Here is a 222,177-nt window from a genome sequence, read left to right as displayed (position 1 = left end):
AGTTGAACTCGGCGCCCGGCTGGCAGATCAGCGGCAGGCCGGCGACGATCGTCGCGTGCTCGGCATTGGTGATCTTGCGGCTGCGCACCCGCGATTGCTGGTAGAGCTGGTGCACCGGCCCGGTGCCGGTGTGCTCATACGCCAAGCCCGAGGTGTGGCGCAGCAGGTCCTGGACCGTCATCGGCTGGGCGACCGGGACCAGCTCCAGCTTGCCGCCGGTCACGACGCCCACTTTCTGCTCGCCGAATTCCGGGATGAACTTGGCGACCGGGTCGGACAGCAACAGCTCGCCGTCCTCGACCAGCATCATGATCCCGAGCGAGACGATCGGCTTGGTCATCGAGAAGATGCGGAAGATCGAATCCGGCCGCATCGGCGTGTCGGCGTCGGGCGCTTGCCGGCCGATGGCGTCGAACCAGCCGATCCGGCCGCGGCGGCCGACCAGCAGGGTGGCTCCGGGGATGGTTCCCTTGTCGGCCTCGCGCTTGAACGCATCCGAAGCTCGCTGCAGCCGAGCCTGGGACAGGCCCAGCGCCTCGGGGCGGTCATCCGGCAGCGGCGGCGTCAACGAGCGGAGCGCGGAAAGGTGCGCGCTGGATGCGGCAGTCGGTGGGGTCATGGGCTCTCCCTGAAGTCCTGTTGTCGGTTTGCATCAAGTCTGGCGCGGAAGTTGTGGTCTGACCAGTCGATTTGCCCCATTGCACCCTTGCATTCGGGGGGAGGTCTATGCTTCAAAGCGCGCGAACCGGCGACACTGTCCCGGCTCGCTAGGAGTGTAGCTCAATTGGTAGAGCACCGGTCTCCAAAACCGGGGGTTGGGAGTTCGAGCCTCTCCACTCCTGCCAGCGAGATCAAGCACTTAAGCCAAAAATCGACGAGACAGGTGAGGCCGGGGCCCGCAACGCGCGAGCCCCGAATGCATTTCAGCAACCCCTTATTGTTTCACATAAGGACAGTTGCCGTCCTTCATCGGCCGGAACACCTGGTCGCCGGCCACCTCGGCCAGCACCTTGTAATAGTCCCACGGGCCCTTCGACTCCTCGGGCTTCTTCACCTCGAACAGGAACATCGAGTGCACCATGCGGCCGTCCTCGCGCAGGATGCCGTTGTCGGTGAAGGCGTCACGCACCGGGGTCTCGCGCATCTTCGCGAGCACCGGCTTGGTGTCGCGGGTGCCGGCGGCCTTGACGGCATTGAGATAGTGCAGGGTGGCGCTGTAGGTCGCGGCCTGGTTCATGGTCGGCATCCGCTTCATGCGCTCGAAGAACTTCTTGCCGAAGGCGCGGGTGCGGTCGTTGAGATCCCAGTAATAGGCCTCGGTGATGATCAGCCCCTGCGCCAGCTTCAGGCCGAGGCTGTGGATGTCCGAGATGAACATCACGATGCCGGCGAGGTTCTGGCCGCCGGCAACGATGCCGAACTCGGCGGCCTGCTTGATGGTGTTGATGGTGTCGCCACCGCCGTTGGCCATGCCGATGATCTTGGCCTTACTGGCCTGCGCCTGCAGCAGGAAGGACGAGAAGTCCTGGTTGTTGAGAGGATGCCGGGCGCTGCCGACCACCGTGCCGCCGGCGGCGCGCACGACGTCGCCGGTGTCGCGTTCGATCGAATGGCCGAACAGATAGTCGGCGGTGATGAAGAACCAGGTATTGCCACCGTTCTTGACGATCGCGCTGCCGACCGTGTGCGCGTTCCCATAAGTGTCGTAGGTCCAGTGCACGGTGTAGGGCGAGCAGGACTTGCCGGTGATGTCGGAGCTCGCGGCATCCGTCACGATCATCAGCTTCTCGAACTGCTTCGACATCTCCATGCCGGCCAGCGCGGTGGCCGAGGTCGGCATGTCGATCACCATGTCGACGGTCTCGTTCTCGTACCATTTGCGCACGATCGCGGCGGCGATGTCGGCCTTGTTCTGCGGATCGGCGCTGATCACCTCGATCGGCTTGCCGAACATGCTGCCGCCGAACTCCTCGACCGCGAGCTTGGTCGCCTCGAGATTGCCCTGGCCGCCGATGTCCGAATAGACCGACGAGAAGTCGCTGAGCACGCCGATCTTGAGCGGGGCTTGGGCCTGGGCACAGGCAGGGACGGCGGTGAGGGCGAGAGCGGCAAGACCGAGAGCAGCAAGGCTGACGGCGGCAAGGCGCGTCCGTCCCTTGCGCGGGGCAAAGGTCATGGGTTTCCTCCGGATTGTTCTCGTGCGGACGAGAATGAGCGGGCGCCGCAGGCCCGGCAAGAGCAGGAACCGCTCCACCGCGGGCATTTCGTCGCGGCAACTGCTCAACCTGCCGTGGTGCGGAAATGGCCTGCCGCGACACGAAAAACCGCGTTGTTGCGAGCCTGGCGGGGGCCTGCCACGGGAATGACCGCCGACGCCCGGCATGCCCATATCTTGACCTTTGGCCGGCCGGACAGTAGATATCTTGGCAACCTGCAGCCGGCCCGCGACAAAAGCGGATATCCGGCGCGGCTTTTCACTCCCCGAACAAGCGAGCCCGTGGATTCGGCTCATCTCTCCGACAAGAGGGTGGGCCACGGACGGCTGTTCGGTTTTCCCAGTCAACTCTTCAATCGTCCGATGACGGACGCGGACCCCTGACGATGGCTACCAGCCCGTTCAAATTCCTGCAGGAAGTGCGCTCGGAGACCGCCAAGGTCTCGTGGCCGAGCCGTCGCGAGGTCACCATCACCACGATCATGGTGTTCGTGATGGTGGCGCTGGCCTCGGTGTTCTTCTTCGCCGCCGATCAGATCATCCGTTATCTCATCACCCTCGTGCTGGGCATCCACTGATGGCAACCGCAACGCAAAGCTCCGACAAGCGCTGGTACATCGTCCACGCCTATTCGAACTTCGAGAAGAAGGTCGCGGAGTCGATCCGCGAGCAGGCCAAGCAGCGCAATCTCGAGGACCTGTTCGAGCAGGTGCTGGTGCCGATCGAGAAGGTCACCGAGGTGCGCCGCGGCCGCAAGATCGACGCCGAGCGCAAGTTCTTCCCCGGCTACGTGCTGGTGAAGATGAAGCTGACCGACGAGGCGTTCCACCTGATCAAGAACACGCCCAAGGTGACCGGCTTCCTCGGCGCCGAGAACAAGCCGATGCCGATCTCCGAAGGCGAGGCGATGCGCATCCTGAACCAGATGCAGGAAGGCGTGGAGCGGCCGAAATCCTCGGTGTCGTTCGAGATCGGCGAGAACGTCCGCGTCGCCGACGGCCCGTTCGCCTCGTTCTCCGGCGTGGTCGAGGAAATCGACGAGGCCCGCTCGCGCGTCAAGGTCGCGGTGTCGATCTTCGGCCGTGCGACGCCGGTCGAACTGGAATTCAACCAGGTCGAGAAGATCGTCGGTTAAGGGCCGGGCTGCCGGCTCTCTCGGCGTCCCGGGCTTTCCTTTTCGTCCGATCTCGTGTATCGGGCGCGCTTCGCTCCCCGAACGGGGGGCGATTTCGTTCGTGGGAGGCGTGACCGGCTTTGCCAGCCGGGCCAAGCGCGCCGGACCACGGTCCCAAACCTCGCCTGACGGGTTTTGTCGCCCAAGGCGTTGCGTTCGCATCAGGCAGAATCGCGAACGCATTGGAGAGTCATAATGGCAAAGAAAGTAACCGGTTACCTGAAGCTTCAGGTTCCGGCCGGCGCGGCCAATCCGTCGCCGCCGATCGGTCCGGCGCTCGGTCAGCGCGGTCTCAACATCATGGAGTTCTGCAAGGCGTTCAACGCCCAGACCCAGAAGGAAGAGAAGAACACCCCGATCCCGGTGGTCATCACCATCTATGCGGACCGGTCCTTCACCTTCGAGATGAAGACCCCGCCGATGTCCTACTTCCTCAAGCAGGCCGCCAAGATCCAGTCGGGCTCCAAGGCCCCGGGTCGCGACAAGGCCGGCAAGGTGACCAAGGCGCAGGTGCGCGAGATCGCCGAGAAGAAGATGAAGGACCTGAATTGCGACTCGATCGAGTCGGCCATGAAGATGGTCGAGGGCTCCGCCCGCTCGATGGGTCTGGAAGTTGCGGGGTAAGGCGCCATGGCACTCGGAAAGCGTTTGAAGAAGGCCCGCGAGGGCATCGATCGCACCAAGCTCTACCCGCTTGCTGACGCGATCAAGATGATCAAGGAGCGGGCCGTGTCGAAGTTCGACGAGACCATCGAGGTCTCGATCAACCTCGGCGTCGATCCGCGCCACGCCGACCAGATGGTCCGTGGCGTCGTCACGCTGCCGAACGGCACCGGCCGTACGCTCCGCGTCGGCGTGTTCGCCCGCGGCGCGAAGGCCGAGGAAGCCAAGGCCGCCGGCGCCGACGTGGTCGGCGCGGAGGACCTGGTCGAGAAGGTGCAGAACGGCAATATCGACTTCGACCGCTGTATCGCCACCCCCGACATGATGCCGCTGGTCGGGCGTCTCGGTAAGGTGCTCGGTCCGCGCGGCATGATGCCGAATCCGAAGATCGGCACCGTGACCATGGACGTCACTGGCGCCGTCAAGGGCGCCAAGGGCGGCTCGGTCGAGTTCCGCGTCGAGAAGGCCGGCATCATCCAGGCCGGCGTCGGCAAGGCCTCGTTCGCCGAGGACAAGCTGGTCGAGAACATCAAGGCGCTGGCGGATGCGGTGGTGAAGGCCAAGCCGGCCGGCGCCAAGGGCACCTACGTCCAGCGCGTCGCGGTGTCGTCGACCATGGGCCCGGGCGTCAAGGTCGAGCCGGGCACCTTGCTCGCGTAACACCTTCGGACATCGTCAGCATTCAGTGGGGCGGGATCGGCAATCGATCCCGCCCTTCGCATTTCCGCACCCCAAGTGAGCGGCACGCCCGCTGCAAAATTGCAGCCGGGCTGGCGCAAACACAACGAGGCTCAGCCCCGGGCGCCTTCGGATGTCCGGGCCTCGGATCGCATGCTGGGCCTCGCAGCCGCCAGCAGCTTGCCGATCTCGGGCTTGCAGGCGCCGCAATTGGTCCCGGCCTTCAGACGTTGGCCGACGGCCTCGACGCTCCCTGCGCCGTTCTGGATCGCCGACGAGATCTGGTTACGACCAATGCCGAAACAGGAGCAGATGACCGCACCGATGTCGTCGGCGGCCGCCAATGGCTGGCCCGCGAGCAGGGCGTTGCGGGCGTTCGGTGACAGCCGCTGCTCGGCAAACAGGCCGATCAGCCACGACCGCGATCCCAGCCGCTGGTCGGGCGCGACGAAGACGCAGCCCTGCAGCCGGCCATCCGATACGCCTGCGTAGCGGAACCGGCCGGCGGCCGGGTCGCGATACGCAATCCAATCGATCTCCGTTCCGGCGATCCCAAGCTGTTCGGCGGCCCACTCGCGCCAACTCGCAGGCCGCTGGTCGAAGGCAAGCTCGAGCCGGAAACACGCTCCGACCTTGCCCTGCACCCAGTACTCGCATGGCGGACGGCGGATCTCCTGCCGGCTCAGGATGAAGACGTGCCAGTTCGGCGCATAGGGCTCCGCCCTCACCGGCGTATGCTTGGACTCGGGCTGACCCGACAGCGGATCAGTCGCGGGATTGACCAGCGCGTTGACACGGCCAGCGCCGGCGAACTCCTCGTTCCAATGCATCGGAACGAACACGCAGCCCCGCCGCTGCTCCGTCGAGATCGCGACGCGCGCCACCATCTTGCCCCAGGGGCTCGTAAGCCGCACCAGCGCCTCGTTCTCCAGACCGGCCAGGCGCGCATCCTCCGGGTGGAATTCGGCGCAAGGCTCGAAGATGTGCGCGAGCAGCCGCGCGGATTTTCCCGTCCGCGTCATGGTGTGCCACTGGTCGCGAATCCGCCCGGTGTTCAGGACCAGCGGATAGTCACGGCTGGTGGCGTTCCGCGCCGGTCGCGGCGTGACGGCCACGAAACGGGCTCTGCGATCCCCGGTGAAGAATTGCCGATTCTCGAACATCCGCGCCGTGCCGGTCGGAAAGTCCCGCGTCACGGGCCACTGGATCGGCGCCAGCGCCTCATAGGCGCGGCCGTCGAGCGTGCTCAGGGCCGAGATGTCGAAATCGCGCGTGCCATTGTTCTCGAAGCCGGACAGTGCCGCGTGCTCGCGAAAGATCTCGGCGGCGCTGCCATAGTCGAAACCGGCAAACCCCATCCGCTGCGCGACGTCGCAGATGATTTGCCAATCCGCGCGCGCCGAGCCTGGTGCGGGCAGGAACGCCCGCTGCCGTGAGATCCGGCGCTCCGAATTGGTCACGGTGCCGTCCTTCTCGCCCCAGGCGAGCGCGGGCAACAGGACGTCGGCATGCCGGTTGGTGTCGGTGTCGTGCATGCAATCGGACGCCACCACGAACGCGCAGCGATCCAGCGCGGCACGAACCCGATCGGCGTCGGGAAGGCTGACCACGGGGTTGGTCGACATGATCCAGACCGCCTTGATGCGGCCATCGGCAATCGCATCGAACATCTCGACCGCTTTCAGCCCGGCTCTTGGCGCGACCACCGGTGCCCGCCAGAACCGCTTCACCAGGTCGCGGTGCTCTGCATTCTCGATATCGAGATGCGCGGCGAGCTGGTTGGCCAGGCCGCCCACCTCGCGGCCCCCCATCGCGTTGGGCTGGCCGGTCAGCGAGAACGGTCCCATGCCGGGACGGCCGATACGGCCAGTCAGGAGATGGCAGTTGATGATCGCATTGACCTTGTCGACCCCGCTGCTCGACTGATTGACGCCCTGGGAATAGAGCGTGACAACGCGCTCCGTCTTCGCGAACCATGAAAAGAACAGCTCGACCGCGCCCTCGCTCAGCCCGCAGGCCGCCGCGGTCTCGGCGACTGTCTGCCGGCCGGCGACCTGCAGCGCCGATTCAACGCCGCTGGTGACCTCACTGACAAAGCCGTCGTCCGCATAGCCGCCGCGTGCGAGATAGGCGAGCAGGCCGTTGAACAACACCGCGTCACTTCCGGAACGCAGCGGCAAATGCAGGTCGGCGCCTTCGCAGGTCGCGGTCCTCCGCGGATCGACAACGACGATACGGCAGCCGGGATTGTGCTCCTTGGCCGCCAGCATGCGCTGGTGCAGCACCGGATGGCACCACGCGGCGTTGGAGCCGACCAGGACCAGCAGGCCGGCCTGCTCAAGGTCCTCGTAGCAGCCCGGAACGGTGTCGCTGCCGAACGCGCGCTTGTGGCCCGCGACGCTCGACGCCATGCACAGGCGCGAATTGGTGTCGATGTTCGCGGTCCCGACGAAGCCCTTGGCGAGCTTGTTGACGACGTAATAGTCCTCGGTCAGCAACTGCCCCGAAACATAGAATGCGACGGCATCCGGTCCATGGTCGCGGATGATTTCGGTGAAACGGCTCGCGACGAGGTCGAGCGCCTCATCCCAGCCGGCTGCCCGTCCGTTCACGACCGGCTCGAGCAGACGTCCCCCGAGATCGATCGTTTCCGCCAGCGCCGATCCCTTGCCACACAGCCGGCCGAGATTGGCGGGATGCTGCGGATCGCCTCGGACGCTGATGGTCCCTGAGCCGTCCCGATCGGCGACGACGCCGCAACCGACGCCGCAATAGGGGCATGTCGTCCTGACGCTCATGCGATACCGTTCAGGCCGCGGCCGTCTGCTGCAGGGACAGCCATACCACGCCATCCTCGACTTTCGCGGGATAGGATGGCGTGCAGCCCTGGTCGGGTGCCACGGCCTGTCCGGTCGCGAGCTCGATGACGAAATTGTGCAGCGGGCAGGTCACACGGCGGTTGTGGACGATGCCCTGCGACAAGGGGCCTTGCTTGTGCGGACAGCGATCGTCCAGCGCAAAGACTTCGTCACCATCGGTGCGGAAGACCGCGATGTTGCCGCGCGGCGTGCGCACGACGCGCGAGCCGAGCGGGGGAATGTCGTCGAGCGGGCCGACTTGAAACCAGGTGGTCATGCGAGCTCCAATTCGGCCATCGGCGTAAACTCGTTGCGATCGACGCCGCGACGGGCGCGCGCCGCCCATGGATCGCTCTGCGAGAATTGCTGCGAATAGGCGAAGCGTTCAAACAGCGCCTTGCGGTTCTTGACGTCCTCGACCACCTGCTTGTGGATGTTGTCGAAGCCGACGCGGTCGCACCATTTGTACATCCGTTCCAGGTACCAGCCCTGTTCACGATAGAGCTGGGTCAGCGCGACGATGATCTCGAGCGCCTCGTCCTCGGTCGCCGTCTTGGTCAGGAATTCCGTGCCCTTGATGTGCAGGCCGGCGGCGCCCGCAAAATGGATCTCGTAGCCTGAATCGACGCAGATCACTCCGACATCTTTGCAGGTCGATTCCGCGCAGTTGCGCGGGCAACCGGAGACGGCGAGCTTCACCTTCGCGGGCGTCCATGATCCCCACATGAACTTCTCGATCTTGATGCCGAGGCCGGTGGAGTCCTGGGTGCCGAAGCGGCACCATTCCGACCCGACGCAGGTCTTCACGGTGCGCAGACCCTTGGCGTAGGCGTGGCCGGAGACCATACCCGCATCGTTGAGATCGGCCCATACCGCCGGCAAATCTTCCTTCTTGACGCCGAGCAGATCGATACGCTGTCCGCCGGTCACCTTGACGGTCGGGATGTTGAACTTGTCGGCGACGTCGGCGATCGCGCGCAATTCGCCGGGCGTGGTCACGCCGCCCCACATCCGCGGCACCACGGAGTAGGTGCCGTCCTTCTGGATGTTGGCGTGAACGCGCTCGTTGATGAAGCGGGATTGCTGGTCGTCGCGATACTCGCCGGGCCAGGTCGCGAGCAGATAGTAGTTCAAGGCGGGTCGGCAGGAATGGCAGCCGTTCGGCGTCTTCCAGTCCATGAATCGCATGACAGCGGGGATCGACTTCAGTTGCTGTTCGATGATGACGCGCCGGACGTCGTCATGGCTGTGGTCGGTGCAGGCGCAGACCGGCTTCACCTTGGGCGCCGCCGAGTAGTCGCCGCCGAGCGTGAACGCCAGCACCTGCTCGACCAGGCCGGTGCACGAGCCGCATGAGGACGACGCCTTGGTATGGGCGCGCACGTCGTCGAGCGTGAACAGCTTCTTTTCGCTGATCGCCTTGACGATCGCGCCCTTGCAGACTCCGTTGCAGCCGCAGATTTCGGCCTCGTCGCTCATGGCGGCAACCGAGTTCTGTCCGCCGTGGCCACCGTCGCCGAGATGCGCCGAGCCGAACACCAGACGTTCGCGCATGTGGGAGACATCGGTGCCGTCGCGCATGTGCTGGAAATACCAGGGCCCGTCGATGGTGTCGCCGTACAGCACGGTGCCCACGATCTTCTTGTCGCGCAGGATGATCCGCTTGTAGACGCCGCGATTGGCATCCTGCAGGACGATCTCCTCCTTGTCGGGTCCCGGCGCGAAGTCGCCGGCAGAGAACAGGTCGATGCCCGTGACTTTCAGCTTGGTCGAGACCACTGACCCGTCATAGGTGGCGAATCCCTTCATCGCCAGATGATTGGCGCAGACCTTCGCCTGGTCGAACAGCGGCGCCACCAGACCATAGGTCTGACGGCGGTGCTGCACGCATTCGCCGACGGCGTAGATGCGACCGTCATAGGTCTGCATCGTATCGGAGACCACGATGCCTCGCTCGCAGTACAGCCCGGCCTTCTTTGCCAGTTCGATATTGGGACGGATGCCCACGGCCATCACCACGAGCTCGGCCGCGACCTCGGTGCCGTCGGTGAAGCGGACGCCGGTGACGTGCGTTTCGCCGAGGATGGCCTGCGTCTGCGCCGGCATCTTGAACTCCAGCCCGCGCTCCTCCAGCGATTTGCGCAGCATGCCGCCGGCGACCGGGTCGAGCTGGCGCTCCATCAACGTGTCGAGAAGATGCACGACCGTGACCTTCATGCCGCGCTTCATCAGACCATTGGCGGCTTCGAGGCCGAGCAGGCCGCCGCCGATCACGACCGCGTGGCGATGTCGCGTCGAGGCTTCGACCATGTGCTCGACGTCCTTGATGTCGCGGAAGCCGATGACGCCGGGCAGGGCGGCGCCGGGGACCGGAAGAACGATCGGGCTCGAGCCGGTCGCGATCAGCAACCGATCATAAGGATAGCGTTCGCCAGTTTCGGTGACCACCTCGCAGCTCCGGCGGTCGATCATCGTGACCGTCTCGCCCTTGCGCAGGGTGATCTGGTTGTCCTCGTACCACTGCTCCGTGTTCAGCATGATGTCGTCGACGGTCTTCTCGCCCGCGAGCACCGGCGACAGCAGGATGCGGTTGTAGTTGCCGTAGGGCTCGGCGCCGAAGACGCTGATGTCGTAGAGATCAGGCGCCCGTTCCAGCAGTGCCTCCACCGTGCGAATGCCGGCCATGCCGTTGCCGATCACCACCAGTTTCTGCTTGATCGTCTTGTCGAGCATGGTCTGCCTTTCGAATGCCAGCGACATCCAGCGGCGACGCGAACGGGCATCGGCCCATCGGTCGCTGTGGTCATGTTTGAATTTTGGGGGAGGCCCAACTGCGGGCAGAGCTGATCGTCGCCAATGACGGTCGCGAGCCAACTAATTCAAATCTCGTGCCATTCGGGTCGTCGCCGGAAATCGCGGTAATTCAAGGGTTGAGCCGCCGCTTGCGCGCGCCGCTGGCGACACCTGCGCTCAAATAGTAGCCGCGGCAGATCAGATTATGTGCATCCTCGATGGAGGCACTTCCGTTCGAGTACCGATCGCGTCGGCTTCGGCGGGCGCTCAAAAAGCCATCACTGTGCGCGCGGTGCAGGCGGGCTCTGCGTTCATGTTGAGCATCAGCGATCCGTAGAACTGCGGCTTCGAAGTCCCAAGCGCCGGTACGGGTTGAGAAAAACGTGAATCACCAAAGTTGGTGCGAAACTTGCTGAAAGGCGGGCAGGACCGGGCGTATCTCAACGACGAGACCGCCGCTCAACTCACCCGACAATTTGTCCCCTTTACGCAGCTCCTGCCGAGCCTGCTCGCGCGCGCCTGCGTCACGAGGTTTGAGACCATGAAGCTCGACGACTTCAAGAAGGCCGGTCATTGGCCGACACTGCTGGCTGCTTTCCTCTATTTCGACATCAGCTTCATGGCCTGGGTCGCACTCGGACCGCTGATCGTCTATGTCGCCCGCGACATGAATCTTGCGGTCAACGAAAAGTTCACGCTGGTCGCGATCCCCGTGCTGGCAGGCGCGCTGCTGCGTGTTCCCATGGGCATTCTGGCCGACACCATCGGCGCCAAGCGCACGGGCGTGATCGCGCAGCTGGTGGTCATGACGGCGACCGCCTGCGTTGCCTATTTCGGACTCCCCAGCAAGCTGGCCGTCGAGCTGTTCGGCGTCGTGCTCGGCATCGGCGGCGCCTCGTTCGCCGTCGCGCTGCCTCAGGCCAGCCGCTGGTATCCGCCGCAGTATCAGGGCATCGTGATGGGGATCGCAGGGGCCGGAAACATGGGCGTCGTGCTCGACACGCTGCTCGCGCCGACCATCGCCGAACATTGGGGCTGGCAGGCCGTTTTCGGGGTGCTGCTCATCCCAATGGTCGTGGTCCTGATCTACTACATCGTCGCCGCGAAGGATGCGCCCGGTGAACGCAAGCCGGTCTCGCTCAAGGCCTATGGCGGCCTGCTGCGCGATCCCGACAGCCGCTGGTTCATGTTCTTCTACTTCATCACCTTCGGCGGCTTCGTCGGCCTCGCCAACGCCCTGCCGCTGTACTTCTCGGTGCAGTATCATGTCTCCGGAGTGGCGGCCGGATTGCTGGTGGCGCTGATCGTCGCTTTCGGCTCCGGCTTCCGTCCGGTGGGCGGTCTCATTGCGGACCGGATCGGTGGCATCCGGTCGCTCTCGATCCTGTTTGGCATTGTGGTCGCCGCCTATGTCGTGATCGCCTTCATGCCGGAAGGGCCGGCTGCGCCGACCCAGGCGGGCTGGGAGCTCATGAACATGCCACGCATTGCGTGGATTTCGGTGCTGTTGTTCTCGATCGGCGTGCTCGCGCTCGGGATGGGCAACGGCGCGGTGTTCCAGCTCATTCCGCTGCGCTTCCGCCACGAGATCGGCCTGATGACCGGTCTCGTCGGCTGCGCAGGCGGCATCGGCGGATTCTTCCTCGCCCAGGCGCTCGGCACGGCCAAGGGAATGACCGGCGGATTCGGGGCCGGCTTCCTGTTCTTTGGTTTGCTGGCATTGCTCGGTTTCGTCGGACTTGCCATGGTCAAGGTCCGTTGGCGCACCACGTGGGGCGCCGTTTCCGGCGCGCGCGTCTGACCCGACGCGCCGTCGCTCCATAGGCAAGGTGTTCAGGCGTGGCCGGCGCGCATCGCAATCTTCAGGTTCGCGTCGGCTTCGCTAGCGAGACCGGCAAGCGACCGAACAATGAGGATTACGTCGGCGCCCGCCTTGGCCTGCAGGGGGCGACGGATCGCGATATCGTCGCCGCCGTCGCCGACGGCGTCGGCGGCCACAAGGGTGGGCGCGAGGCGGCGGAGCTCGCCGTCCGCGGCTTCATCGATGCCTATCATTCTCTGCCCGAGACGGCGGGCGTGCGAAGCCGAGCCGCGCGTGCGCTGGAAGCCATCAATAGCTGGATCCATGCGCAGGGCCGCGTCGACCCCGAGTTGCATGGAATGAGCTGCGCCTTCTCCGCGGTGGTGCTGTCGCGGCGAACCTGCCACGTCGTCCACGTCGGTGACACTCGCGTCTACCGCCTGAGCGAAGGGCGCCTCGAGCGTCTGACGACCGACCATGTCGCGGGCCGCGCTGACCTTGCCCACGTCCTCAACCGGGGCATCGGTTTCGAGCAGTTCGCCCGCTTCGACTACACGACGCTCGGCATGCGTCAGCACGACCGGTTTCTGATCTGCAGCGACGGCATCCACGGCATCCTGCCGGATTCGCGCCTTCAGGAGATCCTCGCCGAGCGCACGCCCCCGGACGATTCCGCGCGCGGGATCGTCGCCGCCGCGCTCGCGGCCGGCAGCAATGACAATTCGACGGCGCTGGTGCTCGACGTCGTCGATCTTCCGCCCGCTGACCGCGACGAGCTCACAGGTTCGATCTCGTCCCTGCCGATCGGCGAGCTGCCTTCGCCCGGTGACGTGATCGACGGATTCCGGCTTGGCGAACTCCTGTCCGATGGCCGCTACTCCCGGCTGTTCAAGGCGATCGACGCGGGGCAGGGTGACAGGGAGGTCGTCCTGAAATTTCCGCATCCGCGCGTCGCGAGCGAAGGTTCGTTCCGCCTGGCGTTCATTCGCGAAGCCTGGGTCGCTGCGCGTGTGCGCAGCATCTGGATCGGCGAGATCATCGAGCTTCCCGTCGAGCGCCAGACCCGGCTCTATTCGGCAATGCCATTCTACGCGGGGGAGACGCTCGAGCAGCGTCTGAACCGGCCGCCCCGATTGTCGCTTGCGGAGGGCACCGCGATCGCGACCAAGCTCGTGCGCGCGGTGGTGGCGTTGCACCGGGCCGGCATCATCCATCGCGACATCAAGCCGGACAACGTGATCCTGCTCGAGAACGGCGGCTTGCGCCTGATCGATCTCGGGGTCGCGCGCGTGCCGCGGTTCGAGGACTTTCCGGCCGAGGATATTCCGGGGACCCCGAGCTACATGGCGCCGGAGCTGTTCGCCGGTAAGCCGGGTGACGAAGCGTCCGACCTGTTCGCCCTCGGCGTCACCGTCTACCGCATGTTCACGCGCTCTTATCCGTTCGGCGAGATCGAGCCGTTCTCGCGCCCGCGCTTCGGCAAACCGGTGCCGATTTCACGCTACCGGCCGGAACTGCCGGCCTGGCTCGACGCCGTGATCGGAAAGGCGTTGAACGTCGATCCTGCACAGCGTTACGGTGATGCCATCGAATTCGCCCACGAGTTGGAGAACGGTGCGTCATGGGCGGGTCCGGCGATCGCCAAGCGTCGCTCGCTTCACGACCGCAATCCGCTGTTGTTCTGGAGGATGCTCTGCGCGCTTCAATTCATCATCATCATCATTCTGCTGAGCCTGCTGACGCGACACTGAGTGGCGACGTGCGACCGCCCGAATAGGTAATCCCGATGCCCGAGAAGGTCCTGATCTATTCCCGCCTGCCGAAGTCGCTGACCCAGCGCTTCGCCGATCGCTTCGAGCTGCTCGACAGCGGCGGCAAGCCGGCGCACGAGGTGTTTCCGGCGGACGAGGTCGCGCGGATCCGGGCGCTGATCACGGCCGGCGGCACGCCGCTGGGGGCTGCCGACATGGACAGGCTCCCGGCGCTCGGGGCCATCGTCTGCTATGGCACCGGTTACGACGGCGTCGACCTGAAGGCGGCCGCGGCGCGTAACGTCGCCGTCGGCCACAGCCCGGGCGCCAATGCCGCGGCGGTCGCGGACGTCGCTGTGATGCTGATGCTGGCGAGCACGCGGCGGCTGACGGTGGCAGACGCCTATGTCCGCGACGGGGGCTGGGCGTCCGCAAAACCGTCGCCGCTGATGAAGCCGCCGCCGAGCCTCGTCGGCTGCAAGGTCGGCGTCTACGGCATGGGCGAGATCGGCCGCAAGATCGCCGCCCGGGTCGCGGCGTTCGAGACTGAGGTCGGCTATTTCAACCGCACCCGCTACGACGATCTGCCGTATCAGTACCTCCCGAGCCTCGATGCGCTCGCCGAATGGTGCACCGTGCTGATGATCGCGGTCCGTGCCAGCGCCGAGACCACGCACGTCATCAACGCTGAGCTGCTGAAGAAGCTCGGTCCCGACGGCCATGTCGTCAACATCTCGCGCGGTTCCGTCATCGACGAGCGGGCGCTGCTGGCGGCGCTGAAGGACGGCACCATCGCTGGCGCCGGTCTCGACGTGTTCGAGACCGAGCCGCATGCGCCGGATGAGCTGACCACGCTGCCAAACGTGGCGGTGACCCCGCATATCGGTGGCAACACCAGGGAGTCGCACGTCGCCATGCAGGCCTGCGTGGTCGCCAACCTCGCGGCGTTCTTTGCAGGCGAGACGTTGCCTTATCAGGTGAAGTAGCTGTCTCGCCTTGCGGGACCGCGGTAGCGTAATCGTGAGCGATTTTGCATCGGCTATAGAACGTTCCGTCCCCGCGCAGAAATTTTTCGATGCACTGCACATCTCTGTGAGTTGCGAACCATTATCGAATGCTTCTAACTCTTGCTCTTCGAACGATGGATAGCGAGGGCGGCAATGGCGGCGTTCACATTGAAGATCAACGGGCGCGAGCATCAGGTCGATGTCGATCCCGGAACTCCCTTGCTCTGGGCCATCCGTGACAATGTCGGGCTGACCGGTACGAAGTATGGCTGCGGCGTCGCGCAGTGTGGCGCCTGCACCGTCCATGTCGATGGCCAGACCGTGCGCTCCTGCTCGTTGCCCGTCTCGGCGGTCGGAAAAAGCGAGGTGACCACGATCGAGGGGCTGACCAGCAAGGAAGCCGTCGCCGTGCAGAAGGCCTGGGCGGCGCACGATGTGCCGCAATGCGGCTACTGCCAATCGGGGCAGGTCATGAGCGCCGCTGCGCTGCTCGGTCTTAACCCCAAGCCGACCGATCAGGACATCGACCTGGCAATGAACGGCAACATCTGCCGCTGTGCGACCTATGTCCGCATCCGCGCCGCGATCCATTCCGCGGCCAAGTCGCTGGAGGGTTGACCATGAATGCACATGTGAAGCCCGCTGCCTCAACCGCATTGTCCCGGCGTTCGCTGCTGAAAGCAGGCGCAGGTTTGGTGCTTGCCACGTATCTCGCCCGCAGCGGTGTCGCTTACGCGCAGGATGGCGCCGCGGCCAAGTCCGTCAACATCGCGCCGAACACGTTTCTGGTGATCGGCCAGGACGACACTGTCACCGTTCTCTGCAAGCACATCGAGTTCGGGCAGGGCCCGTTCACCGGCATGGCCACGCTGGTGGCCGAGGAGCTCGATGCCGATTGGTCGCAGATGCGCGCCGATCATGCGCCCTCGAATCCGGTGCTCTACAAAAACCTGCTGTTCGGGGTGCAGGGTACCGGCGGCTCCAGCGCAATCGCCAATTCCTACGAGCAGATGCGCAAGGTCGGCGCCGCCGCGCGCGCGATGCTGGTGGCCGCGGCCGCCGACGAATGGAAGGTCCCGGCCGAGGAGATCACGGTCGAGAAGGGCCTCATCAAGCATCCGTCCGGCAAGCAGAGCGGCTTCGGCGCGCTGGCCGCCAAGGCGATGCAGCAGCCGGTGCCGGCGAACCCGCAGCTCAAGGATCCCTCCGCCTTCAAGCTGATCGGCAAGGAAGGCGCGGTGACCCGGCTCGACAGCGTGGCGAAGTCGAACGGCTCGGCCGAGTACACGCTCGACATCAAGGATCCGGGGACGTTGACCGTTCTGGTGGCGCGCTCGCCGCGGTTCGGCGGCACGGTGGCGTCGTTCGACGCGTCGGCGGCCAAGGCCGTGTCGGGAGTGGTCGACGTCAAGGAGGTGCCGAACGGTGTAGCCGTCTATGCCGAGGGGTTCTGGCCGGCGAAGACGGCACGTGACCTTCTCAAGATCACCTGGGACGACAGCAAGGCGGAGACGCGCGGCACGGCGCAACTGCTGGAGGAGTTTCGCGCCCGTGCGAAGAAGCAGGGCGCCCTGGTGAAGCAGGAGGGCGACGTTGACGCCGAGATCGCCAAGGGCGGCAAGCTGATCGAGACCGAGTTCGTCTTTCCCTATCTGGCCCATGCGCCGATGGAGCCAATCAACGCCTTCATTCACTGGAAGGGCGATACCGCCTCGGCGCGCTATGGCAGCCAGTTTCCGACGCCTGATCACGCCGTGATCGCGCAGGTGCTTGGGCTCGACATCGCCAAAGTCGATCTCAAGACGATTCTCGCCGGCGGCAGCTTCGGCCGGCGGGCGCAGCAGTCGACCCACGTCGCCATGGAGCTGGCGCAGGTCGCCAAGGCGATCGGGCCGGGACGTCCGGTCAAGCTGGTGTGGACCCGTGAGGATGACATGCGCGGCGGCTACTACCGACCATTCAGCCTGCACCGAATGCGCGGTGTGGTCCGCGACGGCAAGATCGTGGCGTGGTCGGATACGATCGTCGGGCAGTCGATCATGAAGGGCTCGCCGTTTGAGGCGATGACCATGAAGAACGGCCTCGATTCGACGGCCTATGAGGGCTCCAACGAGATCCCTTACCAGGTGCCGAATTTCCGCTGCGACCTGCATCAGGTCGATGTCGGCGTGCCCGTGCTGTGGTGGCGCTCGGTCGGCCACACCCATACTGGCTACGCCGTCGAGGCGTTCGTCGATCAGTTGCTCGAAGCCGCCGGCCAGGATCCTGTGGAGGGACGACTGGCGATGATGGCCGACAAGCCGCGTCACGCCGGTGTGCTCAAGGCGGTCGCCGAGCTCGCGGACTGGAAGGGCGCCAAGCTCGAGGCGGGCCGCGCCCGCGGCGTTGCCGTGGTCGAGAGCTTCAACACCTACGTCGCCCAGGTGGTCGAGCTGTCGATGGGGGCCGACGGACCGGTCGTGCACAAGGTGTGGTGCGCTGTCGACTGCGGCGTCGCAGTCAATCCCGACATCATCCGCGCCCAGATGGAGGGCGGCATCGGCTTTGCGCTCGGCCACATCCTCTATGCGCAGCAGCCGCTCGACGAGGGACGACCGGTGTCGGGCAATTTCGACACCTACCGCTCGCTGCGCATCCACGAGATGCCGCAGATCGAGGTTGCGATCGTGCCGTCGACCGAGAAACCCTCGGGAGTCGGCGAGCCCGGCGTGCCGCCGCTGGGACCTGCCGTCGCCAACGCCATGGCCAGGCTGGGTCTGCCGCGCCCGACCCAACTGCCGATCCGGCCGGGAGACACCGCATGAGCCCGTTCAGAACGGCGACGATGGCGCTGCTCGCTGGCAGCCTGGCTGCGGTTGCGATCGTAGCCCTGCCGGCACTGCGGCGCGCCGATGCGGCGCCCGAGGCCACGCACGTCGCCGGCGGGCTCAAGCCGGTGGCGGACTTCGCCAGGATCAAGAGCAAGGACGAGCGCGCCGTGGCGCTGTTCGAAGAGGCCGGCAAGGTGCTGCAGTCGCCGCGATGCATGAACTGCCACCCGGCCGGCGACCGGCCGACCCAGACCGACAGGATGATTCCGCATCAGCCGCTGGTGGTCCGCGGCGAGGCTGGCATGGGTGCGCCCGGCGGGCTCGCCTGCACGACCTGCCACCACGAGGCCAATTTCGACGCGGCGCGCGTGCCCGGTAATCCCAAGTGGCAGCTGGCCCCGATCGAGATGGCTTGGCAGGGCAAGTCGCTCGGCCAGATCTGCGCACAGATCAAGGATCCAAATCGCAACGGCGGCAAGACCATGGCGCAGCTGATTCACCATATGGCTGAGGATGAGCTGGTCGGCTGGGGCTGGAATCCGGGAGCTGGGCGGACCCCGGCCCCGGGAACCCAGAAGCAGTTCGGCGAGCTGATCAAGGCCTGGGCCGACGCCGGAGCGGCCTGTCCGAAGGGCTGAGGCGGGATTGCGCCCCTGCGCGTGCAATGCCCCTCGGCCCTGATGAGCGCAGCGACATCCGGGTTTTCCGGCAGAGCACGTGAGACCCCGCATGTCGCTATCGCCGACGCGCGTCCCGCGCGCCGGCTGTCGCTCATCCGGGCGACGGGGGGCTCCCACCCGGCTCGACGGCATGGCCCAACTGGTGCGATTTTTGCTCTTGGGGTCTTGGCAAGTCGCAATGGACCCGTTAAAGAACCGGCTTCCAGGCGGGCCGGCTGTTGCTGGCGCGCCTGTGCGCGCATTCCGAAAGTTGAGAGGAGCCAGCATTCCTTTTGAGGATATCCGTTTGGATTTCTCGGAAGGAAGAAGGATCTTTCTGCTCTCGAATGCCGCAGGGGAGGTCGGTTCGCCGATCACTCCGAATCCTGTCCGAGACTGCAGGCGCCGGCGCGGAAATCCAGTTTCCTCAATGGCTTAATCATCCAGCCTGCATAGACGGGTGAAGACCGGATTTCGGCATGTCCACTGCCTTTGTCGTGGTGGCATGCAGGTTTGGTTCGAACCTCGACACTCCGCGGGCTCTCAGGGCTTTCGGAAGGGCAGGCTATTCATCGCCGTTTGGCCTTTCGTGTCCTCGGGTTCTTCCGTCCGGAGGTCAGGTTTGGTGGGACGGCGGGTGCAACCCGGCGGTCCCGCTTTCGGGCGAAGGCCGCCAACCGGAGAGAGCTTGCTGTGGAACGAGCGGCAAAAAAAGAGGCGGTCGAGCAGCTGCACGAGGTCTTCAAGACCACGGGCGTTGCCGTCGTCGCTCACTATTCCGGCCTCACCGTGGCTCAGATGCAGAACCTGCGCAAGCAGATGAAGCAGGCTGGCGCATCGGTGAAGGTCTCGAAGAACCGTCTCGCCAAAATTGCTCTTGAAGGCACGGACGTCGTCGGCATCGGTCCCCTGTTGAAGGGGCCGACCGTGATCGCAACTTCGAACGATCCTGTCGCGGCGCCCAAGGTTGCCATCGAATTCGCCAAGGCGAACGAAAAGTTCGTCATTCTCGGCGGCTCGATGGGCTCAACCGTCCTGAATGTCGACAGCGTGAAGGCTCTGGCCTCGCTGCCGTCGCTGGACGAACTGCGCGGCAAGCTCGTCGGCCTGATCCAGGCTCCGGCGACCAAGCTGGCCCAGCTCGCCAACGCTCCCGCGGCCAAGGTCGCGCGCGTCATTCAGGCTCATGCCTCAAAGGGCGAAGCGGCCTGACGCCCTTCGCAAACACTCACAACCTGGTTTCGAACCGAACCACACTAAAGGACTACATCAATGGCTGACCTGCAGAAGATCGTCGACGACCTCTCGGCCCTCACCGTTCTCGAGGCTGCTGAGCTCGCGAAGCTCCTGGAAGAGAAGTGGGGCGTGTCCGCCGCGGCCGCCGTGGCCGTCGCCGCTCCGGGCGCTGGTGGCGCCGCTGCCGCTCCGGCGGAAGAGAAGACCGAGTTCACCGTTGTCCTGGCTTCGGCCGGCGACAAGAAGATCGAGGTCATCAAGGAAGTCCGCGCCATCACCGGCCTGGGCCTGAAGGAAGCCAAGGACCTGGTCGAGGGCGCTCCGAAGCCGGTCAAGGAAGGCGTCAACAAGGACGAGGCCGAGAAGATCAAGGCTCAGCTCGAGAAGGCCGGCGCCAAGATCGAGCTCAAGTAATCGCTTCGATTGCGCGAACGAAATCCCCGGGCTGCCATGGGCGGGTCCGGGGCTTTCGACAGATTATGATGACCGGGTGGTAACATCGCCCGGTCATCATGTGGACAAGGAGTTTTGCAGGGGTATTGGGCGCGGCTCGGAATCACTGCAAAAGGCGTGCAACGGAACCGTCCGTTGTGGGCCGAACACGGAAAAGTGTGGAGATTTGGGGGCTTCGCTCTCGAATCTCGATTATTGTCAACCCATATTGGGTCGGCAGCACGAAAAGCCGGTTGATCGGTGGAGTGGCGTCTCCGTCCGTAAGCCGTTGGGAGATAGGCAATTTCGGGCTTTTGCAGTCCGTGACGAGATGGTTGTGACGAGCGGGTGCGTCCTCGCGCCTCGCGCGTCGTTTTGCGTTTTGCTGGTCTGAAGAACAGATCTGGGACATTTCCGTTCCGGCTCTGGGCCTCAGATCCTCGAAATGGATCGAAATTCAACCCGAAGGGGCGGTGGCAGCCGCTGTTTCGGAAGGTTCGCCCCTCCGGGCGACGAAATGAGAGGCCACGATGGCGCAGCAGACATTCACCGGTCGCAAACGCGTTCGCAAGTTCTTTGGACACATCAAGGAAGTCGCGGAGATGCCGAACCTCATCGAGGTTCAGAAGGCGTCCTACGACCAGTTCCTGATGGTGGACGAGCCCACGGGTGGCCGGCCGGATGAGGGCCTGCAGGCGGTGTTCCGCTCGGTATTCCCGATCTCCGACTTCTCCGGCACCTCGATGCTGGAGTTCGTCCGCTACGAGTTCGAGCCGCCGAAATATGACGTCGACGAGTGCCGTCAGCGCGGCATGACCTTCGCTGCGCCGCTCAAGGTGACCTTGCGCCTCATCGTGTTCGATATCGACGAGGAGACCGGCGCGAAGTCGGTCAAGGACATCAAGGAGCAGGACGTGTACATGGGCGACATTCCGCTCATGACCATGAACGGCACCTTCATCGTCAACGGCACCGAGCGCGTCATCGTATCGCAGATGCACCGTTCGCCGGGCGTGTTCTTCGACCACGACAAGGGCAAGACCCACTCGTCGGGCAAGCTGCTGTTCGCCGCCCGCGTCATCCCGTATCGCGGCTCCTGGCTCGACATCGAGTTCGACGCCAAGGACATCGTGTTCGCGCGCATCGACCGTCGCCGCAAGCTGCCGGTGACCTCGCTGATGTTCGCGCTCGGCCTCGATGGCGAGCAGATTCTGTCGACCTTCTACAAGAAGCTGATCTACAAGCGCATCAAGGAAGGCTGGCGCGTTCCGTTCGACGCCAACCGCTTCCGCGGCTATTCGACCGTCAACGACCTGATCGACGCCGACACCGGCAAGGTCGTGCTCGAGGCCGGCAAGAAGCTCACCGTCCGCGCCGCCCGCCAGCTCCAGGAGAAGGGGCTGAAGGCGCTGCGCATGTCGGACGAGGAGCTGCTCGGCAACTACATTGCCGAGGATCTCGTCAACCCGAAGACGGGCGAGATCTATGCCGAGGCCGGCGAGGAGATCACCGACAAGCTGTTCAAGGTGCTGAACGAGCAGGGCTACAAGGACCTGCCGCTGCTCGACATCGACCACGTCAATGTCGGCCCCTACATCCGCAATACGCTGTCGGCCGACAAGAACATGACGCGTGAGGACGCGTTGTTCGACATCTACCGCGTGATGCGTCCGGGCGAGCCGCCGACGCTCGATTCGGCGCAGGCGATGTTCCAGTCGCTGTTCTTCGATGCCGAGCGCTACGACCTCTCCGCGGTCGGCCGCGTCAAGATGAACATGCGCCTCGAGCTCGATGCGCCGGACACCCAGCGCACTCTGCGCAAGGAAGACATCCTGGCGGTCATCAAGACCCTGGTCGACCTGCGCGACGGCAAGGGCGAGATCGACGACATCGACCATCTCGGCAATCGCCGCGTCCGCTCGGTCGGCGAGCTGATGGAGAACCAGTACCGCATCGGTCTCTTGCGCATGGAGCGCGCCATCAAGGAGCGCATGTCGAGCGTCGACATCGACACCGTGATGCCGCAGGACCTGATCAACGCCAAGCCTGCCGCGGCCGCGGTGCGCGAGTTCTTCGGCTCGTCGCAGCTGTCGCAGTTCATGGACCAGACCAACCCGCTGTCGGAGATCACCCACAAGCGCCGCCTGTCGGCGCTTGGACCGGGCGGTCTGACGCGCGAGCGCGCCGGCTTCGAGGTGCGCGACGTGCATCCGACGCATTACGGCCGCATCTGCCCGATCGAGACGCCGGAAGGTCCGAACATCGGCCTGATCAACTCGCTGGCGACGTTCGCCCGCGTCAACAAGTATGGCTTCGTCGAGACGCCGTACCGCAAGGTCAAGGACGGCCGCGTCACCGACGAGGTGGTGTATCTGTCCGCCATGGAGGAGGGGCGCTACCGCGTCGCGCAGGCCAACGTGCCGCTCGATGCCAAGGGCCGCTTCACCGAGGACCTCGTGGTCTGCCGTCATGCCGGCGAAGTCGTGCCGATGACGCCCGACAAGGTCGACTACATGGACGTGTCGCCGAAGCAGCTGGTTTCGGTTGCCGCGGCCTTGATCCCGTTCCTCGAGAACGACGACGCCAACCGCGCGCTGATGGGCTCGAACATGCAGCGCCAGGCGGTGCCGCTGGTTCGCGCCGAGGCGCCGTTCGTCGGCACCGGCATGGAAGGCGTGGTTGCCCGTGACTCGGGCGCCGCGATCGCGGCGCGCCGCTCGGGCGTGATCGACCAGATCGACGCCACCCGCGTCGTCATCCGCGCCACGGAAGATCTCGATCCGACCAAGTCGGGCGTCGATATCTACCGGCTGATGAAGTACCAGCGCTCGAACCAGTCGACCTGTATCAACCAGCGTCCGCTGGTGAAGGTCGGCGACATCGTCAAGAAGGGCGACATCATCGCTGACGGTCCGTCGACCGATCTCGGCGAGCTCGCGCTCGGCCGCAACGTGCTGGTCGCGTTCATGCCGTGGAACGGCTACAACTTCGAGGACTCCATCCTGCTCTCCGAGCGGATCGTGAAGGAGGACGTCTTCACCTCGATCCACATCGAGGAATTCGAGGTGATGGCCCGCGACACCAAGCTGGGTCCGGAGGAAATCACGCGCGACATTCCGAACGTGTCGGAAGAGGCGCTGAAGAACCTCGACGAAGCCGGCATCGTCTATATCGGCGCGGAGGTGCGCGCCGGCGACATCCTGGTCGGCAAGATCACGCCGAAGGGCGAGAGCCCGATGACGCCGGAAGAAAAGCTCTTGCGCGCCATCTTCGGCGAGAAGGCCTCCGACGTTCGCGACACCTCGCTGCGGGTGCCGCCGGGCGTGCAGGGCACAATCGTCGAGGTCCGCGTCTTCAACCGTCACGGCGTCGACAAGGACGAGCGTGCGCTGGCGATCGAGCGGGAAGAGATCGAGCGTCTGGCCAAGGACCGTGACGACGAGCAGGCGATCCTGGACCGCAACGTCTACAGCCGTCTCGCCGACATGCTGGACGGCCGCCAGGGCATCTCGGGGCCGAAGGGCTTCAAGAAGGACACCAAGATCACGCGTGCGGTGCTCGACGAGTATCCGAAGTCGCAGTGGTGGCTGTTCGCCTCGCCGAACGACAAGCTGATGGCCGAGATCGAGGCCATGCGGAAGCAGTACGACGAGTCGAAGAAGGGGCTGGAACAGCGCTTCCTCGACAAGGTCGAGAAGCTGCAGCGTGGCGACGAGCTGCCGCCCGGCGTGATGAAGATGGTCAAGGTCTTCGTCGCCGTGAAGCGCAAGATCCAGCCGGGCGACAAGATGGCGGGCCGTCACGGCAACAAGGGCGTCGTGTCCAAGATCGTGCCGATCGAGGACATGCCGTTCCTCGAGGACGGCACCCATGCGGACATCGTGCTGAACCCGCTCGGCGTGCCCTCGCGCATGAACGTCGGGCAGATCCTCGAGACCCATCTCGGCTGGGCCTGCGCCGGCCTCGGCAAGCGCATCGCCCAGACGGTCGATGCCTACCTGTCGAAGCAGGACGTCAAGCCGCTGAAGGAGACCTTGAAGCGGATCTACGGCGATGACGAGACCATCAAGTCGCTCAACGACAACGAGTTGATCGAGCTTGGTCACAATCTGAGCCGCGGCGTGCCGATCGCCACGCCGGTGTTCGACGGCGCCAAGGAGGCCGACATCGAGGAGATGTTGAAGCTCGCCGGCCTCGACGCATCCGGTCAGTCGACGGTCTATGACGGCCGCACCGGCGATGCGTTCGATCGCAAGGTGACGGTCGGCTACATCTACATGCTGAAGCTGCACCATCTGGTCGACGACAAGATCCATGCGCGTTCGATCGGCCCGTACTCGCTGGTCACCCAGCAGCCGCTGGGCGGCAAGGCCCAGTTCGGCGGCCAGCGTTTCGGCGAAATGGAGGTGTGGGCGCTCGAAGCCTACGGCGCGGCCTACACGCTGCAGGAGATGCTGACGGTGAAGTCGGACGACGTCGCCGGCCGCACCAAGGTCTACGAGGCGATCGTGCGCGGCGACGACACGTTCGAGGCCGGTATTCCGGAATCGTTCAACGTGCTGGTCAAGGAAATGCGCTCGCTCGGCCTCAACGTCGACCTGCACAACTCCAAGCTCGGACCGGCGCCGACGTCGGAAGCCGCCGAGTAGTTCAAGAGGTCATGCCCGGCCGTCTCGGACGGCCGGGTGCCGGCGCCTTCCCCCGCGGGTCAGGACAAGGCGCCCGTTGAGAGATTTTCGAATTTGCGGCCGACCCCCGATCGGCCCGCGAGGAGAATACGATGAACCAAGAAATTATGAATCTCTTCAATCCGACGACGCCGGCTCAGGTCTTCGACCAGATCCGGATCTCGATTGCGTCTCCGGAGAAGATTCTGTCCTGGTCCTACGGCGAGATCAAGAAGCCGGAAACGATCAACTACCGTACCTTCAAGCCCGAGCGCGACGGCCTGTTCTGCGCCCGCATCTTCGGGCCGATCAAGGACTACGAGTGCCTGTGCGGCAAGTACAAGCGGATGAAGTACAAGGGCATCATCTGCGAGAAGTGCTCGGTCGAGGTGACCCTGTCGCGCGTCCGGCGCGAGCGCATGGGCCATATCGAGCTCGCCGCTCCCGTCGCGCACATCTGGTTCCTGAAGTCGCTGCCGTCGCGCATCGGCCTGCTGCTCGACATGACGCTGAAGGATCTCGAGCGGATCCTGTACTTCGAATACTACGTCGTTCTCGAGCCGGGTCTGACCGCGCTCAAGGACCGTCAGCTGCTGTCCGAGGACGAGTACCTCAAGGCGCAGGACGAATACGGCCAGGACAGCTTCACCGCCATGATCGGCGCCGAGGCCATCCGTGAGCTCTTGCGCGGCCTCGAGCTGGAGAAGCTCGAGCAGACGCTGCGTGCCGAGATGCAGGAGACCGACTCCGACATCAAGCACAAGAAGCTCGCGAAGCGCCTGAAGATCGTCGAGGCGTTCCGCCACTCCGGCAACAAGCCGGAATGGATGATCATGACCGTGGTTCCGGTGATCCCGCCGGACCTCCGCCCGCTGGTGCCGCTCGACGGCGGCCGTTTCGCGACCTCCGACCTCAACGACCTCTATCGCCGCGTCATCAACCGCAACAACCGCCTGAAGCGGCTGATGGAGCTGCGCGCGCCCGACATCATCATCCGCAACGAGAAGCGCATGCTTCAGGAGGCGGTGGATGCGCTGTTCGACAACGGCCGCCGCGGCCGCGTCATCACCGGCGCCAACAAGCGTCCGCTGAAGTCGCTCGCCGACATGCTCAAGGGCAAGCAGGGTCGCTTCCGTCAGAACCTGCTCGGCAAGCGCGTCGACTACTCCGGCCGTTCGGTCATCGTGGTCGGTCCCGAGCTGCGCCTGCACCAGTGCGGCCTGCCGAAGAAGATGGCGCTCGAGCTGTTCAAGCCGTTCATCTATTCGCGGCTCGACGCCAAGGGCCTGTCGACGACGGTCAAGCAGGCCAAGAAGCTGGTCGAGAAGGAGCGTCCGGAGGTCTGGGACATCCTGGACGAGGTCATCCGCGAGCATCCGGTGCTCCTGAACCGCGCGCCGACGCTGCATCGCCTCGGCATTCAGGCGTTCGAGCCGGTGCTGATCGAGGGCAAGGCGATCCAGCTGCATCCGCTGGTCTGCTCGGCCTTCAACGCCGACTTCGACGGCGACCAGATGGCCGTGCACGTTCCGCTGTCGCTCGAAGCGCAGCTGGAAGCGCGCGTCCTGATGATGTCGACCAACAACATCCTGCATCCGGCCAACGGTCAGCCGATCATCGTGCCGTCGCAGGACATCGTGCTCGGCCTCTACTACGTCTCGATCATGCGCGAGGGCATGCCCGGCCAGGGCATGGCGTTCGGCAACATGGCCGAGCTCGAGCATGCGCTGCACGCCAAGGCCATCCATCTCCACAGCAAGATCAAGTATCGCTGGGAGGGCATGGACGAGACCGGCAAGATCGCCAAGCGCTGGATCGAAACCACCGCGGGCCGCGTCATGCTCGGCAATCTCCTGCCGAAGCATCCGCGCGTCACGTTCGAGGTCATCAACAAGCTGATGACCAAGCGCGAGATCTCGGGCGTGATCGATCAGGTCTATCGTCACTGCGGTCAGAAGGAGACGGTGATCTTCTGCGACCGCATCATGGCGCTCGGCTTCTACAACGCCTTCAAGGCGGGCATCTCGTTCGGCAAGGACGACATGGTCGTGCCGGCGGGCAAGTGGAAGATCGTCGACACCACCCGTACGCTGGCGAAGGATTTCGAGCAGCAATACAATGACGGTCTGATCACCCACGGCGAGAAGTACAACAAGGTCGTCGACGCCTGGTCGAAGGCCAGCGAAGAGATCGCCAAGGAGATGATGAAGGAGATCTCCGTCACCAAGAAGACGGCGACGGGGGCGGATGCCGACATCAACTCGATCTACATGATGTCGCATTCCGGTGCCCGCGGTTCGCCGGCCCAGATGCGTCAGCTCGCCGGCATGCGTGGCCTGATGGCCAAGCCGTCGGGTGAGATCATCGAGACGCCGATCATCTCGAACTTCAAGGAAGGTCTCTCGGTTCTCGAGTACTTCAACTCGACCCACGGCGCCCGCAAGGGTCTCGCGGACACCGCGTTGAAGACCGCGAACTCGGGCTACCTGACCCGTCGTCTGGTCGACGTCGCGCAGGACTGCATCATCACGCAGGACGATTGCGGCACCCATCTCGGCATCAAGATGCGCGCCATCGTCGATGCCGGCACGGTCGTGGCCTCGCTCGGCTCGCGCATCCTGGGCCGCGTGCCCTGCGACGACGTGCGCGATCCCGCGACCAACGCGGTGCTCGTCAAGGCCGGCACCTTGATGGAGGAGAGCCACATCGACGCCATCCAGCAGGCTGGCGTGCAGGAGGTCAAGATCCGCTCGGCGCTGACCTGCGAGCTGGTCAACGGCATCTGCAAGATGTGCTACGGCCGCGATCTGGCGCGCGGCACGCCGGTCAACCACGGTGAGGCCGTCGGCGTCATCGCCGCGCAGTCGATCGGTGAGCCCGGCACCCAGCTGACGATGCGCACTTTCCACATCGGTGGTGCGGCGCAGCTGAACGAGCAGTCCTTCGTGGAATCGAACTTCGAAGGCAAGGTGGTCATCAAGAACAAGGCGATCGCCCGCAACAGCGAGGGTCATCTGATCGCGATGGTCCGCAACATGGTCGTGACGATCGTCGACCCCGACGGCACCGAGCGTGCGACGCACCGCATCCAGTACGGCGCGCGCATGCATGTCGACGACGGCGACATGATCAAGCGCGGCCAGCGCATCGCCGAGTGGGATCCTTACACCCGTCCGATCCTCACGGAAGCCGAGGGTACGATCGGGTTCGAGGATCTGACCGAGGGTCTGTCGATCTCGGAAACGCTCGACGAGTCCACCGGTATCGCCAAGCGCGTGGTCATCGACTGGCGTGGAACGCGCGGTGGCGCGGATCTGCGTCCGGCCATCGTGATCAAGGGCAAGGACGGCAAGGTGCTCAAGCTCGCTCGCGGCGGCGATGCCCGCTACATGCTGTCGGTGGACGCGATTCTGTCGGTCGACGTCGGCTCGACGGTGAAGCCGGGCGACATCCTCGCGCGTATCTCGACGGAAAGCGCCAAGACGCGCGACATCACCGGCGGTCTGCCGAGGGTGGCCGAGCTGTTCGAAGCGCGTAAGCCGAAGGATGCCGCGATCATCGCCGAGATCGCCGGCACCATCCGGTTCGGTCGCGACTACAAGAACAAGCGTCGCATCTCGATCGAGCCGGTCGACAAGACCGAGGAGCCGCGCGAGTACCTGATCCCGAAGGGCAAGCACATCCATCTGCAGGATGGCGACATCGTCGAGAAGGGCGACTTCATCGTCGAAGGCAACCCGGCGCCGCACGACATCCTGGCGATCAAGGGCATCGAGGAGCTCGCGGCCTATCTGGTCAACGAGATCCAGGAGGTCTACCGGCTGCAGGGCGTGCTCATCAACGACAAGCACATCGAGGTGATTGTCCGCCAGATGCTGCAGAAGGTTGAGATCACCGACCAGGGCGATACCGACATGATCTCGGGCGAACAGGTCGACAAGATCGAGTTCGACCTGCTGAACGCGAAGGCCGTGGAGGAGGCGAAGAAGCCGGCCACGGGCACTCCGGTTCTGCTCGGCATCACCAAGGCGAGCCTGCAGACCCGGTCGTTCTTCTCGGCGGCCTCGTTCCAGGAGACCACCCGCGTTCTCACCGAGGCGGCGGTCAACGGCAAGATCGATCCACTCGAGGGTCTCAAGGAGAACGTCATCGTAGGACGCCTGATCCCGGCCGGCACCGGCGCCTCGATGGCCCGCATCCGCGAAGTCGCTTTGAAGCGCGACAAGCTGATTCTCGACGAGCGCGAGAAGCAGGCGGAGATCGTGCCGGCGCAGCCCGAGCCTCAGCCGCTCGCGCTGCCGCCGGCGGAGTAAACGGACGGTTGCGGCATGACCCCGACGGTGTCGGGGTCTGCCGTGCGTTCATCGCGTGTAGAAAAGGCCGGCGTTTGCCGGCCTTTTTTTGACATTTTCTTCTCCTGTTGCCGCGCTGCTGCCCCGTTGTTCATCTTCCCTTCAGGGACAGAGGCGCTTTTGGAAGCATCAGATCCGCTGAGCTGATTTCCGTCGATTCCCGTGGCGATGCGCCGATTTGCTCCGGCGCAAATCTTTTGCGGGCCGGTTACGCTATGGCCGATCGAGCCCCGAGGGTGGCAGGACCCCTGTATGGACGACCGGCAACGTCGCTGACAGCCGGAGATGGCGGAACTTCGATGCTTGACCTTGCGATTGTTGGTGGCGGTCCGGGTGGCCTGATGAGCGCCTGGTATCTGAGGCGCAAACTCGGCGATCTCTGCAAGGTGACGATCTACGAGGCATCCGACCGGCTCGGCGGCAAGATCGTGACGCGCAAGTTCGATACCGCACCGGCGATGTATGAGGCTGGTGTCGCGGAAATCTACGACTACTCGATGACCGGCCCTGATCCGCTGCGCGAGCTGATCCAGCATTTCGGGCTGCAGACGATTCCGATGGATGCGCTGCAGGTGCAACTCGACGGCGAGCTGCTCGACGACGTGCCGGGGCTGCGCCGCAAATACGGCCCGAAGACGGCCGCTGCGGTCGAGGCGTTCCGCAAGCGTTGTACCGACGTGATGTCGCCGGTCGAATATTACGAGGGCGTCGGCGCCCACGATAACGAGCACCCCTGGGCCTACAAGACCTGCGAAGAGCTGCTCGACGAGGAGGTCGAGGATCCCACGGCCAAGCGCTTCTTCAAGGTGATGTCGCGCTCCGACCTCGCGACCGAGGCCCACAACACCAACGGCCTCAATGCGCTCAAGAACTTCGTGATGGATATCGACGACTATATCGGCCTGTACTCGATTCAGAACGGCAACGAGCAACTGATCGAGTGCCTGCGCTCCGAGGTCGATGCCGACATCCAGCTCAATCATCGCGTGCTCCGCATCGGCAAGACCGAGGCGGGTCGCTACCGGCTCAACATGATGAACGGCAAGGGGCCGGAGACGCGCGAGTTCGATCTCGTCCTGGTGTGCCTGCCGCATTCCTGGCTGTCGACGGTCGGCTGGGAGGGCGAGAAGCTGCGCCAGTCCATGGTCAAGCACATCGCCTATTTCGATCGTCCCGCGCATTATCTGCGCGTCTCGATCCTGTTCGACGAGCCGTTCTGGGGCGAGAAGATTCCGGGCTCCTGGTTCATGTCGGAGGCGTTCGGCGGCTGCTGCATCTACAACGAGGGCTCGCGCCACGATGTCGGCAAGCACGGCGTGCTCAACTGGCTGATCGCGGGCTCGGATGCGCTCGCCTTCGCCAACCTCTCGGACCAGGAGCTGATCGATGCCGCGCTGAAGTCGCTCCCTGCTGCGCTCGGCGACGCGCGCGCACACTTCATGGAAGGCAAGATCCACCGCTGGCTGTCGTCCGTCAACGCGCTGCCCGGCGGTCTGCCGGTACGCGACGTCATGACCAATCACCGGCCTGAGCCGAAGGAGCACCCCGGCATCGTCGTGGTCGGTGACTATCTGTTCGACTCGACCCTGAACGGGCTGCTCGATTCGTCGGACGCCGCCACCGACATCATCCTGACCGAAATGATGCGGCTGCGCCGCGCCCGCTCGCAGGCCGAAACGCCGCTGTCCGACAAGATCGACCGTGACTATTTCGACAATTATCGCGGGCAGGGGCCGTACAGCGAAGCGTGGTCGCAGTTCACCGATCCGGACTATCTGACCAGCCTGATCAAGATCGTTTGGAACCGGGCCGGCAAGGGCAAAGGCTACAAGCTCTTGGTCGCCGGCTCCGCGAGCGGTGAACTGGTGGGAGCGCTCCGCGAGCGCGGCATCGATGCCTGGGGCATCGAGAACAACCGCTACATCCATGGCAAGACGCCGAAGGCGCTGAGGAAATACAACAAGCTCGGCTCGATCACCGATATGCCATTCAAGACCGGTGAGTTCGATTTCGTGTTCGAGACCAGCCTCTGCCATCTCGGTGACAAGCAGGTTGCGCGCGCGATCCGCGAGCTCAACCGCGTCGTCAAGACCGGCCTCGTGTTCGGCTCGATCACCTCGGACATGGCTCCGGCGCTGGTCGACCGCTACGACCTGCTGCGTGGGGTCAAGAAGCTCGGCACCTGGTGGGAGTGGTCGGAGCTGTTCTTCGGCAACGGGTTCGATCTGGCCATGCACCGCCGCGATTGCACCGACGAGGTGTGGGCAGCGACACTCGCGGCCAACAAGGGGCCCGGCCAGTGGTACGCCGACGCCGACAGCCTGCGCTATTCGTTCTTCGACAAGGTCGAGGACGAAGACTAGGCTCGCGGCACAGCCGCCGGCATTTCGAGGCAGGGCCGCGGGCGTTGACCGGCATCTCGATGCTGTCTTGCGTCCGCGGCGCTTGTGACCGTGCTGGTTGCGTGACAGGGCCGCGTCTTGGTCGCGGCGGGTGCGGCACCGTATGGCGAGAATGCTGGCGGCAGGCGGACACAGGTGGTAAAGCCGAGCCGCTTTAATCCGTTACGGTCATACTGGCCGTGCAGGATCGGTTCGTTGAATGGCGCCCAAATCTTCACCGCCGCGAAATCAGACGTCCGCAACGGCAGCTGATCCTGCCGATGATTTGGACAAGCGGGGGCCGGCGGCGGCCGTGCCTGCCGTTCCAAAACCCGGAACAGCGAAGACGTCGGCGACAGAGACGGCTGACGTCGTCGGCGACGATGAGGACGATGACGAGGAGGACGGTGAAGAGGCCGGCCTCGACCTCGACGATGATGACGACGACGAGGATCTCGTCGTCTACACGGCCCGCGAGGCCGCAGGTGCGCTTGCAACCATCTACGGCTTCGTCTCGCCGCTGCTCGCCAGATACAAGAAGATGCTGGCTTTCGTGTCGATCGGCGTCCTGATCGAGACGCTGTTCAACGTCATCATGCCGCTCAGCCTCAAGTTCCTGATCGACGATGCGCTCGGCGAAGAGGATTTCGAGGCGCTCTATCGCATCCTCGGCGTGCTCGCCGCTGCGGGCATCTTCACCTCGATCATTGCCGTGCTCTACGAGCGCTGGGATGCGCGGCTCGCGGCCTGCGTCATCTCGGACGTTCGCACCCGTCTGTTCGATCACGTGCAGAACCTGCCGGCCGCCTATTTCCAGCGTACCAAGCGCGGCGAGATCCTGTCGCGCTTCTCGGTCGACATGTCGGCGTTCGAGAACGTCGTGAAGAGTTTCGCCAACAGCGCTGTGCTGCCGTTCCTCGAGCTGATTGCGGGCATCATTCTGATGCTGTTCCTGAACTGGCAGCTCGCTGCGATCGCGCTGCTGGTGTTTCCGATCACCCTGATCGGCCCGCGTATCCTGACGCCGAAGGCGGTTCAGGCCAATTACGAGCAGAAACTGAACGAAGCGTCGCTGCTCGGCGTGATCCAGGAGAACATCGCGGCGCAAGCCGTCATCAAGGCCTTCAGCCTCCACCGCAAGGTATTCGGCTGGTTCAGCTTCCGCAACGACGCGGCGCGGCGCAAGATGGCCGATGCGATGTTCCTGTCGACCATGGTCGAGCGCACCGTCACGATCTCCGTGCTGCTGCTGCATCTCGTCGTGCTCGCTCTCGGCGCCTATCTCGCCACCAAGGGCCAGATCACGATCGGCACCTTCGTCACCTTCGAGAGCGCATTCTGGGAGGTGTCCTACAACATCGCCCATGTCATGCATTTCGTGCCGGTGTCGATCTCCTCGGCGGCCGCGATCCGGCACATGCAGGAGCTGTTGGACGAGCCGACCCGCGGCGCCGACCGGCCGGGCGCGCCGGATCTGCCCCGCATCAGCCACGACATCACCTTCGAGCGCGTGACCTTCCAGTACGAGGGCAGCGAGACGCCGGTGCTCGACAATCTGAGCCTCAAGCTCGACGTCGGCAAGCGGATCGCGATCGTCGGTCCGTCGGGCTCGGGCAAGAGCACGCTGCTCAACCTGATCCTGCGGCTCTACGTACCCGATGAAGGCCGCGTCACCATCGACGGCGTCGACATCCGCAAGGTGACGCGCGATTCGCTTCGCGGCAGCATGGCCGTGGTGTTCCAGGACAACATGCTGTTCAACATGTCGCTGCGGGAGAACATCCGGCTCGGCAAGGAGGGCGCCACCGACGCGGAGGTGGAGGAGGCGGCCAAGAAGGCCGAGATCCACCGCTACATCATGAGCCTGCCGCAGAAATACGACACCATCGTCGGCGAGCGCGGCGACACGCTGTCCGGTGGACAGCGCCAGCGCATCGCGATCGCCCGCGCCATCATCCGCAACCCGTCCGTGCTGCTGCTCGACGAGGCCACTTCGGCGCTGGACCAGACCACGGAAGCCGCGATCAACCGCACCCTGCTCAAGGTCGCCAAGGGCCGCACCATGATCTGGTCGACCCACCGCCTGACCTCGGTGGTCGAGATGGACGAGATCATCGTCATCTCCGGCGGCCGGGCGATCGAGCGCGGCAGCCACGCCGAGCTCTTGGCGAAGAATGGGACCTATCGCAAGCTCTGGGATGACCAGGGCCATCAGCCGAGCCGGCAGGATCAGGCCGACGACGACAGCGATGACGAGGAGGAGGACGACGACGAGGAGGATGATGACGAGGAATAGACGTTGAGCGGCGCATTGGTCTTCGTCAGCCGCTGCCGAACCCCGCGGCCGAGCGAGACGGCAAAGCGCGCCCAGCGTTGCGCCTGCCAATAGGGGCTGGCCCCGATCGAGACCGATCGGAAATTCCATGCCTTCTCGAGCGACCACGCATCGCAGGCCGTCTTGACCGGGTCCGCATAGAAGGCCGCGATCTTGGCCTCGCCCATGCCGTCAGTCGCCAGCCAGCGCGGAATGTGGACGTTGCAGAGGCGCTCGACATCGGTGAACACCTTGTCGGAACCGGTGCCGGTGACGGGGCAGGTGGTGCAGAAGGCGTCGCCGACGAGCACGACACCCGGCATGCGGTACCCGCTGTTGATGGTGAGATCGGCGGGCCGGACCCGCACCTCGCCGCTCACGGCGTACTCGCCGGTGATCCGCCGCAGGCCGGGCAGGGCGGCGGCCAGCGTTTCGACCGGGTTGCGGCGGATCGCCCGAAGCCAGGGATCATCGACCTCGCGGTAGGCGAACAGGTTCGCCCGCATGCGCTCGCCGATCGGGAACAGGGTGATGTAGGGCACCCGCGCCATGGCCCGTTCCTGGAAATAGGTCATGGCCGGGAATGGGAAGGCGGAACGGCCGACCGGCGTCAGGTCGAACCCGATCGAGATCGAATGGGCGGGGCTGGTGATCGTGCGGGTGATTCCCAGCATGTGCCGCAGCCCGACGTTCAGCCCGTTGGCGAGCACGACGAGGCGGGCGGAGATCGTCTGCCCGTTGGACAGCACGACCGACTGGCGATCCTCGGTTGGCGTGATCGCTACGGCCTTGGCGACGATTCGCGTCACAGCGCCTGGGATCTGGTCGCGCACCGCCGTCACGAGCGCATCATACGGAATGCCGTATTGCTGCACCTGAGCCCGTTCGAGCACGTAGCCGAATCGGGCGATCCAGTTCTCCGGGGCCAGGGTGGCTTGGGTCAACGCCTTGTCGGCGATCCCGGTGCGACGGAATCGGCCGATCTGCTCGGCACCGGAGATCTTCTCGATTCGAAAGTCGGGCGGGGATGCCGCGTGGGGATCGACGAGAATCGCGGGGATGCCGGCCATTCCGAGCATGGCGGCCGTGATCGAGCCGCTCAGGCCGCCGCCAATGATCGCAATGTCGGTATATTCTGTCACCAGGCGCCTCGTCGCGGCGCCATCCTTGTCGGCCAAAGCCGAAAAAAGCCTTATCTTCGATGTTTCTGGACATGTCCCGGGCTGGAGAGGCGCCTGCACTCGCAGGGCTGTGCGGTCTGCAGATACCTCGGACGGCGGGGGCCCTGTCGGGACCGGAAACCGCAGCGGCCAGAAGCGCTTCTTTGCGCGTCCTGCGGCGTCGTTTTGCTTGACTTGGATATTTACCGCTTATAAAAGGCCGGCACTCAACGACAGGCGGTGAGCTTCGCCAGCGTCGGTACGGATCACCCAGACCACCCGAAACAGGGCGGGACGGGCACCACCCTCGACGAATGCCGCTCAAACGCTGTCGATCATAGCTAGGCAATGCCAAAACGATATTAGATCTCTCGAGCTCGTTCTCCTGAGACCAATTTCGGATGCATGACCTCGGTAGGCCGCCCGCCAGCGCAAGCTGACTGGTGGTGATCGCGGTCCTCTGTGGCGTCAAGCGCTTTCCGTTCAGCGATGGACGGTTGGCGCGATTTCGTTTTGCGTGGGTTTTAATCGCGCGAAACGGCCCGGTGAGGCGGGGAACCTCGAACAGAATTTGCGGAAGCCGGTCGCGGTCTCCGTGCGAACGTTGAGAAGGGTGAAGGCCAAGATGCCGACGATCAACCAGCTGATCGCAAATCCGCGCGAAGTGCAGAAGTCGCGCAAGAAGGTGCCGGCGCTGCAGCAGTCGCCGCAGAAGCGTGGCGTTTGCACGCGCGTCTACACCACGACCCCGAAGAAGCCGAACTCGGCGCTTCGTAAGGTCGCCAAGGTGCGCCTGACCAACGGCTTCGAGGTGATCGGCTACATTCCGGGTGAAGGCCATAACCTGCAGGAGCACTCGGTGGTCATGATCCGCGGCGGCCGCGTCAAGGACTTGCCGGGCGTGCGCTATCACATCCTCCGCGGCGTGCTGGATACCCAGGGCGTCAAGAACCGTAAGCAGCGCCGTTCGAAGTATGGCGCGAAGCGTCCGAAGTAAGACGTTCGAGAGAAGCGGGAACAAGATCACATGTCGCGTCGCCATTCAGCCGAAAAGCGTGAAGTGCTTCCGGATCCGAAGTTCGGGAACATCATTGTCACCAAGTTCATGAACTCGGTGATGTACGCCGGCAAGAAGTCGGTCGCCGAAGGTATCGTCTACGGCGCGTTCGGCATCATCGAGGCCAAGACCAAGCAGAGCCCGCTGACGGTGTTCGAGCAGGCCCTCGAAAACGTCATGCCGACCATCGAGGTTCGCTCCCGCCGCGTCGGTGGTGCGACCTATCAGGTGCCGGTCGAAGTTCGTTCGACCCGCCGGCAGGCGCTGGGCATCCGCTGGCTGATCTCGGCCGCGCGCGACCGCAACGAGAAGACGATGACCGAGCGGCTTTCGGCGGAGCTGCTCGACGCCTCGAACAATCGGGGTAACGCCGTGAAGAAGCGTGAAGACGTGCACCGGATGGCGGAAGCCAACCGCGCCTTCTCGCACTATCGCTGGTAACGGCGACCCGAACGGAAATCAGGGAACACACCCATGCCCCGCCAACACGCCATCGAAGACTATCGCAACTTCGGCATCATGGCGCATATCGACGCCGGCAAGACCACGACGACCGAGCGCATCCTCTATTATACCGGCAAGAGCCACAAGATCGGCGAAGTGCACGAAGGTGCCGCGACGATGGACTGGATGGAGCAGGAGCAGGAGCGTGGCATCACGATCACCTCGGCTGCGACCACCGCGTTTTGGAACGGCAAGCGCCTGAACATCATCGACACCCCCGGCCACGTCGACTTCACCATTGAGGTCGAGCGCAGCTTGCGCGTGCTCGACGGCGCCGTGTGCGTGCTCGACTCCAACCAGGGCGTCGAGCCGCAGACCGAGACCGTCTGGCGCCAGGGCGACAAGTACAAGGTTCCGCGCATCGTCTTCGCCAACAAGATGGACAAGACCGGTGCCGACTTCTTCAAGTGCCTGGCCGACATCGTCGATCGCCTGGGTGCGAAGCCTGTTGCGATCCAGTTGCCGATCGGCGCCGAGAACAATTTCAAGGGCTGCATCGATCTCGTGACGATGAAGGCGATCGTCTGGAACGACGAGGCGCTCGGCGCGAAGTTCGACTACGTCGAGATCCCGGCTGATCTCGCCGACCAGGCCAAGGAATATCGCGAGAAGCTGGTGGAGGCCGCCGTCGAGCTCGACGACGACGCGCTCACCGCGTTCCTGGACGGCAAGGAGCCGGACGAGGCGACTCTGAAGCGCCTGATCCGCAAGGCCGTGCTGACCGGCGCGTTCTATCCGGTGCTGTGCGGCTCGGCCTTCAAGAACAAGGGCGTGCAGCCGTTGCTCGACGCCGTCGTCGACTATCTGCCGTCGCCGCTCGATGTGCCTGCGATCAAGGGCACCGACGACAAGGGCAACGAGGTCGTGCGCAAGGCGGACGACAAGGAGCCGCTGGCGCTGCTCGCGTTCAAGATCATGGACGACCCCTTCGTCGGCACGATCACGTTCTGCCGCATCTATTCGGGCATCCTGACCTCGGGCACCGGCGTCGTGAACTCGACCCGCGAGAAGAAGGAGCGCATCGGCCGCATGCTGCTGATGCATGCGAACAACCGCGAGGACATCAAGGAAGCCTATGCCGGCGACATCGTCGCCCTCGCAGGCCTCAAGGAAGCCCGCACCGGTGACACGCTGTGCGATCCGTCCAACCAGGTGATCCTGGAAAAGATGGAATTCCCGGAGCCGGTCATCGAGATTGCGATCGAGCCGAAGTCGAAGGCCGACCAGGAGAAGCTCGGCGTCGCGCTGGCGAAGCTGGCCGCGGAGGATCCGTCCTTCCGCGTGTCGACCGATCACGAGTCGGGCCAGACCATCCTCAAGGGGATGGGCGAGCTCCATCTCGACATCAAGGTCGACATCCTCAAGCGCACCTACAAGGTCGATGCGAACATCGGCGCGCCGCAGGTGGCGTTCCGTGAGCGTATCACCAAGCCGGCCAACGTGGACTACACCCACAAGAAGCAGACCGGTGGTACCGGCCAGTTCGCGGCCGTGAGCCTCGTGGTCGAGCCGAATGAGCCCGGTGGCGGCTACGTGTTCGAGTCCAAGATCGTCGGCGGTGCGGTTCCGAAGGAATACATCCCGGGCGTCGAGAAGGGCATCGAGAGCGTGCTCGGCGCGGGCGTCGTCGCCGGCTTCCCGGTGGTCGACGTCAAGGTGGCGCTGGTCGACGGCAAGTACCACGATGTCGACTCGTCGGCGCTGGCCTTCGAAATCGCCTCTCGTGCGGCTTTCCGCGAGGCGCTGCAGAAGGGTAAGTCGGTTCTGCTCGAGCCGATCATGAAGGTCGAGGTGGTGACCCCGGAAGACTACACCGGCTCGGTCATCGGCGACCTGAACTCGCGTCGTGGCCAGATCCAGGGCCAGGACATGCGCGGCAATGCCAACGTCATCAACGCGATGGTGCCGCTCATGAACATGTTCGGTTACGTGAACAACCTGCGCTCCATGAGCCAGGGGCGCGCGACCTTCACGATGCAGTTCTCGCACTACGCTGAAGCGCCGGCCAACGTGTCGGCCGAAGTCCAGAAGAAGTTTGCCTGATTGTCGTTAGCTCAAGTTAGCGACTGAACGGAGAGTCAAATGGCCAAAGCTAAGTTTGAACGTAACAAGCCCCACTGCAACATCGGCACCATCGGTCACGTCGACCACGGCAAGACCTCGCTGACGGCTGCAATCACCAAGATCCTGGCCGAGACGGGCGGTGCGACGTTCACTGCCTACGACCAGATCGACAAGGCCCCGGAAGAGAAGGCGCGCGGCATCACCATCTCGACCGCGCACGTCGAGTACGAGACCAAGAACCGCCACTACGCCCACGTCGATTGCCCCGGCCACGCCGACTACGTGAAGAACATGATCACCGGCGCTGCCCAGATGGACGGCGCGATCCTGGTCGTGTCGGCCGCTGACGGCCCGATGCCGCAGACCCGTGAGCACATCCTGCTCGCCCGCCAGGTCGGCGTGCCGGCGCTGGTCGTGTTCCTCAACAAGTGCGACATGGTCGACGATCCGGAGCTGCTGGAGCTCGTCGAGCTCGAGGTCCGCGAGCTGCTCTCGAAGTACGAATTCCCGGGCGACAAGATCCCGATCATCAAGGGTTCGGCGCTCGCCGCTCTGGAAGATTCGGACAAGAAGCTCGGCCACGACGCCATCCTCGAGCTGATGCGCAATGTCGACGAGTACATTCCGCAGCCGGAGCGTCCGATCGACCAGCCCTTCCTGATGCCGGTCGAAGACGTGTTCTCGATCTCGGGCCGCGGCACCGTGGTGACCGGCCGTGTCGAGCGCGGCATCATCAAGGTCGGTGAGGAAATCGAGATCGTCGGCATCCGTCCGACCCAGAAGACCACCGTCACTGGCGTTGAAATGTTCCGCAAGCTGCTCGATCAGGGCCAGGCCGGTGACAACATCGGCGCGCTGCTCCGCGGCACCAAGCGCGAGGACGTCGAGCGCGGCCAGGTTCTGTGCAAGCCGGGTTCGGTCAAGCCGCACACCAAGTTCAAGGCTGAGGCCTACATCCTCACCAAGGAAGAGGGTGGCCGTCACACGCCGTTCTTCACCAACTATCGTCCGCAGTTCTACTTCCGCACGACCGACGTGACCGGCGTCGTTCACCTGCCGGAAGGCACCGAGATGGTGATGCCGGGCGACAACATTGCGATGGAAGTGCACCTGATCGTGCCGATCGCGATGGAGGAGAAGCTGCGCTTCGCCATCCGCGAGGGCGGCCGCACCGTCGGCGCCGGCGTCGTCGCCTCGATCATCGAGTAACAACAGCGAATAGGGAATGGCGGGTGGCGAATGGAGATTATCCATTCGCCGTTCGCTACTCGCCACTCACTACTCACAGAAAGATACGGCAATGAACGGCCAAAATATCCGCATCCGTCTCAAGGCGTTTGACCATCGTATCCTCGATACGTCGACGCGCGAGATCGTCAACACGGCGAAACGGACCGGCGCGCAGGTTCGCGGACCCATTCCGCTGCCGACCCGCATCGAGAAGTTCACCGTGAACCGTTCGCCGCACGTCGACAAGAAGAGCCGCGAGCAGTTCGAGATGCGCACTCACAAGCGCCTGCTCGACATCGTCGATCCGACCCCGCAGACCGTCGATGCTCTCATGAAGCTCGATCTGGCCGCCGGCGTCGACGTCGAGATCAAGCTCTAAGTTTTTGGATTCACGTTCGCACCTCACGCGGACATAGAGAAGAACAGGAAGCACGCCGATGCGCTCCGGAGTGATCGCACAAAAGGTCGGGATGACGCGGGTCTTCACGGAGACCGGCGAACATATCCCCGTGACCGTGCTGAAGCTCGGCAATTGCCAGGTGGTCGGTCACCGCACCACCGAGAAGAACGGCTACGTCGCGCTGCAGCTCGGCAGTGGCAGCCGCAAGACGGTCTACATGCCGAAGGCGGAGCGCGGCCAGTTCGCGGTCGCCAAGGTCGAGCCGAAGCGCAAGCTCGCCGAATTCCGTGTCAGCGAGGATTCGCTGATCCCGGTCGGCGCCGAGATCCAGGCCGACCATTTCGTCGTCGGCCAGTTCGTCGACGTCACCGGCACCTCGGTCGGTAAGGGCTTCGCCGGCGGCATGAAGCGCTGGAACTTCGGCGGTCTGCGCGCCACGCACGGTGTGTCGATCTCGCATCGTTCGATCGGTTCGACCGGTGGCCGTCAGGACCCCGGCAAGACCTGGAAGAACAAGAAGATGCCCGGTCACATGGGCGTCGATCGCATCACCACGCTGAACCTGCGTGTGGTGCAGACGGACGTCGAGCGCGGCCTGATCCTGGTGGAAGGCGCGGTGCCCGGCTCCAAGGGTGGCTGGATCTCGGTGCGCGACGCCGTCAAGAAGCCGCTGCCGAAGGAAGCGCCGAAGCCCGGCAAGTTCAAGGTCGCGGGTGAGCAGGCTGCCGAAGCGCCGGCCGTGCAGGAGGGCGCATAAATGGAACTGAAAGTCACCACCCTCGAGGGCAAGGAAGCCGGCTCCGTCCAGCTGTCCGACGCCATCTTCGGTCTGGAGCCGCGTGCCGACATCATCGCGCGCTGCGTCCAGTGGCAGCTCAACAAGCGTCAGGCCGGCACCCACAAGGCCAAGGGCCGCGCCGAGATCTGGCGCACCGGCAAGAAGATGTACAAGCAGAAGGGCACCGGCGGTGCTCGTCACGGCTCGGCTCGAGTGCCGCAGTTCCGGGGCGGCGGCCGCGCCTTCGGTCCGGTCGTGCGCTCGCATGCGACGGACCTGCCGAAGAAGGTCCGTGCGCTGGCGCTGAAGCATGCGCTGTCGGCCAAGGCCAAGGACGGTGATCTGGTCGTGCTGGAGAACGCCACCCTGGAGGCGGCGAAGACCAAGGCGCTGATCGGTCACTTCTCCGGTCTCGGCCTGACCAACGCCCTGATCATCGACGGCGCCGAGCTGCATACCGGCTTCACCAATGCCGCCCGCAACATTCCGAACATGGACGTGCTGCCGATCCAGGGCATCAACGTCTACGACATCCTGCGCCGTCAGAAGCTCGTGCTGACCAAGGCGGCGATCGATGCGCTGGAGGCGCGCTTCAAATGAAGACCATCGATCCGCGCCACTACGACATCATCATCGCGCCGGTCGTGACCGAGAAGGCGACCTTCGCCTCGGAGCACAACAAGGTTCTGTTCAAGGTGGCCGCCAAGGCGACCAAGCCGCAGATCAAGGAAGCGATCGAGAAGCTGTTCGACGTCAAGGTCAAGAGCGTCAACACGCTCGTCCGCAAGGGCAAGACCAAGGTGTTCCGCGGCAATTTCGGTTCGCAATCGGACAGCAAGCGCGCGATCGTGACCCTCGAAGAGGGCCACCGTATCGACGTGACCACCGGACTGTAAGGCTGAGCTGCCATGGCACTGAAGACATTCAATCCCACGACGCCCGGCCAGCGCCAGCTGGTGATGGTCGATCGTTCGGCCCTCTACAAGGGCAAGCCGGTCAAGGCGCTGACCGAAGGCAAGCAGTCGAGCGGCGGTCGCAACAACACCGGCCGCATCACCGTTCGCTTCCTCGGCGGCGGTCACAAGCAGTCGTACCGCACGGTCGACTTCAAGCGCGACAAGGTCGACGTTCCCGCGACCGTCGAGCGCCTGGAGTATGATCCGAACCGGACCGCCTTCATCGCGCTGGTCAAGTATCAGGACGGCGAGCTCGCCTACATCCTGGCGCCGCAGCGACTGGCGGTCGGCGACACCATCGTCGCCGGCAACTATGTCGACGTGAAGCCGGGCAACGTCATGCCGCTGGGCAACATGCCGGTCGGCACGATCGTGCACAACATCGAGGTCAAGATCGGGAAGGGCGGCCAGCTCGCGCGTTCGGCCGGCACCTACGCCCAGATCGTCGGCCGCGACCAGGACTACGTGATCGTCCGCCTGAACTCGGGCGAGCAGCGCCTGGTGCACGGCCGCTGCCGCGGCACCATCGGTGCGGTGTCGAACCCGGACCACATGAACACCTCGATCGGCAAGGCCGGCCGCAAGCGTTGGATGGGCCGCAGGCCTCACAACCGCGGTGTCGCGATGAACCCGATCGACCATCCGCACGGCGGCGGCGAAGGCCGTACCTCGGGCGGTCGTCACCCGGTCACTCCGTGGGGCAAGCCTACCAAGGGCAAGAAGACCCGCACCAACAAGTCGACCGATAAATTCATTCTCTTGAGCCGCCACAAGCGGAAGAAGTAAGGAACGACGGACATGGTTCGTTCAGTCTGGAAAGGCCCGTTCGTCGAGGCGTCGCTGCTCAAGAAGGCAGATGCGGCGCGCGCGTCCGGCCGTCACGACGTCATCAAGATCTGGAGCCGCCGCTCGACCATCCTGCCGCAGTTCGTCGGCCTGACGTTCGGCGTCTACAACGGCCAGAAGCACGTGCCGGTGGCGATCAACGAAGAGATGGTCGGCCACAAGTTCGGCGAGTTCTCGCCGACCCGCACCTTCCACGGCCATTCGGGCGATAAGAAAGCCAAGAAGGCTTGAGGATTAAGCGATGAGCAAACCAAAGCGCGAACGGAGCCTCCCCGAAAACGAGGCCAAGGCTGTGGCCCGGATGCTTCGGGTGAGCCCGCAGAAGCTGAACCTGGTGGCGCAGATGATCCGCGGCCGCAAGGCGTCGGCCGCCCTCGCCGACCTGCAGTTCTCGCGCAAGCGGATTGCGGTCGACGTCAAGAAGTGCCTGGAATCGGCGATCGCCAATGCCGAGAACAATCACGAGCTCGAGGTCGACGATCTCGTCGTCTCGCAGGCTTTCGTCGGCAAGGGAATCGTGATGAAGCGTTTCTCGCCGCGCGGTCGTGGCCGTTCGGGCCGAGTTTTCAAACCGTTTTCGCAGCTGACGATTATTGTGCGTCAGGTCGAGGCGAGCGCTTAAAGCAGGCGCTGGGAGAATACGATGGGTCAAAAGATCAATCCGATCGGTCTGCGTCTCGGCATCAACCGGACCTGGGATTCGCGCTGGTTCGCTGGCAAGGCCGAGTACGGCAAGCTGCTGCATGAAGACGTCAAGATCCGCGAGATCCTGCACAAGGAGCTCAAGCAGGCGGCCGTCGCCCGCATCGTGATCGAGCGTCCGCACAAGAAGTGCCGCGTCACGATCCACTCGGCACGTCCGGGCGTCGTGATCGGCAAGAAGGGCGCGGACATCGACAAGCTGCGCAAGCGCGTCGCCGACATCACCTCGTCGGACGTCGTCATCAACATCGTCGAGATCCGCAAGCCGGAGCTCGATGCGACCCTGGTCGCCGAGTCGATCGCCCAGCAGCTCGAGCGCCGCGTCGCGTTCCGCCGCGCCATGAAGCGCGCCGTGCAGTCGGCGATGCGTCTCGGTGCCGAGGGCATCCGCATCAACTGCTCGGGTCGTCTGGGCGGCGCGGAAATCGCCCGCATGGAGTGGTATCGCGAGGGCCGGGTGCCGCTGCACACGCTGCGCGCCGACATCGACTACGGTGTGGCCACCGCGTTCACCACCTTCGGCACTTGCGGCGTGAAGGTCTGGATCTTCAAGGGCGAGATCCTCGAGCACGATCCGATGGCACAGGACAAGCGGATGAACGAAGGCGGCGGCGAGAGCTCGCAGCCCCGGTCGCGCCGCGACGCGGCCTGATCGATCAGCCGCGACAAGACAGGTTTGAGGGCTCAAAGCCATGATGCAACCAAAGAAGACCAAGTTCCGAAAGGCGCATAAGGGCCGTATTCACGGCGTTGCGTCCTCGGGCGCGACGCTGGCCTTCGGCCAGTTCGGGCTGAAGGCGATGGAGCCGGATCGCGTCACCGCGCGCCAGATCGAGGCCGCCCGTCGTGCCTTGACCCGTCACATGAAGCGCGCCGGCCGCGTCTGGATCCGCGTGTTCCCGGATCTCCCGGTGTCGAAGAAGCCGGCTGAAGTCCGCATGGGCTCCGGCAAGGGCTCGCCTGAATTGTGGGTGGCCCGCGTCAAGCCGGGCCGGGTGATGTTCGAGATCGACGGCGTGAGCAACCAGATCGCGCGCGAGGCGCTGCTGCTGGCGGCCGCCAAGCTGCCGATCAAGACGCGCTTCGTCGAGCGCATTGCGGAGTAATGGTCATGGCCGAGATGAAGATTGCCGACATTCGCGCGATGAGCCCCGATCAGATGGACGATGCGATCGTCAACCTGAAGAAGGAGCGCTTCAACCTGCGCTTCCAGCGTGCCACCGGGCAGCTGGAGAACACCGCGCGGCTGCGTGAGGCGCGCCGCGACATCGCCCGTATCAAGACCATCGCCGCGCAGCAGCGCGCCAAGACGAAGTAAGAGGCTCGACATGCCGAAACGGACCCTTCAGGGCGTCGTCGTCAGCGACAAGCAGGCCAAGACGATCGTTGTGCGCGTCGACCGGCGCTTCACCCACCCGATCTACAAGAAGACCATCCGCCGCTCGAAGAACTACCACGCCCACGATGAGAACAACGAGTTCAAGCCGGGCGACATGGTGTGGATCGAGGAGAGCAAGCCGATCTCGAAGCTCAAGCGCTGGACCGTGGTCCGGGGCGAGCACAAGAAAACCGCCTGAGGCGCGGACCGCGGCCCTCGTCGAAGAGGGCCCGTTTCGCTTTCGGGATCAAACAAGGCGCAGCTTTCCTGCGCAGCAGATGAAGAGGACGAGGTGCATCAATGATTCAGATGCAGACCAACCTCGACGTGGCCGATAATTCCGGCGCACGCCGTGTCATGTGTATCAAGGTGCTGGGCGGCTCGAAGCGCCGCTATGCCACCGTCGGCGACATCATCGTGGTGTCGATCAAGGAAGCCATTCCGCGTGGCAAGGTGAAGAAGGGCGACGTCATGAAAGCCGTCGTGGTGCGCGTCCGCAAGGACATCCGCCGCGCCGACGGCTCGGTGATCCGCTTCGACCGCAATGCGGCCGTCCTGATCAACAACCAGTCGGAGCCGGTCGGCACCCGTATCTTCGGGCCGGTGCCGCGCGAGCTGCGCGCCAAGAACCACATGAAGATCATTTCGCTTGCGCCGGAGGTGCTGTGATGGCTGCCAAGATCCGCAAGGGCGACAAGGTGATCGTCCTGACCGGTCGCGACAAGGGTCGCACCGGCGAGGTGTTCGAGGTGCGTCCCGACGAGGGGACGGCGCTGGTGCGGGGCATCAACCTGGTGAAGCGTCACCAGAAGCAGACCCAGAACCAGGAGGGCGGCATCATCAGCAAGGAGTCGCCGATCCAGCTGTCGAACGTCGCTTATGTCGGCAAGGACGGCAAGCCGACGCGCATCGGATTCAAGATTCAGGCGGACGGCAAGAAGGTCCGCGTTGCCAAGAGCTCGGGAGTTGAGATCGATGGCTGAGACTGCTTACACCCCGCGCCTCCGCACGGAATACGACCGCACGATCAAGAGCCAGCTGACCGAGAAGTTCGGCTACGCCAACGTCATGCAGGTGCCGCGGCTCGACAAGGTCGTGCTCAACATGGGCATCGGCGAGGCCGTGAACGACCGCAAGAAGGCGGAAACGGCGGCGGCCGACCTGTCGTTGATCGCCGGCCAGAAGGCGGTCGTGACCTATTCGCGCGTCGCCATCGCGACCTTCAAGCTGCGCGAGAACCAGCCGATCGGCTGCAAGGTCACCTTGCGCAAGACGAAGATGTACGAGTTCATCGACCGCCTGATCAACGTCGCGCTGCCGCGCGTCCGCGACTTCCGCGGCCTGAACCCGAAGAGCTTCGACGGCCGCGGCAACTATTCGCTCGGCATCAAGGAGCACATCATTTTCCCCGAGATCGACTTCGACAAGGCCGGGGAGAGCTGGGGCATGGACATCACGGTGTGCACCACCGCGACGACCGACGACGAGGCCCGTGCCCTTCTGACCGCATTCAATTTCCCGTTCCGGCAGTGAGCAGCTGACTTCAAGCTTCTCAAACGCGGATACCCAGGAGCCAAGCATGGCAAAGAAGAGTTCAATCGAGAAGAACAACCGGCGCAAGCGGATGGCGAAGAACGCCGCCCCGAAGCGCGCCCGGTTGAAGGCGATCATCGCCGACAAGTCCAAGCCGATGGAGGAGCGCTTTGCCGCGACCCTGAAGCTGGCCGAGATGCCGCGCAATTCGTCGGCGACCCGCATCCGCAACCGTTGCGAGCTGACGGGCCGGCCGCGGTCGAACTATCGCAAGAACAAGCTGAGCCGCATCGCGCTGCGCGAGCTCGGGTCCAAGGGCCTGGTTCCGGGCCTCGTGAAGTCGAGCTGGTAAGGAGGGTCGCACCATGTCAACGCACGATCCCATCAGCGATCTGATCACCCGCATCCGCAACGCGCAGATGCGCTCGAAGTCGAAGGTCTCGACGCCTGGCTCGAAGATGCGCGCCAGCGTGCTCGAGGTGCTGAAGTCCGAAGGCTACATCCGTGGCTATGCCACGCTGGAGCATCCGTCGGGCCGCAGCGAGATCGAGATCGAGCTGAAATATTTCGACGGCGAGCCCGTGATCCGCGAGATCGAGCGCGTCTCCAAGCCCGGCCGCCGCGTCTACACCTCGGTGAAGAACCTGCCGCGTGTGAACAACGGGCTCGGAATTTCTGTTTTGTCGACGCCGAAGGGAATCATGGCCGACCACAGCGCGCGTGACGCGAATGTCGGCGGTGAAGTTCTCTTCACGGTGTTCTGAGAAGGATTGAGCCATGTCACGTATTGGCAAGAAGCCTGTGGCGGTGCCGTCCGGAGTGACGGCCTCCGTCGACGGACAGACCGTCAAGATGAAGGGGCCGAAGGGCCAGCTTCAGTTCATCGTTCATGACGACGTGGACGTGAAGTTCGAGAACGGCCAGGTCAAGGTTGCCCCGCGTTCCGAGACCAAGCGCGCCCGGTCACTGTACGGCACCGCGCGCGCCCAGATCGCCAACCTGGTCGAAGGCGTGACCAAGGGCTTCGAGAAGAAGCTCGAGATCACCGGCGTCGGTTACCGCGCCGCGATGCAGGGCAAGAACCTGCAGCTCGCGCTCGGCTACAGCCACGATGTCGTCTACCAGATCCCGGAGGGCATCACCATCGCGGTGCCGAAGCCGACCGAGATCACGGTCACGGGCATCGACCCGCAGCGCGTCGGCCAGGTGGCCGCTGAAATCCGCGCCTACCGGCCGCCGGAGCCCTATAAGGGCAAGGGCGTGAAGTACGCGGGTGAATTCATCTTCCGCAAGGAAGGCAAGAAGAAGTAACGGAGCCGGACATGTCGAGAGCCAAGGTTACGAATGCCCGGCGCAAGCAGCGCGTGAGGCTGTCGCTGCGCCGCTCCGCCGGCGGCCGTCCGCGTCTGTCGGTGTTCCGCTCGTCGAAGCACATCTACGCTCAGGTCATCGACGATCAGAAGGGCGAGACGCTCGCCTCTGCGTCGTCGATGGAGAAGGAGATGCGCTCGGCCGGCAACACCGGTGCCGACATCGACGCGGCGAAGGCGGTGGGCAAGCTGCTCGCCGAGCGCGCGGTGAAGGCGGGGATCAAGGAAGTCGTGTTCGATCGCGGCGGTTATCTCTATCACGGGCGCGTCAAGGCGCTGGCCGACGCGGCGCGCGAGAGCGGGCTGAGCTTCTAACATCAATGGATATGGGCGTCAGAGCCCCTCAGAAGATTGGATAGCACCATGGCAGGTGAACGGGAACGAGGCGGTCGCGATCGCAAGGAGCGCGAGGAGCGCGACAGCGAGTTCGTCGACAAGCTCGTCCACATCAACCGAGTCGCGAAGGTCGTGAAGGGCGGTAAGCGCTTCGGCTTTGCGGCGCTCGTCGTGATCGGCGATCAGAAGGGCCGGGTCGGGTTCGGCCACGGCAAGGCACGTGAGGTTCCGGAGGCGATCCGCAAGGCGACCGACTCCGCCAAGCGCAACCTGACCCGGGTCGCGCTGCGCGAGGGCCGCACCCTGCACCACGACATCTTCGGTCGTCACGGCGCAGGTCGCGTCTATCTGCGTGCGGCTCCGGCCGGTACCGGCATCATCGCCGGCGGCCCGATGCGCGCCGTGTTCGAGACGCTGGGCATCCAGGACGTGGTGGCGAAGTCGATCGGCTCGTCCAACCCGTACAACATGGTGCGCGCGACCTTCAACGCGCTGAAGCACCAGGATAGCCCGCGCTCGGTCGCCGCGCGCCGCAACATCAAGGTGTCGACCCTGCAGGCCCGCCGCGTCGGTGGCGATGCCGAAGCCGCCGCCGACTAAGGTTGGGCCGACTAACGAACGCGCGCCGTCCGCTGGATGGCGCAACTCGGAGTGAACACGATGGCTAGCGCCAAGACGATCAAGATCGAGCAGATCGGCAGCCCGATCCGCCGGCATCACTCGCAGCGCGAGACGCTGATCGGGTTGAAGCTCAACAAGATCGGCCGCGTGACCGAGCTGCCGGATACGCCGGCGGTCCGCGGCATGATCACCAAGGTTCATCATCTCGTCCGCATCGTCGACGAGAAGTAAGGAGAAGGGCGATGAAGCTCAGCGATATCGCCGACAACGCCGGCGCGCGCAAGAAGCGCATGCGCGTCGGCCGCGGCATCGGCTCCGGCAAGGGCAAGACCTCGGGCCGTGGCGGCAAGGGCCAGACCGCGCGCTCCGGCGTGCGCATCAAGGGCTTCGAGGGCGGTCAGATGCCGATGCATCGCCGTCTGCCGAAGCGCGGCTTCAACAACATCTTCGCGCTCGATTTCGTCGAGATCAATCTCGACCGGATCCAGCAGGCGATCGATGCCAAGAAGCTGGACGCCGGCAGCGTGATCAACGCCGAGTCCCTCGTGAAGTCCGGTGCGCTGCGCCGCGCCAAGGACGGCGTGCGCCTGCTCGGCCGCGGCGAGCTCAAGGCCAAGATCAACATCGAGGTGCATGGCGCCTCGAAGTCGGCGATTGCGGCGGTCGAGAAGGCCGGCGGCACCGTCAAGCTCCTGGCGCCAGCCAAGGACGAAGGCGAGGCGGCGTAACATCTGCGTCATTGCCCTGCCGCCGGCGCATGCCGGAGAGGGCAGGGCAATGGACAGAACGCGCCCGCGCACCAGATAATATCCGGCGTCTGCCCAGCCCTGCGAGCCCTCGCGGGGCCCAGTGCGGTGAAGAAGGGCGGCGGGAGAAAGCTAGATATGGCCTCAGCAGCGGAACAACTGGCGGCAAACCTCAATTTCGGCGCGCTTGCGAAGGCCGATGAGCTGAAGAAGCGCATCTGGTTCACCCTCGGCGCGCTGCTGGTCTACCGCCTCGGCACCTACATTCCGCTGCCGGGCATCGACCCGAACATCTGGGACTCGGTGTTCCGCACGCAGGCCGGCGGCATTCTCGGCATGTTCAACATGTTCGCCGGCGGCGGCATCCACCGCATGGCGATCTTCGCGCTGAATATCATGCCGTACATCTCGGCATCGATCATCATTCAGTTGCTCACCACCGTCTCGCCCCAGCTCGAAGCCCTCAAGAAAGAGGGTGAGGCTGGCCGCAAGATGTTGAATCAATACACCCGCTATCTGACGGTGATTCTTGCTGCCGTGCAGTCCTACGGCATCGCCGTCGGCCTCGAAGGCGCGGGCAACGTCGTCGCCGATCCCGGCCTGTTCTTCCGCCTCTCCACCGCGATCACGCTGACCGGCGGCACCATGTTCCTGATGTGGCTCGGTGAGCAGATCACCTCGCGCGGCATCGGCAACGGCATCTCGCTGATCATCCTGTCCGGCATCGTGGCCGAGCTGCCCTCGGCGCTTGCCAACATGCTCGAGCTCGGCCGCCAGGGCGCGCTGTCGACCGGCCTGATCCTGATCGTCATCGTGATGGCCGTCGCCGTGATCGCCTTCATCGTGTTCGTGGAGCGCGCCCAGCGCCGGCTCCTGATCCAGTATCCGAAGCGCCAGGTCGGCAACAAGATGTTCGAGGGCCAGTCCTCGCATCTGCCGCTGAAGCTGAACACCTCGGGCGTGATCCCGCCGATCTTTGCCTCGTCGCTGCTGCTGCTGCCGACCACGGTCGCCAATTTCAACGCCGGCAAGGGACCCGAGTGGTTCCAGTGGATCACGACGCAGCTCGGTCATGGCCGGCCGCTGTTCCTGGTGCTGTATCTGGCGCTGATTCTGTTCTTTGCCTTCTTCTACACCGCGATCGTGTTCAACCCGACCGAGACCGCCGACAACCTGAAGAAGCATGGCGGATTCATCCCCGGCATCAGGCCGGGCGAGCGCACCGCGGAATATATCGATTACGTGCTGTCGCGGATCACCGTGCTCGGCGCCATCTATCTGGCGATCGTGTGTCTGATCCCGGAAATTCTGATTTCCTACGCTTCCGTCCCGTTCTACTTTGGTGGCACTTCGCTTCTGATCGTGGTCAGCGTTACGATGGATACCGTGGCGCAGGTTCAGGGTTATCTGCTCGCCCATCAGTATGAGGGGCTGATCAGGAAGTCGAAGCTGCGGGGGCGCCGCCGCGGATAGCGGCGGATCGCGGCCCGGGAACCACCAAGCCAAGAACAAGGTGTGCGGGAGGGTCGCTCACCGTGTGCCGGGGGGCGAAATTCGATGAGACTCATTCTTCTGGGGCCGCCCGGTTCGGGCAAGGGAACGCAGGCGCAGCGCCTGGTGCAGCAATATGGCATCGTTCAGCTGTCGACCGGCGACATGCTGCGTGCCGCGGTGGCGGCGCAGACGCCGATCGGGCTGAAGGCCAAGGACATCATGGCGGCGGGTGGCCTTGTCCCGGACGAGGTCGTGGTCGGCATCATTGCCGACCGGATCGAGCAGCCGGACGCCGCCAATGGTTTCATCCTCGATGGCTTCCCGCGCACGGTGCCGCAGGCGGAGGCGCTGGATGCGCTGCTGAAGCAGAAGCAGATGAAGCTCGACGCGGTGATCGAACTCCGGGTCAATGAAGGCGTGCTGCTTGAGCGCGTCGAGCGCCGGGCCGCCGAGACCCGCGCGCGCGGCGAGGCTGTGCGGGCCGATGATACGCCGGAGGTCCTGACCAAGCGCCTAGCCAGCTACCGCGACCAGACCGAGCCCCTGATCCACTATTATTCGGACCATCGGATGCTGGCGACCGTCGACGGCATGATGCCGATCGAGCAGGTCACCGAGGAGATCGGACGGATCCTGGCCGCCGTTGGCAAGTCCAGCGGGAGCCGGGCGGCCAAAAAGGCGAACCCGGCCAAGCGCAGTGCCAAGGCTCGGGGCAAGACCGCGCCGGCAAAATCGGCCAGAAAGGCTCCGAGGGCGCCTGCACCGGCGAAAAAGGCCGCAAAGACAGCAAAAAAGGCCGCAAAGACTGCGAAAAAGGGAGCAAAAGCGGCCCCCAAGAAAGCCTCCAAGGCTGCGAAGAAGGCCCCCAAGCCCGCTGCCAAGGCGACCCGGGGAACCCGGAAAACCTCTGCAAAGGCTGCAAAAAAGCGCGCCAAGAGGTGACCGAATCTTGTAGGGGCGGTTGACGACCGCCGTGTGAATCCATTAATAAGCCCGCATCCAAGTCGGATGGTTTTCCAAAGATGCCGGGCCCCACGAATCGAGGGGTGGGCGTCTTGTTCGCGTTTGCGGACACCTGCCCGAGATAGCGAGAACGAAGGCCGGTCCATCCTGGGATCGGTGACAGGAGAGAAGTCCGTGGCCCGTATTGCCGGTGTCAACATCCCGACCAACAAGCGCGTCCTGATCGCGCTCCAGTATATCCATGGCATCGGCCCGAAGATCGCGGGCGAGATCATTGACAAGGTCAAGATCGCCGAGGATCGCCGCGTCAACCAGCTGAGCGACCAGGAAGTCCTGCAGATCCGCGAAATCATCGACCGCGACTATGTTGTCGAGGGCGACCTGCGGCGCGAGACCGGCATCAACATCAAGCGTCTGATGGACCTCGGCTGCTATCGCGGCCTGCGCCATCGTCGTGGCCTGCCGGTGCGCGGCCAGCGCACCCACACCAATGCGCGCACGCGCAAGGGGCCGGCCAAGGCGATCGCCGGCAAGAAGAAGTAATTTGGCGAATTGCTGATAGCGGGTGGCGAGTAGGGGCGATCCCTATTCGCTACTCGCTATTCACCATTCGCCTTTCTGGTGTAGCCGCTGGCACTACGGCGGCGTTGAGATCTCGAGAAAGGTACTTATATGGCCAAGGAAGCCGCACGTGTCCGCCGTCGTGAGCGCAAGAACATCGCCTCCGGCGTCGCCCACGTGAATTCGTCGTTCAACAACACCACCATCACCATCACCGACGCGCAGGGCAACACCATTGCCTGGTCGTCGGCGGGCACGATGGGGTTCAAGGGATCGCGCAAGTCGACCCCGTATGCCGCGCAGGTCGCGGCGGAGGACGTGTCCAAGAAGGCTCAGGAACACGGCATGCGCACCCTCGAGGTCGAGGTTGCCGGCCCGGGTTCCGGCCGTGAATCGGCGCTCCGTGCGCTGCAGGCTGCGGGTTTCACCGTCACCTCGATCCGCGACGTGACGACGATCCCGCACAATGGTTGCCGCCCACGCAAGCGTCGGCGCGTCTAATCTGAAAGAGGCGGACAGCATGTCCGCCTCGTCGTGCTTTTGAGACATTTCGACTGCCGCGATCTGAAGCGCGGTTCTCCAACGCCAGTCAGTCAGATCCCATGACTGGCCCATGGGTGAAACAGTGACGATCCAGAAGAATTGGCAAGAATTGATTCGGCCGAACAAGCTCCAGGTCACGCCGGGCTCCGACGCGACCCGTTTCGCCACCGTGGTTGCCGAGCCGCTGGAGCGCGGTTTCGGGCAGACGCTCGGCAATGCGCTGCGCCGCATCCTGCTGTCGTCGCTGCAGGGCGCCGCCGTGCAGTCGGTGCATATCGACGGCGTGCTGCACGAGTTCTCCTCGATCGCTGGTGTCCGCGAGGACGTCACCGACATCGTGCTGAACATCAAGGACATCGCGATCAAGATGCAGGGCGAAGGCCCGAAGCGGATGGTCGTGAAGAAGCAGGGCCCGGGCGCCGTCACCGCCGGCGATATCCAGACCGTCGGCGACATCGTGGTGCTCAACCCTGACCTGCAGCTCTGCACGCTGGACGAGGGCGCAGAGATCCGCATGGAGTTCACGGTCGCCACCGGCAAGGGCTACGTCGCCGCCGATCGCAACCGCCCCGAGGACGCCCCGATCGGCCTGATCCCGGTCGACAGCCTGTTCTCTCCGGTCCGCAAGGTCTCCTACAAGGTCGAGAACACCCGCGAGGGCCAGATACTCGACTACGACAAGCTGACCATGACGATCGAGACCAACGGCGCGATCACGCCGGAGGACGCGGTGGCCTATGCCGCCCGCATCCTGCAGGACCAGCTCAACGTCTTCGTCAACTTCGAAGAGCCGCGCAAGGAAGTCGCCCAGGAGATCATCCCGGACCTCGCCTTCAACCCAGCCTTCCTCAAGAAGGTGGACGAGCTCGAGCTGTCGGTACGTTCGGCGAACTGCCTGAAGAACGACAACATCGTCTACATCGGCGACCTCGTGCAGAAGTCGGAAGCGGAAATGCTGCGCACCCCGAACTTCGGCCGCAAGTCGCTGAACGAGATCAAGGAAGTGCTGGCCCAGATGGGTCTGCATCTCGGCATGGAAGTGCCGGGCTGGCCGCCGGAGAACATCGACGAGCTGGCCAAGCGCTTCGAGGATCATTACTGAGCATTCGTCATTCCGGGGCGCCTCGAAGAGGCGAACCCGGAATCTCGAGATTCCGGGTTCGATGCTGCGCATCGCCCCGGAATGACGTCCACCACTCGGGCGAACGCAGGCAGCCCACCTGAGCAACATGTCCGACGAACCGTCGCGGCAGATAGAAATGAAGGACTAAGACAATGCGTCACGGCAAGGTTCATCGGAAGCTCAACCGCACCGCCGAGCATCGCAAGGCGATGTTCGCCAACATGTGCGCCGCGCTGATCAAGCACGAGCAGATCGTCACCACGCTGCCGAAGGCCAAGGAGCTGCGGCCGATCGTCGAGAAGCTCGTCACCCTCGGCAAGAAGGGCGGTCTCGCTTTGCGTCGCCAGGCGATCGCCGAGATGCGCGATGTCGACCAGGTCAAGAAGCTGTTCGACGTCCTGGCACCCCGCTACAAGGACCGCAACGGCGGCTACACCCGCATCATCAAGGCCGGCTTCCGCTACGGCGACAACGCCGCGATGGCCGTGATCGAGTTCGTCGATCGCGACGTCGATGCCAAGGGCCAGGATTCCGGCCCGGTGCAGGAGACCTCGGAAGCGGCGTAAGCGCAGCTCCGACCCGACGTTCAAAACGGCGCCTTCGGGCGCCGTTTTCATTTTGAGGTTCTGTAGCCCGGATGAGCGAAGCGACATGTGGGGTCGCCTGCACAGCTCGTGTGACTTTAACAGCATAGACCGGAGCGCCGCGCATGAGCGCCGCAGAACTGCACATCGTCTACGAGGCGGATGAGGACCGCACCGGCAAGATCATAGCGACGGCCAGGGCCGGAGTGTTTGCCGCGCGCGGCGAGGCGTGGTTCGGCTGCGACCTGAATGCCTTCGTGAAGGGTCTGCGCTCCTATCCGCTATCGTGGGACAAGCCGCCGATGATCGAAGGCGGTTACTTCGATGGACAAGGCGGCCTCGCGCAATGCCTCGTCCGGATCGTCATCAGGCCATACGACTTCCGTGGACATTTGCTGGTGCATGCGGATCTGGCTACGCTCGTTCAGAGCACAGCGGATGCCGACGTGCAGAACAGCGCTTCGATCCGCTTCCTGACCGAATATGCACTCGTCGAACGTTTCGCGACCGAGCTGGCGCAGGTCCCGAACGGCAAGCGCGAAGCGGCTATCCTGATAGGGACCACGAGCTGACAACCACGGCGCCTTCGGGCGCCGTCTTATTTCGAGGATCAGCTCTGCGCGCGGCGCGTTGAGTGTCGGCGCGCGACGCCCCACATCCGTTCCTTCAGCACAACGGAGAGCTGCTCATGCACATCGACCTTTCAGGAAAAACTGCGCTCGTCACCGGGTCCACCGCCGGCATCGGCTTCGCGATTGCCAAGGGATTGGCCGCCTCGGGCGCCGAGGTCGTTCTGAACGGCCGGACCACCGACCGTGTCGATGCGGCCGTCGCGAAGCTGAAGCAGGCGGTTCCCGCGGCCAAGCTGCGCGGCGTCGCCGGCGACGTCGCTCAGATCGGCGGCTGCAACGCCATCGTCACCGCGCTGCCCGAGGTCGACATTCTCGTCAACAATGCCGGCATCTTCGAGCCGAAGGAGTTCTTCGACATTCCCGACGAGGACTGGAGCCGCTTCTTCGAGATCAACGTCATGTCCGGCGTGCGCATGGCGCGCGCCTACATGCAGGGCATGCTGAAGCGCAACTGGGGTCGCATCATCTTCATCTCCTCGGAGTCGGCGGTCAACATCCCGACCGAGATGATCCATTACGGCATGACCAAGACCGCGCAGCTCGCGGTCTCCCGCGGCCTTGCCAAACTGACCCGCGGCACCGGCGTCACCGTCAATGCAGTGCTGCCGGGACCGACGATGTCGGAAGGCGTCGAGACCTTCGTCAAGGATCTCGCCCGCCAGAACGGGCAGTCGGAGGAGGAGGCGGCCTCGTCCTTCGTCAAGCAGCACAGGCCGGCCTCGCTGCTGCAGCGCTTCGCCAGCGTCGACGAGATCGCCAACATGGTCGTCTACGCCGCCTCCAAGCAGGCATCCGCCACGAATGGCGCCGCGCTGCGCGCCGAGGGCGGCATCCTCGACACCATCGCCTGAGGCCGGCCATGGCGGCTTACGTCATCTCCGAGGTCGAGGTGCGCGACATCGAGGCGATGGAACGCTATCGCACCCGCGCGGCGCACTCGATCGCGCAATATGGCGGGCGCTATCTGGTCCGCGGCGGGACCTCCGAGACGGTCGAAGGCGGCCCGCCGGCCAAGACCCTCATTATCGTCGAGTTCCCGTCGATGGCCCGGCTGCGAGAATGGTATGCGTCGGCCGAATACGCCGACGCCCTGGGCGAGCGCTGGAAGGCGCTGGACCGCCGGCTGATTTTCGTCGAGGGTGCTGCACCTGCGTAGAGAACGGACTCTGTTGCGCCCATGCTGACCATCACCCCCCGCCGCAGGCGTTGGCTCAAGCTGACCTCGGCGCGGTGGCAGCGGCGGGTGCTGTTCGTGGCCGGCGGCCTGGTGGTGGGCGCGGCGGCGGTGGCGCTGGCGGAGCTCGCCGACCTGGCCCAGCTCGCCTTCAACTGGCTGCTGTCGAAATCACGCTACGCCTCACTGATCGTGACGCCCGCCGGCTTCGCGCTGTCGGTCTATCTGACCCAGCGCTTCTTCCCGAACGCGCAAGGCAGCGGCATCCCGCAGGCCATCGCCGCGCGCCACCTGACGGACACGAGCGCGCGCAGCCCGCTGGTGTCGATCCGCATCGCCATCGGCAAGGTGCTGCTGACCCTGCTCGGGCTGCTGTGCGGCGGCTCGGTCGGCCGCGAGGGGCCGACCGTGCAGGTCGGCGCCTCCATCATGTTCGCGCTCGGCCGGCTGTCTCCGCGGCGGCAGCCGGGCTTGATCCTGGCCGGCGCCGCCGCCGGGGTCGCGGCCGCCTTCAACACGCCGCTGGCCGGCATCGTGTTCGGCATCGAGGAGATGAGCCGTGCCTTCGAGACGCGGACCTCGAGCCTCGTCATCGCCACCGTGATCGCCGCTGGCCTGACCTCGCTGGCCCTGATGGGCAACTACGCCTATTTCGGCACGACGCCGATCGCGCTCGGCAAGGGCATCGACTGGCTGGCGGTGCCCGTCTGCGGGGTCTTGGGCGGCGCCGCCGGCGGGCTGTTCAGCCGCATCCTGATCACGATGGCGCGCGGGCTGCCCGGGGCGTCCGGCCGGCTCCTCAAGCGCCACCCGCTGCCGTTCGCGCTCGCCTGCGGCTTTGCCGTCGCGCTGTGCGGGCTGGCGTCAGGCGATACCATCTACGGCACCGGCTATGCCCAGGTGAAAGGGGCGCTGGAGACCGGCACGCCGCTGCCGGGCGATTTCGGCGTGCTGAAATTCCTCGCCACCACCTTTGCCGCGATCAGCGGCATTCCTGGCGGCATCTTCGCGCCGTCGCTCGCAGTCGGGGCGGGTATCGGCGCCAACGTCGCCAGCCTGTTCCAGCAGTCGCTACTGGCGCCGATCATGCTGCTCGGCATGGTCGCCTATTTCGCCGGCGTCGTGCAGGCGCCGATCACCGCCTTCGTCATCGTCACCGAGATGACCGACAACCACGCCATGGTGGTGCCGCTGATGATGGCCTCGCTGATCGCCTACGGCACCTCGCGTCTGATCTGCGAGGAGGGGCTCTATCACGCTCTCGCCAAGGGCTTCGTCGCCCGAGCTGAGACCAAGGCTGAGGCCGCGCAGGAGTCGAAGCAGGCCACAGCGCCGTCCTGACGCAGCGCTCATCCACCATGTTCGGAGCGCGCCGATAACGGCTGTCGGTTCAATCGCTTGATGGCAGATCCTGAGATCTGCCATCGGCTCGAAAGGGCTGCCGGCGGCCCCGTTGCCGGCGCCGCCGCGCAAGGTTCGTCGGCCTACTTCCTGAACGGATCCGGCCGCATCAGGAGCCGGCCGGAGATCGAGTTCGGCACCTCGTAGGGCGAGCCAATCGACAGCACGTGGCTCAGCGCGATCAGCCGGTTCGGCAGCTTGGCCGGCGGCGGTGTCTGGAACGAATAGGACGTCGGGTTGTGGCACAGGAAGCAGTTCAGCACGTTCTTGATCGGCGTGTTGTCGGCGTTCTGCACGAAGGTCTCGGCGGTGGCGTTGGCGAGATTGACCGAGCCGACCGCGCTGGTCTGGTTGCTGTTCAGGTTGTACGAGTTGGGGAGCATCCAGACGGTGCCGTCGAGGCTGTAGCTCGCGAAGGTCGATTGCGGGCCCTTCAGGCCGGAGAGAAAGCCCTGGGCTTGCGCCGTGATCGCGAAGATGTTGCCGACGCCGTTGGGCTGGTTCTCGCCGCCGGTCTGGTTCTCGAGCACGACGTTGGTCGCCGGCGTCAGCTTCTGGGTCGCCGGATCGAGCCGCAGTTGCGGCCGGTTGGCGCCGGGCAGCGCCGCGATGTTGACCTGCGAGAACGGCGTACCGCCCTTGTAGAGCGTGTAGCTCTTCGGATCGGAGCGGCTTGCCGATGGCGCAAAGGTGTTGTCCGGCGTCTGCGGCGAGTTGTTCTTCAGCTCGAACGTGCCCCACAGGAATTCGGGGTGGTTCTCGGTGTAGCCGACCACGTGCAAGCCGATCAGCGCCACGGTCACCGTGACGAACTTGCCGGGCGTCGGGCGGATCGTGATCAGGCCGGGGGTAACGTTGTTCTCCAGCACCGGCACCTGTGCCTGGGTGGTGTAGGCGCCCGCAGGCGGTGCCTGCCCGGGGTCGAGCCGCAGCCACGTCGCCTTGAACACCGCATCGCCCACGGCGAAGGATGAATCCGCCGGCTGGCTCTGGTAGCCGCCGGTCGCGATCAGGTTCTTGCGCGCCGTGTTGAAATAGCCCTGGTTCATGTGGACCGAGGCGTAGACGGGATAGCCGTTCTGCGCGACCAGCATGTTGCCGTCGGCTTCGACGATGGCGCCGGCGCCTTCGGTGAAGCCGGCCGTGCCGTGGAAGACCTGGGCACGGGCCGCCAGCGTCAGCGGGCGCGGCCGTGATGCGCCGGCATTCTCGGCGTTGCTGAGCAGCTCGTCGGGCGTCGCCAAGGTCATGAACCGCGGCACGGCGGCGCCGGAGCCCGGGTCCTTCACCAGCGCTGTCGCCCAGACGAACGCCTCCCACGACCATTGATGGAAATTGCAGTCCGGCGTCGGGATGGTCTTGGTGTCGGAGGTGGGGAAGGCGGCGTCCGGCTTGAGATAATTGCCCAGTCCCTCCGACCAGCCGAAGGCCGGGCAGTTCTTCGCCGGCGGCGGCGGAGCAGCGCTGGCGGGGTTGAGAGCGCCGGCAAGGCCGCTCGCGGTGACGGTCGTCGCGAAAGTGAGCATGAGCCACTGAATCGTCTTCATGGCCGGTCTCCATTGATGTGCGCGCTGGGATGGGCCGATGAATCTCGCCGCCATGCGTCGCAAATGATTGTTAAAAATGATTCATTCAAAAGTAGTGCGCGGCAAACATGCACCCAAAGGTGAGATTTGCAAGACCGGCAGCTCACGCAGTCCGCAATTTTTTTCGGACGCCCCTCGCGGCAGCATTCGTCTTCACCGGCCGACACGGGCTGCAGTGTGAGCGCAGGCACGGTTGACACCACGGATCGCGTGCATCCTGGCGGCCGTTCGCTGGAGAAGTGCGGACAATGAGGTCTTCACGCCGGTGGACAGCAACCACAGGAGAGTGAAATGAAGTCCATCATGGCCGCTGCGTTGCTGCTCGCGTTGACGTCGGGCGCAAGCCTTGCGGGTACGCCGCTGATCGATGCGCGGCAGCACAACCAGTCACATCGCATCTACAATGGCATCGCGAGTGGACGGCTGACCTATCCCGAGGCGCAGCAGCTCGTCCGCGGTCAGATCCACGTCCAGAAGCTGGAAAACAAGGCCAAGGCGGACGGCGTGGTGACGCCGTTCGAGCGTGCCCGCATCAACGTCGCGCAATCCGTGCAGGGCGCGCGCATCTTCTGGAAGAAGCACAATTAGCCGCGCACGGCAGCTCGCTGGTGGCAAAGCGCCGCTTCGGCGGCGCTTTGCCACCACGTGATGCGGCGGCGCCGCCGCTCACACCAGCGCGGCTGCGACGCCGGCTAGGGCGCTGAACGTGACCACGACGAGCGGCGGCGCGCGCCAGGCGACCAAGAGGACAAAACCGACCAGCGCGATGCCAAAATCCGCGGCGTTGTGGACGGTGGTCGTCCAGACCGGGTCGTACAGGGCCGCTCCCAGCACACCGACGACCGCAGCGTTGACACCCCGCATCATCGCCTGGGCGCCGGAGCGTTTGCGGAACGAGTCCCAGAACGGCAGCGCGGCGAGCAGGACCAGCATGCCCGGCAGGAAGATGCCCAGGAGACCGAGCGCGGCCCCGACGATCCCATGCGGCTCCGGAGCGACGACGGCGCCGAGATAGACGGCGAAGGTGAAGAGCGGGCCCGGGACGGCCTGCGCCGCACCGTAGCCGGCGAGAAAGGCGTCGTCGCTCAGCCAGCCAGGTCCGACGAAGGCCTCGCGCAGCAGCGGCAGCACGACATGTCCACCGCCGAACACCAGCGCGCCGGAGCGATAGAAGGCATCGAACAAGGCGACGCCGGTCGATCCCGTCACGCCGCGCAGCAGCGGAAGTCCCGCCAACAGGACAACGAACAGCGCGAGCGCGATCAGCCCGACGCTCCGCGAGACGGGGATCGCGACGTGTCCCGACGGCGCCGCCTCGCCGCGGCAGAGCCAGAGGCCGGCGAGCCCGCCGAGGACGATCGCTCCGATCTGCACGACCGAGGCCGTACTCGACAGGATGATGAGCGTTGCGGCGACCGCGATCGAGGCGCGCGCACGATCCGGACACAGCGAGCGCGCCATGCCCCAGACCGCCTGCGCGACGATGGCGACCGCGGTCAGCTTCAGCCCGTGCAGCAGGCCGCTGCCGATCGGTCCGCTCAATCGGCCCGCACCATAGGCGAACAGGACGAGCGCGGCGGCCGACGGCAGGGTGAAGCCGGTCCAGGCGGCGAGCGCGCCGAGATAGCCGGCCCGCATCAGCCCGATGGAGAAGCCGACCTGGCTGCTGGCGGGGCCGGGCAGGAACTGGCACAGCCCGACCAGATCGGCATAGGCATGCTCGTCGATCCATTTCCGTCTGACGACGAACTCGTCGCGGAAGTAGCCGATATGGGCGATCGGACCGCCGAAGCAGGTCAGGCCGAGCGTGAGGAAGATCCGCAGAACCTCGAGCGGTGATCCGGAGCGCCGGCCGTGATCGGCGGGCGGGTTGGTCGCGGACTTCAGGCTGCTCACGGACGTTCTTTCCAGTCGCGAGGAGGTTCTTATCGGCTTTCGTTAAGGGGAAACGGGACCGTCGGCCAGTCTCAATCGCTCATGGCCGCTGATCGGACCGCGCGTCGGCTGCCGGCCATCTTATGCCTTCGATCGGCGGGATGGTGGGGCACGGCGCCACCGCGATCTCGCGCGCGGGGAGACCGCGGGTGCGCCTTTGCCCATTGTTGCCTGTTAGTTAGCTCCATCCCTCCAGCACGATCTTGCCGCGGGAGGTGTTGCTCTCGATCAACGCGTGCGCGCGCTTGAGGTTGGCCGCGTTGATGGTGCCGTAATTGTCGCCAAGGGTGGTGCGGATCACGCCCTTGTCGATCAGGTCGGACACGTCGTTGAGCAGATGGTGCTGCGCGATCATGTCGGGTGTCGTGAAAGATGAGCGCGTGAACATCGACTCCCAGTGGATCGAGATCGCCTTGCCCTTGAAGGCGGCGAGCGAGAACTCGGCGGGATCGTCGATCAGGCCGAACTTGCCCTGCGGCGTCATGAAGTCGGCGATCGCCTTGTAGTGCTGCTCGGTGTGGGTGAGGCTGGCGATGAGGCTGACCGGCGGCAGCTTCAGCGCGTCGATCTGCTCTTTCATCGGCTTGCCATGATCGATCACGGCATGGGCGCCGAGCTTCAGGCACCAGTCGCGCGACTCCGGTCGCGTCGCGGTGGCGAGCACGGTCAGCCCGGTGAGCCGGCGCGCGAGCTGAATCAGGATCGAGCCGACGCCGCCGGCCGCGCCGGTGATCAGCAAAGTGCGGTCGTCGAGGCTCCTGCCGGGGATTGCGCCGAGCCTGTCGAACAAGAGCTCCCAGGCCGTGATCGAGGTCAGGGGCAGGGCGGCGGCTTCGGCGAACGACAGGCTCTTCGGTTTGCGGCCGACGATGCGCTCGTCGACCAGATGGAATTCGGCATTGGTGCCCTGGCGCAGGATCGAGCCAGCGTAGAACACCTCGTCACCGGGCTTGAACAGGCTCACGTCCGGGCCGATAGCCTCGACCACGCCAGCGGCGTCATAGCCCAGGATCTTGGTTTCGCCGGCGGGCGGTGCGGCGCGCTTGCGCACCTTGGTGTCGACCGGATTGACCGACACCGCTTTCACGGCGACGCGGATGTCGCGTCCCTTCGGCTCGGGTTTGGCGGTCTCGAGATCGAACAGCGCGCGGTCCTCGGTGATGGGCAGCGACTGCTGGTATCCGACGGCCTTCATGAACAGCCTCCTGGTTGGCTTGGCGATAGGATCTGTTTGTCCTGCTGGCGCCAGTTCAGCAAGTACTGTAAAAATGGGGAACTAGTCCCCGTTTGGATACTATTGGGCCAACACGCGATGAAACGGAAGAATTTCACCCGCCGTCCCGGCTGCGCGGTCGAAGCCACGCTCGATCTGATCGACGGCAAGTGGAAGGGCGTGATCCTCTACCACCTGCAGGGTGGCAGCCAGCGCTTCGGCGAGCTGCGCCGGCTGATGCCCGGCATCACCCAGCGCATGTTGACAAAGCAGCTGCGTGCGCTGGAGGAGGACGGGCTGGTCGTCCGCAAGGTCTATGCCGAGGTGCCGCCGCGCGTCGAATACAGCCTGTCCGAGGTCGGCGAGAGCCTGCGGCCGGTGATCGAGGTTCTCAGAAGCTGGGGCGAGCGGCACCAGGAACGGCTGTCCTGCGCGCCCGTTGCAGAGACCATCAAAACGCCGCATCAGGCCGCCTGAGCTTGGCCGCACCGGCCGTTCCGCTTATATCGAAACCGTCATTTCCCAGGATTGTTCGCATGTCGTTGATTCGCTCCACACTGGTCCTGCTGCTGTCTCTGCTGGCCGCGTCTCCGCTGGCGGCGCAGGACCGGCGCGTGCCGCAGTCCCAGGCCGAGCTGCGGCTGTCGTATGCGCCGATCGTGCAGCGCGTGCAGCCGGCGGTCGTCAACGTCTACGCCGCCAAGGTGGTGCAGAACCGCAATCCCTTTCTCGACGATCCGATCTTCCGCCGCTTCTTCGGTCTGCAGGGCGGGCCGCAGGAGCAGATGCAGCGCTCGCTCGGCTCGGGCGTGATGATCGATGCGTCCGGTCTCGTCGTCACCAACGTGCATGTGATCGAGGGCGCCGACGAGGTGAAGGTGTCGCTCGCCGACAAGCGCGAGTTCGAGGCCGAGATCGTGCTGAAGGACAGCCGTACCGATCTCGCCGTGCTCAAGCTGAAGGGCACCAAGGAGCAGTTTCCGACGCTCGACCTCGCCAACTCCGATGATCTCCTGGTCGGCGACATCGTGCTGGCGATCGGCAATCCGTTCGGCGTCGGCCAGACCGTGACGCACGGCATCGTCTCGGCGCTGGCGCGCACGCAGGTCGGCATCACCGACTATCAGTTCTTCATCCAGACCGATGCCGCGATCAATCCCGGTAATTCGGGCGGTGCGTTGGTCGATATCAACGGCCGTCTGGTCGGCATCAACACCGCGATCTATTCCAAGTCCGGCGGCTCGCAGGGCATCGGCTTTGCCATTCCCGCGAACATGGTGCGCGTCGTCGTGGCCTCGGCCAAGAGCGGCGGCAAGGCGGTGAAGCGCCCATGGCTCGGCGCGCGGCTGCAGGCGGTGACGCCCGAGATCGCCGAGAGCCTCGGCCTGCGCTCGCCGACCGGCGCGCTGGTCGCCTCGGTGGTCGCGAACAGCCCGGCGGCGAAGGCGGGCATCAAGTCGTCGGACCTGATCGTGTCGATCGACGGCCAGCCCGTCGATGATCCCAACGCGTTCGACTACCGTTTTGCGACCCGTCCGCTCGGCGGCACTGCGCAGATCGAGGTGCAACGCGGCGGCAAGCCGGTGAAGGTCGCGGTCGCGCTGGAGACCGCACCGGACACCGGGCGCAACGAGATGGTCATCAACGGCCGCTCGCCATTCCAGGGCGCGAAGGTCGCCAACATCTCGCCGGCGGTCGCCGACGAGCTGCACCTCGATGCCGACACCGAGGGCGTGGTGGTGCTCGAGCCGGGCGACGGCACCACCGCCGCCAATGTCGGCTTCCAGAAGGGCGACGTCATCATGGCCGTGAACAACCAGAAGATCGCCAAGACCGCCGATCTCGACAAGGCCTCGCGCGAGGCCGCCCGCATCTGGCGCATCACCGTGCTGCGCGGCGGCCAGCAGATCAACGTCACGCTCGGCGGATGAGCCCGAAGCGTCCCCAGCAGGGAGGCCCGAGCCTCTTCGCTGCGGCGGGGATGGAGCACGATGCGCCACGGCCGCTGCCGGAGCGGCTGCGCCCGCACAAGCTGTCCGACGTCGTCGGGCAGGATCACATCCTCGGGCCCGATGGCGCGCTGACGCGCATGCTGGAGACGCGCACGCTGGGCTCGCTGATCTTCTGGGGCCCGCCCGGCACCGGCAAGACCACGGTGGCGCGGCTGTTGGCAGACGCCACGGAGTTGCATTTCGAGCAGATCTCGGCGGTGTTCTCCGGCGTCGCCGATTTGAAGAAGGTGTTCGACGCGGCGCGCGCGCGACGCGAGACCGGGCAGGGCACGCTGCTCTTCGTCGACGAGGTGCATCGCTTCAATCGCGCCCAGCAGGATTCCTTCCTGCCGGTGATGGAGGACGGCACCGTCGTGCTGGTCGGCGCGACCACGGAGAACCCGTCCTTCGAGCTCAACGCCGCTCTGCTGTCGCGTTCGCGCGTGCTGGTGTTCCACTCGCTCGACGCCGCCGCGATCGAGAAGCTCTACAGCAACGCAGAGGCGGTCGAGGGCCGCAAGCTGCCGCTCGATGACGAGGCGCGCGCCGTGCTGATCCGCATGGCCGACGGCGACGGCCGCGCCGCGCTGACGCTCGCCGAGGAGGTCTGGCGCTCGGCGCGCAAGGACGAGATCTTCAACGCGGTGCAGCTGCAGGACATCCTGCAGCGCCGCGCGCCGATCTACGACAAGTCCGCCGACGGCCACTACAACCTGATCTCGGCCCTGCACAAATCGGTGCGCGGCTCGGACCCGGATGCCGCGCTGTACTACTTCGCCCGCATGCTCGACGCCGGCGAGGATCCGCTGTTCCTCGCCCGCCGCATCGTGCGCATGGCCGTGGAGGACATCGGCCTCGCCGATCCGCAGGCGCTGGTGATCGCCAACGCCGCCAAGGACGCCTATGATTTCCTGGGCTCGCCCGAAGGCGAGCTCGCGATCGCGCAGGCCGTGATCTATGTGGCGACCGCGCCGAAATCCAACGCCGCCTACAAGGCGTTCGGCGCAGCCAAGCGCGTGGCGAAGGAGGGCGGCTCGCTGCTGCCGCCCAAGCACATCTTGAATGCCCCGACCAAGCTGATGCAGAGCGAAGGCTACGGCACCGGCTATCAGTACGACCACGACACGCCCGACGCGTTTTCGGGGCAGGACTACTTTCCCGACGCCCTCGGTCGCCAGCAGTTCTACGATCCCCCGGAGCGCGGCTTCGAGCGCGAGATCAGGAAACGGCTGGATTATTGGGCGAAGCTGAGGAAGGAGCGGGGCGGGTAGGATCGCTGACCTTGCGGCTTGCTCGGTTCACCTCGGCCCGCTTGCTGGGAAACACCGAGCTCTCCTGCGGACGCCTGACTCGGAGACCGCTATGCCAAGTGACCATCAACTACTTCCCGCTCTGTACGAACTCCGCGATCTCCCGCGTCAGTCGGTCGTCCTCGGTATTGATCGCATACACCTCGGACATGTGGCTGTGCTGCGGCAGCATCACCGCGCGGGCGCAGCCGGATGGCCGTTTGCAGGCGGCCTGCTTCAACAGGTCGAACTGCTCGACGAAGCGCGGCGGGTCGAGCTCGGCGGAGACGATCATCAGCGGCAGACTCGAGGCTTGCAGGCCTGATAGCGACGAGCGCTCCTTGAAGCGCGAGGGATCGGTGCCGAAATAGGCCATCTCCTGGTCGCCAAGCGGCGTCGCGGTGAGGTCGTAGACGCCCGAGGCCATGATCGCGCCCGCAAGGCCGCCGCCGGCGACCTTGTGGAATTCGGGATGCGCGACATAGGTCGCGACGTGCACCGCGCCGGCCGAATGGCCCATCAGATAGATGCGCGCGGGATCGCCGCCGTTCTCGGCGGCATGGGCGACCACCCATTGCACCGCGCTGGCGACGTCCTCGACGCCGGCAGGCCAGGGGAATTTCGGCGCGAGGCGGTAGGTGATGTCGACGCCGACGAAGCCGCTCTTCACCGCCCATAGCATGATGTTGTCGTAGAACGGGCCGTCCGGCGTGGTGCGCTTGTTGCCGCCGATGAAGGCGCCGCCATGCACGAAGATCAGCACGGGCCGGGGCGGGGCCGCGGCATCCGGTGTGAAGACGTCGAGCAGATTGCGCTCCGCCGTGCCGTATCTCACATCGCGCTGCACCTTGAGGCCGGTGTAGGGTTCCTTGGCCTGCAGCGGCGCGTAGATCGCGGCGGTCTTCGGCGGGGCGATGACCCGACCCATCTCGATCAGCTTCCAGGCGATGTCGTCGGGCATCGGGCTCTGCTGCGCCTGCGTGGCGGTCGTCGCCAGCGTGGCAGCCAGGATCGCCAAGCCCAGTCGCGTGAGCGTCATTCGATTCGCTCCGATCAGTATCGATGGCCCAAGGGGCCGACTCACAAGCGGATTTATCGCGATTTCGCCGTGACTGGCAGTGGCTTTTGAGATACGCAACCTGCCATGAGCCGCCGTATCAAGCGAACCCAGACCCGATCCGATCGCCCGACCGATCGCCGCAGCGAGCGGCCGAAGGCGGAGGCGGCCCGCAGCCCAGGCGCCGCGGCCAAGCGTGAGTCTGCGAAGCGTCCCGATGCCGAGCGGCCGCGGCGCGACCGTTTTGCCGGTGACCGCGAGGCGGCACCGCGCGGCGATTTCGGGCGCGGCAAAGCCGAGCGCAGCCGTGCGCCGCGCGCCGAGGGAGAGGATCGCCGCGACAGCTTCGCGCCGCGCAAACAGCCGCCGGCCAAGCGCGCCGGCGCCGGCAAGCCTGCGCGGTTCAGCTCGGAGCATGCCGAGCGCAGGCCTGCGGCGCCGCCGCCGAAGAAGGTCGAGCCGGAGACGCCGCTGCTGCCGACGAAGGTGCAGACCGTGGTGGTCACGGCCGACGAGAACAACATGCGCGTCGACCGCTTCCTCGAGGCGCGCTTCCCCGGTCTGTCGTTCTCCCACATCCAGCGCATCGTCCGCAAAGGCGAGTTGCGCGTCGATGGCAAGCGCGCGGACTCCAAGGACCGCCTGGAGGAAGGCCAGAGCGTGCGCATTCCGCCGCTCAAGCTCGATGCGCCGAAGGAGCGCGCCGGCCTCTCCGAGGGCGAGCGAAAGACGCTGGAGAGCCTCAAGGCGATGACGCTGTACGAGGACGACGACGTGCTCGTCCTCAACAAGCCCGCCGGGCTTGCGGTGCAGGGCGGCTCCGGCATGACCCGCCACATCGACCAGATGCTGGAGGTGATGCGCGACGCCAAGGGCCAGAAGCCGCGGCTCGTGCACCGCATCGACCGCGAGACCTCCGGCTGCCTCCTGATCGCCAAGACCCGTTTCGCCGCCACGCATCTGACTGGCGCCTTCCGCAGCCGTTCCGCGCGCAAGATCTACTGGGCGCTGGTGGCGGGCGTGCCCAAGCCCAAGCAGGGCCGCATCTCCACGTATCTTGCCAAGGAGGAGAGCGAGGACGACACCATCATGCGCGTCGCCGCCCATGGCGACGAGGGCGCCAGCCACGCCGTGACCTACTACGCCGTGGTCGAGGCCTCGGCCAACAAGCTCGCCTGGGTGTCCTTGAAGCCGGTGACGGGGCGCACCCATCAGTTGCGCGCGCACATGGCCCATATCGGCCACCCCATCGTCGGCGACCCCAAATATTTCAACATCGAGAACTGGGCGCTGCCCGGCGGCCTGCAGAACCGGCTGCATCTCTTGGCGCGCCGCATCGTCATCCCGCATCCGCGCGGCGGGTTCATCGACGCCACCGCGCCGCTGCCGCCGCACATGCTGCAGTCGTGGAACCTGCTCGGCCTCGAGCATGACCGCTTCGACCCGATCGAGAACGCGCCGGAGGAGTGAGCGGCTCCGAAGCGCTCAGCCTCTCTGTTCGACGAGCTGAATGCCCGCGTCCCGCAGCGCGCAGAAGATGTTTTCGATATCCTCGGGCGGCATGTCCCATCCGCACAGCGCGTTCAACTCGTCGAAGGTGATCTTGCCATCCTGCTCGCTCATCGCGATCAGCCGGCGAACGATCTCCGGCATGTTCATGGTCGTCCTCCTCTTTGCAGCCTCTGCTTAAGGGGAGGAGAATCGGTTTCCGCTGCGGCCTTCAGTTCCGGAACTGCTGCAGGAACAGTGTGAGCGAATCGTGCGGGGTTTCGACGTCGAGGATGACCCAGCCGTCCGGCCCCTTGACCACGATGAAGTTCATCGTCACGCGGTGACCCTGGTTGTCGAAGCTGGCGGCGACATAGGTCTTGTCGAACTGCCTGCGCAAAATCGAGATCGCGACCGGGCCGAGCTTCCAGCGCGGGCTCTGCACCAGGAAATCGTAGGGCTCACGCCGCGGCGCCGTCCAGGCCCTGGCGAGGCTCGGATCGAAGAACTGCCGTGCGACCTCGGCCGTCCGCGGCAGCCCGGCGGAGAGCTCCGGCGCGCCCCGGCCGTAATGCGCATAGACGTTGCGCACCAGCGATTCCGGCGTGCGGAAGCCGGCTGAGGCCGGGACGGTGCTGCCGAGCAGGACGAGAGCGGAGAGCAGGGGACGCATCGGCAGCTCGCATTTCGGGCGGACAGGGCTTATCTACCGCGAAAACAACGGATCCCGTGTGATCATCCCGCGAGAGGGCTGGAATTCTGATGCGTGAACTGTTTGACGACGTCGTCGGCCGGTCGCCGCTCGATCCGCAGGAATCGGCGCGCCAGGCGATGCGGACGCCGCTGCGCAAGCGCTTCTACAAGGAGGCCGGGACCGCCGCCGCCGAGGGCGGCTTCAACGTGACCCTCGACGGCCGGCCGATCCGCACGCCGTCGGGGCGCGTCGTCATCGTTCCCGCCGGGGAGCTGGCGGCGGCCGTGGCCGCCGAGTGGCAGGCCCAGGGTGAGAACATCGACCCCGCCACGATGCCGCTGACGCGGTTCGCCAACAGCGTCGTGCAGTCGGTGGTCGACCGCACCGATGACGTGCGCGAGGACATTGCCAAATATCTCCAATCGGACCTGTTGTTCTACCGGGCCGGCCATCCTGAGGGGCTGGTCGCGCGCGAGGCCGAGCATTGGGACCCGGTGCTGGACTGGGCCCGCGATAGTCTCGGCGCGCATTTCATCCTGTCCGAAGGCATCATGCATGTGACCCAACCGGAGGCTGCGGTGCAGGCGGCGCGCGGTGCGCTGCCGACCGGCCCGTGGACGGTGGCGGCGGCGCATGTCGTCACCACACTGACCGGCTCGGCGCTGCTGGCGCTGGCGCTGGTTCATGGGGTGCGCGACCCTGGCCAGATCTGGGCGGCCGCCCATGTCGACGAGGACTGGAACGTCGCGCAATGGGGGGCCGACGAGGAGGCGATGAGCCGCCGCGCCGCCAAGCAGATCGACTACGAGGCCGCCGTCCGCATCCTCCAGGCGGTCGACGCCGCGCTCTGAGGCCGGTTAACGCCGGGTTTAGGGGCAACCGATAGGCTGTGCGCGTAACCCGAGTACGCGCATGGTCCAGAGTGTCACCCCGTCGCCTTCCGTGAGCGCCGTCCGCGGCGTCGGCAGCTCGCCGGCCGGAACCACGGTGGCGGCAGCAACCACGCTGCAGGCCGGCGCACTGGTCAGCGCCAGGGTGCAGCAGGTGCTCGCCGAGAATCTGGTCCAAGTCGCGATCGGAAACCTGTCGATGGAGCTCGCGAGCGAGCTGCCGCTGCAGGCCGGCCAGACGGTGCAGGTCGCCGTGTCGCAGACCGCGCAAGGGCTGCAGCTCGCCATCGTCGGGCAGGGCGGCAGCGCTGCCGCTGGCACCACCGGCACCCCGACGCCGGCCGCCACCGTCGTCGACGTCACCGGCCGGCTGGCGCCGGGGCTGCCTCCGCCGCCGGATCCGCTGACCGGGATGGAGCGGCTCGCATTGTCGATTGCCAGCGAGGAGGCGGCGACCCGTCAGGGCAGCCAGGGCCAATTGTTCGCCGATCTCCAGGCCGTCGCCGACTCGCCGAACCTTCCACCGGCCTTGCGCGCCGCCGTGGCCCAGGTGCTGGCGCAACAGACCCAGCTATCGCCGGCGCTGACCGCGGAGGATGTGCAGAACGCCGTACAGCATTCCGGCCTGTTCCTGGAATCCTCGCTCGCCAATGGCGCCGCCGGTGCCGGCACGCCCGACCTGAAGGCGGCGCTGATCGTGCTGCGCCAGACGCTGGCGACGGTGCTGCAGACCGCCGAGCCCGGCATGGCGGCGTCGACGCAGCCGTCGCCCGGTGGCTCCTACGCCTCGGTGCTGTCCGAGGCCGGCCGCGCCGCCGCCGCGCAGCAACAGAGCGGCGCACCCTCGCTGGTGCCCGACATCGAGATCGAGCTGCCGCCCCAGCCCTGGGCCACGGGAATGGGGCGGCCCGACGCCGCGTCTGCCGGCTTCACCGGCTCGGCGCTGATCGAGGCCCTGACGGGCGCCAAGGCGCAGTCGCTCACGCCCGGCACGGTGCTGGCCGTGCTGCAGGAAGCGCAGCAGCAGATTCCGCGCGCCGCCGGCCTCGTTCCCGGACGCAACGCCAATGGCCGCGCCGATATGGTCGTGCGCACCAACACGCCGCCGCCGCCGTTCCGCGGGGCTGCACCGATGCCGCAGGCCGTGGCGACGCCGACGCTCGGCCCGGACACGCCGCTGCCGGCGATCGCGCACCGCCTGCTCGACGAGACCGACCAGGCGCTGTCGCGCCAGACCCTGCTGCAGGTGGCGTCGCTGCCGGATCGCCCGGACGCCTCGACCGCGCGCACCGATCCCGCGCCGCCGCGCTGGAACTTCGAGATTCCCTTCGCTACCCCGCAGGGCACGGCCATGGCGCAGTTCGAGATCTCGCGCGACGGCGGCACGCAATCGCCGGACGCCGCCAAGCGCGTCTGGCGGGCGCGCTTCTCGCTCGACGTCGAGCCGGCCGGCCCGGTGCATGCGATGATCAGCTTCAGCGCCGAGCGCACCTCCGTGCGGATGTGGGCCGAGCGTCCGGTCACCGCCGCGCGCTTGCGCGCCGGTCTCTCCGAACTGAGCCAGGCCCTCAGCCGTGCCGAGCTCTCGCCGGGCGATCTCGTGGTGCAGGACGGCTCGCCGCCGGCGGCGATGCCGCCCAGGGCCGGCCATTTCCTGGATCGCGCGCTATGAGCATCGAGGTGAAGGCCGCCAACAAGACCCAGCTCGCCGTCGCCTTGCACTATGACAAGGGCCAGGGCGCGCCGCGCGTCGTCGCCAAGGGCAAGGGCACGATCGGCGCCAAGATCATCGAGGTCGCGAAGGCGCACGACATCCCGATCGAGGAGAACGAGGTGCTGGCCGGCGCGCTCTCCAATGTCGAGCTCGGCGACGAGATCCCGGAGGAGCTCTACAAGGCCGTCGCCGAGGTGCTGGTGTTCGTGCTCAACCTGTCGCGGCCGATGCGCTGAGCGCGCCGCATTTGTGATCTCCGTCATGCGTCGGTCGTCACCGCCCTGTGATAGGGAGGAGCCGACGACGACGGAGAAATTCGCGATGCCCATGATGAGCCGCCGCCACGTGCTCGCCCTGATGACCGGCGCCAGCCTGCTGCCCGCACGTTCATTCGCGCATGTCGCGCCGCCGCGCAACGAGATCCGCGGCGATCTCGCCAAGCGCTTCACCGACGAAGGCACCAAGGGGACTTTCCTGGCCTACAAGGTCGAGGAATATCTCGTCATCGCCAGCGACACCGATCGCTCCGGCGAGGCAAGGCTGCCGGCCTCGACCTTCAAGATCGCGAACTCGCTGATCGCGCTGGAGACGGGCGTCGTCGAGGATCCCGACAAGGACGTGTTCAAGTGGGATGGCGTCTCGAGATCGATCGAGGCCTGGAACAAGGACCACACCTTGCGCAGCGCGATCGCGGTCTCCGCCGTGCCGGTCTATCAGGAGATCGCGCGCCGCATCGGCGCTGAGCGGATGCAGACATATCTCGAGGAGCTCGACTACGGCAATCACGACATCGGCGGCGGCATCGACCAGTTCTGGCTGACCGGCGCGCTTCGCATCGATCCCGTCGAGCAGGTCGATTTCATCGATCGCCTCAGGCGTGGCGCGCTTCAGGTCTCCAAGCGCAGCCAGGATCTGACCCGCGACATCATCCCCGTGACCAAGGTCGGCGATGCCGTCATTCACTTCAAGTCCGGACTGCTCGGCAAGGAGCAGGGGGCGCTTGGCTGGATGGTCGGCTGGGTCGACAAGGGCGATCAGCCGACCGTGTTCGCGCTCAACATGGACTGCCCTGAGCCGCGCCACGTCGAGGCTCGGATGACGCTGACGCAGGCTTGCCTGAAAGACATCGGCGCGGTGTGAATCGAACTGCCGTGATGTCGTGGCGTAGCCCGGATGGGCGCAGCGATATCCGGGACCAGCGAACGTGAGTTCCTCGAAGACCAGGACACTGTCGTCATTGCGGGGAGCGAAGCGACGAAGCAATCCGGAGTCATCGAGGGACTCGGGATCGCTTCGCTTCGCCGCTTCGCGCGCAATGACGCGGAAATGTTGGTGGCCTATCTCCGCGCCAGCTCCAGGTCGACGCCCCTGATCTCCGTGCCCGCCGGGCGGATCGACACGGTCTGCCGGCGTCCCTGCGTCGTCAGCGACAGCCCGGCGGAAAACGTCTGCCCGCGCGCCTGGGCTTCGATGCGGTTGCCGACCGCGCGGCCCTCGATCGTGCCGGATGCGTTGTGGCTCGATTCGCTCCATTGCCCCGAGATCTCGCCGCCGCGATAGGCGACGTCGCTGGAGAGGTCGATGTTGTAGCTGTCGCTCGCGCAGCGGATGTTGAGCCGGAGCTGCTCGCCGGCGCCGCCGACGTCATAGGCCGCGCGGCAGCGCAGCCGCTCCTGGTTGCCGTCGGACATGCTGATCACGCCGCCGCCGGTCCAGGAGCCCTCCAGCCCCCGGAACGGCGCGGCAGGCGCCGCATGGGCCGCGCCGCCCAAGGCGAGGGCGGTCAGCAAAGTTGGGATCGCAAGGCGAGAGGCGCGCATCATCGGGCTCCGTTTCATCGTCGAAAAGTGAGCGACAACGCAGCAAGACCCGATGCGTTCGACCTGTCACCTCAAGAATTGATCCAAATCGTTCTATTTTTGCTCACGACAGTTTGAACAGTGCGCGCAGGAAATCCGTCACCGCCTGGCGGGCCGCCTCGGCCGTGGCCGGATTGCCGCCGACATGCGGATCGAACTCGACGCAGGCGTCCTGATAGGTGAAGGGCTGCTGCGTGTCGGCATTGATCAGCATCCCGCCGTCGCTCTCCTTGATGCGGCAGTTGCGCACGGTCTGCGCCTTCGGCGCGACGGCGAGCATGTTGGCGCCGAGCAGGCCGAGATCGAAGCCGTGCGGCGAGTCCGGATATTCGGTCAGCGCGACGTCGCGGCCCGCTGCCTTCAGCCGCTCGACATAGGCCTTGCAGGTCCGCACCGGATTGTAGTCGTCCGGTCCGCCGTGAAAGATCCGGATCGGCCGCGCCACGACGTCGGTCTCACCGAGATAGGTCGTCGAGCAGTCCGGATAGAACGGGATGTAGGCGGCAAATTGCAGCCCGGAATTGTTCCAGCGCTTGTGGAAGCGCTGGAGGCTAGCATACAGCGCCGCCTGTCCGCCGCGTGAAAAGCCCATCAGCACGATGCGCTCGGGATCGACGCGCGGATGCTTCGCCAGCACGTCCAGCGCACGATAGATGTCCATGATCAGGTTCAGCCGGCCGAGCTGGGCCTGGTTGGTGCTGGTCGCGGTGATGCCGCGCCCGGTGAAGCCGTCGATCGCGAAGGTCGAGATCCCCATTGCATTGAAGGTGCGGCTCCAGGCTGCGATGTTGGCGCCGACGCCGCCCGAGCCGTGCATCAGCACCACTACCGGCAGCCTGCCGCTGCCCTGCGCCACGCGCATTTCGCCGACGACGGTGACCGGCTTGCCGCCGTCGTCGCCGGAGAGGAACTGCCGGTCGGACAGGGTCAGCGAGGGGATCGGGTACATCTCGACCCGGGCGGGCACGTCCTTGGTGATGCCCTGCGCGCTCGCGCTGCCGCAGAGCCCGGGACCGAGTGCAGCGAGCAGCATCATGACCACCGCCGTTGCTGCCGAACGCCGCGCTGGTCCAGCGGTGGTGCGCGATACGCGTCTGAGACCGAAACAGGCGCGCGCGGCAAGCGCCAACGGCGCGCTACCATGGTGTCGCTCCATGACCGTCCTCCTGGCTCGCCGCTTGTGGCGCGGCTTTGCAACCAAGTAGAACGAGCGATCATGGCGCTGTCAAACCATCCCGTGAGATGCATGGTGGACAACGGATCGAGGGGGCATGTGCGTTGCTCGGGCGGGCAGCCCGGCGGAGAGCGGTATGCTGATCACGCGGCGCTCGTGCGACCGTTTGGCGATCGCGGCCTCTGCGCCCGGTAACGTGATCAGGACGAGGCGATCATCGACCGTCAGCGTCGCGTGATCCGACTTGTGGGTGATCCATTATCCTTTCGGTGTCGTTGCGGATTCTTCGTGCCTTTCGGACTCCGCATCAACGCCCGGGAAGCAAAGCGCGACATATCGCCCAGCATCCTTGCAGACTTCTGCGATGATACATGGTGCGCAGTTGTCGCAGTCGCCGCATGTTGCGGAAAAATTCTGGATTGCAGCTATCAGTTCGCCTATGAGGAGCGCACGAACGTTCGCCGGCTCGCGACGGTGGCATACGACGCGTCGAGTTGGTGAGCGACGATCTGGAAGACGGGCGGCGGATCCTCGGCGATCCGATGTCCTCGATAATCGTCCAGCATCCATGCGCGCCGGCGACGTAACAAGATGGACTTCATGCTGAGAGAGCAATTGATCCGTTCGGCCGGCGCGACGATCTGTGCGGTCTCGTTTCTCACGCTTGCAGCGTGCAGCGACCGTGACGGCTCCGGTGCCTCCCAAGCGTCGAGCCCTCCCGAGGTCGGCGTGATCACGGTCGAAGCGGCGCCGGTGACGTTGACCAAGAACCTGCCGGGGCGGATCACGTCGATGCGGATCGCCGAGGTGCGGCCGCGCGTCAGCGGCATCGTGGTCGAGCGCAGCTTCCAGCAGGGCGCGCTCGTCGAGGCAGGCGCCGTGCTGTACCGGATCGATCCGGCGCCGTTCCAGGTCGAGCTCGACAAGGCTCGCGCTGCGCTCGCCAAGGCCGAGGCCGTGCTCTATCAGGCCGATCGCCAGGAAGACCGCCTCAAGACCTTGTTGACCGGCCAGGCCACGTCCCAGGCGCAGTACGAGCTCGCGGTTGCCTCCGAGCGCCAGGCCGAGGCCGACGTCGCGGCCCAGAAGGCCGCGGTTGCGCAGGCGCAGCTCAATCTTGATTGGGCGACGGTGCGCGCGCCGATCAGCGGCCGCATCGGCCGTGCGCTGGTCACCGAAGGCGCGCTGGTCAATCCCAACGAGACGACTCATCTCGCCACCATCCAGCAGCTCGATCCGGTCTATGCCGACTTCACCCAGTCGGTTGCCGAGCTGAACGAACTGCGGCGCGATCTCGCGGAAGGGCGGCTGAAGAGCGTTGCGCCCGACGCGGCGCGCGTCCGACTCGTGTTGGACGACGGCTCAATCTACAAGCATGCAGGGCGCCTGCTGTTCTCCGACGTCAGCGTCGATCCGGGCACCGCCAAGGTGACGTTGCGCGGCGAGTTTCCGAATCCCGAAGGCGAGCTGCTGCCCGGTATGTATGTCCGGGTGCAGATCGAGGAGGCGATCGATACCAACGGCATCGTGGTCCCGGCGCAGGCTGTGCAGCGCACGACGTCGGGCAGCAGCGCCGTCTATGTCGTCAATGACGAAGGCCGCGCCACCCTTCAGCCGGTACGTGCCGGGCGCACGCTCGCCTCCGGCGTCCTGATCGAGGATGGCCTCAAGCCCGGCTGGCGCGTCGTCGTCGACGGCGTCCAGAAGGTGGCGCCCGGTAGTGCCGTCACAGCCGTGCCCTGGAAGGTTTCCGGCTCCGACAAGCCGTCCGCCTCGAACTGACGCAGTCACGGCCCGGAGGTTGTCATGTCGCGCTTCTTCATCGCACGTCCGATCTTTGCCTGGGTCGTGGCGATCTTCATCTGCCTGGCCGGCGTGCTGTCGATTCCGTTCCTGCCCGTCGCGCAGTATCCGATCATCGCGCCGCCCTCGATCTCGATTTCGACCGCCTATCCCGGCGCGTCGACCGAGAACCTGTATTACAGTGTCACGCGCCTGATCGAGGAGGAGCTGAACGGCGCCGCCGGCATCCTGAACTACGAATCGACCAGCGACACCACCGGCGAGGTCGAGATCCTCGCTTCTTTCAAGCCGGGCACCGACATCGACCTCGCCTCCGTCGACGTCCAGAACCGCATCAAGCGCATCGAGCCGCGCCTGCCCGAGGCGGTGCGGCAGCAGGGCATCGTCATTCTCGAGGCGAGCAGCGCCATCCTGCAATTCGTCACCTTGACCTCGACCGACGGCAGTCTCGACGAGATCGGGCTCGGCGACGTCGCGACGCGCTACGTGCTGCCCGAGCTGCGCCGGCTGCCCGGCGTCGGCCGTGCGCGGCTGTTCGCCACCGAGCGCGCGATGCGCATCTGGCTCGATCCCGACAAGCTGCTCGGCCTCGGCCTCACGCCGCAGGACGTCGATCAGGCGATCGCGGCGCAGAACGCGCAGGTCGCCTCCGGCCAGCTCGGCGTGCAGCCGTCGCCGACCCGCCAGCGGGTGCAGAACACCGTGCTGGTGAAGGGCCAGCTCGAGTCGCCGGAGGAGTTCGGCAACATTGTGCTGCGCGCCAACCTGAATGGCTCGGCCGTGCGGCTTGCGGACGTCGCGCGCATCGAGGTCGGCGGTCTCTCTTATGCGTTCTCGTCCTGGCTCAACGGGAAGCCCGCCGCCTCGGTCGCGGTGCAACTGGCGCCGGCCGGCAATGCGCTCGCCACCTCCAAGGCGGTCAAGGCGCGGATGGAGGAGCTTGCCGCGTTCTTTCCCCCGGGCGTGAAGTACGAAGTCTCCTACGACGTGACCCCGGTGATCGCGGCCTCCGTCAAGAAGGTGCTGATGACGCTGGGCGAGGCCGTCGTGCTGGTGTTCCTGGTGATGTTCCTGTTCCTGCAGAACATCCGCTACACGTTGATCCCGACCATCGTGGTGCCGATTGCGCTGCTCGGCACCTGCGGCGTGCTGCTCGCGCTCGGCTTCTCCATCAACGTGCTGACGATGTTCGGCATGGTGCTCGCGATCGGCATCCTCGTGGACGACGCCATCGTCGTGGTCGAGAACGTCGAACGCATCATGGCGGAAGAGGGGCTGCCGCCGCGCGAGGCGACCGACAAGGCGATGGATCAGATCACCGGCGCGGTGATCGGCATCACGCTGGTGCTGATGGCCGTGTTCGTGCCGATGGCCTTCTTCCCGGGCTCGGTCGGCATCATGTATCAGCAGTTCTCCGCCGCCATGGTGGTGTCGATCGGCTTCTCGGCGTTCCTCGCGCTGTCGCTGACGCCCGCGCTGTGCGCGACCCTGCTGAAGCCGATCGAGAAGGGGCACGGCCACGCCGCACGCGGCTTCTTCGGCTGGTTCAACCGCCGCTTTGCCGCGGCGACCAACCGCTACAGCCAGGCGACACGCTGGATCGTGGCGCGCGCCGGACGCTTCATGATCGTTTATGCACTGATCCTGGCGGGGCTCGGCTATTCGTTCTGGCGCATGCCCGGCGGCTTCCTGCCGGTGGACGACCAGGGCTTCGTCATGGTCGACGTGCTGGCGCCCGCCGATGCCAGCGCCAACCGGACCCTCGACATCTTGCAGGAGGTCAACGAGAAGCTGGTCGCGACGCCCGGCATCGACACGGTGTCGTTCGTCGCCGGCTTCAGCTTCTACGGCCAGGGCGCCAACACCGCGCAGGCCTTCGTGACGTTGAAGGACTGGTCGGAGCGCAACAAGGCCCAGAGCGCGGACGCCCTGATCGCCAAGCTCAATCCGGAGTTCGCGAAAATCCGTGATGCCGAGGTGTCGGTGCTGGCGCCGCCGCCGATCGACAATCTCGGCAACACCTCCGGCTTCAGTTTCCGCCTGCAGGATCGCTCGCAGCGCGGCTATGATGCGCTGATGGCGGCCAAGGATACGCTGTTTGCGGCCGCGGCGAACTCGCCCGTGCTCGGCAAGCTGAGCGTCGAGGGGCTGCCGCCGGCGCCCTCGGTCCGTCTCGAGATCGACCGTGCCAAGGCGGCCGCGCTCGGCGTCACCTTCGCGGCCATCAACGGCGCGCTGTCGACGAGCCTCGGCTCGAGCTACATCAACGACTTCCTCAATCTCGGCCGCATGCAGCGCGTGATCGTGCAAGCCAATGAGGACAAGCGCCTCAAGCCGGAGGACCTGCTGACATACAGCGTGCGCAACACGGCCGGCGAGATGGTGCCGTTCTCCTCCTTCGCCCGCCTGTCATGGGTGGTCGGGCCGACCCAGGTCGTCGGCTTCGACGGCTACCCGTCGGTCCGCATCACCGGCAATCCCAAGCCGGGCTACACCTCCGGCGACGCGATCGCCGAGATGGAGCGGCTGATGGGCACCTTGCCGAAGGGCTTCGGCTACGCCTGGACCGGCCAGTCGCTGCAGGAGAAGCTTGCGGGATCGCAGGCCGCGTTCCTGCTCGGGCTGTCGATCCTGTTCGTCTTCCTCTGCCTCGCCGCGCTGTACGAGAGCTGGGCGATCCCGTTCGCGGTCATGCTCGCCGTGCCGCTCGGCCTGATCGGCTCGGTCGCCGCGGCCTGGCTGCGCGGCCTGCCAAACGACGTCTATTTCACCGTCGGCGTCATCACCATCATCGGCCTGTCGGCGAAGAACGCGATCCTGATCATCGAGTTCGCCAAGGACCTGCGGGCGCGCGGGATGCCCCTGATCGAGGCCACCGTCACCGCCTGCGAGCTGCGCTTCCGGCCGATCATCATGACGTCGCTGGCCTTCATCCTCGGTGTCGTGCCGCTGGTGATCGCCACGGGGGCGAGTGGCGCGAGCCAGCAGGCGCTGGGCACGGGCGTGCTCGGCGGCATGATCACGGCGACCTTCCTCGCGGTGCTCTGGGTACCGGTGTTCTTCGTCGTGGTGATCCGGTTCTTCACCCGCGACAAGCCGGCCGCGGCGACGCCGAACCGGGAGCTGCCGTCGGCCGCGCACTGATCCGGGGCGTGCAGGGGACGCGCCGTCCGATCAGGCTGCGGCCCGGCCGATCCGGCCGAGATGGGTGAAGCCGAAGCCGTCGGCGTATTTCAAACCGTAGCCGGCGAGGCGGTCGACGCCGATATGGGCAAGCCAGACGGTCGCGATCGCCGTGACCAGCGGTTGTCCGGCCAGGAGTCCGAGGGCGAGCAGGGCGGCGGGCGCCAGCGTGCTGTGGACGGCATTGTAGACGACCGCGCCGACGCGCGGTCCGCCGAGATAGGCCGCGAAGCTGGTGTCCGGGGCCAGAAACAGCGCCGCGAACAGCCACCACGACCCGCCCTGGTGGGCATAGAAGGCGGCTGCGCCGGCGGCCAGCGCCAGCCCTTCGAGCCGCAGCAGCAGGCGCGGGCCGCCATGGACGGCGCCATGGGATGTGCCGGAAGGCTCAGTGACCAGATCCGGTTGAGCGGCCATATCCATGATTCTGCTTCCAATTCCGAACTGTGGGAGGAGGGGCGGCACGGCCGAAAGCGGCTTTCCGGCTCCGAAATAGCCGTGATAGAAGGCCGCCAACAGTCACGACATCGGGAACGGGCGGGAAGCGCATGAAGGACATCCTGGACACCCTCGAGGAGCGGCGCAAAGGCGCCAAGCTCGGCGGCGGCGAGAAGCGCATCGAGGCGCAGCACGCACGCGGCAAGCTGACGGCGCGGGAGCGCATCGAGCTGCTGCTCGACAAGGGCTCGTTCGAGGAGTTCGACATGTTCGTCGAGCACCGTTCGACCGAGTTCGGCATGGAGAAGACCAAGGTCCCGGGCGATGGCGTCGTCACCGGCTGGGGCACCGTCAACGGCCGCAAGACTTTTGTGTTCGCCAAGGACTTCACCGTGTTCGGCGGCTCTTTGTCCGAGACCCACGCGCTGAAGATCACCAAGCTGCAGGACATGGCGATGAAGGCGAGGGCGCCGATCATCGGCCTCTATGACGCCGGCGGCGCCCGCATCCAGGAGGGCGTCGCGGCGCTCGCGGGCTATTCCTACGTGTTCCGCCGCAACGTGCTGGCGTCCGGCGTGATCCCGCAGATCTCGGTGATCATGGGCCCGTGCGCCGGGGGCGACGTGTATTCGCCGGCGATGACCGACTTCATCTTCATGGTGAAGAACACCAGCTACATGTTCGTGACCGGCCCGGATGTCGTGAAGACCGTCACCAACGAGGTCGTGACCGCGGAGGAGCTCGGCGGCGCCTCGGTGCATGCGACGCGCTCCTCGATCGCCGACGGCGCCTTCGACAACGACGTCGAGACCCTGCTGCAAATGCGGCGCCTCATCGACTTCCTGCCGTCGAACAACTCCGACGGCGTGCCGGAATGGCCGAGCTTCGACGACATCGAGCGCGTCGACATGTCGCTCGACACGCTGATCCCGGACAATCCGAACAAGCCCTACGACATGAAGGAGCTGATCCTGAAGGTCGTCGACGAGGGCGACTTCTTCGAGATCGCGGAAGGCTTCGCCAAGAACATCGTCACCGGCTTCGGCCGCATTGCCGGCCGCACCGTGGGCTTCGTCGCCAACCAGCCGATGGTGCTGGCCGGCGTGCTCGACAGCGACGCCTCGCGCAAGGCCGCGCGCTTCGTCCGCTTCTGCGACGCCTTCAACATCCCGATCGTCACCTTCGTCGACGTGCCGGGCTTCCTGCCGGGCACCGCGCAGGAATATGGCGGCCTGATCAAGCATGGCGCCAAGCTGTTGTTCGCGTACTCGCAATGCACGGTGCCGCTCGTCACCGTGATCACCCGCAAGGCCTATGGCGGCGCCTTCGACGTCATGGCCTCGAAGGAGATCGGCGCCGACATGAACTACGCCTGGCCGACGGCGCAGATTGCGGTGATGGGCGCCAAGGGCGCCGTCGAGATCATCTTCCGCGCCGACATGGCGGATCCGGAGAAGATCGCCGCGCGCACCAAGGAATACGAGGACCGCTTCCTGTCGCCGTTCATCGCTGCCGAGCGCGGATACATCGACGACGTCATCATGCCGCACTCCACCCGCCGCCGCATCGCCCGTGCGCTCGCCATGCTGCGTGACAAGAAGATGGAGATGCCGGCCAAGAAGCACGACAATCTGCCGTTGTGAGCGGCGGTTGAAGAGCAGGGAGGGCGGCGCACCGGCGGGTCGCCGTCGTATTTGACGAAGTCTGGCGGCCGCCGCGCGCTGCCGCTGGATCGGCGCGGCAATCTGCGCCGTTTTCGCCCCTGGCGTTAAGCTTACGGCTTAACTAACCTTTAACGAAGGGTTTGCGGGAACTGGGCCGCTGGCCTAGCCTTTGTCGATCGCTGATGGGTCAGAAGAGTAGGGTCGCGTATCATGGCTGTTAGAACATCGGCATATCGGAATTCCAGAGTTCTGGTCGTCTGCGCGGCCGCCGCCGCGCTGGTGTTCTCCTCCGAGGCCGCGTCGGCCCGGTCTGGCGTTGCCGTGGCTGCGCCCGCGGCCGCCGGTCAGGCGGGGGCAAGCCAAGTCGTCCCGCCGGCGCCTGGCGTGCGGTCCTTCGTCCGTCACCACCACCGCGGCTATCGTTCCTATCTGCCGGCTGCCGGCGCGTTCGCCTATGGCGGCTATGGCGAGCCCGTGCCGCAGCAGATCCCCGAGCACACATCGGCCGATGTGCGCTACACCTATACCTACGACGTCCCGTGGGACTGGGTCCACCGCTTTCCGCCGAACGTCGTGCCGTCGGATCGCCCCTATGTGTCGAGCTGCCCGATGCAGACCGTGACGGTGCCGGGACGCCGCGGCGGCGATCACTCCGTCACGATCACCCGCTGCTACTGACGTTTTGAGCCAGCTCAATGCGACCCGTGTGAACCGGCGCTAGATTTCATCAAATACCGACCGGCCTCGCTCGCGCGAGGTCGCGAGGTGACGAGGCCCGGACTCCTAGGCACTCCGGGCCTCGTTGATTCTGATAGTCTCCCGTCATCGCGCGAGTCGGCGCGGGGGAGGCTCCAATGATCGAGACGACGGCGAGGTCGCGTTTTTTGATCGTGCGCATCTGCATGGCGCTGATGATATCGGCCGCCGCCGCTCAAGCCGCCGGCGCCGATGAGACCGTGACGATCGGCGGCTCCCGCGTCGCCCTGATCAGGCCGGCCTCGGTGCGCGCCAGCGTGATCCTGCTGCCCGGCGGCGACGGCGCCATCAATGTCGGCGATCGCGGCGACATTCACGGCCTGCTCGGCAACCAGCTGGTGCGCACGCGCAACGCCTATGCCGCCCGCGGGCTCGCCGTCATGGTCGCGGACGCCAGCACCGATTTGAAGGCCGCGGTGGACTACATGGCCGCGATCAAGCGGCCGGTGACGGTGATCGGGACCAGCCGAGGCACGTTGCGCGCCGCGGAAGGCATTGCCCGCGGTGCCCGGCCGGATGCGCTGGTGCTGACTTCGGGCTTCCTCAGCTCGGAGTCCGGCAGCTCCTCGAACGTGATGTCGATCCTGGGCTCGCCCTCCGCCTTGCCGCGGACGCTGGTCATTCATCACACCAGTGACGGCTGCAAGTTCACGCTGCCGGCGGGCGTCGATCCATTCATCAGATGGTCGGGCGGCCGCGCGCGGGTGAAGTGGCTGTCGGGCGGCGCGGAGGCGGGGGATCCCTGTCAGGCGCGCGGCCATCACGGCTTCAACGGGCTCGACGGGCAGGTGGTCGGCCTGGCCGCAGGGTTTCGCTGAGCGGCCGATTGCAGGTAGACTCCGCGACAACACCAACATGGTCCGGAGGAAACTCGATGCAGTCAGCCATTTTCGTCGTTCGCGCGACCCTGCCTGATCCCGCCCGGCGCGATGAGTTCGATCGCTGGTATCGCGACGTTCATCTGCCCGACGCGATCAGGAGTTTTGGCGTGCGCAAGGCGTGGCGGATGTGGAGTCTCGCTGATCCCTCGGTGCATCAGGCGATGTATCAGTTCGATGCCATTGACGCGATGGAGCGCGCCGTCGGCGGCGACGAGATGAAGCGCCTGATCGCCGACTTCAATCGCGACTGGCCCGACGTGACGCGGACGCGCGAGAGCTTCGTACTGGCGGACGGATTTCCAGTTGATTCTTGACTTTGGGTGCATTCTCATCGAGCTGCGGTAGCCATCAATTCGCGAGTGGCCACCAAATGCTCGTAATCGGAGATGAATTTTCTTCAGCATCCGCACAATGGCCGAGCAGGTGTTCAACAACCTGGCAATTGTCTCGCTCGTACGGCGTCACTTTGGCTGAGGCCAGAAGAGCAGCTAAGCACAATTCAGCCAAGACGAAGAAACGCATTTTGCGGAGTTCGTAAGCAATCGGACAATGCGCACTTGGACAATAGCGTATTTCACCCAACTCGTAAGGCCGGTGCTGGATGCTCTCGGCGCTTTCGGAAATGATGGTCTCACGCGGTCGAGGCCCGCCGGCAAAATCGTCAACCGGTCTATATCTCCTTCAGGATTGCTTCTATTTCGGGTATCAAGTTCCGCCCGGGACAGTCGGTAGCGGCATGAAGTTTGTGGATGGTGACGCTGGACGTTGGAAGATTCCAACGAATTAAGAGCCACTTCAATAGGCCTCGCAATGCTTCTCTTTGCCCTGGGCGTACCACTTCATGTTCGAAGTCACCCTCGACAGCAATCTGAATGTAACCTCTAGGATCGTAGCCCGTATTAGTGTCACCGGCGAACCTTACATCCCGTCCCTCAGCGATGGAGCCCCTTGCGTCGATGTAGAAATGATAAGGTACATCGGGCCAGGATGGTTTTGACTTTGATGGTGAGACTCGACCTGGCGATTGCGAGAATGCCTGCAAGCCGCGCATCTTCGCCTCGATGCTGGTCGAGTTGTTACTTCGAACGCCCGTATGATGTATAATTATGCCAATGACAGTCTGGGCTGTCATTCCACCATTTGCCGGTTTCGCTCCCCATTGTTCGCGCGACACGATCTCCGGCTGCGCGCCCTGAACATCGGGGTTTCGGTCAGCAAAGGACCGCTCGGTACTGGTCGCGCTGCAATTCGAAAGGGTTGCAGCGAGGGCGAGTAACAAAACGAGCTGCTTCCCCATGGCCATTCCTTCGGGTCTGAAGTCGAATAGAGCGTATCCGGATGCTATTAGGAGTGCCTAGACAATGGTCAGGGCGGCCCAAGCTGGACGATCGGCACCAAAGTTAGGCGCGCTTCAGCAGCTATTCTTAAAGTATGCTGTTGGATAGCCGCGCTGCTTGTATCCTTGTGCGGCGCTCTGGGCTGTGTCCCTGTTCAGCGGGCCGACTCCGACACAGTACCAGCCGGCGCGGAAGTTAGGATAGTAATTACGAGCATTTGTGTCGATGAGTTGTGCTTGAAGCGCACCGCTGACTCCGCGGGCGACACTCAGATCTTCGGAACAATATGCTATCGCGTAGTAGCCGCACCTGCGGCCCCCTTCTGAGGCCGGGTTCGGCTGCGTAGGGCTGGGTGCTAAAGCTGCGTTGGGCGCCTGAAGAGCAGCGGGTGCCATCGCCGTTGCAGGTCGGGCACTCGAGTTGGCCTTCTCATTTTCAGAGTCGGCCCTTTCAAAGACGGCATTTGCGAAGCAAGGGCTTGAGCCACTCTTCAACTCCCATACCATCTTGGCTTGAGCATTCGTAGTAAGAATGAGGTAGTAACAGGTAAATCCAGCGCCAGCGATCTGATAGTTCGATCCGCTCTCGCCCCTTGAACTCGTGATGGAGGCCTGACCGAGATTGGGTAAGCTAGCTTCGCGCGTCTGACCAATCTTGTTGAAGACGATGTGCGGTCCAGGCGGACTGATCGAAACCCACACGCCATCGAACATTTGTAAGGCATCGTCGGCGAGCGCATTTGTCGAGAAAGCCAATGATACGCTCGTCACCCCGGCAACGAGAAAGACGGGAACGCGCATCGCTCACTGCTCCGCGCTAGGGAGGATCTTTCTTGAAATGCGCAGATGGGAAACACACCGAGGAGCCACCTTTGAGTTCCCAGGTCATCTCGCTATTGTTTATCTTGCCGACGAAGTATTGACACGAAAAGCCCTCGCCGGAGACTAGGAAGTTCGACCCGTTCTCGCCGTTTGAAACTCGGATGGCCGCCTGTCCTAAGACAGGAAGGCTGGCTTCACGAGAGTTGAGGCCCACCTTGTTGAAGATGAAGTGCGGACCGGGCGGATTGACCGAAACCCAAACGCCGTTGAAAATGTCCAGCGCGTCCGCCCGAGCGTTAGCGGTTGCAAAAACAAGGAGGTACCCAAGAGCTATCAAAAAACAGCGCATTGCGCTTCCCCTTCAGGTTAATATACTAAGGTCAAAAAGCCGTATGCGCGGCATTGCCAAGGCTACAACCACTGCATTAGGATTTCCAGTGTTTTGACGAGGCCCGGACTGAGCACGGAATAAGGGCAGAGGGGGATAGTATGTTGATAGTTAGGGTATGGAAGAGTGATTTCTCTTCGAAGCTTCTGGTGGCCGGCCTCTGCGCAGCCTTTTTCCTGCCTCAAGCCCAAGCGCAAACTCAAGGCCTTCTCGATGGTCGGTTGCTCGGCAACTGGCTCAAGAGTGGATCCGGAGACAATATTCGCTTTCTGTCAAATGGTGATTTGAACATTTCGTTTTCCGGGGCGGCAACCGTTTTCAACGGAGTCGGATCGGTCGAGAGGTGTGCCGATGGCGGCGCGAATATTTGCCTGGTCGGGCCGCGCTTTAGGTGTGCCTACCGGTATGCTTTTGCCGGTGAAGGACTAAATCTCTCGTTCCGTACAGGTGGGCCGGACGTGGCCTGTAGAGCCGCGGCAGGCGATTACCGGCGGGTGGAGCCCTAAGCGACTGGGGCTACTTCCGGTCTGAATCGTGTCCAACGAGCAGTCCCGGCGGGGCTTTTGATCCACTGGTCCCGCAAAAACGTCTGCTGACGGTTTGAGTGATTGCTTGAGCTATTTGAGCCTGCATTGTCTCCGTTTGAAGATTGATTTCGTCCGCTCGGTTGACGATCACGCCCGCCTCAAGGAGCAGAGCCGGATAGAAAGCTTCCTTCAGTACGGCTAACCGATCATTCAGATAGATCCCGCGCTGCCGATCAATGAGTTTTCGCCCTTCACCGGGAATCTTCATCGCATGGTGCAACGAAGGCCGCAGTCCTTGCCTGATCAGTTCATCTGCCAAAATCTGGGCAGCCGCTAAGCTTTCGGAAAACTTAGGAGTGAGCTCGGACAGGAAGATCGAAAAGCCGGAAAATTCGTCGCTGTAATGGTTTGCTCGTCCGGCGAAGCTCCATTCATGGATGAATAACGGCTGAACTGAATCGTGATGAATGGAGATAAATAGAGTTGGAGAATAGCGTTTTGCCTGGGCGACGCGGTTGAGTAGCTGTTCTTGACCTATGCCGTGTACGACCAGCACGCTCACAAGGTACCCCGACCTTGCAAGTTCCAATGAAACCCTGCGAGCGAGGTTGAGGTTGAACTCAAACTCCGGCACGCCGCGCGCGCTAGTCGCTCCGGGTTGCTCAGGCGTGTGGCCGACGTCCAGCATAACCTTCGCGATCGATGTGCAGTGCGGCACAGACGCTGACTGTGATGCTGCGGTCGGTATCAGAGCGATACTGCTAAGGCTGCTCGCGAGAAGGACAGCTCGAAGGCAAGATAATGCTCGCATGGAGGCCCCGGTCCAAAGCACCGCTTCTAATGCAATTGTCGATGGAGACCGATCCGATCAATCATACGGTTGTGTTCGAAGGAACTGTTAGCAGCCGTCGCCACTGCGAAGCCGAGATAAGCAGGCTTTCAACTGGGAAATCCGCCTCGAATAGGCGCTCGCCAAGCAAGTTATATTCGTAGCACAGGCATTTCGATCGTTGGACAACCAACTCTTCTCGGTTGCAGCCAGTCGTGAAGAGCTGGCTGCGTCACCATTGCTGCGAGCGTAAGCCTGAGCCGATGTATACAAAGCGTCAAGATTTTGATCGAGCTGAGCTAGGCCGCTGTCTGAACAGACAGTTCGTTCCGCCTCATTCAATCGCGCGGAGCAGGAGAAGCTCGGAGAGACGGGGGGACGAGGCGGTGGAGGTGGCGGTAACGGTGTCGGTGCCGGTACTGGTACCGGGCTATCGGCTTGCTCGAAAGCAGCTGATTTGAAACAGATGTCCCCACCGCTCTTCAGCTCCCAGACCATTCTTGTCCGCTGGTTGGTGGTGAGTATTAGGTAGAAGCAGGTGAACCCTGGGCCCGAGATTCGGAAATTTGATCCGTCTTCTCCATTGGATGGACCTATCGTGGCTTGGCCTAGTATCGGCAAACTAGCCTCTCTTTGACCCAGGCTGATCGTATTAAACACGACGTGCGGTCCCGGCGGGTTAACTGCCACCCACACGCCGTTGAAAATCTGTGTTGGATCGCCCTGCGCCTGAGCGCCGACGGCTGAGGCTAGGGAGCTCAACAACACCAAGGTAATGGCACGATAAAACACTGCTTGCTCTGAACGTTTCTTCAATTCGGGTGCTCAGTCTAATCCGCTCGCCAGCGGCTGATCAAGCCATACTCGACTGGACCGCGTACGCTCCTCCCGAGGCCGGATCACTATTGCCGCGCCATGTCCGATCGTTACGTGCTGGTCATCCGAACGCGTAGTTCTCCGCCTATTCAAGCGTTCACTCACAAGCGTCGTCCTGAATCGTAGTCGGCAACATTGAACGTCGGGGCTTTCCGCACTTGGCTATGGCATTGGGGTGTATGGTCGCCGCAAGCGTCGCACTCGTTGCAACCCCGTCGGCCGCTGCACCGCCGTCAGCCGCGCCGCTCGACGATGGCGCCGCGGTGGAGCGCGCGATCGGCGGCGTGAGATGTCGCGGCTGATCGCGGACTTCAATCGCGATCGGCCGGGTGTGACGCGTATGCGCGCGAGGTCGTGCTGGCGCAGACGGTCGACGCATGCTCGGTGCCGCCGGAAGAAGCCCTTTCGGATCACGGGGACGACGTGTCGATGGTATCATGTGCGCGCCATTTGGCTGTGATCGACTAAGTTCAGCTCACGTTCAGGTGATGGGTCGAATACTCCCTTCATGCCCTGGCTCGTGCATCATGGAGGCGTGCGATGGAACGACGGAACTTCCTCAAGCTGGCATTGGGGTTCGGCTGCGCGGCGGCGGCCGGCGCCGTGCTCCGCACCACCGATGCGGTCGCTGCGCCGCTCGCGCCATTGCCGCTGAACGAGGCGGCGCCTTCAGCCAGGGATCAGCACGTCGAGCCCGCGGTCGGTTCGCAGGATGAGGCCGACCGGCTCGCGCCGGAGCAGGTTCGCTGGGGGCATCACGGTCATCATCACGGACACCATGGTCACGGACACCATTGGGGCTGGCGCCGGCGGCATTGGGGTTGGCGGCGCCGTCATTGGGGCTGGCGCCACCATCATCGGCACTGGCACCGCCATTGGCATCGCCGCCACCACTGGTGATCGGCGCAGCCGCATTGCGAGAAAGCGCAGTTTCAGACGTGTGACCGCAACACGGCAGGGGTCGGCGTGGCGCGATCCCTGTCGCTCATTGTTTGCTTTCACCTGCCGAGGAAGCCCAGCAGCAGTGCGTCGTATTTGTCCGGCGCATCGAGGAAGACGAGGTGGCCGGCATTGGCGACCACCTCGGCGCGCGCATCGCCCATCCGGCTGGCCAGGCCCTTTGCCAGCTCGGCGTTCTGGCCCATCTTCGCTTTCAAGGCCTCGGGCGCGTTGGGCCGTCCCGGCGCGTTGTGATCGTCCGCGCCCATGATGAACAGCGTCGGCTGCGTCAGCAGCGGGATCTCGTGCACCACCGGCTCGCGGTAGATCATCTGATAGGAGCTGACGAAGCTCTTCAGCCAGCGCGAATAGTCGGCGCTTTGCTTCAGGTTGAAGCGTGCATCGATGAACGGCGTGACCTGCTCCGGCGGCAGCTTCAGCGCGTAGTTGGTCTCCAGCTGCTTGCGATAGCCGTCCGCCGTCAGCCGGTCCTCACTCTCGATGATCTTTTCCGACGGGATCGGCGGCACGTAGACGCGATAGTCCTCGAGCCCGATCGGCGCGGTCAGCACGAGATGCGCGACGCGGTCGGGATAGGCGCGGGCGATGCGCACGGCCAGCATGCCGCCCATCGAATGCGCGACGATATCCGCCTTGGCGATGCCGAGGTGATCGAGCAGCGTCATGGTGTTGCGCGCCAGCGTGTCGAAATGCAGCTCGCCTGCAGGCTTGGATGATTTGCCGAAGCCGACCTGGTCGGGCACCACGACGCGGAAGCCGGCGTCGGTCAGTGTCTTGATCACGGGCGCCCAGTAGCTCGAGGGGAAGTTGCGGCCGTGCAGCAGCAGGGCAACGCGGCCGTTCGGCTGCGTCGGCGCCACATCCATATAGGCCATGCGCAGCTGCTCGCCGTCATTGACCAGGGGCAGCAGGCTGACCGGATACGGATAGGGGAAACCTTCGAGATTGATGCCATAGGGCTCGCGCGGCGCCTCCGCCGCCGGGGCGACAGTCGGGGCGAGGGCGAGCAGGGCGGCACAGAAGGCGACAGCGAAACGGGACATGAAGACTCCACGACGGACGTGACGAGATGGTCGTCAACCGTCACGCCGTGCCCCGCGTTCGCCTTGGCCGCAAGGCACGAGGGCCGCGCTGCGATAAAGAGCGCGTGATCGTCAGTCTTCGGCCGGACCGAACAGCGCCGCGAAATGCTTTTCGCCGGCGCGGCTGAAATTGACCACGCGACTGCCTGGGGTGGCATCGCGCGCCGCCCATTTCAGCTCGGTGAAGCGCTTCATCAACGCTGCGCCGAGCGTGCCGGCGAGATGATGCCGCCGCGCGCTCCAGTCGAGGCAGGCCTTGCACACGGGCCGGCGCGGATGCGCCAGCATTTCCGGCGAGATCCGCAAATGCTGTGCCAGGAAATGTTTGCCGTCCTCGGTCAGCACGATCTCCTGCTTGCGCCGGCGGACCAGCTTCTGCCTCGTCATGCTGTCGAGCATCTGCACGCCGAGATCGCCGGCGAGATGGTCGTAGCAGATGCGTGCTCGCCGCAGCTCCGGCTCCTTCGGCCCGGTGCGCACCCGCATGTGGCCGGCGCGCGCGGCAAGGCCGGCGAGCTTCTCCAGCACGTCGGCGACATCGGGATCGGCGAGCCGGTAGTAGCGGTGGCGGCCCTGCTTCTCCGGCTCGACCAGGCCGCCGCCTTCGAGCTTGGCAAGATGCGAGCTCGCCGTCTGCGGCGTCACGCCCGCTTCCTGGGCGAGCTCGGTCGCGGTCAGCGCACGGCCCGAGAGCAGCGCAGTCAGCATATTGGCGCGGGCGGGATCGCCGACCAGCGCCGCCACCATCGCAATGTCCGGACCTGATTTCATACTTCGATGCTAGCCGAAGCATTCTCGCCCGGCAAGCGGATAGTGTCGACGATACAGAACTCACCGGAGGTTGTCATGACCATCACCGTCTTCATCCGCTATCGCATCGATCCGTTCAAGCGCGACGCGTTCGAGGCCTATGCCAGGCGCTGGCTGTCGATCATCCCCCGTTGCGGCGGCGACCTGATCGGCTATTTCATGCCTCATGAAGGCACCAACGACATCGCCTACGGCTTGATTTCATTCGACAGTCTCGCAGCTTACGAGCGCTATCGTACAGCCTTGCGCGGCGATGCTGAGGGCCGGGCGAACTTTGCGCTGGCCGAGGAGCACAAGCTCATTCTGGGCGAAGAGCGAACATTCTTGCGCAACGTCTTGGCGGCGCAATGATCGCGGCTCTATGCTGCCGCAACGCGAGGATGCATGGGAGGATGACATGACGTTGATCAACACGGCGGACAAGCGCGCGGCCTTTCGCAAGCTGCACGAGGCCGGCTGCTTCGTGCTGCCGAACCCGTTCGATGCCGGCACGGCCAAAATGCTGCAACATCTCGGCTTCAACGCGGTCGCCTCGACCAGCGCCGGCTTCGCGTGGTCGATCGGCAAGGCCGACACCGGCACGACGCTCGACGAGATGCTCGCGCATCTGGCGGCGCTGTCCGCGGCGGTCGACATTCCCGTCAACGCCGATTTCGAGGGCGGCTTCGCCGATGCCCCCGAGGGCGTGGCCGCCAACGTCACGCGCGCGGTCGCCACCGGCGTCGCCGGTCTGTCGATCGAGGACTCCACGGGTGACAAGGATGATCCGCTCTACGCGCGCGAACTGGCGGTTACGCGCATCCGCGCCGCACGTCAGGCGATCGATGCAAGCGGTGGGGACGTGCTGCTGACCGGCCGCTGCGAGGCGTTTCTCTGGGGCAAGCCCGACCTCAAGCTCGTGACCGACCGCCTCGCGGCCTATGCCGAGGCCGGCGCGGATTGTCTGTACGCTCCGGGGATCAAGACGGTCGAGGAGATCACGGCTGTCGTCAACGCGGTGGCGCCCAAGCCTGTGAACCTGCTGATCGGCGCGTCGGGTCTGTCATTGAGCCAGGCCGCCGAGCTCGGCGTGCGCCGCATCAGCGTCGGCGGTTCGCTGGCGCGGGTGGCCTGGGCCGGCTTCGTCCGGGCGGCCAAGGAGATGGCCGAGCAGGGCACCTTCACCGAACTGGCCAACGGCTATCCCGGGGGCGAGCTGAACAAGCTCTTCGGTTGAGATCAGGCTGCGCGCCCGTCCTCCCGCAGATACTGATCTCATCTGCCTGTAGAAAAGCCGCGGACTCTGCCGCGGCTTTTCAGTCTGATTCGCTGAAATCGCTTAGTAGCGATCCGTTCCGATGCCGACGCTGACGCCCGGGGCGCGGAAGCCGATGCCGCCGCGGTCTTCGTAGCCGCGCCGCTCGATGTAGCGCTCACGCGGAGCGTACGCGTAGGAATCGCGATCTTCGCCTTGAATGATGACGCGGCGTTCACTGCGCTCGCGCCAACAGCGGCCTTCCTCGTTACAGACCATCCGGACGTTCTGGATGTCTCGTTGCGGGACCGCCGAGGCTGCGGGAGAGATCGGTGCCGCCGAAGCGGCGGTCACGGCCAGCGTGCTTGCCGCGGCTGCGATAGCTATGGAGAGAGCTTTCATTACGTATCTCCTGGGTGAGAGTGTCAATGAGCCAACCGGTTCGCGCTGCTATGGTTCCATGGCGGCCCTCGCACGCGTCGCGTAATTTGTTGGAGGACTCGCCAAAAAACGGCGGCGGGCGATTGCTCACCCGCCGCCCAGGAGTGGGACCGCTGATTGCCGTCCGCGAGATTATTTGACGGCGTTGGGCTTGTCGCTCGGGGCCGCCGGCGGCGGTGTGGTGCGATCTCCCGCGGCGCCGGTCGTCACGCCGGGCGAGGTGTTATCTTTGGTGGTCGAGGCGGATTGCGCGGCCGGCGTGGTGCTCGCCTGATCGTTGCGCATCGACATGTTGTTCAGCCCGTAGAACACGGCGCCGAGCAGGATCGCGATGCCCAGGGCGTACGCTGCGATCCGGCCGGTCGAGGCGGAGCCTTCCCTCAACTCGGGATCGGGCTGCAGCTGGCTGTCCGTCCGCGCCGCGCGCTCGTAGTCGGCGCCGGTCATGTCGGCACCGGGCATGCCGGGCCGCGTCGTCATGTCCGGCCGGTTCATGCCGTCGGGATAGCGTTCGTTCGGGAGCCGTTCGTTGGCCATGATGTCCTCCTTGCGATTGTCACCCGACAACCAGTCGGGCCCCGGCTCTGTTCCGCGAAACCTTACGAAATCCCCAGTCGATCCGTTGCACCGCGCGCTAAGGTGCCTCGCGTGCACTGCGATTCTCCGTCCTTTTGTTGGAGCCTTCGATGTGGAACCTGCCGCCCGGTGACAGCGTGTTGCATCTGTTGACCTGGGTGGCGCTGGCGGCGCAGGCGATGACGGCCGCGCTGGCGGCGGGACGCCGCAGCATGGACTGGATGGGCGTCTGCTTGTTGGGGGCGATCACCGCGCTCGGCGGCGGCACCTTGCGCGACGTGCTGCTCGGCCACTATCCGCTTGCCTGGGTCGAGCAGCCGTCCTTGCTGCTGCTGACCGTGCTGGCGCCGTTCGTGACGATCGCCATGGCGCGCCTGGTTCACAGGCTGACCATGGCGTTCCTCGTTCTCGATGCGGTCGGCCTCGTCGTGTTCACGATGACGGGCTGCGACATCGCCTGGCAGATGAACGTGCCGATCGGCATCGTCATCGTCGCCGGGATGATCACGGGCTGCGCCGGCGGCGTGCTGCGCGACATCCTGTGCAATGACGTGCCATTGCTGTTTCGCGCCGAGCTCTACGCCAGCGTGTCCCTCGTCACGGGCCTGGTCTATGCGACCGGCTTGTCGCTCGGCATCGCCAGCGGATGGTGGACGGCGCTGACCTTCGCGCTCGGACTGTCGTTCCGGCTGCTCGCGATCCGCTACAAATGGAACATGCCGCGCTTCGTATTTGCGGGCGACGATCGGGGCTGAACGAAGGCGATCTTATCGCATCGCACAATTCGTTCGGGCCGGAATCGCGCCGGCCACAACGGTTCAGTCACCATCCGCCGAGCCGCCAAAGCCATGGTGCGCATCATCCCATTTCGCGGCAGTGGCCGTTTTCGACACAAACCGCAAAAGCGCAGCCGGCTCCCGCCACGAAATTGCGATTTCGGCTGGCTGCCCTGCGCACACGAGATTTGTGATGCGCATTCTTCAAAAGCAGACATAAATGATTGGCAGAACGCGCGCTTCCGCCGGCCGGCGGCAGTCGCGCCCCCCGACAAGGCACGGCAAGAGGGCGGAATGGGACTCAACGAGAGCGAGATCAATCTCGACCAGAAATACACCGCAAGCTCCGGCCATATCTTCCTGACCGGCATCCAGGCGCTGGTGCGGCTGCCGATGGCCCAGATCCGGCGCGACCGCGCCGCCGGGCTGAATACCGCCGGCTTCATTTCCGGCTATCGCGGCTCGCCGCTCGGCGGCTACGACCAGCAGCTGTTCTCCGCCCGCAAGCATCTCGAGCAGTACAACATCAAGTTCCAGCCCGGCGTGAACGAGGACCTCGCAGCGACCGCGATCTGGGGCTCGCAGCAACTCGCACTGTCGCCCGGCGGCAGGTATGACGGCGTCGTCGGCATCTGGTACGGCAAGGGCCCCGGCGTCGACCGCTGCGGCGACGTGTTTCGCCACGGCAATGCGGCCGGCTCCGCCAAGAACGGCGGCGTGCTCTGTCTCGCCGGCGACGACCACGGCGCCAAATCCTCGACCGTGCCGCATCAGTCCGACCATGCCTTCATCTCGGCGCTGATGCCCTATCTCTATCCGTCCTCGATCCACGAGATGATCGAGATGGGCCTGCTCGGCATCGCGATGTCGCGCTATTCCGGCTGCTGGGTCGGAATGAAGGTGATCACCGAGACGGTGGAGACGACCGCCGAGATCAACCTCAACGACGAGATGACGCCGTTCGTCATCCCCGCCGATTTCGAGATGCCGCCGGGCGGCCTCAATCTGCGCTGGCCGGATGACCGCTTCGAGCAGGACCGGCGGCTGCAGGACTACAAGGGCTTTGCCGCGATCGCCTTTGCCCGCGCCAACAAGGTCAACCGCATCACGATGGACTCACCGAACGCCCGCTACGGCATCATGGCGTCGGGCAAGAGCTATGAGGACATCCGCCAGGCGCTACGCGAACTCGGGATCACCGAGGAGGTCGCCGCCAGGATCGGGCTTCGCCTCTACAAGATCGGCATGCCCTGGCCACTGGAACCGGAAGGCGTGCGGCAGTTCGCGGTCGGCCTCGAGGAGATCTTCATCATCGAGGAGCGTCGCGAGATCGTCGAGAACCAGGTCAAGCAGGAGCTGTTCAACTGGCGCGACGACGTCCGCCCGCGCATCGTCGGCAAGATGGACGACCACGACAAGCGCTTCCTGCCGTTTGCCACCGAGCTCTCCGTCGCCTCGCTCGCGACATCGCTCACCGAGCGTCTTCTCCGCCTCGACCTCAACCCCGAGATCAAGGCGATGCTGCGCGCCAAGGCCGACTGGTTCAACGGCCGCGACGCCTCGCAGATGCAACTGGTCTCGCCGGTGGCGCGCACGCCGTATTTCTGCTCGGGCTGCCCGCACAACACCTCGACCAAGGTGCCCGAGGGCAGCCGCGCACTGGCCGGCATCGGCTGCCACTTCATGTCGTTGTGGATGAACCGCAACACCGAGACCTTCACCCATATGGGCGGCGAGGGCGTGCCGTGGGTCGGCATCGCGCCGTTCACCGACGAGAAGCACATCTTCGCCAATCTCGGCGACGGCACCTATTTCCATTCCGGCAGCCTCGCGATCCGCCAGTCGATCGCCTCCAAGGCCAACATCACCTACAAGATCCTCTACAACGACGCGGTCGCGATGACCGGCGGCCAGCGCCATGACGGCGATTTGTCGCCGCAGCAGATCACCTTCCAGCTCCATGCCGAGGGCATCCGCGAGATCTACCTGGTCTCGGAGAATCCAGACGCCTATCCGGCCGAAACGATCGCGCCCGGCGTCAAGCTCGCGCACCGCGACGAGCTCGAAAACGTCATGAAGACGCTGCGCGAGACCAAGGGCGCCTCGGCCATCGTGTTCGTGCAGACCTGCGCCGCCGAGAAGCGCCGCCGCCGCAAGCGCGGCACGATGGAGGATCCACAGCGCCGCGTCTTCATCAATCCGGCCGTCTGCGAAGGCTGCGGTGACTGCTCGGTGCAGTCGAACTGCATCTCGGTCGAGCCGCTGGAGACCGAGCTCGGCCGCAAGCGCGTCATCAACCAGTCGTCCTGCAACAAGGACTATTCCTGCGTGAAGGGCTTCTGCCCGTCCTTCGTCACCATCGATGGCGGCAAGCCGCGCAGCCGCGCGCCAGCTGAGCTCGGCGACATCGGCGAGATGCCGGAACCGCTGACCAAGCCGTCACTGGAGCGGCCCTACAACGTCGCCGTCGGCGGCGTCGGCGGCACCGGCGTGCTGACGATCGGCGCGCTGCTCGGCATGGCCGCGCACATCGAGGGCAAGGCCTCGATGATCCTCGACATGTCGGGCCTCGCGCAGAAAGGCGGCGCGGTGCTCAGCCATGTGCGCCTCTCCGAGAATACGGCTGACGTGACCTGCTCGCGCATCGTCACGGGGACCGCCGACCTCGTCATCGCCGCCGACGAGGTGGTGGCGGGTGCCAAGGAGACGATCACGCTGTGCGATGCCGAGCGCACCCATGGCGTCATCAACAGCCATCTGATTCCGACCGCCGATTTCGTGCTCAACCGCGACTTCAATTTCCAGAACCGCAAGGTGACGAGCCTGCTGGAAACGGCGCTGCACAAGGACTCGACCTTCCTCGATTTCACCAAGCCGGCCGAGGCGCTGCTTGGCGACAGCATCGCCACCAACATGATGATGATGGGCTACGCCTACCAGAAGGGCCTGCTGCCGCTGTCGGCCGAGGCGATCGAGAAGGCGATCGCGATCAACGGCGTCGCGGTCAAGATGAACACCGAGGCGTTCCGGCTCGGCCGCCTCGCGGTGGTCAACCCGGAGCGGCTCGCCGACATGATGACCGGCAAGGACGAGGCGGTGCCGCCGAAATCGCTTGAGGCGATGACGCTCGACGAGATCATCGCCCACCGCATGGCGTACCTTACCGGCTATCAGAATGCGCGGCTCGCCAAGCGCTACCGCAAGCTGGTCGATCAGGTGCGCGAAGCCGCCGACAAGGGCGGCTACGGCGAGGCGCTGCCGCGCGCAGTGGCGATCAACTATGCCAAGCTGCTCGCCTACAAGGATGAGTACGAGGTGGCGCGGTTGTTCTCCGACGGCAGCTTCGAGAAGCAGCTCCATGACGCGTTCGAGGGCGACTACAAGATCAGCTTCAACCTCGCACCGCCCATCCTCAATTCCGGCCTCGATCCGCAAGGGAGGCCGAAGAAGCGCAGCTTCGGGCCGGGCATGATGAAGATGTTCCGCCTGCTGGCAAAACTGAAGGGCCTGCGCGGCACACCACTGGACGTCTTCGGCTACGCGGCCGAACGCAAGATGGAGCGCGACCTGATCGCCGGCTATGAGAAAGACGTCGCCACCGTGCTGAACCTGCTGTCGCCTGCCAACGTCGACATCGCCGTCGAATTCCTGTCGCTGCCGGACAAGATCCGCGGCTACGGCCCGGTCAAGGAGAAGGCGGTGCAGGACGCCAAGGCGCGCTACGCCCAGCTCGCCGCCGACCTCGCCAATCCACCGCCCGCGCCAAGGCAGATGGCGGCGGAGTAAGGCTTGGCCTCTCCGTCATTGCGAGGAGCGGAGCGACGAAGCAATCCAGAGTCCGCGTGATGCCTTGGATTGCTTCGCTTCGCTCGCAATGCCGGCGCTCACGGACAGCTCGCAGGATGGAATCGTCTGGACGAACGTAAGAGGCACAACCGATGCACACTGCGCTCGATGCTGATCCGGAGAAGCTTGACGAGCATGAGCGGAAGTTCGTCGCCAATATTCGTGAGCACGGCTGGTTCGCGGTTCGTGTCGGAGCCGACGCTGAAGGGCCTGGCTTCGCCTACACAACCGGCTTCTGGTTGAAGTTTGGCCATCCCGAGTTGATTGTCTTCTCGCTGCGGGGACAAATCGCTCAGGATGTCTTCTGGCATCTGTATCATGAACTCGAAGCGGGACGGCGTATCCCCATCGGCAGTGAGTCCGGCGATGTGTTCAAGAACATCCCCGCCGTGTTGCTACCCGTCGCGCAACAGCACTATCGCAATCATCTCGGCTGGAGCCGCTGGTTCTACGGCGGTAACGGTTTCGAATGTCTGCAATTGGTCTATCCCGATCGCGACGGACACTTTCCATGGTCGTCGGACGCGCCGGTCGACATCCGGGCAGCCCAGCCCGATCTCACGGAAGGCAATTGGTCCGGCCTCTGCGCACGCTAGTCCGGCGGCCATCGTAAAGGCACGCAATCGCCGTGCCCACCATCATGCGATCGGTGCCAGCTTCCGCCTCCGCCGTGTCAATTCGCCATCCGCTCCCGGCTCATGCGCAGCGTCACGACCAGGCCTTCGGCGGACCAGTCGAAGGCGATGGTGCCGCCGAGCTGGGCGTTCATGCTGCGATGGATCAGTTTGCTGCCGAAGCCTTCGGTGGTGTCGGCCGACTTCGGCGGCCCGCCGCGCTCGGTCCACATGATCACCACTTCGTCATCATGCGCGCTGCACGACACGTCCAGCGTGCCGCTCGAAACCGACAGCGAGCCGTATTTCGCCGAGTTGGTCGCGAGCTCGTGGATGACCAGTGCCAATGTCGTGCTCGAGCGTTCTCCGACATTCATCTTGGGCACCGACACACGGATGCGGACGCTGGCGCCTTTCTCGTCATAGGGGGCAAGCAGCACCGAGACGAGATCGCCGAGCAGGGCTGCTTGGTTCGTCCCGCCCGGCCGCGGACGTATCAGATCCTGGGCACGGCCCAGCGCGATCAACCGGCTGGCGAGCTCGTGGGCCATGTCCTCCTTTGTCGCCGCTGTGCGCGACGTCATCTGCGTCAGCGCGGTGGCGATCGTCAGCAGGTTCTTGACCCGATGGCTCATCTCGCCCGCCAGCAGCTCGTTGGCTTCTTCGGCCTGCTTGCGCTGGGTCACGTCGAGGAAGATGCCGAACATCAGCCGCTCGGCGATGTCGGCATCGTCACCTTGGCCGCGGGCGGAGATCCAGCGGATTTCGCCATCCGCGAGAATGCGAAAATCGATCTCATAAGCGCCGACGATCGCCCGTGTCGCCGAAAACGCCGATCTCACCCGTTCGAGATCGGCGGGGTGAATGTTCTGGGAGAGCACCTCGAACGTGATCCTGCTCTTGGTCTTGGGCACCTCCCACAGCTCATAGGCGCGCTCGTCCATCGTGATCGCGTCGGTGTCGACGTTCCACGACCACAGGGCCACGCCGGCAGCTTTGGTGGCAGCGCGCAGATGCTTTTCGTGCCAGATCGGCATGCACGCGTCCTCGGCCGCCATGAGTTCGATCCCCGCTTTCTTCGCCGCTCTGCAGGCTACGGATCCCGCAATCCGGCAGCCGCAGCCATGTTCGCCCTCCGACTACGCCGCCGCTGCGACTTCGTCGATCGAGGACATGACGGCCTCGGTCGCCGTCTGATGCACCATGTGGCCGGCGCCGCGCACGCGGCGAAAGGTGCTCTGGCTGACGTCGTGATGAAGCCGTCTGGACTGCGCGTCGATGTCGATCAGGCGATCCTGATCACCGGCAACGATCACGACCGGCATCTTCAGCTCACCGTACGCTCTCCTGAAGCGGAAAGCATCGGGAATCATCAGCGCGGCCTCCGCGGCGGAGGCGCGGATCTGCGACGGGCGAACCGCCATTTCCTTGGGGAAGCCGGCAAACTTCGCCGGAACCGATCGCGGGCCGAACAGCTTGGCCATCAGCAGCGGCCACATCATCCGGCTGATCAGAGGGGAGATGGTGTAGCGCAGGATATCGCCCAGCAAGGGAATGGCCGGAGCCGATCCGGCCACCACGTCGGACCGGAAGGTCGGGTAGTAATAGCCGGAGGCGAGCACCATGCCCTTGACCATGGTCGGATGTTCGAGGGCGAGCGCGACGGCGACGGATGCGCCCCAGGAATGACCCAGGACGAAGGCCTCCGAGACGCCCAGGCGATCGAGCGCGCTCTTGATTAGCCCGGCCTGCGCCGTCGGCGTCCACACGACGTTGCGCGGCCGGTCGCTGTGGCCGAAGCCCGGCCGGTCGAACGCAATGACACGGTAGTTCTGCGCCGCCAGATCGATCAGGCCGCTGGAGGCGAAGTCCTGGATCATGCTGCCGTTGCCGTGCAGCAGCACCAGCGGCACGCCGGTGCCGCGCTCGACATAGTGCAGCCGGACGCCGTCGACGTCCATGAACTGGCCGGCGGGAGGATTGGCCCGCTCGGCAGACTTGGCGAGGCGGCGATTGATCAGTGCTGTGACGGCCAGAACGGTCGTGGCCGCCGCTGCCGCCAGAAGAAATGGATGAGTCTTCGCCAGCGACCGGCTGCGATGCGCCAGCGGCTGGAGGGATGGTGTCGAGTTGGTCAGGCGGCTGGGCGTCGACGCCGCGAGCGCGCGCGCTGTGGTCCGGGCTGCGGTCATCATCTGCCCTCATGGAAAGGCGTGCACGACATCCGGAGGATCCGAGAAATGATGCAGCGCAGGGGCAACGGCCGGTCACGCGGTTCGTTCCGTTGTGCCGTCCTGGCGCGCATGGTCGGGGTGTAGGTCGACCTCCGAGCGTTCCGGCCGAGCTCGACCAGCGCAATCGGTCCGGCTTCTGCACCCGGCGGATCGAGGCAGGACTCCCCACAGATGTGCCTTGCGCAAACGGCCCGTCGGGCAGAATCTACTTTACGAAATTCAGAAATTGTGCTTTGATGCGCGCATCCCGCCTCGGCCGGAGGGGCGTTGCGCGCGATCGTCACGACACGCGAGGCGGGGAGCGATGGCCGCACTTGTGCCGCAGCGTGTCTTCGGACGCGCCGACGAACGGCATGGTGCGGACGTGAAGTCGCAGCGTGCTGACACCCCGATGCTGGTGTCCCGCGCAATGCGCAAGCATTGTCGCGAATGGTGGCCAACAAGCCCGGCGCACCAGGCAGACTGCGTATAAGCGTTAAGACCGTCGCGCAGGGAAGGCCGGGCGTTCTCGGCTGCACCTGTGGTACCTGCCGCCTGCATTTTTTTCGCAGGCGGGCCGCAGGCGTCAGCCGACGCCTGGCCTTCCCTGCGCCCTCCGACTTGATGAGGGTGAACGACATCAGCACAGCTCGGGCAGCATCTGCCGCGGGAGCGCTCGCTCATGGGCTATGACGAACCGATCGCGTCAGCTTTCGAGCAGCCACTCCGTCGCGCTGCGCCACAGCGTGTCGCGATGCGCCGCGCGGAAGAAGCCCATATGGCCGATCGCGGACGCCCCGACGTCCTGCGGCGCGATGTCGAGCAGCTCCGGCGTCGTGCCCGTATAACCAGCGCACAGCAGCTCAACCGCGGGCCGCGTGGCCCAGGGATCGTCGGCGAGGCACAGCGCCCGGACGGGACTCTTGAAGTTGGCGTAGTTGGCAAGCGGCAGCGATGCGTCATCGAACAGATAGCGCGGGCTCATGATCCAGCGCACCCATTGCAGGAAGACACCCTTCGGCAGGTCCTCGCCGACGCCACTCCAGCCCGGCGTGTAACCCAGCGCATGAGTCAGCGGGACGCCAACGCCGTTGAGCATCGTCGCCACGCGCCAGCGTTCGCCCGGGGCCATCAGCTTCCAATAGCCGGCCTGCGAGGCGATGAAGAGGGCGCGCGACACCTCGGTGTTGTTGGCGAGCAGGCCGAGCGTCTGGCCGCCGAAGGAGTGGCCGACATAGCGCAGCGGCAGCGCACCGTAGCGCGCACGCATCCAACCGACCGCGCCGGTGATGTCGAGTGCGGCCCAGTCGGTCATCGAGGCCGCAAAGCCCTTCAGGGAGCGGGGACGGCTGCCGCCGATCCCGCGATAGTCGTAGGTCAGAACCGCGCAACCCTGCTGGGCAAGATGAGCAGCGAAGCCGCGATAGATCCGGCGCGGGATCGCCGCCCCGGAATTGATCAGCACGGCATGCGCCGGCGTGCCGCGCGGCATGAACAGGGTGCCCGCGAGCGCAAAGCCATCGACGGCCGGAAGGGTCAGATCCTCGCTCGAAACGCCGTCGGATCCCGTCTCAGCCACGCCTCGTCCTCCCATCACTTGCCCTTCCGCAGCAAAGTCAAATTCGGGTGGCGGTGCAAGCCCTTGTGTCCGCGCCCTAAATTCCAAGTGGCGGCACGGGAGCAGGCTGTGTATAAGGCGCGCGCCGCCGCGCGGGGAATTTGGCGTGCAGTTGCCGAGAGGGAGTAGAGAGCCATGACCGAGCGCTGGAGCCCGGAGAGCTGGCGGTCCAAGCCGGTGCAGCAGGTGCCTGACTATCCCGACCAGAAGGCGCTCGCCGAGGTCGAGGCGCAGCTTGCGACCTTCCCGCCGCTGGTGTTCGCCGGCGAGGCGCGCAACCTGAAGAAGGCGCTGGCGCGGGTGGCGGCGGGCGAGGCATTCCTGTTGCAGGGCGGCGACTGCGCCGAGAGCTTCGCCGAGCACGGCGCCAACAACATCCGCGACTTCTTCCGCGTGCTGCTGCAGATGGCCGTGGTCATGACCTATGCCGGCGCGGTGCCGGTGGTGAAGGTCGGCCGCATCGCCGGCCAGTTCGCCAAGCCACGCTCGTCGCCGACGGAGAAGATCAATGGCGTCGAGCTGCCGAGCTATCGCGGCGACATCGTCAACGACACCGCCTTCACGCCCGAGGCGCGCATCCCCGATCCGCAGCGCCAGCTCGACGCCTACCGGCAGTCGGCGGCGACCTTGAACCTGCTGCGCGCGTTCGCCACCGGCGGCTTCGCCAATCTCGGCAGCGTGCATCAGTGGATGCTCGGCTTCGTCAAGGATTCCCCGCAGTCGCGGCGCTACAAGGAGCTGGCCGACCGCATCTCGGACGCGCTCAACTTCATGCGCGCCTGCGGCCTCGACCTCGAGAGCCATCCGGAGCTGCGCGCCACCGACTTCTACACCAGCCACGAGGCGCTGCTGCTCGGCTATGAGCAGGCCTTCACCCGGGTCGATTCCACCACCGGCGACTGGTACGCGACCTCGGGCCATTTCATCTGGATCGGCGACCGCACCCGCCAGCTCGACCACGGCCATGTCGAATATTTCCGCGGCATCAAGAACCCGATCGGCCTGAAATGCGGCCCGTCGCTGAAGCCGGACGAGCTGCTGAAGCTGATCGACATCCTCAATCCCGACAACGAGCCGGGCCGGCTGACCCTGATCAACCGCTTCGGCGCCGACAAGGTCGGCGATCATCTGCCGGGACTGATCCGCGCGGTGCAGCGGGAAGGGCGCAAGGTGGTGTGGTCGTGCGATCCGATGCACGGCAACACCATCACCTCGACCTCGGGCTACAAGACACGGCCGTTCGATCGCATCGTATCCGAGGTGCGGGCGTTCTTCGCGGTGCATGCCGCGGAGGGCACCCATGCCGGCGGCATCCATCTCGAGATGACCGGCAAGGACGTCACCGAATGCATCGGCGGCGCGCGCGCGATCACCGACGAGGATCTCAACGACCGCTATCACACGGTGTGCGATCCCCGGCTGAACGCCGAGCAGTCGATCGACATGGCGTTCCTGATCGCCGAGCTGCTGAAGCAGCAGCGCGGCGGCAAGACCGCACCGATGCCGGCCGTCGCGGGCTTCTGATGCTGCGTTTGTGGCGCGCGACGGTCAACTCGCGCAACGGCCTGGCCTTCGCGCTCCGCTCCGAGCAGGCGGTGCGCGAGGAGGTGGTCGCGTTCCTGCTGGCGCTGCCGCTGGCCTATGTCGTCGGCGCGACGCCGATGCGCAGCGTCGAGCTGGTCTGCGCGGTGGTGCTGGTGCTGGTCGTCGAGCTGCTCAACACCGCGATCGAGAAGCTCGCCGACCGCCTCACCACCGAGCACGATCTGCAGATCGGCCGGGTCAAGGATCTCGGCTCGGCTGCCGTCGGCGTCGCGCTGCTGATGTCGGGCTGCTTCTGGCTGTTCGCGATCGCCGAGCGGCTCGGGCTGCTTTGAATGAGTTGAGCGATGGCCGCCGACATCTTCAGGATCACGCTGGCCCAGCTCAACCCGACGGTCGGCGACATCGCGGGAAATGCCGCGAAGGCGCGCGAGGCGCGGGCGAGGGCGGCGGCCGACGGCGCCGATCTCGTGGTGCTGCCGGAGCTGTTCCTGGCGGGGCATCCATGCCAGGACCTGGTGCTGAAGCCGGCATTTCAGGCCGCGTGCCGGGCCGCGATCGAGGCTCTCGCGCGCGAGACCGCCGATGGCGGGCCGGCGGTGCTGATCGGCACGCCCTGGATCGACGACGGCAAGCTCTACAATGCCTGCGTGCTGCTCGACACCGGCCGCATCGCCGCGACGCGCTTCAAGGCCAACCTGGCCGATGGTGATCAGAAGCGCGTGTTCATGCGCGGCCCGGCGGCCGGCCCGCTCAGCGTGCGGGGCGTCCGCATCGGCGTCGCGATCGGCGAAGACATCTCGCCCGAAGAATCCTCGAACGACGAAAACGTCATCGAGACGCTGGCGGAAACCGGGGCCGAACTCATCGTCGTGCCGAGCCGCTCATGCTACCTGCGCAGCGGCGGCGACCGGCGCCTGTCGGCCGCGGTCGCCCGCGTCACCGAAAGCGATCTGCCGCTCGTCTGGCTCAACCAGGTCGGCGGTCAGGACGGCAAGGTGTTCGACGGCGCATCGTTCGCGCTGAACGCCGATCTCTCGGTGGCCGCGCAGCTTCCGGGCTTCGCCGCTGAGGTCACGACCTTGGCATGGAGCAGGGGAGACGGCTGGCAGTGTCGGGGACCGGTCACCACGCCGAGCGAGGGCGACGAGGCGGACTACGCGGCCCGCGTGCTCGGCCTGCGCGACCACGTCGAGAAGCATGGCTTCACCGGGATCGTGCTGGCTCTGACCGGAGGCATCGAATCCGCGCTGTCATTGGCGATGGCCGTCGATGCGCTCGGAGCTGCGAGGGTGCGCGGTGTGGTGCTGTCCGGGCCGGACATGCCGCAGGAATCGCCGGCTATTGCAGTCGCGGCGCGGTTCGGCGTCACCGCCGAGACGTTGCCGATCGCACCGGCAGTGGCGGGCTTCGAAACGGTTCTCCCCGGGCCGCTGGCGGGCGACGCCCGTCACGCTCTCCGGGCGCGCGTGCGCGGCTCGCTGCTGCTGGCCTTGGCGAGCCTCTCCGGTGCGCTCGCGGTCGTGCCTCGCAAGACGTCAGACCGGCATGGCTGCGAGATCGGTGACGCGACTGGCGGTGCCACTCTCGTCGACGGCGTGTCCCAGGCCGAGATCGTTCGTCTCGCAGCGCTGCGCAATCGTTGGAAGCCTGCGAACGCGCTGGGACCGTCGGGCGAATTCATGTCGCCCGATCTCGCTGGCCGCGCGTCCTCAGATGCGTTCGAAGGATGACCCGATGGCCCGGCGATCTCGCTCAACGCGCCGGAATGAAGGTCGGTCCGACCGTGCGGATCTGTTTGTCGCCACCGGCGCCCGTCGTGGCGTCCGCGGTCGCGGGCGCTGCCGCATCGGCCGGCGCGGCGCCTTTGCGGGCGGCGTTCGCCGGCGGCTTGCCGGTCTGGCGCTGCTGCATCCGCTTGGCGCTCTCCTCGGTAACGATGATGTCGCCCTGCTCGGCGGCTGTGGCCCGGTCGTCGATCGATTTCAGCGCGTCGGCCCAGGTCTGGCCGGGCGCCTTGCAGGAACAGCTCGGGTTGAACTCGGTGCGATACTTGAAGGCGTTCGGCAGCGCGGTGTAGGGCTGGCCGTTGACCGAGACCGCCTGGTTCATGTCCTCGCCGGGATTGCGATAGGTGAACAGCGTCGCGTCGGCGGCGGGGCATTGCGCCTTGCAGGCGCGCTCGTCGTCGGCGAAGCGGCCGGGAACGGTGGCAAACGAGATCGGGAAATAGGCGCCGTCGCAGCTACGCACGCACACCGTCCGGTAGGTGCCCTGCGGCGCCGCGAGATCGGCGCTCGGCGGCGGCAGCGAAGCGGCGGGATTGCTGTCGGCACCGCCGCCGAACAGGCTGGTCAGGAAGTTGCCGCCGCCGCCGCGATTGGCGTTAGCGTATTGCTGATATTGCGGGCCGCAATTGTTCTGGCCGAGGGCTGCCAGCACCGAGCGGCGCTGGTTGTCGCGCTCGCCGCCGAACCCGCCGCCGCGCAGCCGCTCCAGGCTGCTCATGATCTGGTCCAGGTTGGACCGCATCTGCTGGATCTGGTTGTTCACCGGGGCGCATTCGGCCGAGCGGCCGTTGAAGATCGAGAAGAAACCCGGGCTGTCGCAGCCCATGCGCTTGGCCTGCATGCTGACGCGGTCGAGCTCGCCTTGCTGCTTGGCGGCAGCATCCTGATAGCGCCGGATCTGGTCCTCACGCGCGGGGTCGCCGCCACCGCGATCGATCGAGGCGAGCTGCGCCTCCAGGCGCGGACAGATCGGATTGACGCCGGCCTGCGGTCCGGGCGGGCCCGGCGGCATCTGCGCATAGGAATCGGAGCTGGATTGCGCGAGGGCGAGCGAGCCGGTCAGGGTCAGTCCGAGCAGCGCAGACACGGCCAGCAGGCGCGGAGACAGGGATGCGATCAAGATGCGGTATTCCGGTCCATGGGTGCAGCCGCGGGACTAGCACAGAATTCGGAAAAATCGCGGCAGCGGCGGGCATCCCATAGCCGCTTTGTCGGGCATCGTCACGTCGTTTCCAGGGCGCCGGGGTGGCGGGAACCGCCGTTCCCGGCCGTCTCAGCGCTGGCAGGTGATCGCGACAAAGTCGCTGCAGCCGCCACGGGCGCAGTTTGCGCCGGCTTTCGGCACCGATCCGGTGATTTCATCGGGGTCGACGCGGCGATAGGAGGAGGCCTGTGCAAAATCCCGTGATTGGCAGTACGACCGCGCGGCCGAGGCGCCGCATCGGTCGCCCTTGGCGAGGCACTGGTCGACGCCGTAGCCGTCGGCTTCGTTGGCGATGATGAAGATGCGACTCTCCGCCGTGGCGGTGGTCGCGGCGGCGAGGAGAACACAGCAGGCGAGCAGCGCCGGGGAGATTCGCATGGTGCACCGGTGGGTGTAGGAGACAACTCATGGTTAGGCCCAAAAGCTTAAAAATGATTAACCATGAGGCGGGGCGCGAGCATTTGGGCAGTGAAAACGGCCGTTTTGCGGCTCTTGACGGAGACAGTCTGCTGCAGCATGGTGAGTTTCATGAACGGTTTCCTCGCCATCTGCTGCATTTGCCGCGAGATTACGCGCTAGCGATTCGCTGGCTGAGGCCGTCTTTTCTCAACAGAGATGATCAGGACGCCCGGCCGGCAGGTCGGAAGTGTGATTCGTGCCGTGGCGGCCCGCTCGCGGGCGGTCGTGCGGCGTAGGACACCCGTTTCGCTTCGTCATGGACTGTCGGTCCGGCGGGGCGGTGAGCACAGGGCATTCGGGGACGGACCATGGACTTGCGTTTGTACGACACCGCGTCGCGGGAGAAGCGCCCCTTCGTGCCGCTCGATCCCAACAATGTCCGCATGTATGTCTGCGGACCGACGGTCTACGACTTCGCCCATATCGGCAATGCGCGGCCCGTGATCGTCTTCGACGTGCTGTTCCGGCTGCTGCGGCATCTCTATGGCAAGGATCACGTCACTTATGTCCGCAACATCACGGACGTCGACGACAAGATCAACGCCCGCGCCGCGCGCGACTTTCCCGGGCTGCCGCTGAACGAGGCGATCCGGAAGGTGACGGAGCTGACGGCCAATCAGTTCCGCAGCGACGCGGCTGCGCTCGGCAGCCTGCCGCCGACCTTCGAGCCACGCGCCACCGAGTTCGTGCTGCCGCGCCCTGATGGCAAGGCGGATATGGTGAGCCTGATCAAGCAACTGATCGCGCGTGGCCACGCCTATGAGGCGGGCGGCGAGGTGTTGTTCGACACCCGGTCGATGCCGGACTACGGCGCGCTGTCGGGCCGCAGGCTCGACGAGCAACTCGCCGGCGCGCGCGTGGCCGTCGATGCGCACAAGAAGAATCCTGCCGACTTCGTGCTGTGGAAGCAGTCGTCGGAGGACGAGCCGGGCTGGGACAGCCCGTGGGGCCGCGGCCGGCCGGGCTGGCACATCGAGTGCTCGGCGATGAGCGCGGCCTATCTCGGCGAGGTCTTCGACATCCATGGCGGCGGACTCGATCTGATCTTCCCGCATCATGAGAACGAGATCGCGCAGTCGCGCTGCGCGCACGGCACGTCGGTGATGGCGAACTACTGGCTGCACAATGAGTTCGTCCAGGTTGAGGGCGCGAAGATGTCGAAGAGCCTCGGCAATTTCGTCACCATCCACGACCTGCTGGCGGACTGGCCTGGCGAGGTGCTGCGCCTCAACATGCTCAAGATGCATTATCGCTCGCCGGCCGATTGGACCGTCAAGGGCCTGGAGGAGAGCGCGAAGACGCTCGACGACTGGTATCGCGTCGTGGCCGATGCGCCGGGTGAGCAGCCGGGGCCCGAGATCATCGCCGCCCTCGTCGACGACCTCAACACGCCGCTGATGATCGCAGAGCTGCACGCGTTGCGGAGCCGTGCGGCGTCCGGCGGCGAGACGGACCGCGCGGCCTTTGCCGGCTCGCTCCGCTTTGCGGGCTTCCTGTCGGACACCGTCGCGCAATGGGAAGCGCGAAAGCAGCAGGCCAAAGGCGTCGACGCCGCCAAGGTCGAAAGCCTGATCGCCGAACGTACCGCGGCCCGGGCGCGCAAGGACTTCAAGGAGTCCGATCGCCTCCGCGACGCACTCGCCGCGATGGGTATCGTATTGAAGGACGGCAAGGGCGCCGACGGCAAGCCGGTCACGACCTGGGAGATTGCGCGATGAGCAAGCCCGACACCCCGTTTCCGCGGCACTGGCTGTACTACATCCTGCTCAAGCTGGTGCTGATCGCGGGCGCAGTGGCGCTGGTCACGAAACTCTATGGCATGTGGTGACGCATGGGACAGGCTCTCCCGAGGCCCGCGCTGCGGCCGTTTCTTCCCGCTGATGCGCCGGTGCTGGCCGCGATCTTCGTCGCCAGCATCCAGCAATTGACCGGTGATGACTACAGCGAGGAGCAGCAGGAGGCCTGGGCGTCCGCTGCTGAGGATGAGACGGGTTTTGGCAAGAGGCTGGCATCCGAGCTCACCTTGATTGCGACCCTGCAGGGCTCGCCGGTCGGCTTCGCCGCGCTGAAGGGCAACGATCACATCGACATGCTCTATGTCCATCCGAACGCGGCGGGGCAGGGCGTCGGGGCCCTGCTATGCGACGCGCTGGAAAAGCTGGCGGGCGCGCGCGGCACGACCGGTCTGTCGGTCGACGCCAGCGACACGGCGGTCGAATTCTTCCGCAAGCGCGGCTACGTCGCGCAGCAGCGCAATAGCGTCTCCATCAATGGCGAGTGGCTCGCCAACACGACGATGAAGAAGACGCTCGGCTCCGGGGGAGCGCAGGCATGAGCAGGGCAGGCACAAGCAGGGAACGACTTTATCTGTTCGACACCACCCTGCGCGATGGCGCGCAGACCAACGGTGTCGATTTCACGCTGGCCGACAAGCAGGCGATCGCGCGCATGCTCGACGATCTCGGCATCGACTATGTCGAGGGCGGCTATCCCGGCGCCAACCCGCTCGACACCGAGTTCTTCGCCGCCAAGCCGAAGCTCGGCCACGCCCGCTTCACCGCCTTCGGGATGACGCGCCGGGCGGGACGCTCGGTGTCCAACGATCCGGGCGTGGCGGCGCTGCTGGAGGCCAAGGCGGACGCGATCTGCTTCGTCGCGAAGTCATCCGCCTACCAGGTGCGCGTCGCGCTGGAGACCACCAACGAGGAGAATCTCGCCTCGATCCGCGACAGCGTGACGGCCGCGAAGGCTGCGGGGCGCGAGGTGATGCTCGACTGCGAGCATTTCTTCGACGGCTACAAGGAGAATGCGGAGTTCGCGCTGGCCTGCACCCGCGCGGCCTATGAGGCCGGCGCGCGCTGGGTCGTGCTGTGCGACACCAATGGCGGCACCATGCCGCACGAGATCGAGCTGATCGTCGGCGAGGTCGCCAAGCACGTGCCGGGCGATCACCTCGGCATCCACGCCCATAACGACACCGAGCAGGCGGTGGCGAACTCGCTTGCCGCGGTCCGCGCTGGCGTGCGGCAGATCCAGGGCACCTTGAACGGACTCGGTGAGCGCTGCGGCAATGCCAATCTGTGCTCACTGATCCCGACCTTGAAGCTGAAGACGGAGTTCTCGGATCGGTTCGAGATCGCCGTATCGGACCGGCAGCTCGCCGGCCTGATGAAGGTCTCGCGCACGCTCGACGACATGCTGAACCGTGCGCCGAACCGGCACGCGCCTTATGTCGGCGAGAGCGCCTTCGTCACCAAGACCGGTATTCATGCGTCGGCCGTGCTGAAGGATCCGCAGACCTATGAGCACGTCCTGCCCGAGCGCGTCGGCAATCATCGCAAGGTGCTGGTCTCCGACCAGGCCGGACGATCCAACGTCATCGCGGCGCTGGAGCGCGGCGGCATTCCCTTCAGCAAGAGCGATCCGAAGTTGACGCGCCTCGTCGAGGAGCTGAAGGAGCGCGAGGCCGCGGGCTACGCCTACGAGTCCGCCGACGCCTCGTTCGAGCTGCTGGCGCGGCGTACGCTGGGCTCGGTGCCGGAGTATTTCCGGGTCGAGCAGTTCGACGTCAATGTCGAGCAGCGCTACAACGCGCTCGGTGAACGCGTCACGGTGGCGCTGGCCGTGGTCAAGGTGGACGTCGCTGGCGAGCGGCTGATCTCGGCGGCGGAAGGCAACGGCCCGGTCAATGCGCTCGACGTCGCCTTGCGCAAGGACCTCGGCAAGTACCAGGGCTTCATCGACGGCCTCAAGCTGATCGACTACCGCGTCCGTATCCTCAATGGCGGCACCGAGGCGGTCACGCGCGTGCTGATCGAGAGCGAGGACGAAAAGGGAGAGCGCTGGACCACGGTCGGCGTCTCGCCGAACATCATCGACGCCTCGTTCCAGGCGCTGATGGATTCGGTATTCTACAAGCTGGTGAAGTCCGGCGCGAAGGGGTGAGATGATGCATCCGTCGTTGCGAGCGAAGCGAAGCAATCCAGGCCTGAATGCGCGATTCTGGATTGCTTCGTCGCTTCGCTCTTCGCAATGACCTGGAGAGGCCAGGAGCAAACGCATGATCGACCACGTCTCCGTCGGTGTCAGCGATCTCGTCCGCAGCGCGCGGTTCTATGAGCGTGCGCTGGCGCCGCTCGGGCTGACGCGGCTGATCGAGCGTCCCACGACCATCGGCTTCGGCAAGGCCTATCCGGAATTCTGGATCAATCTACGCCCCGCCATGGCGCGCGTGCCGGCCGACACCGGCTCTCATGTGTGCCTGCGAGCCAGGAGCACGGCGGAGGTCGATGCGCTTCACGCGGCGGCGTTGGAGGCGGGCGGAGTTTCCGACGGTGCGCCAGGACTGCGGCCGCATGATCGCGTGCGCTATTATGCGGCCTTTGTGCTTGATCCCGATGGCAACCGGATCGAGGCGGTCACATTCCCGAGCGAGTAGGGGCTCAGAGCCGTTTGGCGATCTCAGGCGCCATCTCGGTCTCTTCCTTGGCGACGCGGGCGGCGGCCTCGCGCAGGCGCGGCAGGATGTCCTCGACGCGTTCGGCCCTGAGCAGCTCGATCTGGAAGCCGGGGCGGATGAACTCGGTCTCGCGCATGTGCGCGAGCAGCCCGAACAGCGGTTCCCAGAAGCCGTCGATATTGGCCATCAGCACCGGCTTGGCGTGGCGTCCGAGCTGCTTCCAGGTCAGCTGCTCGACGAGCTCCTCGAGCGTGCCGATGCCGCCGGGCAGCGCCACGAACGCGTCGGAGTGCTCGAACATCAGCCGTTTGCGCTCGTGCATGTCGGGCGTGATGATGAGATCCTTGAGCGGCATCATGACTTCCTTCTTCACCAGGAAGTCCGGAATGATTCCGGTGACGTCGCCGCCATGGTCGAGCACGGCCTTGGCAACCGCGCCCATCATGCCGATGGAGCCGCCGCCATAGACGAGCCTGACGCCGTTCTCGGCAAGCGCCTTGCCGAGTGCTTTCGCCGATTCGATGAAGCTGGGATTCGTCCCCGGGCCGGAGCCGCAATAGACGCAAACGGTGCGGATTTCAGTCATTGGATCGGTGTGACACTGCAGTTGAAAGGCGTCAAGACGAGGGCGGAGGACGTGGATTCGCGGGCTTTCACGGATTGATGCAGGCTGAATGGGTCCATTTGTCCGAAAACAAGTATGCAAATACTGCGCCGCGGCAACGGATTCCGTCGACGTACCGGTGCATCCGGTGCCCGGACACTCTATATGACGCAGGCAACGCCCGGCATCACAACATGCCAAAACACTCGCTGCTCCAGAACGTTTGATGCCGCCCGATTCCTCCTCCGAACCAGCCGCCAACCAGCCTTCGTCCCTCGAGCAGGGAACGCTGGCCGGCACGCTGCGCCACTTGTGGCCCTTCATCTGGCCGAGCGATCGCGCCGACCTGAAGATGCGCGTGCTATGGTCGGTGGTGCTGCTGATCGCGGCCAAGGTCGCGACGCTGGTCCTGCCCTTCACCTTCAAATGGGCGATCGACGCGTTGACCGGCGCCAACACCGCGCCGATCGCGCCCGATAACTGGGCGTTCTGGCTGGTGGCCTCGCCGATCGTCATGACGGCAAGCTACGGCGGGATTCGGGTGCTGATGGCGGTGCTGACGCAGTGGCGCGACGGTATTTTTGCCCGCGTCGCCATGCATGCCGTGCGCAAGCTCGCGACCATCACCTTCGTCCACATGCATGAATTATCGCTGCGCTTTCACCTCGAGCGCAAGACCGGCGGCCTGACCCGCGTGCTCGAGCGCGGCCGCAACGCGATCGAGACCATCGTGCGCATGGTGATCCTGCAGCTGATCCCGACCATCGTCGAGGTCTCGCTGCTGACGGCGGTGCTGCTGTGGCAGTTCGACTGGCGCTACGTTCTGGTCACGCTCACCATGGTCGCGGCCTATCTCTACTACACCTACATTGCGACCGAGTGGCGCATCGAGATCCGGCGCCGCATGAACGACTCGGATACGGATGCCAATACCAAGGCCATCGACTCGCTGCTCAACTACGAGACAGTGAAGTATTTCGGCGCCGAGGCGCGGGAGGCCGAGCGTTACGACCGTTCCATGGAGCGCTACGAGCGGGCCAGCGTGAAGACCTATACCTCGCTCGCGGTGCTCAACGCCGGGCAGGCCGTGATCTTCACGATCGGGCTGACGGTGGCCATGCTGATGTGCGCCCAGGGCGTGCGTCAGGGACGCAACACGGTCGGCGACTTCGTCATGATCAACAGCATGATGATCCAGCTCTACCAGCCGCTGAACTTCATGGGCATGGTCTATCGCGAGATCAAGCAGGCGATCATCGACATCGAGAAGATGTTCGGCGTGCTCACGCGCGATGCCGAGGTGAAGGACGCGGCCGGAGCGACGCCTTTGGTGGTCACCTCGGGCAATGTCCGCTTCGACGATGTCCGCTTCGCCTATGAGCCGGAGCGGCCGATCCTGCAGGGGCTGAGCTTCGAGGTGCCGGCGGGCAAGACGGTCGCGATCGTGGGGCCGTCCGGTGCTGGCAAGTCGACCATCTCGCGGCTGCTGTTTCGGCTCTACGACGTCTCCGGCGGACGCATCTTGATCGACGGCCAGGACATCCGCGACGTTACCCAGGTGTCGCTGCGCGCCCAGATCGGGATGGTCCCGCAGGATACCGTGCTGTTCAATGACACCATCCGCTACAACATCCGCTACGGACGCTGGGATGCGGACGACGCCGCCGTCGAGGAGGCAGCGAGGCTGGCCCAGATCGACGGTCTGATCCGGATGGCGCCGAAGGGCTACGAGACCCAGGTGGGCGAGCGCGGCCTCAAGCTCTCCGGTGGCGAGAAGCAGCGCGTTGCGATTGCCCGCACCATCCTGAAGGGGCCGCCCATCCTCGTGCTGGACGAGGCGACCTCGGCGCTGGACAGCCATACCGAACACGAGATCCAGGAGGCGCTCGATGGCGTGTCGCGCAATCGTACCTCGCTCGTGATCGCGCACCGGCTTTCGACCATCGTGGCGGCCGACGAGATCATCGTGCTCGACCGGGGGCGAATTGCCGAGCGCGGCACTCATGCCGAGCTGCTGGCCAAAGGCGGGCTGTATGCCGGCATGTGGAACCGGCAGCGCGAGGCCGAGGAGGCGCGCGAAAAACTGGCGCAGATCGGCGACGATGCGGGGGCGCCGAACCGCAATCCGCCGGATCGGAGCGAGCCGGACGCGGCCGGGCCCGATCGGACCGGACAGGTGGCGAGTGCCGCCGAATGATGCCGCGAACCGCCCTGATCTGAACTCAAGAATGCATTAAGGATTCATTTTGACCTTCGCCGGCCATCGACCTAGTCAAGGCGGCGGTCCGCTCTGAGGTCAGAGCGACAACACTCAACGAAGCAGGCCATGTCGATCAGCAATTCCATCCGCGCTCAGATCCCGCCGATCCACCCGGAAGGTTATCCTTTCATCGGGGGATTTGCCCTCGTCAGCCTGATCCTGTTCTGGATATTCACCCCGCTCGGCTGGATCGGCACGCTGCTCACCGTCTGGTGCGCGCTGTTCTTCCGCGACCCGATCCGGGTCACGCCGCAGCGGGAAGGGCTGGTGGTGGCGCCGGCCGACGGGCGCATCTCCATGATCACGCGCGCCCTGCCGCCGGCCGAGCTCGGCCTCGGCGACCGGCCGCTGCTGCGGGTCTCGATCTTCATGAGCGTGTTCAACGTGCATGTGAACCGCAGCCCGGTGGCCGGCCGGATCGAGAAGATCGCCTACCGTCCGGGCGCCTTCATCAATGCCGAGCTCGACAAGGCGAGCGAGGACAACGAGCGCAACTCGCTCGCGATCTCGACGCCGCATGGCCGCATCGGCGTGGTCCAGATCGCAGGCCTCGTGGCGCGCCGGATCGTGTCGTTCGTGCGCGAGGGGCAGACCATTGGGGCTGGCGAGCGCTTCGGCCTGATCCGCTTCGGCTCGCGGCTCGACGTCTATCTCCCCGACGGCACGGAGGTTCTGGTCTCGGAGGGGCAGACGGCCATTGCCGGCGAGACGATCCTGGCCGATTTCGACGTCCCCGTGCCCGGCCTGACGTTCCGGAGCCAGTGAACCGTCGCTGCCCGCTGGTGACCCATTAAGGGGACCTTGAGCTGTGTTCAGGCACAAGGTTCCGGCCAAACCACACGTGGTGTGATCATGAGCTTCGACGTGAACTCTCCCGAACTGCGCCGCCGCCGTTTCCGCCCGATCCCGGTGCGGCTGCTGGTGCCGAACATGATCACCCTGCTGGCGATCTGCGCCGGCCTGACCGCGATCCGGCTGTCGACCGAGGGACGGATGGAGCTCGCGGTCGGCGCCATCGTCTTTGCCGCCTTCCTGGACGGCATCGATGGCCGCATCGCCCGCATGATCAAGGGCCAGTCGAAGTTCGGCGCCGAGCTCGACAGCCTGGCCGATTTCGTCAATTTCGGCGTGGCGCCGGGCCTGATCCTGTATTTCTGGCAGCTCCATGAGCTGCGCGACGGCGGCTGGATCGCCGCCATGATGTACGCCATCAGCGGCGGCCTGCGGCTGGCGCGCTTCAATGCCAGCATCGACGATCCCAACAAGCCGCCCTTCGCCGCCAATTTCTTCACCGGCGTGCCGGCACCGCTCGGCGCCATCACCGTGCTGCTGCCCGTCTATCTGGCGTTCCTGGACCTGCCGAGGCCGCCGGCGCTGGTGACGGCGTTCTACACCCTGCTGATCGCCTTCCTGATGGTGTCGCGGCTGCCGGTGTTCTCCGGCAAGACCACGCGGATGCGTGTCTCGCCCGAACTCGTGCTGCCGGTGTTCGCCTCGGTGGTGTTCTTCGTGGCGCTGCTGGTGGTCTATCCCTGGCACATCCTGTCGGCCGGATCGATCCTCTACATCCTGAGCCTTCCGTTCGGCTGGCGGCTGTATCGGCACCAGGCGGCGCGGCACGCCGCGGTCCTTGGTGCCGCGGCTGCGGCGTCGCACGCCTCGTCTTCATCCACGACGGCTTTTGCGCCGACCGGCGCGCCAGCGGTGGAGCAGGGGCAGCGGCCGCCGGAACGGCTGCACTGAGCGCAGGGCCCAAGACCCGGCGCGCGCTTTGCCGGCTTGGGCGCCTCAGTTATACCGGATGGCCAAGGACGGCCGCGAATGCCGTCCGCATCATCCGGAGAAAACGCCCGTGACAAGCACTGCCGCCGCGCCCCTCGCTGCTTCCGTCCTCGAGGCGCTCGCGCGCTACGATACGCCGACCATCTGCAACGCGATGGAGATCGTGGCGCCCGAGCGGCGCCTGATCGGCTACACGACCAAGCCGCTGGTGTGTCCGTTCCCCGATCTGCCGCCCATGGTCGGCTACGCGCGGACGGCGACGATCCGGTCCGTCGTCAAATCGGGATTGCCGGCGGAGGAGCAGGCGAGGCGACGCACCGACTACTACGAATATGCCGGCACCGGTCATGGTCCCCGCATCGTCGTGATCCAGGATATCGACGGCCCCGACATCGGCTACGGCGCATTCTGGGGTGAGGTACAGAGCAACGTCCACAAGGCGCTCGGCTGCCTCGGCGTGATCACCGATGGATCGATCCGCGACATCCCGCAATGGGCTGCCGGCTTCCAGGCACTGGCGGGCTCGATCGGTCCGTCGCATGCGTGGGTGCATGCCGAGAGCTTCGGCGGCGAGGTCCGCGTCGCCGGGATGACCGTGCGCTCGGACGACCTGATCCACTCCGATCGCCATGGTGCGATCGTCATCCCCGCCGACATCGCGGCGAAGCTTCCCGAGGCGGCCGAGTTGTGCGCGCGCCGTGAAACGCCGATCCTGGAGATCGCGCGGTCTGCGGATTTCTCGCTCGAGAAGCTCAAGGCCGCCTTGAAGCGGTCGGCGGAGATTCATTGAGCGTCGCTTCGCTCCGGTCCCAATGGGCGAGCCGTACCGCGCGGCGGTGCGGCCCGCCGGCCTTGCGCAGGGCGCTCGCCGAACTGCGACGCTGCAACCGCATCCGGATGACTACGGGGTGACGGCTGACCCTCCGCCGAAAATATCGCACACGGTGACGAATTACCCGCAAACAGGCCGGAATTCGCCGAAGGTTGAGCGGCCGTCGCTCGTTGAGAAGATTTTATCCATCAAGCTTTACCTGATGGCTAGCCTGTCCCGATAGGCATGTCGCCCGAGGGCGAAGGACATGCGCAGGCTGATATCGAAATCCGGGCCGTTGTTCGGGCGGCTCGACCGGACCGTCGACAAGATGGTTCGGCTGATCGGACATTTCGGCAGCGCCGCGATCGGCCTCTCGGCGATCGCCCTGGTGTGGGCCGGCATCTTCTACACCATCTCTGAAGAGTATACGCGCACCGAGCAGTCGGCGCTTAAGAACGGCGCCAATCTGGCCCGCGCGTTCGAGGAGCAGATCATCCGCTCGATCCGCGCGGCAGATCAGACCTTGCTCTACGTCCGCGACTCCTATGCCAGGGACCCGCACAACTTCGACATGTCGCTATGGTCGAAGAACAGCCAGTTCCTGTCCGACTTCTCGTTTCAGGTCGTCGTGATCGGCAAGGACGGCATCATGCTGTCAAGCAACATCGATCCGAAGATGCGGGGCCTCGACCTGCGCGACCGCGAGCACTTCCGCGTTCATGTCGACGGCAAGGATGATTTTCTCTTCATCAGCAAGCCGATCTTCGGCCGTGTCTCCAACAAATGGTCGATCCAGTTGACCCGCCGCATCATCATGCCGGACGGTTCGTTCGGCGGCGTCGTGGTGGTCTCGCTCGACCCCGAATATCTGTCGAGCTTCTACAATTCGGTCGATCTCGGCAAGAAGGGCAATGTCACACTGCTCGGTCTCGACGGCATCGTGCGCGCACGGGCCTCTGCGGGTCCAGGGGGCGTCGGATCCTCGCTCGCCGGCAGCCCGGTGATGAGCGCCATTCAGCACAGAAGCAGCGGCTTCTACACCTTCAAAAGTCTGATCGACGGCGTCACGCGCATCTACTCGTTCCAGCGCATCAATGATCTGCCGCTGGTGGTCATCGTCGGTCAGGCCTTCGAGGAGATCTTCAGCGCCTTCAAGCTCAACCGCGATCGTGATCTGCTGGTCGGAGCGTTGCTGACGGTGGTCATCGGCATCATCACGATCCTGATTGCGCGCTATCAGGCGGGGCTTGCCGCCTCGCGTGATGCCGCCGAGGCAGGTACGCGGGCGCGCTCCGAATTCCTGGCGATGATGAGCCATGAGATACGCACGCCGATGAACGGCGTCATCGGCCTTGCCGATCTCTTGCTGTCGGCGGACCTCGCGCCGGAGCAGCGCAAGATCGCGACCACCTTGCGCGAGTCGGCCGACTATCTGTTGCAGCTGCTCAACGACGTCCTCGACTTCTCCAAGCTCGATGCCGATCGTCTGGAGATCGAGCACATCGAGTTCGACCTGCACCGGTCGGTGACGGCGACCGCCGAGCTGCTGGTGTCCCGCGCCAAGGAAAAGGGTCTGCAGCTGACGACCTCGATCGCGCCGGAGGTGCCGAACTACGTGGTCGGCGATCCCGCGCGATTGCGCCAGGTGCTGTTCAACCTGGTCGGCAATGCGCTCAAATTCACCGAATCGGGCGGCGTCCATATCGATGTCCGTGCCGAGAACCTTGCCGGGCCGCACCTGACGCTGGTGTTCTCGATCGCCGATACCGGCGTCGGCATTCCCGCAGACGCCGTCAGCCGGCTGTTCAAGCAGTTCTCGCAGGTCGACAATTCCATCTCGCGCCGCTTTGGCGGCACCGGTCTGGGGCTCGCAATCTGCAAGCGCCTCGTCACCTGCATGGGCGGCGACATCACGGTGCAGAGCAAGGTGGGGGAGGGAAGCACCTTCACCTTCTCGATCCAGGTCCAGACGCAGCCGGACGTCGAGCAGGTGAGCGCGCCCGAGGCGACCATCGTGCCGGTCGGTGAGACGATCGCCGAGGAACGTCCGGGCAGCCTCGAGCCGCTGAAGATCCTCGTTGCCGAGGACAATCTGACCAATCAGTTCGTCATCAAGAAGCTCCTGGACAAGCTCGGTCACCGCTACGACATCGTCGAGAACGGAACCCAGGCGATCGCGGCCGTGCAGAGGCAGGCCTACGATCTCGTGCTGATGGACATGATGATGCCCGAGATGGACGGGCTGACGGCGACGCGGATGATCCGCTCGCTGCCGCCGCCCGCCCAGGACATCTACATTGTTGCCCTGACGGCCAACGCCACCAGCCAGGATCATCTGGCTTGCACGGACGCCGGCATGAACGACTTCGTGACCAAGCCGGTCACGCGCGATCGACTGAATGCCGCTCTGCTTCGCGCGGCCGCTGCTACACACAAGGAAAGGCTTGTCGCATGACCGACTGGGTGCAATTCGACGAATCCGTCTATCAGATCCTGGTCTCCGAGCTCGGCGAAGAGGATGCGCTGGAGGTCCTGCGCACGTTCCTCGACGATACGTCCGGAAAGTTCGGCACGCTTGCGGCCAAGTTCGAGGATCGCCTCGAACTGAGGCGTGAGGCGCATTCGATCAAGAGCTCGTCGGCGACGTTCGGTTTCTCGGCGCTGTCGCGCCTGTCGCGCGAACTCGAGGTGGGATCGGCGACGATGGAGCCGGCGCAGATGCTGGAGATGGTCCACAAGATGCAGCGATCATTCGATCAGTCGGCCGTCTTCGCCGCGGCGAACCTGCTCAAGTCCGGATCCTCAGCCGCTTGAGCGAGTCGGCGTGGTCTGCGGCGCTGCTGTTTACGTTTCATTATGCCTACCGAATTCAGTAACTCGTCCTTAATGGCGGACATCTAGTCTCGTGACATGCGGTCCAGAAGCACCGCGTCGGTCCGGCAGGGTCGTGGTTTGCGTACGCGGGTGGAGTTGACTCATGGATATTATGACGAGTGCGGGGCTCGTGGCTGGCGTGATCGTCATCGCGACGATGATGCTGCTGGGCGGCGATCTCGAGATGTTCGTCAGCGAGCACGCCGCAATCATCATCTTCGGCGGTTCGATCGCAGCCACCATGATTCGCTTCCCGCTGGGCGTTATGCTGCACGGCGTTCCGCTTGGAATGAAGTACGCTTTCACCATGAGCCGTCTGTCGGCCCGCGAGCTCGTCGACGAGCTCGCCCGCATTGCCGAGATCGCGCGCAAGCAGGGCCCGGTCGGCCTGGAAAAGGTCGAGACCGACGAGCCGTTCCTCGCCAAGGGAATCCGCTACGTGGCCGACGGCTACGACCTCGAATTCATCCGCGACAATCTCGAGCGTGACCGCGACAATTTCCTGATGCACCTCGACGAAGGCAGCAAGATCTATCGCGCCATCGGCGACTGCGCCCCGGCGTTCGGCATGGTCGGCACGCTGATCGGCATGGTGCAGATGTTCGCCAACATGACCGACCCCTCGAAGCTCGGCCCGTTCATGGCGACCGCGCTGCTCGCGACCCTGTACGGCGCGTTGGTGTCGAACCTGATCTGTCTGCCGATCGCCGACAAGCTGCATGGCAAGCTGCTGGACGAGGAAACCAACCGGACGCTGATCATCGACGGAATCCTGATGATCCGCGACTCCAAGAGCCCCGCCCTGGTCCGCGAAATGCTCCTGGCCTATCTGCCTGAGAAGCATCGCCACGCCGAAGGCGAGCCCGTGCCGGCCTGATCGGCTGCGGCGGGGCGATCCGGGGTGGGGTAGGCAATGGCCAAGAAGAAGAGGGGCGATGCGCATGGCGGCGGTCACGGCTGGTTCGTGACCTTTGCCGACCTGATGGGACTTCTGGTCAGCTTCTTCGTGATGCTGGTCGCGTTCTCGACCATGGACAACAACAAGCTGAAAGTCGTCGCAGGCTCGATGCGCGACGCCTTCGGCGTGCAGTCCGAGTCGCGCTATTCGGGCATCGTGGAATCCGACGGCCTGCCGACCCGGCCGAAGCTCAAGAACGCCGCCCACATCTCGCCGGAGGAGACCGCGCGCGAGCCCAGCCCCGAGCAGGAGGAGCGCCAGCATACCAATGGCGCCAAGCTGAAGATCGATCGCCAGTTCGCGCTGGCGTCTGCCTCGCTGCGTCAGGCGCTGCAGGACATGCCGGAGATGACCGAGATCTCCAAGCACATCATGTTCGAAGAGACCAAGCAGGGGCTCAACCTGGAGATCGTCGACCAGGACGGGCGGTCGATGTTCGCGGATGGCTCGAAGGTGCCCTTCGACCGCACGCGACGCCTGATCGAGAAGCTGGCCGCACCGCTCAAGGCGACACCGCTTCGGGTCCAGATCACCGGGCACACGGCCGCCGGCTTCGTTCCCGCCCGGAGCGATTATGATGGTTTCGACCTGTCGGCGGACCGCGCCAACGCAGTACGCCAGATCCTGGAGCGGGAAGGGTTGCCGGCGAGCCACATCTACGCGGTCTCCGGCAAGGCGGATAGCCAGCCACTGTTCCCGGACGATCCCTCGCTGGCCGCCAACCGCCGCGTGACGATCACCTTGATGCGGGAAGACCCGCCATTGCCGCCCGATCTGAAGCCGTAGCCGGGACGCTTTGCCTCCCGCATCATATTGCCGCACGGGCGCCTGCGAACGGCAACGAAGAGCATCAGCAGCCACTTGATTCGCCTGAGGCAGATCCGACATCTGCCTCAGGATGCTTGGGCTAAAGGCACTTGCCGCGATGCGGCATGCGACATCTGTGTCAGCCGTGCCGTTTGGTTGCGGGCTGGGAACATAGGTCTGCTTACGGTAGAGACTTGACCTGCGAACGGTCTACGTTCACACGCGCCGGGCCAAACAGGGAAGATGCGTTCCGAGCACATGACGGCCAGCGCGACATCGACCGAAGGACAGGACACCGCGAGCACGTCGGGGTTCTGGGGGCTGACGCTAGGCAGCATCGGCGTGGTGTTCGGAGACATCGGCACCTCGCCCCTCTACGCCTTTCGCGAGGCCGCGCACGGCGCTGCTCAGGGGCACCCGGTGTCGCGGATCATCGTGCTCGGCGTGCTCTCGCTGATCCTCTGGTCGCTGTTCATCGTGGTGACAGCCAAATACGTCCTGCTGCTGCTCCGCGCCGACAATAACGGCGAGGGCGGAACGCTGTCGCTGATGGCGCTCGGACAGCGGGCTTTGGGTCGGCGCAGCCTGTTCCTGATGTCGCTGGGCGTGATCGGCGCTTCGATGTTCATCGGAGACTCGATGATCACACCGGCGATCTCGGTGTTGTCGGCGGTCGAAGGCCTCAAGCTCGCCGCGCCTGCGCTCGAGCATTATGTCGTGCCGCTGACCGTGTTCATCCTGGTCGTGCTGTTCGCGGTCCAGAGCAAGGGGACGGCGCGCGTCGCCTCCGCCTTCGGCCCGGTCATGGTCACGTGGTTCACCGCCCTCGCCGTGATGGGGCTGGTCCACATCCGCGACGACCCCTCGGTGCTCGCGGCGATCAATCCCTACTATGCGGTGCAGTTTCTGCTCTCGCACGGCACGATCGGCCTGGTCACCCTGGGCGCGGTGTTCCTCGCGGTCACCGGCGGCGAGGCGCTCTATGCAGATCTCGGTCATTTCGGCCGCAAGCCGATCCAGTCGGCCTGGCTGTTCTTCGTGCTTCCGGCGCTGCTGATCAACTATTTCGGGCAGGGCGCCCTGGTGCTGTCCGATCCGGCCGCGATCGAGAATTCGTTCTACCGGATGGTGCCTGAACTGTTGCTGCTGCCGCTGGTGGTGCTGGCCACCGCCGCGACTGTCATCGCGAGCCAGGCCGTGATCACGGGCGCATATTCGCTGGTCAGCCAGGCGGTCCAGCTCGGTCTGCTGCCGCGTTTCGAGGTGCGCTATACGTCGGAGAGCCATGCCGGCCAGATCTATCTGCCGCGGGTCAACCGGCTGCTGCTGATCGGCGTGCTGCTGCTGGTCCTGCTGTTCCGGACCTCGAGCAATCTCGCCTCCGCCTACGGCATCGCAGTGTCCACCACCATGGTCGCCGACGGCATCATGGGCTTCGTGGTGATCTGGAAGCTGTGGAACTTGCGTGCGGCCGTGGCGGCTGCCGTGATCGCTCCCTTCGTCATCGTCGATATGACCTTCTTCAGCGCCAACCTGCTGAAGCTCCTCGAAGGAGCCTGGGTTCCGCTGCTGTTCGGTGCCGCGATGGTCGTGACGATCTGGACCTGGCGGCGTGGTTCGGCGATCTTGGTGCTCAAGACGCGCAAGATCGAGGTTCCGCTGGATGACCTGATCACCAGCCTGGAGAAGAGGCCTCCTCACATCGTCAAGGGCACGGCGGTGTTTCTCACGAGCGATCCGACCTCGGTGCCGACCGCATTGCTGCACAATCTCAAGCACAACAAGGTGCTGCACGAGCACAACGTGATCCTGACCATCGAGACCGCACAGACGCCGCGGGTCGATGTCTCGGAGCGCGTGCGCATGGAGAAGATCAGCGAGAAGTTTTCCAAGGTGCGGCTGCGCTTCGGATTCATGGAATCCCCGAATGTACCGCGCGCGCTCGCGGTGGCGCGCAAGCTCGGCTGGCAGTTCGACATCATGTCCACGTCGTTCTTCGTCTCGCGCCGCTCGTTGAAGCCATCGTCCCAGTCGGGTATGCCGACCTGGCAGGACCATCTCTTCATTGGTCTGAGCCGGTCGGCCAACGACGCCACGGACTATTTCCAGATTCCCACGGGCCGGGTCGTCGAGGTGGGTACCCAGGTAACGATTTGATCGGTTGGTCTTCCCTGACGTCTCATGTATGCCTAAATGCATGGCTGAGGCGCATTCCCGACAGGTCCGTCGCAACGCGCTGCCGCTATAAGCCGCGCGCTCTGCCGCGTTGTGCAGTGAAGCATTAACGAGTCCTCGAGGGGGCTACCCCATGACAGTCGACGTCGCAGCTACGCCCGCGGAAGCGCCGGCGACCAACGGGCATGGCAACGCCCATTCCACGGCGAGCTTCGCGGCGCTGACACTGGGAAGCATCGGTGTCGTCTATGGCGACATCGGCACCAGCCCGCTGTACGCGTTGCGCGAAGCGGTCATGGCTGCGAGCAGCAGCGGCGAACCTGCGCCTCACGCCGTGATGGGGGTGATCTCGCTCATCCTGTGGGCTCTCATCGTCGTCGTGACCCTCAAATACGTCGTGATCCTGCTGCGCGCCGACAACCACGGCGAGGGCGGAACGCTGGCGCTGATGGCCCTCGCCCAGCGCGCGGTCACGCGCGGAGCCAGCGTCATCGTTCTGCTCGGTATCGTCAGCGGCGCGCTGTTCTATGGCGACGCGGTGATCACGCCGGCCCTGTCCGTCCTGTCGGCGATCGAGGGCATCAAGCTGGTGACGGCGGCGTTCGATCCCTACGTCGTGCCGCTCACGGTCATCATCCTGGTCATGCTGTTCGCGGTCCAGGTGCGCGGCACGGCCAAGGTGGCGGCGTTCTTCGGCCCGATCATGCTGATCTGGTTCCTGGTGATCGGGATCGCGGCGTTGCCGCCGATCCTGCACCATCCGGAGGTGCTGTGGGCGATCAACCCGCTGCATGCCGTGACCTTCATGCTGCATCACGGGATCATCGGCTTCATCACGCTCGGCGCGGTGTTCCTGGCCGTCACCGGCGCCGAGGCGCTGTATGCCGACCTCGGCCATTTCGGCAAGCGGCCGATCCAGACCGCCTGGCTGTTCATCGTGCTGCCGTCGCTGGCGCTCAACTATCTGGGGCAGGGGGCGCTGGTGATCGCCGACGCGAAGGCGATCGAGAACCCGTTCTTCCTGATGTTCCCGGATTGGGCGCTGATCCCGATGGTCGCGCTCGCCACCATGGCGACCGTCATCGCGAGCCAGGCCGTCATCACCGGTGCCTATTCGCTGACCCGGCAGGCGATCCAGCTCGGCCTGCTGCCGCGCTTCGAGATCCGTCACACCTCCGAAGCGCATTCGGGCCAGATCTACATTCCGCGCATCAACAAGCTGCTGCTGATCTCCGTCATGCTGCTCGTGCTGATGTTCAAGTCGTCCAGCGCGCTGGCCTCGGCCTACGGCATCTCGGTCACCGGCACCATGGTCGTGACGGCCATGATGGGCTTCGTCGTGATCTGGAAGGTCTGGCGGTGGTCGCCGTTCGCGGCCGCCGCGCTGATTGCGCCGTTCCTGTTCCTGGACCTGACCTTCCTGGCGGCGAACCTCCTGAAGGTGTTCGAAGGCGGCTGGGTGCCGCTGGCGCTGGGCGGCTTCGTGATGACGCTGATGTACACGTGGCGGCGCGGCAGCCGGCTCTTGTTCGACAAGTCGCGCAAGCTCGAATTCCCGCTCGCCGATCTCGTGACCATGCTTGAGAAGCGTCCGCCGCAGCGGGTGGCCGGTACGGCCGTGTTCCTGACCAGCGATCCCTTGAGCGCGCCGACCGCGCTGATGCACAGCCTCAAGCACTACAAGGTGCTGCACGAAAAGAACGTGATCCTGACGATCGAGACCGCGCCGACGCCGCGCATCGAGCCGTCCGAACGCGTTCGCCTCGAGCAGATCAGTCCGACGTTTTCCAAGGTGACGTTGCGCTTCGGCTTCATGGAATCGCCCAACGTGCCGCGCGCCCTGGCGATCGCGCGCAAGCTCGGCTGGCAGTTCGACATCATGTCGACCTCGTTCTTCCTGTCGCGCCGTGCGCTGAAGCCGGCTGCGCATTCAGGCATGCCGCGCTGGCAGGATCACCTGTTCATCTCGATGAGCCGCTCCGCCAACGATGCGACCGACTATTTCCAGATCCCGAGCGGGCGGGTGGTGGAGGTCGGCACCCAGGTCACGATCTGAGCTCGAGACCCATCCCGTCAGCGTGCCGAAGCGCTTGATTTTCGCAGCGTCTGGGGTGAGTTTGGCGGCCGGATCAGGGCCGATACGGCCCCGCTGAAGGCTTGGAGGATGGGCGTGGCTGTTGTGCACGATTTGACCCCGCAGGACGTGGCCCAGGGGATCGCGGAAGGGCGAATTCTTCTGGTTGACGTGCGCGAGCCGAATGAAGTTTCCGCGGAAGCCTATCCCGACGGCGTCGTCGTTCCGCTGTCGGGCTTCGACCCGAAGCTGATCCCGGATCCCCAAGGCAAGGACGTCGTGTTCGCCTGCCGCTCCGGCAAGCGCTCGGTGACGGCATCGCTCGCCGCGCAGGTCGCCGGGCTGCCCTACGACAAGCATCTCCAGGGCGGTATGCTCGGCTGGAAGGCGGCCGGCCTGCCGACCAGGACCGGCGGCTGACAGGCGATCATGATCTCGCAGAACAAGGTCTTCGCCGACCTGCCCGTCACCATTTTCGAGCAGATGTCGCAGCTCGCGCGCGACAACGACGCCATCAATCTGGGGCAGGGCTTTCCGGACGATCCGGGCCCGGAGGATATCCGCCGCGCCGCAGCCGACGCGGTGCTCAACGGCTATAATCAGTATCCGTCGATGATGGGCCTGCCGGAGCTGCGCCAGGCCATCGCCGCGCACTACAAGCACTGGCACAAGCTCGATCTCGATCCGATGAGCGAGGTCATGGTCACCTCCGGCGGCACCGAAGCGCTGACGTCGGCGATCCTGTCGGTGGTCGAGCCGGGCGACGAGGTGATCTGCTTTCAGCCGGTCTATGATTCCTATCTGCCGATCATCCGCCAGGCCGGCGGCATTCCGCGCCTCGTCCGCCTCGAGCCGCCGCATTGGCGGCTCTCGGAGGAGATGCTGCGGCAGGCGTTCTCACCAAAGACCAAGGCGGTACTGTTCAACAACCCGCTCAACCCGGCCGCGGTGGTCTACCCGCGCGAGGACCTCGAGCTGTTGGCACGCTTCTGCCAGGAGTTCGACGCGGTCGCGATCTGCGACGAGGTCTGGGAGCACGTCGTGTTCGACGGCCGCGCGCACATTCCGCTGATCGCGATTCCCGGGATGCGCGACCGCACCATCAAGGTCGGCTCGGCAGGCAAGATCTTCTCGTTGACGGGCTGGAAGATCGGCTTCGTCTGCGCCGCGCCGCATCTGTTGCGCGTGGCCGCCAAGGTGCATCAATTCCTGACCTTCACGACCGCGCCGAACCTGCAGGTCGCGGTCGCCTACGGCCTCGGCAAGTCGGACGACTATTTCGTCAACATGCGCAGCGAGCTTGCGCGCAGCCGCGACCGGCTCACGGCCGGTCTCGAAAGCCTGGGCTTTCCCGTGCTGAAGGCGCAGGGAACCTACTTCCTGACCGTCGACCTTTCGCCGCTCGGCCTCAACGAGACCGACGAGCAGTTCTGCCGCCGTATCGTCCACGACTACAAGGTGGCCGCCATCCCGGTGTCGGCGTTCTACGAGACGGATGCCGTGACCTCCGTGGTGCGGTTCTGCTTTGCCAAGAAGGACGCAACCCTGGATACGGCGCTGGAGCGCCTGTCGGACGCCATCCACCGGCGCTAGGAGACAAGTGATGACGCGCGGCTGCATGGGTTCGGCTCTGGCGCTGGCCGTCGCGGCGTTGACGCTTTCCGTACCGGCGGGGCGCGCCGAGGAGCGCGTCGTCAACTTCTACAACTGGTCGAACTACATGGCGCCCGGTGTCCTTGACGACTTCACCAAGGAGACCGGCATCAAGGTGGTCTACGACACGTTCGACGCCAACGAGACCCTGGAGACGCGGCTGCTCGCCGGCAAATCCGGCTACGACGTCGTGGTGCCGACCGCGTACTTCCTGCAGCGCCAGATCAAGGCAAAAATCTTCCAGCCGCTCGACAAGTCGAAGCTGCCGAATCTCGCCAATGCCTGGCCTGTCGTGACCGAGCGTCTCGCCACCTACGATCCCGGCAATCAGTTCGCCGTCAACTACATGTGGGGCACGACCGGGATCGGCTACAACGTCAAGGCGGTCGAGAAGATCCTGGGTCCCGGCGCGCGGATCGACAGCTGGGACATGGTGTTCAAGCCGGAGAACCTCGCCAAGTTCAAGGATTGCGGAGTCCACATGCTGGATTCCGCCGACGACATCTTTCCGGCCGCGCTGAACTATCTCGGCATCGACCCGAACTCGACCAAGCAGGCCGACCTGGAGAAGGCGGCCGAGGTGGTCGGCAAGGTCGCACCATCGGTGCGCAAGTTTCATTCGTCGGAATATCTCAGCGCGCTCGCCACCGGCGAGATCTGCCTCGTCGTCGGTTGGTCCGGCGATATCATGCAGGCGAGGAGCCGTGCCCAGGAAGCGAAGAACGGCATCGAGATCGGCTATGCGATCCCGAAAGAGGGCGCACAGATGTTCTTCGACAATTTTGCCATTCCCGCCGACGCCCAGCACGTCGCCGAAGCCTATGCGCTGATCAACTACCTCTACCGCCCCGAGGTCGCGGCGAAGAACTCGGACTTCCTGTCCTACGCCAACGGCAACCTCGCCAGCCAGAAGCTGATCGACCCGAAGATCCTTGGCGACAAGAACATCTATCCGGACGACGCGACCTTGAAGAAGCTGTTCGTCATCACCGCCCGTGAGCCGGCGACGCAGCGGATCATCAACCGGCTCTGGACCAAGGTGAAGACGGGCAGGTGATGACTCCCGTCATTCCGGGATGGTGCGCAAGCACCAGACCCGGAATCTCGAGATTCCGGGTTCGATGCTGCGCATCGCCCCGGAATGACGAGACTTGATCGCTTGGTTTGATCTGACAAATCGGTTGAGATCGATCACGTCATCCGGTGCATCGCGCAGAGCTTGTTGCCGTCGAGGTCGCGCAGGTAGGCGAGATACAGCTTGCCGGCCGAACCTTCACGAACACCGGGCGGGTTTTCGCAGGTGGTGCCGCCGGCTTCGAGCCCCGCCGCATGCCAGGCGTCGGCCTGTTCGGGCGAGCTGCAGGCAAAGCCGATGGTGCCGCCATTGGCAGGGGTCGCGGGCTGGCCGTTGATCGGCTTCGACACCGAGAAGATGCCGGTCGGTGTGATGTAGAAAATGCGGTGGCCGTCGACCCTGGCGGGGCGCACGCCCAGCGTCCCCAGCAGCTTGTCGTAGAAGGCCTTGGCCTTGTCGAGGTCGTTGGTGCCGATCATCACGTGCGAAAACATTCGCGCTTGTCCTCCCTGGAGCTTCCGAACAGCCGTCGGATACGCGGCAAAGGTAGCGAGCGGCGATGGAAGAGGTAAGAGTTTTCTTCGAATGGCCCGTCAGCGGTAGAAGATGCTGCAGTCCCACTTCCTCGTGGTGGAATTTGCCCGGGCGCCGACTACCGCCAGCGCCGGTGCAGCCAGAGCCATTGCTCGGGATATTCGCGGACCCAACTCTCGACGACGTCGGTGACCGCCTGCGTCGTGCCCTGGATGTCGATCTGACCGTCGGCCGTCCGTACCGGCTTCACTTCCTCCGATACTTCGGCGCGGAAGCGATTGCCGGGAAGGCGGATGATGCGGACGCCGTGCACGGGGCATTCGACCTGGCGTAACAGACGGGCCAGCATCGGATTGGCGCGGGTCTTGCGGCCGAAGAAGGTGACCTCCACGCCGCCGGTCAGGTACTGATCGACCAGCATCGCGACGTGCTGGCCGTTCTTGAGCGCCTGTGCCAGCCGCAGCGGCGCATCGCGGCCGGCCGGGACGAGTGTGCCCATCTTGACCTGCCGTATCTCCTGGATGATGCGGTCGGCGGCGGCGATGTTGGGTCGACGATAAAGGATCGCCGTATCGAGCTTATGGGCGACCGCCGCCAGCGCCGGCATCTCCCAATTGGCGAGATGGCTGGCAAAGATCAGGGCTGGCTTGCCGTCGAGACGGAGCTGATGAAACAGCTCATGGGTGCGCGGCGACAGCTCGATCCGGCTGCGCTCGGGATGCGCCTCGTCGTAATCCCAGATCTTGTCGAGATGGGCGAACTCGGCGCCGACGCGGCCGAGATTGTCCCACACGCCGGCGAGGATTCTCTCGATCTCCTCGGGCGATTTCTCCGGGAAGGCCGCGGTGAGATTGTCGCGACCAATGCGCTGCTCGCGCAGGCGTGGCCCGATCATCTGCGCAATGCGCGCGAAGCGGTCGGCCGTCTTCTGCGGGTCGAAATAGCGCGTGGTCCTGAGCATTCCGACCGTCAGCGCGCCGACGGCGGAAGCCCCGGCCGACTTCACGGCTCGGCGGATCACGAGCTTGGTCCGGAGGGGCAGGAGACTCATCGATGGCAGCGGCGGATCAGGCCGGTTCGCGCGTCAGGATCAGCGAGGCGTTCTGGCCGCCGAAGCCGAACGAATTCGACATCACGGTGGTGACACGCGCATCGCGGGCCTTGTTGCCGACGACGTCGAACAGGATCGCGGGATCCGGAATGTCGTAGTTGATGGTCGGCGGAATGCGCTGATGCTCGAGCGTCTGCAGCGAGAAGATCGCCTCGACCGCGCCGGCTGCCGAGATCGTGTGGCCGACCATCGACTTGTTCGACGACACTGGAATCTTGCTGGTGTGCTCGCCGAACACGGCGGAGACGCCGACATATTCCATCTTGTCGTTCTCGGGCGTGGCGGTGCCGTGGGCATTGATATGGTCGATCTGCTCAGGGGCCATGCCGGCATCGGCTAGCGCCTTGCGGATGCAGCCGATGATCGGCTTGCCGTCCGGCGAGGAACGGGTGCGGTGGAAGGAGTCGGTCAGCTCGCCGCAGCCAGCGACGACGCCGAGGATCTTGGCGCCGCGCGCCACGGCCGCGTCGTAGCTTTCCAGCACCAGCGCGCCGGCGCCCTCGGCCATCACGAAGCCATCGCGGTTCTTGGAAAACGGCTTGGAGGCGGCCTGCGGCGGGTCGTTCTGGGTCGACAGCGCCGACAGCAGCGAGAAGCGCACGAGCCCTTCCGGATTGACCGAGCCTTCGGTGGCGGCGCATAGCGCGACGTCAGTCTCACCGCGTCGGATGGCTTCGACGCCGAGCTGGATCGCGGTCGCGCCGGAGGCGCAGGCGGTCGACAGCGAGATCGGCGAGCCCTTGGTGCCGAAGGTGTCGGACAGCGAATCGGCGACCGAGCCGAACAGGAAGCGGTGGTGATAGTTGACGAACTTGCCGCCGCCGCAGACCTTCAGCAGGTCGTCATAGGTGAACTGAGTGCCGCCAACCTCGTGCGCGAGCTCCAGACGCTGGGGCCACTCGATCTCGACCGGCGCCACGGCGAGAAACAGCGGGCCCGGAAAATCGCCCTTGCTGCCGATTCCAGCCTGCGCGATGGCTTCCTCGACAGCCATGTGACCGAGCCGCTCGGACAGTCCCGTCGACGTGAACGGCGCCACGGGGACGAAATCGACCGTGCCGGCCATGGTCGTCTTCAAGCCGTCGATCGGAAACCGCGTGATGGTGCGGATTCCGGACTCGCCGGCCACGAGCTTGTTCCAGTTATCGGACTTGCCGGCCCCAAGGGAGGTGACGATGCCCATCCCGGTCACGACCACGATGGGGCGTCCAAACTTGTCGCGTACACTCATGATGTCCCCCGTCGTGTCTTCTTAAGGCCGTGCCGCGTTCACTTGACTGCTTCGACCAAGGCCATGCCTTCGCCGCGGTAATGGCCGGCGCCGACCACCACGATCTGGGCCGGAGCATCCTTCATGTCGGTCTCCACGCCCGAGGCGTCACCCGGCGCGAACAGCGCGCCGCGCGAGATCGAGAGCGCAGCGAGCGCGAGACCGAGCGCGAACTGCGCCTCCATCGAATGGCCGAAGCGGGTCCCGCTCGAGCGCACCGCGAACGCCTTGTGATGGTCGAGGAATGCGCGCTCCTCCGACGTCACCGGCTCGGCGCCGGTCGCGCCGGTGATGATGGCGCCGGGGGCCTCGTGGACGTCGAGCGCCGACCACAGACGGTCCAGCGTTCCCGTCACCGCGCCTGCCTCCTTGCGGCGGGCGCGGTCGGCGACGACCTTGCTGAGCCGGGCCAGCGGCTTGGCGCCGCGGGCCTCGGCATGCGGCCTGGATTCCAGCACCAGGAACGCGCCGGCCGATCCGAGCGCGAAGCCCGGATGGTCCTTGCGGGACCAGACCGGCTTGAATTCGTTCTTCAGATTGTAGTCGCCGAACTCGTACAGCACGAGCAGATCCTTGCGCTCGCCATTGTGCGAGCCGCCGACCAGCGCGATGTCGCTCTGGCCGCCGGCGATGCGGGCCAAAGCGATCTTGAACGCGTCGACGCCCGCAACCTCCTCGCCCATGAAGGTGCGCGAGGTGCCGCAGACGCCGTGCGAGATCGCGATGTTGCCGGCGAGCAGGTTGGACAACTGCGCCAGGAACAGGGTCGGGCGCAGGTCGCTCATCAGCCGATCGTTCAGGAAGCCGGGCGTGCAATTGCCCTGGGCTTCCGCGTTGAGGATCGCGGTGTCGACGGAGATGTCGCGCTCACCGCCGCCCGCGGCGACGATCATGTCCATCCGCGACAGGATGTCCTTGTTGCCCTTGAGGCCGGCGGAATCCAGCGCAAGCCCGGCGGCATAGGTGCCGATGCGCTGCCACGCCTCCATCTGGCGCTGCTCCTTCTTCGGGATCTGCGCTTCCAGATTCACCTTGGCCCAGGGATGCACGATGTAGGGCGCGAAACCCTGCTCATCGACGTTGATCTGGCCGGAGTTGAGGGCGTCCCAGTTCGCATCGAGTCCCTCGCCAAGCGAGGTCGCAAGACCGATACCGGTGATCCAGACTTCGACGGGTTCGGAGGTCACGGTTGTCGTCTCACTCATCGCTGCAGGACCTGTTGCGGAAAGCCGACGCGCTCGGCGACGGCGTCCATGTGCCCGCGCAGCTCCGGATTGGGGAAGGGGACGTGACTGAAAGTGATGGTCGCATTCGAACGCAGTTTGCCGCCGACCTTCACGCGCGCTTCGGTCATGGCGTAACCGGAGCCCTCGTGCAGCACGTTGGCCTCGACGGTCAGCACCTCGCCCGGCGACACGAAGCCGCGCATCTTGGCCTCCTTGACTGCGGCAAGGAACGGCATCCGCTCGAACTTCATCAGCGCGAGCAGCAGCCAGCCCGATGTCTGCGCCATCGATTCGATCAGGAGAACGCCGGGCATGATCGGATAGCCCGGGAAATGTCCTTCGAAGATCGTGCTTTCGGTGGGGACCTTGGCTTCGACGGTGATGGTCTTCTCGTCCAGCCGAAGATCGAGAATGCGGTCGATGAGCAGGAAGTATTCGATCTGCATGGCGGGCGCTCACGCGCCCTTGGCGGCGACCAGCTCGTCGATGCGGGCGCACAGGTTCTTCAGCACGAAATACTGCTCGGTGCTGGCTTTGCCGTCGTTGACTTCCTGCGTCCACTTCTCGAGCGGCAGCTTGATCCCGAAGGCCTTGTCGATCGCAAATGCGATGTCGAGGAAATCGAGGCTGTCGATGCCCAGATCGTCGATGGCATGGCTATCCGGCGTGATCGTGTCGCGCGGGATGTCGCAGGTTTCAGCGATGATCGTGGCGACCTGATCGAATGTTGAGGACATCACTAAGCCTTTGATATTTTGGAGCTAATCCGGTAGGTGGCGACGGGAGGACACCGCGCCCCCGGGGCCGTCTGATGCGAGCCCTTCTACCCCCGTCGCCCGGGAGTCGTGTGCCCGTATATCGGAGCGACGCGGTGAGTTCAATGGAGCCGGACACGGCGGTTGTGGCGGGATTGTGATGCCTCGTCGGCCGCGGCAGCCGCGTCCAGCAGGGGGATCAGGGCGTGTAGGTCTCGGTGATGATGCGGGCGCAGTCGCGCCGTCCGGTCAGCAGGCAGTCCTGGGTCTTGCGCAGGTCGGCAATGCTCATCGCCAGCCAGATGCCGATCGCGGTCAACGCGACCGTGAAGGCGATGGCGGCGATGTTGGCCAGGATGCGGTGACGGAAGTCATCGGGCTCCTCGCGGGGCTGCTCATACCGGGAGAGATCGAGTGTCGGCCGCTCGCCCCGATGCAGCTGAATCGGCGGACTGCCGCCCTCGGTGACGCGCCGCACCGGACTGCTGCGCGGCCGGAACGGCACCACGCGATGCTCTTCCTCCGCTGCAATGGGGCGCTGGGACTTCATGCCTCGACTCCGATGGTCCTTTCTAGCACGCAGGCCCGACCTCTCACAAAGAAACTTTGCCATAATTGAGCTGCATCAGCAAAGCATCTCGCTCCTCGAATGCATCCAATCGGCGCCCGCTCCGCGGGTGATTGGAACCTGCCGCGGCCGGTCCGAACGGCGTCGCAGCTACGGGCAGATGCGCTGGAACGGCTCGGCAGGCGTGGCATAATGCTGATCATCCCCCGGAGCCCAGCCATGGCCAATACCCGCGAGCCGCTGCTTCATCCCGTGCCGATCCTGTCCCTGCGCCCGACGCAGATGACCGTGGGCATGCGCGAGGTGAAGGAGAAACGCGAGCGCTGGCGCGAGCACAAGTCGAAGAAGAAGCAGGCCGAGCTGCTCGGCAAGCACATGATCCCGGTGGTGCTTGGTCCCGATGAGCGGCACTACGTCGTCGACCACCATCACCTCGCCCGCGCGCTCCATGACGAGGGCGTCAAGGACGTGCTGGTCACGGTGATCGGCGACCTCTCGATGGTCGATCGCGAGGCGTTCTGGGGCGTGATGGACAACAAGCGCTGGGTCTATCCTTACGACGCCAAGGGCGAGCGGCGGCATTTCAAGGACCTGCCGAAGTCCGTCGCGAATCTGAAGGACGATCCCTTCCGCAGCCTGGCCGGCGAGCTGCGCCGCGCCGGCGGCTTTGCCAAGGACACGACGCCGTTCAGCGAGTTCCTATGGGCCGACTTCCTGCGCCGCAAGGTCAAGCGCAAGACGGTGGAGACCCATTTCGCCGCCGCCATGGAGCACGCGCTGGCGGCCGCAAAGAGCCACGACGCGGTGTATCTGCCCGGCTGGTGCGGGCCGGCGTCGGACGACTGATCGTCTCACTTGGTCTTCGGCAGCCGCCCCATCAGGTAGAATTCGTCGTTGGGCCGCATGCCCGTGACATTCGCGATCCGGTTCGACAGCGCGAAGAACGCCGCGATCGCGGCGATGTCCCAAATGTCGTCGTCGCCGAAGCCGTGGCCGGCCAGCGCCTTGAAATCGGCATCCCCGACCGTTTGCGCCTCGAGCGCCACCTTCATCGCGAAATCGAGCATCGCCCGCTGCCGTGGCGTGATGTCGGCCTTGCGGTAGTTGATCGCGATCTGGTCGGCGATCAGGGGATTCTTGGCGCGGATGCGCAGGATCGCGCCGTGCGCGATCACGCAATACTGGCACTGGTTGGCGCTCGAGGTCGCGACCACGATCATCTCGCGCTCGGCCTTGGTCAGCCCGCCGTCCTTCTCCATCAGCGCGTCGTGATACGCAAAGAACGCGCGGAACTCGTCCGGCCGGTGCGCAAGTGTCAGGAACACGTTGGGCACGAAGCCGCTCTTCTCCTGCACGCCGAGCAGGCGGGTGCGGATGTCGTCCGGCAGCGCATCGATTGCGGGGACGGGGAAGCGGCTGATGGCGGGCTGGGTCATGGCAACGGGTCCGGCATGCGTGGCAGGGGGCGAACCTTAGTCGATCGCGGCGCAGGCGCAACGGTCCAGCTCGGTCCATCACCCGCCAGTGGTGGAGCGCCCGCAACGCCTCCTCGGCAGCCGTCGTCGATCGGGATTTGAGGAGGGCCGCCGCCGGCTTTAGCGCAGCGGCTTCTTCAGCAGCGAGAAGCGGTCCGGGTCGAGGCCCATCGACGGCTGCAGCATTGGCGCGTCCAGCGAGGCGGACAGGCTGCCGCGATCTCCGAGGTTGCCGGCGCCGCTGTCGCCGCTCGACGCGTCCCGGCTCGAGGTCGCTCCGCGCCAGCGCTCCAGCACGGCACTGACGAAATGCATGTCATGTCCGGCATTCACCGAGCGGACGGTGGCGATCGTCGCCTCGCTGCGCGGCAATTGATGCAGCGGCACCTCCTTGAAGCGCAGCCGGGTCGGCAGCGCGACGCCTTCGCCGAACGCCAGCACCTCGCGGGTGCCGAGCGAGGGAACGAAGGAGAGCAGGTTGGCGGCGGCATCCGACACCGCCGAACGCAGCAGCGACTGGTCGCGCTCGTTGGCGAGCCGCATCGTGAACAGCGTGTTGCACTGGGAGATGATGGTGGCGTCGAGCTCGGCCGGCCGCTGGGTGATCAGGCCGAGATAGACGCCGTATTTCCGGCCTTCCTTGGCGATGCGCGAGATCGCCTTGCGGGTCGGGCCGAAGCCGATCGAGCGGTCGGCCGAGGCGTAGCGGTGCGCTTCCTCGCAGACGAACAGCAGCGGCGAGACGCCGTCGCTCCACAGGCCGAAATCGAACGCCATGCGGCACACGACCGAGACCACGGAATCGACCACCTCGGCCGGGAAGCCGGCGAGCTGCATGACCGTCATCGGCCGGCCGTTGGCCGGCAGGCGGAACAGGTGGCTGATGACCTCGGCCATGGTGTCGCCGCCGACATTGGCGTTGTCGAACATGAAGGCGTAGCGCGGGTCGTTGCGTACCGTCTCGATCCGCGAGATCAGCTTGTGATAGATGATGCGCGAGGAGCGGTTCTCGAGCTTGCCCATGCGCTCGTCGATCAGGTTGATCAGGTCGACGAGGCGGTAGGGCACCGGCGTATCGACGGTGTAGCCGACGGTCTTCGGGTCGATGCGCTTGAGCCCGATGCGGTCCGTGTTCTGGTATTGGGTGTAGATGCCCTTCGCCAGCGGGATCACTTCGGCCAGGATGTCGAGCTCTTCCGGCACGCCCGGTCGGCCGCCGAACAGGACGTCGACGATCTCCTCGAAATTGAACAGCCAAAACGGCAGCTTCAGGTTGCGCGGGTTCAGCACCAGCGCCTTTTCACCAAAGCAGCGGCCATATTCGTTGTGGACGTCGAGGAGGAAGATGCGCAGGTTCGGCCGCGCCTTCAGGATCTCGTTGAGCAGCAGCGACACGCCGGTCGATTTGCCGACGCCGGTCGAACCGAGCACGGCGAAGTGCTTCGACAGCATTTCCTCGACATTGACACAGGCGCGCACGGAGGTGTCCTGCTGCAGCGCGCCGATGTCGATGTGGTCGCCGGCGGTCGGCGTGTAGATCGTGCGCAGCTCCTCGCTCGTGATCATGTCGACGGCGTCGCCGATGGTCGGGTAGTGGGTGACGCCGCGCTGGAACTTGGGCCGCTCGGCCGGTCCGAGAATCTCGCCGAGCAGGTCTACCGAAGCCGTCGCGACGTATTCGTTGGCACGCGAGAGGTCCTCGCTGGTCACCTCGGTGATGATCGCAATGATCGTGGCGCTCGGGCAGCGAATGCTGATGAAACGGCCGACTGTCGCGCGGATATCGGAGGCGTTCATCTGCTGTGTCGACAGAATGCCGACGCGGGCCTGGGAGCCCCGCACCGAGATCACGCGTCCGAAGGATGTCACGGTCATGAAACCTGTGGTGAATTGTTGAATTGACACCTTCTCTGCTGGGACTGGAAAATTTGTTAAGCGGGCAACGTTTGTGACTGCGCCGCCCGCCCAGCCCGGTGGTCGGAGGGTCGCGCGGGGCGTTGCGATCGCACCTCCTCAATGGGACCTAAGGCCTTGCACTGTAAGGCTTTCTCAATCCTTTCCTCAAGCGTCGCGCGAACCGTTCGGGTTAACGTCCGGTTCACCATCTCCAAGGCTCTTCCTGAACGGCTCTTCGGCTGTGGAGGCCCCGGCGCCGAAAGAAACCTGGAGGGGCTGCCGCGCCGATCCGAACCTCCAGCCGCTCAGCGATTTGATCGCAATCAATCTGGAACCCGGGCGTGCCGGCTATATTTTTCCCGTCAAGCGCGAGGGAGCGGATGCCGGCCGATCAACGAAATCGGTCGCGCCCATGCCGTTGCGGACCCGATCCTCGCGTGAAGCAGGAGGATGATGTTATGGCTGAACCTACCAAGCTGCCCGTCAACACCGAGAAGGCAGGTGCGCCATCCATGCAGGGATGGCGGCCGTTCGAGAACCTGCGCCGCGAGATCGATCGCGTGTTCGAGGACTTCCACGGCGGGATCTGGCGCACGCCGTCGCTGTTCGACCAACTGCCGGGCCTGGCCCGCGCACGGTCCTTTGCCGTGGCGCCGGCGGTCGACGTCGCCGAGCACGACAATGCCTACGAGGTCACCGCTGAGCTGCCCGGCCTCGACGAGAAGAACGTCGAGGTGAAGGTTGCGAGCGGCGTGCTCTCGATCAAGGGCGAGAAGCAGGAGGACAAGGAGGAGAAGAAGAAGGACTATTACGTCCGTGAGCGCAGCTTCGGCTCGTTCGAACGCTCCTTCCAGATCCCCGACGGCGTCGACACCGACAAGATCGAGGCCGTGTTCAAGCAGGGCGTGCTCAAGGTCACCCTGCCGAAGAAGCCCGAGGTACAGAAGGCCGCCAAGACCATCGACATCAAGGCGGCGTGACCGCATCTCGTGGCTGTCCGTCCCATGATCATGGGACAGACGATGGATCGGACACCAAGGAAGGGCCGCGCGTGCGGCCCTTTTTTTCGCGGAGCTGCAGGGGTAATCTGCCTTCCAAGCAAACGGTCGGCGATGCCGGCCGGGGAACGACCGGAAGGGAGACGAGAGGATGGGCAAGCTCGCACTGGCGGCCAAGATCACGCACGTGCCGTCGATGTATCTCAGCGAGCTGGATGGTCCGGCCAAGGGCAAGCGACAGTCGGCGATCGACGGTCATATCGAGATCGGCCGGCGCTGCCGCGAGGCCGGCGTCGACACCATCGTCGTGTTCGACACCCATTGGCTGGTCAATGCCGGCTACCACATCAATTGCGCGCCGCATTTCGAGGGGCTCTACACCTCGAACGAGCTGCCGCACTTCATCGCCAACATGACCTATGAATACGACGGCAACCCGGAGCTGGGCCACATCCTCGCCGAGGGCGCCAACGCCCATGGCGTTGCCACCATGGCCCACGATGCGACGTCGCTGGCGCTGGAATACGGCACCTTGGTGCCGATGCGCTACATGAACCCCGACCGCCACTTCAAGGTCGTCTCCGTCTCGGCGCTGTGCACCTCGCATTATCTCGCCGACAGCGCCAAGCTCGGCTGGGCCTTCCGCCGCGCGGTCGAGGATCATTACGACGGCACGGTGGCCTTCTTCGCCTCGGGCTCGCTGAGCCATCGCTTTGCCCAGAACGGCACCGCCGACGAGTATCGCGACCGGATGTTCAGCCCGTTCCTGGAGCGGCTCGACCATGAGGTGATCCAGATGTGGGAGCACGGCGAGTGGCCGGATTTCTGCGACATGTTGCCGGAATATGCCAGCAAGGGCCATGGCGAGGGCTTCATGCACGATACGGCCATGCTGCTCGGCGCGCTCGGCTGGAACCACTACGACCGCGGCGTCGAGGTGGTGACGCCGTTCTTCCCGTCATCGGGGACGGGCCAGATCAACGCGGTGTTTCCGGTCTCGCCGATGCCGCATGTGCTCGACGACGTCGGCCGGCCGCGCGCCGCCGCACTCGCGGGCGGTCGGCTGTAGCGCCTCTCACCAGACCTCCGGATGCCGGAGCACCTCGATGATGTCCTCGGGATAGATCTGATCGGCGGTCGCCGTGAGCTCGGCTGGTCGCCGCCATTTGCTCGGTGTTGAATGCTCGGTGTTGAACCGCCGCGTCGGCCGCGCGACCAATGCGGGACGGATCGGAGGCCGGTGACCGTTCAATGCTGACGAGAATTCTGCTGCTGACCGCGATGCTCATCGCGCCGGGCATTGCCACTGCGCAGGCGCCGCATCGCGAAGCCTGCAACGTCGAGGCCGACGTCACCGACCGCGATCCGAATGGTGCCAATGTCCGTGCCGAGCCTGGCGGCAGCATCGTCGAGGTCCTGAAAAATCCGACCAGCGATGGCTGGATCGTCGTGCATCTCGTCGCGCAGCAAGGCGACTGGTTCGAGATCGACCGGGCCATGCTGAACGACGTCGATCAGGGCAAGGAGACCGTGATCTTTCAGGGCAGGGGCTTCCTGCATCGGAGCATCGTCGGCGCCGGCGGCCTGCAGAACGGCGCGGCGATCTACCGCGATCACGCCACGTCGAGCGCGAAGCTCGACCCGCATGCGAGCGGTGACCAGTCGGTCGAGCTGCTCGGCTGCTTTGGCGACTTCGCCAAGATCCGCGTCAAGAAGGGCATCGGCTGGACCCGGCAGCTCTGCACCAACATGGTGACGACCTGCTCGTGACAGCGTGCGCTCGCCGAGCTCCGTAGCGGGCAGCCCGTTGACCATGGCTGCGTTGCAGGTCGTCGCGCCTGCTCAGGCCGCGCGCTGCTGGTGCTGCGACAGCCGCTCGCGCTCGCGCCGGCACCCGGCCGCGAATTGGCGCAGCCGCTCGATCGTCAGCGCGTCGGTGATGCTCCGCTCGAGCCGCTCGGCCCGCTCGATCTGATCGTCGAGGTCCATCAGCTTGGTCATGTCCCGTCTCCCTGGCCAGACAATTTGAAGCAAATTGCATCGTTCCGGCCGGATGAGGATCGTGGTGAATGACGGGTTAATTCCGTGATCGGGCGCACGCTTTCAGGATCGCATGCACGCCGATTTCCGGTCGGCCGTGATGCCGGATCTGTACAAGATCCATGAGTTCGCCCTCGCGGCAACGGAGGAGTGCCAGCTCGTGATGCGGCACGGCCGGCAGCACATGATCCTCGGCCTCCCGTCGTCGGACGATTGGCAATGGTTCCATACGCCGCGCCCCGATGCCCTCGACCTCGGCCAGCGCATGCTCGAGCTGTTCGAGCAGTCGATGGCCCGGACGATTGTCGCGGGCACAAGTGCTGGACCGGTCGGAATAGTATCTGGCATGGGTCGAGCAACGCACCGGCGCGAGGCTGTGCCGGCCCGGTCGGTCCTGATCCAATCAAAACAGGAAACGCTAGCGGATCGGCGCTTGCCGGCAATAATCGCGCCAGAACGTCCGGTATCCCTGTTCCACATGCTGCGTGTAGAGCGCGCCGTTGCCGGCCGCTGAATGCGAGACCATGGCCGGCAGTTCGGCGCGGAGCGCCGCAAGTTCGGCAGGCCGTGAGCAGAATTTCAGCGCGATCGCGAGATAGCCGTCGTCGTCTTCGGCGACCCACGCGTCGAGGCCCACCGCCTTCACGATCGCGCCGCCTGCGCGAGCCGCGGGGCCGCTGCCGAGCTTGGTGACCACAGGCACGCCCATCTGCAGCGATTCCCAGGTCGAGATGCCCCCATTCTGTGGGAACGGATCGAGCGAGATGTCGATCTCGGCGAACATCGAAAGATGCTCCTGGCGCGTCGTCTTTCCTGCACAACGGACGCGGTTCGCGGCAATGCCGTGAGCGACGAAGCGCGCAACCAATCGGTCGCGCAGCAGGGGATCGCCCATCGAGTGGTTCTTGACCACGATGATGGAGCCGGGTGTTGCCGTCATCAGCTTCGACCAGAGTTCGATGGTCGGCTCGGACATCTTGTCGATGCGATTGAACGCGCCGAAGGTGACGTGGCCGTTACGAAGCATTGGCAGCGGCGATGGCGGAATGGGGGGCGCCGGTTCGATCGTGATCAGCGATGGCAGATCGTAGATCCTTTCGGCAAACAGATGCCGGACCGCGGTCGGAATCGCTACCGGATCGGCCAGCAGATAATCCATGACGGGCAGGCCGGTCCCGGTGACGCTGCCGACGGCCGAGACCTGAACCGGGGCGGGCTTGCGCGCAAACATCGTGAGCCGGTGGCCGGCGGAATGCCCCGAGAGGTCGACGAGGATATCGACCTTGTCGGCCTGAATCTGATCGGCGAGCTTGTCGTCGCCCCACAGCGAGGCGTCGACAAAGCGATCGACCAGCGAGCGGCACAGGTCGGTCTTGGCATCCTTCATAGGCGAACAGGAATACGCAAGGATTTCGAACTTCGCGCGATCGTGATGGCGCAGGATGGGCAGGAAGGCAAAGGCCGCTGAATGGTCGCGGAAATCGGACGAGACGTAGCCGACGACAAGCCGACGGTCGGGGTCGATGTTTCGCACGCCGAGCGAGCGGCGCTCCAACCGCGAGCCGATCGCCTCCCACCAATATCTCCGCGCTTCCTGAAGACGTTCCACTCCGGTGTCGGGCAGGAAATCCAGCGCGAAGATCTTCTTGGTAATCGCGTCCTCGTGGTTTGGCCTGATCGCGAGAGCCCGGTCGTAGTGTTCGATTGCCGTGGCGGTGTCGCCCTGCGCCGCAGCGCAGACGCCGAGCAGAGTCCAGGCGATCTCCGAGGCCGGGTTCTGTGCCAGCACCTTGTTGATGACGGAGATCGCCAGCGCGATGTTGCCATTGACGAGCGCGACCGTGGCCTTGCCGCAAAGAGCTTCTTCCAGCAGCGGCTCGAGGGCGAGCGCGGCGTCAAAATCGGCCTCCGCCTGGTCGAACTTGCCCAACTCCTGATACGCCCGGCCGCGCTGGGCGAGCACGGCGGCAGCCTTCGGATTGATCGCCAGCGCCGCATTCAGCGCCGCCAGCGCGGAATCGAAATCCCGCAGGTTCATGCTGGCCACGCCCTTGCCGAACAGGGCCGTCAGCAACCGCGGCTGCAGCGCCAGCGCGCGATCGAAGTTCTGACCGGCCTCGTCGTTGCGGCTCGTGAACAGCAGCGCCATGCCGCGATTGGCGTAGGCCTCGGCATAGTCGGGCTTCAGGGCAATGGCGCGGTCATGCGCCGATATTGCCTCCTCGAAACGGAAGAGGCTCATCAGCGCATTGCCGAGATGAGTGAGCGCGGTCGGGAAGTTCGGCCTGAGCGCGATGGCGCGCTCGAATCGGGCGCGAGCGTCCTCGTGACGGCCGAGCCGAGACAGCGACAGGCCGAGATCGGACTGGGCGTCGGCCGAGCGCGGGTCGATCTCGGTCGCCCGTGTCAGGACGCGCACCGCCTGGTCGAAGCGGCCGCAGTCCCGTTCGGACACGCCGAGCAGATGCAGGGCGCCGAAATGGTGCGGCAGGTCCTGCAGGATCTGCTGGCACAGCGCCTGAGCCTCCTGATGCCGGCTTTCGCGGTAGGCTTTGACCGCCGCCGGCAACAGCACGTCCGCCTGTTTCTTGGCCCGCTTTTGCAGCCTTGCGTTCTGGAAGGCGCGGGAGCCGACGCTGCTTTGCAAGTGTTTTCCTCCACGGGACCGGTCCATTGCTCGCAATGGTTGTTCCGTTCTCGCCGATTCGCAATGAGCAGACGTTAACGCGCGGGACCGCGTGCCGAAGGGGTGGTGGACGCCGCAGCGTGTCCGCGCCTTGGGGATGGATCTCGTGCCCGAGGCAAAAACGACCCCGATGCTTCTCAGATCACGAGGATGAGGCTGTCGTGCTTTCAGGCCGTCGCGGCAGTGATCAAGCTGGCTGGGGAACCTGGATTCGAACCAAGACAAACAGAGTCAGAGTCTGTTGTGCTACCGTTACACCATTCCCCACCGAAGGTGTTGATATTTCAACACTTTTTTCGGAAGTTTTGCAATCGGGGCCAGAAGTTTTGCAAATCACCCCGTCGGCGGAGGTCATATAACCGGGCCAGCGTTCTCGGTCTAGCCCATTCTTCTTGGAAGAAAACTGTGGACATGTTGCAGCTGCCCCCCACTTGCTTAGAAAGCGCAGAGAGAGGGGGGGGGCCCAAGCAAATGCTTACCGTAATTCGTGAAGGGTACCAGAGCGTGTACGAGAACACGCCGGCTCGAAAGGAATATCAGGCCGGCGTAAGAGCTGAATTTTTCCAAACTGGAGCTGCAGGCACGGTGGTGATTGGATTCGCGACCAATCCGGACGGAGAGCGCAGGCAAAGCTATCGCGTCTACGTCACGCCAAGCGATTTCGAAGAGATAGTTCGAGAGATGATGAAGGCTGACCCAAAGCAAACCATCAGAGCTTTTGGTGTGGCTCTGAAGGATTTTGCCTAATCGCCGTTGCTGATGATCCTTAGCCGCCGCTGACCGTCGGCCGCGACCTTCATCTGGTCCTTGAAGCGCATGTAATGCTCGACGTTCTGGCGGGACATGCCGATGTCGTTGGCGATCTGGTCGACCTCGTAGCCCAGCTCCGCGCGGGCAAGAATGCCGGTGCCGCGCAGGCCGTGGATCGTCGGATGGTCGGCATCCTCCGGGTCGATGTCCCACTCGTACTTTTTGACCTGGCCGGCGACCCATTCCTTCCAGCGGCGGCAGAGCTGTTTGCCTTCCGATGTGCCTTCCAGCCAGCGGCCCCATCGCGCCCGCAGGCCGTCCGGGGTGTATTGCGCGCCCTTCGGCGAATAGAGGTAGAGGTCTTCCCGGAAGCGCTCGATCGGCTTGAGCCAGCGCGTGTTCGTGAATTTCATGGGCGTCTCGGCCCAGCGATCGATCTCGATCGCGTCGACGGCCGCAAGCGGGATATGGAACGCGCGGCGGCGCTTCCGGGTCTTCTTTGGCCGGCACCAGAGCCCGTTGCGGTCGCGATGCTCTGGTCCCATGCGGATCAGGTCGCTGCCGCGCTGGCATGTCATGATGCCGAGCCGGGTCATCCGGACCAGGTCCGGCCACGCGTGCGCCTGGACGTCATCGACGATCCAGTCGGGCCAGGGCACATGGCCTCGGTCGGGAATGTCGAAGTCTCTGACCTTTTCGAAAGGGTTTGCCTCCGCAAGGCCGAGCGGGATCGCCCAATCGAAGATGGTCCGTCCAACCGATAGCATCTGGTTTGCCATCACCGGGGTGGCCTTCATCGCATCGCGCGCCGTCTGCACCACAAACGGCGTCAGATCCCGCACGCGCGCCGCGCCTTGCTCCTCCATTCGGCGCATCGTCACTTCGTAGTTCGTGCGAGTGCCGTCGGCCAGGCGCTTGAACTCGTCGCTGGCGCGATAGCGTGAGATGAGATCGCCGATCGATCCCGCGGGAAATCCCGTCCGAATGGAGGCTTGGCGCCGCTCGACCTCGGTCCAGAACGCCCGTGGCTCGGTCTCAGCGTTCGGCAGCTTGATGCGCTCGCCCTCGCGGTCGGTGCCGCGTCCGGGGTTCCAATAGTAGTAGGTGTAGGCCTTGCCGTTCTTCTTGCGAACGGTGACCTTTTCGACACCCTCAGGCAGCGCCACTCCGCTTTCCCTTCTTCTTGCCAAAGCTCGCTGCCCACTGCATGGCGTCGACGACGGGCGCCGTCGTATCGGTGCCGCGCAGTCTACGATCGACGTCCTCCCAACGCCAGCGGGGCGTTCCCGGCGGGAATGAGGGGGAGGGCGGCGGCAAACGGCCGTCTTTGACCCATTGGTCCCAGGTGGCCGGCGAGACCAATAACTCGGCCGCACCCGTTTCCCTCGTGACGTAGGCCGGGGTCCGATCGCCCCGGAGCAGGTTTTCTGTCTTGCGGATCGTCATTCCGCCGTCCTCATCGTCCGAGATCCCGCGCCAGCGACTCGGTGAGCCTGACGAGCGTCGCGCGGGTGCTGTCGGGGATCTGCGCAAACGCCTTGGCGATGCGCACGCCTTCCGGCGAGGTGATGAACTTGTCGACGATCGCATCGTCCGGTGCCGCGTCCTTGGCCGCGAACAGGAAGGGAAGATCGACCTGCAACGCGGCGGCGATGGCGGCAAGCCGCGATCCGCGGATGCCGTTGGTGCCCTTCTCGTACTTCTGGATCTGCTGAAACGTGACGCCGACGGCGTTCGCCAGATCGGTCTGGCTCATGCCCAGTTCGAGGCGGCGCATGCGAATGCGCCTGCCGATCTTCGCATCAGTCTCGGTCGTTGAGCGGGGCTTCTTGATGGTGGCGCTCTTCGGCATCGCTGTCTCTCGATGTGGTGGTTGGGATCGGTTCATCGTCCGCGCGTAGCGGCTTGCTCCGCGGCGGTCGCGGTGACTTCGGCCTGCGGCCTGGCAAGCCACACGCTGGCGAGTGCGATGGCCTCCGCGAGCAGCACATGGACGTCGATGAGGTTGTGCCCTCTCGCGAGCAGCAGCCGCCGTGAATCTCCCGCGTCGCTGCACTCGCGCGCTGCGTAGAGGTCACGTGCCATGTTCTCGAGTTCGGCCCGGCGACGCTCCTCGGCGCTCATCAGCGGGCCGTCGATCAGGAAGGTGACCTTGCCGCGGATAGCCGCGCGCGCGAGGTCGTCGGCCGGAAGAAATTCCGCCGAAGGCAAATTGATTAACCCGGTCCTCGATTGTTGCGGACTATCCCCGCAATCCCCTGGCGATCGATGTTGTTCGAGGTCAACACGATCAAAAACGACATTGGGCCCCGATGTAATCAAAATCTTCACCTCAAGCCGCTTGCTTGTCGATTACACCTTGCGTGTAACAAACTATCGTAATTACACGCAAGGTGTATTTATGGCTGAGGATATGGAAATGCTGAAAAAGTTGGTTGCTACAACTGACAATGTGCGCCGATCTGCGATGCAGATTGCCGTACAACTGCCTGAAAATGTTGATGAAGCGCGCGCAACCCTGGCGGAGGCGCAAGACCTGCTGGAGAACTTTCTGGTGCGTGTGCCGCCGGAGGCCGCGCAACTCGGCGAGAGCGATCAGGTGGTGTCGCTCCCGGCGGCAAGAACCTCCGTCGCCGGCGCAAGCTGCAGCGGTGCGTTGTCTCCCTTAGGGGCAGGAAGGTCCGCATTGGCAACGGTCGCGCTGATGGCCGCCTTTACGCCGGCGGCCATGGGTCTGGCCTGGCTTGCGGGTGTCGCAGCCGTTTCTGGATGGATGTTTTCGGCTGGTATTATTTTGACGTCGCTGGTATTTGGGTCTGGTTGCGGCGCCATCTTCGCGGTGTGCGCTGCTATTGCGCACGGCTACATCCTTGCGGCCTTGTCCAGTGGATTCAGCTTTCCCGGCGCTGCCGAGGTTGTTGCAACGGTAGGCTTCTTTGGTCTCGCGCTGGTCCTGCCGCCGCTCGTGCGCCGCTTGGAGGCCCTTCGGCTCTGGATTAGTTCTTTCGGTCGATCTGTTCCTGCAGGCCGTTGATGATGTTGACCGGAAGGCCGGCGGCGATGCCGCGATAGATCCAATCTAACGAAACGCCGGTTACTTTGCAGACACGAAGGGCTTGGTCGAGGGAGATCCGTCGCAAGCCCCGTTCATAATTGTTCCAGGCCTGCTGCTGAATGCCGACCAAGCGACAGAACATCGCTTGGTTGAGCTTCATGGCCTCGCGGGTGCGGCGTAGTCGCCGGCCGATTTCAACGATTTCGTCTGCCATCTTGTTGGGAAAGATGCTCAAAATGCCGGACATTGCATAACAACCGTTTGTACGATTTTGAAATTACACTTGGTGTGTAGTATTTTGAGGGCATGCTTGATTCGCCCCCCAAACAGCTCCATTCGGCGGCCGAAGTCATCGACGCGCTGGGAGGTACCCGCAAGGCGGCCCTTCTTGCGGGCTATAGCCGCCAAAATCCGATTACGAACGCCCGCGCTCGAGGGAACCTTCCCTATTCGACGTTCCTGATTTTCTCCCGTGCGCTAGCAGAACGTGGGCTCGCGGCATCTCCAGCCCTCTGGGGTATCAAGCCCGCTCCCTCCGAGGGGGAGAGGCGCGATGGTCAATAGCCTAGCATTGGAGCCGGCCTCAAAAAGGCGAAACCGCGCCGATGCGGGTCAAATCCCGCAGGAATGCGGGTGGTTCTTGCCTGTCGCCCTGGAGCTGAAGCGGATTTTCGGCCGCAAGTGTCCGCGCGAGATCGTGGCACGGACGGGATGCGACATCTCGACGGCCGAGCGCTGGCTTGGCGGCCACACTTCGCCGAGCGGCGAAGCGTTGGCGCGGCTGCTGCGCTCCGACATCGGCGACCGCGTGCATGACGCGCTGATCGAAGGCGTGCAGGCGCCCTGGGCCAAGAGCGTGCGCAGCGTGCGCGAGATCGCGCGCCTCCGTCAGCAACAGAACGACACGGCGCGGCGGCTGGCCGCGCTCGAAAGCAATCTCAGGGAAGGGTGAGGCATGCCGGGCGAAGAAGCCGAGATCGACAGCGAGCAAGTCTGTTCGCTGCAGTATGTGTTGGAGCTGTCGGTCTGCGAGGACCTTTCGGTGCGGGTGCGCATCCGCGGCGCCGACGGCCGGACGCTCGCGGACATCGCGACGACGCCGAAGCGCGCGCTGAGGATCGCCGGCCTGTTCAAGCTGGCGGCCGAACGCGCCGACCCGTCGCTGGGGAAGGTGCCGGCATGAGCGGCCTCGCCACCACCGAAACCCGCGAGGAGCTCAAATCCTACATCGAGCGCATCGAGCGCCTGGTGCAGGAGATCGTCGATCTCAGGGACGAACAGAAGGTGCTGTTCGCCGAGGCGAAGGCCAAGGGCTACGATACCAAGTCGATGCGCCGCATCATCAAGCGGCGGCAGAAGGATCCGAACGAGCTGGCCGAGGCCGAGTCGGTCGACGACATCTACATGCACGCTCTCGGCATGATGGTTGAGCATCCGCTGCACGTCCAGGTGCGGCGGTTGACGCAGGATGGTGTCGGCCGCGAGCAGGTGATCGAAGCGCTGCAGCTCCTGATCCCGGTCAATGGCGAGATCATCGCCAGCGTCGGCGGCGTGCCAATGCGGCTGTGGCGCACGGCCGACGGCCAATCCTTCGCCGAGGAATATGTGCCGCCGCTGTTCCAGGACTTCATGAACAAGCGGAAGGCCTCATGATCCGCGCTGACGTCACCGAGGCGCGCCGGCGGATCGAGATCGAGACGGTTGATCTGATCAACCTGAGCTGGACGCCGTGGCGGCGGATCATGCTCTCGGCGCGCGACAACATCTGGTGCCTGGTCGATGCCGAAGATCATAGCTGGTTGTCAGAGACGATCTGGAACGTGTCGTGGGGCTCGCGAACGCCTTGGCAGAAATATGCCAAGCGCAACGTCGGGCCGTCGCGCGCAACCCTGCGGATGCACCGTGAGATCATGATCGAGGCCGAGCCGCGCTCGGATCGCTTCATGGCGAGCCACTACGTCGACCACATCAACGGCCAGACGCTCGACAATCGCCGCGCCAATCTGCGCTGGGCAACGCACAAGCAGAATTGCAGCAATCGTTTCCGGCGCGATGAGATCCCGCCGCTCGACGGCATCGTTCGCGACCTGGTCGCGGCGCTCGGCCCAGTGCGGCAATTGGAGGAGGTGCCGTTTTGACCGACATCGTCATTCCCTCAGGCATCGGCTTGACACCGCGGATGGCCGAAGCGTTGCGGGCGATCACCGAGCATGTGGCCTTGCATGGCGTGATGCCGTCCCGGCGCTTGCTCGCGGCCAAGCTCGGCTGCAATCCGAACAATGCCAACCGCCTGATCCATTCGTTGATCGAGCGTGGCGAGTTGAGCGCCATGACGTCCGGCGGCCCGCTGTCCGGCTTCGGTCACCAAGGCGTCGCGGTATTCGTGCCGGCGCATGTCGCCGCGACGCTGGCCGCCTTTTGCCTGGTGCATGGCGAGAAGCTCACGGCGGTCACGGCCGACGCGATCACGCTGCATATCGACCAAGTGGTGGGGCAGCCGTGACGTTGTCCGTTCACCCCTATGCCGACCTGTTTCCGCTGATCGAAGGGCAGGAGTTCTACGACTTCGCGGAAGACATCCGGGTCACCGGATTGGCCGATCGGATCGACCTGCTCGACGGCGCCATCCTCGATGGTCGCAACCGCTATCGCGCCCTGGTCTGGATCATGTCGACCGGTGAGCCGCTCGGTGACGGCTGGGGAGCGGTCGATCTGCACGGCAAGCCGCTGCCCTTGGGGCAGCTCGATCCGGCGACCAGCCATCTCTTCAAGCGCTTCGATCCGGGGACGGACGGCGATCCGCTCGACTACGTCCTGTCGAAGAACTTCCGGCGCCGGCATCTGACCGACGACCAGCGCCGCATGGTCGGCGCCAAGCTCGTTACCTTGAAGCAGGGGCGCCCGGCGGAATGTTCGCAAATTGCGAACATTAGCCGCGACCAGGCGGCAAGGATGACGCAATCGGACGTCGCCGGCATCGATCGTGCGCGCGCGGTCATTGCGCATGCGGCGCCGGAGATTTCGCAAGCGGTCGAGCAGGGCAGGGTGTCGGTTGCGGCTGCGGCCGAGATCGCGGCGCAGCCGGCCGCGCGGCAGGCGGCGATCGTCGCCAGCCTGCCGCGCGATGCCGAGGGACGGTTGACGCCGGAAACCAAGAAGGCGCTGGCGCCGGTTATCCGTGAAATCCGCAAAGAGAAGATCGAGGCCAAGCGGGAGCGGCGGGCTGAGCGGGAGGCGGAGCAGGGCCGCAAGATCCAGGCGCTGCCGGACAGATACGGCATCGCGATCGAAGATTTCGAATGGGATCATGAGGCCTGGTCGCGCGAGACCGGGACCGAGCGGCATCCCTCGATGCACTACGAAACGGCCGAGGATGCGCATACGCCTGAGGAGATCGTCACGCGCTGCGCCGAGCGCTTCGCCTGTCTCGCCGACGATTGCATCCTGTTCAAGTGGACCACGGGGCCGCATCTCGCCATCGCGATCAAGGTGATGGAGCTTCAAGGATTCCGCTACGTCACCAATCTCGTCTGGAACAAGCAGCGCAGCGGCAATGCGCGCGGTCCCGGCTATTGGTTCACCGGCGAGCACGAGATCGTCCTGGTCGGTGTGCGCGGCAAGGTGGTGCCGCCGGCCACCGCGCATTTCCGCAGCACCTTCTCGGCGCCGGTCGGCGCGCACAGCGAGAAGCCCGACAATCTGCACGAGATCGTCGAACTGCACTGGCCGAACACGCCGAAGGTGGAGTTCAACGCCCGTCGCGCGCGTCCGGGCTGGGCCGTGTGGGGCAACCAGGCGCCGGCAGCGCAGGTGCAGCCGATCGTGGCTGAGACCTTGCCACTTCCGCCGAAACCGCCTGTGAGCCGACCGCGCGCCGAAGCGTTGGCCGATGGGCTCGACATTCCGGCATTCCTGCGGCGAACCGCCCAATCATCCGGGCTCAAGGCATGACCGACATTCCACGTCATCAAACGCTCGCGCCGCGACAGATGCGCCGCGTGATCCTGGAATCGCCCTATGCCGGCGACATCGCGGGCAACCTCGCGTATGCGCGCGCCTGCCTGCGGGATGCGCTGCTGCGCGGCGAGGCGCCGCTCGCCTCGCATCTGCTCTACACGCAACCGGCCGTGCTCGACGACAACGATGCGCGCGAACGCGCGCACGGCATCAACGCCGGGCACGCCTGGCTGCACCTCGCCGACGCCGTGGTCGTCTATGTCGACCGCGGCATCTCGGAAGGCATGGCGGCCGGCATTCGCATGGCCGAGTTCATCGGCGTGCCGATCGAATATCGCCGCGGGATCATCTCATGAATTCGCCGCGCCATCGCTGGGGCGACAAGGTCCGCTTCATCAACAAGACTGAGCAGCAATGTCTCCGCTGCGAGGTCGTGAAGGTCGGGCGCCAGGAATGGCAGGGCGACCGGCCGATCTACTGGACCGAATATTGGCGCGAGCTGGAGCGGATCGATCGCGCCGGCAAGACGCCGGCTTGCAGCCCTGAGGAGGCGTCGGCTTGCGGACGCTGAATTTGCTCGTCGAGCCTGTGTCGTCGCGTGCGTGCGTCTGCTCTTTCTTGGAATTCATGACATGAGCCGTCCCCGTCTTTCCATCATCCCGGCCGGTGCGATCTTTGATCGCTCGCTGGAGCCGCGCGACCTGCAGGTGATCGGGCTGCTCGGCTGCCACATCGACAAGGCCGGCTGGTGCCGGCGCAGCCAGGTCAAGATGGCGGCGCAGCTCGGCTGCGGGCGTGCCTCGGTGCAGCGTTCGCTCGAACGCCTGGTCGATGCCGGCTGGGTCGAAAAGAAGCGGCCGCCGTGGAGCAACGAAGCGGGACAGCCGTCGAACAGCTACATGTATCGCGTGGTGCTCGATCGCGACGATTGGGAATCCCAATCGAACGGCGATCCCGATGGCGATGACGACGACAGCCATGCAGAAAGCGCATCCGAGGGGGAGGGGGTGCCCACGGGTGGGCAGGGGGGTGCCCAGCCAGGCGGGCACCCGGGTGCCCAGCCATGCGTGGGCACGGGTGCCCACACATACGTGGGCACCAAGAACGACCCCTTAGAACGTCCCCTTATTGAACGGGAGAGAGACGCGCGCGCACGCGACCGAAACGCGAAGTTCATCGCCGCATTCGAGCAGCGCTGGCCGTCCGCGTTCGCCGATGATCGCCATCGCATCGCCTATGCCGCGGCGGCGCTGAGCGAGGCGCAGCAGAAGGCCGCGCTGGATGGCGTCGGGCCGTTCCTCGACCACTTGCAGCGGCTCGGGCGGAAGACGATTCCGGCGGGCTGGCGCTATCTCGAAGAGCGCCGATGGGAGCTGCTGACGCAGGCCGAGGCCACGCTCGTGGCGAAGGTTCACCTCGGCGACAGCGCCGAGGCGAAGGCGATCAGGGCACTGCACGACCTGGTCGGGCGCGGCGAGGCGTTTCGCAAAATCTACTGCAGGGCAGGCGACGGATCTGTCAGCTTCCCGCACGGCGTGACGGCGCAGCTGCTGGCGCTCGCAGGCGTGCCGGAGCCGGCGGAATGGGTAGATCTGACCCATCAGCAGGCCGGCGCCTGGGAAGGGTTCGTGAAACCGTTCTTCGATGAGCGGGCAGTGCGCCGGCATTTCCGCGCGGGCTCTCGCGCGCCATGGCCGTGGCCGCCGAAGGTCAACGGCGAGCTTTGCCGCATCGCGACCGGGCCTCCTGCATCGCCTGATGTCGACGATGAGGACGTGGCGGATTTCAGATAGGGGATGGCGATGCGCGCGCAATCGGACAGTGTCGAACCGAGACCAGACCAGTGCTATTTCGTGTTGCTCGCGGAGCCGAAGCGCGAGTTGACGGCGCAGGCCAATCTCGGCATCCGCCGCGTGCCGTTCTATCTGCCGACGATCTTTCGTGCGGCGCGCGTCTCGGCCAAGGCCTATGCGCAACGGCTCGATCGGCCGGATGTTGCGTTCCCGCTGTTTCCGCGCATGCTGTTCGTCGCCGAAGATGTCGTCGGGCGCATGCTGCCGCTGATCCGGACTGCGCCGGGCATGCAGTCGAGCCCGTTCTTGATCTTCGGAGAGCGTGCCGCCGTGATCCGGCCGCTCGGCATGCAGGTGATCCAGGCGATCGAGACGCGGGAGCGCGAGAAGTTTTTCGCGCGGAGGCGCAAGAGCGAGCCTCCGTCTTGGCTTCCCGAGATCGGGCAGGACGTGAAATTCCTGCTCGCCGATGTGCTCGGTGGTTTCAGCGGCAAGGTGTCGGACGTTGACGACCGAGGCCGACTCACAATACTGACCGAAATCATGAAGCGCACGGTTCGCGTCCACGCCACGGCGAACCAGGTTGAACCGGTATAGCGGACTCTGCCGCGACAACGGGATCAAGTCGGAACATCCGATGCGCAAGGCCGATATCTCGGCCTGAAGCGGAGCTTTGGAGCCCGGTCTCGTAGCGAGATCGGGCTTTTGCTTTGCGCAAGTCTGCCGCCACCAAATTCGAACATCGCCACACCGCGCGCTCTCGCACCGAGCAACAGCGTTTGTGATCACCCGCGAGCTAAGCGGCGCTGGTGTGGCGATTGCCATTTCGGGGATGCCATGGGTTGCCGCTGCAATGAACGCAAGCAAGCGATCGTGCGTGGCGTGTCCGCCGCCGTGCGTGGTGATGCCAAGAGCGCCGCTCAGTCGGCTGCTTATGTATCGCGCACGTTGATCGAGGATGCGCGCTCTGGCGCATTGCGCGCGGCGGCGGCGGAACGGCTGGCCAGCCTTCGGGCAAGCCTCAAGAGGTCATAGCGATGGCGTTCTCGACGCTCGAAATCGACGCATCGCAGGTCAAGCACCTGGCCGAGCTGTTCAAGTTGGCCGAGCAGAAGGCGCCGGCCGCGATCGGCCGCGCCGTGCGCCGGACCGGCGACATGACCGCGACCCGCGTGGTGCGATCGCTGACGGCGCAGACCGGATTGAAGCGTCCGGTGATCGTGCGGGCCGTCAAGAAGAAGCCGAGCGGCTCGACCTATGCGCTCAAGTCGCGCGGCGGCGATGTCTCGTTGAAGTATTTCGGCGCGCGCGAGACACGGAAGGGCGTCTCCGCTGCGCCCTGGAATCATCGCCGCGTGTTCACCGGCGCCTTCATCAAGGGCGGTCGTTTCCCGCATCGCGTCGGCCTCGACCTCGGCGGGCAGGTCTTCAAGCGCACCGGCGCCAGCCGCGTGCCGATCGTGAAGCAACGATCAGGCCTGTTCATCCCGACCGAGATGATCTCCGGCACGACCAAGGACACCTTCCTGCGCTCGGTTGCGACCATCTTGCCCGCGCGGTTGCAGCACGAGATCGCGGCCATCCTTGGCGGCCATGCGTAGCGGCAGCTTTTGCCCAATTGAATGGGACGCGGCTTGCTCGCGTCGCTCTAGCCCAATTGCGACCAAGCTTGCCGCCAACTATCTTGTTTTGCGCCTCGGAAGGGTTTTCGCGTCGTGCGCTGTCTCTCTGATTAGCATGGGCAGGTCGTGGCCCAAGCGGCTGACAGAGCGACCATCATCGTGGAAACCCTCAGCTCGATAAACACCAAAAGATGTCTCCGTAAGGGTGAAGCGCCACCCCGGCAACTCCGGGAAGGCTGGCCCGGGATCGTCGTCCCAGTTCACGGGGCCCCACGGCTGTGCGTCCGCCCAGGCTTTCGCCTCGGCGAGGGAGAGATGTTCGCCCGAATTTCCAAGCAGGCAATAGTATAAGAACCCATCCTTCGTTTCGGGTATTGGTCGGCTCTCATCTATCGACGGCTCATCATCGGTATCGCGGTTAAATCGAGACGACGCGAGACGGGCTTCCTTCTTGTAAATGGCGATACGCCTCGGAACACTGCCGTCGTAGTACCAAGTACCTTCCGCGACCTTTTCGTTCATAGCGACGCTCACACGCTGAAACCACGATTCTCTTGTAACCAGCGATGCCGAACGTCTTCAACGGGTCAAAGGCGGACCGACTCCTTACGGTGGGCACCTAGCTATGCGACAGCTTCGTCAGAAGAACCCCAACCAGTACGAGAATGACTATCCACAAGAAGATCACATTGATCTCGCGCCTTTGCCGATTTCGTATGGCTGACGCCTGGGCCCGGAGATCTTGCGGCAGCCGGTCGAGAAGCTCTTGTCCGCGAAACCCAAACCAAGGCGATTGCACGTAGAAAGAGAACCAGAAAAAGCCCACCTTCGACGTCTGCTCATCAAGGCGTTTGTATAGGTCGTAGAGTCTCCAGTATGCTCGGAGCGGATAGAGACCCCAGGCGATTGCGCTACCGATAAAAAGATATCGATGCAGAGCTACAAGCGTATCCATCTTTAGCCTCAGAACACAAGGGCGCGCAATCGGACGATACTCTCCTGTATAGCTCCGTTATTTGGCTGGAAAGGGTTGGATGAGTGCTTCGTGGCACGTCGGCTTCGGGTCAGTCGTAACCGGGCTGAGCCGACAGCGGTCGAAACCACGCGCGCTTCGCCCCGAAAGCGGACGTTTCCATAGCGCCATCGGCTTTGGGAGGCACCGTGACGCCCGACAGGGCCGTTCGGATGAAGCAGGTGCCCAGGCCGCCGCGGGTCCTTCCCCACCCCCCGGCCGCGCACGGCCCAAGCGCGCCCCGAAATTTCGCCAGCCGCAAAAGTCGAATTCTGGGTTGACACGGTTGACAGGTTGACACGCATGGATGGGCTCCTCGCTCTTGATGCCGGGCTGTGGCTATCCGTGTCGGAGATCGCGCGGCAGAAGGGGAAATCGCGGCAGGCGATTGCGAAACGGGTCGATGCGCTGGTCGGCGAGGGCCGGCTCGAAACCAGGCCGGGGCCGAACGGCACCAAGCTCGTGAACCTCGCGCAGTTCGATCGGGCCGTCGGCGAGGTCGGGGACGCGGTCAAGGAGGGGGCTGCCGAGACGCGGGCGGAACTCGAGGCCTGGGAGATGCCGGCCTCGCCGGTGCTTCGCGATCACCAGGCGCGCGCGGCGCAATATGCGGCCGATCTGAAATTCCTCGACCTTGAGGAGCGGCTCGGCCGACTCGTGCCGGTCGCGGAGGTGAGGGAAGCCGGCATGCAGGCCGCCGAGGCCATCATCCGGATCGTCGACCGCCTGCCGACATCGGCCGAAGCCGTGGCCGCCGCTGTCGTCAGGGACGGCGTGCAGGGCGCGCGTGCCGCGCTCAAGGACGTCGCGCGGGACATGAGCGCGGCGATCGCTGAGGCGATGGGCGCGATCGAGGCGACCGCGCAGCCATCAATGATCGAGCCGGGAGAGGCGGGCGAGCCGGCATAACCAGGCCGGACCATGTTGCACTTCAAGAACTCCGGCGTCGCGCTGTTCGTCAGCGAGATCCGCTCTCTGGTCGCGCCGCCGCGCAAGGTGCTGCCGGCCGAGTGGGCCGCGCAGAACCTGATCGTGCCGGACGGGCCGCGCGCCAACGAGAAATGGGACCCGGCGCTGACGCCTTACGTGGTCGAGCCGTTGAACAACAGCGGCCCGGAGTCGTCGGTCAACAAGGAGGTGATTCGCAAGAGCGCGCAGACCGGCTTCACGGTGATGGCGATCGCCATCGTCGGATCCTCGATCGACACCGATCCGAGCGGCGGCATCCTGCTGGTGCAGCCGACCGACGGCGCGCTGGCCGACTTCATCGCCGACAAGCTCAATCCCGCGATCGAGCAGTCGGTGGCGCTGAAAGCCAAGGTCAAACCGCAGGTGTCGCGCTCGGGCGAGGGCTCGACGACCTACCTGAAGCGCTATCCGGGCGGTTCGATGGCGCTGGCGATCGCCAACTCGACGGCCGATCTGCGCTCCAAGACCAAGCGCAAGATCATCAAGGACGAGGCGAGCGAATATCCGGCCGATCTCGACGGCCAAGGCTCGCCGCACACCATGATCGAGGCGCGCTACGAGTCATTCCTTGCGACCGGCGACTGGAAGGAGGTCAATATCTCGACGCCGACGGTCAAGGGCACCTGCTACATCGACGAACAGTTCAACGCCGGCGACCAGCGCTATTGGCACGTCACCTGCCGCCATTGCGGCGGCACCTTTCCGTTTCGGTTCGGTCCGCAATTCCGCTTCAACGAGGCGTATCCTTATCAGGCGCATTATGTGGCGCCGTGCTGCGGGGTGGTGATCGAGGCGCACGAGAAGAACGAACTGGTGCGTGGCGGTGCCTGGGTTGCGACCGCGCCGGGGCCGGGGCGGTTTCCGTCGTACCATATCGACGCCATGTCCTCGCCCTTCGTACCCTGGGACAAGATCGCCGAGCGCTGGATCAATGCGCAGGGCGATCCCGCCAAGCTCAAGGCCTTCTACAACCTCACGCTCGGCGAGGCCTTCGAGATCAAGGGCGATGCGCCCGATCATGTGCGGCTGATGGAGCGGCGCGAGGACTATCCGCGCGGGCGCATCCCGCCGCGCGGCTTGATGCTCACGGCCGCCGCCGACGTGCAGATGAACGGCATCTATGTCGAGGTCGTCGCCTGGGCGCCGAACCGCGAGTCCTGGGTGGTCTACGTTGATGTGCTGGAGGGTGACACCACCAACGCGAATGCCGGCGCGTTCCTGAAGCTTGCCGAGCTGTATGACCGCGAGTGGCCCGACGCCTTCGGCGGCAAGCGGCGGGTGGACGGCTTCGCCGTCGACTCCGGCTTCCGCTCGCATGTCGTCTATCTCTGGTGCACGACCCGCCATAACGCCTATGCGGTCGACGGCCGCGATGGCTGGCACCTGCCGGCGATCGGCACGCCGAGCGTCAAGGATATCGACCTCAACGGCCGCAAGCTCGGCTTTGTGAAGCTTTGGCCGGTCGGCACCTGGTCGCTGAAAGGGCATTGGTACGAGGATCTGCGACGCGAGGGCAAATCGGCCGGGCGTGAGGTCGATCCGCCCGGCTACTGCCATTTCGGCAAGTTTCTGGACGAGGTCTATTTCAAGCAGGTGACGGCGGAGTACCTCGCCGAAATCCGCTCGCGCGGGCGGATGACGCGGGGATGGCGCCCGCGCGGGACGCAGGACAACCACTTTCTCGATTGCCGCGTCTACAACATGGCGATCGCCGATCACCTCGGCCTGTCGTCGATGACCGAGGAAGAATGGAAGGTTCTGGCGCGCGAGCGCGCGCCGGCGATCTCCCAAGGTGATCTCTTCGCACCGCGGCCACTCGCGGTGCAGATTGCCGTCAGTTCCGCGCCGGTAGAGGCGGCCATCGCGAGAGAGGGACCGGCCTCCGATCTGGCCGAACCGGCGCCGGTCGAGCCGTCCGCAAATGCCAACTCTGGTCCGGTGGCGGATCGATCGCAGGACACGCCGCGCGGCTCAGGCTGGATTGGTCGCGACACCAGCGGGTGGTTGAGGTGAGCTTGAGGTCGGCTGTCCCACCGACAGCGGTCGGATAGCTGACCTCGACAAAGGGTCCGGGTAGGGCCAGACCCGGACCATCGGTGGCGGGCCGCCGCTGCTAGCGCCGCTCGCAATGGTCCGTGTCCTTATCCTTGGCCCATTAGCAAGCGCCCGCCTGCTGTGCCCCGTAGGTTGCCTGACTCGCGGTGTACCCATCTCCGGCACTCGATGACAGTTGCCTAATGAGGCCTTTGCACGAGAAACCCGAAATGCTGAGGTACTGCTTCGCGGATCTTATCGCCTCCTGATTCCAATCAATGTTCAGGCTATCTACTGCTGCGGTGGCATCGGCAATATCATAACCATCGCCAGCGTTTGATGAGAGCTGGCGAATTAGTCCGCTTCGTGAGAAGCCCGAAATGCTGAGGTACTGTTTTGCAGATCTAACGGCGTTGTTCTGGGGCCCAGTCAAACTCTGCGCCCATGTAGGCTCGGCAGTAAATAGGGCAGCAATTGCTGCAACTTTCAGAAATTTCATGTTTCTCCACGGCTCCACCTTGTGCGTGGCGACCCTAACAAACCGACCGGCCTTGGGCCACCCGCGACCTCGTCTTTTTACCCTTCTTTTCCGTTCCCAACGTCCGCTTGCGGCTCGCACTGGCATGCAAATTTCTTCATTTTTGCACCTAGGCCAAAGCAGCCCGACTTCCGTTAAGGGTCAATTTCTGCCTTCCTGGATGAAAGGCAGTTTCGGCTAGTATACCCCTAACAGCTGACGTCGCTGCCAGTTTCGGCAGCCTCGGACCACCAGCCGCAATCTCTGACTGGGCATAGCAGCGGCACCCCGCCCGTATCTGGTCTTCGTCTGTTCCTCAGCTTGGCCGCCCATTTGGGCGGCCTTTTCTTTTGAGACCTCCCCATGACCTTCGATCTCACCGCGTTGAAGGCAGACAATCTCGCGCGCTGGCAGCGGGCAGGGTTGACACGCGATTTCTCTGCCGTTGCCAGGCGCCTCGCTGCCAGCAAAACACGCTATCAGGGCGTCTCGGCGCGAACGGGCGTGCCTTGGCACGTCATCGCGGTCATCCATGAGCGTGAGTGCAGCCAATCGTGGACCGCATCGCTCGCTCAGGGCGATCGGTGGGACCGCGTCTCGGTGCACGTGCCCGCTGGCCGCGGACCCTTCACGAGTTGGGAAGATGCGGCGGTCGACGCCTTGATCAACTGCGCGCCCTATGCCGCGCGCTGGAAGGACTGGTCGATCGGCGGCACCTTGACGCTGCTCGAACAGTACAACGGGCTCGGCTATGCGCGACGGGGCGTGCCGTCGCCCTACCTCTGGGCCGGCACGGATCAGTACCGATCCGGCAAATATGTCCGCGATGGCGTTTATGACCCGGATGTCATCGACAAGCAGCTCGGATGCGCCGGGCTGTTGCTGGCGATGAAGGCGCTGGACGGCTCGATCTTCCCGACCACCACGTCGGTCCCATCAGTGCAGCCGCCCTCGGCTGCGACGCCATCGCCGCGGCCTTCGATCACCAATCCAGCCAAAGGCTCGATCGGGGATCTGGTCGCGAGCCTGGTCCGGACCGTCATCCTCACCTTCAAGCGGAGCTAGCCCTTCATGTTCGGCAACGTCCTTTTCCTGCTCGCGGTCGTTCCCGGCCTGGTCGCGGCCTACGCGCTGCTGCTGCGGCCGGTCTTGCACCGCATCCCGGCGTTCCAGACCTTCTACGCCGAGGCCGATGGTTTCTGGGCGAAGACCTGGGCGATCTGCGGCAGGTCAGTCACGGTCCTGTGGGGCTATGTGCTCGGCGGCATCGGCTCGGGCCTGGCGCTGTTCGACAAGGTCGCGCCGGCCGTCGGCGACGCTGAGCTCAAGGACAAGGTCACGCAGGCCTTGCAGAGCAATCCGAGGATGCTGGGCTACATCCTGGCCAGCATCTCGGCGATCACCATCGCGGCCCGCGTTCGCTCGCTGTTGAGGGCCTGACCCGTGTGGATGGCGATCCTCAGTTTCCTCGGCGGCCCCGTCATCAAGGGGCTGATCGAGTCCTACAAGGCCAAGGTCGCCGCCGGGGTGGCCGACACCAAGACGGCTGCCGATCTGGCGGCTGCCGAGATCGCAGCGCAGACGGCCGAGACCAACGCGATCACGCAATACCGCATCGCGGAGCTTGGCCGCTGGTACGAGCCCGACAAGCTGATGGGTTATTTCGTGGCGGCATATCTCGGCAAGCTGCTGATCTACGACAAGGTGCTCGGGCTCGGCAGCACGGACCCGCTCGCCGGCTTCGCGGCGACGACGTCCAACCTCATCGTCAGCTTCTATTTCGCCAAGCGCGGCTTTGAGAACGTGGCGAAGATCATCAGCCGGCGGTGATGCGCGATGGCCTATACTCAGGATGATATCGACGCGCTCAAGGCGGCGATCGCGACCGGGGCGCGGCGGGTCAAGTTCGGCTCGGGGCCGGATAGCCGCGAGGTCGAGTATCGCTCGCGCGCCGAGATGATCGCCACGCTCGACGACCTAGTGAAGGAGGTGTCGCCCTCGGCGGCGCCGCCGCGCGTCTCCTACATCCGGCACTGCCGCGATTGAGGCTTCCGACATGAATGTGCTCGATCGCGTCGTCGCGTTCTTCGCGCCGACGGCTGGCCTGCGCCGAGCCGCGGCTCGCGTCAGCCTCGACCAGGTCCGCCACTATGACGGTGCCATGGGCGGCCGGCGTACCGACACTTGGCGCGCGACCAATGCGTCGGCCAATGTCGAGACCAAGGCCGCACTGCACCGCCTGCGCGCGCGCTCGCGCGATCTCGTCCGCAACACCTGGTGGGGCACCCGCATCAAGTCGGTGACAACTGCGCATGCGGTCGGCACTGGCATCATGCCGAAGCCGAACACCGGCAACAAGGCGCTCGACCGCAGGGTCAAGGCGGCCTGGCGCAAATGGTCGAAGCAATGCGACCGCGAGGGACAGCTCAACTTTGACGGCCTGCTGGCGCTGGCGGCCGGCTGCATCGTCGAGTCCGGCGAGGTGCTGGCGCGGCTGGTGCCTGTACAGCAGGAGAGCGTTCCGCGCGGCGTGGTGCCGCTCGAAATCCAATTGCTCGAGCCGGATCACCTCGACGCCTCGCGCGACCGCATCCTGATGGCGGAACGGCCGCAGGCCAACGCTGTCGACATCGAAGGCGTCGTCGTCGATCAGGGCATCGAATACGACATGCACGGAAAGCGACGCGCCTATTGGATCTTCCCGGTCCATCCCGGCGCGCGCGGCCTGGTGATGCCGTCCGCCTCGGTCCGCGTTCCCGCGCGCGAGATGTTGCACGCCTACCGCAAGGAGCGGATCGGGCAGGGGCGCGGCGTTCCCTGGCTCGCGCCGGTCATGCTCACGGGCCGCGACGTCGCCGATCTGCAGGAGGCGATCGTCGTCAAGTCGCGGATCGAGGCCTGTCTCGCCGCGTTCGTCAAGACCACGAGCTCGGCGCGCACACTGGCGCAGGCGACGCAGCAGGCGGGCGCTGTCGGTCAGCAGCGGCGCATCGAGAATTTCGCGCCGGGCATGGTCGCTTATCTCGAACAGGGCGAGGAGGTGCAGGCGGTCTCACCGTCCTCGTCGATGCAGTTCGACAGCGTGCTGCGCACGACGTTCCAGGCGCTCGCCGCCGGTGCGGGCCTCACCTATGACCAGCTCACCGGCGATCTGACCCGGGCGAACTTCTCCTCGCTCAAGGCCGGCAAGATCGAGTTCCGGCGCGTCATCGAGCAATTCCAGTATCTGACGCTGGTCGCGATGCTGCTCGATCCGCTTTGGGAGGCCTGGGTCGGCCTGGCGCAGGATACGGGCATCCTGCCGCGCCGCGAGGGCGGCTATCCCGTCGAATGGATCATGCCGGCCAACGAGCCGATCGATCCCATGAAGGAAATGCAGGCCGACATCCTCGCGGTGCGCTCCGGCCGCATGACCTGGCCGCAATTCGTGCTCGCCTGGGGCGTCGATCCCGACACGCAGCTCGACGAGATCGAGGCGTGGTTCAAGGAGATCGACCGACGGAAGATCGTTCTCGACACCGATCCGCGCCAGGCGCTCGCCTCGACCAAAGGCGGTGCGCGACCTGAATCCGAAACCGAGGTCAACACCAATGTCGAAACCAAGTCCGATGGGGCTAAGCCCGGCAAATGATCCGGCCGCGCTGCCGATGCAGACGCGCGATCTGCCGGTCGGCTCTGTCGATCACGACAAGCGAACGGTCGAGGTCACGTTCACCACGGGGGCTGCCGTGCGGCGCCGGCGCTGGACCGGCTGGGATACGTCCGTGCCGTTCGACGAGATCCTCGAAGTCTCCCGCTCGGCCGTCAACCTGACCAGGCTCAATGCCGGGGCACCCGCGCTCGACAGCCATTCGGCCTACCGCACGGCAAGCCAGGTGGGCGTGATCGAAAAGGCCTGGATCGACGGCAGCGAGGGGCGGGCGCTGATCCGCTTTCCGAGCAAGGGCGTCGACGACGGCGCGGACCGCATGTTCGCGATGGTGTCCGAGGGCATCATCCGCAACGTCTCCGTCGGCTATGCGATCGATGAGTTGCGCGTCGAGGAGCCGCAAAAGAAGGGCGATGTCGAAAAGCGCATCGCCACCCGATGGACGCCGTTCGAGGTGTCCTTCGTCACCATCCCGGCGGATGCCGGCGCCCAGGTGCGCGGCACCGACGAAACCTTTCCCATCATCATCAAGCGGGCTGCGCCCGACCAGAGGGAGTCCACAATGGAGCCTGAAACCCCCACACCTGGCGCGAGCCCGGCTGCGACCGAAACCCGCGCCGCGCCGGTTGCGGTGACCGCGCCGGCCGAGCCGGCGGCGACCAATGGCGCCGTGCGCAGCGCCGTTGAGGCCGAGCGCGCCCGCGTCGCCGAGATCACCACGCTCGCCCTGCGTCACGGCATGCCGGCCGATTTCGCGGCGACCCACATCAACTCCGGGACCGCGGTCGACGCTGTGCGCTCGGCCGTGCTCAACGCCATCGCGGCCCGCGCCGCGGAGACGCCGATCTCAGCTCGCGTGCAGGTGATCACCGATGAGCGCGACACCATGCGCTCGGCGCTGGAGAACGCGATCCTGCATCGCGCCAACCCGCAAGCGATCCAGCTCGACGACGCCGCGCGGGAGTGGCGCGGCATGTCGCTGATGGAGATGGGCCGGGTCTATTTCGAGCAGACCACCGGCCAGCGTCTGCGCGGCCTCGGCAAGATGGAGCTGGCCACGCGCCTGCTCGGGCTCGACTCCGGCCTGACCCGTGCCGGCGGCATGATGGCGACATCGGACTTCCCGGCGATCCTGGCCAATGTCGTCTCCAAGCGGCTGCGGATGGCCTACCAGGTCGCGCCGCAGCACTGGAAGAAGCTGTCGCGGCAGAACAATGCGCCGGACTTCAAGGCCCGGGCGATCGTGCAGCTGTCCAACCTGCCGCAGTTCAAGCCCGTCAAGGAAGGCGGCGAGTACCAGCACGCGGCGCTCGGCGACGGCAAGGAACAGTACGCGCTGGCCACCTATGGCCGCATCGTCGCGATCACCCGGCAGTCGCTGATCAATGACGACCTCGGCGCCTTCGACCGGCTGCCGATGCTGCTCGGCCGTGCCGCGGCGGAAACCGAGTCCTCGCTGTTCTGGGCGATCATCCTCAGCAATCCGCAGATGGGCGACAATACCGCGCTGTTCGATGCCAAGCACGGCAACCTCGGCACGGGCGCGGCGATCGCGATTGCCTCGCTCAACGAGGCGCGGTCGCTGATGCGCAAGCAGAAGGGCCTGGCGCTCAAGGCCGCCGATGCCGAGCCGCTGAACCTGACCCCGGCCTTCATCGTGGTGTCGCCGGACAAGGAAACCGAGTGCCAGCAGTTCCTGGCCACGACCCTGTATCCGACGCAGAACGCGCAGGTGAACCCGTTTGCGGGCTCGTTGTTGCAGATCACCGAGGCGCGGCTATCCGGCAATGCCTGGTACGTCTTCGCCGACCCTGCGCTGATCGACACCATCGAATACGCCTATCTCGAAGGCGAGGAGGGCCTTTACACCGAAAGCCGGCTCGGCTTCGAGGTGGACGGCATCGAGATCAAGGGCCGGCTCGACTTCGCCGCCAAGGCGATCGACTGGCGCGGCATGGTCAAGAACCCCGGCAACTAACCCGGCGTTTCGACCACATGTGGCTAGCGTCTCGGGCGCCGGCCATTCGTCTTGTCCCGCACAGCAAGTGAGAACCTCCCATGCAGACCTATCGTCACGAGGGCGATACGATCGACATCGTCGCGCCGGCCGGCGGCACCAATCGCGGCCTCCCGATCCTGATCGGTGCGCTGTTCGGCGTCGCCATGAACGACTCCAACCCCGGCGACACCGTCGCCATCGTCCGCGAGGGCGTATTTGCCGATCAGCCGAAGGCGGCCGGCGCCGCCTGGGCGCTCGGCGATCCGCTGTATTGGGACGCGACCGCGCTCAATTTCACCAAGACGGCCAATGGCAACATCCGCGTCGGCCTGGCCGGCGATGCCGCCCAGGCCGGTGACGTGACGGGGACCGTGATCATCGATCGTAGGGTCGGGTAGGGTGCTGTGGCGCCAAGCGGACATTCCTGGCGGCGTCCACCCACGGTTTGCCCTTGACCCGACGAAACCTTGTCAGGCCATTGTCTCACCCTGTACCATTATCCAATGCGTATCGTTGATGTGATAGCTGATGCTTGGCAATGGAAGGGCGTATGTCCAAGTGCGCTCGTTCTACAAAATGCATTTGGCAATGTGATCTTCCTGGATGAACATGGGCAATACTGGAGAATCTGTCCGGAGGAGTTGTCTTGCGAGATTGTGGCGACGAACGAAGATCAATTTGCAAAGCTGCAAAACACTAGCGAGTTCATCGAAGATTGGACTATGCGAGAACTCGTTGAACGAGCTCAGTCAGCGTTAGGGCTGCTGCATCCTGATCGATGCTATTGCCTCAAAATCCCCGCCGTCTTGGGCGGAGCCTACGCACTCCCTAATATCGGGACGATCGATAGAACAGAATTGATTTCGTTTTCGGGGGACCTCGCAAAGCAGGTAAAAGACCTGCCCGACGGTGCGCAGATCAGCTTCCGGATCACCGATTGACCCTCAAAAGAAGATGGGTGAAGGGCCGCTTTTGGCCCATCTGAGAAGAGAGACTTGGATGCGCGGGCGAAGTCCGCGCATGACGGAAATATTCAACCGGAATGGGAACCATGCCGTCACCGTTCGCGCGTGCGGTCGCCGCTGCGGCTGTGACGCACGACCGGATCCAGGGCGAGCACTTCGCCTTCGCCCCGATGAAATACGACACCGATCGCAACGCGCCGCTGATTTCCGATCCGGCGCGTGCCGTGGTCGAGCACGTGCTGTGCCCGTTCGGCGAGTCCGCCGCCCGCGCCGGTGCCGGGGCCTTCGCACAAGCAGGCGTCAAGCCGGAGCGCGCCGGGCATTCGACCGATCGGCCTTATGTCTCGCTCGATTTGTCGCGCCTGGCCTGGCGCCCGCGCACCGGCGATCTCGTGACGCAGGAGGCGACCGGGCGGCGCTTCCGCATTCACGAGGTGCTGCCCTCGACGCCGGGCTTTGTCCGGCTCACGCTCAATGGGATCTAACCATGCTGGCACGCGAATTCTTGCGGCTGACTGCATTGGAAGCGCTGCGGCCCTCGGCGATGCTGCCGAGCAACGGCCCCTGGCCGACCATCGCTGGCGCCTATGTCTCGGACTCGCGCATCGATCCATTCGATGATCTCACCAACGACGAGAAGCGCCCGCTGATCGCAGTGTTCACGGAAAACTCGTCGCTTGCCAAGATCGCGCAGGCTGGCCCCGCCTTCTACAAGGGCGAGGTCGATCTCGTCTTCGAAATCGCTGTCGTCGCCAACTTCCATCCGGACGGCGAGGTCATCGTCGACTATGCCGACACCGATGCGGCGGTTGAGTCCTCGCTTGGCGTGCTCGAAGATCAGATCTATCACGCGCTGCATTTCGGGCCGACCGGTGCGCTGTTCCGCCAAATGGCCAAGCTCCCATTCGAGGAATGGCATTCAACCATCAAGCACCGTTCGGGCGAGGAAAACATCCGCCTCGCGGCCCGGACGATCCGAGGACGAATCCGGGTCAAAGAGGCCTGTTACGATCCGGCGCCCGGCTCGCCGCCGGCAGATTTCGACCGGCTGCCGGCCGCGCTCAAGGCAATCGTGACACAGCTCGGTCCGTGCACCTATCTGCACGATCTCGCGCTCGGCATGGCGCGCGCGGCGTCGGTCATGCCGACGCGCGTCGACCTCGACACCGTCGCCATCAAGGCAGCTCCGCAACCTGGCGTCAACAGCACCATGCCGGTGCAGGCGGCTGGCGATAATCTACAAGGTCGATAATGGATAACATCTTTCTGAAACCGGCACCGCTCGCAGCCGGCGGCGTCGTGCTCGTGCGCGATCCCTCGACACAATCGCCGCTCGCCATGAGCGGAGAGTGGAAAGCGCTGTCGCAATATTGGACGCGGCGGCTACGCGATGGTGATGTGGTCGAGGCGCAACCGAATGCGGAGGCGCCGACAGTAGTCGCGCCGTCGTCAACGTTCGCTCGTTGCACGTCATGCCTGGAGCCGGTGGCCTGCAAGTTAGCCGCGCGCTGTGCGCACAACAGCGCGCCGCGTCGGAGCGTCGGTTCCGCGGGTACGGGGATGTCGGCACTCGAGGAATCAGCAGAAATCTCGCGCTTGTTCAGAACATAACATGGGGTGATCCGAAGTGGCTTAGTTGCTGTCCGATAGTTCCGTCCGCGATTCCAAGACGGCGGGACCAATGGTGGCAAAGCTCCAAGAACGTGAAGAATCGTTGCCCGCCGCGATCGATCAGCTTCTGAATATCCCGCTTACTCAGCCCGACGGACAAAATAAAATTCCACGATACACCCGCTCATTCTGGCGAAATGCTTCAGCCGCCAATTGGTAAACCAAAGCGCACGCATTTGGCATGACGGTCTCATACTGCTTGCACTGATATTCGGCCTGGTCCAATACTTGGCCCTGCCACGTTTGACGCCAAGGTACGGCGTTTTGAATTCTCGCTTGAATGCTTGCACTCCAGAGAAGAAGTGCGGCACACTGATTTTCCTTGTGGCATTTTGCCTGAAAATCGCCAGGTAGTTGCTGACAGATCCGTTCTCCCTCTTGCGCACAAGCTTGGAGTCCCGTCACCTTTTGATTCAAGCATCTTTGGAAAGTCGAGTCGAAGCGTGACGCATTGGCGTTGACCCAAACGTCGAAGTGATCCTTGTCGAGCATTGACCGTTGAAACGCCTCCCACATTAAGTCGGTGGCCGGGTTCTGTGCATGGGCTGCTGCGCATTGACAAGCTACGAAGCTAAATAGCAAGAACCTCGCAAACGTTCTCACGGCACCCTCCATGTACTGACGTATCAACGACGCTGGACGATAACTCGCGGTATTAGCAGGAAAAACGGCTGGTCCGAAGCCCGCGCGGTAGGCGCGAATCTGCCTAATGCTTGCATGCAAGCCGAAGCGACGCCACATCAAGCTTCTCCGCTTGCTGTCTTAGAAGCTTTCGCATTTCGCGATCGTCTAGGCCGCTAGCGATTGTCTGCAGCTGCGATGCCATCTCCTGTAGTCGGTTTTCCCACGCTACGGTGTCGTGTTGTAGTCGAGCGAAAGCACGCGCATTGCTCTGGATAATTTCTGCTACCTTAAAAAGTCGGAGTGAACTTACGGGATGAGTTGCGCGCTCACGGAGGTACTGCTCGTAAGCGGAGGCCGATTCGTAGTCGCCTGGAGTGTCTTCCAAACGAGAAGAGACGAGAAACAGATAAGTCAAAGAGACTGGCGGGACAGCAATGCGTTGCATGATGCTCAATGCAAACGAGTCCGCCTCAATTTCCTGCTGTTGGGCTTGCTGCGCCGTTATCGCTCCGTATGGCTTGTGATGATACATTACATGCGCATATTCGTGGACAGTCAAAAAGAATAAGATTGATTTGAGAATCTTCTGCGCTACGTCATCTACATCTTGATCGTTGATAGCTGTACGAGGCACCCCGAGTACGTCAAGAGGTGAACCTTTTGCGTGCTGGGGTTGAAACCGTAAAGCTGCGGCGTAATCGGAGACGAGGCCAATATTACAGCCGTATTTTCCATAGTAAGCGAAGGCGATGCTAAGGTCGTCGACAAATTTTACGGATGACACCGGCAAGGATACCTCACGTCGTTCGGGAACCGAATAAAAATCGAGAGGGTGACCGTTGTCGCCTATGAGTGGAAGATTCAATGTGACTGTGCCGGCCCGCTCCCGTTCATCTCGCGTGAGTCGAGCAAGGAAGTCGTCCTCCCACGTCGCGCGTAATCTAGGACGATATCGACTTCCGATGGCTTGCAATTCGGCTTCCGAATAAAGATCAGATACATTCTGAGCCAACGCCCTACTGCTCACGGCCGCCGCTAGTACGAACATCAGTAATGAAAATCGTGACAGCCAGCGTTTAAAGGCAGAAGCACAAGGCGAGCTGCTTTGTCGAATCGACACCTGGGTCTTACAGCGACGATAATGCGGGCGTATCGCGCTCATCGGTCGCCTCTCCCTTCGGTCGAGCCAAACTCAAGAATGACTTCGTGCGTATTTGTGGGCGTTATCTTTCCTCCTAGATCAATTGATATTGGCAGCAACTGAACCTTTGCTATCCCGCCCTCTATGTTTGTCTCGGACACGAACTTTATAGAGGCAGAAAGATTGGTCAGGGTCAGTACTGGCTTTTGCGTTGAGGAACGAGCAATCGTCTCCGCCACCGATATGATTGCTCCGGCTAACTCCTTAGAAAATCCGGTCGGCGGAAAGGCGCTCAGTGATTTCGTTTCCGGAGGCTTCAAGGTGAGTTTAAAAGTTTGCGCTTTTTCACTCGACACAGTGTCGCCAAGGGAGATTACAAAGAATACAATCTTGCCGCCCGCCGTTGTTCTGATCCCGGTTTGCAAGCTAAGTTGGACACTCTTCAAGGGGGGAAGCTTTTGAGCTGTTATCTCAGACTGAACCTTTATCAAGGTCGCTTTGACTTGCGTCATTAGCTGCTCAACATCAGGGCTTGTTGCTGTTTCGGCCAATGCAACCGGTCCAAGGGTGCTGAGCATTAAGCCCATCAGCACGGCGCCTGTAATGGAGCGAATTGAAGTCATGCGTGCCTCAATAGCTGCTAGGGGCTAGACGTCTCGTATTGTCGAAAGCTTGGGCTACAACGAATTCTGATCATCGCGCATTGAGCATAATGATAATGACGCAACCAAGAGTTGACATACATCAAAAGCCCAGACGAGGCGGTGGTGGCTTCGAGTAGTACGTGGGCGTCAATTGGGGTGGATCGTGAATTGCGACAGCGACGTCAACTCGATGAACTGGCTTGCTGATGTACGATGGGTCATTTGCTGCGGTGCGATAAGGCTTGTCGCGCTGAGTAGTTTTGTTGGGTGCGGAGTCCATCGGCGCCGCCGCGGGCATTCTGGTCGAGATATCTAAGGCTGTGCCGTAGTCCATCTCTTTTCGTTATCCAAAAATGCAGAGATCTTAACCCGGCCGACGGCGCCACGTCGCGCGTACACGGAGTCACGTCACTATGTCGGTGTTGTTCAATAACATCCCGGGCAACGAGCTGGTGCCCTTCTTCTATGCCGAGATCAATTCGGGCGGCACGCCATATCAGGGCAGCCCGCGGGTGCTGTTGATCGGGCAGAAGCTCGCGGCCGGCACGGCGCCCGTCGGCGTCGTGTATGGCCCGATCCAGAACGAGCGCGAGGCTGCCGCGGTGTTCGGTGTCGGCTCGATGCTTGTGGCGATGTATCGCATCGCGCGCCTGAATGCGCCGTTCCAGCCGATCTGGGTGCTGCCGTTGGCAGATCCCGCCGGCGCGGCTGCGGCTGGTTCGCTCACCCTTACGGCGCCGGGCGTGACCGGTGCCGGCGTCCTGTGGGTCATGGGGCGGCGGGTGACGTTCCAGGTCAACGCCTCCGATACGGCCGCGATCGTCGCGGCCAATGCCGCTGCTGCGATCAATGCCTTGGGCTTGCCGATCACGGCCGCCGTGGATGGCGCCACGGCCGGCAAGGTCGACGTGACGGCGGTGCACAAGGGCGCCGTGTTCAACGGCCAGGAGGTGACGTTTGCGACCGACGAGGCGAATGTGCTCTCCGCGGCCAACACGGTCGTGGTGCCGCTGTCGGGCGGCAACGGCGTTCCCGACCTTGCCGGGCCGCTCGCGAGTCTCGGCGATCAGGAATATGACTTCCTCGCCGGCCCTTACTCGGACGCCGTGTCGCTCAATGCTGTCAGAGATTTCCTCAATGACAGCGCCGGCCGCTGGTCGCCGATCCAGCAGCTCTTTGGGCATTATTTCTCGACGCAGTACGGCACTCTGTCGGCGTTGGTCACGTTCGGCAACAGCCGCAACGATCAGCATGTGACCGTGATCGGATCGCAGCGCTCGCCGACGCCGGAATGGGAGTGGGCGGCCGCTGCGGCGGCGATGGCGAGCGCGCATCTCGGCCATGCTCCGGAAGTCTCGCGCCCACTGCAGACGCTGGTGCTGCAGGGCGTGCTGCCGCCGCGCGACCGGTCGCTGTGGTGGGATATCCCGGATCGCCAGGCGCTCTATGCCGATGGCATCGCCGGCTGCAAGGTGCGCTCCGATGGCTTGGTCGCCATCGATCGCCTGGTGACCACCTACCAGAAGACGGCCGCAGGCGTCGCCGACGGCACCTTTCGTGACGTCGAGACCATGTTTCAGCTGATGTTCGTGGCCCGCTACTTCAAGACCGCGGTCTCCGACAAGCACGCGCGGCAGGCGCTCGCGGACGACAACCCCTTCAACCTGGCCGAGATCGCGACCCCGAAATCGGTCCGCAACACGCTGATCCACGCCTACAACGACCTGGTCGCGCTCGGCGTGCTCGAAAAGCCGGATCTGTTTGCGCAATTCGTCAATGTCGAGCGCGACCCGAACGATGCCAACCGGCTCAACGCCTATCTGCCGGTCGATGTCGTCAATCAGCTGCGCGTGTTCGCGGCCAACATCACGGCGTACTTGCAATATCAGACCGCGTCCGGCGCGGCGGCGGTCTAGCCGCGCTCGCCCCTGGCGCCCATCCCGCAACAGCTATGAGGCTCCCCGACCATGGCCAATGATCCCGGCGACAGCAATTTCGGCGGTCGCATCTCCGTCACCGCCGGCACCGATCGGTTCCCGCCGAGCGACGCCGACATCTCGATCGAGCCGACCAACATCAAGGTCGAGGCCAAGGCGAACGGCGATGGCTCGCCTTGCTTCACTGCCAGCCCAAAGCTGTTCGGCGCCAAGATCAAGTTTCGCGATCGCTCCGGCATCGTTTGGAACGATGTGATTCGGAAGACGCTCGACGTCACCATCGTCGAGGAGGACAACAGCCGCACCCACATCTTCACCTCGGCGCGGATCGTCGGCGAGCCCGATGTCAACCTCTCGTCCGGCGAGGTTGAGGGCTGCGAGATCCGGGGACCGCAATACCAGAAGCTCAACAGCTAAGCGGGGGGAGGGCGCATGGCACGCGAACGAAAGACCATTCCGCTCAAGCGGCCCATCGAGGGGCCGAAGGGACGCATTGCCGCCGTGGTGCTGCAGGAGCCGGCCAGCGCCGATTATTGGATCCTCGGTGACCCCCGCACCTGGGTCAAGGCCAAGGGCGGCATGGCGCTGGTCGACAATGACGAGGTGATCCGCGCCTATACCGAGCGGATGATCGTCGAGCCCGATCCGCTGCTCGCCATGAACAACCTGTCGATCCTCGACGCCATGGCCGTCAAGAACGGGGTGCTGAGTTTTTTCGAGGACGCGACGCCGACTCCATAGGCGTCATCTGCGATTACCTCGTGCTGGTCGAGCGCATCGTCGATGCCGAGGCCTGCGGGCGGATGGGGTTTTCGGAGCTGGACTATTGGGCCGGTCGGGCGATCGCGTTGCGGAAGAGGCGGAAGTAGATGGGAACGATCCTCGAAGCGACGGCCGTCATCAAGGGCAAGGACGCGACCGGCGGCGCCTTCGACGCCGTCGCGAACAAGATCAGCCGCATTGCGCGCGCGGCCAATGCGCTCAACCGCGATGTGCAGAAACAGATGAGCATGGCCTCGGTTGCCGAGCGGCAGGCGAGCCGGCTGCAGCGGGGATCGGTGACAATCGGCGGCGCAGCGAAGATGGCCGCTGGAGCTGCGGCGGCCTATGAAGGCTCGCGCGCCGTGCATGCGCTCGCGGCCCGGACGGCGCAGGCGGCCTCGGACCGCACGCACGAGGAGGTGCGGATGTCCGCCGCGGGCATGTCGGCGCAGGAGATTGCCGAGGCCGACGACATCGCGGCCAAGCTCTCGGCACGCTACAAGTCGGTCTCTCAGACGGAGATCATGCACGCGGCGCGCAATATCCGCTCCGTGGTCGGCAGTTTCGAGGAGGCGACGCATATCCTCGATTCCCTGATGAAACTGCGCGTGGTCGCCCTTGGCGCTCATCCCGAACACGCCGCGGAGCTGGGCGAGGATTTCGACAAGCTCGTGAAGGGCATGGAGATCAAGGGCGTCACCCAGGACCTCGCCAAGTTCAACCACTACATCGACGGCATGGCCAAGGCCATCAACGTCTTCGGCGACACGCTGCGGCCGACCGACTATTACGAGATGTTCAAATATGGCCGCGCCGCAACCAACGCCTTGAGCGACGATTTCATGCTCAAGACGGCGCCGACCCTGGCGCAGGAGCTGGGCGGCTCCTCGGCCGGCAAGGCCCTGTCGAGCTTCTACACGCAGTTCGTCGGCGGCAAGATGTCGAACAAGGCCGTCGAGGCCCTTTCCACCTATGGGCTGCTCGATCCCGAAAAGGTCATCAAGACGACGACGGGCAACGTCAAGGGCGTCAAGCCGGGCGGCATCGTAGGCCAGGAGTATCTGCAGCCTGGCGCGACCGACCCTTACGCCTGGACCAACAACGTGCTGATCCCGGCGCTCGCCAAGAAGGGCGTCAAGGACCCCGCGCAGATCCAGGAGGTGATCGCTGCGATCGCCTCGCAGCAGACGACCGCGCAGATGATGAGCATCTTTGCGACGCAGCAGGCGCGCATTCAGAAGGATGCCGCGCTGGTCCACGGCGCCAAGGGCGGCGAGGCGGCCGACGACTTCCTGCAGCACGACCCCAAGGTGCTGCAGAAGGCGATCGGCGCCCAGGTCGACAATCTCCTCGGCAATACGGCTGCGCCGCTGATGCCCGGCGTGACCACGGGCATGAACTGGCTGTCGAGCGGGCTGAGCTACATGAGCGAGCGAGCCAAGAAGGACCCGCTGCGCTCGGCGGCCGAGCTGGGCTTCGGTGCCGCGCTGGCCGGTGCTGTGGGGGCCGACTCGGCGTCGTCGCTGTTGAGCGGGGCTGGCAGCATCTTTCGCGGGGAGAGTACGGCCGGGAGCCTGAAGTTCGGCCTGACCCGGATGACGGCCATGCTGGCGCCGATCCTGGACATCGCGACACGGCGGGACGTCCTGCCGGCAAGCGACCGAATGAAGAGCCTCGCCGGGCTGCATCCGGAAAAATTTGACGCCTTGCACGATATCGCGGATTCGGAACGGGCTGCAGAAATCTACGGCGATAGTGATCCGACCTATCTGGCGCAGCTCAAGGCGATGAACGATGCCAGGCGCGCGAAGATCGAGGGCGACCTGACCAACCTCGGCTACGCGCCATCCGGCACCCCCGGCCGAGGTCAATTCGCGTCGCAATGGACGATCGACGACATCCGGAAAGCCACGGGCATCGGCTCGGCCGAGCCGGCGAAGGCCGAGGTGGTCGGCAACGCGACGCTGGAGACCAAGGTGACCGTCGAGCCGTCGCCGGATTTCCTGACACGGATCGAGCAGCGGGTTCAGAATGCCATCAACGTGTTTCGATCTAGCGGCAACGCGGCCTCGGGCTCGACCGGCTCAACTGGGCGGTCGATGCCGGAGGCAATGGCGCCACAATAGCTAATCTAGCATTTGTCCGGATGCTTCTCGCACCAGCTTGAGATTGCGTCTCCGAGCTTGTCGAATATCATATCTACACCCCTGCCGGCACACCGACGAAGGTCTGCCGCGCATTCTTCGGCTTCGTGACCCTCGCTCTTTTTTCCCCATTTGAAGTCGATACCGCTAGCGAGAAGTCTTCGTTGTTTTATGAGTTCGCCACTGTAAGTCTTGTTCTCAGAAATGGCGGGATGTTTGGCTGCAGCATCCATGACTGCTAGCGCTACAGCTGGGTCTTGGGCAATTAGCGCTTCAATGACTTTCCTAGTCTTTCCGGGTTCTTCGGCTACACAGAGCGAGACGGAGCTCGCGACGAAGACGATACTCAAGACCATGATCTTAACGGCGGTTCCAGTCCTCATGGTGCGCCTCCCTCGTTCGACCATCATCAGACTGCGAAATTCCCCTGAGCGCGTCGTTGATGTGAATCAATTATAGATTGCTAGTCTAAAAATGGACAAGTAAAGGGTGGGGCGATGGCGAGACCTCTTGCCGGCCGCGACTGGCTCAAGACGTTATGGCCGGTCTCGTTCAAAGGCGTGCCGTTTTATTTCGAGCAGGACAAGGAGGAGGGCGGGCGCGGCCTGGTCGTGCACACCTTCCCGAACCGCGACGATCCCTTTGTCGAGGATCTGGGCGAGGAGCCCCGGATCTATTCCGGCTCGGCCTATGTGCATGGCGACAGCGCTGACGCGCTGGCAACGGCGCTGAAGGCGGCGCTGGCCTCGCGCGGCGCTGGCATGCTGGTGGTGCCGTATTTCGGTCCGGTGACGGTTCATTGCCAGAGCTTCGAGCGCGCGACGCAGCGCGATCAGATGGGCTATGTGGCCTTTGAGCTCAAATTCGTCCGCAAGGGTGCAGCGTCGGGTCTGGTCTCGGTCCCGTTGCTGCAGAATGTCGGGTTCGTCGCGGCCGACGCTCTCGCGTCGGTGCTGGCGGAGAGCTTCCCGGAGACGATCACAACAGCGGGCAAGGCCGCGTTGGTGGTGGCGGCCGTCACCGATACGCTGTCCGAAGGTGCGGCGGCGCTCGACGTGATCAGGCATAGCTATCCGGTCGATCCGAAGGTGTCGGCGGTGGTGCGGGACGCAGTCCCGTTGGTGGTCGGGAGCTTTGCGGCAGGCATCACCAACGACGCCGTGCCTGGCGCAGCCGCGACCGCGGCGGTCGCCAGCCTCGTTGGTCTCGTGAGGCAGACCATGGATGCGATGCCGGCGGCCTCGGCTGTGCGCGCTGCGCTAGAATTGGTCGCCTCATTCCCATCCGTCTCGGTCTCCGGCGCCGCCTATCTCACGCCGACGCAGAGGCTGGCCGCGGACAATGCTGCGGCTGCAAGCCGTGCCGTCAGGCTCGCCGCAATGATCGCCTATGCCGAGGCGATCTTGCGTACGACTTTCGCCGCGCGGCCCGATGGAGTGACCGCGCGCGGCGAGGTCGCCGAACGCTTCGAGGCCGAGCTCTATCAGACCGACGGGGCGGAGAACGCTGCGTTGTTCGTCGCCATCGAGGTCTTGCGCGACAGGGTGATCGACTGGCTCACGCGCACCATTGCCAATCTGGCGCCTGTGATCACGGTCGAGAGCAATCGGCAGCGTCCCTCGCTCGATCTCGCCTGGATTCTCTACGCCGATCCGACCCGTGCCGACGAGCTGGTCGCGCGCAACGCCGTCCGCAACCCGTTCCTGATGCCGCGCGAGATCACGGCGCTGTCGAGGTAGGCATGCTCAATGAGGAGGTCGTCACCGTCATTGCCGGCGGCCGGCAATGGACGGCGTGGCGGCGCGTGCTGGTGCGCGCCTCGTTCCAGGACGCGGCGCGGTCGTTTCAGATCGAGGCCGCAGCCGAGCCGGGCGGCGCGGCCACGGCCTGGACCTTCAAGGCCGGCACGGAGATCGACATCCTATTCAACGGCTCGCTGGCCTGCCGCGGCTATGTCGACCGCTATCAGCCGAAGATCGGCCAGCACAAGCGGGCCGAGATCACCGTCTCCGGCCGCTCCAAGTCGCAGGACTTCATCGACTCCAGCGCTGTGCACGATACCGGGCAGTTCAATAGCAAGGATCCGCAGGAGATCGCGGCCACGCTCGACAAGTTCGGCGTCGGCATTGCCGCTGACGTACCGCTGACCAAGGTCCCGATCTATCGCATCACGCCGGGCGAGACCGCATTCCGCTGCCTGGAGAAGCTCTGCCGGGAGCAGGGGGTGTTCCCGGTCGGCCAGGCCGACGGCTCGATCCTGATCACCAAGGGCGGCAGGAAACGGCATGCCGGCGCCATCCTCGAAGGCGTCAACATGGAAGAGGGCGAGGCGGATCATAACTGGTCCGGCCGGCATTCCGACGTCATCGTGCGCGGCCAGAAGCCCTATGGGCACGGCGAGGATGCCTTGCAGATCGAGGGCATCGCGCGCGACGCCGAGGTCGGGCGCTATCGGCCGGTGATCGTGTTCCACGACGGCGACACCGACAAGGACCGCGCCAGGAGGCGAGCGCAGACGCGGCGCGACCGCGAGGCCGGCAACAGCCTGAAGGCCAGCGTGACCGTGCAGGGCTTCCGCGACGATGGCGGCACGCTGTGGGAGCCGGGCGCGCTGATCTTCACGCAGAGCCAGTTCCTGGACGTCGCGCAGGACATGGCGATCGAGACCGTGACCTGGTCGCAGGATCGCACCGACGGCTCGCTGAGCGTGCTGTCGCTGGTCGATCCCCGTGCGCTCGGCGGCAGCGGCGCCAAGGGCGGATCGGCCGGCGCGGCCTGGGGCTCGGATGCGGGGGATTGACGGATGTGGATTTGGTTTCCGGAGGGCCAGGAAGGCCTGATCGGCACACTGCGGCGGGCCGCGGTGCAGAAGACCGATGACAGCGGCACGCAGCAGATTCTCAAGAACATGACCGGGCTCAAGTCCGAGGCGTTCGAGGACGTCTATCGGCCGCAGCCGCACGGCCTCTCCTCGCATGCGCCGAAGGGCTCCGAGGGCGTGTTTCTGGCGCTCGGCGGCCGGTCCGATCGGCTGCTCGCGCTCGGCTTCGAGCACAAGGATTTCCGGCCGAAGAACACGCCGGAGGGCGGGACCATTCTCTACAACCACACCGGCGACGTGGTCCGCGTTTTCAAGGACCAGCTCGAGGTCTACCACGCCAAGACGATCAAGCTGTCGATCGGCAAGGGTCTCACACAGTCCGACGACAGCCATTGCACGGTGGTGATGACGGCCGACAGCGTGACCGTCACCAGAGGGCAATCCTCGGTCAAAGTCGAGGACGGCCAGATCACGCACACATCGCCACACGTCGTTATCAAGTCGCCGAAGGTCGATCTCGGCGATATCGGCGGAACGCCCGTCGGCCTCTGCGGCGGCGGCTGCGCCACCAAAGTGTTTGCAGTTTAGACAATGGCCAATGATGTCGTGATCCGCACAGCCGAGGGCTGCGCCGCGGATAGCAATGCGCTGTGGGATTCCGTCTGGGACCCGGCGCGCGGCGTCGCCGATTGGGCGATGGCCGAGCCTGACGAGACCAGCAATCACGGCGGCTTGCGCGCCAAGGCGGCGATCGACACGGCTGTGACCTTGCTGCTGTTCACCGACAAGCGGGTCGATCCCGATCACCCGCTCTATTTTCTCGCCGATGGCGACGCGCGGGGTTGGTGGGGCGACGGCATCGACGTCCGCGCCGATCTCGACGAGGGGCCGCTCGGCTCGCATCTGTGGCTGCTGGAGCGCGCGCCGCTGACCATCCTTGGCCTGCCGGCCTCGCAATGGGCCGAGCAGTTCGCCCTCGAAGCTCTGGCGACCTTGAAGGATCAGGGCGTCTGTGTGCGCATCGACGCGCAGGCGACCACCAACGAGATCGAGGGGCGGATCGAGCTGGCCGTCGCGCTGTATGGCCGCGACGGGCTGCTCGTCTTTGATCGTCAATTCGATGTGCTCTGGAGCCAGGTGTCGCGCTGATGTTCGCTGTTCCCTCTCTCAAGGACTCGGTCGAGCGCGCCCGCACCGCGTTCCGGTCCTATCTGCCAGGCTCCGATGCCTGGATCTGGCCGAACAACATCAACCCGACCGCAAAGGTGTTCGGCGGTATCGAGCATTTGCTGTTTGGCTTCGCCGACTACATCCAGAAGCAGAAGTTCGCGCTGACGGCGGACTCGGAAAATCTCGATCTCCACGCCGAGGAGTTGGGCCTCGCGCGGCGGCCGGCAGCGCCGGCATCCGGCGCCGTCGTGATCACCTCGCCGGACGCGCTCGCAGTCACCGCCGGTGCCGTACTCACGCGATCCGACGGCGCGCAATATCTGGCCACGGCCGGCGGCGCGATCGGGGCGGCTGGCAATTTGAGCGTCAGCGTGATCGCCGCGGCGGATGGCACAGTCTCGAACGCGGTCGCCAACACGCCGCTCGATCTCACCTCGGGCTTCAGCGGCCCCGGCCTCGGCGACGCCACGGCGGCGGTCGACGCCGATGGCATAGTGGGCGGTCTCGACGTCGAGGACGATGAGACTTTCCGGGCGCGCATCCTGTTTCGCAAACGTAACCCGCCGCATGGTGGCTCGGCGGCCGACTATGTGATGTGGGCGAGCTCCGTCGCCGGCGTTACCCGGGTCTTCGTCGAGCGGCTGTTCAACGGTCCCGGCACGGTCCGCGTCTTCCCGCTGATGGACGATCTCTATGCCGACGGAATCCCGCTGGCAGCCGACATCGCCCGCGTCGCCGCCTATCTCGACACAGTGCAGCCGGCCGGCGCGCTGGTGACCGTAGCGGCTCCGGTCGCGGTGCCCGTGCCCATCGCCATCGGCGGCTTGCAGCCGTTCACCACGGACGTGCAGGAGGCGATCAAGGTCGAGCTTGCCGCTGCGTTCCGTCTCAACTCGCGCGTCGCCGGCAGCGATGCTGCGATCTCGACCATGCCCTATCTGGCCTCACCGACATCGTTCTCGCGGTCGTGGATCTGGCAAGCGATTGCGAACGCTGCCGGCGAGACGCGGAGCCGTGTCGATGTGCCGCCAGCCGACGTCTCACTGTCGCCGGGCCAGATCGCATCGCTCGGCGGGGTCACGTTCTGGGCGGCGTAGGCCGCGTACCCGAGAATAGTTGGCTCAATGTCAGCTTGGCTCCTAAACCGACCAAAGTTGCACGGCAGCGCACCTTGTCGCGACGGGCCACAAGCAGACCAGAGTTTCAGAAATTGCAGGCTCACCTGACGCATTCAGTCAGCATCTGGACTGCGCACCGTTGGCGAACCATCATCGTGCAGTGCCTTTGTTGGGTCTGCGATTTGTGCAGGAACGCTCGCACGCGCAGGTCCTATTGCTAGAGCAACACTAGAGCTGTGGCCGGCCACTATGTTCACGTTTGGAGCTTCGCGCTTTGAAATGAGAGGCCACCAACGAACGCAGTAAGATAGGAGGTACGGGACGGAGATAAGAAGAAGTGTACCTTGAGCAAGTCCTGAGACCAGTGGAAGGCCACCCAAAAAAACATACGCCGAAATCCATACAAGAACATCGCGCAATTCCCTTTCTGTCGTTTGGAGAGTCTCGCGGCCATAACCTGTGACGTCAACCTCGTCGTCGCCCCGCCAAGCGCAATCTATTGCAGTTGTGGGAGCAAGCAGAAGCTTGAGCTCAGCGGAGTCCCTTGGCTTCAATTCTCCCGCTTCCCACAGATAGGCGCATTCGTGACCATCTTGTCGAATGAACACGGTCTGCCTTCCTAAGGGATAGGTCATCGAACGCTGATCAACGACGTTCGTACCTTGCGATAAACGCAGAAGAAACGGCGTGCGTGAAATTGTTTTTGTAGATACATTCTCGATCCTAATTTGATAAAGTAGCAGATTGTCGAACTCGTTTCCGCGATACGAGACGCGAAGTTCCTTGAGCTGCTCGTCTCTTGACGCGAGCGAATAATCTACCCGATCTGTCGTCAATTGAAGCCTCGCCTGTTTTCGACGGGCTAGCCTCTGATTGAGCAGATACGTAAGAGCTGCACCAGCAAGGCCACCGGTGAGCCAAGGCGCTACGAGCTTGAAAATATCCCACCCTGCATCAATCCACGATGGCATGCCGCCCCCAAGTTCTGTTTATTTCTAGTAGTATTGCACAAAATATACGCCTCCTTAGTTCTTCGACAAGACTCATCAATGGCTGCTTGGGGTCATTTTCGACCGATCCGCAAGGGGGGGCGTCGGCCCTGTTGATGTCTGCTTTTCGTCCATCGCGCCTCCGGCGGCAACGCGTTTGTGTGCGCGACACGTGCCGACGATCAATGACGTCACATTTGCTCAGCCTGTTTCATACGGGCCGTGGCCGCGCGTGAGTGTGCTCACGCCTTAACGGAACCTCCAGATGTCAACATGCGAACAGACGCGGCCGGCACCGCTGAGGTGCCCGACCGCGGACGAGGTCCTGCAATCGGTGTTGCAGCTGCTACCGCGCGGGCGAGCCTGGCAATCGAACGAGGGTGGCCCGTTGATGGGCCTGGTGCGGGCCTTCGATCCCGGCGTGTTCAACGACCCGCCATTCCAGGCGCGGCAAAGGGCACAAAGCGTTCTTGTCGGCTTCTGGCGGGCGATCGCCTCGGTCGTGACCTTCATCCTGTCGCGCCTTTGCGACCTGCGGCTCGAGTTCTGGTGCGCCACCCACAAGGAGACGCATGATCTCTGGATGGCCGAATACGGTCTGCCGGATGCCTGCGACCCGTTCCCGGATCTCTGCACCAAGGTCGCGGCCATCGGCGGGGCGCGCTGCGAGTACTACGCGGCCGTCGCGGCGCGAGCCGGCTGGTCGATCACCTGCGCTGACATCACCAACGACTGCGGCGCCTCGGCCGGCAATTTCCGGGCCGGCTGCAGCTGGCCGGGCGGCCAGATCGGCGGCGGCCGGCTTCTGATCATCGTCGATCTCGGCGAGAGCCCCGCCTATGTGGCGCCGGCCGGGGCGCTTCCTTACGCCGGACACCTGCAGGCCGGCAGCGGGCTGGCCTGTGAGCCCGACATCGCGCCACTCCAATGCACCCTCGATCGCGTCGTGCACGCGCATATCGAGATCACCTACCAGACCTCCGGGGGATAATCTGCGATGACCGACATTGTGGGGCCGGCGAACGCACCGAACACGGTGACGGCGCGGCCGGCGGAGACGCGCATCTTTGGCGCGGCCGACACCTGGTTTCAGGACTGTTCGAGCGGAACGGCCAATGACGGCACGCGCGTCATGGCCGCCTGGCTCAACGCTGTCATCGCGAGCCTGCGGCAGACGATCCGCGCCAATGGCAGCCTGATCGCCGGCGGCCCCGTGGTGTCCGAGGACAATTCGGATGCCATGTTCGCCAACGCAATCCAGTACCTGATCCAGCGGGGGCAGCCGACCTATGGCGATGACAGCGGTACGGCGAACAATGTCGTCGTAACGCTCAACCCTGCGCCGAAAGAGTACAAGAAGGGCATGATGGTGGTCGCGACCATCGCGGCCAACAACAATGGCGCCAGCGTGCTCAACGTCAACGGCCTCGGCGCCAAGGCGGTGACGCGCTCCGATGGCTCGCCGCTGCAATGGGGGGACCTGCTCGCCGGCGCCATGCAGGCCTTCGTCTATGACGGCAGCAAGTTTCAGCTGGCGTGGCTGCAGCGGGTGCCCGGACAGCCGATCTATCTGCAGGCCAGCCGCGACTACTTCGTCTCCAATTCGGGCTCGGACGGGAACGATGGCACGACGCTGCAGGCCGCCTGGGCGACGCTGCAATATGCCGCGACCTATCTGACGCGGTTCAATCTCAACGGCTACGGCATCAACGTCCACGTCGCTGATGGCACCTATGCCGCGCTGCGCCTGCCCAACATGGCGGGCTCCGGCTTCGTCCGGTGGATCGGCAACCACGCTTCGCCTTCGAACTGCACCATTGCCGGCAATGGCGTGACGGCGATCTCGGCGCAGAATTGCGGTGGGGCGCATTCCTTCGACGGCTTTCGCCTGACGGCGACAGGCGCCTACACTTCCGATCCGATGTGCGGCGTCAACTGCTCTGGCAACGGGACCAACCTGACGCTGACCAACATCGATTGGAACGTGTGCAGCGGCTCGCATCTCGGGGTGACGCAGGCCGGCGTCGTGACCTATGCCGGCAACATGATCGTGAGCGGCGCGCCGCAGGGCAGTAATCCTGGCATGACCGTCGGTTGCCATGTGTTCTGCGGCGATGGCGGCATCATCCAGGTGCCGAGCCTGACGGCGGTCACGCTGACCATCACCGTGCCGATCACGCTCGGCAACGGCGGAGCCTGGGTCGAGTGCTTCTATCTCGGCTTCTGCCAGATCGTTTACGCGGGGATCACGGGGGCGGGCAACGTCACCGGCAAGAAGTTCTTCGTCACGGGCAATGCGATCATCTCCGTCGCCGGGGCCGGCGACGGCCACTATCCCGGCACGATCGCGGGCACGCGGCAATCCGGCGGCATCTACGAATAGGGGACGCGAGCATGCGTTATGATCCGACCAACTGGTATTGGCAGGCGAGCGACGGACGCGTCCTGTCGAGCGCGGCGCGGGCCGTCGTCGCCGCGAATGATCCCACCTATCTGGCCTGGCTTGGCGCCGGCAACCACGCCACGCCGTGGCCGGTCGATGCGGCTGGCGCGCAGACCACGGCGGCGCTGCAGGAGGTGCTGACGCCGTTCGACGTGTTCGTCGATCTCAAGGCCTATGCCGCGTTCAAGCGCTACGCCAAGGAGACGGCGGGAACGGCGGTCAATGGCATGACCTATCTCACCGACCGCGAGACGCAATCGAAGATGGCGGCTGCGGTGCTGCTGGCGCAGGTCAATTCGGCAGCAACCTTCAAATGGAAGGTTGCCGACGGCTCGTTCGTGACGCTCGATGCGGCGACCATGATCGCGGTTGCGACCGCCGTCGGGAGCTACGTCCAGCAATGCTTCGCGGCCGAGGCAACGCTGGTCACCGGCATCAATGCCGGGACCATCACCAAATTCGAGCAGGTCGACGCGGCGTTCGCTTAACCGTTGCGAGCAGGGGGCTGGGCTCCGATGAGCATCAAGCACAAGAAGACGGTCTTCGCCGAGGATGGCACCGATCCGAACACGGTGCATCCGTCGGACTGGAACGACGAGCACGTGATCGACGGGCTGCTCGGGCTGTTCGCGGCGCTGGCCGTGAGACCGAACGCGTTTCCCTACGTCGCAGCCGATGGCTCGGGCGCCCTGGCGTCAATCTCGGCGCCGGCGCTCGCCATGCTGTCCAAGGCCACGGCGGCCGCGATGTTGGAGGCTATTGGCGGCGTCGGCCCGGCCAGCCCCGCATTCAGCGGCGCGCCGACGGCGCCGACCGCGGCGCTCGGCACCAACACCGACCAGATCGCCACCATGGCGGCCTTGCAGGCCATGCGCGCCGACCTGGTCAACTCGGCGCCGAGCACGCTCGACACGCTCAACGAGCTGGCCAATGCGCTGGGGTCCGATCCGAACTTCGCGGCCACGGTCACGGCGGCGCTCGGCAACCGGCTCCGCGTCGATGCTGCGCAGGCGTTCACGGCGGCGCAGAAGGCGCAGGCCGTCGCTAACCTGGCGCTGGCGGCCGTCGCCGTCTCCGGCGCCTATGCCGATCTGACCGGCAAGCCGGCGCTCGCGCCGGTCGCGACCTCCGGGGCCTATCCCGATTTGACCGGCAGGCCGTCGCTGGGCTCGGCCGCCGCGCTTAATGCCGGCACTGGCGCCAGCCAGGTGGTGCAGCTCGACGCCAACGGCAGGCTGCCCGCGGTCGATGGCTCGCAGCTCACCAATATCGGGGGCTCTCTGAGCTATGCGGCGGCGCAGGCGCTGACCGATGCGCAGCGGCTGCAGGCGCTGGCGAACCTCGGCGCCCCGATCGCATGCGGCCGGCTGCTCTATTCCAGCGCCACGGCGCTGTCATATCCGCCCTACAAGGGCGATCTGCTCAAGGTCGGCGGCCAGCTCTATCGCATCCCCGTCACCGGCATTGCTGGGCTCGGCAATACCGGCGTGTACGTCAATGGCGTGGCCGGGCAGAACCTGGCGGCCGGGACGATCTATTACGTCTACGCCTTCGCCAACAACGGCGTTCTCACCGGGGATTTCTGCACCACTTCGCATGCGACGAGCACGACGGCCGGCAATGTCGGCACCGAGATCAAGAGCGGCGACGACACGCGCAGCCTGATCGGTATGATCTACACCAACGCCAGCGGCCAGTTTCAGCAGTCAGCGCTCGTGCGCGGCGTGACCACCTGGTTCAATCGCCGATCGTATGTGTTGACGACCACCAGCGGAAACTATGCGACGTCGACGGCCTATTTCTCCGAGGTCAGCACGAGCCTGCGGCTTTATTTCCTGGTGTGGGGCGACGAGCCCGACGTGACGGTCTCGGCGGCCAGCGATCTGACCTACACCGCGCAATGCAACGCCGGCATCGGTGTCGGCATTGACGGCACGACACCACTGCCCGGCTATGGCGTTCCGCTGTTGAACAACGGCAATCATTCCTGGGTGTCAGCGCCGACCGCCGCGGCGGGCCTGTCCGAGGGGCTGCATTACGCGACTGTGCTTGGCGGGACCAATGCTGGCACGCTTACCTACAACAATGCCGCCCTGACGCTGAGGGCGACCGGCTAGTCGGTCATTTTCTCCACATCGAAACGAAGTGGCTTTCTCGATGTACGCTATGTCCAGCCAGCAAGCTTGGATTGCGATGCCTGGAATGTCGCGATGTGCCAGAGGGAGAAGTTTGGCTATCCGACAACGTTAGGCATTGTTATGGTCGGATCTCGTCGAACTGCGGACCCACCAAGACGATTGGGCCACGCGGTCCTTTTCTCGGCCGGAGAACCGAATGAGTGAGCCGTTCAAATCTGCTCCAACTGGTCATATGAATATTAGGGCCAGCGACGATGTCCAATTGGCCGCAGATGTGTGGAACTCTGATCAAGCGAACACGCTGCTGCTTCTCCCATGCGGTGCTGAAACGCGCGTTGTTTGGCAACCTGTCGTCGATCGCTTGGTTGCAGACATTCGGAACTCGTGGCGGATCATCGCAGCCGATCATCGTGGCCACGGTGGCAGCGGCAGAAGCCCTAACTATTCGTTCCAGCGCTCCCGCGACGATGTCGCAACGTGGATCGCGGAGCTTGCTACTCGACCACTCGTGATCGGTGGTGGCTCTATCGGTGGCGCCTTGGGAATGGTTGCCGCAGGGGAGGGCGAGCCCATTGACGGCCTGATCCTTCTAGATGTGCCAGTGGCGCCGGTTCTGGAGCGCGTTCTGACGGAGCGGTCGCGCATTCAGTCTGCAGCCAAAGTAGGCCATGCCAGTATGGCGACAGTTGATCCGCGCTACATCTCAGGTGGTGTCATTGAAGATGTCTTCCGGGATGTGGGGCGCTGGAGCCGTGCCGCCCGGAACTTGAAAATTCCGACGATGCTGATCGCCGGAAGTAGCGGCGTGATCGGCCCGGAACAGCTTCAAGAATATAAGGAGCACGTTCCACAAGGAGAACTCGCGCAGCTACAGACCAGTCATCTGGTGGCACGCGATGATCCCGAAGGCGTTGCAATTATTCTCGGGGAGTTTCTCGCGCGGCACTGGCCAAAACATTAGTTTGGCCGAGGGCCGCTCCGCTGTCGGAACCGGCCTTGATCGAACTGTGAAGGCTCAGCCGGTGCCACTTCCGGAATGGATCAGTAGCGACTAGGCAGATCCGGCGGTAGCGCAAACTATGCGTGCAATGCCCCGAAAGCGGACCTTTTTAGAGCACGATGGCTCCTCGACACCCTTGCCCATCAACAAAAGTTCGAATCTTTCAGATTAGCCGAAGCTAGCGACCAGGCCGGACTTCCCTTTCAATTGCAGTGTCGGAGACGTGAAGCATGCGATCGGTCATCGCAGCGAACGCGCGCGCGTTGGTGCGCGAGAGCCGTAGGGGGGCGCTGTGATGGCGACGCCGCTCGATCAAGGGGCGCTCACGCAGGAGGTGATGAACCTCAAGGATGGACATGCGGAATTGCGCAAGGAGTTCCGCATTCTCGACAGCAAGATGGACAACGGCTTTGCGCTGCTGTCGCAGAAGCTGGACACGCGGAGCAAGATCGACTGGGCGCCGATCAGCATCCTCGTCGGCTTCCTCCTGAGCATCGGCGGCGCGCTCTATTGGCCGGTGCGCGAGGCGCAATCGCGGACCGAGGCGCAGATCGAGAACATGCGGCGCGAGGACGAGGCACGGGTGGTCAAGCTCTGGGACGAGCATAACCGCATCGCGCGCGATCTCGCTTATCTGCAGGGGCAGATGCATCCGCTGCCGAGGCCGTGAGGCAGGGGGAGCGCGACAAGGCCCGATCGGCGATCCCTGCGTGCCAGCCGATCGCCTGCCGCGTCGCATCCCTCACCATCGATAGAAGCTGACTTGATCCTTGCCACAACGAGCTTCGTCCGTGGCGGGGGCCGGAGCGCGTCAACGCTCCAAACCGCGGGTCCTGCGTCAACAAGTCCCGCCCGACAAAAGATCGCTCAACGCCGGCCCGCCTAACGGGAGATTTAGCGCGCGGCAGGTTTCGAAAACGTTGAGTGAAATCCCATGAGAGAAGAGAGGCGGGCGGTTGCGCCCGTTCGGCCCGCCGCGGCCTATATCGGCGGCAAGCGGCGTCTCGGCGAGCTGCTCGCGCGGCGCATCGAGGCGATCCATCACGACACCTATGCCGAGCCGTTCATCGGCATGGGCGGGGTGTTCTTCCGCAGACGCTGGGCGCCGCGGCGCGAGGTCATCAACGATGTGTCACGCGACGTCGTCACGCTGTTCCGAATTTTGCAACGGCACTATCCGCAATTTCTGGAGACGCTGAAATTCCAGGTAACGTCGCGCGCGGAGTTCGAGCGCCTGGCCGCGGCGAATTCCGACACGCTGACCGATCTGGAGCGGGCCGCGCGCTTTCTCTACCTGCAGCGCCTGGCCTTCGGCGGCAAGGTCGCGGGGCGCAATTTCGGTGTCGAGCCGATCGGGCCGGCGCGTTTTGATGTTACCAAACTCGGCCCGCTCCTTGAGGCCATTCACGAGCGGCTCGCCGGCGTTGTCATCGAGTGCCTGTCCTGGGCCGACTTCATCGCGCGTTATGACGGACCAGGCACGCTGTTCTATCTCGATCCGCCCTATTGGGGCTGCGAGGCGGACTATGGCGCCGGCGTGTTCTCGCGAGACGACTTCGCGCGGCTGGCACAGCGGCTCGGCGGAATCGCCGGCAAGTTCATGCTCTCCGTCAACGATGTGCCGGAGACGCGCGAGGTCTTCGCGGACTATGCGATCGAGGCCGTGACGACCCGCTACACCATCTCGGGCCAATGGTCCGACGTCGCCGAGATCCTGGTCACCGGCCCGTCGCCGGCCCGCTTCGCAACCGCGCCGGATCTGTTGTCGCTGGTGTGACGACCGGCTAGCTCAATGCTGCACGGGAGGCGCTCCGAGAGGTGGGCACGCGCCTCCTCAATTTTGTTCGACATGTTAGCGCTCGCCTGGCCACCAGATCGAAGCCGGGTTTGCGGCCGATATCTTCGTCTCACGCAGTGCAACGAGGACGCTTCGCTTGTACGGATAGCCGCGCAGCCGCGAGCAATCTTTGCAGCGCATGTAGCGCTCCAGCTCATGTATCGGGGTCGTCTTTGGTCGGCGAACGATGTCGAGCGCGACCGTCTGGTTGGTGTCGCAGCCGAGGCATCGGACCTCAAGAAAGCAAAAACCTGCGTTCAAGACGTCGCCGAGCATTGGGGAGGGTTGGGCTGGCCCCTTGAAGCCGAGCATGCGCTTGTTCCAGGCATCGCAGGCAAGCCGGTCAGCCTCCTTGCGCGCTTGGGCAGCGCGCTCCGCTGCCATGCGTACATCGGCGCCGTACAGCCGTTCCCGCGATTTGGTGCTCATGCCGCATGATCCCGCGGAATGCGGATCGCGGAAAGCCGCTAGGCCTTGCGGTGGAAATCGATCTAGCCACAAGCCGGTGAATCCGCTCGCGGTGACCGAGCTAATGTCGGTTCCTCAGGCCTGAGCGGAAATCTTCCGATCGGACGGGGCATTACTGCGGGTGACACAAAACAACCGCCAGGCCGCAAAGGGCTCTTTGCGCTTCGATCACCCAGTCAGGCTGGCCGAGCGCGAATCCAGATTTATGAACTCGTTCAGTATGTCTTTGGATGCTCGCCGCGTCAGCAGTTTCAAAAGACATTTAGTGCACGCGGGGACCATCTTTTGCAGCAGTTCTTCGGACCTATCTTCATCGTCAATTATGAGCACGCCTGAAGCCGGTGCGTGCATGCCATTTTCTGTAAAAAAATCGAAATCCACCGGGCATGGCCACCAAAAATCGCACCACTTTAGTCCGATTAGTAAAGGCGCATCATCGCCGGCTTCGCCGAGTTCCGCTTGGCGTTGGAGCCGCGGTGAAGCAAATCCAATCTGCTGACGACCGTGTTCTTGGCAAATAGTAATTCCCATGCCGCCAGCATATCGTTTCGTGAGGCGTCAATCCAGTTCCGTCCCCTGGGTCCCCTGGGTCCCCTGGGTTCGCAGGTCGAAGGGCCGTTATTGGCGCCATCGGCGATCTGCAATAGTGCCTGCTGCTTGTGCCGGCGTTGGGGCTTGAGCGGACAAACTAAGCACCCGACGTTTGCGCGCGTTGCCGATCGTTTCCCGCTGCGCAGCTGAGTGCGGAGTTCACACTTTCGCGGCGGGCATGGCCGGATCGGTCACCTGGCGATAGCCGGCAAGCTGACAGTTGGATCATCGCTCAAGGGGGGACTGAAATCCAACCGATCGGGTTTTGCAAACCCGCAAAAAGTGCTTGGAAATCAATGGGGCGTATTCGGGGGGGTCTGCAAAACCGGGTGAGTGTTTTCAACGAGTTAGCCCGGAATGCGTTAGGCTACCGTTACACCATTCCCCAACGGAATGCCCTGCAGTTTCAAGCAATTGCCGGACTGTCTGGCACCGTTTTGCGCGCCGGCCGGCAAAGCAGGGCGGCGACGACGGGTCCTTCTACCCGCATGTCTCAGGCTTTGGCAAGCCGCTGGATGACGGATTTCCAACGTGCTCTGCCGCCCGCCGCGCCACGGGCCGGCAGGGTCTAGCGCTCGCCTCTTGCGGCCTGCGGCTTTCGCGGCGCGCCGTCCGGGCCGGCGCGCAGCAGCAGGACCAGGCAGGCGCCGAGCCGTTCCGCGATCTCGTCATCGTCGATCGACAGCGGGCCGGGATCGTTGAGAATGGCGTTCACCAGGGTGCCGAGCACGACCTGGACGCCGAACGCGACCGTCTTTCGCGCCTCCGCTGTTCGCGACCGCGTGCGCGAGGCCGCGCCGGCGCGCCGGCCCGCAGGCAGCAGGAGCAGCGCCGCGCGCTCCGACAGTGCCTGTGCCAGCTCCTTGAAGCCGCTCCAGTGGTTCGGTCCGGGCTCGCTGCGCACGAGCGCGGCGCGCAGCACGCCCTTGTGACGGCGCATCCACAGCACGGTGCCGCGCACCAGCAGGTGGCATTGCAGGTCGCCCGCGCGGACGGGATCGGACGGCGGGAGTCTCAAGAGCTGTTTCCGACCGTCCGCCAAAGTGAGCGCGAGCAGGGCGTTGAAGTAGGCCTCCTTGCTGTCGAACCGGCTGTAGAAGGCGCCGACCGTTGCCCCGATATGCGCACAGAGGTCGCTGATCGACAGCTCCGCGAGGCTGCGCGTGCGCAGCAGCTCCTCGCCGGCCATCAGCAGGGCAAGCGTCGTCTCGCGGCTGCGCTGCTGCCGCGACGGGGTCACGCCGGGCAGGTGGTCCGGCGCGATCCGCTGCGGCATGTCGCTGGCTCCATCTGGAATGATAATGATAATTATGATTATGATCCGAGGCAAGCCTGGCCGTGCCACCCAGCCCCGGGGCGTCGCGGATCCCAGAGCAATCACAACGATAAACTCGTACGGGCTGCGAGGCGCAGCCGGGACGCGAGCGAGAGGGAGGACGAGGCATGAGCGAGCCCGCATTCGGCGGTACGATCGGCAGGACCATCGCAGGCTCCAGACCCTGGTGGCCGGCGCCGCCGCAGCCGCCGAAGGGCGCGCCCAACATCCTGGTGGTGCTGTTCGACGATGTCGGCTTCTCCGATTTCGGCTGCTACGGCTCGCGGATCCGCACCCCCGCGATCGACGGGCTGGCCGCGCAGGGCCTGCGCTATTCGGGCTTCCACACCACAGCGATGTGCTCGACCACACGGGCGGCACTCCTGACCGGTCGCAACCATCATTCAGTCGGCGTCGGCTGCCTTGCCAATTTCGACTCGGGCTATCCCGGCTATCGCGGCAAGATCGCGCGCGAGGCGGGGACGCTGGCCGAGATGCTGCGCGCCCATGCCTATCGCAACTACATGGTCGGCAAATGGCACGTCACGCCCTTGACCGAGAGCGGCGCGACCGGGCCGTTCGACGGCTGGCCGCTGGGGCGCGGCTTCGACCGCTTCTATGGCTTCCTCGACGCCGAGACCGATCAATATGCGCCGGAGCTCGTGCTCGACAACACCCATGTCAGCCCGCCCGGCAGCTACGCCGACGGCTATCACCTGACTGCCGACCTGGTCGATCAGGCGATCCGCTTCATCGCCGACCACACTGCCGACCGGCCCGAGCTGCCATGGTTGACCTGGCTCGCGCTCGGCGCCTGCCACGCGCCGCATCAGGCGCCGCACGACATCATCGAGAGCTACGACGCGGTCTTCGCCCATGGCTGGGACGCCGAGCGCGCGCAGCGGCTGGCGCGGCAGAAGGCGATGGGGCTGGTGCCGGAGAGCACGGACCTGCTGCCGCGCAATGATGGCGTGAAGCCCTGGGAGGCCCATTCCGAGGATGAGCGGCGCGTCTTCACCCGGCTGCAATCGGCCTTCGCCGGTATGCTCGATCATGCCGACCTGCATCTGGCCCGGCTGCTCGCTTTTCTCGACAAGGCCGGCCAGCGCGACAATACGCTCGTGATCGTCATGTCCGACAATGGCGCCAGCCAGGAGGGCGGGCCGCTCGGCTTCGTCAACGCGATGGGACCGTTCAACTTCAAACCGGAGCCGATCGCCGAGAAGCTCGCGCGGATCGACGACATCGGCGGGCCGGATACGCACTCGAACTTCCCGCATGGCTGGGCGATGGCGTCGAACACGCCGCTGCGCCGCTACAAGCAGAACACCCATGGCGGCGGCATCCGCGATCCCTTCATCGTCTCCTGGCCGCAGCGCATCGCGGCGCGCGGCGAAATCCGCCACCAGTTCGTCCATGCCTGCGACCTCGTGCCGACCCTGCTCGACCTGATCGGCATCGATGCGCCGGCCATGATCGCGGGTGTGCCGCAGATGCCGCTCGAGGGCGTGAGCTTCGCCGCCTCGATCACCGATCCGGCGGCACCGTCGAAGCAGGTCGCGCAATATTTCGAGATGTTCGGCCATCGTGGCCTCTGGCACGACGGCTGGAAGGCGGTGGCCTTTCACCCGTCGGGCACGCCGTTCGACAACGATAGATGGGAGCTGTTTCATCTCACGCAGGATTTCTCCGAGACGCATGATCTCGCCGCCGCCGAGCCGGAGCGGCTCGCGGCACTGGTGAAGCTGTGGTGGGAGCAGGCGGAGGCGCACCAGGTGCTGCCGCTCGATGATCGCTTCGGCCCGCGCTTTGCCGAGAACGCGGCGCGTTTCCACGGCGCGCGCACGCGCTTTACGTTCCACGCCGGCATGGGCCATGTGCCGACCGACGTCGCGCCCGACGTGCGCAGTCGCGACTATCTGATCGAGGCCCACGTCGAGATCGATGCAGAGGGCGCATCCGGCGTGCTCATCGCCCATGGCGATGCGACGTCGGGCTACAGCCTCTACGTCAAGGATGGTCATCTCGTGCACGATCTCAACATCGGCGGCCGGCACGAGATCATCAGCTCGACCCGCCCGGTGCCGGCGGGATCGCATCGCCTGGGTGTCCGCGTCGAACGTCTCAGGCGGCAGACCGAGCCCGCCAAGGGCGCGCGCACCGGCATGAGCCGGTACACGTTGCTGATCGACGGCGAGGAGGCCGGCGCGCTGACGACGCAGCTCGCCTTCCACACGCTGATCTCCTGGTCGGGGCTCGACATCGGCCATGACCGCGGCAGCCCGGTGTCGGACTATGCGGCGCCGTTTGCGTTCACCGGACGGCTCTCCCACGTGACCGTGACGATGCAGGACGAACAGAGTCTGGACGGCGAGGGCGTCGCCACCGCCGAGATGGCGCGGCAGTAGGCGACGACAAGCGGCGGACTATTCCGCCGCTTCCTTGACCGGACCTGCGGCCGCGGTCTCGGGCTCGTGGTCGATGTGCGTACGGCCCCAGCGCGCGAAGGCGTTGTTGACCTTGTCGAGATAGAGATAGACGACCGGCGTGGTGAACAGCGTCAGCATCTGGCTGACGATCAGGCCGCCGACCATCGCATAGCCGAGCGGCTGGCGGATCTCCGAGCCGGTGCCGTTGCCGAGCATCAGGGGCACGCCGCCGAGCAGGGCGGCCATCGTCGTCATCATGATCGGACGGAACCGCAGCAGGGCGGCCTGGCGGATCGACTGCTCGGGCGGCAGATGCTGGTCACGTTCAGCGGCGATGGCGAAGTCGACCATCATGATGCCGTTCTTCTTCACGATGCCGATCAGCAGGATGACGCCGATCAGCGCAATCAGGCTGAAATCGTAGCCGAACGCCATCAGGATCGCGAGCGCGCCGACGCCGGCCGAGGGCAGCGTCGAGAGAATCGTGATCGGGTGAATGTAGCTCTCGTAGAGGATGCCGAGGATCAGATAGACCACGACGAGGGCGGCGAGGATCAAGAGCGGCACGGTCGACAGCGACTGCTGGAACGCCTGCGCAGTGCCCTGAAAGCTCGAGTTCAAGGTTGCCGGCGCGCCGAGCTCGACCATCGCGCGCTGCACCGCATCGGTGGCCTGGCCGAGCGCAACGCCCTGGGCGAGGTTGAAGCTGATCGTGATCGACGGAAACTGACCCTGGTGGCTGATCGACAGCGGCCGCACCGGCACGTTGGTCCAACTGGCGAAGGTCGAGAGCGGCACCTGGTCGCCGGTGGTCGGCGATTTCACGTAGAGCTTGTTGAGCGTGTCGATATTGCCCTGCAGTTCAGGCAGGATCTCCAGGATCACGCGGTAGGAATTTAGCTGCGTGAAGTACTGCGCGACCTGGCGCTGGCCGAACGCGTCATACAGCGTGTCGTCGATCAGCTGGGGCGAGATGCCGTACCGCGAGGCGGTGTCGCGGTTGATCGTGAGCTGCACGGTGGTGCCGTCGGCCTGCTGGTCGGTGGCGACGTCGCGCAGCTGCGGCAGCGAGCGCATCTTCTCCAGGATCTTCGGCGCCCACTCGTTGAGCTCGGCGAGATTGGAGTCCTGCAGCGTGAACTCGAACTGGGTTCGGGACGGCCGGCCGCCGAGGCGGACGTCCTGCGCGGCCTGCATGTAGAGCCGGGCTCCCTCGACCTTCTCGAGCTGCGGCCTCAGGCGTGCGATGATCTGCTGCGCCGATGCATCACGCTCGTCACGCGGCTTCAAAGTGATGAACAGATTGCCGGTATTGCCGGCGCGGCCGGAACCGCCGATCGCCATTGCGACGCTGGCTACGCCCGGATCATCCTGCACGATCTTGGCCAGCGCCTCCTGGCGCGACTGCATCGCCTTGAAGGAGATGTCCTGCGACGCCTCCGACGCGGCGGTGATCAGGCCGTTGTCCTGCTGCGGGAAGAAACCCTTGGGGATCAGCACGAACAGGTAGATCGACAGGCCGAGCGAGGCGAAGAACACCATCAGCGTGGCGAAGCGCCAGCGCAGTGCGATGTCCAATCCCTTCTCGTAGGCCCTGAGCAGCGCCTCGAAGCCGCGCTCGCTCCATTGGTAGAATTTGCCATGAGCCTGGTGGCCGCCGCGCAGGAAACGCGAGGCCATCATCGGCGTCAACGTCAGCGAGACGAACATCGAGACGAAGATCGTCATCGCCAGCACGACCGCGAATTCGCGGAACAGGCGCCCGATGATGCCGCCCATCAGCAGGAGCGGGATCAGCACGGCGACCAGCGAGATCGAGATCGAGACAATGGTGAAGCCGATCTCCTTGGCCCCCTTGTAGGCGGCAGCCATCGGGGACTCGCCTTCCTCGACATAGCGAGAGATGTTCTCGAGCATGACGATGGCGTCGTCGACGACGAAGCCGACCGCGATCGTCAGCGCCATCAGCGAGAGGTTGTCCAGTGAATAGCCGACCCCCCACATCATCGCGCAGGCGCCGAGCAGCGCGAGCGGCACGGTGATCGTCGGGATCACCGTGGCCCAGAAGCTGCGCAGGAAGATGAAGATGACCATGACCACGAGAAAGATGGTCAGGAGCAGCGTGAACTGGACGTCCTCGACCGCGGCACGGATGGTCGTCGTGCGATCCGACATCAGCTCGACCTTGATGGCCGGCGGGATCGCCGCAACAAGGCGCGGCAGCGTCGCCTTGATCTTGTCGACGGTTTCGATGACGTTGGCGCCAGGCTGCTTGAAGACCACCAGGAACACGCCGCGCTTGCCGTTGGCCCAGGCGGCCTGCTTGGCATCCTCCGGCCCGGTCACCGCCCGGCCAATGTCACGGACGCGCAACGGACCGCCATTGCGGTAGGCGATGATGACGTCGTTCCAGTCCTTCGACTCGGTGAGCTGGTCATTGGCGTAGATGGTGTAGGCCCGACGCTCGCCGTCGATGTTGCCCTTCGGGCTGTCGACCGTGGTGATCGCGATCTGGCTGCGCACGTCCTCCATCGAGAGGCCCTTGGCGACCAGCTTGGCCGGGTCAATCTGGATACGGATCGACGGCTTCTGCTGGCCGCCGATGATCACCTGGGCAACACCCGAGATCTGGCTGATCTGCTGCGCGAGCTGCGCATCGACGGAATCGGAGACCGTCGTCAGCGGCAGCGTCTCGGACGTGGCGGACAAGATCAGGATCGGCGCGTCCGCTGGGTTGACCTTGCGGTAGGTCGGCGGCGACGGCAGGGTCTTGGGCAACTGGCCCGAGGCGGCGTTGATGGCGCCCTGGACGTCGTTGGCGGCGCCGTCGATGTTGCGGTTCAGGTCGAACTGGATCGTGACCGATGCGGTGCCCAGGTAACTGGTCGATGTCATCTGGGCGATGCCGGGGATCTGTGCGAATTGCCGCTCCAGCGGCTGGGCGACCGAGGTCGCCATGGTCTCAGGGCTGGCGCCCGGCAGATTGGCGGTCACCTGGATGGTCGGGAAGTCGACCTGCGGCAGCGGTGCGACCGGCAGCAGGGGGTAGGCGACCAGGCCGATGAACAGGATACCTGCCATCAGCAGCGAGGTGCCGATGGGGTATTTGATGAAGGGTGCCGAGATGCCGCCGTTCATTCCTGCCGGACCTTAGCTGGCGCCGGCTCCGAGCTGGCCACCGCGGTGGTCACGACCGAGCCTGGCTGAACTTTGAATTGACCGCCGGTGATCACCTGCTGGCCGGGGGTCAACCCCTCTTCGACGACGGTACGGCCATCGAGCGAAACGCCGACCTTCACCTTGCGCAGCTCGGCCTTGCTGTCCGGGCTCACCGTGTAGGAATACAGCCCGTTGGTCGAATGCTGGACGGCGTCGTCGGGAACCACCGTGGCATCCTTCAGCGTCCGCACCAGGAGCCGCGTCGAGACCGACTGTCCGGGCCACAGCACGTGGTCCTTGTTGTCGAACACCGCCTTCAGCCGGATCGTTCCACTCGACGTGTCGACCTGGTTGTTCACGACCATCAGCTTGCCCTCGGCGAGCTGCTTCCTGCCGTCGGTGGTGAACGCGATCACCTTCAAGGGAGCGGTTTTCTGCGCCTCGTTGATGTAGGGCAACTGCTCCTCCGGCGCGGTGAAGATCACCGCGATCGGCTCGATCTGCGCGATCGAAACGATGCCGGTCTGGCTCGAGGCGTTGACGATATTGCCGATGTCGACCTGGCGGAGGCCGGCGACCCCGGAGATCGGCGCCTTGACCTGGGTGTAGCTGAGCTGGGTCTGGGCATTGGCGATCGCGGCGTCGTCGGCGGCGATCTGTGCCGTGAGCTGTGCGACGGTGGCGCGCTGGGTGTCCTGCTGCTGCCTGGTCGCGAACTCGCCGAGCTTGGTGGTGCGCTGCAAATCGAGATTGGCGTTGTTGAGATTGGCCTCGTCCTGCGCCCGCTTGGCCTTGGCCTGGTCGAGCGCGGCCTGGAACGGCCTCGGGTCGATCTCGACCAGCAGGTCGCCCTCTTTCACAAGCTGGCCTTCGGTGAAGGCGATCTTGTCGATCTGGCCGTCGACGCGGGTGCGGACCTGGACGGTGTTGAAGCCTTGCACGGTCCCCAGGCCGGTGAGGAAGACCGGGAAGTCCGTCTTCTCGACCGGCACGGTCGAGACCCGAACCGCCTGCGGTCGGGCCGAATTCTGCTCAGCGGTCTTCTTCGCTGCCTCGGCGCCCTGATGACGCTGCCAGCCGTAATAGCCGGCGCCGCCGAGAGCCGCGACAAGCAGGATCCAACCGAGGGTTCGTGATGTCTTCATGCTGGCCCACATGCTGAGACGAACAGGATAACCGGTCTTTAAAACCATTCCCAGCATGCCAGATATAGTACGCACGCAATTAATGTGTAAACACACGAGCGCGTGGACAAACCTAAACAATCGGCAAGCTTCGAGGAAGCGCAAGGGAGTTCACAGCCATGTCGCTGGATATGAGACGTCAGCTCGTTGCGCAGCTAGTCGAAAGCTCGCGCATCCTGCGCAACTATATTGATCATCGTGCCAAACAGCGCGGCACGACCCGCGCCCAATGGGTGGTGCTGTTTCGGCTGCGCGCGCATGAGGGGATGTCACAGGTCGATCTCGCAGAAGTGCTGGAACTGCAGCCGATTTCACTGGTGCGTCTGCTCGACAGGCTGGTCGAGCAGGGGCTGCTGGAGCGCCGGCACGATCCGAGGGATCGCCGCGCGAACCGTCTCCATCTCACCGCCGCGGGACGAGAGCTCGTCGATGATCTCGACGAGCTGCGCGATGCGATCGCCGGCGACGTTCTGCACGACATTCCGGACGAGGCCGTCGCCACCAGCCTGTCCACGCTCAGGGACCTGAAGGATCGGATCAAGACGCTGTCCGATCCGAAAGCCGAGGTGGCGCTCAAATAGCCGAGCCGCGGCGCAGACCGTTCTGATCCCATTTTGAGTTGCGTCGTATAATAAAACATCTTGAGTGCGAAAAATGGCGGGGAAGCTTGCCGTTGCCGCGGCGTGGCCTGCGCGAGAGCAGGGCGGTCTGCGGCGATCCTCTGCCGCCATCGTCGGCTGGCGCGCCGCGCCGGACCATTCGCCGGCCGCGCGGGTCTCTCGTGCGAATGCCGCACTCCGACCTATTCTCGCCGTCTTGTCGCGCCCGATGGGAGCTGATTAGAAGCCGATGAGTCCGGCCGCCGTCATGGCGCCGTCGGGCCGCGGCAGGATTCAACCGGAGCGAGGCTGCGTCGCCGACGATGCGCCGTGCGACGATAGCGAATGGGGAGCTCACGATGGAAGAACTGAATGGAAAGATGCTCGCGTGCCAGATCCTGGTCACCGGCCTGATCGCGCGCGTCGCCAACGAGCAGCGCGATCCGTTGCGCTTCCTGACCGATTTTCGCGATGAGATCAGGGCCGTCGTCAAGGGCGTGCGGATCGCGGGGATCGATGATTCCGATCGCGTGCGCCAGATCGCGGTGCAGACCGTGGACGAGCTGTTCTCGCTGATGAAGCCGCCGAGCCCCGACGAGCCGGCTGGCTCGTCGAACTGACCTGCGCCGGGGTTACGCCCGACGCGGTGCTGATTCGACGGCAGCGCGAGTCAAATCGCGCTGTTTAGAACGATTTCAAGTTCCGCATGTTGTTAGTTGAGCGTTTTTAGAATTGTTTTGATCTGGAACTATTCAAGGCCAAATTAGGGCTCCTCAAATTGACCCCCTGAAACGCGCCCGATACCAACGACACATCGTCGCACTGCGAATGATCCGCGTAAGCGATGTGGAATGAAGATCTGGGGCGCGTGAAAATAAAATGGGACAGGTGATAGCACCGCGTTCGCTGCGTGGGGTCGCAGCGATGAGGTTCAATGGCGGACGCGGAGAGGGGCCCTCCGTCACCAAGGTGTCGGCGGTGGCCGGGCTGATGGCGGTGGCATCGATGTCGTCGGCCGAGGCGCAACCGGCGTCCGACCTGCCGCCCGTCAACGTCGATGCGCCGACCGCGCGGGCCAAGCCGACGTCCTCCAAGCCGACCGCCGAGCAGGTCCGCGCGCGCAATGCCCTGCGCCGCGCGGCGGCCCGTCAGCAGGCGGCGCAGCAGGCCGCGGTGGCGTTCCCGAACGCAGGCGGACTGTCCGCGCCGGACGCCAACCCCTACGCGGACGCAGCCGAGCCCTACAAGGTCAACCGCGTGCAGGCGTCGGGCAAGTTTCCCGAGCCGCTCCTGAACACGCCGAAGACGATCACCGTGATGAGCAAGGAAGTGCTTGCCGACAAGCACGTCACCGCGCTCAAGGAGATCGGCCGTTCGACCGCCGGCGTCACGCTCGGCTCGGGCGAGGGCGGCAATGCGTTCGGCGACCGCTTCTTCATTCGCGGTTTCGATGCCCGCAACGACGTCTTCATCGACGGCATCCGCGATCCCGCGGTGTCGATCCGCGAGAACTTCTTCACCGAGCAGATCGAGATCCTGCGCGGTCCGGCCTCGTCCTATGCCGGCCGCGGCACCGCCGGCGGTGCCATCAACATCGTCACCAAGCAGGCTGGCGATACGAACTTCAAGCGGATGGATACCGAGTTCGGCACCGACCAGCAGAAGCGCGTCACGCTCGACGTGAACCAGGTGATCTCGCCGACCTTCTCGGTGCGCACCGGCGGTCTGTTCCAGGACTCCAACGTCGCGGGGCGCAACTACGTCACCGACGACCGCTGGGGCGCCTTCCTCTCGACCAAGTGGACGCCGATCGACGATCTCAAGATCACGACGAACTATGTCCATACCGATCTGTCGGGTTATCCGGATTTCGGCGTACCCTACTACAAGCAGGGCAACGTCCCCGTGACCTCCGCGGGCATTCCGCGCGGCACCTGGTATGGCTTCCTCAATCGCGACTTCCAGACGGCGCGGCAGGATTTCGGCACTGCCGCGGCCGAGTACAAGGTCAACGAGGCGATCACCCTCAGCAGCAAGTTCCGCGGCGAGCACTCGCTGCTCAACTATATCGGCACCTTGCCGCAGAATCCGAACACGACCAGCCCCAATCCGCTGCTCTGGACCACCACGGCGAGCGCGCAGAGCCGCTATCAGACGGTGGACGTCTGGGCCAACCAGAACGACGCCACGTTCAAGCTCGATACCGGGGGCATCAAGCACACGGCGGTGCTTGGTACCGAGTTCTCGAACGAGAACATCTCGATCGATCGCTACACCGGCCTCTCGTCCGAATTGTTCGGCGGCGGCTCGACCAGCTCGGGCACGGTTACCGGCGTCAACGTGTACTCGCCGCAGTACACCTACATCCCATTCAGCAATACGCCGTCGCTAGTCGGCAACCCGACGCGCTACGGCGTCAACACCAACAGCGTCTACGTCATGGACACGGCCAACTGGCAGGACACGGTCATCCTGAACGGTGGGGTGCGCTATGACGGCTACACCATGAGCTCGTCGACGAACTCGCCGAAATACCTCAAGATGAACGCCGACCTGGTCAACTACAATGTCGGCCTGGTCTACAAGCCGATGCCGATCGGCAGCATCTACGCGGCCTATGCGACCTCGGCCAATCCGTTCGGCTCCGAGCTCGACGCCACCGGCACCGACTATGGCGGCGTGCCCGCCAACACCGCGGTCCTGCTCGGACCCGAGCGCAACAAGGCGGCCGAGCTCGGCACCAAATGGGAGCTGGTCGACCGCCATCTGCTGGTCTCAGCCGCGCTGTTCCAGACCACCAAGGACAATGCCCGCGAGACCGTCGGCGGCCTGCTCACCTCGGGCGCGGCCTACCGCATCCAGGGCATCGACATCGAGGCGGAAGGCAAGCTCACCGATCGCTGGAGCATCTTCGGCGGCCTGGTGCTGATGCAGTCGAAGGTCACGCAGAGTGGCGTCGCTTCCAACATCGGCCTGCAGCTCGCCAACATCGCCCACCAGTCGTTCAGCATGCTGTCGAAGTACAAGCTCGACAATGGCTGGGAGATCGGCGGCCAGGCGGTCTACCGCTCCAAGGTCTATGGCGGTACCTTCGCGGCGAACACCGGCAACGAGCTGCCGAGCTACTGGCGCTTCGACGCGTTCGTCGAGAAGAAGCTTGATGCGCACTGGACCATGAAGCTTTATGCCCAGAACCTGACCAACAAGCTCTATTACGACACACTGTATCGGAGCGCGGTGCCGTTCGTCGCCGTGGCCCCGGGGCGCGCCTTCTACATCGTCACCACTGCGAAGTTCTGATCATGCTGATCTGCATCCCCGACGTTCTGTCGAAGGACGAGGTGGCCGAGTTCCGCCGCATCATGGATGCGGCGGAGTGGGAGGACGGCCGCTCGACGGCCGGGGCGCAGTCGGCCATGGTCAAGCGCAACGAGCAATTGCCACCGGATGGCGAGGCGGCGCGGGTGCTCGGCCAGCGCGTCATCCAGGCGTTGACGAAGCATCCGCGCTTCCTGTCGGCGGCGATCCCGCTGCAGATCTTTCCGCCCTTGTTCAACCGCTACACTGCCTCGCGCGGCGACCATTTCGGCATCCATGTCGACAATGCCGTGCGCGGCGATCCGCTGACCGGCCTGCGCATCCGCACCGATCTGTCGATGACCTTGTTCCTGGCCGAGCCCGACAGCTATGACGGTGGCGAGCTTGTGATCGAGGACACCTACGGCTCGCACGAAGTCAAGTTGCCCGCGGGGCACGCGGTGCTGTATCCGTCATCGAGCCTTCACATGGTCACGCCGGTCACGCGCGGCGCCCGGGTCGCCTCTTTTTTCTGGATGCAGAGCATGATACGGGATGCCCACGTCCGGAGCATGATCTTCGATCTGGACGCGGCGATCCAGAGCTTGGCTGACCGCCTCGGGAGGGACGATCCCGATGCTGTCAAGCTGACCGGCATCTATCACAATCTGATCCGGCAATGGGCCGAGGTCTAATGGGCCGAGATATGATGACATCGTTCCTCGTTAGGTTTGCAATCGTCCTGTCATGTCTGTCTGTTGCTGCGGGGCTACCTGCACATGCGCAGCAGGAGCCGGCCAGGTCCGCCCCGGCGGTCTCGACCGATCTGTCCGCGCCGGCGCCGGGCACAGCCCAGACGATGGCCCCTCCCGCGTCGGGACAGGTCGCCCCAACGGCTGCCGCCCCGGTGGGCATCGAGACCGGCGCCCGCAATGGCAAGTCGGTGACCACCGGGCTGGACGAGCTGTCGCCGTTCGGCATGTTTCTCAAGGCCGACATCGTCGTCAAAGCGGTCATGATCATGCTGGCGCTGGCCTCGATCGCAAGCTGGACGATCCTGATCGCCAAGAGCCTCGAATTCTCCGTCCTGCGCCGCCGGCTGGTCGTCGCGCTGCGCAAGCTGACCGGGGCGAAGTCGCTGGCCGAGGCCCATCTTGCGCTTGGTCAAGGCAAGACCGTCGCGGCATTGCTGCTGCAGGCTGCGATATCAGAGGCACGGCTGTCGGCCGGGCTCGGCAGTGACGAGGGCATCAAGGAGCGCGCAGCCTCGAGCTTCACCGAGATCGTTCGAGCCGAAGCGCGCAGGGTCCGCACCGGCATGGGCCTGCTCGCCACCGTCGGCGCGATCTCGCCCTTCGTCGGACTGTTCGGTACCGTCTGGGGCATCATGAACAGCTTCATCGGCATTTCCAGATCGCAGACCACCAACCTCGCGGTGGTCGCGCCGGGCATCGCGGAAGCGCTGCTGGCGACCGCGATCGGTCTGGCCGCGGCGATTCCGGCCGTGATCATCTACAATCACTTCTCGCGGGTCACGAAGGGCTATCTCGAGCTCGTCAACCGCGCCTCCGGCACCACCGGACGATTGCTGTCGCGCGATCTCGATCGCAGCCATACCGGCCTTCACGTCCGGGCGGCGGAGTAGCCGAGGATGGCCGTCTCGCTCTCCGAAGGCGATCTCGACGACGATTTCGACGAGACCCACGACATCAACGTGACGCCTTTCATCGACGTCATCCTGGTGCTGCTGATCATCTTCATGGTGGCCGCGCCGCTCTCGACCGTCGACCTGCCGATCGACCTGCCGTCCTCGAGCGCCACGCCGCAGAAGAAGCCGGACAAGCCGACCTATGTCTCGATCAAGCCGGACCTGTCGCTGGCGATCGGGGAAAATCTGGTCAAGCGCGTCGATCTCGTGCGCGAGCTCGATGCCATGACCGATCAGCCGAAGGACCGGCCGATCTTCCTGCGCGCTGACAAGCTGGTGCCCTATGGCGAGCTGATGGGCGTCCTGGAACTGCTGCGCGCCGGCGGTTACACCAAGATCAAGCTGGTGGCGCTGGAAGCGCCGCCTGCCGCGGCCGTGCAGGTGCCGCCGGCCCAGCCCGCGCAGCCGTGAGGAGCGCCGGCTTGTGATGAGCGACCTCGACATCGGGCACTCCCCCTCGCGCCGTCTCTGGTTTCTGGCGATCATGGGCGCGCTGATCCTGCATGTCGGCGGGGCCGCGCTGGCGCTGACGCATCTGAACGACGACGAGGACGCCGGCGGCCTCGGCGCGGCGGGCGCCGAGGTCATCGACATCGATATGGGCTCGCCGAAGGTCGAGGACGACGAGGTTCCGGTCGGACAGGACTCGGTAGCGCAGACCGCCGCTCCGCAGATGCAGGAGCAGAAGGCCGAGGTCGAGCAGACCGATCTGCAGAAGGATGTGCCGACCACGACCGAGGAGGCCGACCGCGAGGTCACGACCTCTGACGTGAAGAAGCCGACCGAGGAGCAGAAGGTCGCGACGGTCCAGACACAGGCGTCGGAGGCGCAGGAAGCCTCCGAAGACAGCGCGCGCAAGGCCCTGGACGAGAAGGTTCCTGAAGCCGAGAAGACCAAAGCGCCGAATGCCGGTATCGGCAAGGACGTGCAAAGGCTGACGGCCAATTGGGGCCGCAAGATCAGCGCCTATTTCGAACTGCACAAGAAGTATCCATCCGGAAAGAAGGCCGCTGCCCAGCTCAAGCTGGCGCTCGTGCTCAATCGGCTCGGCCGTGTCGTCTCGGTGGACGTCAAGGAAACGTCCGGCGATCCGGAGTTCGATCAGGCCGCCCTCAGCATGGTCCGCCGTTCGGATCCCGTGCCAAAGCCTCCCGCGGGCCTCACCGACGACGAGTTCTCCTTCATCCTGCCGGTCAAGTTCAACCCGCCGAAATGAGCGGGTGGGGTTCGGCTGACCTCACTGCCAATACAGCCTGACTCCGACGTAGACCACGCAGAGCGCGGCGAAGATCAGCGCAACCGGCAGCTTGCGCGGAGCGGTCGTCCCACTTTGCGCCGCCTTCTTCGGCGGCAGCTTGCGGAAGGCGGTGACATTGCCGGTCACCGGCTCGGCGGCGACCGGCTTGACCTCGGGCGGGGCGCCGCCGCCGCCCATCTCGGCATAATAGGCCTTGTACATCTCGCGGATGGTGGCCTCGGTCGCCTCGTCCTCCGGCATGTCGCCGAGGCGGGCCTTGTAGCTTGCCAGGAAGTCCTGCGCCGCCGGCGGCAGGCCGGAGGCGCCGTTCAGCTTGGCGATCATCTTCCAGGTCGCGAAATCGGCACGGGCGCGGGTGTCGGCGCGGCGTGCGATCATCATGTCAGCGGCTTTGACCAAGAGTGCCTCGGGGCTCGTTCGTTACCATCCCTGACGGGTAGATCTAGACATTACCCGTCAATAGCAGAAGCAGCTGCTTCAGAGAATCGGTCGTGGCGCGGAGCAGCCCCGACACGAGATCAAGATTGAGACCAAATTGGGAACCCGCCAGCGGCAGGAGGATCAGACATCCGATCAGAATCAGCATGCCATACGGCTCGAGCCGGGCAAGCGGCCGCGCCAGCGCCGCCGGCAGCACGCCCACCGCGACCCGGCCGCCATCGAGCGGCGGTATCGGGAGCATGTTGAACACGGCGAGCAGGATGTTGAACGAGAAAATATTCCACAGATTGCTGGCCACCCACCGCGCCGCCTCCGGTGGAACCAGCGGCAGGGCGTGGAACGCCAGTCCGGCCGCCAGCGCCAGCGCGATGTTGGTGGCCGGTCCGGCCAGCGCCACCATCACCATGCCGGCGCGCAGCGGCTTCAGATTGCGAAAATCGACCGGCACCGGCTTGGCGTAGCCGAACAGGAACGGCGAGCCGGACAGCAGCAGCATGCCCGGCAGCAGGACGGTGCCGAACGGATCGATGTGCTTGAGCGGGTTGAAGCTGACGCGACCGAGTCGCAACGCGGTGTCGTCGCCGAACCGCCAGGCGACGAAGGCGTGAGCAGCCTCATGAAAGGTGATGGCGATGATGATCGGCAGGATCCAGACGGAGATGCCGTAGAGCGAGATGTTCAAGGATCGGGGTTCCGGACGCGTTACCGCCTTACATAGGCACGATGGTTCCCCGATGCTACGCGGGATTCTCCGGAAATTGCGGCAGGCCGTCGCTGAGCTGCACCCAATCCATCTTTTCCGAGACCCAGATGTGCTCGGTCGGGGCAAAGGCGTTGCGGTCGTCGAAGCAGGCCAGGGCCACGCCGACAACCGGGCGCGTCCTGCGCCATGAGAACAGCCTGACGCCGCAGCGCGGGCAGAACATGCGATCGAGCGCGTCGGAGGAGGGGAAGCGCGCGGTTTCGCCGGTGATCGTCAGCGCGTCGTGCGCGAACAGCGCGCGGGCGAAGAACGGCGCGCCCGTCGCCCGCTGGCAGTTGCGGCAGTGGCAGACGCGTACGTTGATCGGCTCGCCGGTGCATTGGAAGCGCACCGCGCCGCAGAAGCAGCCGCCGTGGTGGGTCATGGTGGGACCTCCCAACTGGTCATGAACTCTCGCGATCGTCAGCAGCACCGGAAGGTTCTGCCTATCGCCGTCATTGCGAGCGCAGCGGCGCCGCGAAGCAATCCAGGGCCGCGCGAGGAGCTCTGGAGTGCTTCGTCGACTTTCGCCTCCTCGCAATGACGATTTCTCGGTGAGGACGGGCTCTATCGATCGGCACGCCGACTAATACGTTGCGCGGCCGCCGGAAATGTCGAATACGGCGCCGGTCGAGAACGAGCACTCTTCCGAGGCGAGCCACGACACCAGCGCGGCGAGCTCTTCCACCAGCACGAAGCGGCCTTTCGGGATCTTCGACAGCATGAAGTTGATGTGCGCTTCCGTCATCTGGTCGAAGATGGCAGTCTTCGCCGCGGCGGGCGTCACCGCATTGACCGTGATGTTGTGCTGCGCCAGCTCCTTGCCGAGCGACTTTGTCAGCGCGATCAGGCCGGCTTTGGACGCGGAGTAGTGCGCAGCGTTCGGGTTGCCCTCCTTGCCGGCGATCGAGGCGATGTTGACGATGCGGCCATAGCCCTGCTTCAGCATCACCGGCACGATCGCCTTGGCGCAGATGAAGGGACCGTCGAGATTGATGCGCAGCACCTTGCGCCACTCCTCGAGATCGGTCTCCCACACCGTCTTGTTGATGCCGGCGATGCCGGCATTGTTGACCAGGATGTCGATGCTGCCGAACGCGGCCAGCGTCGCGTCACGGGCGCCTTCGACCGCTTTGGTGTCGGTGACGTCGACCTGCAGCGCCAGCACCTCCGGACCGATCGCCTGCGCGGTCTTCTCCGCCAGCGCGATGTCGTGATCCCAGATCGCAACCTTCGCGCCCGACGACTTGAAGCGCTCGGTGATGGCGCGGCCAAAACCTTGCGCGCCGCCGGTGACCACGGCGCAGCGGTTGGTAAGGTCGATGTGGTTCATGATGTTTCCCCGGTCGATCTTTGTTGTCGTCATTCCGGAGCGCGCGCAGCGCGAACCCGGAATCTCGAGATTCCGGGTTCAGCCCTGCGGGCTGCCCCGGAATGACGGAGCAGAACTACAGCGTCCAGCCGCCGTCGATGGTATGCGCGACGCCGGTCGTGAACGCGCTCTCGTCGCTGGCAAGATAGACCGCGAGATGGGCGATCTCCTCCGCCGTGCCGAGCCGGCCCATCGGCTGGCGCGAGATGAACATCTCCAGCCCGTTCGGGCCGGCCGAGGCTGCGCGTCCGAGCATCGAGGGCGTTTCGATCGTGCCCGGGCAGATGCAGTTGCAGCGGATCTTCTTGCCGACGAAATCGGCGGCGACCGAGCGCGTCAGCGCCGCCACGGCGGCCTTGGTCGCACCGTAGACGTAGCGGTTCGGTGCCGCCTTGAACACGCCCGCGGCGGAGGCGATGTTGACGATGGCGCCGCCGCCCTGATCGAGCATCTTCGGCAGGAAGGCGCGGATCGTGCGGTGCATCGACTTGACGTTCAGATCGAACGAGAAATCCCAGTCGTCGTCGGAGCAGTCGAGGATGGTGCCGTTGTGCACGAAGCCGGCGGCGTTGAGCAGGATCTCGACCTTGCCGACCCGCTCGGCCATCGCGTTCACGGCCGCGGTGTTGCGCACGTCGAGCGTCGCGACCTCGGCAATGCCTTCGCTCTTCAGCGTGCTCAGGCCGTTATCATCGATGTCGGTGGCGAATACGGTGGCGCCTTGACGCGCGAACGCAATGGCACAGGCGCGGCCGATGCCGGCAGCGGCGGCAGTGACGAAGGCGCGCTTGCCCTTGAGACGGTCGGACATGGGGTCTCCCTTGGGAATTGACTTCTTAGTTATCGTCATTCCGGGACATCGCGAAGCGATGGGCCCGGAATCCATGACCACGATCGGGAGTATGGATTCCGGGCTCGCGCTTCGCGCGCCCCGGAATGACGGCAGTTGGGTCTAGTGATTATGCCTTGCCACACCCACGGTGCCGGCGATGTTGTGATAGCGCGTGGCAAGCTCCATGCAGGCGCCGGTGGCCTGCTGGCCGACGGTGTTGCGATAGAGCTCCTGCCATGGCGTCTGGTTGGCGGGGTGCGGGAAGCCGCCCTTGGCCTTCAGCTCGGCGCGCCGCTTCGCAAGCTCCTCGTCCGAGATCAGGATATTGGCCGAGCCCTTGTTGAGGTCGATGCGCACGCGATCGCCGGTCTTGAGGATTGCGAGCCCGCCATCGGCGGCGGCCTCCGGCGACGCATTGAGAATCGACGGTGAGCCCGAGGTGCCGGACTGCCGGCCGTCGCCAATGCAGGGCAGGGACAGGATGCCGCGCTTGATCAGCGCCGCCGGCGGCTGCATGTTCACGACCTCGGCGCCGCCGGGATAGCCGATCGGACCGGCGCCGCGGATGAACAGCACGCAGTGCTCGTCGATCGCAAGCTGCTCATCATCGATGCGGTCGTGATAGTCCTCAGGCCCCTCGAACACGATGGCGCGGCCCTCGAAGGCGTTCGGGTCCTTCGGATTGCTGAGATAGCGGTCGCGGAACTCCTTGGAGATCACGCTGGTCTTCATGATCGCGGAATCGAACAGGTTGCCGCGCAGCACCAGGAAGCCGGCATCCTTCACCAGCGGCTTGTCGTAGGACCAGATCACGTCGCCGTCGGGCTTCGCTGCCTCGCGGCAATTCTCACCCATGCTGCGGCCGTTGACGGTGATGACGTCCTCGTGGATGCGCTTGTGCCGCATCAACTCGCCGATCACGGCCGGCACGCCGCCGGCGCGATGGAATTCCTCGCCGAGATAGAAGCCGGCCGGCTGCATGTTGACGAGCAGCGGCACGTCGTGGCCGACCTTCTGCCAGTCGTCGATGTCGAGCTCGACGCCGACATGGCGCGCCAGCGCGTTGATATGGATCGGCGCGTTGGTCGAGCCGCCGATCGCGGAGTTGGCGACGATGCAGTTCTCGAACGCCTTGCGTGTCAGGATGTCGGATGGCTTCAGGTCTTCCCACACCATGTCGACGATGCGCGTTCCGGTCTCGTAGGCGATCTGGCCGCGCTCGCGATAGGGCGCGGGGATCGCGGCGCAGCCGGGCAGGGACATGCCGAGCGCCTCGGCCAGCGCATTCATCGTCGACGCCGTGCCCATGGTGTTGCAATGGCCAACCGACGGCGCCGAGGAGGCGACGATCTCCATGAACTCCTCATAGCCGATCTCGCCGGCGGCGAGCCGCTCGCGCGACTTCCACACCACGGTGCCGGAGCCGGTGCGCTGCCCCTCGTGCCAGCCGTTCAGCATCGGGCCGCCCGACAGCACGATGGCGGGGATGTTCACGGTTGCCGCGGCCATCAGGCAGGCCGGCGTCGTCTTGTCGCAGCCGGTCGTCAGCACCACGCCGTCGAGCGGATAGCCGAACAGGATTTCGACCAGGCCGAGATAAGCGAGGTTGCGGTCGAGCGCGGCCGTCGGGCGCTTGCCGGTCTCCTGGATCGGATGGGTCGGAAATTCCATCGCGATGCCGCCGGCGGCGCGGATGCCCTCGCGGACGCGGTGCGCCAGCTCGATGTGGTGGCGGTTGCAGGGCGAGAGATCGTTGCCGGTCTGGGCAATGCCGATGATCGGCTTGCCCGACTGCAGCTCAGCCCGGGTCAGGCCGTAATTCAGATAGCGCTCGAGATAGAGCGCGGTCATGCCCGGATTGTGCGGATCGTTGAACCACGCCTGCGAGCGCAGCTTGCGGCTTTTGTCAGCGCCGTTGCCGGCATGCCCGTTCGAGTTCGTCATGTGTTTTCTCCCGCAGTGCAAACGTGGCGAGGCCGGTCCGTCGTCTGCGCGCTATCGGCCCGCTGTCGAAGATCGCCTACGTCTTTCGTTCAAGTCGTCGTTGGTTCGAGTGGTTCTAGTTCATGGCTTTTGGTTGCGCTACCATTTTGTTCCGGAAGCGCGCCCCGACGCGGGCTGCGGACTTGCGGCGGCGCGCTGCAAGGTCGAGCTCTGCCGTTCGATCACCTCGAAGCCGAGATCGACGACGCGCTGCGCCACGGGACGGCCTTCGACGGCGTCCATGATCATCGTCGCCGCACGCCGACCCATCTCGTAGCGATTGGTACGCACGCTGGTGAGCGTCGGAACCGCCGCGGCCATGAATTCCATGTCGTTGAAGCCGACGATCGCGATCTGCTCGGGTACCGCAATGTGCCGGCGCTGGCATTCGAACAGCACGCCGAGCGCGAGATCGTCGTTGGCGCAGAACACGGCGTCGAGATCCGGCGCCTTCATCAGCAGATCGGAGAACAGGCTGCCGCCCATTGTGGTCGAGGTCGGAACAGGCGCCGTGACGATGAGACGCGGGTCGAACAAGCCGGCCTCCTTCATCGCGTTCTGATAGCCCTGCAGCCTGCGCTGCACCCTTGGGTCCATGCGGGCGCCGATGAAGCCGATGCGACGGCAGCCCTGCGCGAGAAGGTGTGAAATGGCTGCAAAACAGGCATCGACGTGCGAAAATCCGATCATCATGTCGATCGGGTTGGCGCCGAGCTCCATGATCTGCACGACGGGACAGTCCGCTGCCTGGATGATCGACCGGCTCTCCGCCGTCTGGTCGAGACCGGTCACGATCAGGCCGGCCGGCTTCTGCATCAGGAACAACCGCAGCAGGCGCTCCTCCTGCAACACGCTGTAGCGGGTGTTGGCGAGCTGGATGCTGTAGCGGCTGCCTTCGAACGCATCATAGATGCCCCGCAGCACGTCGGAGAACACGTTGTTGGTGAGGGACGGTATCAGCACGCCGATCACTTCGGTGCGCTGCGATGCGAGCGCGCGCGCGGCGAGGTTCGGCACATAGCCGAGCTCCTTGGCGGCACTCTCGATCCTCGTGCGGCGGCCGGCCGAGACCGTGTCGGGATTACGGAAGAAGCGTGACACCGTGATCGGGCTGACGCCCGCCAGTGCCGCAACTTCGGTCAGCCGGACTTTGCCCGGCTCGATGCGTTTCCGTCCCATGCCTCGCTCATAGCATAGGCGGTCTGGTACACAAGCGATATTGACAGCGCTATCACGCGGTTGCTAAGCGAGGCATTGCGGAAGCGAACTGAACTGCGGACAATGTCGGCCGCACTGGCCCTGTTTCGGAGCCAGTCGGAACGACCAGAGCCAACAAGACCATCAAAAACAAGACCACCAAGAACAAGACTGCACGACCAGGACTACAAAACGACAAGCGGCCTGATCAAACGGCCGAGAACAACGGTCAGAATGCCGCCGGCAAGCAGCCAATGCTGTCGGTCTTTGAGGAGGAAATTGATGTCGTCGGTGCAAATTCGCGACGTGCGCAAATCATTCGGCGGATTCGAAGTGCTGCACGGCGTGACGATTCCGATCGAGGATGGCGAGTTCGTCGTGCTGGTCGGGCCGTCCGGCTGCGGCAAGTCGACGCTGCTGCGCATGCTCGCAGGGCTCGAGAACATCACCGCCGGAACCATCTCGATCGGCGAGCGCGTCGTCAACAACGTGCAGCCGAAAGAGCGCGACATCGCGATGGTGTTCCAGAACTACGCGCTCTATCCGCATATGACGGTCGCCGACAACATGGGCTTCTCGCTGAAGCTGCGCGGCGCACGGCCGGAGGACATCAAGAAGGGCGTCGCGCGCGCCGCCGAGATCCTGGCGCTGACGCCGCTGCTCGACCGCTATCCGCGCCAGCTCTCCGGTGGCCAGCGCCAGCGCGTCGCGATGGGCCGCGCCATCGTGCGCGATCCGCAGGTGTTCCTGTTCGACGAGCCGTTGTCGAACCTCGACGCCAAGCTGCGCGTCGCGATGCGCACCGAGATCAAGGAGCTGCATCAGCGTCTCAAGACCACCACCGTCTACGTCACCCACGACCAGATCGAGGCCATGACGATGGCCGACAAGATCGTCGTGATGCATGACGGCATCGTCGAGCAGATGGGCTCGCCGCTCGATCTGTACGACAAGCCGGACAACCAGTTCGTGGCCGGATTCATCGGCTCGCCGGCGATGAACTTCCTCAACGGCCACCTGAAGTCCAATGGGTCGGTCTATGTCGAGACCGAGAACGGCGCCCGGCTGCCGATCCTCACCGCGCCGGCTGCCTCCGACGGCCGCCCCGTCGTCTACGGCGTCAGGCCCGAGCATCTCGAGCTCGCCAGCGACGGCATCGAAGCCGAGGTCGTCGTGGTCGAGCCGACCGGTTCGGAGACGCAGATCGTCGCCCGCATCGGCACCCAGGACATCATCGCGGTGTTCCGCGATCGCCACGAGGTCAATCCCGGCGAGAAGATCCATTTGCGCCCGCGCGCGTCGGCGGCGCATCTGTTCGACAAGGATAGCGGCCGGAGGATTTGAGCCGGCCGCTCGACGCAACGACACAACAAACAAAACAAGCAAAATACTCAACGGGAGAAAACTTCAGATGGCTCATTTCCCCACCGATCGACGGTCTCTGCTCAAGGGCGGCGCGACCTTGCTGGCGGCTGCCGCGACCATGTCGGCCGACGAACTGCTCGGCTACGCCAAGGCCTGGGCGCAGACCTCGCCCTGGAAGCCGGAGCCCGGCGCTAAGGTCAACATGATGCGCTGGAAGCGTTTCGTCGAGGCCGAGGACGTTGCCTTCATGAAGATCGTCGACGCCTTCCAGAAGGCCAACAACGTCACCATCAACGTCTCCAACGAATCCTATGACGACGTCCAGCCCAAGGCCTCGGTCGCGGCCAATACGGGGCAGGGGCTCGACATGGTGTGGGGCCTCTACACGCTGCCCTTCCTGTTCTCCAACAAGTGCGTCGACATGACCGACGTCGCCGATTACCTCGGCAAGAAGTGCGGCGGCTGGACCGACTCGGGCAAGGCCTATGGCATGCTCGACGGCAAGTGGATCGGCATTCCCGTGGCGGCCACCGGCGGTCTCATCAACTACCGCGTCTCGGCGGCTGAAAAGGCCGGCTTCAAGGAGTTCCCGAAGGATCTCGCGGGAATGTCCGAGTTCTTCAAGGCCATGAACAAGAACGGCACCCCGGGCGGCATGGCGCTCGGCCACGCCTCGGGTGACGCCAATGGCTGGGTGCACTGGGCGCTGTGGGCGCACGGCGGCAATTTGATCGACAAGGACAACAAGGTCGTCATCAACTCGCCGGAGACCGCCAAGGCGCTCGAATACGTCAAGGGCCTGTACGACAATTTCGTGCCGGGCACCGCGTCGTGGAACGACTCGTCCAACAACAAGGCGTTCCTCGCCGGCCAGCTCTACGCGACGGTCAACGGCATCTCGATCTACGTGACCGCCAAGAAGGAGGCGCCGCAGATTGCCGAGGACATGAACCACGCGCATCTGCCGCCCGGCCTCGACGGCAAGACCCGCGAGATGCATCTGGGCTTCCCGATCCTGGTGTTCAACTTCTCGAAGTATCCGCAGACCTGCAAGGCGTTCACCGCCTTCATGCTGGAGCCGGAGCAGTTCAATCCGTGGATCGAGGCGGCGCAGGGCTACCTGTCGCACTTCCTCAAGGCCTATGACGCCAACCCGATCTGGACCGTCGATCCGAAGAACACGCCGTATCGCGACGTCGCGGCGACCGCGACCACGCCGGCCGGCGTCGGCAAGCTCGGCGAGGCCGCTGCGGCCGCGATCGCCGACTTCGTCCTGGTCGACATGTTCGCGAACTACTGCACGGGCCGCGAGGACGTGAAGACGGCGATGGCGAGCGCCGAGCGCTCCGCCAAGCGCATCTTCCGCTGAGGTGGACAACCGCCGGTGCGTCAGAGCAGACCGGTGGTTACCAAGACGCAGGTGAGCAGGGCGCAACGCGCCATGCTCACCGTCATTGCGAGCGCAGCGACGTGTCCGCCATAGCCCGACGGGCGACGGCGGAAGCAATCCAGGGCCGAACGTTGGACGCTGGATTGCTTCGTCGCTTCGCTCCTCGCAATGACGGAGTAACTCTATCCGTCCCGAACGCCGGTGGGCGCGCGTCGCTCACCCCACGGTTCGAAGGGAGCTGCTGGATAAATGAGTACCATTCAGACCTCGTTGCCGCGAGGCGCCGCCGTCGGCGAGCCCTCGGCATGGGTGCGCATCAAGACCAACCGCAACGTGATCGCGCTGTGGTTCATGCTGCCCGCGGCGGCTTTCCTGATCCTGTTCCTGGCCTATCCGCTGGGGCTCGGCGTCTGGATGAGCTTCACCGACGAGAAGATCGGCCGCAGCGGCGTCTTCGTCGGTCTGGAGAACTACGAATGGCTGTGGGACGATTCGATCTTCTGGCTGTCGGTGTTCAACACGCTGCTCTACACGATCGTGGCGAGCGCCATCAAATTCGCCATCGGGCTCTATCTCGCGCTGCTGTTGAACCGGCACATGCCGTTCAAGGCGATGATCCGCGCCATCGTGCTGATCCCCTTCATCGTGCCCACCGTGCTGTCGGCGATCGCGTTCTGGTGGATCTACGATTCCCAGTTCTCGATCATCTCCTGGTCGCTGATCAAGCTCGGAATCATCACGCAGAACATCAACTTTCTCGGCGACACCAACTGGGCGCGCGCCTCCGTCATCATCGCCAATATCTGGCGCGGCGTGCCGTTCGTCGCGATCACCTTGCTGGCCGGCCTGCAGACCGTGTCGCCCTCGCTCTATGAGGCCGCCACGCTCGACGGCGCCACCAGCTGGCAGCGCTTCCGCTTCATCACCTATCCGCTGCTGACGCCGATCATCGCGGTCGTCATGACGTTCTCGGTGCTGTTCACCTTTACCGACTTCCAATTGATCTGGGCACTCACCCGTGGCGGCCCCGTCAACGCCACGCACCTGATGGCGACCTTGAGCTATCAGCGCGGCATCATCTCCGGACGGCTCGGCGAGGGCGCCGCGATCGCCACCGCGATGATCCCGTTCCTGATGGCGGCGATCGCGATCTCCTGGTTCGGCATGCAACGGCGCAAATGGCAGCAAGGATCCGACCAATGACCGACACCACGCTGCACGCCAAGGCGCCCACCACGGCCGGCACCGACGAATCCGAGGGCATGAGCTACCTCGAGTCGCTGCCGCGCCGGCTGATCACGCTGTATCTGCCGCTCGGCATCATCCTCGTGGTGCTGCTGTTCCCGTTCTACTGGATGGGACTGACGTCGATCAAACCGGACGAGCAGCTGATCGACATGGAGAAGTACAATCCGTTCTGGGTGGTGCATCCGACCTTCAAGCACATCTCCAAGCTGCTGTTCGAGACGCAGTATCCGCGCTGGCTGTGGAACACGATGTATGTCGCGGTTGGCGCCACCACGCTGTCGATCTTCGCCTCCGTGCTCGCGGCGTATGCGATCGTGCGGTTGCGCTTCAAGGGCGCCGATACCGTCGGCGTGCTGATCTTCTTCGCCTATCTGGTGCCGCCGTCGATCCTGTTCATCCCGCTGGCCTCGGTGATCCAGGCCTATGGGCTGTTCGACTCGCCGTTGTCCTTGATCCTGGTCTATCCGACGCTGCTCATCCCGTTCTCGACCTGGCTGCTGATGGGCTACTTCAAGACCATCCCGTTCGAGCTCGAGGAATGCGCGCTGATCGACGGCGCCAGCCGCTGGCAGATCCTGGTGAAGATCGTGGTGCCGCTCGCCGTGCCCGGCCTGATCTCGGCCTTCATCTTCTCGTTCACCCTGTGCTGGAACGAGTTCATCTACGCGCTGACCTTCCTGCAGTCGACGCCGAACAAGACCGTGCCGGTCGCGATCGTCAACGAGTTCGTCGACGGCGACATCTACAAATGGGGATCGCTGATGGCCGGCGCCCTGGTCGGCTCGCTGCCGCTGGTCATTCTTTACGCCTTCTTCGTCGAGCATTATGTGTCGGCCATGACCGGCGCGGTGAAGGAGTAGGCGGCTTTGTCCGTGAGCCGGGTCAAGGCGTCGCTTGCTGCTCACGCGGATCTCAACTCCCGTCATTGCGAGGAGCGAAGCGACGAAGCAATCCAGAGCCATTCCGATGACTCTGGATTGCTTCCGCCGTCGCCTTTCGGGCTATGGCGGACAACTCGCTTCGCTCGCAATGACGAACGTTGAGACCACGCCCAATCGTTGCATTTGAAGGAGCATACCCTTGCATATTCTCGTTCTCGGCGCCGCCGGCATGGTCGGACGCAAGCTGGTCGAGCGGCTCGTGCGCGACGGCCGCCTCGGCGACAAGGCCATCACTCGCATGACGCTGCAGGACATCGTCGCGCCGGCGAAGCCCGACACGTCCATCGCCGTCGACACCATCGCCGGCGATTTCGCCGTGCCCGGCTTCGCCGAGAAGCTGGTCGCCGACCGTCCCGACGTGATCTTCCATCTCGCTGCAATCGTCTCCGGCGAGGCTGAGCTCGATTTCGACAAGGGCTACCGCATCAATCTCGACGGCACGCGGATGCTGTTCGACGCCGTCAGGCTGATCGGCGACGGCTACAAGCCGCGGCTGGTCTTCACCTCGTCGATCGCGGTGTTCGGCGCGCCGTTCCCCGAGGCCATCGGCGACGAGTTCGTCAATGCGCCGCTGCTCAGCTACGGCACTCAGAAGGCGATCGGTGAGCTCCTGCTGGCTGATTACAGCCGCCGCGGCTTCTTCGACGGCGTCGGCATCCGCTTGCCGACCATCTGCATCCGCCCCGGCGCGCCCAACAAGGCCGCCTCCGGCTTCTTCTCCAACATCCTGCGCGAGCCCTTGGCCGGCAAGGAGGCCGTGCTGCCGGTGTCGGAGGACGTCCGCCACTGGCACGCCACGCCGCGCTCGGCGGTCGGCTTCCTCCTGCATGCCGCAACCATGGACACGGCCAAGATCGGCCCACGCCGGAACCTGACCATGCCCGGCCTGTCGGCGACGGTTGGCGAGCAGATCGCAGCCCTGCGCCGCGTGGCAGGCGACAAGGTGGCGGATCGCATCAAGCGGGAGCCGGATCCCTTCATCATCGGCATCGTCGCCGGCTGGCCGCGGAATTTCGAGGCCAAGCGGGCTCGCGAACTCGGCTTCACCACCGAGGAAAAGATCTTCGACGACATCATCCGGATTCACATTGAGGATGAGCTCGGTGGCAAGTTCGTGGCCTGAGACGGCCGCCAGCCTCTGGACTCACATGGCGCAAAGCGCCATTTGAGGGGCAGGGAGACATTCGGGAGAGAGAGCATGACCGCCAGCATCGTCGGATGGGCGCATACGCCGTTCGGGAAGTTCGACGCCGAGACCGTCGAGAGCCTCGTCGTCAAGGTCGCCAATGAGGCGATCGCCGACGCCGGCATCTCGGCCGGTGACGTCGACGAGATCGTGCTCGGCCATTTCAACGCCGGCTTCTCGCCCCAGGATTTCACCGCATCGCTGGTGCTGCAGGCCGATCCGGCGCTGCGCTTCAAGCCGGCGACCCGGGTCGAGAACGCCTGCGCCACGGGCTCGGCCGCCGTGCACCAGGGCATCCGCGCCATCGCCGCCGGCGCCGCGAAAATCGTGCTGGTCGTGGGCGTCGAGCAGATGACGCGCACACCGGGCCCGGAGATCGGCAAGAACCTGCTCAAGGCGTCCTACCTGCCGGAGGACGGCGACACCGTCGGCGGCTTCGCCGGTGTGTTCGGCAAGATCGCGCAGGGCTATTTCCAGAAATACGGCGACCAGTCCGACGCGCTGGCGCTGATCGCCGCCAAGAACCACAGGAACGGCGTCGCCAATCCCTATGCTCAGATGCGCAAGGATTTCGGCTTCGAGTTCTGCCGCTCCGAGAGCGAGAAGAATCCTTACGTCGCCGGCCCCCTGAAGCGCACCGACTGCTCGCTGGTGTCCGACGGCGCCGCCGCTCTGGTGCTGACCGACAGCGAGACCGCGAAGTCCTTCGCCAAGGCAGTGAACGTGCGCGCGACCGCGCATGCGCAGGATTTCCTGCCGATGTCCAAGCGCGACATCCTCGCCTTCGAGGGCTGCACCGTGGCCTGGCAGCGCGCGCTGGAGAAAGCCGGCGTCACGCTGTCCGATCTCTCCTTCGTCGAGACCCATGACTGCTTCACGGTCGCCGAGCTGATCGAGTACGAGGCGATGGGCCTGACGCCGCGGGGGCAGGGGGCCCGCGCCATCAAGGAGGGCTGGACGCTCAAGGACGGCAAGCTGCCGGTCAATCCGTCCGGCGGCCTGAAGGCCAAGGGCCACCCGATCGGCGCCACCGGCGTCTCCATGCACGTGATGACCGCCATGCAGCTCACCGGCTCCGCGCCCGAGGGCATGCAGCTCCCCAATGCCAAGCTCGGCGGCATCTTCAACATGGGCGGTGCGGCCGTGGCCAACTACGTCTCGATCCTGGAGCCGGCGAAGTAGGGCTGCGCTTTAAGAGAGGCTCCATCCGCCGTCATTGCGAGCGGAGCGAAGCAATCCAGTGCCGAGCACACGACTCTGGATTGCTTCGTCGCTTCGCTCCTCGCAATGACTGCGGCTCACGCCTCCTCCTTCCCGACGCCGTCGGCCACCGCCTTGGCGGCGCGCACCATTGTCACGCCATGCTCGGCGAGGAGCCGCGCAGCAGGGCTGCGCGGCTCCGGGAAAATCGCGAGCAGCGTGTTGGCGCCGGTGACGACGGGGTAGCCGACCTCCGGGGCGGCGAGCGCGGCGCGGTCATTGACGCGCAGGAAGGCGGCCGTCGGTTGTGCGAGTTCTCCGTCGTCGGCTTCTACCGGACGGAACTCGGTGTCGAGATAGGCCGTGGCCTTCGCCTGCAGGTCCGTCAGACTGGCGCGGCAGTTGCGCATCACCGCCGCAGCGCTGTCATCCTCGGTCAGCGCCAGCAGCAGGTGTTCGAGCGTGGCGTAGCGGTGACGGCGCTTTCGTGCATGCGCGACGGCACGCTGCCGGGTCGCCTGCAGCGCGGCCGAGACCGGTCGTGCCGTCCGGTCAAACAGCGCCTCCACGAGCTCCAATCGCCTGACCGGATCCAGGACGGCGAGCAGCTCATACTTCTGTCCGAGCGGTAGCCGAATCTCCGCGGCAATGGCGTCGGCGACCCTGCCGGGATGGCGGTCCCGGCCGAAAGGTGGCCAATTGTCGGGCAGACGGATGTTGCGGACGGCAGCGTAGCGCTCGAACCGCGTGACGGCGCGCAGGATCAGATCAGGCGCATCGGCGGTTGCCTCCTCGGAGATGTCCGAAACGTCAGCCTCGAAGGCGTCGCCTTCGTTGCTGAACTTCCTGAGCAGAATCCGCTGGCCGATGCGCACCTGCACCTTGAGCGTGCCATCGGGCAGCGGCGTGAGCTCGTTGAGCTCGGCGCGCGCGCCGATCTCGTGCAGATCGTCGAAACTGGGATCGTCGACCGCGCTCTGCTTTTGCAGGACGATCACGACCTCGCTCTGCCTGGCAAAGGCGTCGTTGAGCGCGCTCACGGTCTTGGCTCGACCGACGAACAGCGGGTAGGTGGCGCCGGGAAACGGCACGAGGTCGCGCAACGGAATGGCCGGACGCCGCGTTGTTGCGGCTTGGATCGTCGGTGGCCGCGCCGCCGCGATGCGGTCGCCGCTCTTGATCAGCGCCGACAGCGTGTTCCAATCGGCGAGGCCAAACATCCGGGAGACAAGCTCCAGGCTCTGGCTATGGCTGATGGAGATGGACTTGGTGTTCAGGGAGTCGCGCAGGGTCTGCGCCATGACCTTGGCATCGCGAAAATCGCGCATCGCTTGATCCTCTGCAGGAGCGAACCAGGCATGTCAGGTGGCTGCGTTGCTGACCCGGTCGCTCGGGCAAAGGGGGAGGCCAAAAAGGGCTCGATACGTTCACCATTCCCTGGGAAGGGCGCAACCGGCAGGTCGTATCAACCTACCGACAGGTTGACGCAGGCCGATGCGGCTGTCAATCGTCGATTGGTGTCCGATGGGCTGCAGGCGGCTCTCGCATGTCGGAGCGCGGCCAATCATGATCATCTCCACCGACCGTCTGACACTGCGCGCATGGCGCGATGAGGATCGTGCGCCGTTTGCGGCGATGTCGGCCGATCCGGCCGTGATGCAATATCTGCGCGCGCTGCCGACGCGGCAGGACTGCGATCGGTGGATCGATTTCCAAATCGCGCATCACGCCGAACACGGCTTCGGCTTTTGGGTCGTCGAATCCCGCGCCACCGGTGCCTTCCTCGGCGCCACCGGACTATTCAGGGTCCTCTTCGACGCCCCGTTCACGCCGGCGGTCGAGATCGGCTGGCGACTGGCGCGTCAGGCGTGGCGGCAGGGGATTGCGACGGAGGCGGCGCGGGCGTCGCTCACGTTCGGCTTCGATGAGCTCGGCCTCCACGAGATCATCGCCTATGCCGCGCCGGCCAATCAGGCGTCACAGAACGTCATGCGCAAGCTCGGCATGATCAGGAACGAGGCGTCGGATTTCGATCATCCGCGAGTCGAGGCGGACAGCCCGTTGCGCCGGCAGGTGATGTACCGGCTTCCGCGCGAGGTGTGGGCCAATGCCTCGTGCTGATCTCTCCTCCCAGTCATTCCGGGGCATTCGCGCGCAAAATGGCGAAGCCATTTTGAAGCAGCGCGAATGAGCCCGGAATCCATAACCACAGGACGAGGTGTGTCGAAGGCAGGCGCCACGAGCATCTCGCGCCCGACGGCCGGTTTTGGCTATGGATTCCGGGCTCGCGCTGCGCGCGCCCCGGAATGACGGAGGGAGGGAAGCCACGCGTGTATCAGCTCCGCCACACCTTTTCCTCGCTGAACCCCAGCTCGGCGAAATCCTTCGCCCGCAAGCTTGAATCATCCGCAGGGAAAAACTCGTCGAGCTGCGGCGGCTTGACGCTGGTGCTCGACAGCATGGCATGCGCCTGGCCGCGGTGATGGATGTCGTGTTGGAACAGGTGCAGCAGCAGCCGGTCGCAGCGCTCGTTCTGCACCCGGCTCTCGCGGTTGATGCGGACGGTGTCGTCGAGCCGCGCCGGCGTCAGCGCCTCGCAGAATGCAATCAGCCGGCGGTCCATCGCGCCCTGCGCCTTCGCAAGATCTGCGAGGCGCGGGAACGGCACCTCGTTCTGCCACGCCATCGGGCCGAGCCAGCCGCCTTCCAGCGCGTCGATGTAGAATAGGTCGATGATGTAGATGTGGTTCAGCGTCCGCTGCAGGCTGGGGAAAAAGCCCGTGCGCTCGGCAGCGAAATCCTCGGCGCTGAGCTGGCCGCAGGCGGTCAGCAGCCGGTGATTGGCCCAGGCATTGTTGTAGGCGAACGCGCGGAAGGTCTGGACGAGATCGGCGGGCATTGATCAGGGCACCCCGTGATGGCTCGCCGCAGATCATACGGAACTCCGTGCTCCCTTCACCATCCATTTCCGCGGGCCGGAGCGCATCATCCCCATGCGCTTTTGCGGAACTCTGCCGGGATCGGCCAAGCGGCGAATTTCGCCAGCGCCTTCAAGCTGATTTGGCCTGTCCAGTCCCCTGGTCAAAAATATTCATGTTTCGCTTTTCCAGAAAATATGCTTCACTCGCCTCATCCTGCTTCGCCACGAGGGGCGCTTCGCGATCGTCACGAACGTTGAGGCAGGGAGGCGGTGGCCGCGACGTGTCGCAGCGTAGCTTGTCTGCGCGGACGAACGGCATGGCGCGGACGTGAAGTCGCGTGGTCCCGGCATCCCGACGCTGATGCCAAGTTCGCGGGGCATGATGATCCCCAAGGACGACGGTGGCCAAAAGCTGGCGCACCGAGGAGAGCGCGAAATAAGCGTGAAAACCATCGCGCAGGGAAGGCCGGGTCGGTCCGGCTGAACCTGTGGTTCTCTCCCCGTGCTTTCTTTCGCACGGGGGCCACGGGTGCCAGTCGGCACCCGGCCTTCCCTGCGCCCTCTGTTTCGAAGGGGGCGGCTTCGATCAGCACAGCTCGGACAGATCCTGTCGCGAGGCCATCGATGCTTGGGTGCTTGCGAAAAGCAGACCTTGTCTCACTCCGGCATCATCTCGCCGGAGCCGCCGAACTCCGCCGGGAAATCCTTCAGCTTCGGCAGGCCATCCCTGATGGGCAGCACCGTCTCCGCGTAGTTGACGTGCACACCGGGCGTGAACTTCAGCGTCGGAATCGTCGCGGCATAGACGTCGATCATGCCGAGCGGCGGGTGGTCGGTCATCAGATGCCCGCCACACTTGGTGCAGTATTTGCGGTGGCTCATGTCGGTCTTGTGATAGCTGCCGATCGCGTCAGCCCCCTTGGTCACCCGCACGTTCGCAGGCTTCCACAGGGTGAAGGCGTTGACCGGACCGGCCGACCAGGAGCGGCAAG

The 222,177-nt window shown here is 64.7% G+C and carries 222 protein-coding genes and 2 tRNA genes (2 of these 224 cut by a window edge); 155 read left to right on the top strand and 69 right to left on the bottom strand.

Translation table 11 applies throughout. The features are described from left to right. Positions 1 to 619 carry the 5' portion of a serine hydrolase domain-containing protein gene (locus ACQR0U_RS15240; protein ID WP_434843453.1) on the bottom strand. 617 nt of this gene lie to the left of the window's left edge, so only the first 619 of its 1,236 coding nucleotides appear in the window; it begins with the start codon at positions 617 to 619; its stop codon lies off the left edge, out of view. Between the two features lie 150 nt (positions 620 to 769). Between ACQR0U_RS15240 and ACQR0U_RS15235 the strand changes: the two genes are divergently transcribed. Beyond that, positions 770 to 845, top strand: a tRNA-Trp gene (locus ACQR0U_RS15235). An 89-nt stretch (positions 846 to 934) separates the two neighbouring features. Here ACQR0U_RS15235 and ACQR0U_RS15230 read toward each other — a convergent pair. Further along, a complete protein-coding gene (locus ACQR0U_RS15230; RefSeq protein WP_316202187.1) occupies positions 935 to 2,176 on the bottom strand; it encodes an ABC transporter substrate-binding protein in 1,242 nt (413 codons plus the stop codon). A gap of 425 nt (positions 2,177 to 2,601) precedes the next feature. Between ACQR0U_RS15230 and secE the strand changes: the two genes are divergently transcribed. The 4 genes from secE (at position 2,602) to rplA (ending at position 4,712) form a co-directional block, all read left to right on the top strand. Beyond that, entirely contained in the window at positions 2,602 to 2,793 is a 192-nt protein-coding gene (gene secE / locus ACQR0U_RS15225; protein WP_006611822.1) for a preprotein translocase subunit SecE, read from the top strand. Further along, the gene (nusG, locus tag ACQR0U_RS15220; protein ID WP_284423110.1) at positions 2,793 to 3,350 is read left to right on the top strand and encodes a transcription termination/antitermination protein NusG; all 558 of its coding nucleotides are present in this window, start codon (positions 2,793 to 2,795) and stop codon (positions 3,348 to 3,350) included. Before secE ends, nusG (ACQR0U_RS15220) begins: the two co-directional genes overlap by 1 nt. Before the next feature lie 234 nt (positions 3,351 to 3,584). Further along, on the top strand, positions 3,585 to 4,013 hold the full coding sequence (gene rplK, locus ACQR0U_RS15215; RefSeq protein WP_012045056.1) for a 50S ribosomal protein L11: 429 nt from the start codon (positions 3,585 to 3,587) through the stop codon (positions 4,011 to 4,013). A gap of 6 nt (positions 4,014 to 4,019) precedes the next feature. Then, positions 4,020 to 4,712 (top strand): 50S ribosomal protein L1, encoded by a 693-nt coding sequence (gene rplA, locus ACQR0U_RS15210; protein WP_315714579.1) that lies wholly within the window; start codon positions 4,020 to 4,022, stop codon positions 4,710 to 4,712. A 131-nt stretch (positions 4,713 to 4,843) separates the two neighbouring features. Here rplA and ACQR0U_RS15205 read toward each other — a convergent pair whose 3' ends face one another. From ACQR0U_RS15205 to nirB, 3 genes are read right to left on the bottom strand one after another with little or no spacing between them, the layout of a single operon-like run. Further along, positions 4,844 to 7,528 carry a nitrate reductase gene (locus ACQR0U_RS15205; protein WP_315827328.1) on the bottom strand — a complete coding sequence of 895 codons (2,685 nt, stop codon included), beginning with the start codon at positions 7,526 to 7,528 and terminating at the stop codon, positions 4,844 to 4,846. A gap of 10 nt (positions 7,529 to 7,538) precedes the next feature. Further along, entirely contained in the window at positions 7,539 to 7,865 is a 327-nt protein-coding gene (gene nirD / locus ACQR0U_RS15200; RefSeq protein WP_315749607.1) for a nitrite reductase small subunit NirD, read from the bottom strand. Further along, positions 7,862 to 10,321, bottom strand: coding sequence for a nitrite reductase large subunit NirB (gene nirB, locus ACQR0U_RS15195; RefSeq protein ID WP_434843452.1), 2,460 nt, complete (start codon positions 10,319 to 10,321; stop codon positions 7,862 to 7,864). The genes nirD and nirB overlap by 4 nt, the downstream gene beginning before the upstream one ends. 601 nt (positions 10,322 to 10,922) lie before the next feature. On the opposite strand from nirB, the gene ACQR0U_RS15190 reads away from it, so the two are divergent. From ACQR0U_RS15190 to ACQR0U_RS15135, 12 genes are all read left to right on the top strand, one after another. Continuing rightward, positions 10,923 to 12,182, top strand: coding sequence for an MFS transporter (locus tag ACQR0U_RS15190; RefSeq protein WP_315749608.1), 1,260 nt, complete (start codon positions 10,923 to 10,925; stop codon positions 12,180 to 12,182). Between the two features lie 38 nt (positions 12,183 to 12,220). Further along, positions 12,221 to 13,933 (top strand): bifunctional protein-serine/threonine kinase/phosphatase, encoded by a 1,713-nt coding sequence (locus ACQR0U_RS15185; protein WP_315714574.1) that lies wholly within the window; start codon positions 12,221 to 12,223, stop codon positions 13,931 to 13,933. Between the two features lie 35 nt (positions 13,934 to 13,968). Continuing rightward, positions 13,969 to 14,919 (top strand): 2-hydroxyacid dehydrogenase, encoded by a 951-nt coding sequence (locus ACQR0U_RS15180; RefSeq protein ID WP_316204153.1) that lies wholly within the window; start codon positions 13,969 to 13,971, stop codon positions 14,917 to 14,919. A 174-nt stretch (positions 14,920 to 15,093) separates the two neighbouring features. After that, positions 15,094 to 15,558 carry a (2Fe-2S)-binding protein gene (locus tag ACQR0U_RS15175; RefSeq protein ID WP_316171205.1) on the top strand — a complete coding sequence of 155 codons (465 nt, stop codon included), beginning with the start codon at positions 15,094 to 15,096 and terminating at the stop codon, positions 15,556 to 15,558. Between the two features lie 2 nt (positions 15,559 to 15,560). Next, positions 15,561 to 17,744 carry a xanthine dehydrogenase family protein molybdopterin-binding subunit gene (locus ACQR0U_RS15170; RefSeq protein ID WP_316171206.1) on the top strand — a complete coding sequence of 728 codons (2,184 nt, stop codon included), beginning with the start codon at positions 15,561 to 15,563 and terminating at the stop codon, positions 17,742 to 17,744. After that, positions 17,741 to 18,388, top strand: a complete 648-nt coding sequence (locus tag ACQR0U_RS15165; protein WP_315714570.1) for an Isoquinoline 1-oxidoreductase subunit — start codon at positions 17,741 to 17,743, stop codon at positions 18,386 to 18,388. Before ACQR0U_RS15170 ends, ACQR0U_RS15165 begins: the two co-directional genes overlap by 4 nt. Before the next feature lie 714 nt (positions 18,389 to 19,102). Continuing rightward, positions 19,103 to 19,621 carry a 50S ribosomal protein L10 gene (gene rplJ, locus ACQR0U_RS15160; RefSeq protein ID WP_008963452.1) on the top strand — a complete coding sequence of 173 codons (519 nt, stop codon included), beginning with the start codon at positions 19,103 to 19,105 and terminating at the stop codon, positions 19,619 to 19,621. 60 nt (positions 19,622 to 19,681) lie between these two features. Continuing rightward, the gene (gene rplL / locus ACQR0U_RS15155; protein WP_172108050.1) at positions 19,682 to 20,059 is read left to right on the top strand and encodes a 50S ribosomal protein L7/L12; all 378 of its coding nucleotides are present in this window, start codon (positions 19,682 to 19,684) and stop codon (positions 20,057 to 20,059) included. Positions 20,060 to 20,607: 548 nt separating this feature from the next. Beyond that, positions 20,608 to 24,726 (top strand): DNA-directed RNA polymerase subunit beta, encoded by a 4,119-nt coding sequence (gene rpoB / locus ACQR0U_RS15150; RefSeq protein ID WP_315714569.1) that lies wholly within the window; start codon positions 20,608 to 20,610, stop codon positions 24,724 to 24,726. 131 nt (positions 24,727 to 24,857) lie between these two features. After that, entirely contained in the window at positions 24,858 to 29,057 is a 4,200-nt protein-coding gene (gene rpoC, locus ACQR0U_RS15145) for a DNA-directed RNA polymerase subunit beta' (protein ID WP_434843451.1), read from the top strand. 338 nt (positions 29,058 to 29,395) lie between these two features. Further along, entirely contained in the window at positions 29,396 to 31,459 is a 2,064-nt protein-coding gene (locus tag ACQR0U_RS15140; RefSeq protein ID WP_315714567.1) for an FAD-dependent oxidoreductase, read from the top strand. Between the two features lie 238 nt (positions 31,460 to 31,697). Next, the gene (locus ACQR0U_RS15135; protein ID WP_434872182.1) at positions 31,698 to 33,773 is read left to right on the top strand and encodes an ABC transporter ATP-binding protein; all 2,076 of its coding nucleotides are present in this window, start codon (positions 31,698 to 31,700) and stop codon (positions 33,771 to 33,773) included. Here the strand turns inward: ACQR0U_RS15135 and ACQR0U_RS15130 are convergent. After that, on the bottom strand, positions 33,707 to 34,933 hold the full coding sequence (locus ACQR0U_RS15130; RefSeq protein ID WP_434872181.1) for an FAD-dependent oxidoreductase: 1,227 nt from the start codon (positions 34,931 to 34,933) through the stop codon (positions 33,707 to 33,709). The genes ACQR0U_RS15135 and ACQR0U_RS15130 overlap by 67 nt on opposite strands. Positions 34,934 to 35,576: 643 nt before the next feature. On the opposite strand from ACQR0U_RS15130, the gene rpsL reads away from it, so the two are divergent. From rpsL to ACQR0U_RS14955, 35 genes are all read left to right on the top strand, one after another. Beyond that, the gene (gene rpsL, locus ACQR0U_RS15125) at positions 35,577 to 35,948 is read left to right on the top strand and encodes a 30S ribosomal protein S12 (protein WP_006611834.1); all 372 of its coding nucleotides are present in this window, start codon (positions 35,577 to 35,579) and stop codon (positions 35,946 to 35,948) included. 30 nt (positions 35,949 to 35,978) lie between these two features. Continuing rightward, the gene (rpsG, locus tag ACQR0U_RS15120) at positions 35,979 to 36,449 is read left to right on the top strand and encodes a 30S ribosomal protein S7 (protein ID WP_006611835.1); all 471 of its coding nucleotides are present in this window, start codon (positions 35,979 to 35,981) and stop codon (positions 36,447 to 36,449) included. Between the two features lie 33 nt (positions 36,450 to 36,482). Then, positions 36,483 to 38,555, top strand: coding sequence for an elongation factor G (gene fusA / locus ACQR0U_RS15115; protein WP_315714564.1), 2,073 nt, complete (start codon positions 36,483 to 36,485; stop codon positions 38,553 to 38,555). A gap of 39 nt (positions 38,556 to 38,594) precedes the next feature. Further along, a complete protein-coding gene (gene tuf / locus ACQR0U_RS15110) occupies positions 38,595 to 39,785 on the top strand; it encodes an elongation factor Tu (RefSeq protein WP_006611837.1) in 1,191 nt (396 codons plus the stop codon). Positions 39,786 to 39,876: 91 nt separating this feature from the next. Continuing rightward, the gene (gene rpsJ / locus ACQR0U_RS15105; protein ID WP_002712302.1) at positions 39,877 to 40,185 is read left to right on the top strand and encodes a 30S ribosomal protein S10; all 309 of its coding nucleotides are present in this window, start codon (positions 39,877 to 39,879) and stop codon (positions 40,183 to 40,185) included. 58 nt (positions 40,186 to 40,243) lie between these two features. Beyond that, the gene (gene rplC, locus ACQR0U_RS15100) at positions 40,244 to 40,963 is read left to right on the top strand and encodes a 50S ribosomal protein L3 (RefSeq protein WP_006611838.1); all 720 of its coding nucleotides are present in this window, start codon (positions 40,244 to 40,246) and stop codon (positions 40,961 to 40,963) included. Then, the gene (rplD, locus tag ACQR0U_RS15095; protein ID WP_315714563.1) at positions 40,964 to 41,584 is read left to right on the top strand and encodes a 50S ribosomal protein L4; all 621 of its coding nucleotides are present in this window, start codon (positions 40,964 to 40,966) and stop codon (positions 41,582 to 41,584) included. Beyond that, a complete protein-coding gene (locus ACQR0U_RS15090; RefSeq protein ID WP_172108066.1) occupies positions 41,581 to 41,880 on the top strand; it encodes a 50S ribosomal protein L23 in 300 nt (99 codons plus the stop codon). The genes rplD and ACQR0U_RS15090 overlap by 4 nt, the downstream gene beginning before the upstream one ends. A gap of 12 nt (positions 41,881 to 41,892) precedes the next feature. Continuing rightward, positions 41,893 to 42,726, top strand: a complete 834-nt coding sequence (rplB, locus tag ACQR0U_RS15085; RefSeq protein ID WP_006611841.1) for a 50S ribosomal protein L2 — start codon at positions 41,893 to 41,895, stop codon at positions 42,724 to 42,726. 12 nt (positions 42,727 to 42,738) lie between these two features. After that, positions 42,739 to 43,017: a 30S ribosomal protein S19 gene (gene rpsS, locus ACQR0U_RS15080; RefSeq protein WP_006611842.1), complete on the top strand. Its 279-nt coding sequence runs from the start codon at positions 42,739 to 42,741 to the stop codon at positions 43,015 to 43,017. Positions 43,018 to 43,027: 10 nt separating this feature from the next. Then, positions 43,028 to 43,408, top strand: coding sequence for a 50S ribosomal protein L22 (rplV, locus tag ACQR0U_RS15075; RefSeq protein WP_315714562.1), 381 nt, complete (start codon positions 43,028 to 43,030; stop codon positions 43,406 to 43,408). Positions 43,409 to 43,429: 21 nt separating this feature from the next. Continuing rightward, entirely contained in the window at positions 43,430 to 44,140 is a 711-nt protein-coding gene (gene rpsC, locus ACQR0U_RS15070) for a 30S ribosomal protein S3 (RefSeq protein ID WP_012045041.1), read from the top strand. Positions 44,141 to 44,180: 40 nt separating this feature from the next. Next, positions 44,181 to 44,594, top strand: a complete 414-nt coding sequence (gene rplP, locus ACQR0U_RS15065) for a 50S ribosomal protein L16 (RefSeq protein WP_008963467.1) — start codon at positions 44,181 to 44,183, stop codon at positions 44,592 to 44,594. 5 nt (positions 44,595 to 44,599) lie between these two features. Further along, complete coding sequence (gene rpmC, locus ACQR0U_RS15060; protein ID WP_006611846.1) at positions 44,600 to 44,806, top strand: 50S ribosomal protein L29; 207 nt, start codon at positions 44,600 to 44,602, stop codon at positions 44,804 to 44,806. A gap of 10 nt (positions 44,807 to 44,816) precedes the next feature. Continuing rightward, entirely contained in the window at positions 44,817 to 45,065 is a 249-nt protein-coding gene (gene rpsQ, locus ACQR0U_RS15055; RefSeq protein ID WP_212358258.1) for a 30S ribosomal protein S17, read from the top strand. A 101-nt stretch (positions 45,066 to 45,166) separates the two neighbouring features. Beyond that, positions 45,167 to 45,535: a 50S ribosomal protein L14 gene (rplN, locus tag ACQR0U_RS15050; RefSeq protein ID WP_006611848.1), complete on the top strand. Its 369-nt coding sequence runs from the start codon at positions 45,167 to 45,169 to the stop codon at positions 45,533 to 45,535. Then, on the top strand, positions 45,535 to 45,849 hold the full coding sequence (gene rplX / locus ACQR0U_RS15045; protein WP_315714561.1) for a 50S ribosomal protein L24: 315 nt from the start codon (positions 45,535 to 45,537) through the stop codon (positions 45,847 to 45,849). Before rplN ends, rplX begins: the two co-directional genes overlap by 1 nt. Then, positions 45,842 to 46,399 (top strand): 50S ribosomal protein L5, encoded by a 558-nt coding sequence (gene rplE / locus ACQR0U_RS15040; protein WP_172108070.1) that lies wholly within the window; start codon positions 45,842 to 45,844, stop codon positions 46,397 to 46,399. Before rplX ends, rplE begins: the two co-directional genes overlap by 8 nt. A gap of 46 nt (positions 46,400 to 46,445) precedes the next feature. Continuing rightward, the gene (gene rpsN, locus ACQR0U_RS15035; RefSeq protein WP_315714560.1) at positions 46,446 to 46,751 is read left to right on the top strand and encodes a 30S ribosomal protein S14; all 306 of its coding nucleotides are present in this window, start codon (positions 46,446 to 46,448) and stop codon (positions 46,749 to 46,751) included. A gap of 13 nt (positions 46,752 to 46,764) precedes the next feature. Then, a complete protein-coding gene (rpsH, locus tag ACQR0U_RS15030) occupies positions 46,765 to 47,163 on the top strand; it encodes a 30S ribosomal protein S8 (RefSeq protein WP_315714559.1) in 399 nt (132 codons plus the stop codon). A 13-nt stretch (positions 47,164 to 47,176) separates the two neighbouring features. Further along, entirely contained in the window at positions 47,177 to 47,710 is a 534-nt protein-coding gene (gene rplF, locus ACQR0U_RS15025) for a 50S ribosomal protein L6 (protein WP_315714558.1), read from the top strand. A gap of 11 nt (positions 47,711 to 47,721) precedes the next feature. Further along, a complete protein-coding gene (gene rplR, locus ACQR0U_RS15020; protein ID WP_006611854.1) occupies positions 47,722 to 48,084 on the top strand; it encodes a 50S ribosomal protein L18 in 363 nt (120 codons plus the stop codon). A 48-nt stretch (positions 48,085 to 48,132) separates the two neighbouring features. Next, positions 48,133 to 48,705 (top strand): 30S ribosomal protein S5, encoded by a 573-nt coding sequence (gene rpsE / locus ACQR0U_RS15015; protein WP_006611855.1) that lies wholly within the window; start codon positions 48,133 to 48,135, stop codon positions 48,703 to 48,705. A 60-nt stretch (positions 48,706 to 48,765) separates the two neighbouring features. Next, the gene (gene rpmD, locus ACQR0U_RS15010; RefSeq protein ID WP_006611856.1) at positions 48,766 to 48,957 is read left to right on the top strand and encodes a 50S ribosomal protein L30; all 192 of its coding nucleotides are present in this window, start codon (positions 48,766 to 48,768) and stop codon (positions 48,955 to 48,957) included. Positions 48,958 to 48,968: 11 nt separating this feature from the next. Beyond that, complete coding sequence (gene rplO, locus ACQR0U_RS15005; protein WP_009031841.1) at positions 48,969 to 49,454, top strand: 50S ribosomal protein L15; 486 nt, start codon at positions 48,969 to 48,971, stop codon at positions 49,452 to 49,454. A 156-nt stretch (positions 49,455 to 49,610) separates the two neighbouring features. Beyond that, a complete protein-coding gene (gene secY / locus ACQR0U_RS15000) occupies positions 49,611 to 50,945 on the top strand; it encodes a preprotein translocase subunit SecY (protein WP_315714557.1) in 1,335 nt (444 codons plus the stop codon). A gap of 84 nt (positions 50,946 to 51,029) precedes the next feature. Then, entirely contained in the window at positions 51,030 to 51,908 is an 879-nt protein-coding gene (locus ACQR0U_RS14995; RefSeq protein ID WP_434843487.1) for an adenylate kinase, read from the top strand. A 195-nt stretch (positions 51,909 to 52,103) separates the two neighbouring features. Continuing rightward, positions 52,104 to 52,472, top strand: coding sequence for a 30S ribosomal protein S13 (rpsM, locus tag ACQR0U_RS14990; protein ID WP_315714555.1), 369 nt, complete (start codon positions 52,104 to 52,106; stop codon positions 52,470 to 52,472). A gap of 129 nt (positions 52,473 to 52,601) precedes the next feature. Then, a complete protein-coding gene (gene rpsK, locus ACQR0U_RS14985; RefSeq protein WP_006611861.1) occupies positions 52,602 to 52,991 on the top strand; it encodes a 30S ribosomal protein S11 in 390 nt (129 codons plus the stop codon). Between the two features lie 112 nt (positions 52,992 to 53,103). Continuing rightward, complete coding sequence (locus ACQR0U_RS14980) at positions 53,104 to 54,135, top strand: DNA-directed RNA polymerase subunit alpha (protein ID WP_315714554.1); 1,032 nt, start codon at positions 53,104 to 53,106, stop codon at positions 54,133 to 54,135. A gap of 173 nt (positions 54,136 to 54,308) precedes the next feature. After that, positions 54,309 to 54,722: a 50S ribosomal protein L17 gene (rplQ, locus tag ACQR0U_RS14975; protein ID WP_006611863.1), complete on the top strand. Its 414-nt coding sequence runs from the start codon at positions 54,309 to 54,311 to the stop codon at positions 54,720 to 54,722. 143 nt (positions 54,723 to 54,865) lie between these two features. Continuing rightward, positions 54,866 to 55,312, top strand: a complete 447-nt coding sequence (locus ACQR0U_RS14970) for a hypothetical protein (protein WP_434843450.1) — start codon at positions 54,866 to 54,868, stop codon at positions 55,310 to 55,312. 116 nt (positions 55,313 to 55,428) lie between these two features. Further along, entirely contained in the window at positions 55,429 to 56,223 is a 795-nt protein-coding gene (locus tag ACQR0U_RS14965; RefSeq protein WP_316171209.1) for an SDR family NAD(P)-dependent oxidoreductase, read from the top strand. Between the two features lie 8 nt (positions 56,224 to 56,231). Next, positions 56,232 to 56,528 (top strand): DUF1330 domain-containing protein, encoded by a 297-nt coding sequence (locus ACQR0U_RS14960; protein ID WP_315714551.1) that lies wholly within the window; start codon positions 56,232 to 56,234, stop codon positions 56,526 to 56,528. 21 nt (positions 56,529 to 56,549) lie between these two features. Further along, positions 56,550 to 57,887 (top strand): chloride channel protein, encoded by a 1,338-nt coding sequence (locus tag ACQR0U_RS14955; protein ID WP_315827337.1) that lies wholly within the window; start codon positions 56,550 to 56,552, stop codon positions 57,885 to 57,887. Positions 57,888 to 58,030: 143 nt separating this feature from the next. On the opposite strand, the gene ACQR0U_RS14950 is transcribed toward ACQR0U_RS14955, so the two are convergent. Then, complete coding sequence (locus ACQR0U_RS14950) at positions 58,031 to 59,494, bottom strand: hypothetical protein (protein WP_434843449.1); 1,464 nt, start codon at positions 59,492 to 59,494, stop codon at positions 58,031 to 58,033. Between the two features lie 330 nt (positions 59,495 to 59,824). On the opposite strand from ACQR0U_RS14950, the gene ACQR0U_RS14945 reads away from it, so the two are divergent. Then, the gene (locus ACQR0U_RS14945; RefSeq protein WP_315749624.1) at positions 59,825 to 60,121 is read left to right on the top strand and encodes a hypothetical protein; all 297 of its coding nucleotides are present in this window, start codon (positions 59,825 to 59,827) and stop codon (positions 60,119 to 60,121) included. Between the two features lie 78 nt (positions 60,122 to 60,199). On the opposite strand, the gene chrA is transcribed toward ACQR0U_RS14945, so the two are convergent. Continuing rightward, complete coding sequence (gene chrA / locus ACQR0U_RS14940; protein WP_434843448.1) at positions 60,200 to 61,429, bottom strand: chromate efflux transporter; 1,230 nt, start codon at positions 61,427 to 61,429, stop codon at positions 60,200 to 60,202. A 217-nt stretch (positions 61,430 to 61,646) separates the two neighbouring features. Beyond that, positions 61,647 to 62,663 carry a zinc-binding alcohol dehydrogenase family protein gene (locus ACQR0U_RS14935; protein ID WP_434843447.1) on the bottom strand — a complete coding sequence of 339 codons (1,017 nt, stop codon included), beginning with the start codon at positions 62,661 to 62,663 and terminating at the stop codon, positions 61,647 to 61,649. Between the two features lie 117 nt (positions 62,664 to 62,780). On the opposite strand from ACQR0U_RS14935, the gene ACQR0U_RS14930 reads away from it, so the two are divergent. Genes ACQR0U_RS14930 through ACQR0U_RS14920 form a run of 3 tightly spaced genes read left to right on the top strand, consistent with a single transcriptional unit; the run spans position 62,781 to position 65,943 of the window. Further along, positions 62,781 to 63,158, top strand: coding sequence for a winged helix-turn-helix transcriptional regulator (locus ACQR0U_RS14930; RefSeq protein ID WP_316171213.1), 378 nt, complete (start codon positions 62,781 to 62,783; stop codon positions 63,156 to 63,158). A gap of 59 nt (positions 63,159 to 63,217) precedes the next feature. After that, positions 63,218 to 64,612 (top strand): DegQ family serine endoprotease, encoded by a 1,395-nt coding sequence (locus tag ACQR0U_RS14925; protein ID WP_315827340.1) that lies wholly within the window; start codon positions 63,218 to 63,220, stop codon positions 64,610 to 64,612. Then, positions 64,609 to 65,943, top strand: a complete 1,335-nt coding sequence (locus tag ACQR0U_RS14920) for a replication-associated recombination protein A (RefSeq protein ID WP_434843446.1) — start codon at positions 64,609 to 64,611, stop codon at positions 65,941 to 65,943. The genes ACQR0U_RS14925 and ACQR0U_RS14920 overlap by 4 nt, the downstream gene beginning before the upstream one ends. Before the next feature lie 109 nt (positions 65,944 to 66,052). Here the strand turns inward: ACQR0U_RS14920 and ACQR0U_RS14915 are convergent, their stop codons facing one another. Continuing rightward, complete coding sequence (locus tag ACQR0U_RS14915) at positions 66,053 to 67,000, bottom strand: alpha/beta hydrolase (RefSeq protein WP_315827342.1); 948 nt, start codon at positions 66,998 to 67,000, stop codon at positions 66,053 to 66,055. Positions 67,001 to 67,105: 105 nt separating this feature from the next. Here ACQR0U_RS14915 and ACQR0U_RS14910 point away from each other — a divergent pair, with 105 nt between their 5' ends. Continuing rightward, positions 67,106 to 68,488, top strand: a complete 1,383-nt coding sequence (locus ACQR0U_RS14910) for an RluA family pseudouridine synthase (protein ID WP_315827343.1) — start codon at positions 67,106 to 67,108, stop codon at positions 68,486 to 68,488. Between the two features lie 15 nt (positions 68,489 to 68,503). On the opposite strand, the gene ACQR0U_RS14905 is transcribed toward ACQR0U_RS14910, so the two are convergent. Both ACQR0U_RS14905 and ACQR0U_RS14900 read right to left on the bottom strand, forming a co-directional pair. Then, positions 68,504 to 68,677 (bottom strand): RNA polymerase sigma factor region1.1 domain-containing protein, encoded by a 174-nt coding sequence (locus ACQR0U_RS14905; protein ID WP_315749636.1) that lies wholly within the window; start codon positions 68,675 to 68,677, stop codon positions 68,504 to 68,506. A 61-nt stretch (positions 68,678 to 68,738) separates the two neighbouring features. Beyond that, positions 68,739 to 69,179, bottom strand: coding sequence for a hypothetical protein (locus ACQR0U_RS14900; RefSeq protein WP_434843445.1), 441 nt, complete (start codon positions 69,177 to 69,179; stop codon positions 68,739 to 68,741). Between the two features lie 89 nt (positions 69,180 to 69,268). Here ACQR0U_RS14900 and ACQR0U_RS14895 point away from each other — a divergent pair, with 89 nt between their 5' ends. The 4 genes from ACQR0U_RS14895 (at position 69,269) to blaOXA (ending at position 72,944) form a co-directional block, all read left to right on the top strand. Further along, entirely contained in the window at positions 69,269 to 70,051 is a 783-nt protein-coding gene (locus tag ACQR0U_RS14895; RefSeq protein WP_315749639.1) for an ATP12 family chaperone protein, read from the top strand. Between the two features lie 61 nt (positions 70,052 to 70,112). Then, positions 70,113 to 71,762: a flagellar hook-length control protein FliK gene (locus ACQR0U_RS14890; RefSeq protein WP_434843444.1), complete on the top strand. Its 1,650-nt coding sequence runs from the start codon at positions 70,113 to 70,115 to the stop codon at positions 71,760 to 71,762. After that, positions 71,759 to 72,040 (top strand): EscU/YscU/HrcU family type III secretion system export apparatus switch protein, encoded by a 282-nt coding sequence (locus tag ACQR0U_RS14885; protein WP_315714536.1) that lies wholly within the window; start codon positions 71,759 to 71,761, stop codon positions 72,038 to 72,040. Before ACQR0U_RS14890 ends, ACQR0U_RS14885 begins: the two co-directional genes overlap by 4 nt. A gap of 85 nt (positions 72,041 to 72,125) precedes the next feature. Beyond that, positions 72,126 to 72,944, top strand: coding sequence for an OXA-1091 family oxacillin-hydrolyzing class D beta-lactamase (gene blaOXA, locus ACQR0U_RS14880; protein WP_434843443.1), 819 nt, complete (start codon positions 72,126 to 72,128; stop codon positions 72,942 to 72,944). 197 nt (positions 72,945 to 73,141) lie between these two features. Here the strand turns inward: blaOXA and ACQR0U_RS14875 are convergent, their stop codons facing one another. Further along, positions 73,142 to 73,627 carry a hypothetical protein gene (locus ACQR0U_RS14875; protein ID WP_315714534.1) on the bottom strand — a complete coding sequence of 162 codons (486 nt, stop codon included), beginning with the start codon at positions 73,625 to 73,627 and terminating at the stop codon, positions 73,142 to 73,144. A 100-nt stretch (positions 73,628 to 73,727) separates the two neighbouring features. Then, a complete protein-coding gene (locus ACQR0U_RS14870) occupies positions 73,728 to 74,699 on the bottom strand; it encodes a dienelactone hydrolase family protein (protein WP_315750032.1) in 972 nt (323 codons plus the stop codon). 738 nt (positions 74,700 to 75,437) lie between these two features. Here ACQR0U_RS14870 and ACQR0U_RS14865 point away from each other — a divergent pair. Together ACQR0U_RS14865 and ACQR0U_RS14860 are read left to right on the top strand one after the other, a co-directional pair. Beyond that, entirely contained in the window at positions 75,438 to 76,619 is a 1,182-nt protein-coding gene (locus tag ACQR0U_RS14865; RefSeq protein ID WP_315749644.1) for an efflux RND transporter periplasmic adaptor subunit, read from the top strand. A gap of 24 nt (positions 76,620 to 76,643) precedes the next feature. Beyond that, positions 76,644 to 79,784: an efflux RND transporter permease subunit gene (locus tag ACQR0U_RS14860; protein WP_315827350.1), complete on the top strand. Its 3,141-nt coding sequence runs from the start codon at positions 76,644 to 76,646 to the stop codon at positions 79,782 to 79,784. 30 nt (positions 79,785 to 79,814) lie between these two features. Here the strand turns inward: ACQR0U_RS14860 and ACQR0U_RS14855 are convergent, their stop codons facing one another. After that, the gene (locus tag ACQR0U_RS14855) at positions 79,815 to 80,246 is read right to left on the bottom strand and encodes a DUF4260 domain-containing protein (RefSeq protein ID WP_434843442.1); all 432 of its coding nucleotides are present in this window, start codon (positions 80,244 to 80,246) and stop codon (positions 79,815 to 79,817) included. A gap of 125 nt (positions 80,247 to 80,371) precedes the next feature. Between ACQR0U_RS14855 and ACQR0U_RS14850 the strand changes: the two genes are divergently transcribed. The 4 genes from ACQR0U_RS14850 to ACQR0U_RS14835 all read left to right on the top strand — a co-directional run bounded on the left by ACQR0U_RS14850 (position 80,372) and on the right by ACQR0U_RS14835 (position 83,876). Beyond that, complete coding sequence (locus ACQR0U_RS14850; protein ID WP_009027335.1) at positions 80,372 to 81,904, top strand: acyl-CoA carboxylase subunit beta; 1,533 nt, start codon at positions 80,372 to 80,374, stop codon at positions 81,902 to 81,904. A gap of 231 nt (positions 81,905 to 82,135) precedes the next feature. Next, positions 82,136 to 82,603 (top strand): hypothetical protein, encoded by a 468-nt coding sequence (locus tag ACQR0U_RS14845; protein WP_434843441.1) that lies wholly within the window; start codon positions 82,136 to 82,138, stop codon positions 82,601 to 82,603. Between the two features lie 176 nt (positions 82,604 to 82,779). Next, positions 82,780 to 83,499: an alpha/beta hydrolase gene (locus ACQR0U_RS14840; RefSeq protein WP_434843440.1), complete on the top strand. Its 720-nt coding sequence runs from the start codon at positions 82,780 to 82,782 to the stop codon at positions 83,497 to 83,499. A gap of 56 nt (positions 83,500 to 83,555) precedes the next feature. After that, positions 83,556 to 83,876 (top strand): hypothetical protein, encoded by a 321-nt coding sequence (locus ACQR0U_RS14835; RefSeq protein WP_434843439.1) that lies wholly within the window; start codon positions 83,556 to 83,558, stop codon positions 83,874 to 83,876. Between the two features lie 356 nt (positions 83,877 to 84,232). Here the strand turns inward: ACQR0U_RS14835 and ACQR0U_RS14830 are convergent, their stop codons facing one another. The 4 genes from ACQR0U_RS14830 to ACQR0U_RS14815 form a co-directional block, all read right to left on the bottom strand. Further along, the gene (locus ACQR0U_RS14830) at positions 84,233 to 84,859 is read right to left on the bottom strand and encodes a peptidoglycan recognition protein family protein (protein WP_434843438.1); all 627 of its coding nucleotides are present in this window, start codon (positions 84,857 to 84,859) and stop codon (positions 84,233 to 84,235) included. A gap of 114 nt (positions 84,860 to 84,973) precedes the next feature. Beyond that, positions 84,974 to 85,699, bottom strand: a complete 726-nt coding sequence (locus tag ACQR0U_RS14825; protein WP_434843437.1) for a hypothetical protein — start codon at positions 85,697 to 85,699, stop codon at positions 84,974 to 84,976. 16 nt (positions 85,700 to 85,715) lie between these two features. Next, on the bottom strand, positions 85,716 to 86,069 hold the full coding sequence (locus ACQR0U_RS14820; protein WP_315749656.1) for a hypothetical protein: 354 nt from the start codon (positions 86,067 to 86,069) through the stop codon (positions 85,716 to 85,718). A 555-nt stretch (positions 86,070 to 86,624) separates the two neighbouring features. Continuing rightward, entirely contained in the window at positions 86,625 to 87,323 is a 699-nt protein-coding gene (locus ACQR0U_RS14815) for an N-acetylmuramoyl-L-alanine amidase (RefSeq protein ID WP_434843436.1), read from the bottom strand. A 1,557-nt stretch (positions 87,324 to 88,880) separates the two neighbouring features. On the opposite strand from ACQR0U_RS14815, the gene ACQR0U_RS14810 reads away from it, so the two are divergent. Continuing rightward, complete coding sequence (locus tag ACQR0U_RS14810; RefSeq protein WP_434843435.1) at positions 88,881 to 89,240, top strand: twin-arginine translocation signal domain-containing protein; 360 nt, start codon at positions 88,881 to 88,883, stop codon at positions 89,238 to 89,240. A 98-nt stretch (positions 89,241 to 89,338) separates the two neighbouring features. On the opposite strand, the gene ACQR0U_RS14805 is transcribed toward ACQR0U_RS14810, so the two are convergent. Together ACQR0U_RS14805 and ACQR0U_RS14800 are read right to left on the bottom strand one after the other, a co-directional pair. Next, on the bottom strand, positions 89,339 to 90,343 hold the full coding sequence (locus ACQR0U_RS14805) for an alpha/beta fold hydrolase (protein WP_434843434.1): 1,005 nt from the start codon (positions 90,341 to 90,343) through the stop codon (positions 89,339 to 89,341). A gap of 111 nt (positions 90,344 to 90,454) precedes the next feature. Then, positions 90,455 to 91,153, bottom strand: coding sequence for an ArsR/SmtB family transcription factor (locus ACQR0U_RS14800; RefSeq protein ID WP_315714525.1), 699 nt, complete (start codon positions 91,151 to 91,153; stop codon positions 90,455 to 90,457). Positions 91,154 to 91,228: 75 nt separating this feature from the next. Here ACQR0U_RS14800 and ACQR0U_RS14795 point away from each other — a divergent pair, with 75 nt between their 5' ends. After that, positions 91,229 to 91,543 carry an NIPSNAP family protein gene (locus tag ACQR0U_RS14795; RefSeq protein ID WP_434843433.1) on the top strand — a complete coding sequence of 105 codons (315 nt, stop codon included), beginning with the start codon at positions 91,229 to 91,231 and terminating at the stop codon, positions 91,541 to 91,543. A 46-nt stretch (positions 91,544 to 91,589) separates the two neighbouring features. Continuing rightward, a complete protein-coding gene (locus tag ACQR0U_RS14790; protein ID WP_315827359.1) occupies positions 91,590 to 92,408 on the top strand; it encodes an isocitrate lyase/PEP mutase family protein in 819 nt (272 codons plus the stop codon). A gap of 102 nt (positions 92,409 to 92,510) precedes the next feature. Here the strand turns inward: ACQR0U_RS14790 and ACQR0U_RS14785 are convergent, their stop codons facing one another. Together ACQR0U_RS14785 and ACQR0U_RS14780 are read right to left on the bottom strand one after the other, a co-directional pair. Then, positions 92,511 to 92,828 carry a hypothetical protein gene (locus tag ACQR0U_RS14785; RefSeq protein ID WP_315714522.1) on the bottom strand — a complete coding sequence of 106 codons (318 nt, stop codon included), beginning with the start codon at positions 92,826 to 92,828 and terminating at the stop codon, positions 92,511 to 92,513. Positions 92,829 to 92,999: 171 nt separating this feature from the next. Then, on the bottom strand, positions 93,000 to 93,404 hold the full coding sequence (locus ACQR0U_RS14780) for a hypothetical protein (RefSeq protein ID WP_315749668.1): 405 nt from the start codon (positions 93,402 to 93,404) through the stop codon (positions 93,000 to 93,002). Positions 93,405 to 93,553: 149 nt separating this feature from the next. On the opposite strand from ACQR0U_RS14780, the gene ACQR0U_RS14775 reads away from it, so the two are divergent. The 3 genes from ACQR0U_RS14775 to ACQR0U_RS14765 all read left to right on the top strand — a co-directional run bounded on the left by ACQR0U_RS14775 (position 93,554) and on the right by ACQR0U_RS14765 (position 98,661). Then, entirely contained in the window at positions 93,554 to 94,198 is a 645-nt protein-coding gene (locus ACQR0U_RS14775) for a trimeric intracellular cation channel family protein (RefSeq protein WP_315749670.1), read from the top strand. Positions 94,199 to 94,513: 315 nt separating this feature from the next. Continuing rightward, positions 94,514 to 98,005, top strand: coding sequence for an indolepyruvate ferredoxin oxidoreductase family protein (locus ACQR0U_RS14770; RefSeq protein WP_315749672.1), 3,492 nt, complete (start codon positions 94,514 to 94,516; stop codon positions 98,003 to 98,005). 152 nt (positions 98,006 to 98,157) lie between these two features. Next, entirely contained in the window at positions 98,158 to 98,661 is a 504-nt protein-coding gene (locus tag ACQR0U_RS14765) for a DUF4262 domain-containing protein (RefSeq protein WP_315749674.1), read from the top strand. Positions 98,662 to 98,738: 77 nt separating this feature from the next. Here the strand turns inward: ACQR0U_RS14765 and ACQR0U_RS14760 are convergent, their stop codons facing one another. From ACQR0U_RS14760 to ACQR0U_RS14750, 3 genes are all read right to left on the bottom strand, one after another. Then, positions 98,739 to 99,716 (bottom strand): sensor histidine kinase, encoded by a 978-nt coding sequence (locus ACQR0U_RS14760; protein WP_315749676.1) that lies wholly within the window; start codon positions 99,714 to 99,716, stop codon positions 98,739 to 98,741. Between the two features lie 102 nt (positions 99,717 to 99,818). Next, on the bottom strand, positions 99,819 to 100,871 hold the full coding sequence (locus ACQR0U_RS14755; RefSeq protein WP_315714966.1) for an alpha/beta fold hydrolase: 1,053 nt from the start codon (positions 100,869 to 100,871) through the stop codon (positions 99,819 to 99,821). A 727-nt stretch (positions 100,872 to 101,598) separates the two neighbouring features. Continuing rightward, the gene (locus ACQR0U_RS14750) at positions 101,599 to 102,471 is read right to left on the bottom strand and encodes an alpha/beta hydrolase family protein (RefSeq protein ID WP_315714516.1); all 873 of its coding nucleotides are present in this window, start codon (positions 102,469 to 102,471) and stop codon (positions 101,599 to 101,601) included. Between the two features lie 174 nt (positions 102,472 to 102,645). Here ACQR0U_RS14750 and ACQR0U_RS14745 point away from each other — a divergent pair, with 174 nt between their 5' ends. The 3 genes from ACQR0U_RS14745 to ACQR0U_RS14735 are packed head-to-tail and all read left to right on the top strand — an operon-like array spanning position 102,646 to position 105,785. After that, positions 102,646 to 104,034 carry a class II 3-deoxy-7-phosphoheptulonate synthase gene (locus tag ACQR0U_RS14745; RefSeq protein WP_315749678.1) on the top strand — a complete coding sequence of 463 codons (1,389 nt, stop codon included), beginning with the start codon at positions 102,646 to 102,648 and terminating at the stop codon, positions 104,032 to 104,034. Continuing rightward, entirely contained in the window at positions 104,034 to 104,387 is a 354-nt protein-coding gene (locus ACQR0U_RS14740) for a diacylglycerol kinase (RefSeq protein ID WP_315749679.1), read from the top strand. The genes ACQR0U_RS14745 and ACQR0U_RS14740 overlap by 1 nt, the downstream gene beginning before the upstream one ends. Before the next feature lie 12 nt (positions 104,388 to 104,399). After that, on the top strand, positions 104,400 to 105,785 hold the full coding sequence (locus ACQR0U_RS14735) for a nitrilase-related carbon-nitrogen hydrolase (protein ID WP_315749680.1): 1,386 nt from the start codon (positions 104,400 to 104,402) through the stop codon (positions 105,783 to 105,785). Positions 105,786 to 105,807: 22 nt separating this feature from the next. Here the strand turns inward: ACQR0U_RS14735 and ACQR0U_RS14730 are convergent, their stop codons facing one another. Both ACQR0U_RS14730 and ACQR0U_RS14725 read right to left on the bottom strand, forming a co-directional pair. Continuing rightward, the gene (locus tag ACQR0U_RS14730) at positions 105,808 to 106,962 is read right to left on the bottom strand and encodes a DUF2865 domain-containing protein (RefSeq protein WP_315749681.1); all 1,155 of its coding nucleotides are present in this window, start codon (positions 106,960 to 106,962) and stop codon (positions 105,808 to 105,810) included. A gap of 153 nt (positions 106,963 to 107,115) precedes the next feature. After that, positions 107,116 to 107,424 carry a hypothetical protein gene (locus ACQR0U_RS14725; RefSeq protein ID WP_315714511.1) on the bottom strand — a complete coding sequence of 103 codons (309 nt, stop codon included), beginning with the start codon at positions 107,422 to 107,424 and terminating at the stop codon, positions 107,116 to 107,118. 389 nt (positions 107,425 to 107,813) lie between these two features. On the opposite strand from ACQR0U_RS14725, the gene cysS reads away from it, so the two are divergent. The 4 genes from cysS (at position 107,814) to ACQR0U_RS14705 (ending at position 111,943) form a co-directional block, all read left to right on the top strand. Beyond that, positions 107,814 to 109,223, top strand: coding sequence for a cysteine--tRNA ligase (gene cysS / locus ACQR0U_RS14720; protein WP_434843431.1), 1,410 nt, complete (start codon positions 107,814 to 107,816; stop codon positions 109,221 to 109,223). 113 nt (positions 109,224 to 109,336) lie between these two features. Further along, positions 109,337 to 109,840 carry a GNAT family N-acetyltransferase gene (locus ACQR0U_RS14715; protein ID WP_315714508.1) on the top strand — a complete coding sequence of 168 codons (504 nt, stop codon included), beginning with the start codon at positions 109,337 to 109,339 and terminating at the stop codon, positions 109,838 to 109,840. Then, the gene (gene cimA, locus ACQR0U_RS14710; protein ID WP_315749684.1) at positions 109,837 to 111,450 is read left to right on the top strand and encodes a citramalate synthase; all 1,614 of its coding nucleotides are present in this window, start codon (positions 109,837 to 109,839) and stop codon (positions 111,448 to 111,450) included. Before ACQR0U_RS14715 ends, cimA begins: the two co-directional genes overlap by 4 nt. Before the next feature lie 115 nt (positions 111,451 to 111,565). Beyond that, a complete protein-coding gene (locus tag ACQR0U_RS14705; protein WP_315749685.1) occupies positions 111,566 to 111,943 on the top strand; it encodes a VOC family protein in 378 nt (125 codons plus the stop codon). 4 nt (positions 111,944 to 111,947) lie between these two features. Here the strand turns inward: ACQR0U_RS14705 and ACQR0U_RS14700 are convergent, their stop codons facing one another. After that, positions 111,948 to 112,550 (bottom strand): TIGR00730 family Rossman fold protein, encoded by a 603-nt coding sequence (locus ACQR0U_RS14700; RefSeq protein WP_315749687.1) that lies wholly within the window; start codon positions 112,548 to 112,550, stop codon positions 111,948 to 111,950. Between the two features lie 244 nt (positions 112,551 to 112,794). On the opposite strand from ACQR0U_RS14700, the gene ACQR0U_RS14695 reads away from it, so the two are divergent. From ACQR0U_RS14695 to ACQR0U_RS14635, 13 genes are all read left to right on the top strand, one after another. Then, on the top strand, positions 112,795 to 114,765 hold the full coding sequence (locus ACQR0U_RS14695; protein ID WP_315749689.1) for an ABCB family ABC transporter ATP-binding protein/permease: 1,971 nt from the start codon (positions 112,795 to 112,797) through the stop codon (positions 114,763 to 114,765). Positions 114,766 to 114,858: 93 nt separating this feature from the next. Beyond that, positions 114,859 to 115,593 carry a phosphatidylserine decarboxylase gene (locus ACQR0U_RS14690; protein ID WP_315714965.1) on the top strand — a complete coding sequence of 245 codons (735 nt, stop codon included), beginning with the start codon at positions 114,859 to 114,861 and terminating at the stop codon, positions 115,591 to 115,593. Between the two features lie 87 nt (positions 115,594 to 115,680). After that, entirely contained in the window at positions 115,681 to 116,571 is an 891-nt protein-coding gene (locus tag ACQR0U_RS14685; protein ID WP_315714503.1) for a CDP-alcohol phosphatidyltransferase family protein, read from the top strand. A 109-nt stretch (positions 116,572 to 116,680) separates the two neighbouring features. Further along, positions 116,681 to 117,400: an RraA family protein gene (locus ACQR0U_RS14680; RefSeq protein WP_315749691.1), complete on the top strand. Its 720-nt coding sequence runs from the start codon at positions 116,681 to 116,683 to the stop codon at positions 117,398 to 117,400. Between the two features lie 289 nt (positions 117,401 to 117,689). Beyond that, positions 117,690 to 119,879, top strand: coding sequence for a hybrid sensor histidine kinase/response regulator (locus ACQR0U_RS14675; protein WP_315749693.1), 2,190 nt, complete (start codon positions 117,690 to 117,692; stop codon positions 119,877 to 119,879). Next, a complete protein-coding gene (locus tag ACQR0U_RS14670) occupies positions 119,876 to 120,238 on the top strand; it encodes an Hpt domain-containing protein (protein ID WP_315749694.1) in 363 nt (120 codons plus the stop codon). Before ACQR0U_RS14675 ends, ACQR0U_RS14670 begins: the two co-directional genes overlap by 4 nt. Before the next feature lie 163 nt (positions 120,239 to 120,401). Continuing rightward, positions 120,402 to 121,175, top strand: a complete 774-nt coding sequence (locus tag ACQR0U_RS14665) for a motility protein A (RefSeq protein ID WP_315714499.1) — start codon at positions 120,402 to 120,404, stop codon at positions 121,173 to 121,175. Between the two features lie 36 nt (positions 121,176 to 121,211). Next, positions 121,212 to 122,042, top strand: coding sequence for a flagellar motor protein MotB (locus ACQR0U_RS14660; protein WP_315714498.1), 831 nt, complete (start codon positions 121,212 to 121,214; stop codon positions 122,040 to 122,042). A gap of 279 nt (positions 122,043 to 122,321) precedes the next feature. Further along, a complete protein-coding gene (locus ACQR0U_RS14655; protein WP_315827469.1) occupies positions 122,322 to 124,220 on the top strand; it encodes a potassium transporter Kup in 1,899 nt (632 codons plus the stop codon). 151 nt (positions 124,221 to 124,371) lie between these two features. Next, positions 124,372 to 126,294, top strand: coding sequence for a potassium transporter Kup (locus tag ACQR0U_RS14650; RefSeq protein ID WP_315749695.1), 1,923 nt, complete (start codon positions 124,372 to 124,374; stop codon positions 126,292 to 126,294). A 108-nt stretch (positions 126,295 to 126,402) separates the two neighbouring features. Further along, the gene (locus ACQR0U_RS14645) at positions 126,403 to 126,732 is read left to right on the top strand and encodes a rhodanese-like domain-containing protein (RefSeq protein WP_434843430.1); all 330 of its coding nucleotides are present in this window, start codon (positions 126,403 to 126,405) and stop codon (positions 126,730 to 126,732) included. 9 nt (positions 126,733 to 126,741) lie between these two features. Then, positions 126,742 to 127,905, top strand: coding sequence for an aminotransferase (locus ACQR0U_RS14640; RefSeq protein ID WP_315714495.1), 1,164 nt, complete (start codon positions 126,742 to 126,744; stop codon positions 127,903 to 127,905). Positions 127,906 to 127,915: 10 nt separating this feature from the next. Next, positions 127,916 to 129,022: a polyamine ABC transporter substrate-binding protein gene (locus ACQR0U_RS14635; protein ID WP_316202159.1), complete on the top strand. Its 1,107-nt coding sequence runs from the start codon at positions 127,916 to 127,918 to the stop codon at positions 129,020 to 129,022. A gap of 134 nt (positions 129,023 to 129,156) precedes the next feature. Here ACQR0U_RS14635 and ACQR0U_RS14630 read toward each other — a convergent pair whose 3' ends face one another. From ACQR0U_RS14630 to ACQR0U_RS14600, 7 genes are all read right to left on the bottom strand, one after another. Continuing rightward, positions 129,157 to 129,534: a VOC family protein gene (locus ACQR0U_RS14630; RefSeq protein ID WP_315714493.1), complete on the bottom strand. Its 378-nt coding sequence runs from the start codon at positions 129,532 to 129,534 to the stop codon at positions 129,157 to 129,159. Positions 129,535 to 129,692: 158 nt separating this feature from the next. After that, positions 129,693 to 130,625 (bottom strand): lipid A biosynthesis lauroyl acyltransferase, encoded by a 933-nt coding sequence (locus ACQR0U_RS14625; protein WP_316173961.1) that lies wholly within the window; start codon positions 130,623 to 130,625, stop codon positions 129,693 to 129,695. 16 nt (positions 130,626 to 130,641) lie between these two features. Next, the gene (locus ACQR0U_RS14620) at positions 130,642 to 131,916 is read right to left on the bottom strand and encodes a beta-ketoacyl-ACP synthase (RefSeq protein WP_409977896.1); all 1,275 of its coding nucleotides are present in this window, start codon (positions 131,914 to 131,916) and stop codon (positions 130,642 to 130,644) included. Between the two features lie 38 nt (positions 131,917 to 131,954). Continuing rightward, entirely contained in the window at positions 131,955 to 133,160 is a 1,206-nt protein-coding gene (locus ACQR0U_RS14615) for a beta-ketoacyl-ACP synthase (RefSeq protein WP_316171234.1), read from the bottom strand. Then, positions 133,157 to 133,627, bottom strand: coding sequence for a 3-hydroxyacyl-ACP dehydratase FabZ family protein (locus tag ACQR0U_RS14610; RefSeq protein WP_315714490.1), 471 nt, complete (start codon positions 133,625 to 133,627; stop codon positions 133,157 to 133,159). Before ACQR0U_RS14610 ends, ACQR0U_RS14615 begins: the two co-directional genes overlap by 4 nt. A 9-nt stretch (positions 133,628 to 133,636) precedes the next feature. Beyond that, positions 133,637 to 133,918: an acyl carrier protein gene (locus ACQR0U_RS14605; RefSeq protein WP_006609130.1), complete on the bottom strand. Its 282-nt coding sequence runs from the start codon at positions 133,916 to 133,918 to the stop codon at positions 133,637 to 133,639. A gap of 217 nt (positions 133,919 to 134,135) precedes the next feature. Continuing rightward, on the bottom strand, positions 134,136 to 134,486 hold the full coding sequence (locus ACQR0U_RS14600; protein WP_315714489.1) for a hypothetical protein: 351 nt from the start codon (positions 134,484 to 134,486) through the stop codon (positions 134,136 to 134,138). A 237-nt stretch (positions 134,487 to 134,723) separates the two neighbouring features. Between ACQR0U_RS14600 and ACQR0U_RS14595 the strand changes: the two genes are divergently transcribed. Continuing rightward, positions 134,724 to 135,350 carry a ParB-like protein gene (locus ACQR0U_RS14595; RefSeq protein ID WP_315714488.1) on the top strand — a complete coding sequence of 209 codons (627 nt, stop codon included), beginning with the start codon at positions 134,724 to 134,726 and terminating at the stop codon, positions 135,348 to 135,350. A 5-nt stretch (positions 135,351 to 135,355) separates the two neighbouring features. Here ACQR0U_RS14595 and ACQR0U_RS14590 read toward each other — a convergent pair whose 3' ends face one another. After that, positions 135,356 to 135,940, bottom strand: coding sequence for a peroxidase-related enzyme (locus ACQR0U_RS14590; protein WP_315714487.1), 585 nt, complete (start codon positions 135,938 to 135,940; stop codon positions 135,356 to 135,358). A gap of 159 nt (positions 135,941 to 136,099) precedes the next feature. Then, on the bottom strand, positions 136,100 to 137,854 hold the full coding sequence (locus ACQR0U_RS14585) for an ATP-binding protein (protein WP_315767553.1): 1,755 nt from the start codon (positions 137,852 to 137,854) through the stop codon (positions 136,100 to 136,102). Between the two features lie 479 nt (positions 137,855 to 138,333). On the opposite strand from ACQR0U_RS14585, the gene ACQR0U_RS14580 reads away from it, so the two are divergent. Further along, on the top strand, positions 138,334 to 138,855 hold the full coding sequence (locus ACQR0U_RS14580) for an Hsp20/alpha crystallin family protein (RefSeq protein WP_315714485.1): 522 nt from the start codon (positions 138,334 to 138,336) through the stop codon (positions 138,853 to 138,855). Between the two features lie 169 nt (positions 138,856 to 139,024). Further along, positions 139,025 to 139,942 (top strand): 3,4-dihydroxyphenylacetate 2,3-dioxygenase, encoded by a 918-nt coding sequence (gene hpaD, locus ACQR0U_RS14575; RefSeq protein WP_315714484.1) that lies wholly within the window; start codon positions 139,025 to 139,027, stop codon positions 139,940 to 139,942. A gap of 6 nt (positions 139,943 to 139,948) precedes the next feature. Here the strand turns inward: hpaD and ACQR0U_RS14570 are convergent, their stop codons facing one another. Then, a complete protein-coding gene (locus ACQR0U_RS14570; RefSeq protein WP_316172358.1) occupies positions 139,949 to 140,125 on the bottom strand; it encodes a hypothetical protein in 177 nt (58 codons plus the stop codon). On the opposite strand from ACQR0U_RS14570, the gene ACQR0U_RS14565 reads away from it, so the two are divergent. Further along, on the top strand, positions 140,125 to 140,643 hold the full coding sequence (locus tag ACQR0U_RS14565) for a hypothetical protein (RefSeq protein ID WP_315714482.1): 519 nt from the start codon (positions 140,125 to 140,127) through the stop codon (positions 140,641 to 140,643). The genes ACQR0U_RS14570 and ACQR0U_RS14565 overlap by 1 nt on opposite strands. A 72-nt stretch (positions 140,644 to 140,715) precedes the next feature. On the opposite strand, the gene ACQR0U_RS14560 is transcribed toward ACQR0U_RS14565, so the two are convergent. After that, positions 140,716 to 140,874: a hypothetical protein gene (locus tag ACQR0U_RS14560; protein ID WP_315714481.1), complete on the bottom strand. Its 159-nt coding sequence runs from the start codon at positions 140,872 to 140,874 to the stop codon at positions 140,716 to 140,718. 112 nt (positions 140,875 to 140,986) lie between these two features. On the opposite strand from ACQR0U_RS14560, the gene ACQR0U_RS14555 reads away from it, so the two are divergent. Continuing rightward, positions 140,987 to 141,427: a hypothetical protein gene (locus ACQR0U_RS14555; RefSeq protein ID WP_315714480.1), complete on the top strand. Its 441-nt coding sequence runs from the start codon at positions 140,987 to 140,989 to the stop codon at positions 141,425 to 141,427. Here ACQR0U_RS14555 and ACQR0U_RS14550 read toward each other — a convergent pair. Further along, entirely contained in the window at positions 141,332 to 143,560 is a 2,229-nt protein-coding gene (locus ACQR0U_RS14550; protein ID WP_434843429.1) for a tetratricopeptide repeat protein, read from the bottom strand. The two genes, ACQR0U_RS14555 and ACQR0U_RS14550, sit on opposite strands and share 96 nt — an antisense overlap. 232 nt (positions 143,561 to 143,792) lie before the next feature. After that, positions 143,793 to 143,866: transfer RNA gene (locus ACQR0U_RS14545), tRNA-Gln, on the bottom strand. A gap of 237 nt (positions 143,867 to 144,103) precedes the next feature. On the opposite strand from ACQR0U_RS14545, the gene ACQR0U_RS14540 reads away from it, so the two are divergent. Next, positions 144,104 to 144,346, top strand: a complete 243-nt coding sequence (locus tag ACQR0U_RS14540; protein ID WP_434843428.1) for a hypothetical protein — start codon at positions 144,104 to 144,106, stop codon at positions 144,344 to 144,346. Here ACQR0U_RS14540 and ACQR0U_RS14535 read toward each other — a convergent pair. The 4 genes from ACQR0U_RS14535 to ACQR0U_RS14520 are packed head-to-tail and all read right to left on the bottom strand — an operon-like array spanning position 144,343 to position 146,560. Then, positions 144,343 to 145,515, bottom strand: a complete 1,173-nt coding sequence (locus ACQR0U_RS14535) for a hypothetical protein (RefSeq protein ID WP_434843427.1) — start codon at positions 145,513 to 145,515, stop codon at positions 144,343 to 144,345. The two genes, ACQR0U_RS14540 and ACQR0U_RS14535, sit on opposite strands and share 4 nt — an antisense overlap. Further along, the gene (locus tag ACQR0U_RS14530; protein ID WP_434843426.1) at positions 145,502 to 145,795 is read right to left on the bottom strand and encodes a hypothetical protein; all 294 of its coding nucleotides are present in this window, start codon (positions 145,793 to 145,795) and stop codon (positions 145,502 to 145,504) included. Before ACQR0U_RS14530 ends, ACQR0U_RS14535 begins: the two co-directional genes overlap by 14 nt. Before the next feature lie 10 nt (positions 145,796 to 145,805). Continuing rightward, positions 145,806 to 146,201, bottom strand: a complete 396-nt coding sequence (locus ACQR0U_RS14525) for a helix-turn-helix domain-containing protein (protein WP_434843425.1) — start codon at positions 146,199 to 146,201, stop codon at positions 145,806 to 145,808. Between the two features lie 32 nt (positions 146,202 to 146,233). Continuing rightward, positions 146,234 to 146,560, bottom strand: coding sequence for a hypothetical protein (locus tag ACQR0U_RS14520; RefSeq protein WP_316196805.1), 327 nt, complete (start codon positions 146,558 to 146,560; stop codon positions 146,234 to 146,236). Between the two features lie 91 nt (positions 146,561 to 146,651). On the opposite strand from ACQR0U_RS14520, the gene ACQR0U_RS14515 reads away from it, so the two are divergent. After that, the gene (locus ACQR0U_RS14515; protein WP_434843423.1) at positions 146,652 to 147,383 is read left to right on the top strand and encodes a hypothetical protein; all 732 of its coding nucleotides are present in this window, start codon (positions 146,652 to 146,654) and stop codon (positions 147,381 to 147,383) included. On the opposite strand, the gene ACQR0U_RS14510 is transcribed toward ACQR0U_RS14515, so the two are convergent. Continuing rightward, positions 147,346 to 147,651, bottom strand: coding sequence for a helix-turn-helix domain-containing protein (locus ACQR0U_RS14510; RefSeq protein ID WP_316158496.1), 306 nt, complete (start codon positions 147,649 to 147,651; stop codon positions 147,346 to 147,348). The two genes, ACQR0U_RS14515 and ACQR0U_RS14510, sit on opposite strands and share 38 nt — an antisense overlap. A 393-nt stretch (positions 147,652 to 148,044) precedes the next feature. On the opposite strand from ACQR0U_RS14510, the gene ACQR0U_RS14505 reads away from it, so the two are divergent. The 11 genes from ACQR0U_RS14505 (at position 148,045) to ACQR0U_RS14455 (ending at position 154,755) form a co-directional block, all read left to right on the top strand. After that, on the top strand, positions 148,045 to 148,356 hold the full coding sequence (locus ACQR0U_RS14505) for a hypothetical protein (protein ID WP_316158495.1): 312 nt from the start codon (positions 148,045 to 148,047) through the stop codon (positions 148,354 to 148,356). A gap of 3 nt (positions 148,357 to 148,359) precedes the next feature. Further along, complete coding sequence (locus ACQR0U_RS14500) at positions 148,360 to 148,587, top strand: hypothetical protein (protein ID WP_434843422.1); 228 nt, start codon at positions 148,360 to 148,362, stop codon at positions 148,585 to 148,587. Next, on the top strand, positions 148,584 to 149,057 hold the full coding sequence (locus ACQR0U_RS14495) for a DUF2312 domain-containing protein (RefSeq protein ID WP_434843421.1): 474 nt from the start codon (positions 148,584 to 148,586) through the stop codon (positions 149,055 to 149,057). Before ACQR0U_RS14500 ends, ACQR0U_RS14495 begins: the two co-directional genes overlap by 4 nt. Further along, positions 149,054 to 149,542 carry an HNH endonuclease gene (locus ACQR0U_RS14490; RefSeq protein ID WP_434843420.1) on the top strand — a complete coding sequence of 163 codons (489 nt, stop codon included), beginning with the start codon at positions 149,054 to 149,056 and terminating at the stop codon, positions 149,540 to 149,542. Before ACQR0U_RS14495 ends, ACQR0U_RS14490 begins: the two co-directional genes overlap by 4 nt. Beyond that, on the top strand, positions 149,539 to 149,907 hold the full coding sequence (locus ACQR0U_RS14485) for an ABC transporter permease (RefSeq protein ID WP_434843419.1): 369 nt from the start codon (positions 149,539 to 149,541) through the stop codon (positions 149,905 to 149,907). The genes ACQR0U_RS14490 and ACQR0U_RS14485 overlap by 4 nt, the downstream gene beginning before the upstream one ends. Beyond that, positions 149,904 to 151,355: an MT-A70 family methyltransferase gene (locus ACQR0U_RS14480; RefSeq protein WP_434843418.1), complete on the top strand. Its 1,452-nt coding sequence runs from the start codon at positions 149,904 to 149,906 to the stop codon at positions 151,353 to 151,355. The genes ACQR0U_RS14485 and ACQR0U_RS14480 overlap by 4 nt, the downstream gene beginning before the upstream one ends. Beyond that, positions 151,352 to 151,717: a DUF7768 domain-containing protein gene (locus ACQR0U_RS14475; protein WP_434843417.1), complete on the top strand. Its 366-nt coding sequence runs from the start codon at positions 151,352 to 151,354 to the stop codon at positions 151,715 to 151,717. The genes ACQR0U_RS14480 and ACQR0U_RS14475 overlap by 4 nt, the downstream gene beginning before the upstream one ends. Beyond that, positions 151,714 to 151,932 carry a hypothetical protein gene (locus tag ACQR0U_RS14470; protein ID WP_434843416.1) on the top strand — a complete coding sequence of 73 codons (219 nt, stop codon included), beginning with the start codon at positions 151,714 to 151,716 and terminating at the stop codon, positions 151,930 to 151,932. Before ACQR0U_RS14475 ends, ACQR0U_RS14470 begins: the two co-directional genes overlap by 4 nt. Before the next feature lie 61 nt (positions 151,933 to 151,993). Then, positions 151,994 to 153,154 carry a helix-turn-helix domain-containing protein gene (locus ACQR0U_RS14465; RefSeq protein ID WP_434843415.1) on the top strand — a complete coding sequence of 387 codons (1,161 nt, stop codon included), beginning with the start codon at positions 151,994 to 151,996 and terminating at the stop codon, positions 153,152 to 153,154. Positions 153,155 to 153,163: 9 nt separating this feature from the next. After that, on the top strand, positions 153,164 to 153,751 hold the full coding sequence (nusG, locus tag ACQR0U_RS14460) for a transcription termination/antitermination protein NusG (protein ID WP_434843414.1): 588 nt from the start codon (positions 153,164 to 153,166) through the stop codon (positions 153,749 to 153,751). 440 nt (positions 153,752 to 154,191) lie between these two features. After that, positions 154,192 to 154,755: a hypothetical protein gene (locus ACQR0U_RS14455; RefSeq protein WP_434843413.1), complete on the top strand. Its 564-nt coding sequence runs from the start codon at positions 154,192 to 154,194 to the stop codon at positions 154,753 to 154,755. A gap of 78 nt (positions 154,756 to 154,833) precedes the next feature. Here ACQR0U_RS14455 and ACQR0U_RS14450 read toward each other — a convergent pair whose 3' ends face one another. Continuing rightward, positions 154,834 to 155,298 carry a hypothetical protein gene (locus ACQR0U_RS14450; RefSeq protein ID WP_434843412.1) on the bottom strand — a complete coding sequence of 155 codons (465 nt, stop codon included), beginning with the start codon at positions 155,296 to 155,298 and terminating at the stop codon, positions 154,834 to 154,836. 793 nt (positions 155,299 to 156,091) lie between these two features. Between ACQR0U_RS14450 and ACQR0U_RS14445 the strand changes: the two genes are divergently transcribed. Both ACQR0U_RS14445 and ACQR0U_RS14440 read left to right on the top strand, forming a co-directional pair. After that, complete coding sequence (locus ACQR0U_RS14445) at positions 156,092 to 156,697, top strand: hypothetical protein (protein ID WP_434843411.1); 606 nt, start codon at positions 156,092 to 156,094, stop codon at positions 156,695 to 156,697. 12 nt (positions 156,698 to 156,709) lie between these two features. Further along, on the top strand, positions 156,710 to 158,770 hold the full coding sequence (locus ACQR0U_RS14440) for a phage terminase large subunit family protein (protein ID WP_434843410.1): 2,061 nt from the start codon (positions 156,710 to 156,712) through the stop codon (positions 158,768 to 158,770). Positions 158,771 to 158,912: 142 nt separating this feature from the next. On the opposite strand, the gene ACQR0U_RS14435 is transcribed toward ACQR0U_RS14440, so the two are convergent. Further along, positions 158,913 to 159,290, bottom strand: a complete 378-nt coding sequence (locus ACQR0U_RS14435; RefSeq protein WP_434843409.1) for an Ltp family lipoprotein — start codon at positions 159,288 to 159,290, stop codon at positions 158,913 to 158,915. Between the two features lie 381 nt (positions 159,291 to 159,671). On the opposite strand from ACQR0U_RS14435, the gene ACQR0U_RS14430 reads away from it, so the two are divergent. The 11 genes from ACQR0U_RS14430 to ACQR0U_RS14380 all read left to right on the top strand — a co-directional run bounded on the left by ACQR0U_RS14430 (position 159,672) and on the right by ACQR0U_RS14380 (position 167,532). After that, complete coding sequence (locus ACQR0U_RS14430) at positions 159,672 to 160,373, top strand: hypothetical protein (protein WP_434843408.1); 702 nt, start codon at positions 159,672 to 159,674, stop codon at positions 160,371 to 160,373. 6 nt (positions 160,374 to 160,379) lie between these two features. Next, positions 160,380 to 160,748: a hypothetical protein gene (locus ACQR0U_RS14425; protein WP_315759715.1), complete on the top strand. Its 369-nt coding sequence runs from the start codon at positions 160,380 to 160,382 to the stop codon at positions 160,746 to 160,748. A gap of 3 nt (positions 160,749 to 160,751) precedes the next feature. Then, positions 160,752 to 161,138 (top strand): hypothetical protein, encoded by a 387-nt coding sequence (locus tag ACQR0U_RS14420; protein ID WP_434843407.1) that lies wholly within the window; start codon positions 160,752 to 160,754, stop codon positions 161,136 to 161,138. A gap of 6 nt (positions 161,139 to 161,144) precedes the next feature. Next, positions 161,145 to 161,354 carry a phage head-tail joining protein gene (locus ACQR0U_RS14415; RefSeq protein ID WP_315751514.1) on the top strand — a complete coding sequence of 70 codons (210 nt, stop codon included), beginning with the start codon at positions 161,145 to 161,147 and terminating at the stop codon, positions 161,352 to 161,354. A gap of 10 nt (positions 161,355 to 161,364) precedes the next feature. After that, positions 161,365 to 162,939 (top strand): phage portal protein, encoded by a 1,575-nt coding sequence (locus tag ACQR0U_RS14410; protein ID WP_434843406.1) that lies wholly within the window; start codon positions 161,365 to 161,367, stop codon positions 162,937 to 162,939. After that, on the top strand, positions 162,899 to 164,935 hold the full coding sequence (locus tag ACQR0U_RS14405; protein ID WP_434843405.1) for a prohead protease/major capsid protein fusion protein: 2,037 nt from the start codon (positions 162,899 to 162,901) through the stop codon (positions 164,933 to 164,935). The genes ACQR0U_RS14410 and ACQR0U_RS14405 overlap by 41 nt, the downstream gene beginning before the upstream one ends. Positions 164,936 to 165,015: 80 nt before the next feature. Continuing rightward, on the top strand, positions 165,016 to 165,354 hold the full coding sequence (locus tag ACQR0U_RS14400) for a DUF2190 family protein (protein WP_434843404.1): 339 nt from the start codon (positions 165,016 to 165,018) through the stop codon (positions 165,352 to 165,354). A 105-nt stretch (positions 165,355 to 165,459) separates the two neighbouring features. Next, positions 165,460 to 165,897: a T6SS immunity protein Tdi1 domain-containing protein gene (locus ACQR0U_RS14395; protein ID WP_434843403.1), complete on the top strand. Its 438-nt coding sequence runs from the start codon at positions 165,460 to 165,462 to the stop codon at positions 165,895 to 165,897. A gap of 110 nt (positions 165,898 to 166,007) precedes the next feature. Next, positions 166,008 to 166,406: a hypothetical protein gene (locus ACQR0U_RS14390; RefSeq protein ID WP_434843402.1), complete on the top strand. Its 399-nt coding sequence runs from the start codon at positions 166,008 to 166,010 to the stop codon at positions 166,404 to 166,406. Between the two features lie 2 nt (positions 166,407 to 166,408). Next, a complete protein-coding gene (locus ACQR0U_RS14385) occupies positions 166,409 to 167,173 on the top strand; it encodes a hypothetical protein (RefSeq protein WP_434843401.1) in 765 nt (254 codons plus the stop codon). Beyond that, the gene (locus ACQR0U_RS14380) at positions 167,173 to 167,532 is read left to right on the top strand and encodes a DUF2635 domain-containing protein (RefSeq protein WP_434843400.1); all 360 of its coding nucleotides are present in this window, start codon (positions 167,173 to 167,175) and stop codon (positions 167,530 to 167,532) included. The genes ACQR0U_RS14385 and ACQR0U_RS14380 overlap by 1 nt, the downstream gene beginning before the upstream one ends. 144 nt (positions 167,533 to 167,676) lie before the next feature. On the opposite strand, the gene ACQR0U_RS14375 is transcribed toward ACQR0U_RS14380, so the two are convergent. From ACQR0U_RS14375 to ACQR0U_RS14365, 3 genes are all read right to left on the bottom strand, one after another. Next, positions 167,677 to 168,195, bottom strand: a complete 519-nt coding sequence (locus ACQR0U_RS14375; protein WP_434872180.1) for a hypothetical protein — start codon at positions 168,193 to 168,195, stop codon at positions 167,677 to 167,679. A gap of 103 nt (positions 168,196 to 168,298) precedes the next feature. After that, the gene (locus ACQR0U_RS14370) at positions 168,299 to 169,378 is read right to left on the bottom strand and encodes a hypothetical protein (protein WP_434843398.1); all 1,080 of its coding nucleotides are present in this window, start codon (positions 169,376 to 169,378) and stop codon (positions 168,299 to 168,301) included. Beyond that, positions 169,375 to 169,980 carry a trypco2 family protein gene (locus tag ACQR0U_RS14365; protein ID WP_434843397.1) on the bottom strand — a complete coding sequence of 202 codons (606 nt, stop codon included), beginning with the start codon at positions 169,978 to 169,980 and terminating at the stop codon, positions 169,375 to 169,377. Before ACQR0U_RS14365 ends, ACQR0U_RS14370 begins: the two co-directional genes overlap by 4 nt. Positions 169,981 to 170,414: 434 nt before the next feature. On the opposite strand from ACQR0U_RS14365, the gene ACQR0U_RS14360 reads away from it, so the two are divergent. The 4 genes from ACQR0U_RS14360 to ACQR0U_RS14345 all read left to right on the top strand — a co-directional run bounded on the left by ACQR0U_RS14360 (position 170,415) and on the right by ACQR0U_RS14345 (position 174,826). After that, the gene (locus tag ACQR0U_RS14360) at positions 170,415 to 171,917 is read left to right on the top strand and encodes a phage tail sheath subtilisin-like domain-containing protein (RefSeq protein WP_434843396.1); all 1,503 of its coding nucleotides are present in this window, start codon (positions 170,415 to 170,417) and stop codon (positions 171,915 to 171,917) included. Positions 171,918 to 171,968: 51 nt separating this feature from the next. Further along, the gene (locus ACQR0U_RS14355) at positions 171,969 to 172,355 is read left to right on the top strand and encodes a hypothetical protein (RefSeq protein ID WP_315792457.1); all 387 of its coding nucleotides are present in this window, start codon (positions 171,969 to 171,971) and stop codon (positions 172,353 to 172,355) included. 15 nt (positions 172,356 to 172,370) lie between these two features. Then, the gene (locus ACQR0U_RS14350) at positions 172,371 to 172,679 is read left to right on the top strand and encodes a hypothetical protein (RefSeq protein ID WP_315731035.1); all 309 of its coding nucleotides are present in this window, start codon (positions 172,371 to 172,373) and stop codon (positions 172,677 to 172,679) included. 128 nt (positions 172,680 to 172,807) lie between these two features. Next, positions 172,808 to 174,826: a hypothetical protein gene (locus tag ACQR0U_RS14345; protein WP_434843395.1), complete on the top strand. Its 2,019-nt coding sequence runs from the start codon at positions 172,808 to 172,810 to the stop codon at positions 174,824 to 174,826. A gap of 5 nt (positions 174,827 to 174,831) precedes the next feature. Here the strand turns inward: ACQR0U_RS14345 and ACQR0U_RS14340 are convergent, their stop codons facing one another. Continuing rightward, positions 174,832 to 175,227 (bottom strand): hypothetical protein, encoded by a 396-nt coding sequence (locus ACQR0U_RS14340; RefSeq protein ID WP_434843394.1) that lies wholly within the window; start codon positions 175,225 to 175,227, stop codon positions 174,832 to 174,834. A 114-nt stretch (positions 175,228 to 175,341) separates the two neighbouring features. Here ACQR0U_RS14340 and ACQR0U_RS14335 point away from each other — a divergent pair, with 114 nt between their 5' ends. From ACQR0U_RS14335 to ACQR0U_RS14315, 5 genes are read left to right on the top strand one after another with little or no spacing between them, the layout of a single operon-like run. Further along, complete coding sequence (locus tag ACQR0U_RS14335) at positions 175,342 to 176,583, top strand: DNA circularization N-terminal domain-containing protein (protein ID WP_434843393.1); 1,242 nt, start codon at positions 175,342 to 175,344, stop codon at positions 176,581 to 176,583. A 2-nt stretch (positions 176,584 to 176,585) separates the two neighbouring features. Continuing rightward, positions 176,586 to 177,644, top strand: a complete 1,059-nt coding sequence (locus ACQR0U_RS14330; protein WP_434843392.1) for a phage baseplate assembly protein — start codon at positions 176,586 to 176,588, stop codon at positions 177,642 to 177,644. A gap of 3 nt (positions 177,645 to 177,647) precedes the next feature. Next, positions 177,648 to 178,253: a phage baseplate assembly protein domain-containing protein gene (locus tag ACQR0U_RS14325; RefSeq protein ID WP_434843391.1), complete on the top strand. Its 606-nt coding sequence runs from the start codon at positions 177,648 to 177,650 to the stop codon at positions 178,251 to 178,253. A 3-nt stretch (positions 178,254 to 178,256) separates the two neighbouring features. Continuing rightward, positions 178,257 to 178,814, top strand: a complete 558-nt coding sequence (locus ACQR0U_RS14320) for a phage GP46 family protein (protein ID WP_434843390.1) — start codon at positions 178,257 to 178,259, stop codon at positions 178,812 to 178,814. After that, on the top strand, positions 178,814 to 179,932 hold the full coding sequence (locus tag ACQR0U_RS14315; RefSeq protein ID WP_434843389.1) for a baseplate J/gp47 family protein: 1,119 nt from the start codon (positions 178,814 to 178,816) through the stop codon (positions 179,930 to 179,932). Before ACQR0U_RS14320 ends, ACQR0U_RS14315 begins: the two co-directional genes overlap by 1 nt. Before the next feature lie 134 nt (positions 179,933 to 180,066). Here the strand turns inward: ACQR0U_RS14315 and ACQR0U_RS14310 are convergent, their stop codons facing one another. Further along, entirely contained in the window at positions 180,067 to 180,924 is an 858-nt protein-coding gene (locus ACQR0U_RS14310; RefSeq protein ID WP_434843388.1) for a hypothetical protein, read from the bottom strand. Positions 180,925 to 181,333: 409 nt separating this feature from the next. On the opposite strand from ACQR0U_RS14310, the gene ACQR0U_RS14305 reads away from it, so the two are divergent. From ACQR0U_RS14305 to ACQR0U_RS14275, 7 genes are all read left to right on the top strand, one after another. Then, complete coding sequence (locus ACQR0U_RS14305; protein WP_434843387.1) at positions 181,334 to 181,933, top strand: hypothetical protein; 600 nt, start codon at positions 181,334 to 181,336, stop codon at positions 181,931 to 181,933. Positions 181,934 to 181,939: 6 nt separating this feature from the next. Next, positions 181,940 to 183,325, top strand: a complete 1,386-nt coding sequence (locus tag ACQR0U_RS14300; protein ID WP_434843386.1) for a hypothetical protein — start codon at positions 181,940 to 181,942, stop codon at positions 183,323 to 183,325. An 11-nt stretch (positions 183,326 to 183,336) separates the two neighbouring features. Beyond that, the gene (locus ACQR0U_RS14295; protein WP_434843385.1) at positions 183,337 to 183,873 is read left to right on the top strand and encodes a DUF4376 domain-containing protein; all 537 of its coding nucleotides are present in this window, start codon (positions 183,337 to 183,339) and stop codon (positions 183,871 to 183,873) included. 27 nt (positions 183,874 to 183,900) lie between these two features. Further along, on the top strand, positions 183,901 to 185,502 hold the full coding sequence (locus ACQR0U_RS14290; RefSeq protein ID WP_434843384.1) for a hypothetical protein: 1,602 nt from the start codon (positions 183,901 to 183,903) through the stop codon (positions 185,500 to 185,502). A gap of 217 nt (positions 185,503 to 185,719) precedes the next feature. Further along, positions 185,720 to 186,484, top strand: coding sequence for an alpha/beta fold hydrolase (locus ACQR0U_RS14285; protein ID WP_434843383.1), 765 nt, complete (start codon positions 185,720 to 185,722; stop codon positions 186,482 to 186,484). A 334-nt stretch (positions 186,485 to 186,818) separates the two neighbouring features. Beyond that, positions 186,819 to 187,193: a hypothetical protein gene (locus ACQR0U_RS14280; protein ID WP_434843382.1), complete on the top strand. Its 375-nt coding sequence runs from the start codon at positions 186,819 to 186,821 to the stop codon at positions 187,191 to 187,193. 264 nt (positions 187,194 to 187,457) lie between these two features. After that, entirely contained in the window at positions 187,458 to 188,300 is an 843-nt protein-coding gene (locus ACQR0U_RS14275; RefSeq protein ID WP_434843381.1) for a DNA adenine methylase, read from the top strand. 75 nt (positions 188,301 to 188,375) lie between these two features. On the opposite strand, the gene ACQR0U_RS14270 is transcribed toward ACQR0U_RS14275, so the two are convergent. The 3 genes from ACQR0U_RS14270 to ACQR0U_RS14260 form a co-directional block, all read right to left on the bottom strand. Next, on the bottom strand, positions 188,376 to 188,789 hold the full coding sequence (locus tag ACQR0U_RS14270; RefSeq protein WP_434843380.1) for a hypothetical protein: 414 nt from the start codon (positions 188,787 to 188,789) through the stop codon (positions 188,376 to 188,378). Positions 188,790 to 188,996: 207 nt separating this feature from the next. After that, positions 188,997 to 189,359, bottom strand: coding sequence for a hypothetical protein (locus ACQR0U_RS14265; RefSeq protein WP_315751254.1), 363 nt, complete (start codon positions 189,357 to 189,359; stop codon positions 188,997 to 188,999). 628 nt (positions 189,360 to 189,987) lie between these two features. Then, positions 189,988 to 190,695: a TetR/AcrR family transcriptional regulator gene (locus ACQR0U_RS14260; RefSeq protein ID WP_434843379.1), complete on the bottom strand. Its 708-nt coding sequence runs from the start codon at positions 190,693 to 190,695 to the stop codon at positions 189,988 to 189,990. A gap of 167 nt (positions 190,696 to 190,862) precedes the next feature. On the opposite strand from ACQR0U_RS14260, the gene ACQR0U_RS14255 reads away from it, so the two are divergent. Then, complete coding sequence (locus ACQR0U_RS14255; protein ID WP_434843378.1) at positions 190,863 to 193,142, top strand: sulfatase-like hydrolase/transferase; 2,280 nt, start codon at positions 190,863 to 190,865, stop codon at positions 193,140 to 193,142. 18 nt (positions 193,143 to 193,160) lie between these two features. Here ACQR0U_RS14255 and ACQR0U_RS14250 read toward each other — a convergent pair whose 3' ends face one another. After that, entirely contained in the window at positions 193,161 to 196,301 is a 3,141-nt protein-coding gene (locus tag ACQR0U_RS14250) for a multidrug efflux RND transporter permease subunit (protein ID WP_315749712.1), read from the bottom strand. Next, on the bottom strand, positions 196,298 to 197,479 hold the full coding sequence (locus ACQR0U_RS14245; protein WP_409999263.1) for an efflux RND transporter periplasmic adaptor subunit: 1,182 nt from the start codon (positions 197,477 to 197,479) through the stop codon (positions 196,298 to 196,300). The genes ACQR0U_RS14250 and ACQR0U_RS14245 overlap by 4 nt, the downstream gene beginning before the upstream one ends. Before the next feature lie 146 nt (positions 197,480 to 197,625). Here ACQR0U_RS14245 and ACQR0U_RS14240 point away from each other — a divergent pair, with 146 nt between their 5' ends. The 7 genes from ACQR0U_RS14240 (at position 197,626) to ACQR0U_RS14210 (ending at position 204,326) form a co-directional block, all read left to right on the top strand. Beyond that, positions 197,626 to 198,087 carry a MarR family winged helix-turn-helix transcriptional regulator gene (locus ACQR0U_RS14240; protein WP_315749714.1) on the top strand — a complete coding sequence of 154 codons (462 nt, stop codon included), beginning with the start codon at positions 197,626 to 197,628 and terminating at the stop codon, positions 198,085 to 198,087. A gap of 377 nt (positions 198,088 to 198,464) precedes the next feature. Continuing rightward, positions 198,465 to 198,725: a hypothetical protein gene (locus ACQR0U_RS14235; RefSeq protein ID WP_315749715.1), complete on the top strand. Its 261-nt coding sequence runs from the start codon at positions 198,465 to 198,467 to the stop codon at positions 198,723 to 198,725. Positions 198,726 to 198,984: 259 nt separating this feature from the next. Then, entirely contained in the window at positions 198,985 to 201,405 is a 2,421-nt protein-coding gene (locus ACQR0U_RS14230) for a TonB-dependent receptor (protein WP_434843377.1), read from the top strand. 2 nt (positions 201,406 to 201,407) lie between these two features. Next, positions 201,408 to 202,097, top strand: coding sequence for a Fe2+-dependent dioxygenase (locus tag ACQR0U_RS14225; RefSeq protein WP_315827385.1), 690 nt, complete (start codon positions 201,408 to 201,410; stop codon positions 202,095 to 202,097). An 11-nt stretch (positions 202,098 to 202,108) separates the two neighbouring features. Further along, a complete protein-coding gene (gene exbB / locus ACQR0U_RS14220; protein ID WP_315714468.1) occupies positions 202,109 to 203,047 on the top strand; it encodes a tonB-system energizer ExbB in 939 nt (312 codons plus the stop codon). Positions 203,048 to 203,053: 6 nt separating this feature from the next. Continuing rightward, complete coding sequence (exbD, locus tag ACQR0U_RS14215; RefSeq protein ID WP_315714467.1) at positions 203,054 to 203,521, top strand: TonB system transport protein ExbD; 468 nt, start codon at positions 203,054 to 203,056, stop codon at positions 203,519 to 203,521. 16 nt (positions 203,522 to 203,537) lie between these two features. Further along, positions 203,538 to 204,326, top strand: a complete 789-nt coding sequence (locus ACQR0U_RS14210) for a cell envelope integrity protein TolA (protein ID WP_315714466.1) — start codon at positions 203,538 to 203,540, stop codon at positions 204,324 to 204,326. A gap of 21 nt (positions 204,327 to 204,347) precedes the next feature. Here the strand turns inward: ACQR0U_RS14210 and ACQR0U_RS14205 are convergent, their stop codons facing one another. From ACQR0U_RS14205 to ACQR0U_RS14175, 7 genes are all read right to left on the bottom strand, one after another. Further along, a complete protein-coding gene (locus tag ACQR0U_RS14205) occupies positions 204,348 to 204,749 on the bottom strand; it encodes a hypothetical protein (RefSeq protein WP_315714962.1) in 402 nt (133 codons plus the stop codon). Positions 204,750 to 204,810: 61 nt separating this feature from the next. Next, positions 204,811 to 205,491, bottom strand: a complete 681-nt coding sequence (locus tag ACQR0U_RS14200; RefSeq protein WP_315714465.1) for a site-2 protease family protein — start codon at positions 205,489 to 205,491, stop codon at positions 204,811 to 204,813. Between the two features lie 55 nt (positions 205,492 to 205,546). After that, positions 205,547 to 205,936, bottom strand: coding sequence for a GFA family protein (locus ACQR0U_RS14195; protein ID WP_315714464.1), 390 nt, complete (start codon positions 205,934 to 205,936; stop codon positions 205,547 to 205,549). A gap of 201 nt (positions 205,937 to 206,137) precedes the next feature. Then, a complete protein-coding gene (locus ACQR0U_RS14190) occupies positions 206,138 to 206,884 on the bottom strand; it encodes an SDR family NAD(P)-dependent oxidoreductase (protein ID WP_315714463.1) in 747 nt (248 codons plus the stop codon). Between the two features lie 115 nt (positions 206,885 to 206,999). Further along, positions 207,000 to 207,734, bottom strand: coding sequence for an SDR family oxidoreductase (locus ACQR0U_RS14185; protein WP_315827386.1), 735 nt, complete (start codon positions 207,732 to 207,734; stop codon positions 207,000 to 207,002). Positions 207,735 to 207,875: 141 nt separating this feature from the next. After that, positions 207,876 to 209,699 (bottom strand): IlvD/Edd family dehydratase, encoded by a 1,824-nt coding sequence (locus ACQR0U_RS14180; protein WP_315714460.1) that lies wholly within the window; start codon positions 209,697 to 209,699, stop codon positions 207,876 to 207,878. Positions 209,700 to 209,837: 138 nt separating this feature from the next. Then, entirely contained in the window at positions 209,838 to 210,917 is a 1,080-nt protein-coding gene (locus ACQR0U_RS14175) for a LacI family DNA-binding transcriptional regulator (protein WP_315827387.1), read from the bottom strand. A 300-nt stretch (positions 210,918 to 211,217) separates the two neighbouring features. On the opposite strand from ACQR0U_RS14175, the gene ACQR0U_RS14170 reads away from it, so the two are divergent. From ACQR0U_RS14170 to ACQR0U_RS14145, 6 genes are all read left to right on the top strand, one after another. Next, positions 211,218 to 212,279: an ABC transporter ATP-binding protein gene (locus ACQR0U_RS14170; RefSeq protein WP_315714458.1), complete on the top strand. Its 1,062-nt coding sequence runs from the start codon at positions 211,218 to 211,220 to the stop codon at positions 212,277 to 212,279. A gap of 67 nt (positions 212,280 to 212,346) precedes the next feature. Continuing rightward, positions 212,347 to 213,669, top strand: coding sequence for an ABC transporter substrate-binding protein (locus ACQR0U_RS14165; protein WP_434872179.1), 1,323 nt, complete (start codon positions 212,347 to 212,349; stop codon positions 213,667 to 213,669). 270 nt (positions 213,670 to 213,939) lie between these two features. Next, positions 213,940 to 214,893, top strand: a complete 954-nt coding sequence (locus ACQR0U_RS14160; RefSeq protein ID WP_316203790.1) for a carbohydrate ABC transporter permease — start codon at positions 213,940 to 213,942, stop codon at positions 214,891 to 214,893. Next, on the top strand, positions 214,890 to 215,798 hold the full coding sequence (locus tag ACQR0U_RS14155) for a carbohydrate ABC transporter permease (RefSeq protein WP_315714455.1): 909 nt from the start codon (positions 214,890 to 214,892) through the stop codon (positions 215,796 to 215,798). The genes ACQR0U_RS14160 and ACQR0U_RS14155 overlap by 4 nt, the downstream gene beginning before the upstream one ends. Before the next feature lie 220 nt (positions 215,799 to 216,018). Further along, a complete protein-coding gene (gene denD, locus ACQR0U_RS14150; RefSeq protein WP_434872178.1) occupies positions 216,019 to 217,002 on the top strand; it encodes a D-erythronate dehydrogenase in 984 nt (327 codons plus the stop codon). A gap of 75 nt (positions 217,003 to 217,077) precedes the next feature. Further along, positions 217,078 to 218,247, top strand: coding sequence for an acetyl-CoA acetyltransferase (locus ACQR0U_RS14145; RefSeq protein WP_315749736.1), 1,170 nt, complete (start codon positions 217,078 to 217,080; stop codon positions 218,245 to 218,247). Positions 218,248 to 218,363: 116 nt separating this feature from the next. Here the strand turns inward: ACQR0U_RS14145 and ACQR0U_RS14140 are convergent, their stop codons facing one another. Next, entirely contained in the window at positions 218,364 to 219,593 is a 1,230-nt protein-coding gene (locus ACQR0U_RS14140; RefSeq protein WP_434843374.1) for an LON peptidase substrate-binding domain-containing protein, read from the bottom strand. A gap of 238 nt (positions 219,594 to 219,831) precedes the next feature. Here ACQR0U_RS14140 and ACQR0U_RS14135 point away from each other — a divergent pair, with 238 nt between their 5' ends. Further along, positions 219,832 to 220,386 carry a GNAT family N-acetyltransferase gene (locus ACQR0U_RS14135; RefSeq protein ID WP_434843373.1) on the top strand — a complete coding sequence of 185 codons (555 nt, stop codon included), beginning with the start codon at positions 219,832 to 219,834 and terminating at the stop codon, positions 220,384 to 220,386. Positions 220,387 to 220,600: 214 nt separating this feature from the next. On the opposite strand, the gene ACQR0U_RS14130 is transcribed toward ACQR0U_RS14135, so the two are convergent. Both ACQR0U_RS14130 and ACQR0U_RS14125 read right to left on the bottom strand, forming a co-directional pair. Then, on the bottom strand, positions 220,601 to 221,164 hold the full coding sequence (locus tag ACQR0U_RS14130) for a DinB family protein (protein WP_315827391.1): 564 nt from the start codon (positions 221,162 to 221,164) through the stop codon (positions 220,601 to 220,603). A gap of 678 nt (positions 221,165 to 221,842) precedes the next feature. After that, positions 221,843 to 222,177, bottom strand: partial view of a GFA family protein gene (locus tag ACQR0U_RS14125; protein WP_315749742.1) — the 3' portion only. Its footprint extends 91 nt past the window's final position; the window shows 335 of its 426 coding nt (coding positions 92–426); its start codon lies beyond the right edge, outside the window; it ends in the stop codon at positions 221,843 to 221,845.

The sequence above is a fragment of the Bradyrhizobium sp. HKCCYLRH3097 genome, from assembly GCF_051167875.1.
In the GTDB taxonomy this organism is placed as follows: Bacteria; Pseudomonadota; Alphaproteobacteria; order Rhizobiales; family Xanthobacteraceae; genus Bradyrhizobium.
This window is presented reverse-complemented; position numbering and strand designations above follow the sequence as displayed.

Excerpts from the sequence above, each read along its gene's own strand:
- ACQR0U_RS15230 (WP_316202187.1), bottom strand. The coding sequence starts at position 2,176 with ATGACCTTTGCCCCGCGCAAGGGACGGACGCGCCTTGCCGCCGTCAGC.
- secE (WP_006611822.1), top strand. The coding sequence starts at position 2,602 with ATGGCTACCAGCCCGTTCAAATTCCTGCAGGAAGTGCGCTCGGAGACC.
- nusG (WP_284423110.1), top strand. The coding sequence starts at position 2,793 with ATGGCAACCGCAACGCAAAGCTCCGACAAGCGCTGGTACATCGTCCAC.
- rplK (WP_012045056.1), top strand. The coding sequence starts at position 3,585 with ATGGCAAAGAAAGTAACCGGTTACCTGAAGCTTCAGGTTCCGGCCGGC.
- rplA (WP_315714579.1), top strand. The coding sequence starts at position 4,020 with ATGGCACTCGGAAAGCGTTTGAAGAAGGCCCGCGAGGGCATCGATCGC.
- ACQR0U_RS15205 (WP_315827328.1), bottom strand. The coding sequence starts at position 7,528 with ATGAGCGTCAGGACGACATGCCCCTATTGCGGCGTCGGTTGCGGCGTC.
- nirD (WP_315749607.1), bottom strand. The coding sequence starts at position 7,865 with ATGACCACCTGGTTTCAAGTCGGCCCGCTCGACGACATTCCCCCGCTC.
- nirB (WP_434843452.1), bottom strand. The coding sequence starts at position 10,321 with ATGCTCGACAAGACGATCAAGCAGAAACTGGTGGTGATCGGCAACGGC.
- ACQR0U_RS15190 (WP_315749608.1), top strand. The coding sequence starts at position 10,923 with ATGAAGCTCGACGACTTCAAGAAGGCCGGTCATTGGCCGACACTGCTG.
- ACQR0U_RS15180 (WP_316204153.1), top strand. The coding sequence starts at position 13,969 with ATGCCCGAGAAGGTCCTGATCTATTCCCGCCTGCCGAAGTCGCTGACC.
- ACQR0U_RS15175 (WP_316171205.1), top strand. The coding sequence starts at position 15,094 with ATGGCGGCGTTCACATTGAAGATCAACGGGCGCGAGCATCAGGTCGAT.
- ACQR0U_RS15170 (WP_316171206.1), top strand. The coding sequence starts at position 15,561 with ATGAATGCACATGTGAAGCCCGCTGCCTCAACCGCATTGTCCCGGCGT.
- ACQR0U_RS15165 (WP_315714570.1), top strand. The coding sequence starts at position 17,741 with ATGAGCCCGTTCAGAACGGCGACGATGGCGCTGCTCGCTGGCAGCCTG.
- rplL (WP_172108050.1), top strand. The coding sequence starts at position 19,682 with ATGGCTGACCTGCAGAAGATCGTCGACGACCTCTCGGCCCTCACCGTT.
- rpoB (WP_315714569.1), top strand. The coding sequence starts at position 20,608 with ATGGCGCAGCAGACATTCACCGGTCGCAAACGCGTTCGCAAGTTCTTT.
- rpoC (WP_434843451.1), top strand. The coding sequence starts at position 24,858 with ATGAACCAAGAAATTATGAATCTCTTCAATCCGACGACGCCGGCTCAG.
- ACQR0U_RS15140 (WP_315714567.1), top strand. The coding sequence starts at position 29,396 with ATGCTTGACCTTGCGATTGTTGGTGGCGGTCCGGGTGGCCTGATGAGC.
- ACQR0U_RS15135 (WP_434872182.1), top strand. The coding sequence starts at position 31,698 with ATGGCGCCCAAATCTTCACCGCCGCGAAATCAGACGTCCGCAACGGCA.
- rpsL (WP_006611834.1), top strand. The coding sequence starts at position 35,577 with ATGCCGACGATCAACCAGCTGATCGCAAATCCGCGCGAAGTGCAGAAG.
- rpsG (WP_006611835.1), top strand. The coding sequence starts at position 35,979 with ATGTCGCGTCGCCATTCAGCCGAAAAGCGTGAAGTGCTTCCGGATCCG.
- fusA (WP_315714564.1), top strand. The coding sequence starts at position 36,483 with ATGCCCCGCCAACACGCCATCGAAGACTATCGCAACTTCGGCATCATG.
- tuf (WP_006611837.1), top strand. The coding sequence starts at position 38,595 with ATGGCCAAAGCTAAGTTTGAACGTAACAAGCCCCACTGCAACATCGGC.
- rpsJ (WP_002712302.1), top strand. The coding sequence starts at position 39,877 with ATGAACGGCCAAAATATCCGCATCCGTCTCAAGGCGTTTGACCATCGT.
- rplC (WP_006611838.1), top strand. The coding sequence starts at position 40,244 with ATGCGCTCCGGAGTGATCGCACAAAAGGTCGGGATGACGCGGGTCTTC.
- rplD (WP_315714563.1), top strand. The coding sequence starts at position 40,964 with ATGGAACTGAAAGTCACCACCCTCGAGGGCAAGGAAGCCGGCTCCGTC.
- ACQR0U_RS15090 (WP_172108066.1), top strand. The coding sequence starts at position 41,581 with ATGAAGACCATCGATCCGCGCCACTACGACATCATCATCGCGCCGGTC.
- rplB (WP_006611841.1), top strand. The coding sequence starts at position 41,893 with ATGGCACTGAAGACATTCAATCCCACGACGCCCGGCCAGCGCCAGCTG.
- rpsS (WP_006611842.1), top strand. The coding sequence starts at position 42,739 with ATGGTTCGTTCAGTCTGGAAAGGCCCGTTCGTCGAGGCGTCGCTGCTC.
- rplV (WP_315714562.1), top strand. The coding sequence starts at position 43,028 with ATGAGCAAACCAAAGCGCGAACGGAGCCTCCCCGAAAACGAGGCCAAG.
- rpsC (WP_012045041.1), top strand. The coding sequence starts at position 43,430 with ATGGGTCAAAAGATCAATCCGATCGGTCTGCGTCTCGGCATCAACCGG.
- rplP (WP_008963467.1), top strand. The coding sequence starts at position 44,181 with ATGATGCAACCAAAGAAGACCAAGTTCCGAAAGGCGCATAAGGGCCGT.
- rpmC (WP_006611846.1), top strand. The coding sequence starts at position 44,600 with ATGGCCGAGATGAAGATTGCCGACATTCGCGCGATGAGCCCCGATCAG.
- rpsQ (WP_212358258.1), top strand. The coding sequence starts at position 44,817 with ATGCCGAAACGGACCCTTCAGGGCGTCGTCGTCAGCGACAAGCAGGCC.
- rplN (WP_006611848.1), top strand. The coding sequence starts at position 45,167 with ATGATTCAGATGCAGACCAACCTCGACGTGGCCGATAATTCCGGCGCA.
- rplX (WP_315714561.1), top strand. The coding sequence starts at position 45,535 with ATGGCTGCCAAGATCCGCAAGGGCGACAAGGTGATCGTCCTGACCGGT.
- rplE (WP_172108070.1), top strand. The coding sequence starts at position 45,842 with ATGGCTGAGACTGCTTACACCCCGCGCCTCCGCACGGAATACGACCGC.
- rpsN (WP_315714560.1), top strand. The coding sequence starts at position 46,446 with ATGGCAAAGAAGAGTTCAATCGAGAAGAACAACCGGCGCAAGCGGATG.
- rpsH (WP_315714559.1), top strand. The coding sequence starts at position 46,765 with ATGTCAACGCACGATCCCATCAGCGATCTGATCACCCGCATCCGCAAC.
- rplF (WP_315714558.1), top strand. The coding sequence starts at position 47,177 with ATGTCACGTATTGGCAAGAAGCCTGTGGCGGTGCCGTCCGGAGTGACG.
- rplR (WP_006611854.1), top strand. The coding sequence starts at position 47,722 with ATGTCGAGAGCCAAGGTTACGAATGCCCGGCGCAAGCAGCGCGTGAGG.
- rpsE (WP_006611855.1), top strand. The coding sequence starts at position 48,133 with ATGGCAGGTGAACGGGAACGAGGCGGTCGCGATCGCAAGGAGCGCGAG.
- rpmD (WP_006611856.1), top strand. The coding sequence starts at position 48,766 with ATGGCTAGCGCCAAGACGATCAAGATCGAGCAGATCGGCAGCCCGATC.
- rplO (WP_009031841.1), top strand. The coding sequence starts at position 48,969 with ATGAAGCTCAGCGATATCGCCGACAACGCCGGCGCGCGCAAGAAGCGC.
- secY (WP_315714557.1), top strand. The coding sequence starts at position 49,611 with ATGGCCTCAGCAGCGGAACAACTGGCGGCAAACCTCAATTTCGGCGCG.
- ACQR0U_RS14995 (WP_434843487.1), top strand. The coding sequence starts at position 51,030 with ATGAGACTCATTCTTCTGGGGCCGCCCGGTTCGGGCAAGGGAACGCAG.
- rpsK (WP_006611861.1), top strand. The coding sequence starts at position 52,602 with ATGGCCAAGGAAGCCGCACGTGTCCGCCGTCGTGAGCGCAAGAACATC.
- ACQR0U_RS14980 (WP_315714554.1), top strand. The coding sequence starts at position 53,104 with ATGGGTGAAACAGTGACGATCCAGAAGAATTGGCAAGAATTGATTCGG.
- rplQ (WP_006611863.1), top strand. The coding sequence starts at position 54,309 with ATGCGTCACGGCAAGGTTCATCGGAAGCTCAACCGCACCGCCGAGCAT.
- ACQR0U_RS14970 (WP_434843450.1), top strand. The coding sequence starts at position 54,866 with ATGAGCGCCGCAGAACTGCACATCGTCTACGAGGCGGATGAGGACCGC.
- ACQR0U_RS14965 (WP_316171209.1), top strand. The coding sequence starts at position 55,429 with ATGCACATCGACCTTTCAGGAAAAACTGCGCTCGTCACCGGGTCCACC.
- ACQR0U_RS14960 (WP_315714551.1), top strand. The coding sequence starts at position 56,232 with ATGGCGGCTTACGTCATCTCCGAGGTCGAGGTGCGCGACATCGAGGCG.
- ACQR0U_RS14955 (WP_315827337.1), top strand. The coding sequence starts at position 56,550 with ATGCTGACCATCACCCCCCGCCGCAGGCGTTGGCTCAAGCTGACCTCG.
- ACQR0U_RS14950 (WP_434843449.1), bottom strand. The coding sequence starts at position 59,494 with ATGAAGACGATTCAGTGGCTCATGCTCACTTTCGCGACGACCGTCACC.
- ACQR0U_RS14945 (WP_315749624.1), top strand. The coding sequence starts at position 59,825 with ATGAAGTCCATCATGGCCGCTGCGTTGCTGCTCGCGTTGACGTCGGGC.
- ACQR0U_RS14935 (WP_434843447.1), bottom strand. The coding sequence starts at position 62,663 with ATGAAGGCCGTCGGATACCAGCAGTCGCTGCCCATCACCGAGGACCGC.
- ACQR0U_RS14930 (WP_316171213.1), top strand. The coding sequence starts at position 62,781 with ATGAAACGGAAGAATTTCACCCGCCGTCCCGGCTGCGCGGTCGAAGCC.
- ACQR0U_RS14925 (WP_315827340.1), top strand. The coding sequence starts at position 63,218 with ATGTCGTTGATTCGCTCCACACTGGTCCTGCTGCTGTCTCTGCTGGCC.
- ACQR0U_RS14920 (WP_434843446.1), top strand. The coding sequence starts at position 64,609 with ATGAGCCCGAAGCGTCCCCAGCAGGGAGGCCCGAGCCTCTTCGCTGCG.
- ACQR0U_RS14915 (WP_315827342.1), bottom strand. The coding sequence starts at position 67,000 with ATGACGCTCACGCGACTGGGCTTGGCGATCCTGGCTGCCACGCTGGCG.
- ACQR0U_RS14910 (WP_315827343.1), top strand. The coding sequence starts at position 67,106 with ATGAGCCGCCGTATCAAGCGAACCCAGACCCGATCCGATCGCCCGACC.
- ACQR0U_RS14905 (WP_315749636.1), bottom strand. The coding sequence starts at position 68,677 with ATGAACATGCCGGAGATCGTTCGCCGGCTGATCGCGATGAGCGAGCAG.
- ACQR0U_RS14900 (WP_434843445.1), bottom strand. The coding sequence starts at position 69,179 with ATGCGTCCCCTGCTCTCCGCTCTCGTCCTGCTCGGCAGCACCGTCCCG.
- ACQR0U_RS14895 (WP_315749639.1), top strand. The coding sequence starts at position 69,269 with ATGCGTGAACTGTTTGACGACGTCGTCGGCCGGTCGCCGCTCGATCCG.
- ACQR0U_RS14890 (WP_434843444.1), top strand. The coding sequence starts at position 70,113 with ATGGTCCAGAGTGTCACCCCGTCGCCTTCCGTGAGCGCCGTCCGCGGC.
- ACQR0U_RS14885 (WP_315714536.1), top strand. The coding sequence starts at position 71,759 with ATGAGCATCGAGGTGAAGGCCGCCAACAAGACCCAGCTCGCCGTCGCC.
- blaOXA (WP_434843443.1), top strand. The coding sequence starts at position 72,126 with ATGCCCATGATGAGCCGCCGCCACGTGCTCGCCCTGATGACCGGCGCC.
- ACQR0U_RS14875 (WP_315714534.1), bottom strand. The coding sequence starts at position 73,627 with ATGATGCGCGCCTCTCGCCTTGCGATCCCAACTTTGCTGACCGCCCTC.
- ACQR0U_RS14870 (WP_315750032.1), bottom strand. The coding sequence starts at position 74,699 with ATGATGCTGCTCGCTGCACTCGGTCCCGGGCTCTGCGGCAGCGCGAGC.
- ACQR0U_RS14865 (WP_315749644.1), top strand. The coding sequence starts at position 75,438 with ATGCTGAGAGAGCAATTGATCCGTTCGGCCGGCGCGACGATCTGTGCG.
- ACQR0U_RS14860 (WP_315827350.1), top strand. The coding sequence starts at position 76,644 with ATGTCGCGCTTCTTCATCGCACGTCCGATCTTTGCCTGGGTCGTGGCG.
- ACQR0U_RS14855 (WP_434843442.1), bottom strand. The coding sequence starts at position 80,246 with ATGGATATGGCCGCTCAACCGGATCTGGTCACTGAGCCTTCCGGCACA.
- ACQR0U_RS14850 (WP_009027335.1), top strand. The coding sequence starts at position 80,372 with ATGAAGGACATCCTGGACACCCTCGAGGAGCGGCGCAAAGGCGCCAAG.
- ACQR0U_RS14845 (WP_434843441.1), top strand. The coding sequence starts at position 82,136 with ATGGCTGTTAGAACATCGGCATATCGGAATTCCAGAGTTCTGGTCGTC.
- ACQR0U_RS14840 (WP_434843440.1), top strand. The coding sequence starts at position 82,780 with ATGATCGAGACGACGGCGAGGTCGCGTTTTTTGATCGTGCGCATCTGC.
- ACQR0U_RS14835 (WP_434843439.1), top strand. The coding sequence starts at position 83,556 with ATGCAGTCAGCCATTTTCGTCGTTCGCGCGACCCTGCCTGATCCCGCC.
- ACQR0U_RS14830 (WP_434843438.1), bottom strand. The coding sequence starts at position 84,859 with ATGGGGAAGCAGCTCGTTTTGTTACTCGCCCTCGCTGCAACCCTTTCG.
- ACQR0U_RS14825 (WP_434843437.1), bottom strand. The coding sequence starts at position 85,699 with ATGCGCGTTCCCGTCTTTCTCGTTGCCGGGGTGACGAGCGTATCATTG.
- ACQR0U_RS14820 (WP_315749656.1), bottom strand. The coding sequence starts at position 86,069 with ATGCGCTGTTTTTTGATAGCTCTTGGGTACCTCCTTGTTTTTGCAACC.
- ACQR0U_RS14815 (WP_434843436.1), bottom strand. The coding sequence starts at position 87,323 with ATGCTGGACGTCGGCCACACGCCTGAGCAACCCGGAGCGACTAGCGCG.
- ACQR0U_RS14810 (WP_434843435.1), top strand. The coding sequence starts at position 88,881 with ATGGAACGACGGAACTTCCTCAAGCTGGCATTGGGGTTCGGCTGCGCG.
- ACQR0U_RS14805 (WP_434843434.1), bottom strand. The coding sequence starts at position 90,343 with ATGTCCCGTTTCGCTGTCGCCTTCTGTGCCGCCCTGCTCGCCCTCGCC.
- ACQR0U_RS14800 (WP_315714525.1), bottom strand. The coding sequence starts at position 91,153 with ATGAAATCAGGTCCGGACATTGCGATGGTGGCGGCGCTGGTCGGCGAT.
- ACQR0U_RS14795 (WP_434843433.1), top strand. The coding sequence starts at position 91,229 with ATGACCATCACCGTCTTCATCCGCTATCGCATCGATCCGTTCAAGCGC.
- ACQR0U_RS14790 (WP_315827359.1), top strand. The coding sequence starts at position 91,590 with ATGACGTTGATCAACACGGCGGACAAGCGCGCGGCCTTTCGCAAGCTG.
- ACQR0U_RS14785 (WP_315714522.1), bottom strand. The coding sequence starts at position 92,828 with ATGAAAGCTCTCTCCATAGCTATCGCAGCCGCGGCAAGCACGCTGGCC.
- ACQR0U_RS14780 (WP_315749668.1), bottom strand. The coding sequence starts at position 93,404 with ATGGCCAACGAACGGCTCCCGAACGAACGCTATCCCGACGGCATGAAC.
- ACQR0U_RS14775 (WP_315749670.1), top strand. The coding sequence starts at position 93,554 with ATGTGGAACCTGCCGCCCGGTGACAGCGTGTTGCATCTGTTGACCTGG.
- ACQR0U_RS14770 (WP_315749672.1), top strand. The coding sequence starts at position 94,514 with ATGGGACTCAACGAGAGCGAGATCAATCTCGACCAGAAATACACCGCA.
- ACQR0U_RS14765 (WP_315749674.1), top strand. The coding sequence starts at position 98,158 with ATGCACACTGCGCTCGATGCTGATCCGGAGAAGCTTGACGAGCATGAG.
- ACQR0U_RS14760 (WP_315749676.1), bottom strand. The coding sequence starts at position 99,716 with ATGCCGATCTGGCACGAAAAGCATCTGCGCGCTGCCACCAAAGCTGCC.
- ACQR0U_RS14755 (WP_315714966.1), bottom strand. The coding sequence starts at position 100,871 with ATGACCGCAGCCCGGACCACAGCGCGCGCGCTCGCGGCGTCGACGCCC.
- ACQR0U_RS14745 (WP_315749678.1), top strand. The coding sequence starts at position 102,646 with ATGACCGAGCGCTGGAGCCCGGAGAGCTGGCGGTCCAAGCCGGTGCAG.
- ACQR0U_RS14740 (WP_315749679.1), top strand. The coding sequence starts at position 104,034 with ATGCTGCGTTTGTGGCGCGCGACGGTCAACTCGCGCAACGGCCTGGCC.
- ACQR0U_RS14735 (WP_315749680.1), top strand. The coding sequence starts at position 104,400 with ATGGCCGCCGACATCTTCAGGATCACGCTGGCCCAGCTCAACCCGACG.
- ACQR0U_RS14725 (WP_315714511.1), bottom strand. The coding sequence starts at position 107,424 with ATGCGAATCTCCCCGGCGCTGCTCGCCTGCTGTGTTCTCCTCGCCGCC.
- cysS (WP_434843431.1), top strand. The coding sequence starts at position 107,814 with ATGGACTTGCGTTTGTACGACACCGCGTCGCGGGAGAAGCGCCCCTTC.
- ACQR0U_RS14715 (WP_315714508.1), top strand. The coding sequence starts at position 109,337 with ATGGGACAGGCTCTCCCGAGGCCCGCGCTGCGGCCGTTTCTTCCCGCT.
- cimA (WP_315749684.1), top strand. The coding sequence starts at position 109,837 with ATGAGCAGGGCAGGCACAAGCAGGGAACGACTTTATCTGTTCGACACC.
- ACQR0U_RS14705 (WP_315749685.1), top strand. The coding sequence starts at position 111,566 with ATGATCGACCACGTCTCCGTCGGTGTCAGCGATCTCGTCCGCAGCGCG.
- ACQR0U_RS14700 (WP_315749687.1), bottom strand. The coding sequence starts at position 112,550 with ATGACTGAAATCCGCACCGTTTGCGTCTATTGCGGCTCCGGCCCGGGG.
- ACQR0U_RS14695 (WP_315749689.1), top strand. The coding sequence starts at position 112,795 with ATGCCGCCCGATTCCTCCTCCGAACCAGCCGCCAACCAGCCTTCGTCC.
- ACQR0U_RS14685 (WP_315714503.1), top strand. The coding sequence starts at position 115,681 with ATGAGCTTCGACGTGAACTCTCCCGAACTGCGCCGCCGCCGTTTCCGC.
- ACQR0U_RS14675 (WP_315749693.1), top strand. The coding sequence starts at position 117,690 with ATGCGCAGGCTGATATCGAAATCCGGGCCGTTGTTCGGGCGGCTCGAC.
- ACQR0U_RS14670 (WP_315749694.1), top strand. The coding sequence starts at position 119,876 with ATGACCGACTGGGTGCAATTCGACGAATCCGTCTATCAGATCCTGGTC.
- ACQR0U_RS14665 (WP_315714499.1), top strand. The coding sequence starts at position 120,402 with ATGGATATTATGACGAGTGCGGGGCTCGTGGCTGGCGTGATCGTCATC.
- ACQR0U_RS14660 (WP_315714498.1), top strand. The coding sequence starts at position 121,212 with ATGGCCAAGAAGAAGAGGGGCGATGCGCATGGCGGCGGTCACGGCTGG.
- ACQR0U_RS14655 (WP_315827469.1), top strand. The coding sequence starts at position 122,322 with ATGACGGCCAGCGCGACATCGACCGAAGGACAGGACACCGCGAGCACG.
- ACQR0U_RS14650 (WP_315749695.1), top strand. The coding sequence starts at position 124,372 with ATGACAGTCGACGTCGCAGCTACGCCCGCGGAAGCGCCGGCGACCAAC.
- ACQR0U_RS14645 (WP_434843430.1), top strand. The coding sequence starts at position 126,403 with ATGGGCGTGGCTGTTGTGCACGATTTGACCCCGCAGGACGTGGCCCAG.
- ACQR0U_RS14640 (WP_315714495.1), top strand. The coding sequence starts at position 126,742 with ATGATCTCGCAGAACAAGGTCTTCGCCGACCTGCCCGTCACCATTTTC.
- ACQR0U_RS14635 (WP_316202159.1), top strand. The coding sequence starts at position 127,916 with ATGACGCGCGGCTGCATGGGTTCGGCTCTGGCGCTGGCCGTCGCGGCG.
- ACQR0U_RS14630 (WP_315714493.1), bottom strand. The coding sequence starts at position 129,534 with ATGTTTTCGCACGTGATGATCGGCACCAACGACCTCGACAAGGCCAAG.
- ACQR0U_RS14625 (WP_316173961.1), bottom strand. The coding sequence starts at position 130,625 with ATGAGTCTCCTGCCCCTCCGGACCAAGCTCGTGATCCGCCGAGCCGTG.
- ACQR0U_RS14620 (WP_409977896.1), bottom strand. The coding sequence starts at position 131,916 with ATGAGTGTACGCGACAAGTTTGGACGCCCCATCGTGGTCGTGACCGGG.
- ACQR0U_RS14615 (WP_316171234.1), bottom strand. The coding sequence starts at position 133,160 with ATGAGTGAGACGACAACCGTGACCTCCGAACCCGTCGAAGTCTGGATC.
- ACQR0U_RS14610 (WP_315714490.1), bottom strand. The coding sequence starts at position 133,627 with ATGCAGATCGAATACTTCCTGCTCATCGACCGCATTCTCGATCTTCGG.
- ACQR0U_RS14605 (WP_006609130.1), bottom strand. The coding sequence starts at position 133,918 with ATGTCCTCAACATTCGATCAGGTCGCCACGATCATCGCTGAAACCTGC.
- ACQR0U_RS14600 (WP_315714489.1), bottom strand. The coding sequence starts at position 134,486 with ATGAAGTCCCAGCGCCCCATTGCAGCGGAGGAAGAGCATCGCGTGGTG.
- ACQR0U_RS14595 (WP_315714488.1), top strand. The coding sequence starts at position 134,724 with ATGGCCAATACCCGCGAGCCGCTGCTTCATCCCGTGCCGATCCTGTCC.
- ACQR0U_RS14590 (WP_315714487.1), bottom strand. The coding sequence starts at position 135,940 with ATGACCCAGCCCGCCATCAGCCGCTTCCCCGTCCCCGCAATCGATGCG.
- ACQR0U_RS14585 (WP_315767553.1), bottom strand. The coding sequence starts at position 137,854 with ATGACCGTGACATCCTTCGGACGCGTGATCTCGGTGCGGGGCTCCCAG.
- ACQR0U_RS14580 (WP_315714485.1), top strand. The coding sequence starts at position 138,334 with ATGGCTGAACCTACCAAGCTGCCCGTCAACACCGAGAAGGCAGGTGCG.
- hpaD (WP_315714484.1), top strand. The coding sequence starts at position 139,025 with ATGGGCAAGCTCGCACTGGCGGCCAAGATCACGCACGTGCCGTCGATG.
- ACQR0U_RS14565 (WP_315714482.1), top strand. The coding sequence starts at position 140,125 with ATGCTGACGAGAATTCTGCTGCTGACCGCGATGCTCATCGCGCCGGGC.
- ACQR0U_RS14560 (WP_315714481.1), bottom strand. The coding sequence starts at position 140,874 with ATGACCAAGCTGATGGACCTCGACGATCAGATCGAGCGGGCCGAGCGG.
- ACQR0U_RS14555 (WP_315714480.1), top strand. The coding sequence starts at position 140,987 with ATGCACGCCGATTTCCGGTCGGCCGTGATGCCGGATCTGTACAAGATC.
- ACQR0U_RS14530 (WP_434843426.1), bottom strand. The coding sequence starts at position 145,795 with ATGACGATCCGCAAGACAGAAAACCTGCTCCGGGGCGATCGGACCCCG.
- ACQR0U_RS14525 (WP_434843425.1), bottom strand. The coding sequence starts at position 146,201 with ATGCCGAAGAGCGCCACCATCAAGAAGCCCCGCTCAACGACCGAGACT.
- ACQR0U_RS14510 (WP_316158496.1), bottom strand. The coding sequence starts at position 147,651 with ATGTCCGGCATTTTGAGCATCTTTCCCAACAAGATGGCAGACGAAATC.
- ACQR0U_RS14500 (WP_434843422.1), top strand. The coding sequence starts at position 148,360 with ATGCCGGGCGAAGAAGCCGAGATCGACAGCGAGCAAGTCTGTTCGCTG.
- ACQR0U_RS14495 (WP_434843421.1), top strand. The coding sequence starts at position 148,584 with ATGAGCGGCCTCGCCACCACCGAAACCCGCGAGGAGCTCAAATCCTAC.
- ACQR0U_RS14490 (WP_434843420.1), top strand. The coding sequence starts at position 149,054 with ATGATCCGCGCTGACGTCACCGAGGCGCGCCGGCGGATCGAGATCGAG.
- ACQR0U_RS14475 (WP_434843417.1), top strand. The coding sequence starts at position 151,352 with ATGACCGACATTCCACGTCATCAAACGCTCGCGCCGCGACAGATGCGC.
- ACQR0U_RS14470 (WP_434843416.1), top strand. The coding sequence starts at position 151,714 with ATGAATTCGCCGCGCCATCGCTGGGGCGACAAGGTCCGCTTCATCAAC.
- ACQR0U_RS14465 (WP_434843415.1), top strand. The coding sequence starts at position 151,994 with ATGAGCCGTCCCCGTCTTTCCATCATCCCGGCCGGTGCGATCTTTGAT.
- nusG (WP_434843414.1), top strand. The coding sequence starts at position 153,164 with ATGCGCGCGCAATCGGACAGTGTCGAACCGAGACCAGACCAGTGCTAT.
- ACQR0U_RS14455 (WP_434843413.1), top strand. The coding sequence starts at position 154,192 with ATGGCGTTCTCGACGCTCGAAATCGACGCATCGCAGGTCAAGCACCTG.
- ACQR0U_RS14450 (WP_434843412.1), bottom strand. The coding sequence starts at position 155,298 with ATGAACGAAAAGGTCGCGGAAGGTACTTGGTACTACGACGGCAGTGTT.
- ACQR0U_RS14445 (WP_434843411.1), top strand. The coding sequence starts at position 156,092 with ATGGATGGGCTCCTCGCTCTTGATGCCGGGCTGTGGCTATCCGTGTCG.
- ACQR0U_RS14440 (WP_434843410.1), top strand. The coding sequence starts at position 156,710 with ATGTTGCACTTCAAGAACTCCGGCGTCGCGCTGTTCGTCAGCGAGATC.
- ACQR0U_RS14435 (WP_434843409.1), bottom strand. The coding sequence starts at position 159,290 with ATGAAATTTCTGAAAGTTGCAGCAATTGCTGCCCTATTTACTGCCGAG.
- ACQR0U_RS14430 (WP_434843408.1), top strand. The coding sequence starts at position 159,672 with ATGACCTTCGATCTCACCGCGTTGAAGGCAGACAATCTCGCGCGCTGG.
- ACQR0U_RS14425 (WP_315759715.1), top strand. The coding sequence starts at position 160,380 with ATGTTCGGCAACGTCCTTTTCCTGCTCGCGGTCGTTCCCGGCCTGGTC.
- ACQR0U_RS14415 (WP_315751514.1), top strand. The coding sequence starts at position 161,145 with ATGGCCTATACTCAGGATGATATCGACGCGCTCAAGGCGGCGATCGCG.
- ACQR0U_RS14410 (WP_434843406.1), top strand. The coding sequence starts at position 161,365 with ATGAATGTGCTCGATCGCGTCGTCGCGTTCTTCGCGCCGACGGCTGGC.
- ACQR0U_RS14405 (WP_434843405.1), top strand. The coding sequence starts at position 162,899 with ATGTCGAAACCAAGTCCGATGGGGCTAAGCCCGGCAAATGATCCGGCC.
- ACQR0U_RS14400 (WP_434843404.1), top strand. The coding sequence starts at position 165,016 with ATGCAGACCTATCGTCACGAGGGCGATACGATCGACATCGTCGCGCCG.
- ACQR0U_RS14395 (WP_434843403.1), top strand. The coding sequence starts at position 165,460 with ATGCGTATCGTTGATGTGATAGCTGATGCTTGGCAATGGAAGGGCGTA.
- ACQR0U_RS14390 (WP_434843402.1), top strand. The coding sequence starts at position 166,008 with ATGCCGTCACCGTTCGCGCGTGCGGTCGCCGCTGCGGCTGTGACGCAC.
- ACQR0U_RS14385 (WP_434843401.1), top strand. The coding sequence starts at position 166,409 with ATGCTGGCACGCGAATTCTTGCGGCTGACTGCATTGGAAGCGCTGCGG.
- ACQR0U_RS14380 (WP_434843400.1), top strand. The coding sequence starts at position 167,173 with ATGGATAACATCTTTCTGAAACCGGCACCGCTCGCAGCCGGCGGCGTC.
- ACQR0U_RS14370 (WP_434843398.1), bottom strand. The coding sequence starts at position 169,378 with ATGAGCGCGATACGCCCGCATTATCGTCGCTGTAAGACCCAGGTGTCG.
- ACQR0U_RS14365 (WP_434843397.1), bottom strand. The coding sequence starts at position 169,980 with ATGACTTCAATTCGCTCCATTACAGGCGCCGTGCTGATGGGCTTAATG.
- ACQR0U_RS14360 (WP_434843396.1), top strand. The coding sequence starts at position 170,415 with ATGTCGGTGTTGTTCAATAACATCCCGGGCAACGAGCTGGTGCCCTTC.
- ACQR0U_RS14355 (WP_315792457.1), top strand. The coding sequence starts at position 171,969 with ATGGCCAATGATCCCGGCGACAGCAATTTCGGCGGTCGCATCTCCGTC.
- ACQR0U_RS14350 (WP_315731035.1), top strand. The coding sequence starts at position 172,371 with ATGGCACGCGAACGAAAGACCATTCCGCTCAAGCGGCCCATCGAGGGG.
- ACQR0U_RS14345 (WP_434843395.1), top strand. The coding sequence starts at position 172,808 with ATGGGAACGATCCTCGAAGCGACGGCCGTCATCAAGGGCAAGGACGCG.
- ACQR0U_RS14340 (WP_434843394.1), bottom strand. The coding sequence starts at position 175,227 with ATGAGGACTGGAACCGCCGTTAAGATCATGGTCTTGAGTATCGTCTTC.
- ACQR0U_RS14335 (WP_434843393.1), top strand. The coding sequence starts at position 175,342 with ATGGCGAGACCTCTTGCCGGCCGCGACTGGCTCAAGACGTTATGGCCG.
- ACQR0U_RS14330 (WP_434843392.1), top strand. The coding sequence starts at position 176,586 with ATGCTCAATGAGGAGGTCGTCACCGTCATTGCCGGCGGCCGGCAATGG.
- ACQR0U_RS14325 (WP_434843391.1), top strand. The coding sequence starts at position 177,648 with ATGTGGATTTGGTTTCCGGAGGGCCAGGAAGGCCTGATCGGCACACTG.
- ACQR0U_RS14320 (WP_434843390.1), top strand. The coding sequence starts at position 178,257 with ATGGCCAATGATGTCGTGATCCGCACAGCCGAGGGCTGCGCCGCGGAT.
- ACQR0U_RS14315 (WP_434843389.1), top strand. The coding sequence starts at position 178,814 with ATGTTCGCTGTTCCCTCTCTCAAGGACTCGGTCGAGCGCGCCCGCACC.
- ACQR0U_RS14310 (WP_434843388.1), bottom strand. The coding sequence starts at position 180,924 with ATGCCATCGTGGATTGATGCAGGGTGGGATATTTTCAAGCTCGTAGCG.
- ACQR0U_RS14305 (WP_434843387.1), top strand. The coding sequence starts at position 181,334 with ATGGGCCTGGTGCGGGCCTTCGATCCCGGCGTGTTCAACGACCCGCCA.
- ACQR0U_RS14300 (WP_434843386.1), top strand. The coding sequence starts at position 181,940 with ATGACCGACATTGTGGGGCCGGCGAACGCACCGAACACGGTGACGGCG.
- ACQR0U_RS14295 (WP_434843385.1), top strand. The coding sequence starts at position 183,337 with ATGCGTTATGATCCGACCAACTGGTATTGGCAGGCGAGCGACGGACGC.
- ACQR0U_RS14290 (WP_434843384.1), top strand. The coding sequence starts at position 183,901 with ATGAGCATCAAGCACAAGAAGACGGTCTTCGCCGAGGATGGCACCGAT.
- ACQR0U_RS14285 (WP_434843383.1), top strand. The coding sequence starts at position 185,720 with ATGAGTGAGCCGTTCAAATCTGCTCCAACTGGTCATATGAATATTAGG.
- ACQR0U_RS14280 (WP_434843382.1), top strand. The coding sequence starts at position 186,819 with ATGGCGACGCCGCTCGATCAAGGGGCGCTCACGCAGGAGGTGATGAAC.
- ACQR0U_RS14275 (WP_434843381.1), top strand. The coding sequence starts at position 187,458 with ATGAGAGAAGAGAGGCGGGCGGTTGCGCCCGTTCGGCCCGCCGCGGCC.
- ACQR0U_RS14270 (WP_434843380.1), bottom strand. The coding sequence starts at position 188,789 with ATGAGCACCAAATCGCGGGAACGGCTGTACGGCGCCGATGTACGCATG.
- ACQR0U_RS14265 (WP_315751254.1), bottom strand. The coding sequence starts at position 189,359 with ATGGGAATTACTATTTGCCAAGAACACGGTCGTCAGCAGATTGGATTT.
- ACQR0U_RS14260 (WP_434843379.1), bottom strand. The coding sequence starts at position 190,695 with ATGCCGCAGCGGATCGCGCCGGACCACCTGCCCGGCGTGACCCCGTCG.
- ACQR0U_RS14255 (WP_434843378.1), top strand. The coding sequence starts at position 190,863 with ATGAGCGAGCCCGCATTCGGCGGTACGATCGGCAGGACCATCGCAGGC.
- ACQR0U_RS14250 (WP_315749712.1), bottom strand. The coding sequence starts at position 196,301 with ATGAACGGCGGCATCTCGGCACCCTTCATCAAATACCCCATCGGCACC.
- ACQR0U_RS14245 (WP_409999263.1), bottom strand. The coding sequence starts at position 197,479 with ATGTGGGCCAGCATGAAGACATCACGAACCCTCGGTTGGATCCTGCTT.
- ACQR0U_RS14240 (WP_315749714.1), top strand. The coding sequence starts at position 197,626 with ATGTCGCTGGATATGAGACGTCAGCTCGTTGCGCAGCTAGTCGAAAGC.
- ACQR0U_RS14235 (WP_315749715.1), top strand. The coding sequence starts at position 198,465 with ATGGAAGAACTGAATGGAAAGATGCTCGCGTGCCAGATCCTGGTCACC.
- ACQR0U_RS14230 (WP_434843377.1), top strand. The coding sequence starts at position 198,985 with ATGGGACAGGTGATAGCACCGCGTTCGCTGCGTGGGGTCGCAGCGATG.
- ACQR0U_RS14225 (WP_315827385.1), top strand. The coding sequence starts at position 201,408 with ATGCTGATCTGCATCCCCGACGTTCTGTCGAAGGACGAGGTGGCCGAG.
- exbB (WP_315714468.1), top strand. The coding sequence starts at position 202,109 with ATGATGACATCGTTCCTCGTTAGGTTTGCAATCGTCCTGTCATGTCTG.
- exbD (WP_315714467.1), top strand. The coding sequence starts at position 203,054 with ATGGCCGTCTCGCTCTCCGAAGGCGATCTCGACGACGATTTCGACGAG.
- ACQR0U_RS14210 (WP_315714466.1), top strand. The coding sequence starts at position 203,538 with ATGAGCGACCTCGACATCGGGCACTCCCCCTCGCGCCGTCTCTGGTTT.
- ACQR0U_RS14205 (WP_315714962.1), bottom strand. The coding sequence starts at position 204,749 with ATGATGATCGCACGCCGCGCCGACACCCGCGCCCGTGCCGATTTCGCG.
- ACQR0U_RS14195 (WP_315714464.1), bottom strand. The coding sequence starts at position 205,936 with ATGACCCACCACGGCGGCTGCTTCTGCGGCGCGGTGCGCTTCCAATGC.
- ACQR0U_RS14190 (WP_315714463.1), bottom strand. The coding sequence starts at position 206,884 with ATGAACCACATCGACCTTACCAACCGCTGCGCCGTGGTCACCGGCGGC.
- ACQR0U_RS14185 (WP_315827386.1), bottom strand. The coding sequence starts at position 207,734 with ATGTCCGACCGTCTCAAGGGCAAGCGCGCCTTCGTCACTGCCGCCGCT.
- ACQR0U_RS14180 (WP_315714460.1), bottom strand. The coding sequence starts at position 209,699 with ATGACGAACTCGAACGGGCATGCCGGCAACGGCGCTGACAAAAGCCGC.
- ACQR0U_RS14175 (WP_315827387.1), bottom strand. The coding sequence starts at position 210,917 with ATGGGACGGAAACGCATCGAGCCGGGCAAAGTCCGGCTGACCGAAGTT.
- ACQR0U_RS14170 (WP_315714458.1), top strand. The coding sequence starts at position 211,218 with ATGTCGTCGGTGCAAATTCGCGACGTGCGCAAATCATTCGGCGGATTC.
- ACQR0U_RS14165 (WP_434872179.1), top strand. The coding sequence starts at position 212,347 with ATGGCTCATTTCCCCACCGATCGACGGTCTCTGCTCAAGGGCGGCGCG.
- ACQR0U_RS14160 (WP_316203790.1), top strand. The coding sequence starts at position 213,940 with ATGAGTACCATTCAGACCTCGTTGCCGCGAGGCGCCGCCGTCGGCGAG.
- ACQR0U_RS14155 (WP_315714455.1), top strand. The coding sequence starts at position 214,890 with ATGACCGACACCACGCTGCACGCCAAGGCGCCCACCACGGCCGGCACC.
- ACQR0U_RS14145 (WP_315749736.1), top strand. The coding sequence starts at position 217,078 with ATGACCGCCAGCATCGTCGGATGGGCGCATACGCCGTTCGGGAAGTTC.
- ACQR0U_RS14140 (WP_434843374.1), bottom strand. The coding sequence starts at position 219,593 with ATGCGCGATTTTCGCGATGCCAAGGTCATGGCGCAGACCCTGCGCGAC.
- ACQR0U_RS14135 (WP_434843373.1), top strand. The coding sequence starts at position 219,832 with ATGATCATCTCCACCGACCGTCTGACACTGCGCGCATGGCGCGATGAG.
- ACQR0U_RS14130 (WP_315827391.1), bottom strand. The coding sequence starts at position 221,164 with ATGCCCGCCGATCTCGTCCAGACCTTCCGCGCGTTCGCCTACAACAAT.